We start from the raw sequence: 230,686 nt of genomic DNA, 5'->3' as shown, positions 1-230,686 counted from the left end.
CGGCATATTCGGAAATGGGACATTCGGGATGTTTGGCATGTTCGGCAGATGATAAGCTGCGTTTTCTTCTTCCATCTTTCCGGCTTCAGGCGCCTTTGGCATATTCGGGTAATTCGCGTTTTCCATGTTGATCATTTCCTCCTGTTGTGGAATGTTATTGTCATGCTCTTTTTCTTTCGGCTCGACAAAATGTGTCACCGGTTCCTCCGGCTTAGGAGGCGACCACGGCTGAAACAGCTGATTGGTCGGATAATACTGATTCATATCAGCTTCCGGCAGCACATTTTCATGCTTTTCAGGGATCGGCGGCACATACGGAATTGACGGCTTTGGTTCTTCCGGTATGGTGTCTTCGATATCCACAACTGATTTCGGTTTTTCTTTAGCATATGGATGCTCATGCTTATGCGCAGACGTTCCGAAGTTTGCCTTTGGTTCTTTTCTGACCGGAACGGCTTCTGAAGGCACCTTTATCTTCATTCCAGGCATAATTAAGTCTGGATTGCTCAGCTGATTATTCAATTTCTTTAATTCTTCAAAATCAACTCCGTATTTTTCAGCTATTTTCCAGAGCGAATCGCCTTTTTGAACGATATGAATTTTCAACGTTTTCCCCTCCTATGCACAAAACGTGAACGGTACATTTGTCATTACAATACGTTTCTTCACACTATATGCAGGCGAGCTGGGCATGATGATAAAAAATTTGGAAAGGAGGGGAGTTTTTTATTTTTACGTATGGCTCAGCATTCTGTTCAACGCACGAAGCGCTTCTGTCCGAACCGCTTCCGGAACCTTAATGACACCCTTCGGCTCGCCTTTTTCAAGCTGCTCAAGCGACCACAATAAATGCGGAAGGTCGATTCTGTTCATTGTCAGACACGGACACATATCCGGATTCAGTGATTCAATCTGTTTATCCGGGTGCGATTGAATGAGGCGCTGCACAAGATTCATTTCCGTACCGACAGCCCACTTGCTTCCCGGCTCAGCCTGTTCAATCGTATCAATAATGTATTTGGTAGATCCGCTGTCATCACTTAGCGAGACCACTTCCCGCGAACATTCCGGGTGAACGATAATGCGGATGTCAGAATCCCGCTGCCGCAGCTGAGAAATATTTTCCGCTGTGAATTTTTCGTGTACGGAGCAATGTCCTTTCCAAAGGATGACCTTAATGTTTTCCGGGTGGTCAGTAAGCAATCGGTTCTGAGCCGGGTTCCATACAGCCATTTCTGTCAGCGGAATGCCGAGGTCATATGCTGTATTTCTGCCTAAATGCTGATCCGGCAAAAATAAAATTCTTTCCTTTTGTTTAAAAGCCCATTCCAGCACGCTCCGGGCATTCGAAGAAGTGACGGTCGCTCCGCCGTGCCGCCCGACGAATGCTTTAATTTCCGCCGTCGAGTTAACATATGTTAACGGAATGATGGTGTTACCGTACAGCTCCTGAAGCTCTTGCCATGCTTTATCCGTCTGCTGTATATCAGCCATATCAGCCATCGAACAGCCGGCGCGCATGTCGGGCAAAATGACGGTTTGGTTATCATCAGTCAGCATATCAGCCGTTTCCGCCATAAAATGCACGCCGCAAAACACAATATATTCCGCATCTTTATTTTTTTCGGCTACTTGGGCAAGCTGCAGGGAGTCACCGGCAGTATCGGCAAATTGTATCACTTCATCTTTTTGATAGTGATGTCCCGGAATGAACAGACGTTTTCCGAAGGACTGTTTAATCGCGGCGACCCGCTCCTCCATTTCTCCGGTGCTCAAGTTTTTATAATGGCTCGGCATCATTTCAGCTGATGCAGTTAATACGTCAAAGATAGACATTATGAAAAATCCCCCTGTTCCGCCGCCGCAACATCCATGCTGATATCGGCGCTTTTTACTGAATGAGTCAGAAATCCGAGTGAAATATATTGTACGCCTGTTCCTCTATAAGCAGGCAATGTGTCGAGCGTTATGCCTCCGGATGCTTCCGTTTTGATATGGGCCGGTGTCATGGCTGCAAAACGCCGGACGGTCTCAGGCGGACAGTTGTCAAACATAATAACGTCTGCGCCCGCGTCTATTGCCTCCAGCAGCTGCTCTTCGGATTCGATTTCGACTTCTGCCGCAAGCATCTGCCCCGCCGCTTGTCTTGCCCGCTCCATGGCTGCCTTTATCGATCCGCAGGCGGCAATGTGATTATCTTTAATCATGATGCCGTCGTATAGGCCGAAGCGGTGATTACAGCCGCCGCCGATCCGGACGGCGTATTTTTCCAGCATCCTGAGCCCCGGTGTCGTTTTTCTCGTATCGCAAAGCTTAATGGACGGATCATCAAGACGCCTTTTGGCCTCATCCGTCATTGTCGCAATGCCTGACATTCTTTGTATAAGATTCAGGATGACACGCTCCCCCGTAAGAAGAGCCGCCGCCGGGCCTTCCATTTCAGCAAGCACGTCTCCTTTTTTCATCCGTTCTCCGTCTTTTTTCAGGGAGCGGACGCGGATATCGTTGTTTAAAAGCTTCCACCCTTCTCGGATAACGGCTTCTCCGGCAAACACACCGTCTGTTTTGGCGATAATCTCCGCCTTACATTGCTGATCCGAAAAAATCGCTTGTGACGTTGCGTCACCCGTTCCGATATCTTCCTGAAAAAAATGTGTCAGCATTTGCTTCAGCTGCAGAATGTCCATATTTCCCCAATCCCTTCGTTTTTTCTGATAACTGTTCCTGATGCTGAATGAATGATTTGTTTTCCATGCCACTCTTTCTCTGTCCCGGGAAAATCAGCGCGAAAATGGGCGCCTCTGCTTTCCTCCCGGATAAGAGCAGAAGATACGGCGAGTTGTGCGGTCTGCCATAAGCAGGACAGCTCGGCTTGTTCCGTTGTGATATCCTTCACATTCATATGATGAACAGGTACTTTGTGAAGCCAGGATGCCAGCGCCTGCATGTTTTCTTTATCTCTGACGATGCCCGCTCCGGCTGTCATTTTGGCTTGGAGCATGTGAAGCGTTGTGTCCGGCACTTGTAAGATGACGTCAGATTTTCTCGAAGCTTTTTTATATCTTCCGTTTAACGGCGTTTGAATGATATGTTCCGCACACCTTTGTCCGCTTGCCAAAGCTTCCAGCAGCGAGTTGCTCGCAAGCCGGTTTGCCCCGTGCAGGCCTGTGCAGGCGGTCTCGCCTATGGCGTAGAGATCAGGCACAGACGTTTTCCCCCATGTATCGGTTTTTACTCCGCCCATTAAAAAATGCATCCCCGGGGCTACGGGAATTCCGCTTTCAATATCAACGGCGGCTGTTTTACAAATTTCTGTTATGGTCGGAAAACGTTTGTTAAAATCGGCTATCCGGCTGCAATTCATGTAAACTGGATTTTCTTTCATTATTTCTTCGAAAATCGCCCGTGAAACGACATCTCTCGGCGCCAAATCTTCAAGCGCGTGTCTGCCCGTCATGATTCTGCGCCCTGAACGATCCGTTAAATATCCGCCTTCCCCTCTCACAGCTTCAGAAATCAGCCCGTACACAGTCCCGTTTTTCACAAGGAGGGTCGGGTGAAACTGGGTGAACTCCATATCCGTGATCTCTGCTCCCGCGCGTAAGGCAAGAGCGATGCCGTCACCCGTTATGGCGGAATCATTTGTATGATACTGATACAGACTGCCGCACCCGCCTGAGGCAAGCACTACGCAATCCGCTCTTCTGTAAGAAACGGAGCCTGAAGCATCCTTTACGGCAACGCCCGCGCATCGTCCGTGTTCAATCAGCAGCTCAACAGCCGTTTCGTGTTCAATGATCCGTATGCCGCCCCTCAGCTGCCGAAGCAGATACTCAACCAAAATCCGTCCGGTCGCATCTCCCCCGGCATGCAGAATTCTTCTTTTAGAATGAGCGCCTTCCTTGCCAAGACAAAATGTTCCGTCTGATTTCGTATCAAATGGAAATTGACTTTCTATCAGCTGGTTTATCATGCTTTGTCCGCTTTGCAGCAAATCCCGCACGGCTGTCACGTCATTATGGCCGCAACCCGCATACAGTGTATCGTTCACATGGGAGTCAATGGAGTCATCTTCTGCATATGAAACAGCAATCCCGCCTTGAGCATAATGCGAATTGCTGTTTGTTACGTTTCTTTTCGTTATGACGGTCACTTGGTATGACGGAGGAAATGCAGAAGCACAGGCAAGGGCCGCCGTCCCCGAACCAATGATGATAATTGTTTTTCCAGACATAATCACCCTCCTGTTATTTTTACACCTGTCTTGACACCTATATTTACACAAGGATAAAATAAACTCAAGCTTTTTTTAACATAAACGGATAGGAGACGGCCTGTATGATTTATCTTGATTATGCGGCGGGAGCGCCTTTAAGCCAAAAAGCCGCGGAAGTCTTTCAGCATCTCAGTACAGAAGCATTCGGAAATGCAAGCAGCCTTCATGATGCCGGAGGGAGAGCGGCGGATGTGCTGGAATATTGCAGACAGTCTGCAGGAAAATTGATCGGCGGAGCGGCAGACGGCATTTATTTTACAAGCGGCGGCACGGAAGCGAACATTCTGGCCGTCCAATCATTGCTGCATGGTCTTCCCCCTCACAAAAAACATTTTATTACGACCGCAATGGAACACCATTCGATCCATAATGCCGCGGCGTTTTTAACGGATCAGGGAATTGAAGTCACTGTCATTTACCCCGACAGAAACGGCCTTATAACCGAGGACATATTGGCGGCTCATATCCGTCCTGACACGGGGCTTGTTTCTATACAGCACGCCAATTCAGAAACCGGTCTCATCCAGCCAGTGGATCGCCTGGCCGCTTTTCTTCACCATCGAAATATTTTGCTTCATTGCGATTGTGTTCAAAGTTTCGGCAAACTGCCGATTAATGCAGATCAGACGGGTATCGATGCCCTTTCCGTCTCCGGTCATAAAGTATACGGCCCGAAAGGCACCGGGGCTGTTTACATTCGGCCCGGCGTCAGCTGGAAGCCGGTTTATCCGCATACCGTACATGAAAACGGGTTCAGGCCGGGTACTGTGAATGTACCGGCCATCGGCGCTTTTACCGCTGCTGCGGAGTATGCAGTGAAACACATGGCGGAACACCGTGAGCATGCTGACAGGCTGAGGAATTATTTGTATGACCAAATTCGGCGTCAAGGCCTCCCCATTTCATTTTCAGAGGAAGAAACCGGCGGTGAATGCCTGCCCCACATTGTCGGGTGTTTTTTTCACTCCTTTGAAGGACAATATGTTATGTTAGAATGTAATCGTAATGATATTTGCATCTCAACCGGGAGCGCATGTTCCGCCGGCAGTCACGGCCCTTCTTCAGCTATGAAGGCGCTGAGAAAAACCGAACGGGAAGCGCGGCAGTTTTTCCGGATCTCATTCGGAAATGAAACAACATGTGAACAGCTCGATATGCTGATACATACATTTACGGCGCTATGGGAGCAAAAGAAAGGAGAATCAGCAATTTGACAGAAGGAACGAAGCTTACGGGGACGAAAAGACGCGACATGCTGCTTCAATGGCTGAAAGAAGCCGGCTCACCATTAACAGGGGGCGAATTGGCCAAAAAAGCAAATGTCTCAAGACAGGTGATCGTGCAGGATATATCCCTCTTGAAAGCAAAAAGCGAACCGATTATCGCCACGAGCCAAGGCTATTTATACATCAGCATGAATGCCGGCGGCGAAAAAAACGCCGAACGGATTGTCGCCTGCCTGCACGGCCCGGAGCGGACGGAAGAAGAGCTTGAACTCATCGTCGATGAAGGGGTCACCATAAAGGACGTCATCATTGAACACCCCGTATACGGCGATTTAACCGCTGCCATAAGAGTCAGCACACGGAAAGAAGTCAAACAATTCATGGATCACATTAACTCGACAAATGCCGCTTACCTTTCACAACTGACAGGAGGCGTGCATCTCCATACGTTAAGCGCGCCGACGAAAGAGCGGATTGATCAAGCCTGCCAAGCCTTGGACGACGCGGGTATATTAATAAAAGATTAAAAAAAAAAGCCCCCAGAAGGGCTTTTTTTATATCGAATAGGATTGATATGTTCCCAGAAGCTTGACCCGGCAGCCGAGGGCTTCCATCTCTTGAACGGCTCCGGGAATGAGCACCTGATCCATCGCCTGTTCAATATCAATGATAAAGAAATAGTTGCCGAGACCCGTTTTTGTCGGGCGCGATTCGATCTTTGATAAATTCAGGTTTCTCCATGAAAAAGCGGACAGCACCCTGTGCAGTGCGCCTGATTGGTCATCTTGGGGAAGCGTCACCATCATCGTCGTTTTCGATCTTGATGACAGTTTTGCATTCACTTCAAATAAGACGTCTTTTTCAGGCGAAAGAATGACGAATCTCGTGTGGTTATCCTGATAATCCTGAATATCCCGCTTCACGATGCTCAAGCCGTATGTAGCAGCCGCCATTTCATTCGCAATCACGCCGATCGGAAGTTCCGGATGCTCACTCACATACTTAGCAGCCGCACCTGTTGACTTCGCATACTCATAAGGGACGGACGAAAAATGCCGATGAAGAAATTTGTGGCATTGCGCAATCGCATGTGAATGAGAAAAAATTTTCTCAAGCTTTTTCCACTCATTTTCTCTCGAAGGGTGAACGAGCAGGTGCTGGTAAATCGGCAGCGTCATTTCCCCCACAATCGCAAGAGGCTGCTCATGAATCAAATAGTCAATCGTTAAGTTAACCGAGCCCTCCAGCGCGTTTTCCAAAGGAACAAATGCAAGATCCACTTCTCCCGCAACCGCCGCATCCATGCATGCCGGTATTGTATGATAAGGTGCTTGTGTCACGCTGTTTTGAAAGCAGGAACTGACTGCTAGATGTGTAAATGTGGCTTCTGGCCCTAAATAACCGACTCTCATGTTTCTCTTCTCTCCTTACGCGCCTGACCCTAAGATCTCAACTTTTTCTATAAAATCAAATTTTCTCAGTTTATTCATTAACGTATGAATGTTTTCTTCCATTGCGGATGTGCTGATTGAGAGCGTGACATTCGCCCTGCCCTGAAGCGGAATCGACTGGTGAATGGAGAGCACGTTGCTTCCTGAGTCAGCCACCGCCTGCAAAAGCTGGGACAACGCGCCTGACCGATCCTCCAAATGAAAGAAAAGTGTGATTATTTGTTCTTTAACCATCGTGTAAAAAGGGAAAACCGCATCTCGGTATTTGTAAAAAGCGCTTCTGCTCAAATCAACTTTCTGCACGGCATCTGCAACCGATTCAGCCTTTTTTCTGTCCAGCAGTTTTTTGACTTCAAGGGTTTTCCGCATCGCATCAGGCAGAACGTCTTCACGCACTAAATAAAATGTCTCTTCTTTCACCTGCACCCCTCCCTCTTACATCAGAGAGCCTGCATCGCAAGCTCTCCGTCTTTTTAATCAATAAATTCAAATTCAAATTCCAGAAGCCGGATGATATCGCCATCTTTAGCCCCGCGTTCTCTGAGCGCTTCATCAACGCCCATTCCGCGCATCTGTCTTGCAAAACGCTTGACGGATTCGTCACGGGAGAAGTCAGTCATTTTAAAGAGGCGTTCCAGACTGTCACCTGAAAGCACAAACGCACCGTCCGGATCACGGGTAATGTTAAATGGAATTTCTTCATCTTCCATCGTGTACATCACGCGGTTTTCCGCCAGTTCTTCTTCATCATACAGCGGGAATTCAGGCGTTGTTTCCAGCTGATTGGCGACTTCAAACAGAAGATCGCGGAGCCCTTCTCTCGTCACCGCGCTGATCGGGAAGACAGGATGGTCATCCTGAAGCTTTTCTTTAAACGCTTTAAGATTTTCAGCCGCTTCGGGCATGTCCATTTTATTCGCAACGATAATTTGCGGACGCTCCGTCAGCCGCAGATTATATTCACTGAGCTCCTGATTAATGGTCACATAATCCTCATACGGATCACGGCCTTCCATCGCTGACATGTCAATGACATGAACAATGACGCGCGTCCGTTCGATATGGCGGAGAAATTGGTGGCCTAAGCCGACTCCTTCGTGCGCTCCTTCAATCAGGCCGGGCAGATCCGCCATGACAAAGCTTCTTCCGTCATCCGTTTCCACCATGCCCAGATTCGGAACAAGCGTTGTAAAATGATAATCGGCGATTTTCGGCTTTGCCGATGAAACGACAGACAGAAGCGTAGATTTTCCGACACTCGGGAAGCCGACGAGACCTACGTCTGCAAGCACCTTCAGTTCAAGCACGATATAGCGCTCTTTTCCGGGCTCTCCGTGCTCTGACAGCTGCGGTGCCGGGTTGGCCGGTGTCGCAAAGCGGGTATTCCCGCGTCCGCCGCGTCCGCCTTTTGCGATGACGGCGCGCTGTCCATGTTCAGTCAGATCGGCAATGACCTGTTTTGTATCGTCATCCGTAACGACTGTGCCGGGCGGAACTTTAACAACCATATCGTCCGCGTTTCTGCCGTGCTGGTTTTTAGACATGCCGTGCTCGCCGCGTATCGCTTTGAAATGGCGCTGGTACCGGAAGTCCATAAGCGTGCGCAATCCTTCATCAACCTCAAAGACGACGTCGCCTCCATTACCGCCGTCACCGCCGGCAGGCCCGCCTTTCGGCACATATTTTTCACGGCGGAACGCAACCATTCCGTTACCGCCGTCGCCGCCTTTTACATATACTTTCACCTGATCTACAAACATAATATCCTCCGTTCTAAACCGTAAAAAACCGCTAGTTCATTCCAATTTCGGCCACACATTCATGGCCGGTCAGCTCAAATTGCATGACATCAAAGTCCTCATACCGCGATTTGCGAAATTCATCAAACACATCTGCATTTGCAATCGTTCCATGAAAATCGAGATATACAATAAGCTGTCTGTCAGGGTGATCCGTCTGCAGCGATACGGTCAGATGATTTTCACTTTCATTGCTTACCGCCAGACCGAACAGATGAAACAGTTTTCTCATCAGGTTTGACAGCTTTTGATCATATGCCGATAAATCTTTAATTTCTCCGAGCACTTCGTATTCGAGCCTCATATAACGGGACTTCCAATTAAATGTAAGAAAGTCAAACGCCAAGTGCGGGGTTTTCAGGTTTGAGAGCTTTGACTCGTGCTTTGCATCTATGACCATTTCGTCGATTATTTCAACGACCCTGTCATACTTCTGCAAACTTAAGTTTCCTTTTATCAGCTGCAGCTTATTCATCCAATCATGACGGAAATGGCCCATTAATTGGATCAGCTCATTAATCAGAGCCGCATCGCTTACAGGTTCTTCTTGTTTCTTCGATACATCCTTCATTTTCGCACTCCCAATCGTTTAATTTCTTTTTAGGAGTCTTGATAAGTGTGTACTATGAATTATAACAGAGAAGGCTTTGTTAGAAAAACACTTGTTTTTCCTGGTTCATCATGTTCCTTTTTCGGATCGCATGCACTGCGGATGCCAGGCAGAAACATTTTTGGTATCACTGCTTGGGGAACATATCCAGTGGGTATGAGAAGCTGATGTCCTCATTCAAGGCGGGGTTCACTCACGCGTCCTCTGCTTTTCATTCTTGATGTTACTCCGCTTACTGCAAAAAAAACTCCAGTCAACGACCGGAGTTTTTTGTGTCATTATTGAGCTACAGGATATACGCTCACTTTTTTGCGGTCACGGCCGAAACGTTCGAATTTAACAGTTCCGTCGATTTTAGCAAAAAGAGTGTCATCTCCTCCGCGGCCCACGTTTTCACCTGGGTAGATTTTCGTTCCGCGTTGACGGTAAAGGATAGATCCGCCCGTTACGAATTGACCGTCTGCACGTTTAGCGCCTAAACGTTTAGATTCAGAGTCACGTCCGTTCTTTGTAGAACCTACACCTTTTTTAGAAGCGAAAAACTGAAGATCTAATCTAAGCATGTAACTCACCTCCTATATTTGGTTTGCAGTCAACTGTAAGTGTTCACTGTAATCCCGCTCGATCGTTTCAAGAGAAACAATCATGCCTTCAATCAGCAGCTGCGCTTTTTGCAAAGCTTCCTGATCAGCGGCTTCAGGGAATTCAAAGTAGAAATAACCCCCGTCCTCGCCTATATCAAGAATCGGTTCGAGAGGAGCCAGCGCGATAACCGCATTGATCGCCCCGAAAACGACAGCCGTAACCCCGGCGCAAACGAGATCTCGTCCATGTTCAGCAAAATCGGCATGTCCCGTCATTTCAAAGGACAAAATGCCCCCGTCATTTCGGGATCTTCGAATTGTTGCCTCAATCATGCTTACGCGTTGATTTTTTCGATTGTCAATTTAGTATAAGGCTGACGATGACCTTGTTTTTTATGAACATTTTTCTTTGCCTTGTAACGGAAAACAGTGATTTTTTTAGCACGGCCTTGTTTTTCAACTTTAGCTGTAACTGTCGCGCCTGCAACTGTTGGGTTGCCGACTTTCACGCTGTCTCCGCCAACAAACAATACGTCTTCAAACGTCACTGTTTCACCTGCTTCAGCAGCAAGTTTTTCGATGTAAACAGTTTGACCTTCTTCAACTTTGATTTGTTTTCCGCCTGTTTTAATGATTGCGTACATTCTCTGCACCTCCTATTAGACTAAGACTCGCCAGCAACAGGGGGCTTTAAAGCTCTTATCACCTGTCCCGAGCGGTTGTAGCATTGGTGCTACATCCATAACATTAAAAAATATATCAGAACCAAAGAGATATGTCAATCTATTTCTAGTAAGGCAGCAGCAGGTCTTCCATGGAGGAATCTGTCCGTTTATCAGCAAAATATGCATGAAGCACTTCATTTTCATCAAGCTGGCTGAGCTTCTCGCCGGCTTTTTCAATGATAATGGGATGTTTGCAGCCCCGTTTGAATTCGGCCATGACATGCTTTACTTTGGCATCGGCTGCGACAGTCAAAGGATGCAGCATGGCGACATCGCGGTTTTTACCGTAATATCTCTCTAAAAGAAACCTCAGCTGAATATAATGCCGCTTGCGGTATTCATCCCATAAAGAAGCGGCGAGAAAAACGAACAGCACCCATGCGCTGACCTGGAGGGGGACGGCCAGCACAATCCAGCAGCAGAGCAAAAGTGCAAAAACGGCTGATGTCTGCAGGCTGAGGAGATGCGCTTTTTGAAAAGCCATTTGTTTAGAGAAGTATAAAAACACAAACTTTCCGCCGTCAAGCGGCCAGATCGGCAAAAGATTGATGAAAAGAATGGAGAGATTATAAAAGGTAAACATCTCAAATGTCTGCTGACTTGTAAAGCCGGACATAAAAAGGAGCCAGGCTGCCGCCTGAAGCCACACATGCTGGAACGGGCCCGCCAGAATGACCGCGAATTCCTCTTTAAGCGGCCGGTTTCCGTGCTCCTCCACCTCAACCGTCCCGCCGAAAGGGAGCAGAAAGACGCGTTTAATGCGCCACGAAAAAAACACAGCCAGAGCAGCATGCCCCAGCTCATGAACGGATACGACCAGCAAAAGACACAGCAGCGCTTTAATGTGCCCCGTCAGAAGACCAAGCCCCATGATAATCCAAAGAAAAGGGTGGACATGAATTTTGAAGAGAAGGCTGAGCCATTTATTCATCAAATGTGATCACCTGAATCGGATCTATGAATTTATCGCCATCCTGAATCGCGAAATAATACTGTCCTTTACTTTTATCGTTAAGCTTGATCGAACCGATCTTTTTTCCTTTATCGACAAAGTCATACAATGATACGTCAACATCTTTGAGCCGGCCGTAAATGCTGCTTGTATTGTCGGCATGCTGCACCTTCACCGTCAGCCCTGTTTTTTCATCTTTGCTCACTTCCGTAATGTAGCCTTCTTTTACGCTGTCAATGGCTTCACTGGCTGTTTCAACAACGACGCCTTCTCCGTTATTCTGAAAGTTCTGCTGGATTTTCCCCGCGGCGGGAACGGCCATATCCTGGCTGACCGCTACCTGACCGTCCTTCTTTTTCGTTCCCGGGGTGAGAAAAGCAAGCGGGTTTCCGAATGAGGATACAAACCAATGATTCACGGCAGCAAACTGAAATTCTTTTTGAAAGGTTTGTGCAATCGCCGGTTTAATCTGACTCAGCGGCAGTTTGTCAGTTTTATAGGCGATAGCGGAAATCAGTACGAGACAGGCGGCCAGCAGGCATTTCAAAATAATAGAATGAGCGTTGATCAGCGGATGCCGTCCGTTAAATTCGGGCGGATGTTCCGTTTGATATTCATAGTCCGGAAGGAGCCTGTGCTTTTCCTGCTCCTTGACCGTCTGCCATGCGGGAGGCTTCTGCGGTCGGGCGTTTTGAACGAAAGTCTGTTTTGATTCAGGGCGCGGTTTTCTCCTTTTGGCCAGTCTTTTTCTAATTTCATCAGCTCTGTGACTCATCGCCATCATCCTTTGCAATCGTTGGGTTTGTACATCCTATGCCTTGTCCATTGCAAATATGCGCCCTGTTGAACAACAAAAAAGACCTGATAAGCTGGGCTTTATCAGATCTTTGTATTCCAGTATATTTATGAACGCACGCCGAAAAACGACTTGATTTTCGCCATCATCCCTTTTTGCTGCTCTTCAAGCACCTGCAAAGGAACGGATTCTCCCAAAATACGCCGGGCGATATTGCGGTAAGCAATGCTGGCGCGGTTTTTAGAATTCATGGCAATCGGTTCGCCGATATTTGAAGCTCTGATCACTTCATCATCGTCGGCAACGATTCCGAGGAGATCAATAGACAGATGATGAACAACCTCATCCACATCCATCGTGTCACCGTTTTTCATGAGGTGATTTCTGATGCGGTTGACGATGAGGCGCGGCGGTTCAATATCTTCCTGCTCCAAAAGTCCGATAATGCGGTCAGCATCCCGAACCGCTGATATTTCCGGCGTCGTCACCACAATCGCCTTATCAGCTCCGGAAACGGCATTTTTATAGCCTTGTTCAATTCCGGCCGGACAATCGATAATGACATAATCAAATTCCTGCTTGAGCTCCTGCACAAGCGATTTGATCTGCTCAGGGACAACAGCCGTTTTGTCGCTTGTCTGGGCAGCCGGCATTAAATGAAGCAGATCATCAAAACGTTTGTCCTTGACAAGCGCCTGATGCGTCTTGCATCTGCCTTCAATTACATCTACTAAGTCGTAAATAATTCTGTTTTCAAGACCCATTACGACATCAAGGTTGCGCAGTCCGATATCTGTGTCTACCAGACAGACGCGCTTCCCTAAAATGGCTAAGGCGGTACCGAGGTTTGCAGATGTTGTTGTTTTACCTACTCCGCCTTTTCCCGAAGTTATTACGATAGCCTCACCCAATTTCACATTCCTCCCTCAAGCCTTGTTAGATCAGGTCTTAAATGAGCCAATTGTTGAAGGCGTTCAATGACCATATTTCCGTCAGTATCTAAATAAGCACATTCCATGTCGTTCCCTTTTTGAATGTGGTCTGGGGAGCGATTTAACACATGATTGATCCTCAATTGTGTCGGCATCATTTCGGATGCGGCGATCACAGCCCGGTTATTTCCGTTATAACCCGCATGGGCAATCCCTTTTAATGAACCGAGAACAAATATATTTCCTCCGGCTTTGATCGTACCGCCGGGATTCACATCTCCGATTAAAAGCAAATCTCCCGTTACGTGAAGCACCTGACCTGAACGGACGATTTTAGAAACAGAAACAATTTCCTGCTCCTCTTTCATCCGCTGCGCTTCTTCTTTGGCGATGACTTCACTGTCAATTGAATGCACGACTAAATCTTTCTTTGACGCGATCAGATCAGTCAGCTGCTCTGCCTGTTCCTGATACAGATACCGATGCCCGAGTTTGATATGAACACTGATTTTTTGGCCTTTGCCATCAGTATATTGTTCAATCGACAGCATATTTTGAAGACCATCGAGAAGCTCATCAAAAGAACACGCATCATCCAGATGCAATGTTAAGCCGTTTTTTGTTCCTTTTATTGTTACATATTGCTGCTTTTTGGTCTTCATCAATGTTCACCTCAACAACATACTCTTTTCGTCAAAAAAAGATAAAATCCTTTTTACTCATCTCTTAATTCTTTCTTCAGACTTATATAAAACAGCCTAAAGGGCAGGACTAATATAATGGCTCCCGCAATATTCAGCACAGCGGTCGGCAAAAACCGCTGAATGACAAAATCGTTAAACGTCATTGTGCCGCTGCGGATTAACGTCTGAATGCCGTAAACGTAAAATTCAAGCAAACATACGCTCAGCACAGCGACCAGAATGACCATCAGGGCATTTGTCTGCAGCACTTTAAACGCTTTGGCCGCCAGGTAGCATAAACCGGCAAAACCAAACATATAAACGCCTAAAACACCCGTATAATTGATGTCATAAAGAAGTCCGAAAATGAGACCGTAGATCACCGCATGCTTTTGGTTGACATAAGCGGACATAAAAATCAGCGCAAGCAAAAGAAAATGCGGAACGACCTGCTGCTCGTCGGAAACGAAAGGAAAATGCACCAGATCTGTATAGATGCTTTCCGCACAAAAGACCAAAATCATAATCAAAGGGAGAAGGAAACGTTTCACGATCCTTCCTCCCCTGTTGCTACGCTTCGATTGACGACGATGACATGGTCAAGATCATACAGGTCGGCAGCCGGTTTCACGTAAGCGATTTTCGTCAGGCCGTAAGCATCTGATTCGACATCGGTTACTTCGCCGACCGTCAGCCCTTGAGGAAATACGCCGCCCGTTCCGGAGGTCTCCACAAGGTCGCCTTTTTTCACTTCACGTTTTTCATCCGGTTCAAGGATGGTCATTTTCAGGGTCTGTTTCTTTTTATCATACCCCTCAATTAAACCGTAGCCTTTGCTTCCCTTTTTGCCGGAGATTTTGGTGGCCACTCTGTTATTGCGGTCAACATCGCTCAGCAGCTGAACGGCGGATGTGAAAGTGTTGAGTCCGCTGCTTTTGATCTTCCCGACAAGCGCACCCTTTTCGTTTGTGACCGCCATGTCCTTGGCCACTTTCTGCTTCGTTCCCTTATTGATCATGATCTGCTTGTACCATTGATCAGGATTTCTGGCGATAACGGTCGCTAAAATCGGATCATAGTCGGAAATCGATTTGACATGCCCGAGTTCATCACGCAGCTTCTTGTTTTCATCTTTGAGTTCTTGGAGCTTCGCTTCATATTGTGTCTGTCCGTCCAGCTTTTGTCTCAAGCGTTCGTTTTCTTTGTACGTGTTTTTCAGGTCTTTTATGTCCCCGAAGAACCCTGCAAAATATTCGGCAGGCGTGTGAAAAATATTTTGAAATACTCCCGTCGTATCACCGATCAGCTTTTCAGGCCAGGTGGTATTACGGCCGTTCTTCAGCGAGAATCCAATCATAGCCACCAATATGATAATACACAGAAGTAATAGCATTAACCGTTTGTTCGGCATCGTGATACACCTCTTCTATTTAACTCCTGATTATCTTGTTTTTCCTTTGAAAAGATGGATGTGCTCCAGTGCTTTTCCAGTGCCGATCGCAACACAATCCAGCGGATCTTCAGCGATAAGTACAGGCATTTTCGTTTCGTCGCTGATGACTTTATCGAGATTGCGGAGCAGGGCGCCTCCCCCGGTTAACACAATACCTCTGTCCATAATGTCAGCTGCCAGCTCAGGCGGTGTTTTTTCAAGCGTGCTCTTCACCGCATCAACGATTGAAAGAACTGTATCACGCAGGGCATTTGCAATTTCCGTTCCCGTAATTTCGATCGTTTTCGGCAGACCTGTCAGAAGGTCGCGGCCGCGGATTTCCATTGACGCATTTTCTTCACCGGTTTCTGCTGAACCGATTTCCATTTTAATGGCTTCCGCTGTACGGTCACCGATCATCAGATTATATGTTTTTCTGATATAGCTGATAATTGAGTCGTCCATTTCGTCACCGGCTACGCGGATTGACTGAGACGTGACAATGCCTCCTAAAGAAATGATCGCCACTTCAGTTGTTCCGCCGCCGATATCAACGACCATGCTGCCCGTAGGCTCCCATACAGGAAGATTCGCGCCGATTGCTGCCGCAAACGGTTCTTCAATCGGATAAGCGTCGCGTGCGCCCGCTTGTCTTGTCGCGTCAATGACCGCCCGTTCTTCAACGGCAGTAATACCTGACGGCACACACACCATAACATACGGCTTTCTCGCAAATAACCCTTTATTTTTCACAGCCTGATTAATGTAGTATTTCATCATTGTCGCAGTTGTTTCATAATCAGCGATAACGCCGTCTTTCATCGGACGGAGCGCAACCACGTTGCCCGGAGTTCTTCCGATCATGTTTTTCGCATCGTTACCGACCGCCACGATCGATTTCGTATCCGTTTGCAGAGCAACGACTGACGGCTCTCTCACTACAATTCCTTTACCTTTAACAAACACAAGCGTATTCGCGGTTCCCAAATCTATACCAAGGTCTCTTGTACCAATTCCGAACATATGTATGTATCTTCCTTTCTTAAAGCAAAAATACCCTAAAGGGAAAAACTCATAAAATCTATTATATCTTAAATCAACGAAAAAAAAAGTGTTACAAATATCCTTTTTCCTTTAAACTCACAAATTTTTTGTCACCAATGACCAAATGATCGAGCAGCTCGATGCCGATTAAATTTCCGCACTCAAAAAGCCGCCTGGTTACCTCTATATCTTCCCTGCTCGGTGTAGGATCTCCTGAAGGATGATTGTGAACGCAAATGAAGGACGCGGCGGATCGTTTGAAAGCTTCTTTAAACACCTCCCGCGGGTGGACAATAGATGAATTCAGACTTCCGATAAAAACGGTGCGTTTATGAATGACTTGATTTTTAGTATTTAAATATAAACAGACAAAATGCTCCTGGGATAAAAAGCGCATGTCCTCCATCACATACTTCGCCCCGTCTTCGGGAGAACGGATGACCCGGTGCTCCCCGGCGGCAGTCTTATGAATACGGCTGCCCAGCTCAATTGCGGCAAGAATCTGAACGGCCTTCACCGTGCCGATTCCGGGAATGCTGGAAAGCTCCTGGGCAGAGGCGCCTTTTAACAGGCGCAGCCCGTCAAACGTCCGCAGCAGCCGGTGAGAGAGGTTCATGACGGACTCGTGTTTCGTTCCCGTCCGCAGCAGGATGGCAAGCAGTTCATTGTTAGACAGATGTTCGGCTCCGAAGTGCAGAAGCCGCTCTCTTGGTTTTTCATTTTCGGGGAAATCTCTTAATTTTAACGGCAGATCACGGATGATCAACCCCTCCTTGTTCCCCTTCCCGGTTTGAACATCAAGCTTTTATATTAAATTCTTTCAGGGCTCTCATTGTTTTAGCGACAGGAAGCCCGACGACAGAATAGAAATCACCGTCTATTTTTTTCACTAAAAGCGCGCCTTTTCCTTGGATGCCGTATGCACCTGCTTTATCCATCGGTTCTTTAGTTTCAATGTAGAGCTGTATTTCGTCTTCACTGAGCGGCCAAAACGTCACTTCCGTCGTGTCACAGAACGTTTCTTTCCGGTCATGCGTCTGAATGCTGACCGCCGTAATGACTTGATGGCTTCGGCCGGAAAGCCTCCGCAGCATGCGTGCCGCTTCTTCTCTGTCACGCGGTTTGCCGAGGCACTCGCCGTCTATGCACACCATCGTGTCAGCGCCGATAACGGCTGCATCGGGATTTTCGGCCAATACAGCACCGGCTTTTTGCTCGGCCAAACATTGGACGTTTTCTTCCGGCGAAAGGTTTCGATTTAATTTTTCATCTGTGCGGCTCGCAATAATGCTGTAAGGAATCTGAAGAAGATTAAGGAGTTCTTTTCTTCGCGGAGATTGTGATGCGAGTATTAAGCGTTTTGTCATGATTGTCATCCTTTCAGGGTTTGCTTAAGAAAAAAAGATACTTGTCTATCCTACCAAATCAAACGGGCAACCACAATTTCAGAAAAATAACTTTTTGATGACAAAATAAAAAATCCCGCCGGATGACGGGAATTGAGAGATTATTATTTCACAACGCTTAAAAGCTCTTTTTGGGCTTTCCAGCCGGATTCGGAACCGGACGTTTCCAGTTCTTTCAGCGCTTGAAGCACGGCCTCTTTCTGTTTTTTGTCAGCGGCGTCTGCGCCGTCTGCCGATTTGGCCGCTTCAGCCACATCCGCTTTTGAAATGTCTTTGCCGGTAATCGCTTTCGCCGAGAGCTCAGATGCTTGTTTAAAAGAGCCTTTCAATCCTGAATCGACCGCAAAGCTGAGCTCTTTTCCGCCCCAAGCCTCAAAATCATGGTCTATCAGCGTCTGGCCCAATTGCTGTGATAAGCTTTTTTCCGCTGCAAGACCGGCGATCACGTATGTGTACCCGTCTTCTTTTGCCAGAGAGACAGCCGAGTATCCTTTTTCAGTCAGCTGGTCAACAAGCGTTTGCGCTCCTTTTTCTGATGAAAATTTTCCGGCCTGCACCGCAAATGTTTTATAGTTTCCGTCTGACTGTTCCGCGTTTCCTGTGCTGCTTGTTTCTGGTTTGTCTTTTGAAACGTCTCCCGCTTTCACCGTCTGTCCTTGTGAACCTTTGTCAGCGGATGCGGGGGCGGAGGCTTCTTTACTTCCCGACATATTTAAGGCGACAAGGCCGAGGCCGGTGCCTAAAACAGCCGCAACAGCAATTGTCGTGACCGCTTTTTTAACTGGAGAAGACGGCTGCTTCTTTTTCGGAAAATGAGGACCCGTGTTTTTCTTCTGGTATGGCGGGACGACTTTCGGATCGTCTTCAAATACCTCATGATTCTTCTCATCATCCCAATTGAAGTCTTCTTCTTTCGGATCTTCATGAGATGCTGCAATCTCCTGCTCCGCCTTCTTTGTTTCTTCCCAATTTGAAAATGTGACGGTTTTCTCCCCGCCTTCATTCACATCTTCTTGTCCATACATCGTTTCTTCTTTTCCGTTAATCGTTACTTTAAGGGCATCGTTTTTGGCTTTGCTGTTCTTTTTGCTTTTCCTTTTTTTCAACGTCTCTTCCCCCTTGCATTCGTCTTGGCCGTACCTTGAACTGATCATGGTTCACACTTTAGCATAGGCGTAAAAAAAAAGAACAAGACTTTTGTCGTCTTGTCCAAAAAACGTTCGCCAAATTTTTCAAGCCCCGCCTGAAGCGAGTGTGATGTAAAACGCGAACAGCTCTTCACCGTATAAGTAACTCAAAGCGCTCCCGGCTGCGATGGCCGGCGCAAACGGGAAAGGCTGCTTTTTACCAAGCCTGCCTCCCGCTGCGGCGCACATACCGTATACGGCTCCGATTATAACGGAAAGAAAGAATGCAATAAGGACGAGCTTCACGCCGAGCGCAAGTCCGATCACTCCAAACAGCTTCACATCACCTGCGCCGATGCCTCCTTTACTGACAAACATGATAAAAACAAGCAGAGCAAATCCGCAAACAGCTCCGGCAAACCCCGCATACCATGAATCCAGCGGAGAAAAAATACGGCCGGCGATAAAAAGCGGAAGAAAAAACAGCAGAACCTTGTCAGGAATCAGCATATATTGCAGATCCGTCACAGTCACAATCATCAGCAGAGACAAAAATAACAGCGCGATTAGCAGCTCTTTTGAGAAACCGAAATGGATACCGGCAGCAGTGAATAAACATGCCGTCCAGCATTCCGCCGCCGGATACATCACTGACAGCTTCTCACGGCAGTGTCTGCACCTTCCTCTTTGCAGGATATAGGAAACAACAGGCACAAGCTCCCCCCAGGAGAGCGGCAAGCCGCAGAACGAACAGGATGAACGCGGCGAAATAACCGAGATTCGAAGCGGAATACGGCTTGCGACTGTATAAAAAAAAGAACCGAAAATCAGACCGAGAACAAACAGAATGAAAAGCACTCAGACCACACCTTTTCTATCAATCTGGCTCAGATTGTAGCATAGAAAAATACCATGCCTGAAATGGCTGAAAATGTGTTTTCCTCATAAAAACACCCGGCAAAACCGTAAAATGGCTTGCCGGGTGTTTCAGGGGCTGTCAGATCAGCCGCTTTCTCATTTCGGAAATAAAGTATAGGGAACCGGTAATGATGATGACATCATCCGCTCCATCTTTTTGTTCTATCCACTCTTTCACACTGTCCGGGTTCTCATCAAAGCTCTTATCCGCAAGGCCGCTTGCATTGTAAAGGTCTTCGGCGCTTGCGGCACGCGGAAAGTCAAATGACGCAAAATGAATGGAATCTGCTTCGGTTTCAAGCTTTTTAATCATTTCCTGATACGGTTTGTCTTTTAAAGCGCTGAATACGACATGGACGTTTTTATCGGCAAATCGCTGCCTGATCGTTTCTGTCAGCGTATTAACGCCTTCTTCATTATGGGCGCCGTCCGCAAACACTAAAGGGCGGCTTTGAAGCCGTTCAAACCGGCCCGGCCATGAAGCTTTTTTCAGACCGTTTCGCAATGCTTCTTCAGAAATGGCTGTGATTTTCAGGCGATTCAGCCATTCAGCAGCCAATATCGCCAAGGCCGCATTCTGCCTTTGATGAATGCCGATCAGCGACGTTTGAACGTCCTCATAACATTTCGTTTCCGTTTCCAGCGAAAAGCTTTCGCCCGACGGAAGCGCCGCACCATTAAACAGTCTGCATGTCTTATATAGAGACTGGCACGGAGCCTGCTTTTCTTCGGCCTCTGCTTCAATAACGCCGAGTGCTTCCGGCTGATTGACACCTGTAATGACCGGAGTGGCATTTTTAATAATACCGGCTTTCTGCCCGGCGATCTCCTCAATGGTATTGCCTAAAATCGCCATATGGTCATGTCCGATGCTTGTAATGACCGACAAAAGCGGTTTCACAATATTGGTTGAATCGAATGTGCCGCCGAGCCCCGCTTCAAAAATGACAAAATCGATATCATCCCGCTTCGCAAAATATAAAAATGCACACGCTGTAATGATTTCAAATTCTGTCACCGTTCCGGCATCGGTTTTATCAATCTCATCGACTATCGGTTTGATTTCATTAACGAGCGCTCTCCATTCCTCATCAGAAATCGGCGTGCCGTTTACGCTGATACGCTCATTGAACGTAATGATGTAGGGAGATGTGAATGTGCCGACCGTATAACCGGCTTCTTGAAGCACGGAACGGATAAAAGAGACGGTGGAGCCTTTGCCGTTTGTGCCCGCCACATGAATGGCGCGGATATTCTTTTCCGGATGTTCTAATTTTTCCATCAGCCTTTCCATACGGAGAAGGCCAGGCTTAACGCCGAACTTGAGTCTGCCGTGAATCCAGCTGATCGCTTCTTTGTACGTATTAAACAATGAAATCCCCTCTTTTATACAACAAGGCGGTTTCTTAGGAAACCGCCCCGCTGTTTTATCAGCCTTTCAGCTCTGCGATCCGCTGCCGGACAGCTTCGCGTTTTGCCGTGTAGTCTTTCTCTTTTGCGCGTTCTTCTTCAATGACTTGCTCAGGAGCTTTTTTGATGAATCCTTCGTTGCCGAGTTTTTTCTGAACGCGTTCGACTTCTTTTGTCAGCTTGTCGAATTCTTTTTGCAGACGGGTGATTTCCTCATCGATGTTAATCAGCCCTTCAAGCGGCAGAATCACTTCCGCTCCGGTGACGACCGCTGTCATCGCTTTGTCTGCCGCGGTGATATCCGTCCCGATTTTCAGCGTGCTCGGATTCGTGAAACGCTCAACGTAAGAACGGTTCTTCTCAAGGCGTCCGGCAATTTCTTCCGTAGATGTTTTAATGTAAAGTTCAACCTGTTTGCTCATCGGTGTGTTAACTTCGCTTCGGATATTGCGGACAGAACGGATTAATTCAACAAGCAGTTTCATATCCGCCGCTGCCTCTTTGTCCGTATGTTCCGGAACCGGAACAGGCCAAGAACTGATCGTGATTGACTCGCCTTCATGAGGAAGGTGCTGCCAGATCTCCTCTGTTAAGAACGGCATAAACGGGTGCAGAAGACGCATCGTCTGGTCAAGCACGTAAGCAAGAACAGAGCGGGTTGTTTTCTTCGCCGCTTCATCTTCCCCGTACAGCGGAAGCTTCGCCATTTCGATATACCAGTCGCACACATCGTCCCAGATAAAGTTGTACAGATGGCGTCCGACTTCACCGAATTCATAACGATCCGCAAGTTGGGTAACGTCTTCAATCGTTTCATTCAGTCTTGTCAGAATCCACTTATCAGCAACTGATTTTTCACCGGACAGATCAAGTTCGTCATACGTCATGCCGTCCATGTTCATTAAGGCAAAACGGGAAGCGTTCCAAATTTTATTTGCGAAATTCCACGTGGATTCCACTTTTTCATAGCTGAAACGGAGATCCTGTCCGGGTGAGCTTCCGGTTGCCAGGAAGTAGCGCAGTGAATCCGCTCCGTACTTGTCGATGACATCCATCGGATCAACGCCGTTCCCAAGGGATTTACTCATTTTTCTGCCCTGCTCGTCACGGATTAAGCCGTGGATCAGCACGTCTTTGAACGGGCGCTCGCCGGTAAACTCAAGACCTTGGAAAATCATCCGGGATACCCAGAAGAAGATGATGTCATACCCTGTCACAAGCACATCGGTTGAGTAATAACGCTTAAAGTCTTCAGCATTTTCATCAGGCCAGCCCATTGTAGAAAACGGCCACAGCGCGGAGCTGAACCATGTATCAAGCACGTCTGAATCCTGTTCCCAATTTTCGCTGTCCTCAGGCGCTTCAAGACCGACATACACTTCTTTTGTTTCTTTATGATACCAAGCCGGGATGCGGTGGCCCCACCAAAGCTGACGGGAAATACACCAATCACGGATGTTTTCCATCCAGTGCAGGTACGTTTTCTCGAAACGGTCAGGAACGAAGTGAACTTTGTCTTCTTTGGACTGAAGGTCAACCGCCGCATCGGCCAGCGGCTGCATTTTGACAAACCATTGTGTGGACAGGTACGGCTCAACAACGGCGCCGCTTCTCTCACTGTGTCCGACAGAATGCATATGGTCTTCGATTTTAAAGAGAACGCCTGTCTCCTGAAGGTCTTTGACGAGTTTTTTGCGGCATTCAAACCGGTCCATTCCGTTATATTGCAGCGCTTTTTCATTCATTGTTCCGTCTTCATTCATGACGAGAATCCGTTCTAAATTGTGGCGGTTTCCGAGTTCAAAGTCATTCGGGTCATGGGCAGGCGTGATTTTAACGGCTCCTGATCCGAATTCCATGTCAACGTAATCATCGCCGACGATCGGAATTTCGCGGTTTGTAATCGGCAGAATCACCGTTTTGCCGATTAAGTGCTTGTAGCGCTCATCTTCAGGATGAACCGCGACAGCCGTGTCGCCAAGCATCGTTTCCGGACGGGTGGTCGCGATTTCAATTGAGCCTGAACCGTCTGCTAACGGATAGCGCAAATGATAAAACGCGCCCTGTACGTCTTTGTAAATCACTTCAATGTCGGACAAAGCCGTTTTTGTGGCAGGGTCCCAGTTGATGATATATTCGCCTCTGTAAATCAAACCTTTTTCGTACAATTTGACGAATACTTCACGCACGGCTTTGTTCAGCCCTTCATCAAGAGTGAAACGTTCGCGCGAGTAATCGAGCCCGAGTCCCATTTTGGCCCATTGGCTGCGGATGAAATCAGCGTACTCTTCCTTCCACTTCCACGTTTCTTCAAGAAACTTTTCACGGCCAAGGTCATAGCGGCTTGTACCCTGTTCGCGGAGTTTCGCTTCGACTTTTGCCTGAGTGGCAATCCCGGCGTGATCCATGCCCGGAAGCCAGAGCACGTCATAGCCCTGCATGCGTTTCATACGCGTAACGATATCTTGCAGCGTCGTATCCCACGCATGACCGAGGTGCAGCCTGCCCGTCACGTTCGGCGGCGGAATGACGACAGAATATGGCTGTTTCGTTTGATCGCCGCCCGCTTCAAAATATTTTCCTTTCAGCCAAAAATCATAGCGGCCTTTTTCAATCGCAGACGGATCATATTTTGTCGGCATTGTTTGTTCGTTTGTATCCATGATAACCCTCCAGCATGTTAGAAATGGCTGAGCAACTAAAAAAGAGCCTTCATCCTGATAAAGGACGAAAAGCTCTTTCGCGGTACCACCTTTTTTCATGAACAGATTTGTTCATGCACTTAAACGGATAACGGGTGCGGCCCGAATTTCTCTACTGTATGTTCAAGAAATTATGCTCCCGGGCGACCTTCCAATGAGACGGCATAAGAAGCCTTTCAGCACAGTAGCTTCTCTCTCTTCATGCGTCTTTCTTGTACTCTTCCCGTTCAAAGCAGGTGTATTTATATCAGCTCATGATCTTATTTATTATGTTCTTTATTATAGTAAAAGTGTTTTTGTTTCGTCAATCATCTTTTCCAAAAACCGCTGCCGTCATACATAAATGGGCATGCACCCCGCCCTTTCCCTCACATACGATACAAAGAAAGGCGAATGTAAGGAGGAATTGCCGTGAGAAAAAAATTCAATTCTTATTCGCTCCCCCCGTGGGCCAGACAGGTCCGCCTTGTATCAGCGCAAGTCATTATACCGATTACGATCTTTCAGGGGATCAGGACGATTTTCTTTCCGACGACTTTTGACGTCCTGCTGCTTGCCATCCTGCTGTTTTTAGCGTGCGCCCTGCATTTGGAATGGATATAAAAAAACGAGTCCCGCTATGAAGAGGACTCGTTTTCCGCCTTTCTTTTTTTCTCCTGCTCAATCTGATACATCTTCATGAGAAAAGGTTCAGCATTTTTCATCTGCCAAAACGCTCTTAATAACTGCGTGCACTCTTCTTTCTCAGAACCCCTTTGGCCGGTTTGATACCGTTTCAGCACTTTGTACATACCGCTCGGATAAGCCATATAGCTGAGAAACAGGCTGATTTCCGCTTCACGGAGGGGGAATGATTTGTGATACGTATAAAACCATTCAAGGCACTCCGGACACGCTTTCGGATAGCTTCTGAACATTCTGGAGTAAAAGCCGAGCAGATCATTTTGCGGAGGTCCGAGACCGGCTTTCTCGAAATTTGTAAAAAAGCCCGTTCCCACATCATTATATAGAAAATGGCGGCTCGATAAGCTGCCGTGATTGATCACCGCTCTCGTTTTGTCATGATCCTTTGCCGCGTCAAACCATTCTTCCAGACGTTCAAGAGCAAAATTAACGGCTGAAACCGTTTCTGTAAGATACGTAACAGCCTGCAGTTCAAAAGGAGAAAGGTACCACTCTTTTTCCGCCCGGTCGGCAAATTGTTCATAGACGAGCTTATCATTTTCCCAATCTCTTTTCGTCAGTTCATAAAAGCTGCTGATATCTTCAGTCCGGATTTGAATGTCCCGCACGGTCGCGGAATGGAGCTTCGCCACCTCTTTAAAAAGGTAAACATGTTTTTGATCCCGTTCTTCTTCCTGATCGTACTGAAGCCAGGGCATTAAATAATAAGACGCCTCCGTCCGGCTTCCCGCAAAAAAATCGCCTGCATGCGTGCGGTAGATCGGCACAAATGAACGGTAGCCTTTCTCCTCAATCTCAATCATATAGTCCGTAAATTCACTGCTGCGGGCCGGCTTGAGCTGTTTCAAAGCAAAAATGCCGTGGTTTGAGTAGACTTTCCATACATGCGGGCTGACAGGCTCAATATACTCGGCCTCCAGCCCGTATTCCTGAAGCACTGATTGGACTGCTTCCATTCCATTCACCACATTTTTACGGCCTCTTTGTGCTTACGCATGGCTGTTATTATATTCAGGTATATACAGAAGCTGACCTTCTTCCAGTTCGTCATCAAACGATAAAGCATTCGTTCTGATGAGCTGCTGAGATGTGATGTCATATCGTTCACACACCCGGTCGATTGTATCTTGCTGCTGCACGATGCAGATTTTCATTCTAGAAAACTTTTCTTCTTCTCTTGTAAATAATTTCGTCAAATAATGAGAGTTGTCATTTTCCTTCTGCTCCGTTTTCGATGCCGCTTCTTGATTCTCTCTTTCTGATTTAAGCGGCTCAGACGGCTCAGGTGCCGCCGGTTCCTCAGGAGGCAGTTTGGAAAACTGAAAGGACAAATCAAGAGGCTCCCCGGTTTCCTCCTCCGGCTGCGCCATCTTCCTCACCTCAACTTCAAATCCTTCATCAGCCTGAGCTTCTTCCTCAAGAAACTTAGGCGCGCTGTAAAATTCCTCTTCCCGCGGTTCCGGAACGAACTCGCGATAAGGCGGCGCCTGCTCTTCTTCAAAAACCGCAGGCTCATCTTCGGCTTCTTCCGCCTCCTCTTGATCACTCTGACGGAGAAGCGGTTCGGCCTCAGGCTGCTCTTCTTTTTGAAGGACCGGCTGTTCCTCAATCTCTGCTTTATCGGCAGGCGGTGTCAGAGTAAAAGCAGGGGAAACCGGTTCAACATCACCTGCTGTTTCTTCAAGCATTTCCGCTGAATCATCCTCAGATACAGGTTCATTCCTCTCAGCCGCCATGATTGCAGGCTCCTCAAGTTCCTCAGCCTCTTCCGGCTCTTCCGGCTCTTCTTCCTCCAGGATGGCAGCGGGAGGGGGAGGCTCAGTATATGAGACAGGTTCCGGCACCTCTTCCAGCCTCAGAACAGGGGCAGTTTCTTCAGTTTCCTCAGCCTCCTCTTCTTCTTCCTCTTCCTCCTGCCTGAGTATAGGCGGAGTCTCTTCCTCATTCTCCCCGGCTTCTTGTGCCGCTTCTTCTGATACAGCCAGGGGTTCTTCAGCTTCAGGCAGAGGTTCTTCAGGCCTCTGGCGTATCACTAATTCAGGTTCGTTGTCTTCCTCAGAGCGATGGTCAGCAAGATTGATCATTTCTTCTCTGGCAAATTCAGGCGCCACATACAGAGGGATCTCCGGCTCTTTTGGCTCGGATTCCTCAAGCAGCCCTTCAATTGCCAAATCAGCCTGAATGGTTAAGATCCTTGAATCCGTTAGCTGATAATCAAAGGCATCAATAAAAACGAAAACGTCATTGAGGTGGCTCACTTTATTTTTCGGAATCGTGATGTCCACCGGGAAGCAATGAAGGAGCTCAGCTGTGCCATCCTCCCTCGCCCTCACTTCCTCTACATGTCTCAGCTCTCTTCCAAGCTCTTCGAATTGACTGCTGTGATCTATGTTGTACTCGCCAGTAAGTTCTAATGATCCTTTAATTGAGACATAATCATTTACTTCCTGCACCCTGATATCAGGGTCTAATGAAATCGAAAGTAATTCAGAAACTTCCTGTCCTTTTTGGAAACAGATTGATTCTTCAACAGAAAATTGCAACCGGTGATTATGCGGCAAGTTCATATCCTCCTTTCATCTAATCCTTACAATTAGATGTCACTAAAGGTGTATGCCGCAATATGGATAAATATGATAAAGGAGGCATTGAAAAAAGCCGATACAAGACTTGCTTGCATCGGCTTTTCGGTATCAGCGGCTGATCGCCTGGAACACTTTCTCAGCGGCTTGAATGGTTTTTTCGATATCCTCCATTGTATGCGCAGTGGAGAGAAACAATCCTTCAAATTGAGACGGCGGCAGAAATACGCCTGCGTCAGCCATCCCTTTATAATATTTGGCGAACAGCTTTAAATCAGATGATTTGGCTGTTTCATAGTTAATGACAGGCTCGTTTGTGAAAAAGAATCCGATCATTGAACCGGCACGGTTAAATGTGTGCGGAATCCCATGTGCTTCAGCGGCTTTTGAAATGCCTTCTTCAAGCATATCGCCTTTTTTCACAAATTCTTGATAAGATTCAGGTGTGAGCTGCTGTAACGTCTCAAGTCCCGCTGTCATGGCAAGCGGATTTCCTGACAAGGTTCCCGCCTGGTAGATCGGACCGCTCGGAGCGATTCTTTCCATGATTTCGGCTTTGCCGCCATACGCACCGACAGGAAGACCGCCGCCGATGACTTTGCCGAGACACGTTAAATCAGGCGTCACGCCGAAATATCCTTGCGCACAGTTATAGTCCACGCGAAAACCGGTCATGACCTCATCAAAAATGAGCAGCGCGCCATATTGTTCCGTAATGTCACGAAGCCCTTGTAAAAACCCTTCCTGCGGCGGAACGACGCCCATATTGCCGGCTACCGGCTCAACAATGACTCCGGCGATATCTTCACCGTACTCCCGGAATGCGAGTGCAACGCTTTCCAAGTCGTTGTACGGAACGGTAATCGTATTCATCGCAATCCCTTCAGGTACGCCCGGGCTGTCCGGAAGACCGAGTGTCGCCACTCCGGATCCCGCTTTGATCAGCAGGGAATCACCGTGGCCGTGGTAACAGCCTTCGAATTTTAAAATTTTGTTGCGGCCGGTATATCCTCTTGCCAGACGAAGGGCGCTCATTGTCGCCTCTGTGCCGGAGCTGACCATCCGCACGATTTCAACAGACGGCACACGGTCAATGACCAATTTGGCCAGTTCGTTTTCCACTTCAGTGGATGCCCCGAAACTTGTCCCGTTTTCCGCTACTTTTTTCAGGCTTTCAACGACGCGGTCATTGGTGTGGCCTAAAATGAGCGGTCCCCAGCTCAGCACATAGTCAATATATTCATTGCCGTCAATATCAAAAATTTTCGATCCTTTGCCGCGCTGCATAAAAATCGGATCCATATCAACTGATTTAAACGCGCGCACCGGACTGTTCACTCCGCCCGGCATCAGTTTCTGCGCTTCTTTAAAAGCGGCTTTTGATTTTTCATAGCTTCTCATCTGCCTCAGCTCCCGTCAAATGAAATCGTTACTCAGCAAGCCATTTTGCTGCGTCTTTTGCATGATACGTCATAATCAGATCAGCACCTGCACGTTTCATGCTCGTTAAAATTTCAAGCACCATTTCTTTTTCTTTAATCCAGCCGTTCTGGGCTGCAGCTTTCACCATGGAATACTCCCCGCTCACATTATAAGCGACCAGCGGCAGGTGATGGCGGTTTTTCACATCACGCATAATATCTAAGTATGACATAGACGGTTTGACGATTAAAAAGTCAGCGCCTTCTGCGGCGTCTGATTCTGCCTCACGAAGCGCTTCCAGGCGGTTGGCCGGATCCATCTGATAAGTTTTTCGGTCGCCGAACTGCGGCGTGCTGTCAGCCGCGTCGCGGAACGGACCGTAAAATTCACTTGAATATTTCACTGCATAAGACATGATCGGAATATTTGTGAACCCTTCTTTGTCAAGCGCTTCTCTGATTACTGTGACGAAACCGTCCATCATATTTGAAGGAGCGATGATGTCAGCGCCTGCTTTGGCCTGGCTGACGGCTGTCTGAGCCAGCAGTTCAAGCGACTCGTCATTGAGGATTTCTCCGTCTTTGACGACACCGCAATGGCCGTGGTCCGTGTATTCACAAAGACATGTATCAGCGATGACGATCATTTCAGGATAATGCTTTTTAATTTCAGCAATCCCTTTTTGCACAATGCCGTGATCGTGAAAAGCCTGGGTTCCGCAGGCGTCTTTTTCTTCAGGCACGCCAAAAACGATGACCGATTTAATGCCGAGTGATATCAGCTCAGCCATCTCATCCTTCAATAAATCAAGGGATACATGGTAAACCCCCGGCATGGAAGAAACTTCTTTTTTCCCTTCAAGCCCTTCAACGACAAATAGAGGGTAAATAAAATCTGAAGGGTGAAGACGTGTTTCTCTTACTAAATCTCTCATCGCAGCGTTCGCGCGCAAACGGCGGTGTCTGTTAAATGTTTGATTCATCGTTATCTATCCTTTCCCGACATGCTGCACATGACGTCCAGCATGCCTTCAATCGTATAAGTGTCAGGCACATGGGATGAGATCCCGTATTCCAATAGCGCTTTCTCTGTCAAAGGGCCGATGCTGATATAGCTCGCGCCGCTGTTTTCCCACGCTTTTTCTCCGTTTCCGACCGCATGCATAAACGTATGCACCGCCGATGAACTGGTAAACGTAATAAAATCAAAATGAGAGCGGGATGCAGCCTGTCTCAGCTCGTCCATGCCTTTTTCATCCTGAATAGTATTGTATAACACCCATTCCCTTATTTGATAGCCAAGCGGCTCAAGCTCCGCTTTTATGACATCGCGTGATAAATTGCCCTTTATCACTGAAATGGGTTCGGCAGCTGATGCGTGCCGTTTTAATGTATCTGCCAGACATTCGGCCACATACTCGTCAGGCATCGCATCCGTCCCGGCTCCCCGCTCTTTCAAGGCGCGTGCAGTCTTTTCACCGACAGCTGCGATTTTTTTCCGTCCGGAAAGCGCAAGACCATGCCGATCAAGGTAGGAAAAAAAGAACCGGACGCCGTTTACGCTTGTAAACACAAGCCATCCCGGTTCAGAAAGGTCTTCCCGGAGACTGTCCGCACATTCATCCGGGAGCGCTTCCTGAAAAGCGATCAGCGAAGCGGAAACAGCTGTTCCGCCGAGCGCCTCCACTTTTTTTCGAAACGGAGCGGCCTGTCTTTTGTTCCGGGTGACAAGCACGGTCTTTCCTTGTAAAGGAAGGTCATTTGCCATTCTGATCGAGCTCCTGTTTCACGCTGTCGATTAAGGCTTTGGCTCCTTTTTCAGACATCATCGCCGCACAGCGTTTCCCGATTTCTTCCGGATCATGTCCCGCCGCTGTTTCTTTATAAATCGTCTTTCCGTCCGGAGACGCAACCAGACCGACCAGCTCAACTTCATCCCTGTCATTGACGGACGCATACCCGGCAATCGGCACCTGGCAGCCGCCTTCCATCGCGTGTAAGAAAGCCCGTTCAGCTGCCACCGTGCGCTGCGTATACTCATCGGTGAATTGCGCAAACAGCTTCAAAAGCTCCTCATCCGACTCTCTGCATTCAATGGCAAGAGCGCCTTGGCCGACCGCAGGCAGACAGCGGTCCGGTTCGAGGAATTCAGATACGACATCATCTTTCCAGCCCATTCTTGAAAGACCCGCAGCAGCTAAAATAATCGCATCGTAATCCTCCGTCTCAAGCTTTTGAAGTCTCGTATCTATGTTTCCTCTGATCCACTTAATAGTAAGATCAGGACGCTCAGCAAGAATCTGGGCGCTTCTTCTTAAACTGCTGGTGCCGATAATGCCGCCTTCTTTTATGTCGTCCAGCTTTTGATGCCCCTTCGAAATCAGCGCATCACGCGGATCCTCACGTTTCGGTATGCAGCCGATGACAAGACCCTCAGGCAAAACAGCGGGCATGTCTTTCATGCTGTGGACCGCCATATCAATCTCCTGATGCAGCAGCGCCTGTTCAATCTCTTTGACAAACAAACCTTTGCCGCCCACTTTTGACAGTGTGACATCGAGGATGCGGTCGCCTTTTGTGACAATCTCCCGGATTTCAAAGTTATAGGAAGGATTCAATTCCTTCAGTTTGTTAATCACCCATTTTGTCTGGGTCATAGCCAGCTTGCTCCGTCTGGAACCTACCTTAATCGTTCTCATTTTCTTTCCTCCCGAATCTGTTTGGGCGCGTGACGTTAACTGAACCAATGGAATTGCGACAGGCTTCCGAGCAGGAAGTAATTAATCATCAGCACGAGAAAACATGCTGAATTCCATAACGCCGCCACTTTTCCCTGCAGTTCCTTAATCATTCTGATATATAAATAGTAGCTGTATAAAAGCAGCACAATAAACGAGCCGAGCACTTTTGAATCAAACCAGTACAGCGTTTCCAGCGACACATACGCCCAGATCACGCCTAATATCAGGCTTAACAGCAGCATCGGGACTCCGATGACATTTAAAACGTAAGCCATATAATCAAGTTTTGACAAATCTTCAATTCTCAACAGCCATTTTCCCCATTTTTTCTTCTTTAATAAAGAATATTGAAACTGATAAAGAAGCGAAAAGACAAAAGAAAGGGAAAATGCGCCGTATGAGAGAATCGCCATTGTAATATGAATGACCAAAAGCTCTGAGACCAGCTGGCCGGAAAAGGCGGCCGAATGCTGATCCGTCGGTGAAAATGTATGGATCGCAATCATCGAGAAACCGATGACATTCGTGAAAAACACGATAAAATCAACCCGCAGGATCTGCGTAACAACAAGTGAGAGCGTGACAAGCACCCACGCATAAAAGTAAAGGGCCTCTGTAATATTTAAGACCGGAAATCTGCCCGTCTGCCACATAAAATAAGAAAGATAGACGGTTTGCAGAGTCCAGACAATAGAAAGCAACCAGAAGGCCATTTTCCCAGCCTTCCGGTTGTGTTGAAGAAAATCTATAAAGTAAAAAAGGACACTTATTGCGTAAATTACAATTGTCGCTTCATTAAGCCTTGCCATTGCTGTATCAATCATACAGTGCTCACTCACTTACAAGCGGACGCAAGCCCGTTTTTGTTTCTGCCTTTTGAAGCGAATGAACCGTCTGGCGGTTATCCAGGCTTTTGTCCAGCTGACGGCCTGCTTCATCCTCAATATCGAAAATCTGCATAAACAGCTTCAGCTTTTCCTCAGAATCCGCTTCAGCCGCAAGCTCTTTCGCTTTCAGAATCGGATCGCGCAGCATTTGGTTAATGATGCTTTTCGTATGTTTGCTGAGAAGCTTTTTCTCTCTTACCGTCAGATGAGGCAGCTTGCGCTCAATGCTCTGCATCGTATCGGACTGGATAGACAGCGCCTTTTCACGAAGCGCCGAAATGACCGGCACAACGCCGAGCGTATTAAGCCACTGCTTAAACTCAACAATTGCCGCTTCAATGAACAGCTCGACTTTTTCAGCGGTTTCACGGCGTTCTTGTAAGTTGGCTTCAACGATTCCTTCAAGGTCGTCGATATCGTACAGAAAAACACCTTCAAGATCGTTCAGCGCAGGGTCAAGGTCTCTCGGAACAGCGATATCCACCATAAATAACGGGCGGCCCTTCCGCTGTCTGCCCGCTCTCTCCATCATATCTTTAGACACGACAAAATCACTTGCGCCTGTCGAGCTGATTAAAATATCAGCTTCAGCAAGTGCATGTTCAAGCTGGTTTAAGCTGCGCGCTTCTCCGGAAAAACGGTCAGCAAGTTCTTTTGCCTTTAAAAACGTTCTGTTGATGACCGTTACTTTTCCTATGCCCTGGCCGTGCAGGTTTTCTGCGGCAAGCTCGCCCATTTTTCCCGCACCGAGAATCAAAATGTGCTTATTTGACAGAGAGCCGAAGATTTTTTTCGCAAGTTCAACGGCCGCGTAACTGACGGATACGGCATTGGCGCCGATATCGGTTTCAGCATGCGTGCGTTTACCGACGGTCACCGCCTGTTTAAACAGCTCATTGAAAATGGTGCCGATTGTCTTTTCTGTCTGCGCCGTTTTAAAGCTCGAGCGGACCTGGCCGAGGATTTGGGTTTCTCCGATGACCATGGAATCCAAACCGCACACCACTCGGAATAAATGCTCGATCGCCGCGTCGCTCTCATAAAATTTCAGAAACGGAGACAGCTCTTCTTTCGGCAGAGAAAACCATTCGGATAAAAATGTTTTTATATAATAACGGCCGGTATGAAGCTGGTCGACCACCGCATATATTTCAGTGCGGTTGCAGGTTGACACGATAATGTTTTCAAGAACGCTTTTTTCTTCTTTTAAACGGAGCATCGCTTCTGCAAGCTCATCCGGCTGAAAACTTATTTTTTCGCGTATTTCAATAGGGGCGGATTTATAATCTACTCCCACAACAAGAATATGCATAGCCTTTCATGCACCCCCGTACATCGCATTTTATTTATAATCATTCTAACATAGAATTCATTATTTATAATGATTATAACATAGTTTCTTCGTGAAAATGTGAACAGATTTCAAAAATGTTATGCTATAGTATAAAAAGCTTCGTTTCCTCTGTAATCATCATACTAAAAATCCTTTACTGCGGGTAGGTGACAGGATGAAAAAAACATCAATTTTATTACCGGGACTTCTGCTTGCCGCTTCATTATTCGCTTGGCTTCAGAGCGGACAGGTTCACCTGTTTGCAAATCAGGGAGAATGGCCGGTGCTCCTTATGCTTTTGGGCGGCGTACTCTTGTATCAGGGCAAAAAGGAAGCGGCGGGATCTCACGTCCTAATCGGCATGCTTCTGTTCGGTATAGGTTTGCATTTTTTCGCCAAACCTGAACTCTCATGGTGGCCGGGAGATTTTGAAATGCTGCTCTTTGTATTCGGGTTCTCCTTATTTGCGGCTGCCAGAAAAGAATATGTATACGAAGCGGCTGTCATGATTGGTTTTTCCCTCTTTTTATACTTCTTTAAACAAATTACGGCGTGGCTGGAGTCCGTCCACATTCCGACCGAACATTTCAAAACATACTGGCCGTATGTTTTCATCGGAATCAGCCTTTTATTATTGTTTATCAAGCGGAACAAAACTATACGATAAAACCCAAAACGCAATGCGTTTTGGGTTTTTCATTACCGGCTGATCATTTTTTTAATGGCTCCCCATGCCTCATCTTTTCCTTTTTTTGTTTCAGAGGAAAATAAAATCAGCTCATCCTCAGGGTCCATATCAAGCGTCTGCTTGACAACCTTTAAGTGCTTGTCCCATTTTCCTTTTGGAATTTTATCCGCTTTTGTCGCAATGACGATGACGGGAATGCCGTAATACTTCAGGAATTCATACATGTTCACGTCTTCAGCAGACGGCGCGTGCCTGAGGTCGACAATCTGCACGCAGGCTTTCAGCTCTTCACGGGTCGTCATATAGGTTTCAATCATTCTCCCCCATGCTTCCCGCTCGCTTTTAGAAACTTTCGCAAACCCGTACCCGGGAACGTCGACAAAATGCAATTCATCATTGATGATGTAAAAGTTTAAGGTCTGTGTTTTCCCCGGTTTTGATGACGTTCTGGCCAGGTTTTTCCGATTGATTAGTGAATTGATAAAAGATGATTTTCCTACATTTGATCTTCCCGCCAGCGCGATTTCCGGAAGCCCCCCATTAGGGTACTGCTCAGGTTTGACCGCACTGATCACGATTTCTGACTTTGTGACTTTCATTTCTTCTCTCCTACTAAGGCATGTTCCAAAACGTCATCGAGATGAGACACAAATATAAATTTCAGCCCTTCTCTGACGCTTTCAGGAATATCCTCTATATCTTTTTCGTTATCTTTAGGCGCAATAATCGTGGTCAGGCCCGCTCTGTGCGCGCCGAGCGCCTTTTCTTTCAGTCCGCCGATCGGAAGCACGCGGCCCCGCAGCGTGATTTCCCCGGTCATACCGACTTCGCGTTTTACCGCACGGTCCGTTAATGCCGATACGAGCGCAGTAGCCATCGTAATTCCCGCAGAAGGGCCGTCTTTCGGCACAGCTCCTTCAGGGACATGGATATGAATGTCATACTTCTCATGGAATTTCGGGTCGATTCCGAGCTGCTCCGTTTTCGAGCGGACATAACTGAAAGCGGCCTGTGCGGATTCCCGCATGACATCTCCGAGCTTCCCGGTCAGAATCAGCTTTCCTTTTCCCGGTGACAGTGACACTTCGATTGAAAGCGTATCTCCGCCGACCGTCGTGTACGCCAGACCCGTGACAACTCCGACTTGATCCTCGGTTTCCGCCTGTCCGTATCTGAACATCCGTTTTCCGAGATAGTCGGCCAGATTTTTCTCTGTAACGGTAATGCGTTTTCTCTCTTCAGAAACAATGGCCTTTGCAGCCTTTCGGCAAATGGCGGCAATCTGGCGTTCAAGCGTTCTCACGCCGGCTTCCCTCGTATAGTAGCGGATGATATCGGTAATGGCCTGATCCCGAATCTGCAGGCTGCTCTTTGTGAGCCCGTGCTCTTTAATCTGTTTCGGAAGCAGGTGGTCCTTTACGATCTCCAGCTTTTCATTCTCAGTATAGCCTGACAGGCTGATAATCTCCATTCTGTCTCTGAGAGGGCCCGGTATGGAACCAAGGTTATTCGCAGTCGCGATAAAAAGCACTTTCGATAAATCGAACGTCTCTTCAATATAGTGGTCGCTGAATGTGCTGTTTTGTTCCGGATCCAGCACCTCAAGCATCGCCGAAGACGGATCGCCTCTGAAGTCAGATGACATTTTATCAATCTCATCGAGGAGAAAGACCGGATTTTGTTTGCCGGCTTTTTTCATTCCTTGGATAATCCGGCCCGGCATCGCTCCGACGTATGTACGCCGGTGGCCGCGGATTTCAGATTCATCGCGCACTCCGCCCAGTGAAATTCTCACAAAACGGCGTCCCATGCTCGTACTGATTGATTTTGCAAGAGATGTTTTTCCGACTCCCGGCGGTCCGGCCAGACAAAGAATCGGCCCTTTCAGCGTTTTCGTCAGCTGTTTCACAGCCAGATACTCCAGTATCCGTTCTTTCACTTTCTCTAAACCGTGATGCTCTTTGTCTAAGATTTCTCCGGCTTTTTTAATATCCAGTTTATCTTCTGTTTCGTCCGACCACGGCAGGGCAATGAGCCAGTCAATATAGTTGCGGATAACAGAGCTTTCCGCTGAGCTTGACGGCACTTTTTCGTAACGGCTTAATTCCTTAAGCGCCGTTTCTTTGACACGCTCAGGCATGCCCGCTTCTTCTATCTTTTCCGTGAGCGACTGAACTTCGCCGGTTTTGCCTTCTTTGTCGCCAAGTTCCTTTTGAATGGCTTTCATCTGTTCACGCAAGTAGTATTCTTTTTGGGTGCGCTCCATCGAACGTTTGACGCGCTGACCGATTTTTTTCTCAATCTCCAGCACTTCTTTTTCATTATTAATCGAACGGATGACCTTATTCAGACGTTCTTTAATATCCGCCGTCTCTAAAATGTCCTGCTTGTCCTTTAACTTCAGCGGGAGATGAGAAGCGACGATGTCCGCCATTCTGCCGGGCTCTTCAATATCAGTCACAGCCGCATACGTTTCTGCGGAGATTTTTTTTGAAATTTTTATGTACTGGTCAAAATGGTCCAGCAGCGTCCGCATAAGCGCCTCATCTTCTACGTCTTTCGAATCGTCCTCATGCATCAGCTGTATATCGACCGAAGTATAATCTTCGAGTTCGGTGTATTCAAGGATTTGCGCCCGCTGAATACCTTCTACAAGCACTCTGATCGTACCGTTGGGCAGCTTCAGCATCTGTTTGATTTTTGTATAAGTGCCGACGGTGAAAATGTCGTCTTCACCCGGTTCGTCTATCGAAATATCCTGCTGAGTGGCTAAAAAAATCATATGATCATGCATCATTGCCTGTTCAAGAGCCTGAACCGACTTGTCCCGGCCTACATCTAAATGTAAAACCATCGTCGGGTATACCAATAAACCTCTTAAAGGGAGGAGCGGGATGCTGCGTTTTGTATCTTCTGCCATATGACTGACACCTCCGTGACTTTAGTATGAACCATTATAATACAACTTTTTCATCGTTGTACAATTCCGGGATCGGGCTTTAATCGGCTTACCGCCTGCCCAGTATATAAAACAGTCTCTTCGTAGTATACCCTTTCTTTCTGTTCTGAAAAAGGAAAAGATGTCCTCCATAAAAAAACCCCATTATAAAAATGGGGTTTATACGGATTCTTTATTCATTTGGATATCAAACGGTTTTTGTTCTGAAGGCGGATCAACCAATATGACGTCAAGTACTTCCTGGAACGTTTTTACCGCCTTAATGGTGATTCCGTCTATTCGTTTCAGAATGGACTGCTGATTTTCGTAAGGGATAATAACGGTTTTAGCTCCGGCCTGTTTCGCGGCTTTAATTTTCGGAATGACGCCGCCGATCGGTTTGACAAGGCCCGTCAGGCTGATCTCTCCCGTCATCGCCACCGTATGGTCGATAGGGATGCGGTGAATCGCGGAAAAAATCCCCGCGGCCATCGCGATGCCCGCTGACGGTCCGTCAATCGGGCCTCCGCCCGGAAAATTGACATGAATGTCATAGTCCGAAGGTTTGATGCCCATTGTGCGGAGAACCGTCAGAACGTTTTCCACCGATCCCTTCGCCATGCTTTTGCGGCGGATCGACTTCGATTGGCTGCCGATGCTCTCTTCCTCTGCAATCCCCGTAATATTCAGGCTTCCTTTGTCCTGTGCAGGCGTGACATTCACTTCGATTTCCAGCAATGCGCCGCTGTTCGGCCCGTATACGGCAAGTCCGTTCACGATGCCGACTTGCGGTTCATCAGCGATTTTCTGCTCATTTTTAGGTGTGAGCTGACTGGAATGAACAACCCATTCTATATCTTCTGTCGTAATTTCGTTTCTGTCTTCGGTCACCGCCATGCCGGCAGCAATCTGGATCATATTGACGGCTTCACGGCCGTTTCTCGTATATGCGGTCAGGACACCGAGAGCCTCATCAGAAATCTCTTTCTGAATTTTGTCGGCGGCTTTTTTCGCTACGGTTTTAAGCTCATCCTTTTCCAGCTCACGGAAAAACACTTCAAGACAGCGCGAACGGATGGCGGGCGGAATTTCAGTCGGCATTCTCGTCGTCGCTCCGATCAAGCGGAAATCCGCGGGAAGCCCGTTTTGAAAAATATCATGAATATGATTCGGGATTTGCGTATTTTCCTCACTGTAATACGCACTGTCTAAAAAGACTTTCCGATCTTCAAGCACCTTCAGCATTTTATTCATCTGAATCGGGTGAAGCTCACCGATTTCATCAATAAATAGCACGCCGCCGTGCGCATGAGTCACAGCCCCCTGCTTCGGCTGCGGAATGCCCGCCTGCCCCATCGCTCCCGCTCCCTGATAAATCGGATCATGCACTGAACCGATAAGCGGATCGGCAATACCCCGTTCATCAAATCGCGCGGTCGTCGCATCAAGCTCAACAAAAACAGCCTGATTTTGAAATGGTGACTGTTTATGCTTTTTCGCTTCTTCCAATACCAGCCGCGCCGCAGCCGTTTTACCGACTCCGGGAGGCCCGTAAATGATCACGTGCTGCGGATTCGGACCGCAAAGCGCAGCTTTTAACGCTTTAATCCCATCCTCCTGGCCGACAATATCCTGAAAGCTTTTCGGCCGCACCTTTTCTGATAAAGGTTCTGACAAACTGATGGCGCGCATTTTGCGAAGCTGTTCCATTTCTTTTTTTGATTCTTTATCTATCGTCACTTTTTGTGTACGCTGGTTTTTGAGCAGATTCCAAAAATATAATCCGATGACTATCCCGAAAAACAGCTGTACAAATAATGCGATCCCTGTCCAACTCATGCTGGTCCCTCCTGAAAACGATTTATGTATCCAATTCATTCCTCTGTCCGCTAGTATCTCCCAGCAAAGCCCGGAATAAACATTTTCAGAAGGGTCAGGACAAGAAAAAAAACCTCCTGATCAATTCGAGTCAGGAGGTTTTGTCATGTTATGCTGATGTTTTATCTTGGCCGACAACTGTGCCGTCTTTTAATACAAGACGAGGCGCTTCACCGTCTGCGACTGTCGCTCCGGTAATGACACATTTTTCAATATCATCACGGGACGGCAGATCAAACATAACGTCAAGCATGATACCTTCAATGATAGAACGCAGGCCGCGTGCGCCTGTTTTACGCTCGATCGCTTTTTTCGCAATTTCAGATAATGCCTCGCCTTCAAATTCAAGCTCGACATCATCAAGTTCTAACATTTTCTTGTATTGTTTGACGAGTGCGTTTTTAGGTTTAGTCAGAATTTCAACCAGTGCCGTTTCATCAAGCTGCTCAAGGCTTGCAATAACAGGAAGACGGCCGATGAATTCAGGAATCAGACCGAAACGGAGCAAGTCTTCCGGAAGAACTTTAGAAAGCAGTTCTTCTTTTTCCAGGTCTGCCGCTTTATTATCTGAGCCGAAACCGATGACTTTTTGTCCGAGACGGCGTTTGATGATTTGTTCAATGCCGTCAAATGCACCGCCGCAAATGAACAGAATGTTCGTCGTATCGATCTGAATGAATTCCTGATGAGGATGTTTGCGTCCTCCTTGAGGCGGCACGCTTGCAACCGTTCCTTCAAGAATTTTCAGCAGCGCCTGCTGAACGCCTTCGCCTGATACGTCGCGTGTAATGGACGGGTTTTCAGATTTTCGCGCTACTTTATCGATTTCATCGATATAAATAATGCCTTTTTCTGCTTTTTCCACATCATAGTCTGCAGCCTGAATCAGCTTGAGGAGGATGTTTTCTACGTCCTCACCGACATATCCGGCTTCAGTCAGAGATGTAGCGTCCGCGATCGCAAACGGAACGTTCAGAATACGCGCAAGCGTCTGGGCGAGAAGTGTTTTCCCGCTTCCAGTCGGCCCGATTAATGAAATATTACTTTTAGAAAGCTCGACATCATCCACTTTACTGTTGGAGTTGATGCGTTTGTAATGGTTGTATACCGCAACCGCAAGTGATTTCTTCGCCTGATCCTGTCCGATGACATATTCATTCAGAATCTCACGGATTTCATGCGGCTTCGGAACGTCTTTAAATTCGACTTCTTCTTCTGTACCAAGCTCTTCCTCTACGATTTCTGTACAGAGCTCAATGCATTCGTCGCATATATATACACCCGGTCCTGCAACCAGCTTACGAACCTGATCTTGCGTTTTTCCGCAGAACGAGCATTTTAATTGTCCTTTTTCCTCGTTGAATTTAAACATTCTTTCACCCCTTAATCTTGTCTCACTTTTTCTTTTACCTGAAGGGCAAAAGAAAACGGTTCTTGCTACGATCGAGTATGTATTGCATTTTACCATACTTTCCAGTAAGACGGTAACAATGTGTTTCGCGCTTGCACATTCTATATGTATGACAAAAAACAGCCCGGCAATGACTATCTTGCCCCAAGAAAAAGAGTTATATCATAATTGTACAAAACAAGGCACGAAATAATCGCGCCCTGTTTCATTATGTCTATTATTATGAACCATATTAACGGTTTTCTACAAGAAAATCAATTGCTTTTCGAACTTTTAAATCTTCTTTCATCGCGTCAGTTGAACCGATTGCCTGCTTGATGTTTTCAACCGGCATGTTGTATGCTTCAGCCATTTTAGTGAGCTCAGCTTCAACTTCTTCGTCAGTCACTTCAAGGTTTTCAGCTTGAGCGATCGCTTCAAGAGTCAGGTTTGATTTTACGCGTTTTGCGGCATCTTCTTTCATTTGCTCTTTTAACGCATTTTCATCTTGACCTGAGAATTGAGTGTAAAGCTCAAGGTTCATGCCTTGCATTTGCAGACGCTGTTCGAATTCTTTCAGCATGCGGTCAAGCTCAGTGTCGATCATCGCTTGAGGAACATCAGCTTCAGCATTTTCAGATGCTTTCAGCACAAGCTCTTCACGCAATTTAGCGTCAGCTTCGTTTTCTTTCGCTTCTTCAAGGCGTTTTTTTGTTTTCTCAGTTAATTCAGCAAGCGTTTCAACTTCTTCGTCAACGTCTTTTGCGAATTCGTCGTTAAGCTCAGGAAGCTCTTTCGCTTTGATTTCATGAATTTTCACTTTGAAGACAGCTGGTTTGCCTGCAAGATCTTCAGCGTGGTACTCTTCAGGGAATGTTACTTCAACATCCTTTTCAGCTCCTGCTTCAAGACCAGTCAGCTGCTCTTCGAAGCCCGGGATGAATGAACCTGATCCTACTTCAAGTGAGTAGTTCTCAGCTTTTCCGCCTTCAAATGCTTCTCCGTCAACAAAACCTTCGAAGTCAAGAACGACTGTATCGCCGTTTTCAACAGCGCCTTCTTCTTTTACGACAAGCTCAGCCTGACGCTCCTGAAGCGCTTTAAGTTCGTTTTGTACGTCTTCGTCAGTAACGGCAGTGTCATCTTTTTCGATTCCTAAGCCTTTGTAGTCGCCAAGTTTCACTTCCGGTTTTACAGTCACTTTTGCAGTGAAAATTAAGCTTTCGCCTTTTTCGATTTTTTCAACATCGATTTCAGGACGGTCTACAGGCTCAATGCCGGCTTCTTCAACCGCTTTAGGGTATTCTACAGGAAGTAAAATATCTAAAGCATCCTGGTAAAGAGCTTCAACGCCGAAACGCTGTTCGAATAAACCGCGCGGAACTTTCCCTTTGCGGAATCCAGGAATAGAAACCTGTTTTACTACTTTTTTAAATGCATCATCAAGAGCTGTTTTGAACGTTTCCGCATCAACTTCAACCGTTAATACGCCTTCGTTGCCTTCTTGTTTTTCCCATTTTACAGACATGTGTTTCCCTCCAAAAATCTATTCAGGTTGTGTCGGTCTTCCATTCTAAAGCAATCCGCGGCTTTGTCAAAGAAAAAACCGCTTTGAATCAGAATCATTATGTAATGAACTGGCAGCCTGTCCAACCGTAATTCTCATTTCAGTTAAACCGCTATACATAAATACAACCACTATATTATAACATAACGCCTATCGCTTTCAACTATATGGCGTGATTTACAAATAAGAAATTTCTTCAATATCCTTAATCATCGTGCAGGCTTCTTCGAGTTCGCGGCTGTCAAACTCGTACATCATATGAAGTTCCTCCGGCTCAATGTCAATGCCGTGCATCTCGTAACCGACCTTATGAAGCGCCGCAGCCCATAAATCAGCGTTCAAAAGCTTCGGCATAAAGGGGTGCAGGACGTACAGATGCCTTCTCCACAGTTCCTCAACGGCGGCGTATAATGTAGGGTTTTCATTGCCAAGCGTTTCATCAAGCACCCGGAGAACGCGGTGCAAAATCGGCGCCGCATCAGGCTGAACGGTTTCACTCGGTATCGCGGTCATTGAATCGCCGAATTTTGTAATATGGACCGGCTTGCTGTAATCGTGCTCCGCCATCAGCGTCAAAATCATCGTCTTGATCAGCGGATGTGCGCCCGGATCTTGCAGAATCGTTTTTAACAGACCCGTGTATTTCGCAATATTGCGGTCTTTGAGAGAATGGATCAGGTTCATTTGTTCAGCGGGGCTGTTCAGCACTTTTTCCGCATCAAGAACGTCTTCATATTCCTCCTCCCACACCTCGTCCTGCTGATCGGGATCGGTCATTTTGCGGCTGAATTCGAGCAGCCGATAGAATTGCTCCGCACTTTCTGCGGGGAGCTGGTTTTCTTCCAGCACAGCTTCAATTGTGCTTTTGACTTCTTCATATTGTTTCAGCTGAATCAAAATGGTCATGTACACCTGCAGCACGGTAAAATAATGGCCGTACCCTTCGTTCAGCATTTTCTCGCAAACTTGTTTTGCTTCTTCCAATTCCCCGAGCTCCAGAAAACAAATCGCCATGCCTAAATGTACGTCGGACTCGGTATCGCCGTGGCTTACCGCCTCTGAAAACAGTTCGAGGGCCTCCTGGTACTGTTTATCCTTCATGGCGGCCATCCCTTTATCAACCAAGCGTTCTTTCAGACGGGGGAAAGGAATGATATCAGCTTTTTTCTTGTCATGCGTCATACTCTATTTCCTTTCAGGCGCTTATTTTGTTCAAGTGTATCAACACGCGTCATGAAACACAAGAAAGGATAACGCACATGGCAAAAAAAGCCGCCGGATAAATCCCGGGCGGCTTTTTTCAGGCTTGAAGCCAAGAACTTCTTTTCGATTCAAACTGCTGAATGTCGTCCTCCAGCAGGAGCGTTAATGAAATTTCATCATAGCCGTTAATCAGCATTTCCTTCCAGTGCGGATCGACTTCAAATGAAATTTCTCTTCCTTCACTGTCATGGATGAGCTGGTTTTCCAAATCAACCGTCATGTGAAGAGACTGATTTTCATATTGACCGGCAAGTTTTTTCCATTGATCATACGGCATACGGATAGGAAGCATTCCGTTTTTAAAACAGTTTTGATGAAAAATATCGGCAAATGACGGAGCAATGATGATTTTGAATCCGTAATCATCCAGCGCCCAAGGAGCATGCTCACGGGATGATCCGCAGCCGAAATTCTCTCCGGCAATTAATATGGACGCGCCTTCATAGACTTTGCGGTTTAATTCAAATTCAGGATCAGGCTCACCGTTCTCAAGGTATCTCCAATCAAAAAACGCGAATCTGCCGTATCCGGTTCTTTCAATTCTTTTCAGAAACTGTTTCGGAATAATCTGGTCGGTGTCAACGTTGATCCGGTTTAAGACGGCCGCTTTTCCGGTATGCGTTTTTAAAGGTTCCATCTTTTCGCACACTCCTTACACAACTGTTTTTTCTTGATAAAACTTTCTTACATCGACGAAATGCCCGTGAATGGCTGCCATTGCCGCCATTGCAGGACTGACAAGGTGTGTTCTCGCGCCTTTTCCCTGTCTGCCTTCGAAGTTGCGGTTGGAAGTGGAAGCGCATCGCTCCCCTTCAGGCACGACATCATTGTTCATACTGAGGCACATGCTGCAGCCTGATTCTCTCCATTCAAAGCCCGCTTCAAGAAACACACGGTGCAGCCCTTCTTCCTCCGCCTGCTGTTTCACGCTTTGAGAGCCCGGCACCACAATGGCTCTGACGCTGTCGGCGACTTTTCGGCCTTTGATCATATCAGCAGCCTGGCGAAGGTCGGTCATCCGCGAATTTGTACAAGAGCCGATAAACACATGCTCGACTTTAATATCTTCAATTTTTTGATTCGGTTCAATCCCCATGTAATCGTAGGCACGGATGGCCTCTTTTTTATCGTCTTCAGAATCAATGGTTTCCGGCGCCGGTATTTGGGCATCGACCGGAAGAACCATGCCTGGGTTGATGCCCCAAGTTACCATTGGAGAAATCTCGCTGCCGTCTAACACGATGGAATGATCGTATACGGCGCCCGGATCGGTTTTTAACGCTTTCCATTCTGCGGCGGCTTTTTCAAATTCCTCGCCTTTTGGCGCGTATTTACGGTTTTTACAGTATTCGATCGTCGTTTCATCAGGAGCGATCAGTCCCGCACGGGCTCCCGCTTCTATTGACATATTGCAGACCGTCATGCGTTCGTCCATAGACATGTTTCTGAATACTTCCCCGGTGTATTCTATGACATATCCGGTACCGAATCTCACCCCGTATTTTCCGATGACCGACAAGATGACATCCTTTGCGGTCACTCCTTTTTGGAGCGTTCCGTCAACGCGGATTTCAAGCGTTTTCGGCCGCTGCTGCCAGAGTGTCTGTGTGGAGAGAACATGCTCCACCTCACTTGTGCCGATACCGAAGGCAAGCGCTCCGAATGCGCCGTGAGTCGATGTATGGCTGTCTCCGCAAACGATCGTTTTCCCCGGAAGTGTCAGACCAAGCTCAGGCCCGACTACGTGAACGATCCCCTGGTCTGCGCTGTGAAGATCCGCAAGACGGACGCCGAACTCCTCGCAATTTCTTTCAAGCGCGGTTACTTGGCGCTTTGCGACTTCATCTTTAATGTCAAAACGGTTGACGGTCGGAATATTGTGGTCCATCGTCGCGAATGTATTCTGCGGCCGTCTGACTTTTCTTCCCTTCTGCCTTAATCCTTCAAACGCCTGAGGAGACGTCACCTCATGAATTAAGTGCAGATCAATATAGAGAAGGTCGGGTTTTCCTTCACCGCTTTTTACAACATGCCGATCCCAAATCTTTTCGATGATTGTTCGAGGCATCATCTTTGTTTCCTCCCTCTACCTATGAACTAAGACCGCTTTCTTTAAGCGTCATACTATAGATTTTGTATTCGCGCCGGCTATTGCGGCTTTTACTTTTTCAGTAATGTCATGCGTTCCGGCATATTGGCCGTCCCGGGCGATATCACGTGTACGGCTGCCGTCTGCAAGCACCTTTGCGACCGCCTTTTCTACCGCCTGCGCTTCGTTTTCAAGCCCGAAAGATGTTCTCAAAAGCATCGCCGCTGATAAAATCGCCGCAAACGGATTGGCCATCCCTTTACCGGCAATGTCAGGCGCAGATCCATGCACCGGTTCAAACAAGTGAAGACCTGAACTTGATAGACTGGCTGACGGCAGCATGCCGAGCGAACCTGTCAGCATGGAGGCTTCATCACTTAAAATATCGCCGAACATGTTTTCAGTTACGATGACATCAAACTGGTTCGGAGCATAGATGAGCTGCATCGCGGCATTATCGACAAGCATATGTTCAAGCGTCACATCAGGAAATTCTTTTGCGATTTCATCTGCCGTTTCACGCCACAGCCTGCTTGAAGAAAGCACATTCGCCTTATCAACTGACGTCACTTTTCCTTTTCTGCCGGCAGCCATTTTAAAGGCTTCTCTGACAACGCGTTCGATTTCTTCTTTCTTATAAAAGAGGGTATCGACCGCTTCTTTTTCTCCCGCTTCATTGACATACTGTCTGCTCGGCTCTCCGAAGTAAAGGCCGCCCGTCAGTTCCCTGACGATTACAAAGTCAACGCCGCTGATATATTCTTTTTTCAGGGGAGATGCCTCAGACAGGCTTTCAAATACGGTCACCGGACGCAGATTGGCAAACAGGCCGAGTTTTTTTCTGATGCCGAGCAGGCCTTTTTCCGGTCTGAGCTCCGGAGGATTTTGGTCCCATTTCGGTCCGCCGACTGCACCGAGCAGGATGGCGTCAGACCTCTCGCAAAGAGCCACCGTCTCCTCAGGAAGGGGATTTTGATGGGCGTCAATAGCCGCCCCCCCGATCAGCCCGTTTTCAAATTCAAATTCATGTCCGAATTGTTCGGCAACGCTTTTCAATACATCTGCCGCTGATTCCGCCACTTCCGGTCCGATTCCGTCACCGGGAAGCAAAGCAATGCGTTTTTTCAAATCAAACGTTCTCCTTTCTATTACGAGCCGACCGCAGTCTGTCTCTTTAATCCGTCTATATTGCAATCCAGCACCAATTGCCGGTTCACAGCATTCAAATATGCTTTTGCAGAAGCTTCCAAAACATCCTGCGCGATTCCCCGCCCTGATGATTCTTTTCCGTTCACGGTCACTCTGACGTAAACCTGAGCCAGCGCGTCTTCACCTTTTCGGTTGGATTGAATGCGGTAATCCATCAGTTCAATATCTTTATTAATACAGCGACCGAGCGTGTTATAAACGGCTTCTATGCTGCCTGCCCCTGTTGCCGCCTCTTGCATCAGCTGTTCGTTTTCCTGATTTTTCAAAGAGACTGTTGCAGTGGGCACCTGAGACGTCCCGTAATGCACTTGCAGAGACAAAAATTCATAGCCGATTTTTTTGTCCATCACTTTTTCTTCTAAAATAAGAGAAATCAAGTCATCATCGGTGATTTCTTTTTTCTTTTCGGTCAGTTCTTTAAACATCGTAAAATATTTATTGATTTCATCACTATCAAACTGGAATCCAAGCGTATTCAGGCGATCTTTGAACGCGTGGCGTCCGGAATGCTTTCCGAGCACGAGCGCATCCGCTGTCACACCGACAAGTTCCGGTGAAATAATTTCATATGTTGATTTTTCTTTCAGGAAACCGTCTTGGTGAATACCCGACTCATGGGCGAAAGCGTTATCTCCGACGATCGCTTTATTGCGGGGAACGGCCATGCCCGTCAGTTTGCTGACAAGATCACTCGTCCGCTTCAATTCATGAAGAGTGAGAGATGAATCAGCTTGATATGCGTCATTTCTGACATGAAGCGCAACGGCGATTTCTTCAAGCGCGGCGTTCCCGGCTCTTTCTCCTATGCCGTTAATGGCGCATTCAATTTGATCAGCGCCGTTCTCAATTGCCGAAAGTGAGTTGGCAACCGCCATTCCGAGATCATCGTGGCAATGAGCTGAGAGCTTTACCCGGCTGATATTCGGAACGTGTTCCTTCATATATTTAAAGATGTTTCCGTATTCCGCCGGCGTCAGGTAGCCTACAGTGTCCGGCAGGTTGATGACGCTCGCGCCGGCATCAATCACTTCTTCTACGATTTCAGCCAAAAACGGAAGTTCGGTGCGGCATGCGTCTTCTGCTGACCATTGAACGACCGGGAAGCGTTCTTTTGCATACTTCACCATTTCAACCGCTTTTTCCTTAACCTCTTCCCGCGTCATTTTCAGCTTATGCTTCAGATGAATGTCTGAGGTGGCGATAAAGATGTGAATCCGCGGGCTGGCCCCGTCTTTCAGCGCTTCCCAGGCTGCGTCGATGTCACCTTTGACAGAACGGGCAAGCCCTGTTACCGAACAATTTTTAATCGTTCTTGCGATTTCCTGCACGGCTAAAAAATCACCTCGGGATGAAGCGGGAAATCCCGCTTCAATAATGTCCACCCCGAGTCTTTCAAGCTGCTTGGCTATCGCCAGTTTCTCCCGCGCATTAAGGTTGACCCCGGGAGATTGTTCACCGTCACGAAGGGTCGTGTCGAAAACGTTAATTTTGCGCAACGGAGACCACCGCTTCCTTCTTTTTACCTTGTTTGACAAACGGCATCATTTCACGAAGCTGTCTGCCGACCTTTTCAATCTGATGCTCGTTTTCACTTGCATTGATCGCATTGAAGCGAGGACGGTTCACTTGGTTTTCCACGATCCATTCTTTTGCGAATGTACCGTTTTGAATATCCGTTAATACTTGTTTCATAGATTCTTTTACCTTCTCATCGACTACGCGCGGTCCTGATACAAAATCTCCCCATTGAGCCGTATCGGAGATAGAGTATCTCATGCCCGCCAAGCCTTCTTCATACATTAAGTCTACGATCAATTTCAGTTCGTGCAGACACTCGAAGTATGCGAGTTCAGGCTGGTATCCGGCTTCTGTCAGCGTTTCAAAACCTGCTTTGACAAGCGCTGTTAAACCTCCGCAAAGAACAGCCTGCTCACCGAACAGATCCGTTTCCGTTTCTTCCTTAAATGTTGTTTCAAGAACCCCGGCACGCGCCCCGCCGATTCCTTTTGCGTAAGCAAGAGCCGTGTCTTTCGCTTCGCCTGATACATCCTGATAGATGGCAAACAATGCCGGTACACCTGCGCCTTGTTCATATGTTCTTCTGACAAGGTGTCCCGGTCCTTTAGGGGCGACAAGGAAGACATCTACATCAGCTGGAGGCACGATCTGATGGAAATGGACGTTAAATCCGTGTGCGAATACCAATGATTTGCCCGCCGTCAATTCATCTTTGATTTCAGCTTCATATACTTTTTGCTGCTGTTCATCCGGAAGAAGAACCATAATGATGTCAGCCTGGGCTGCCGCTTCTCTTACAGAAAATACTTGATGGCCGTCTTCTTGGGCCTGTGTAAATGATTTGCCTTGTCTGACGCCGACAATGACATCAATTCCGCTTTCTTTTAAGTTCAGCGCATGTGCGTGACCCTGTGAACCGTAACCGATAATCGCTACTTTTTTACCTGCCAATACGTTCTCTTTGATATCACCGTTATAATATACTTTTACCATTTTAATCTCTCCCTTTTTTGTGTTATACAATAGAAATTGTTTTATTGGATGACGCCTTTTGCTGGGTTCCCCTCGCAAAAGCCGTTGTGCCTGTTCTCGCGATTTCTTTAATGCCGTAAGGTTTGAGAAGCTCTATAAGGGCTTCGATTTTATCAGACTCGCCCGTGACCTGAACGACGATGCTGTCCTTTGAGACATCAACGACGGAAGCTCTGAACGGCTCAATGATTCCATTGATTTCCGTTCTGGTCGGCGGTGCAGAAACAACTTTAATCAGTGCAAGCTCACGCTGTACGATTGATTGGTTTGTAATATCCGTCACTTTCAGGACGTCAATTTGTTTGTTAAGCTGCTTTGTCAGCTGCTCAACGTCGTTTTCGCCTTCCACATGGACGACAAATGTAATCCTTGAAACACCGCTTGTTTCCGTGTGGCCTACAGTAATGCTTTCGATATTATAGTGTCTTTTTGTAAACAGGCCGGTGATCCGGTTTAATACCCCCGAGCGGTTGACCACCGTTAATGTGATAATGCGTTTCAAGGTTTCACCCCCACCATTTCATGAAGTCCTTTACCCGGCGCAATCATCGGGAATACTTTTTCGCTTTTGGCGACCCGGACATCAATAACGGCCGGCTCTTTTGATGAAAGCGCCTTTTGCAGCTCTTTTTCCGCCTCTTCTTCTGATGTAATCCGGATGCCTTTAATGCCGTAGGCTTCTGACAATTTGACAAAGTCAGGCTGCGCTGAGAATTTGGATTCAGAGTAGCGTTCTTCATAGAAGATTTCCTGCCACTGTCTGACCATGCCCAGGCATTCATTGTTCAAAATAATCACTTTGACCGGAAGATTCAGCTGCCGGATGACATCTAACTCCTGCAGGGTCATCTGAAAACCGCCGTCTCCGAGGATGGCAACGACCGTGGCGTTACGTTCTGCCAGCTGCGCTCCGATAGCCGCCGGAAGGCCGAAGCCCATTGTGCCGAGCCCTCCCGAGGTCACCCACTTATCAGCCTTTCGGAAAGGATAGAACTGAGCCGCCCACATCTGGTGCTGGCCGACATCCGTCGCCACAATCGCCTCTCCGTTTGTGAATTGGTGAATATACTCAATCAGCTTTTGGGGTTTTAAGCCCTCTTCACTGTCGTCTGTATACCAGAGCGGATATTCTTCTTTCCATTCGGAAAGCTGCTGTTTCCATTCATCTGACTGTCCCTGTTTTCCGTTTTGCTTCAATAGTTCCTGAAGGACGATTTTACTGTCGCCGACCACCGGGATCTGCGTTTCGATAATTTTTCCGATTTCAGCCGGATCAATATCGATGTGCGCCACTTTGGCCGATTTTGCAAAATGCTTCAGATTTCCTGTCACACGATCATCGAACCGAGCTCCGATGCTGATCAGCAAGTCACAGTGATAAAGCGCCATATTCGCTGTGTATGTGCCGTGCATTCCCGCCATCCCCAGAAAGAGAGGATGGTCTGCCGGGAAACCGCCCAGACCGAGAAGCGTGTGGGCTACCGGTATTTGCTGCTGTTCGGCATAATTTTTTAAATCTTCTGAAGCTTTACCGTGCAAAACACCCGCTCCGGCTAAAATAACCGGCTTTTTCGCACTGCTGACAGCTTCTACGAGCTTTCGGATCTGCAGATAGTTAGGCTCTTTTACCGGCTGATAACCTGGAAGATTGATCTCATGATCATATCTGAATTCCCCTTCAAATGCTGCGACATCCTTCGGAATATCAATTAATACCGGACCCGGTCTTCCCGTCGTGGCGATATGGAAAGCCTCTTTGATCACACGGGGAAGATCTTCCGGACGGCGGACCTGATAGCTGTGTTTCGTAATCGGCATCGTAATTCCTAAAATGTCGGCTTCCTGGAAAGCGTCGCTGCCGATGACCGAAGTGGCCACCTGGCCTGTAAACACTACGAGCGGCAGTGAATCAATCATCGCGTCCGCAAGACCGGTCACTAAGTTTGTCGCTCCGGGTCCTGAAGTAGCGATGACAACCCCCGGCTTCCCTGAGACTCTCGCATACCCTTCGGCCGCATGAATCGCGCCTTGCTCGTGCCGGGGCAGGATGTGAACCAATCCTGATTGATAAAGCTTATCGTAAATCGGAAGAACGGCTCCCCCCGGATATCCGAAGATCATTTCGACTTTTTCTTTCTTTAATGATTCAATCAGCATCAGAGCCCCGTTCATTGTCTTTGTACAATCGGCAGACGTAGTATCCGCCTGTACATTTGTGCCCATTTTCAGTTCCTCCTTTTCAATGTTCCCTTCTAAAATCAAATTCATAAAACGCAGCGCCGGCTGACGCAAATAAAAAAGCCTTCCCACCCACATTCAGCCAAGCATTTCATGCGATAGCCAAAAGGGGCGAAAAGGCTTTGCTTTCCGCGGTACCACCCTTGTTTACGGTCATATGAAGACCGTCTCATGGATAAATTACTATCCGTTTTGATAACGAGTAAACGTTGCGTTCACTCGGCCGAGTCCTACTCTTCACATTTCAGACCGGCACTCTGAGGCGAGTTCACTTTGCTTTGTTTTTGCCGGCTCTCAGCGTTACCGGCTCTCTGTAAAAAACTTCTGCAAAGCTACTTATCCTCTTCTGCGCTTTTTATTATAGCGGCTCTTTTATTTAAAAAAGAACCCTCATTTGTTTGTTTTTCAGTGTTTTATGATTTTTCTTTTTAGTGTGAATCATTTATTTATTTTTGTTTGAACTCATATTACGCCCGTTTGCAGACAGTGTCAACAGCATTTTTATAATTATTAGACAATTTAGATTAATCAATCTATTTTGTATACGCTTTCATTACTGGTACAAAGGGATCTGTAAATGTTAAAAGTTTTTATCATTTTTTTATTAATCTCTCAAGATTACATGAAATTTTTCCGTTCTTATACGATTATGTCACATTTTATTACACGATTTTTCATGTTCTTTCCGGTCTGCTTGTCAGATATTCCGTTCGAATTGAACAGGCTCTTTATACAGACATACGCATACACTGTTCTTATCTCGTGAAGAAATGAGTGATGTCATGAATAAGATGTTATCAGGCATGCAAGGCCTGCCACCTGGATTTCCGCCTTTACCGGTTCTGCCGCCGCAGTCTTATTATCCTCCGGCACCGATGCATACAGCTCCGTTTCAGGGCGGCCCTTCTTTTCAGCAGGGATTTCCGTCAACTGGATACGGACAGCAGACCCCGCAAAGCTCGCTGTCATTCGCCGGGCAGCAATTCGTCCCATACCCTTATACAAGCGGGTACTACGGTCAAACCTTCAGTGATGTCGGCGGAAGCCTCGGCGCAGGGTCCCATCCCGGCGCGCTCGGGGGCGGTTTCAGCGGCCATGCCGGGGGCTTCAGCGCTCCGAGCGGATTCAGATGATATAAAAACCGGTCTTTCACGGCCGGTTTTTTCTTACTTACAGTGTATAACGGTCATTCCATTGATTTATTTCCTGCTCCGTATCGTAATCAGCCTTTGAAACCTCAACAATGATTAAACCGCATTGAGTCATTAAAAATTGTTTCAGTTCCTCAAACAGCTCGTCTTTTCCGCAAAAGATCGTTTCTATCTTGTCATTTTTATATGCAAATGCGTACTTCAAAAGCTAATTCCTCCCGCTGTCTTTCTATCAAATATTAACAAAATAAATAATAGAAATTAGATATTTTATCACTCAAGGGCGCCTTAAGTATCTTTATACATATATTTCTTACGGTAAATATTTCATTAAGTTTCATTTATATTAAAATTCCTTTACAATTTTCATTAAATACAGGACTTTTATTTCATAAAATAAAAAACAAATACAAAAAAAACCTCAAACCCATTGTCAGGGCTTGAGGTTTTTTATTATACGTCCCAGGAGAGATTCGAACTCCCGACCGACGGCTTAGAAGGCCGTTGCTCTATCCGGCTGAGCTACTGGGACATGAAAATCAAATCGTTCTGCTGATCATTTTACCATGATGTCAGCGAATTGACAATATGGTCATCAGATAAAAAAGGCCAGCGTCATCAGTTTTCACTCTGATGTCACCAGCTCTTTTTCTGTACGTCCCAGGAGAGATTCGAACTCCCGACCGACGGCTTAGAAGGCCGTTGCTCTATCCAGCTGAGCTACTGGGACAGGTTTTGCTTTATGTATCAGCGACAAGATTTATTATATACAGGTTCATGTCATAAGTCAATATTTTTTTAGAAACTTTTGATGGGGAAGAAAGAAATCTTCCCCATCGAATGTTAAAAGCTGATTGTATTCCGCAAGTCCTTCAATTCCCGACCCGTTTCGTCGTAAAACGTCACAGTGCCTTCACTTTCTGTAAGAGTAAGAATGGCATAGCTCTTCACATTGCGGACTCTCGGAAGGCGGATGCTGCCAGGGTTAATCAAAAGCTTGCCCCGAAGCACTTCACTCCCGGCAATATGCGAGTGGCCGAAGCAGACGATATCCGCCCCAAGCTCTTCCGCCCGGTAAAAAACAGTTAAAAGTGACTGTTTAATGCCGTGAAGATGTCCGTGTACGGCCAGGATTTTCTTTGAACCGGCGTCCAGCAGGAGCTCCTCCTGAAACCCGCCGCCAAAGTCGCAATTGCCTTTCACCGTGTGATACGGCACAAGCGCCGGGTGTGCGGCATCAAGCTCTGAATCACCGCAATGAATCATCAGATCCGCTTCGGCTTCGTGCCGCTTCGAGATCGTCTCCAATTCGTCTTCGAGGCCGTGACTGTCACTTATTATCAGCACTTTCATTGCATTACGCTCCCCCTTACGCGTCAAGCAGCTTTGACAGTTTCTTGAGCGCTTCCGCCCTGTGGCTGATTTTGTTTTTCTCAGCGCTTGTCAGCTGAGCCATTGTTTTATCTTTATCCTTTACAATAAAAATGGGATCATAGCCGAACCCGTTATCTCCTTCGGGTTCTTCTGCTATATATCCTTCAACATGACCTTCAACCGTTTTTGTTTCCTGCCCCGGCATGCTGACGGCAAGGGCGCAGCGGAAACGGGCCGTACGCTGCTCTTTTTCGATGCCTTTTAATTCTGACAGCACCTTGTCCATATTCGCCTTATCATCTTTTGCTTCGCCGGCATAACGGGCTGAATAAACGCCCGGTCTGCCTCCAAGATTGTCCACTGATAAACCGGAGTCGTCTGCAATGACCATTTTGTTGACGGCTTTTGCCACGGCTTCCGCTTTTAAGATGGCGTTTTCTTCAAAGGTGTGTCCGGTTTCCTCAATTTCTTCCGTAAATCCGATTTCCGCCAAAGAAGAGACGCTGTAGCCTTTCGGTTCGAGTATTTCCTTAAATTCTTTTACTTTTCCCGGATTGTGTGTCGCAATAATAGCTTCTTTCACGCTGATCAGGCCTCTCTTTCTTTATTTCAGTTCAGGCAATGTTTCTCCCAGCACTTCTTTTTGCTTTTGAATAAGCGTCTGGATTCCTTTTTCGGCAAGGCTTAACAGTCCGTTTAAATCTTCACGGGAGAATGTGGCTTCTTCGCCCGTCCCTTGAAGCTCTACAAAACGTCCGCTTCCCGTCATGATGATATTCATGTCGACTTCAGCCGTTGAATCTTCTTCATAATTCAGATCCAAAAGCAGACCTTCTTCTTTATCCATCCCGACAGAAATGGCCGCAAGATAATCTGTCACGGGAGAAGTTTTGATAACGCCGCTTTTTACGAGTTTTCCGGCCGCAATGGCCATTGCCAAGAAGGCGCCGGTAATGGAAGCCGTTCTTGTTCCGCCGTCCGCCTGAATGACGTCACAGTCGATCCAGATCGTCCGTTCGCCGAGCTTTTCCAAATCAACGACGGCCCGAAGCGCACGCCCGATCAGACGCTGGATTTCCATCGTTCTGCCGGAGACCTTTCCTTTTGAAGATTCTCTTATCGTTCTTTGATTCGTGGCGCGGGGAAGCATGCTGTATTCCGCTGTGATCCAGCCTTTTCCTCCGCCGCGCAAAAATGGCGGCACCCGGTCTTCCACAGATGCATTACAGATAACCTTTGTATTTCCCGCTGTAATTAAAACAGAGCCCTCCGGGTGAGTGATAAAATCCAAATCAAATGTGATAGGGCGCAGCTCATCGTGCTGTCTTCCGTCGTGTCTCATATTTTACCTCCGATTATATGTACATAAACCTTTTGTTCCGGATTGTGAATAAAGAAAGAGGCAGCCCGGAACGCTAACCTCTTTTTTACTAGTATATCAAAAATCACAAATTAAAAACTACCCGTATTCACTTGTGACGGTCTCGAAACGGGTTTTGAAAGGGATTCACCCTTTTCATTCACCAGTTCTGATTTTCCGTTTACTTTTATAGAAACACTTTTTATCGACGGCTGTTCTGTTAATGTGAGAACGATGCTGTCCAGCACGCCCGATGATACCATTTTTGTTTTTTCATCGGCGCTTCCGTAAATAGAGCTGTTAAAGTCAAGTGTAACCCGGCCGTCTTTTACTTCCGGCTTGCTGAGCAGCTTAACATCGTTATTAAAGTCCGTCAAAAGCCCGCTTGCTTTGCCCGGCCCGTCGGCGAGCTGTTCAACGGCAGCGGTGATGTCATTTGTTTCCGAATTGTCAATCCGCTTTGTGACAGGCACGTAATATTCGCTCGTCTCTGTTTCCGCCAGATAGTATACAGTCAGCGGATGGGTGTCTGTCAGATCATTCACTCCGGCTGTTTCAATATTAATTCCGTCTTTTCTGCTTAAGTCGCCCGTAATCGGCGTACCGCCTACAGGCATTTCTTTCAGTTCATGCCCGTTCATTCTGATTTTGACTTTATCTATGGAGCTGAATTGGGTAAGCGTCCATGTAATCGATTGCAGGATTTTTTGTTCGTCTTCTTTTTTATAGTTTTTAAATTCCTTCGAAAAATCAGCGACGGCGGTACCGTCTTTTTTAATGTCAACATTTACCGTCGTATCAACAGGAAGCACCGCTCTGAATCCGTTCGGCAGGATTTCTGAGACAGGCCCCCCCTGAACCAAATACTCAAGGGCCTGCTTTGCGGTTCCCTCACTGTTCGGAAGAGGCAGTGTCTGTGCTGCGACATAGCCGTTTTTATCAATCAGATACAGCTCTCTCATGACTGTATTGGCCGGCTGGTCGGCTTTAGACGTGCCGTTTTTTTCTGATTGCTTTGATTTTGCCTGTATCCCCGCTTCACCCTTTACATATGAAATGTCTTGAGGCGGGTCAATTTCCCCGGCTGTTTTATCGGATTGAAACAAACCGCATCCTGATAATACAAAAGCCGAAGTAAGACATGTTGCAGCAATGACTGCAGGTCCTTTTTTCAGCATACTTTTCCCTCCTAAGGCTGTTTGTACTATGATGTATACGAGCCCTGTCCGGGAAATAGACCGGGATGCGCAAAAAAACCCGCCGTAAACAGCGGGTTTTTTGATTTATTTTCTGATCGGCTCTTGAAGGGAGATGCTCTCGACATGGCCGATTTCATGGCCGAACCAGTCTTCGGCAATTTTTGCGAAGCCGTTCCGTTCTCCCGTTGTAAGAAACTGATACTCCGGTGCATGATTCGATTGGTTTAACAAGCCTTTATAAGACAAGATGGTACTCACTTCTCTCGCTGTCTCGTCACCGGAGGAAATGATTTTCACATGATCTCCCATATAGTCCTGAATCGGTTCTTTCAAAATCGGATAATGCGTGCATCCTAGAATCAGGGTATCAATTGCTGTGCCTTTTAAAGGCTCGAGTGATGCTTCGACCGCTTCCTCCGCCGATTCCTGCAGAAACCGTCCGCTTTCCACAAACGGCACCAGCAGCGGACAAGCCGTGTTCTCGACTTGAAGGTCTGCATTTAAACCGAGCAGCGCCTGCTCATACGCTCTGCTTTTAATGGTATTTATCGTGCCGATGACGCCGATATGCTGGTTTTTCGTCACCTTTATCGCCGTTCTCGCACCCGGCTGAATGACGCCGACAACCGGAATATCCGTTTTGCGCTGAATATCCTCCAAGGCAATGGCCGTGGCCGTGTTACAAGCGATCACGAGCATTTTGATATGGTGGTTTTCCAGCAGGTAATCGGTCATTTCCCACGTGTATTGAAGAACTTCTTCTTCAGGACGCGGGCCGTACGGGCAGCGTTTTGTATCTCCCACATAGATGATATTTTCCTTCGGTAGCTGTCTCATGATTTCCTTAGCAACGGTTAACCCGCCAACCCCGGAATCAATGACTCCTATCGGCTGTTCCAACAAAATCGCCTCATTTTCTTTTCATTTCATGCTGCAGTTTCAATAATGATTTTTCGAAGACGGCTGTTTCTTCTTCGGAAAATGTCTCAAACATATCCCGCAAATATGCCTGCCTTTTTAAAATCACTTCCTGAATAATGCGCTCTCCTTCAGCGAGAAGATGAATTCTGACGACCCGTCTGTCAGCAGGGTCTTTCACCCGTTCGACAAGCTTATTTTTTTCCATGCGGTCTATCAGATCCGTCGTCGTGCTGCAAGCCAAATACATTTTGCCTGATAATTCGCCTATTGTCATATCCCCCAATTCATAAAGCCATTGAAGGCCTACGAATTGCGGCGGTGTAATTGCATATTGGTTAAGGATTTCTCGTCCTTTTTGTTTAATGATCGCAGCGATATGGCGGAGTGATTTTTCGATATCCGCAACATGCTCTACAGATTTTGATGTCATTTGTCCATCCCTCACTCAAGGATCTTTCTGGGCTATTCACGCTCCGTGTCTATTTTCCTTCTTTTTTTAAGAAAATGCAAGACTGACGGAGAAAAAGGAAAAGCCGGGATTTTCATCGCATGCCTATCACCCCGGGCGCCAACACAAATAACCGGCTCCTTCTCGTAAAGAAGGAAAACCGGCAAGAATCAGAGCTCTAGCTCACCCATTCTAAGAAGCTCGACAACAGCTTGCGAACGCCCTTTCACACCTAACTTCTGCATGGCATTTGAAATGTGATTCCGTACAGTTTTTTCACTGATAAATAGCTCGCTTGCAATTTCTTTTGTTGTCTTGTCTTGAACGAGCAATTCGAATACTTCTCTTTCTCTTTTGGTCAGCAGCGGCTTTGATTGAAAATCTTTCTCCTTCAAGTATTGTAACCCTCCTTGCTAAGGTGAGAGCGAATCTGAAACGAATGGGTTTATATAGTCAAGATATCATATGTAAAAGCCACTTCGGAGGTGACGTCACTTAAAGAAATAGTTATCCGTTCAGGCGAGCAGAATGCCTTTCTCCCGCTCCGTCCAGCTGACCGCTTTGCCGCTTGTCTTTGATACTTGTACCATAACGACGGAACCGGTAAAGCACGGCAGGCCTGACTCGTTTTCTCCAAGGTAATGAAGGGTGACGGACGCATTTCCGACAGAGCTTGCTTTGACATAAATCCGCAGATTTTCATACGGCATCACCTGACGCATATAGTCACACTGCTGGCTTGCGACGACTGTCATCGTCTCCGCATTTTGCGCTTCCATGCCGCGCTGCTTAAAGTAGGCGATCCGGGCTTCTTCAAAATAGATGAAAGGGGTTACATTATTCATATGGCCGAACATATCCGTTTCTGAAAAGCGAACCGATACTTCAGTAAAGAAAGAAAACGACTGTCTCCATTCTTCAAACGGGATGTCAATGTATTGCGGTTGTTTCATCACCTTCAGCTCCTTATAAAAAAACCTCTCCCGTGCGGAAGAGGCTCTTTTTCTATATCTTATACTCTGTCGCTTCCGAAGAAATTGCGGAATGCTTGTAAGTTGGTATCTCTGTTCAAAGCAGCGATTGAAGTCGTGAGCGGAATGCCTTTCGGGCAGGATTGAACACAGTTTTGTGAATTCCCGCAATCTCCGAGACCGCCGTCTGTCATTAAAGCTTCTAAACGTTCTGACTTGTTCATCGCGCCCGTCGGATGGGCGTTAAATAGACGCACTTGCGACATCGGGGCAGGCCCCATGAACTTCGATTTGCTGTTGACATTAGGGCAGGCTTCAAGGCAGACGCCGCAGGTCATGCATTTAGACAACTCATATGCCCACTGGCGGCGTTTTTCCGGCATTCTCGGTCCCGGTCCCAAGTCGTAAGTCCCGTCTATCGGCACCCATGCTTTCACTTTTTTCAGTGAATCAAACATTCTGCTGCGGTCAACCTGAAGGTCACGGACAACCGGGAATGTTTTCATCGGCTTCAGACGGATCGGCTGTTCCAGCTTATCAATCAGCGCCGTGCATGACTGGCGCGGTCTGCCGTTGATGACCATGGAGCAGGCGCCGCATACTTCCTCGAGACAGTTCATGTCCCATGCGACCGGAGTAGTTTTCTCCCCTTTTGCATTCACGGGATTTCTGCGGATTTCCATCAGGGCGGAAATTACGTTCAGATTCGGGCGGTAATTGATTTCAAATTCTTCATCGTATGGCGCGCTTTCAGGCGTATCCTGACGTGTAATGATAAACCGTATCTTTTTCTCACTCATGATTATTTCGCCACCTTCTTCTTCGAGTAGTCGCGTTTACGGGGCGCAATCAGTGATACATCGACATCCTGATATTCAAATTCCGGAGCTTCAAACGGACCGGCATGTTTAGCCATTGTCGTTTTGAGCCACTCATCGTCATTTCTTTCAGGGAAATCCGGTTTATAGTGCGCTCCCCGGCTTTCATTTCGGTTATATGCGCCGAGCGTGATGACTCTGGCAAGCTGAAGCATATTGGAGAACTGGCGGGTGAACATCGCCCCTTGGTTGCTCCATTTTGTCGTATCATTAATATTGATTTTCTTAAAGCGTTCCATCAGCTCTTGGATTTTATCATCTGTTTTCAAAAGCTTGTCATTGTGGCGGACCACCGTTACGTTGGCCGTCATCCATTCTCCGAGTTCACGGTGAAGCACGTAGGCATTTTCATCGCCGTCCATCTTCATGATGTCTGCCCATTTTTCTTCTTCTTTTTTCACGTAGGAATCAAATAATGAAGAAGACAGGTCTTCAGCCGATGTTTCAAGTCCGGAAACATATTTCACCGCATTCGGACCGGCAACCATTCCTCCGTAAATGGCGGAAAGCAGAGAGTTTGCCCCTAAACGGTTTCCTCCGTGCATTGAATAATCACATTCACCCGCCGCGAACAGTCCGCGGATGCTTGTCATCTGATCATAATCAACCCACAGACCGCCCATTGAATAGTGAACGGCAGGGAAAATTTTCATCGGAAGCTTGCGCGGGTCATCTCCCATGAATTTTTCATAGATTTCGATAATGCCGCCGAGCTTAACATCAAGCTCTTTCGGATCTTTGTGCGAAAGATCGAGATACACCATGTTTTCTCCATTGATGCCGAGCTTCTGGTTCACGCACACGTCAAAGATTTCGCGTGTCGCAATATCCCGCGGCACAAGGTTTCCGTAAGCCGGATATTTTTCCTCAAGGAAGTACCAAGGTTTTCCATCTTTATACGTCCAGACTCTTCCGCCCTCGCCGCGCGCCGATTCACTCATCAGACGGAGTTTATCGTCTCCGGGAATGGCAGTCGGGTGAATTTGAATAAATTCGCCGTTAGCGTAGTAAGCGCCCTGCTGATAAACGATTGATGCGGCAGATCCCGTGTTGATCATGCTGTTTGTTGATTTGCCGAATACAATTCCTGGTCCTCCCGTCGCCATAATAACGGCGTCAGAACGGAATGACTCGATTTGCATATTGGTCAGATTTTGGGCTACGATACCGCGGCACGTGCGCTCATCGTCAAGAACGGCGCCGAGGAATTCCCAGCCTTCATATTTTGTGACGAGACCCGCCACTTCATATCTGCGCACTTGCTCGTCCAGTGCGTAAAGAAGCTGCTGACCCGTCGTCGCTCCCGCGTATGCGGTTCTGTGATGCTGTGTACCCCCGAAACGGCGGAAGTCCAAGAGCCCTTCCGGCGTTCTGTTAAACATAACCCCCATGCGGTCCAATAAGTGGATAATGGACGGCGCCGCTTCACACATCGCTTTTACAGGCGGCTGGTTTGCTAAAAAGTCGCCTCCGTAAACCGTGTCATCAAAATGCTCAAACGGAGAGTCTCCTTCCCCTTTTGTGTTGACAGCTCCGTTTATCCCGCCCTGCGCGCAGACCGAGTGAGAGCGTTTGACCGGAACGATGGAAAACAATTTAACGGCCGTGCCTGATTCCGCTGCTTTAATTGTCGCCATGAGGCCGGCAAGACCCCCGCCGACTACGATAATGCTTGATTGACTCATGATAGCCCCTCTCCCTCTAGTAATCTAGTTCTCTTACACAAACGCAAAAATCGCTTTTAGACCCACGTATGAAAGCGCTAAAAATATAATCAGCGTCACGTAAGTCGAAATTCTTTGAGAACGCGGCGTGACCGTGATCCCCCATGTGACCGCAAAAGACCATAAGCCGTTTGAAAAGTGAAAAATAACTGATAAAACGCCTACAATGTAAAATCCGAGCATAAACGGCGAGCTCAGAATATTCGCCATCATATCGAAGTTGACTTCAGCGCCCATCTGTGCGGCAATCCGCGTCTGCCACACATGCCAGCTGACGAAAATAAGGGTGAGAATACCGGTGACACGCTGAAGCACAAACATCCAGTTTCTGAAATAGCTGTAGTGGCCAGCGTTGTTTTTCGCAGTAAATGCTATGTACACACCGTAAACCGCATGATAAATTAAAGGTAAGAAAATAATAAAAATTTCTAACGCATACCTGAACGGCAGACTGTCCATAAAGCCGGCCGCCTTGTTAAACGCATCCGCTCCCCTTGCGGCAAATTGGTTGACGACTAAATGCTGGATCAAAAAGATGCCGACCGGAATCACACCGAGCAAGGAATGCAATCTTCGAAAATAAAACTCTCTGTTCCCAGACATTACTTTACCCCCTGTTTGATTTAAGTGCGAAATGTGCTAAAATCTCTGCCCCCACTTCGTTTCAATTGTAAGCACTTTATTAAAATTTATTGACAATTTCATTTTACTCCTCCCTCAAAAGGGCGTCAAGAAAACGTGTACATAAATTATAATTTTCGGAATTGATTATTTGACGTGAAAATTTTATTTTCCTGCAATACCTTTTTCACTTTTTTTCACGTGTTTTATAGGATCATCCTGTAATCCTCCCCCCTGTTTAAGCTATAATAAACGAAGGAGAGAGGGGAATACATAATATGAAGAATAATTATGAAGCAGCTTTAGAACCTTTAACTGAACTCGGCGTCAGCGCATACGGCTACGAATTAATCCGGGAAATCGTGCTTCCGGATATCCTCGGCCCGGAGCATTCATCCATGATGTATTGGGCGGGGAAACGCCTCGCCCGCAAATTTCCTCTTCAATCGTGGGAAGAAATCCCCGCCTTTTTTGAAAAAGCCGGCTGGGGAACTTTGACAAACACAGGATCAAAAAAGCAAGAGCTGGAATTTGAACTGGAAGGACCGCTCGTATCCAGCAGGCTCAAACACCAGAAAGAGCCGTGTTTTCAGCTTGAAGCCGGTTTTATAGCCGAACAGATTCAATTGATGAACGATCAGATTGCAGAATCTTATGAACAGGTAAAAAAGAGAGCGGATAAAGTCGTCCTGACCGTGAAATGGGATATGAAGGACCCTGTATAATTGAAAAAAGGCGGTGACTCAAAAGTCCCGCCTTTTTGCCTGCCCGTTTATACGGCAGACGGCTGTTTAGAAAGCTCAAACGCATCATGAAGCGCTTCGACGGCTTTCACCATATCATTTTCACTGACAACCGCTGATACTTTTATTTCAGATGTGCTGACCATTTTGACTTGTACATTTTTTTCCGCCAGTACGGCAAACATGTCCGCGGCGACGCCGGGATTAGAGACCATGCCTGATCCGACAATGGATACTTTCGCCAGCTTTCTTTCAGTTTCAATTTTTTCATAGTCAAGCGCGTTTTTATATTCTTCAAGCACAGCGACCGTTTGTGCGGAATCTTCCGTTTTCACTGAGAAAGAAATGTCTGCTTCCCCATTGTCCGCTTGTGTCTGAATAATGATGTCGACGTTGATGTTTCGTTTCGCCAGCGCGGTGAAGATCGTTGAAAGTGTTGTCAACCCGCTTGTCAGGCCCGTGACGGACACCCTTGTAATCTGGTCTTCAAATGCAATTCCTCTGACGATTAAATTCTGCTCCATTGATGATTCCTCCTCAATTAATGTTCCAGCTTCATGTTCCGTGCTTGACCGCACTTCCAAAGGCACTTGATAGTTTTTCGCGAACTCAACCGCCCGCGGATGAAGAACACCCGCTCCGAGATTTGCAAGCTCCAGCATTTCATCGTAAGAAATTCCCGCCAGTTTTCTCGCTGACCGGACGTACCGCGGATCTGTCGTAAACACGCCCGGAACGTCCGTGTAAATGTCGCATTTATCCGCTTTTAATGCTGCGGCAAGAGCGACCGCCGTCGTATCGGAACCGCCCCGTCCGAGCGTCGTGATGCCGCCGTCTTCGGTTACTCCCTGAAAACCGGCGACAACTGTAATCCTGCCTTCTGCAAGCTGCGCCTGAATTGCGGTGATATCAATATCCGTAATTCTCGCATTGCCGTGGACAGCCTCCGTGCGGACACCCGCCTGCCAGCCCGTATAAGAGACGGCGTCATATCCTTTTTCTTGAAGCGCCATGGCCAAAAGCGAAATCGTGACCTGCTCTCCCGTAGACAGAAGCATATCCATCTCGCGTCTGCTTGGCTCAGATGTCATTTCCGCCGCCAGATTAACGAGCGCGTCGGTTGATTTTCCCATTGCCGAAACGACGACTACGACGTCATGGCCTTTTTTCTTTTCAGCAATGGCGCGATTTGCTGCATTTTGAATTTTTTCGGCAGAGCCGACGGAAGTGCCTCCGAATTTTTGTACGATAAGACCCATACTAGACCACCCTTTACATTTTGGTTCGTGCGGGTGAGGAGAAAAGAGCGTTGTGTCCACAATAAAAAAAGCAATGAGAGGAATAGCTCTCATTGCTTTTTCATATCATTACGATTGATTATGAACAACGAGATAGCCCTCCAAGAAAATGAATTCTTGACAGCTTTACATTTATTTAATGCAAAGCCAGCAAAGCACACCGATGGGATGTGTTTCACTTCGGCGAACTCCCCTTTCAGCCTTTTTCGCAGAATCCATCATTCTCCAAAGGCATACTATTGAAGTTCGCACCTCTATCTTCACCATATAACACGATCTTATGAAATTAGTTCACATTCTAGCAGACTTTTCAGAAAAGCACAATACTATTTTTTCAATTTTTCAAACAGCAGCTGAGCGGCCGCAGCCGGCACACCGGCTTTTTTGATATCGTCAAGACTTGCTTCCTTCATCTTTTTGACAGAACCGAAATGCTTTAAGAGCATTTTTTTGCGCTTTTCGCCGATCCCCGGGATATCATCCAATACGGATTGAAAAGCGCTTTTTCCCCGGATCTGTCTGTGAAAGCTGATCGCAAAACGGTGAACTTCATCCTGAATGCGCTGAAGCAGGTAAAATTCCTGGCTGTTCCGCTCCAGAAATACCGGTTCAAGCGGGTCGCCGATCAGAAGGTTGGATGTTCGGTGTTTGTCATCTTTCGCCAATCCCGCTACCGGGACATCAAGGCCGAGCTCATTCTCAAGCACGTCGCGCGCCGCGTTAATCTGCCCTTTTCCGCCGTCAATGATGATTAAATCCGGCAGCGGGAGATTTTCGCGGAGCACCCTCGAATATCTTCTTCTGACGACTTCTCTCATTGATCCGTAATCGTCAGGCCCTGTTACGGTTTTAATTTTATATTTGCGGTATTCCTTTTTATTCGGCTTTCCGTCAATAAAGACAATCATGGCCGATACAGGGTTTGTGCCTTGAATATTGGAGTTGTCAAACGCTTCAATCCGGTGCGGCGTGTAAATGTTCAATGCTTCGCCGAGCCGTTCGGCTGCTCCGATTGACCGTTCCTCATCCCGCTCGATTAATGAGAACTTTTCCCGCAGGGCGATTTTCGCGTTTTTGTGCGCAAGCAGAAGCAGTTCTTTTTTCGGGCCTTTTTTCGGCTGATGCACGGCGGTTTCCAAAAGCTCGCTGATCATGTCCCTGTCAACGCTGTCAGGCACCAGAATTTCCTTGGGCAGAAAGTGATTGTTTTTCGAATAGAACTGGCCGATGAAGGTCAGAAATTCTTCATCCGCTTCCTGGTACATCGGAAACATGCTGACATCGCGTTCGATCAGCTTTCCTTGGCGTATGAAAAAGACTTGAACGCACATCCAGCCTTTATCGTACGCATAAGCGAACACATCGCGGTCCAGAAGGTCATTCATGGTCATTTTCTGCTTTTCCATCGTCGATTCGATGTAAGCAAGCTGATCGCGGAATTCTTTAGCCCGTTCAAATTCAAGCTTTTCCGCCGCCTCTGCCATTTTCTCTTCAAGCTCTTTTTTGACCTCGTTATGCCCTCCCTTTAAAAAGCGGGTGATGTCTTCCACAAGCTCGCGGTTTGTCTCCTCAGAAATATCCTTTACACATGGAGCGAGGCATTGTCCGAGATGGTAATAGAGACAGACGCGGTCCGGAAGATTTGAGCACTTCCTGAGCGGATAAAGGCGGTCCAGCAGTTTTTTCGTTTCCCGCGCCGCCTGTACATTCGGGTACGGGCCGAAATAGCGCCCTTTGTCTTTTTTGACATTGCGGGTGACAATAAGCCGCGGATGGCGTTCATGGGTGATTTTAATAAAGGGATAGGTTTTATCATCTTTCAGCATGACATTGTATTTCGGATCGTATTTTTTAATCAGATTCATTTCCAAAATAAGCGCTTCAAGATTGGAGGAAGTCACGATATATTCAAAGTCCTCAATCTCCGTCACAAGCCTTTGGGTTTTTGCATCGTGAGAACCGGTGAAATAGGATCTCACCCTGTTTTTCAGCACTTTCGCTTTCCCCACGTAGATGACTGTTTTTTGACGGTCTTTCATTAAATAACAGCCCGGCTGATCGGGAAGGAGGGCCAGCTTTTCTTTCAGTTGTTTATTCATACGTTACCCTTCCTTACATTCATTTCTTGTGTCCATTCAGTGTATCACGAACATTTGTTTTTCTCCATTCTCAGCTTTTGGAAGATCAAAAAAGGCGATCCCTTTTAAAGGAATCGCCCTGCCGCAGCCGTAACGGAAACTTTCGGCTTACAGATGTTTGTTTACAAGCTCTTCAAGGGCTTCTTTCGGTTTGAAGCCGACAGATGTTTCAACCACTTCTCCGTCTTTTAACACAAGAAGTGTCGGGATGCTCATGACGCCGTATTTACCGGCAGTTTCTTGATTTTCATCCACGTCGATTTTAACGATTTTCAGTTTGTCTCCCATTTCTTGATCAAGCTCTTCAAGAACGGGCGCGATCATTTTACAAGGTCCGCACCAAGGAGCCCAGAAATCAGCTAATACGACACCTTCACTTGTTTCAGCTGAGAACGATTGATCAGTTGCTTTTACGATAGCCATTTGTTATTCCTCCAATGTCAAATGATGATTTTTAGTATAGCATCTCCCATTCGTTCATGCTAATTTAATGCTTATATTATTTTCTCCCGAACCCGCCGAAAATAATCTTATTTATAGAATGTATGATAACCGGTCAGCAGGCGTTCAAAACTTAAGATGGACCCGCCGGCAGCGTGATTAATACAACCGCCATCGGAGGAAGCTCCGTCTCCAGGTTTCCGCCCTTCTGCGTAAACCCGGAAAACGGCTTCGGTTTGACGTTTTCAGGGCTGCTGAATGTATTGTGGGCATTCATTTTTTCAGCACGCAGAATCGTCGCGGAAGGCTTCCCTGTCTTTTTCATGCCCCGCAGTTCAATCTTCACGTCAGCTTTATGCAGATGATCGATATTGCACATGCTGATATGGATGTCTCCGTTTTGCTGTTTGGAGGCGGAAATACTGACTTGCGGGAGCCGGCCGTCTTTCCATTCGTATCCGGCCGCTTTTGTTTCTGTGGCTAAAAGAGCAGCATCTTGGTGAACCTTAAACATATCAAATACATGATATGTCGGCGTCAGCAGCATATTTTTCCCTTCTGTCAGGATCATTGCCTGAAGCACATTGACGGTTTGCGCGATATTGGCCATCTGCACACGGTCTGCGTGCTGATGAAAAATATGAAAATGCGTGGCGGCGACAAGCGCGTCGCGGATTGTATTTTGCTGATACAAAAAGCCTGGATTCGTGCCAGGCTCAGGGTCAAGCCACGTCCCCCATTCATCAATGATCAGACCGACTCTTTTTTCCGGATCGTATTGATCCATAATGGCGCTGTGCCTTGTAATCAATTCATTCATATGGGCCGCCTTTTTCATCGTGATGAACCATTCATCTTCCGTAAACTCCGTCGCTGATCCTTTTCCCTTCCAGAAGTCGCCCGGTATTGTGTAATAATGCAGGCTCAGCCCGTCCATGAGATCAGCGGCTTTTTTCATTAATGTTTCTGTCCAGCGGTAATCGTCGACATTCGCACCGCCGGCAATTTTATAGATTTCATTCCCGCTGTAATTGCGGACATAGGTTTGAAAGTTCCGGTAAAGATCGGCATAATACTCAGGATGCATGTTTCCGCCGCAGCCCCAGTTCTCATTTCCTATACCGAAATATTTGAGCTTCCACGGTTTTTCCCGCCCGTTTTCCTTTCTCCAGTCGGACATCGGTGTGCCCGCTTCAAACGTCATGTATTCAATCCAATCAGCCATTTCCTTAACCGTCCCGCTGCCGACGTTTCCGGCGATGTACGGTTCGCAGCCGAGCAGTTCACAAAGCATCATAAATTCGTGCGTGCCGAATTCATTGGAATCAATCGTTCCGCCCCAATGGGTATTCAGCATGGTTTTTCGTTCCCCTACGCCGTTTGCCCAATGATATTCATCAGCAAAACAGCCGCCGGGCCATCTGAGAACGGGAATCTGGAGCTGTTTGAGGGCGGAGGCGACATCCGTCCTGATTCCGCCGGTATTCGGAATATCGGAATCTTTTCCGACCCAGATGCCCTCATATATGCCTCTTCCTAAGTGTTCCGCGAAATGTCCGTATATGTTTTTGTTAATGGTTCCCCGTGTGATATCCGTTTGAATGACTGCCGTATTGTGAGACATACTTGATCATTCCTTTCTTAATAAGAATGAAAGCACTACAGCCAATCTATGTATCTGGGATATATGCTGAAAGGATAAATTTGTAAGCGCTTTACAGAAAGCTTATTATATTGGTTCGTACATGTCAATCTGTTATTTTGCCAATACATAATTTATACGAACCAATCATCACAAACCAAAACCCTCTGACAAATGAAGCCAGAGGGTTTTGATTATGAATGAATATTGGCCTTTTTAAATTCCTGGGTCAGGAGCGGAACCACTTCGAACAAATCGCCGACAATTCCGTAGTCCGCTATTTTGAATATTTCCGCTTCCGGGTCTTTGTTGATGGCAACGATCACTTTACTGTTTGACATCCCCGCCAAGTGCTGAATCGCTCCGGAAATTCCGCAGGCAATATACAAATCAGGTGTAACGACTTTGCCCGTCTGGCCGATTTGAAGAGAATAGTCGCAATAATCCGCGTCACACGCGCCGCGCGAAGCACCCACCGCTGCTCCCAGCACTTCGGCAAGTTCTTTTAACGGTTCAAACCCATCTTTGCTTTTTACACCGCGGCCGCCCGCAACGATGATTTTCGCTTCTGATAAATCCACGCCGTCCGCTGTTTTTTTAACTACTTCTTCAATGACTGTCCGCAAATCTGCCGGCGGGACCGCAAGCTCTTCAATATCACCCGAGCGGCTTGTATCTCTTTCTAATGCCTGAATGTTATTCGGACGGATTGTCGCCAAGATGAAAGGATCGGTTGAAATCACCTGTTCAAAGGCTTTGCCGGAATAGATCGGTCTTGTAAAAACGATGTTGTCTCCGGTAACGCTTACATCCGTGCTGTCTGAAATCAACCCCGTTTCAAACCGTGCCGCAAGCTTCGGTGACAAATCTTTTCCCATAGAAGTATGGCCGAAAATAACCGCATCGGGCTTTTCATTTTCGATCAGATCCCCGAGAACCGCGGCGTATCCGTCTGCTGTATACTGAGAAAGCCCCGGTGCATCAGCCGTAAATACTTTATCGGCGCCGTACTGAATGAGTTCTGATGCTGCATCAGCCGCGCCTTTTCCCAACAGCACGCCGATGACATCTCCTCCGCCGGAAATGGTTTTGCCTGCGGCTATGGCTTCAAAGGTGACGTTCCGTAAGGCGCCGTCACGAATTTCCCCGAGTACGATCACTTTTTTTCCCATTCTGACATCCCCCAGTTTCTTTAATATCGGTTTATACGACTTTGGCTTCTTTTCTCAGCAGTGAGACAAGCTCCTTCGCCTGCTCAGCGGCTTCTCCTTCGATCAGTTTGCCCGCTTCTTTTTGCGGCGGCAGGAACCGTTCGATCGTTTTGAGCTTCGGTGCAGCATCATCCTCATCAATTCCGAGGTCATCGAGCTCAAGCTCTTCCAGCGGTTTTTTCTTCGCCTTCATAATGCCCGGAAGCGACGGATAGCGCGGCTCGTTTAAGCCTTGCTGTGCCGTGATGACTAAAGGAAGTGAGGTTTTAATGACCTCGGTATCCCCTTCGTTGTCTTTCTCTGCCACAGCTTCATCGCCGCTGATTGTCAGTTTTGTAATGGTTGTGACGCAAGGAATGTTCAGCAGCTCGGCAAGTCTTGGCGCCACTTGGCCGGAACCGCCGTCGATCGCGACATTTCCGCCGAGAATCAGATCATATTCCCGGTCCTTGAAATAGTGATATAAGATCGTGGAAATGGAGTATTGGTCGGGATCGCTCAGGTCATCCTCAATATTGATTAATACCGCCTGGTCGCACCCCATCGCAAGAGCGGTGCGCAGTTCTTTCTCCGCATCTTCTCCGCCGACGGTTACGGCGGTAACGGTTCCGCCATGCTCTTCTTTCAGCTGAATGGCTTCTTCAATGGCGTATTCATCATACGGATTAATGATAAACTCGGCTCCGTCCTCCTGAATCTTTCCTGCTTCAATGACGATTTTCTCTTCTGTGTCAAACGTCCGTTTCATCAGTACAAATAGATTCATATTCTTATCCCCTTTATCTTCGCCCACCGAATTGAGGCTTTCTTTTTTCGAGAAATGCCTGAATGCCTTCTTTTGCGTCTTCTGATGCAAATGCTTCCCCAAAGCGCTTTGCTTCGAGCTTTAAGCCGCCGTCATAAGAATAGACTTTGTTTGAATAAAGAAGCTCAAGCAGGGAAGCCATCGACTGCGGGCTTTTTTCCGCAAACTTGCCCGCTAGCGTTTTCGCCTTTTCCAGCAGCTCCTCTTCATTTTCGGCGCCTATTGTGACAAGCCCGAGGCTGAGCGCTTCTTCTCCGGTCACAGGTTCTGAAGTGCCGATCATCTCAAGCGCTTTCGCCGTGCCGACGTACCGGGGCAGGCGCTGCGTCCCGGCAAAGCCCGGAATAATGCCGAGATTCAGCTCGGGCAGGCCGAGCTTTGCATCCAATGTGGCGATTCTGATATGGCAGGCCATGGCAAGCTCCAGACCGCCGCCGAGCGCAGCGCCGTGAATCGCCGCGATAACGGGCTTCGGAAACCCTTCAATTCTTTCCATCAGCTGCTGGCCTTTATCAGCCATGGCAGAAGATTGCTCAAGATCATCAAGCGACGTAAATTCCTTTATATCGGCGCCCGCCGAAAAAAATTTCCCCTCACCGCGAATGATGATGCTTCTGACGGTGTCATCTGTTTCACACCGGTCGAACAGACCGGATAATTCAGCTAAAACCGCACCGGACAGCGCGTTGGCCGGCTGATGATTGATGGTGATCACTGCGACAGATTGTTCAACCGCCACTGAAAGGCTGTTCATCCGTCAACCCCCTTTAGTTTTGATGAATCCCTGACACCAACAGTTCCAATACCTTGTCTGACAAATCCGGAAGATTATATTTCTGATCGTTCATCACCCATGTTGTCACTGTTTCATCTATCGTCCCGAATATCATCTGCCGGGCGAGGCGGACGTCGAGATTGTCTTTCCATTCGCCCGACTCGATTCCTTCGGTCAAAATGGTGTCCAGCATGTTTAAATAACCTTTTAAAATATCATTGATTTTCAGGCGCAGCTTGATATTCGACTGTCTGAGCTCAAGCTGGGTCACAATCGCGAGGTGGCGGTCATTGCCGAGCAGTGTGAAGTGCTGCTTAATGACGAGAGCGAGTTTTTCTTTTGCCGTCGTTTTTTCTTTCACTTCTTCTTCCATGCGTTCAATGAACTGGCCCATCTTTTCTTTAAAAAGAGAAATGAGTATATCCTCTTTGTTTTTGAAATATAAATAGATGGTGCCGTCCGCAACGCCGGCCTGCTTGGCGATTTTGGACACCTGTGATTGGTGATAGCCGTTTTCCGCTATGACTTCTACTGCTGCATCAATGATCTGCATATACTTTGGCCGTTTTTGGTTCAATGTCATCGTTCCTTCCTTCAATAAATGAATGACTATTCATTCATAACTTCATGATAAAAAGGATTCCCGGTTTTGTCAAGTTTTTCTTTTAAGGCACCTTGTTTTCATGGGAAGCATCTTCCTCTTCGACCAGACGCCTTCTTAATATCTTTCCGACGGCCGTTTTCGGAAGCTCTTTTCTGAATTCGTACAGCTTCGGGACTTTGTACGGCGCAAGCCGCTCTCTGGCAAACGCATCAAGCTCATCGGCATCCGCTTCGGCGCCTTTTTTCAAAACGACAAATGCTTTCACCGTCTCCCCTCTGTAGGAATCAGGCACGCCCGCTACGACGATTTCCTGAACGGCTTCATGCTCATACAGCGCCTCTTCCACCTCACGAGGGTAAATGTTGTATCCCCCGGCAATGATGATGTCTTTTTTCCTGTCGGCGATGTAGAAAAATCCTTCCTCATCCATATATCCCATGTCACCGGTAAACAGCCAGCCGTCTCTGATAACACGGGCCGTCTCCTCCTGCCTGTTCCAATAACCTTTCATAACCTGCGGGCCTTTTACGATCAGCTCGCCGTGTTCATACGGCTCCGCAAGCCCGCCTTTTTCTTCTGAATAGATTCCGGCGTCGGTATTGGGCCAGGGACAGCCGATGCTGCCGGGCTTATTTTTTCCCCAGATGAAATTTGAATGGGTCACCGGTGATGCTTCGGATAATCCGTAGCCTTCCACAAGCTTTCCGCCGGTCACTTTTTCAAATTTCTGTTTGACTTCGACCGGCAGCGCCGCTGAACCGCTCGGACAGCTTTTTATGGAGGACAGATCATATTTATTCAGTTCCGGATGATGCAAAAGCCCGATGTAAATCGTCGGAGCTCCCGGAAAAACTGTCGGCTTTTGCCTGTCGATTGTTTTCAAGGTATCCAAGGGATTGAATTTAGGAAGCAGAATTATTTCACACCCCTGCATGATGGAGAAATTCAGCACGGCGGTTAATCCGTACACATGAAAAAAAGGTACGATGCCGAGCACTTTTTCGGCTCCCTTTTTCATTTTGTACATCCAGGCGGCGCCCATTTCTGTATTGGCCTGAATGTTTTTGTGCGTGAGCATGACGCCTTTCGGATAGCCGGTTGTTCCGCCCGTGTATTGAAGCACGGCGATGTCATGCTCAGGATCAATGTCAAATTCCTCCGCCTTCTCCGCTTTTTCATTTTTTAAAATGTCCGCTAAGCTGTGAATCTGTTCATGTTCGTCATAATCGATATGCACCTGTTTTTTTTGCGTGAGTGTATAAAGCATATTTTTCGGAAACGGCAAAAAGTCTTTGATACTGGTTGTAATAATGCGTTCAACGATTGACAACGTTTTCATTTTCATCACCTTCGGAAACAGCATATCGAGGGTGATGATCACGCGCGGCGAACTGTCTTGCAGCTGATACTCAAGTTCGTGTTCTGTGTAGAGAGGATTGGTCTGAACGACTATGCCCCCGGCAAACAATACGCCGTAAAATGCGATGACCGACTGGGGACAATTGGGCAGCATAATGGCGGCTCTGTCGCCTTTTTTCAGGCCTGTTTTACGTAAAAAAGCGGCTAGCTTTAATGAATCTGTGAGAACGTCTTGGAATGTGAGTTTTTTTCCGAGAAAATAAATGGCGGTATGGTTCGGGAATTGAGCTGCGGAGTTTGTCAGATTGGATGGCAGGGTTTGACCGGTAAATTCAAGCTCATGCGGAATCTCTTCGGGATATTGAGAAAGCCATGGCTTTTCAGACTGCATAAAACCTCTCCCTTCTGTTTTCCTATACGCTATTATTATAGCAGAAGGCTGATTGGAATTGGAAAGCGTTTCATGTTATTTTCGAGTTCAGGAGGTGTTGAGTTTGCTGGAAACACTGCATTTTGAAGAGGGAGTTCCTATCCTGCGCCAGCTGCCGAAGCCGTTTACCTCAGCCGCCTTTTTGCTTCATCCCTTTGTCCGAATGCCGGATGGGTGGGAAGCGCAAAAGCGCAAGCGGCCTTTTGAGCATATTTATCCGAGTGATGAGGAGATCATCGCAACGGGCAGACCCGTTTCCTGGAAAACCGCCATGACCGTCTGCGGACTGCGCTCTGAAAAAGAGACCGCGCTTGCGCTGATGACCGCTGTCATGGCACTTCGGGATGAATATGCACAGCCTGAATCCGCCGAGCTGTTAAAACGGCTTCATCATCCCGATCTGTACTTGCCGAGCGATGATGTCACTTCGCCATTTTTAATACCGGGACTCTTGGACGTGTTTCGTTCAAAAGGCATTGAGCGCTGCACTTTTTATGAGCCGATCGAAGCGGAAGGCCTATTTTCGCTCAAGCAAACGTCGCCTTCGGATGTATGCGGACTGCTGCAGGCTGACATGATGATTGCTGATGTAAAGCGGCGCGCGGCTTTTATGAGTATGTACGATTCTTTCACAACACTCTTTCTCATGGAGGACCAAGACATGCAGTCTGTTATCCGCGCCATGAATTGGGAAGCCGTCATTTGCTCTGATACGATGTGCATCAATTGGTATTCTCAATAAAAAAGACTGCCGATTTCAATTCGGCAGCCTTTTTTCCGTATTAAGATGTGATGACCAGATAAATAAGTCCGATGAACAGAAAAATTCCCGCTGCCGACAGCAGCACTTTCGCAAGCTTCTCCATTTTTCCCCGTCCCCTTAAATCCCGGCGGCCACCACAAATGACAGGCCGACTGAGATGACAAATGAAATAAAGCCGACAGCTCTGTTATCTTTTTCGATTTCTTTATCAATTTTAAACCGGGGCGTCAGAAATTCAAAGATAAAATAGCTGATTAAAAGCATAATAAATCCGTATACGCCCCAGCCGATCATTTGCAAAAGCGAATTATGCTGGGCGATGCTGTGCTGAAAGACATTCGCGATACCGAGAATTTTCCCTCCGGTCGCCATTGCCACCGCAAGATTGCCTTTTTGAATTTCCACCCAGTTTTTATAGGATGTCACCAATTCAAACACGGTCAGAAAAATGACGAGACACAAGACAGCCACACTGTAATAAGCCGCGATTTCAACAAGCTCATTTTCCCAAAAAGCATTCATGACGTTTTCTCCCTTTTTATTTTAGTTCGACAATCGTTACGCCTGATCCTCCTTCTCCCGCTTCCCCGAACCGCGAGCTTTTCACGCTGCGGTGGTTTTTCAGAAGATCCTGCACCCCTTTGCGGAGGGCGCCCGTGCCTTTTCCGTGAATGATGGACACTCTCGGATAGCCGGCAAGCACCGCGTCATCTAAATATTTTTCGACGCGGCTGAGGGCATTTTCGTAACGCTCTCCCCTGAGGTCAAGTTCAAGGGATACGTGATAATCCTTCCCTTTTACGGCGGTGATTGCTTTTTCTTTTTTCGGTTCAGGAGCCGATTTGAGAAACTCGAGATCTTTTTCCTTCACCTTCATTTTGAGGATGCCGATTTGGACGTTCCATTCTTTCTCGCCGGTTTTTTCAAGCAGCGCCCCTTTTTGTCCGAATGTGAGCACCTTTACTTCGTCGCCCGGCTTCAGCTCGCGTTTTTTCTCTGTTTTTCTTTCCGGCTGCTTTGATTTTTCAAAAGCCGGCATCGCGTCTCCGAGACGTTTTTTGGCATCAATCAGCTCGTGTTCCTTAAAGGATCTGTGTTCTTGCTTGATGGACCGGAGCTCGCGGATGATCTGTTCGGCTTCATTTGCAGCGGCCTCCAGTTTTTCCGCCGCTTTTTGTTCGGCTTCTTCCATCATTTTATCTTTTTGGGCGTTCAGCTCAATGATTTGCTGCTGAAGCTCTTTGTGCAGTTTTTCTGCTTCTTTTCTGATTGATTCGGTTTCAGAAAGCTCTTCATCCGCTCTTTTTTTGCTTTTTTCAAGCGATGCGATCATCAGATCGACTTCGTTGTGTTCGGCGGTCATTTCTGACTTCGCCTGGCCGATGATATGCTCCGGCAGACCGAGGCGTCTTGAAATCTCAAATGCGTTGCTTCGGCCCGGTACTCCGATCAGGAGCCTATAGGTAGGCGAAAGTGTTTCAATGTCAAATTCAACGCTGGCATTCATGACGCCTTGCCGGTTATATCCGTATGCTTTCAGTTCCGGATAATGGGTTGTCGCAAGCACTCTGGCGTTTGTCCGGTGGACTTCGTCAAGAATGCTCATGGCAAGCGCCGCCCCTTCCTGCGGGTCTGTTCCGGCACCGAGTTCATCAAACAGCACAAGACTGTTTTCAGACACTTCTTTTAAAATACTGACGATATTGACCATGTGGGATGAGAACGTACTCAGACTTTGTTCGATCGACTGTTCATCGCCGATATCGGCAAACACATTGTCAAATACGGCGGCTTCCGATCCCTCATCAGCCGGTATGTGCAATCCTGCCTGCGCCATTATCGTCAGCAGCCCGAGTGTTTTTAACGTAACGGTTTTACCGCCCGTATTCGGGCCCGTGATGACGATCGTTGAATAATCTCCGCCCAGTTCAATATCGTTGGCGACGACTTGATCTTGGGGCAGCAGCGGATGGCGCGCTTTTTTGAGACGGATAAAGCCGTCTCCGTTCATGAATGGTTTTGTCGCCTTCATCGCTTTTGCGTATCTCGCTTTGGCGAAAATGAAATCCAATGTCTGCAGCACTTCTACATTTTTAGCGATTTCATGTGTGTGTTCAGCCGTATGCTCCGTCAGCATCCGGAGAATCCGTTCGATTTCCTGTTTTTCTTTTACCTTCGCCTGCTGAAGCGAGTTGTTCATATCTACGATCGCCTGCGGTTCAATAAAAAGCGTCGCACCGGATGAAGATGTATCATGCACGATTCCGCCGTAGCTTGATCTGTATTCCTGTTTGACCGGAATGACAAAGCGGTCATTCCGGATCGTAACGATGGTGTCAGACAGCATTTTTGAAGCGGAAGATGAACGCAGCATCGATTCAAGCCGGTCTCTCACTCTTGATTCAAGCGTCCTGAGCTGCGTCCGGATTCCTCTTAGGGCGGGAGATGCATGATCAAGCACTTCGCCGTGATCATCAATGCAGGAGTTAATCTCCCTTTCCAAATCGCCCAATGTAATCAGTTCTTCTGCATGGGCCTGTATCAGCGGAATGCTGACGCCGTCTTCTGTCATTTGGCTGATAAAGTGCTTCATTTGTTTAACGGCATACAGCAGCCCGGACAATTCGGTAAATTCCGCCGGAGTCAGCACGCTGCCGATTTCCGCCCGCCGCAAAGCCGATCTTATATCGGTCAGCCCGCCGAACGGAGCATGGCCTCTTAAGCGCATGACCGCGGATGCTTCTTCGACTTCATCCAGCTGTTTTTGGATGTCAGCGAGATCCGTCAAAGGCTTCAGCTGCAGAAGCTTTTCCCGGCCGAGCGATGAGGCGGCATGAGCGGTAATCTGTTCTTTTACTTTATGAAATTCAAGTGATGATAACACTTTTTGCTGCACGGTTTTATGGTCCTCCTTACTTAATCATTGCGCGTCAGAAATGCTTTGACCTCATGTAACGGCCGGGCGTTTAACACATGCTTTGTTTCAGTCCAGCCTTTGCGCGCAGCGGTCACGCCCGTTTTCATGTCATCGAGCATCTCTATATTATGGGCATCCGTATTAATGACCAAAGTCACGCCTTTTTCGTTTGCTTTGATCAGATGCTCAGTCCGTAAATCGAGGCGCGCGGGGTTTGCATTCAGCTCAAGCGCCGTATTTGTTTTGGCTGCGAGCTCAATCAGCATGTCGATGTCGACTTCATAGCCGGCCCGTCTGCCGATCAGGCGGCCCGTCGGGTGGGCGATAATGTCCACGTGCTTATTCGTCAGCGCCTGTTCCAGCCGTTTCATAATGACATGCTCCGGCTGGCTGAAGCTTGAATGAATGGATGCGATGACAAGATCCATTTCAGACAGCACACTGTCATCATAATCAAGCGAACCGTCGGGGAGAATGTCCATTTCTACGCCTTTAAAAATATGAAAGTTTTCAAACTCAGCGTTTAACGCGTCAATTTCTTCCGCTTGTTTTCTGAGCCGTTCGGCCGTTAACCCGTTGGCTACCTTTAAATATTGGGAATGGTCGGTGATCGCCATGTACTGATAGCCTTTTGCCATACACGCTTCTGCCATTTCCCTGATGGAAAAAGCGCCGTCACTCCAGGCTGAGTGCATGTGGAGATCGCCTTTTATCGCTTTTTGCTCCACAAGGTCTATTTCTTCCAGGTACGTGTCGACCTCCTGCCCGCTTTCTCTGAGCTCCGGAGGAATAAACGGCAGACCGAAGTGGGCGTAAAAGGCTTCTTCACTCGGAAAAGTTTTGACTTCTCCCGTTTCTATGGTTTCTACCCCGTATTCGCTGATCCGTTCGCCGCGCTCTTTCGCCAGCTGGCGCATCTTAATGTTGTGATCTTTAGAGCCGGTAAAATGATGCAGTGTGGTCGCAAACTGCTCCTCTGTCACAAGCCTGAAATCCACACTCGTCTCATATTCAAAGGTCAGGATAACTGATACCTTTGTATCCCCGCTCGCTATCACGTCTTTTACGTTCGGCAGGGACAGAAGCTGATTTCTGACAGCCTCCGGATGATCTGTAGCAATAATGTAATCGAGATCTTTTACAGTCTCCCGCGCTCTTCTGAGACTGCCGGCCCGGGAATATTTCTGAATATCCGTCAGCCGGGCCAAATGTTCTTCAATGACTGAAGCAATGCTGAGCGCATAGCCGATCGGAAAACGTTCCGGCTGTTTTCCGGCTTCTCCGAGAGCCTGAAGGATTTTCTCCTCCGTTTTTTTTCCGAAACCGGCGAGCCCTTGCACCTTTTGCTGCTCGCATGCTTCTTTCAGCGATTCCGCGTCATGAACGCCAAGCTCCTGATACAGCTTGGCGATTTTTTTGCCTCCGAGGCCCGGAAGCTTCAAAAGAGGAACCAAGCCTTCCGGTACTTCTTTCTGCAATTGGAGAAGCGTGCTTGACACACCTTCCTGCATATATTCACGAATGACGCCGTAGGTGCCTTTTCCGATTCCGGATAAAGACATCATGTCGTCGATTTCCGACAGGCTGCGGTCATCCTGCTCAAGCGCCGCTGCCGCTTTTCGGAAGGCTGATATTTTAAACGGGTTGTCCCCTTTCAGTTCCATATAGACCGCAATCGTTTCAAGCAGCCTGATGATATCTTTTTTATGCATACTGTTAACCCCCAGTCGTTTCCTGCTTTTCATCATACAAATTTTTCTTCTCCGGCACAACTGACGCAGAGCTTGAAAAAAACTTCTCCGGTCAAGAGAAGTTTTTTATGCCCCGTACTGAGCCCACAGTTCTTGCAGGAGCCCAGACAGATACGGCGTATGATGCGTGATGATATTTGCAAGCGTCGATTGTGCGAGCATATCCTGAAGCGCGCTTACCGGCAGTACGGATGCGACGTATAACAGGATAAACGCAAATAAATAGACTTCCACAAACCCGAGCACCCCGCCAAGCAGTTTGTTGATCTGTTTAATGACCGGAATGCTTGCGATGATATTAAGCGCCGCTCCGATAATCCGAAGCAGAATCTTTGCAATGATAAACAAAATGACAAATGCGATCGCGTTGTAATAAGCCGTCTCTACGTTTCCTTTAATAAAAGAAAGAGCCGCCTGCCCGCCGGAAAAATCAGGCGCGGGTATAAAGCTCAGATGCGGGGCCAGATTTTTGTAAAAAAGCGCCGCAAACGCAATCGAGAGGATGAAGCTCGTTAAATATATAAATTGGAGGATAAATCCTCTTTTCAATCCAAGCAATGTGCCCATCAAGAGCAAAACTAAGATGATGATATCTATCATATGGTGTTCATTCCTTTTCTTTAAGCTGCCGCTCCAGTATTTCATATTTTTCTTGCAGTTTCATATAATCATGCACGACATTGACCGCAGTCAATACAGCGAGCTTATTTATATCAAGATATGGATTTTTCTCGTTGATTTCTCTCATTTTATCATCAACCACTCCGGCCACATGACGCATGTGCGCTTTGCTTTCTTCCCCGATAATGGTGAAGTGCTGGCCGTAAATGTTTACTGTCGTTTTGGTTTTTTTGCCGTCAGACAACGTTTCTCCTCCATTCCGCGAGAATCCTAGTTCCTATCATACCACGATTATCGATTGAATGGAAAGACGAGCCTCAGGCTGTTATGATACACTGGTATATACAGTGAAAAGTGCCAAAAAAGGAGATTATATCGTGTCCCATTCTGTTATAAAAGTATCCGCTTCCGCTATAGAACAAATGAAACAATCCTATGCCGGCTCCCTTACTCCGGCCGTTCCGCAGGGCGCCGTCTTCCAGGCTAAGCCGCCGGGCTGTACCATTACAGCCTACCGTTCGGGCAAGGTTCTCTTTCAAGGAAAAAATGCCGGCACAGAAGCGGCCCGCTGGGGAACGGCTGAGGCGCCGAAAGCAAAGAAAACCGTCAAAAAAGCGGCCGACCCGCTCTACGCTCCCCCGGCGGGCATTGCGTCCATGTCGGTAATCGGCTCAGATGAGGTCGGAACAGGCGATTACTTCGGGCCGATAACGGTTGCCTGCGCCTACGCCGACAAAACAAAGCTTTCTTTAATGAAAGAACTGGGCGTGAAGGATTCAAAAGATTTAAAAGATCCGCAGATTATCGAAATCGCCAAACTGCTAATTAAAACCATTCCTTACAGCCTGCTTGTGTTAAAAAATGAAAAATACAATCAGATGCAGGAAAAAGGCATGAGTCAGGGGAAAATGAAGGCGCTCCTTCATAATCAGGCGATTTCCAATCTGCTGAGGAAAATGAACGGCGTCAAACCGGAAGCGATTCTGATTGACCAATTTGCAGAGCCCGGCATTTATTTTAAGCATCTTTCCGGGCGGGATATCGTAAAAGAAAAAACGTTTTTCAGCACGAAGGCGGAAAGCATACATCTTTCCGTCGCCGCAGCCTCTATCATCGCGCGGTATTCTTTCTTAATTGAAATGGATAAGCTTTCCCGGGAAGCAGGGATGACGATTCCGAAAGGCGCGGGGCCGCACGTCGATGAAGCTGCCGCCAAGCTGATCATCAATAAAGGAGAAGATGCGCTCAGAACGTTCACTAAACTGCATTTTGCCAATACACAAAAGGCGAAGCGCCTTGTTGAAAGGAAACGGCCACAATAAAAAAAGCTTGCAGAGTGGGGACTGACCCCCGTTTTTGAGACAGGGATCAAAACACCTTTAAGCAGCCAGCTGTCGGTATGTGACCGGCGGCTGGTTGTTTAGTTTCGTTTGAATACGAATGTTGTTATAATAGTGTATATAGGTTTCGACAGTTTGTTCTACGATGGTCGTCGTAGTGCTTTCCAACCTGTCGAGGTAGAACGTTTCAGACTTTAGTGAGGAATGAAACGATTCGATGGAGGCATTATCAGCGGGCGTCCCTTTGCGGGACATGCTCATGGTAATGCCTTTTGTTTTAACAGCTTTCTGATACTCATAAGATGTATAAACAGAACCTTGGTCACTATGTAACACGCAGTTCTCTGGCAGTGCGGGCAGCTGATCAAGTGTGTGTAAGACAAAGTCTGTGTCCTGTCTATCGCCAATCGTAAAAGCAATCACTTCTCCATTGTATAAATCCAATATACTGGAAAGATACAATTGTTTCTGCCCATAAGGCAAATATGTGATATCCGTTACTAGCTTTTCCAGAGGGCGATCAGACTGAAAGTTTCGATCCAATATATTCTCGGCCACGGCATATGGCTGCCCATTCTTCTTGCGCTTTTTCACCTTAACCCGGCATTGCCACTGATTCTTCTGCATAATGCGCTGAACCGTTTTATGATTCATACGCATTTCCTTTTTTAATATGGCTGTGATTTTCCGATAGCCATACCGATACTTGTGTTCTCGGCACAACGTGCCGATTTGTTTTTCTAAATGGTATTTAGGGTTATCTTTCATCAGATTCTTCTTCCAACGATAATAAGATGCTCGTGAGATACCTAAATGAATACAGATATCCTTTATGGTCATTGTGCCGCGCAATGCTTCTACAAGCTCGACTGGCGTTTCGCTATCAGCTTCCTTTCCAATTCGTTGTACTTTTTTAACACTTCATTCTGTTGTCTCAGATAACGATTTTCTGCCTGCAGTTTCTCTAATTCGGAAGAATACTCTGGACCTTTCCCATAAGAATATTGCTTTCCGACAGGTTGTTGGAATCGATGTGTATCCCCAGCTTTATACCACCTGACCCATGTCTGAATCTGCGTCTTATTCTTTATATTCAATTCCTGCATGATCTCCTTCACAGGCACGCCCGCCAATCTCATTTCTACAGCCTTCTGTTTGACTTCAACCGGATAACTCACTCTTGTCCTCATAGAAAAACACCTCCAAGTCTAATTTCGGATAACAACGATCCGTTTTCAAACTTGAAGGTGTTTTTTGTTTGTCTCATATTATGGGGTCAGTCCCAGTGATCTGCAAGCTTTTTCTTTATCCTCTTAATACGGCCTGATACGTTTCTTCCAGCGCTTTCAGCACGTTTTCGTGGACTTTTGTCACTTCTTCTTCTGTCAATGTTTGTTCAGGGTTGACATATTGAAGCGAGAAGGCGACGGATTTTTTGCCCTCTTCCATATGCTCACCTTCGTACACATCAAATACAGTGACTTCTTTCAATAGCGCGCCGCCGGCTTCCTTGATCACGGCTTCGAGCTGTCCGCTTGTGACGGTTTTATCTGCAACAAGCGCAATGTCGCGCGTGACGGACGGGTACTTCGGAATCGCCGTGTACACGACAGGTTCTGTTTCCTCGGTCAGAAGCGCGTACAGATCAAGCTCGAACACATACGTTTCTTTGATATCCAGCTCTTTTTCCATTGCCGGGTGCACCTGTCCGATAAATCCGGCAAGTGAGCCGTTCAATAGAATGTTTGCGGTCCGGCCGGGATGCATGTTTTTGCGTTCTGACTGGACAAATTCAATCCGGTCTGACACATTCAACTGATGCAGCAGGCCTTCAACGATTCCTTTGACGACGAAGAAATCTACCGGCTTTTTCTCACCCTGCCATAGGTTTTTGCGCCATAATCCGGTTACGGCTCCGGCAACCCGTTCTTTTTCAACCGGTTTTGTGTTTTCTTCCTTCGTCAGAAATACAGAACCCGTTTCGTATAAAGCAACGGAATCAGTCTGTCTGGCCAGATTGTATGAAACGGCTTCCAGCAGATTCGGCACGAGGCTGTGTCTGAGAATGCTTCTTTCTTCGCTCATCGGCAGAGCAAGCATCGTATTGAATGATTTTTCGATCGCAAAAGCGGCCGCTTTTTTATCATTCGTCAATGAATATGTGGTCGCTTGTGAAAGACCCGCTCCTTCAAGGAAACGTCTCACTTTCCGGCGTTTTGCCTGATACGGGGTCAAACCGCCTGTCGTGCCGGCCGTTTCCGGAAGCGTGGACGGAATATTGTCATACCCGTACAATCTCGCCGCTTCTTCAATCAGGTCTTCTTCGATTTTAATATCTCCGCGGCGCGACGGCACCGTTACGACCAGAACGTCTTTTGCTTCACCGACTGCAAAACCGAGGCGCTTGTAAATGCTGATGATTTCTTCTTTAGTGATTGTCATGCCGAGCACGGCGTTCACTTTTTCAACAGATACATGAATGTTGTTCGCTTCGATTTTCAGATGGTTTTCTTCAACCGTGCCTGAGAGCACTTCTCCGCCGGCATATGCCTGAATGAGACTGCAGGCCCGTTCAGCCGCCAGCAGAACGCGTGCCGGGTCAATGCCTTTTTCATATCTGGCGCTCGCTTCGCTTCTCAGCCCGAGGTCTCTCGACGCTTTGCGGACGGTCTGTCCGTCGAAATAAGCGGCTTCCAGTAAAATCGCGGTAGTGTCTTCACGGACTTCAGATTCAGCTCCGCCCATGACTCCCGCAACGGCTTGCGCTTTTTTTCCGTTTGTGATGACCAAATGGCTGCTTGACAGCTTGCGCTCCTGTTCATCCAGCGTCACGATGGTTTCGTTTTCCGCCGCTTTTCTGACGACGACCTCTTTTGAACCGAACCGGTCGTAATCGAAAGCGTGAAGCGGCTGGCCGTACTCAAGCAGGACGAAGTTTGTAATGTCCACGACGTTATTGTGCGGGCGGATGCCTGCATTCATCAGCTTCGTCTGCATCCACAGCGGAGACGGGCCGATTTTGACGTTTTTAATGATTTTTGCGGCATAATGCGGATTGGCCTGCGTATCTTCAATTTTGACGGAAACAGCGTCCGCCGCTTTTTCTGCCGCTTTTTCATATGAAGTCTCCGGAAGCTTTACCTCGGTGCCGAGAATAGCCGCAACTTCATAAGCCACGCCAAGCATGTTCATCGCGTCGGCGCGGTTCGGCGTTAAGCCCAATTCTAAAATCGCATCATCAAGCTGAAGGGCTGCCATTGCGTCAGCTCCTGTTTCAGCATCATTCGGAAACACGAAAATGCCTTCCGCATATTCTTTCGCCACGAGCTTGCTTTCAATGCCGAGCTCCTGGAGAGAACAGATCATGCCGTGAGACGCTTCGCCGCGCAGCTTGGCTTTTTTAATTTTGAAATTGCCGGGAAGCACGGCGCCGACCGTTGCAACAGCAACCTTCTGTCCTTTATCAACATTCGGGGCGCCGCAGATAATCTGAACGGGTTCCTCCGCACCGATATCAACAAGGCATTTGTTGAGTTTGTCGGCATTCGGGTGCTGTTCACGCTCAAGCACGTGTCCGATGACAACGCCTTTTACGCCTTCCCCTTTATACTCGATACCCTCAACTTCAATACCGGCTCTCGTAATTTTTTCTGCAAGCACGGCCGGGTCGATTCCCTGCAAGTCAACGTAATCTTCTAACCATTTATATGAAACAAACATGTGTATCCTCCTCTTACGCCTGTTTAAACTGCGAAATGAATCTGACATCATTGGTATAGAAATGGCGGATATCTTCAATGCCGTATTTCAGCATTGCGATCCGTTCCACACCCATTCCGAAAGCAAAGCCCTGGTATTCCTCAGGATTGAATCCGGCCATTTTCAGCACGTTCGGATGAATCATGCCGGCGCCGAGAATTTCGATCCAGCCCGTTTTTTTGCAGACGGAACAGCCTTGTCCGCCGCACTTAAAGCAGGTCACATCCACCTCGACAGAAGGTTCAGTGAATGGGAAAAAGCTCGGACGGAGCCTGATTTCACGGTCTTGGCCGAACATTTTTTTGGCGACCAATTCAAGCGTTCCTTTCAGATCGCTCATGCTGATTTTGCGATCCACGACGAGACCTTCAATCTGCATGAACTGGTGGGAATGTGTCGCGTCATCGTTGTCGCGGCGATACACTTTTCCGGGACAAATGATTTTGACGGGGCCTTTGCCTTTATGCTTTTCCATCGTGCGCGTCTGCACCGGTGACGTCTGCGTTCTCATCAGCATTTCTTCTGTAATGTAAAAGCTGTCCTGCATGTCGCGGGCCGGGTGCTCCTTCGGCAGATTCAGCGCCTCAAAGTTGTAATAATCCGTTTCCACTTCAGGGCCTTCTTCGATGGTATACCCCATGCCGATAAATAAATCTTCAATTTCTTCAATAACGACCGTCAGCGGATGGCGCCCGCCGATGTTTACCTGACTGCCCGGCAATGTGACGTCAATCGTCTGGCTGCTGAGTTTTTTATTCATCTCTTCTTGTTCAAGCTGTTCATTTTTCGCCGTAATGGCTGCTGCAATGCGCTCTCTCACTTCATTGGCGAGCGCTCCCATTTTCGGGCGTTCTTCGGCGGACAGTTTGCCCATGCCGCGGAGAACTTCTGTAATCGGCCCTTTTTTTCCGAGATATTGCACCCGAATGTCGTTAACTTCTTTTAATGAACCTGCCGCTTCAACTTTTTCTGCAGCTTCCAGTTCGAGCTGTTTAAGCTTCTCTTCCATCATGCATCCTCCTTTTATGTAAACCAAACCGTTCTATGCCTTTTTCAGAAAACAAAAAAACCCGCCCCTTGAGAGAAGGGACGAGTTGTGGCCGCGGTACCACCCTTTTTAAGGCAGACTTCATCTGCCGAAGCTTCATTGACATAACGGAAACGATCGTTCCGGTTCACCTTTACGCGCGTTTGGCGCGGTCCCGGTGACAACTCGAGAGGTGAAAATCAATTTCTGTGCTGCGATAAAAATGCTTTCAGTCGGCGGCATTTTCTCCCTGGAAGGCAGCTTGTGAAAAAATTGACGTCCTCTGTCACGGTTTTTACATTATTGCTATCTATTATAGTGAAATTCGCGGCTTTGCGCAACCTATCCTCTGAGATGATAGACGAGGATGGCGGCCGCCACCGCCACATTCAGCGACTCCGCCTGTCCGTACAGCGGCACGTACAGGTTGAGATCCGTTTTTTGCAGAAGGCCGGCGTCCACTCCCGCCCCCTCGTTCCCGACGATTAACGCGAACGATTCTTCAGGCTTCACGCTTTGATAAGCCGCACCGTTTTCAAGCGCCGTGCCGTAAATCGCGACACCTTGTGATTTCAGCTCATCGGTAAACTCATGGAGCGGACGTTTCAAAATGGGAATATGAAAGTGAGATCCTTGGGCTGAACGCAGCGTTTTTCCGTTGTATGGATCTGCCGTTCCCTCACCAAGGACAACGGCGTCGATCCCCGCCGCATCTGCTGTTCTGATCATTGTTCCTAAATTCCCCGGATCCTGCACGGCATCAATCAGAAGCAGCCGCTTCAGCCGGTCAGGCTTTTCGTCCGGCATATGGCAGACTGCGGCGATCTGTTGCGGCGTTTCTGTTTCCGTCACGGCTGAAAACGCATCTTCGCTCAGCACATAGCACGGAATGCTCATGTCCAGATCGGCCGGGATGGCGCTCTCATCTTTTACGAGAATTTCTTTTACCGTTCCCTTTGACTTGAGCGCTTCTTCTGCCAGATGCTCTCCTTCTATCAGAAATGTATTCGTTTTATGTCTCTCTTTTTTTGTGTGAAGTTTTTTCCAGTCCTTCACTTTTTGGTTTTTTGCCGAGTCAATTCGTTTCACTTTATTTCTGCGCTCTCCTTTTTTCATGCATGTTGTTATTATATCTCAAGAACAGCACATAATAAACCGCGTGCGCGGTAAGAATATGCGTATCACATTCAGGAAAAAAGGAGCGGTTGTAATGGATCTTAATTTACGCAACGCCGTTATTGCCAATGTGACCGGCAATAACCAGGATCAGCTGGAGCATACTATCGTTGACGCCATCCAAAGCGGTGAAGAAAAAATGCTTCCGGGTCTCGGCGTCTTATTCGAAGTACTTTGGCAGCATGCGTCAGACTCAGAAAAAAATGAAATGCTCAAAACACTTGAAGGCGGATTAAAACCTGCGCACTAAGCATGAAACCGGGTGATGGCACACCCGGTTTTTTTTGTATAATAATGGCGAGGGGGATCGCCAATGCAGTTACAGCCGGAACTGGCAAAAAAATTGATTGCCGAAGTCAAACATATGTACAGCCGCGAAGTGATTATTGCCGATACAAAAGGAATGATCATCGCGGGCACCAATGCTGCGCGGGCCGGATGTTTTCATGAAGGAGCTCTGATCTGCGCGCGGGAAAAACGGAATGTCATCATTACGAAAGAAGATGAAAAACGGCTTGAGGGCGTAAAAGCAGGATTGAACCTCCCCGTTTTTTCGGGTCATGAGGTGATCGGGGTATTCGGTCTGACAGGAAGCCCTGACGACATCCTGCCTTTCGGGGAATTGCTCAGAAAAATGACGGAGCTTTTTATAAAAGAAACGCGCCACCTGGAAGAAGTGCAATGGCGTGAGAGAATGCTTGAATCCTTTATGGTGGATTGGCTGCAGTTAAAAGAATGGTCCCCGGGTTTTTTAGAAAAAGCAAAGCTCCTTGCAGCAGACCTTCATTCGCAACGCCGAATCATACTCATTCAAGGCCGTTATGAGCAATATGAAGCAGAAGAACTCGGGCGCCTCTGGCAAAGTGAATACCGTGAAGACCTGTTTGTCCGCTGGGGAAATGAGCGTATTCTCATTAATCATGAGACAAACTCGGATTCTAAGGAGAGGCTCATCAAAAGAATCAACACTGTTTTTGGGCAGCCTGTCACGGCCGGCATCGGACGGATCGTTCCGGGAGAACGCCTGACGGAATCATACGGACAGGCGGAGAAAGCTCTTTCGGCGGGCGCTATTGACAAGCAGGCCGTCTTTGAAGAAGATTTAAAACTGGATATGTGTCTTGCCGATATTGCGCCCGGCACGCGGTCTGAATTTTCACGGCGGGTTCTCGAGCATGTGCTCGGCCGTGAAGAACTTCTGGATACGCTGCGCGCCTTTTTCGACCGGCAGTTATCGTTAAAGCGCACTGCTGATGACATGCATATTCATATTAATACGCTGCGCTACCGTCTTGCCAAACTGGAATCGCTGACAAATATGAAGCTTGACCGCCCTGAAGACATAACGGCTTTTTATTTGGCGCTGCGCTTTTTAGATCAACATACAAAAAACACGTGATATCACCATCATTTTTCATATGTTTCTCCATAGTTTGCGAAATCATTTTTCTTTACAATTAAATGAAAACGCTTTTCTAATTGGGAGGTTGGGAGAATATGATTTCACGAGAGGCAAAGGAACAGTTCATCCGGGCGGTCGGGAAGGAGAATTATGATGATTCGGCGGCTGGCCGTCTTGTGTATTCGTACGATGCTGCCCCTCAGCTGCAAGCCATGCCGGATGCCGTAATCGCCCCCCGCTGTGCGGATGACGTGTCCCGTATATTAACGATTTGCAGCAGGCATGACATTCCGATCGTGCCGAGGGGTTCAGGCACAAACTTATGCGGCGGCACATGTCCGTCTGAGGGCGGTCTTGTTCTTTTATTCAAACATATGAACCGAATTCTTGAAATTGATGAGGAAAATTTGACGGCAACCGTCCAGCCGGGCGTGATCACGCAAGATATGATTCATGCGGTTGAACGGAAAGGGTTATTTTATCCGCCTGATCCGAGCAGCATGAAAATATCGACGATCGGCGGAAATATTAATGAAAATTCCGGCGGACTGCGCGGACTGAAGTACGGTGTCACCCGGGATTATGTCCTCGGCCTAGAAGCCGTCTTGGCTTCAGGCGATATCATCCGCACAGGGGGAAAGCTGACAAAGGATGTCGCCGGTTATGATCTGACCCGGCTTTTCGTGGGATCAGAAGGGACACTCGGTGTTGTGACGGAAGCGACTTTAAAGCTTGTTCCGAAGCCGGAAACGAAAAAAACGCTGCTCGCACTCTATGAACATATTGAAGCGGCTGCAGAATCGGTTTCTGCCATCATCGCTGAAAAAATCATTCCGGCAACACTCGAATTTCTGGATCAGCCGACACTGCAGGTCATTGAAGATTACGCCAAGATCGGGCTTCCGACAGACGCAAAAGCCGTACTGCTGATCGAACAGGACGGTGACAGCGACACGGTCAGACGCGATATGGAAAAAATCGAAGCCATCTGTAAAAACGGAGCCGCCGTATCCGTCCAAACGGCTGAAACCGAGGAGGAAGCATTCGCCCTTACAGAGGCCAGACGGTCCGCACTATCAGCTCTCGCCAGACTGAAACCGACGACGATTCTGGAAGATGCAACCGTGCCGAGATCACAAATTGCCAATATGGTCAGAGCCATTAACGAGATTGCAGACACATACGGCTTGTCCATCTGCACATTCGGCCATGCAGGCGACGGCAACCTCCATCCGACGTGCACCACCGATATCCGAAATACAGAGGAGATGGAACGTGTCGAAAAAGCCTTTGCCGCCATTTTTGAGAAAGCGATTGAGCTGGGAGGAACGATAACGGGTGAACATGGGGTCGGCATCGTAAAAGCGCCGTATTTAGAAATGAAGCTGAAAACAGAAGGCATCACCGCCATGAAAGCGATCAAACAAGCGCTTGATCCCCAAAACCTGCTGAACCCGGGGAAAATATTCGCCAATTCGTCAAGGAAACGCGTGGTGGTGATGAAATGACAACGGCTAAAGAGCAGAAACAAATTCAAACAGAATTCAAAAACCGCATGGATGAAGGTGAATTGCTGAACTGTATGCGCTGCGGCTTCTGCCTTCCTTCCTGTCCGACCTATATCGAATCGGGATTTCAAGAATCCCATTCGCCGCGCGGCCGGATCGCCCTGATGAAAGCCGTCACAGACGGACTGATCGAGCCGGATGAAGATGTTGAGCGCTCACTTTCGCTGTGTCTCGGATGCCGGGCATGCGAGCCCGTTTGTCCGGCAGGAGTCAATTACGGACAGCTGCTTGAAGAAGCAAGGGATATCATTCATCAAAATAAAAAACATAAGCCGGGTGTACGCCTCTTGCGGAAAGCGGCATTTACCGGGCTTTTCCCCCATCAAAACCGCATGCAGACAGCGGCGAATCTTCTTGGGATATACCAAAGATCGGGGCTGCAGACTGCCGTCAGAAAAACCGGTATGCTGCGCGTTTTGCCTGAGCATCTGCGCACAATGGAACAAGTGCTCCCGCCCGTCCCGAAACGGAAAGACATGAAGGAACGGCCGCGTTTTCTTCCCGCCTCGGGTCCCGTTCAAAGACGGGCCGCTTTTTTCTCGGGCTGTTTAATGGATACGATGTTTTTAGCAACAAATCATGCGACAACGGCGCTTTTACAGGCGGCCGGATGTGAGATCGCGGTTCCGGAAGGTCAGGCGTGCTGCGGCGCGCTTCACGGGCACAGCGGAGAAAAAGAGACGGGAAAAGAACTGGCCAAGCGGAATATCGCAGCTTTTGAAGCGCTTGACGCAGATTATATCATTACAAACGCCGGCGGATGCGGCGCCTTTCTTCAGGAATATCCGCATTTGCTGAAGGATGAACCTGAATGGGCGGACCGTGCCGAACAATTCGTCCGGAAGCTCAAAGACTTTTCATCCGTACTGGTTGAACTGAAGTTCCATCAAAGGAACCTTCAGGCGCAATCCCCTCATATCGTCACATATCAGGACTCCTGCCATCTCCGCAATGTGATGCATACGTCAGAGGAACCGCGCATGCTTTTGAAAAGCATTAAAGGGGCTGAGTACAGAGAAATGGAAAAGGCCGACAGCTGCTGCGGGTCGGCGGGAATTTATAATATAACAGAGTCAGAGATGTCTATGAGAATATTAGACAGCAAGATGAAAGCCGCCGGAAAAACGGAAGCAGCCGTCATCGTGACAGCCAACCCAGGATGCCTTTTGCAAATGCAGCTCGGCATTTTGCGCGAAGGATTAACAGACCGTGTCCGCGCAGTACATTTGGCGGATTACCTTTTGGAAGCGGCGGATTTGTCATAAGATGAAAGCAGAGAGACCGATCGGCTCTCTGCTTTTTTATGATGCTGCAATGTTCGGACGGCCGCGGATTTATCCGGGTATTGAAGCTTCCAGTCTCGCACTCGGATCACGCCATACATTCGCCCATTTTTTCACAGCCGCAATGATAATCACAAGCCCGAGAATGAGCATGATAATGGATAAAACGCCATTCAGCACGTTGTATCCCGCCGCTTCGGGATTCAAATACACATACCGCACCATCCAATAACCCGCATAGTTGACGGTCACGTACAAATAAGCGAGAGGAATCAGGCACGTCAGCATATAGCGCCGCTTATCGGCTATCTTCAATACGACAGTCGCACCGATGATTAATCCGACAGACGCCATAAGCTGATTGGACACGCCGAACAGCGCCCAAATGGAGCTGATGTCGCCCGAATACAGAAGATAGCCCCATAGCAGGCAGGCGAGCGCGCTTGAGAAAATCGAACCCGGCAGCCAGTCTGTTTTTTTCAGCGGCTTATACACCTCTCCGAAAAACTCCTGGATCAAGTAGCGGGCGACACGGGTTCCCGCATCAATCGCCGTTAAAATAAACACCGCTTCAAACATAATGACAAATTGAAAAAAGTATGAAGCCAAATGACTGAAAAACGGAATCTCCGTAAAGATATACGTCATTCCGACGGCAAGCGTAACAGCGCCGCCCGTTCTTCCTTCCAGACTGAGCCCGATTTCTTTACTCAATTCAGGCAGATGGACGACATTCATCCCAAGGGCGCGGAAAATTTCCGGCGTGCTGTTAATGGCAAAATAATCGGCTGGCTCAAGTGCGGCGGCTGCTATGAGCGCCATAATCCCGACGAGACATTCAACAAGCATCGCTCCGAAAGCAACCGGCTTTATATCACTCCATTTATCCAGCATTTTCGGCGTTGTGCCGGAACCGACAAACGCATGAAAGCCTGAAATAGCGCCGCAGGCAATCGTTATTGAAATAAACGGCCAGACAGGTCCCGCGATCACCGGTCCGCCGCCGTGAATAAACTCCGTTACGGCCGGGAATTTAACGGCGGGATTGACGAAAAAGACGCCGGCGATCAAAGCGGCAAATACCCCGATTTTCATAAAACTGCTTAAATAGTCACGCGGGGCAAGCAAAAGCCAAACCGGAAGCGCCGCGGCGAAAAAAGCATAGACGGGAAGCGCCACCGCGAGTGTTTTCGCATCCAGTGTCAGCATGTCCCCGAGAGCCGTTGTCTGCAGCCGCGGCCCGATTACAACACCGGCCATTAACAAAAGAAAACCGACAGTTGATGCGAGTTTGAGATTGCCCGTTTTTTTATAGTAGAGGCCGACCCCCATCGCGATCGGAATCGTAATCCCCACCGCAAACGTTCCCCACGGGTTTTTCTCAAGCGCGTGCAGCACAACCATGGACAGACCCGCCATCGTGATCGTAATGATAAACAGCATCGAAAGACCCGTGCAAAAACCCGCCACCGGGCCGAGCTCTTCTTTGGCGACTTCAGAAAGCGTTTTCCCGTTTTTCCGCATTGATGCAAACAATACGACAATATCGTGCACGGCTCCTCCGATCACCGCCCCGATTAACAGCCATAAAAGCCCGGGCAGATAGCCGAACTGAGCTGCCAGAATCGGTCCGACAAGCGGGCCGGCAGCGGCGATTGCCGCGAAGTGGTGGCCGAATGACACCCACTTATTCGTCGGCACATAATCTTTCCCATCCTCAAGCACATGGGCCGGAGTCGGTGTCTGATCATTGATTTTTAATACTTTGACCATCATAAAGGTACCGTAAAGCCGATAGGCGATCGCCAGAATACATATAGACGCTATGACGATTGTAATCGCATTCATTTAATCCCAGCCCCTTTTCTCTTTTTCTAAATATTATCACAATTATCAGATAACAGGAGATGATTTTTGCGTAAAAAAAGCCGGCGGCGCAGCCCGGCTTTTCGGAACATTATTTGCCTGATAAACGGATGACATTCCAGGACAGCGGAGTAAAATGAGCCGTTATCCCTTCAGCATTTGCCGAAGACGTTCCGTTTGAGTGAGGCGTGACTTCTTTTCTGTTTTTTTGATTGGTCGCTTTCATATCCTGATGCTCCAGCACGATATGCTCAATGATGCGGTAATCTTCAAACCCTCTCAGCTTGATCTCCGTTTCCATCAGTTCCTTGCTTTTGTTGACAGCAAAAATGGTCAGGGCTTCATCTTCTTCATGGTAAACGGCCGCGGCATCAACATACGGCACATCCGTAAAGTCCGCCGAGTCGTATTTCGGGGAGGTAATCAGCAGCTTCATCGAAGTCCCTCTCCCGTAGACAGAGGCGTGCATGTAAGGATAAAAGATCGGCTGTCTCCATGCTTCTCCGCCCTTTTCAGTCATGATAGGCGCAATCACGTTGACAAGCTGGGCGAGACAGGCGATCTTTAGTCTGTCCGCATGCTGCAGCATCGTAATCAGCAGTGAACCGATCAACAGTGCATCTTCAAAATTGTAGATGTCTTCGAGAATCGGCCGGGCCGTAATCCATGGCTCCACTTTTTTATCCGCTTCATTTGAGTGATACCACACATTCCATTCATCTAAAGAAAGGTGAATCGTTTTTTTGCTCCGTTTTTTCGCTTTCATATAATCACATACGGCTGTGACAGATTTGATAAAATGGTCTAAATCCATCGACTTCGCTAAATAGTTTTCAAGATCATTTTCATGGTTGCCGTAATACGTATGCAGTGAGATGTAATCCACATGCTCGTACGTATGCTCAAGCACCTCCGCCTCCCACTCGATGAAGGTCGGCATGCCGCTGTTTGAGCTTCCGCAGGCCACCAATTCGATCGTCGGGTCCGTCCATTTCATCACTTTCGCCGTTTCAGCGGCGAGCCGTCCGTATTCATGCGCTGTTTTGTGCCCGATCTGCCAAGGGCCGTCCATCTCATTTCCTAAGCACCACGTTTTTATGCCGTAAGGTTTTTCATAGCCGTGCGATTTTCGCAAGTCGCTCCAGTATGACCCTCCAGGATGGTTGCAGTACTCGACGAGGTTCCGGGCGGCATCGATGCCTCTCGTCCCGAGATTGACCGCCATATTCACTTCGGCGTTCACTTTTTTTGCCCACGTTAAAAATTCGTTCGTCCCGACTTCGTTCGTTTCTGTCGTCTGCCATGCAAGATCAAGCCTCCGCGGTCGGTCCTTCACCGGTCCGACGCCGTCTTCCCAATTGTAGCCCGAGAGAAAATTCCCTCCCGGATAGCGGATGAACGGCACCTGTAATTCTCTGATCAGCTCCTGTACGTCTGTTCTGAACCCGTCCTTGTCGGCTTTCGGGTGTCCTGGCTCATAAATGCCTTCATACACCGCCCGGCCCATATGTTCTATAAATGATCCGTACATCCGTTTGTCCACTTCACCGATGATGTATTCTTTATCTGCTGTAATTCCCGCTTTTTTCATTATGTTTCCTCCCTCTCTCTATCCCTTCACTCCGCCGACTGTCAGGCCGGAAATAAAGTATTTTTGGAAAAACAAGAATATGATAATCACCGGCAGTATCGCAAAAACGGAACCGGAGATCAGCATGTCATAGTTATTGCCGTACGGACTCAGCAGCCCTGACAGCCCGATTGGAAGCGTAAACATTTCCTTCGACCGAAGCACGATCAGCGGCCATAAAAAGTTATTCCAGCTGTTTAAAGATTGGAGAATGATCATCGCTCCGAATGCCGGTTTCATAAGCGGCGCCATAATTCTGAAGAAAATGCCGAATTCCGTGCAGCCGTCCATTCTCGCTGAATCGAGCAGATCCCTCGGGAGGCCGAGCGCGTATTGCCTGAAAAAGAATACGGCGACAGGCGACACAATAAACGGCAGAATCACTCCCGTATAAGAATCAATCAAATGAAGCCCCACCGTCAGTTTAAATAACGGAAGCATCATCACTTCAAGAGGCACCATCATAATGATCAGCACAAGAACGAAAATAACATTTCGGCCTTTAAACTCATACACACCGAGTCCGTAGCCGATCATTGAGGAAAAAAACAGCGTGAGAACCGTGGTGAGAACGCCGAGCAGCAAGCTGTTAAAAAACCACTTAAAATAAATGCTTCCCCCGTTGAACAAATACGTGTAGTTATCAAGGCTCATCACATCCGGATCAAGACGCAGATTCAGTCCGATGCGCATCAGCTCAGATGACGGCTTTAATGAACCGAGCAATAGACAGATCATCGGAAAGATATACAGCAGGCTCAACATGATAAAAAACAAGGTAAACGCGACTCTGTACACGGAAAACATGTGATTGTTACGCACCACTTATCCCTCCCCTTTAAACGAACCGGACAGTTTCAGCGACACAAGGCTGACTAGTAAGATGACAAGCAAAAGGACAATTCCGATTGCGGCCCCGTACCCCATTTCGTTGTACGCAAGCCCCTGCTGATATAAATAACCGACAAGCGTGAGGCCGATATTGCCCGGGGAATTATTCTGCCAAAGCACATAGCTTTCCTCAAACATTCTGAAACCGCCGATCATACTGATCGTTAACACATAAACGGATACCGGCTTTAAAAACGGGAGGGTAATATGCCGGAACTTTTTCCACGTACTCGCCCCGTCAATTTCAGCAGCCTCATATAATTCTTTCGGCACGTTTTGCAATCCGGCCAGAAAATAGAGAATGTTAATGCCCATCCATCTCCATGACGCAAGCAGCACCATTAAAAACATGCCGGTTCCTTTGTTATTGAGCCAGTTTTGAGGCGATACGCCAAGCTTCATCATCAGCTCGTTTGCCAGCGACGTATTCATTTCTCCGAACATCAGCCGAAATATAATCCCCGCGACGATCGTCGATGTCAAAGCCGGTACGAACAGTGCCGATTTAAACACATTTCTGAATCTGACGAGCTTCGAATTCAGAATCACCGCCAAAAGAAGCGGCACCGGAATCAGCACGATCAGCGTCCAGAAGGTATATTCCAATGTATTAAACAGTGCGGTGTAAAAGGTTGGATTAAGAAGAGCGGTGTAATTGGAAAACCCGACAAATGCAGCTTCTCCCGGCAGTATCCGCTGAAAGCTCATGATAAACACGCTGATGATCGGATACAAAAAGAAAACGAGAAACGAAATGATAAAAGGCGCCGTAAAAAGATAAGGCGCCGCTTTTTTGGAATACAGCACATTGCGCCGGCGCGGCTTCTTCCGGGCTGCGGAAACGGTTTGCGCTGCCTCTGTCTTTACAGGTCTCATAAAAGCTCCCCCGCTTTCTCCGTTAAAATGGGCGGCTGCTTATTTTTCCAATTGCTGCGCCGCCTCGTCCAAGGCTTCCTTAGGTGTTTTTTCCTGCGTCTTCAGCGCATCGAACAGCACCTGTCTGACGACGAGATCAGCCGCTTTAGAGAAGTCTTCATGCAAATAAATCGGATTGATCTCATCTTTTACTTCAAGGAGCGTGGAAAAAATGGATGTACCGTTCCGGAAGAAATCCGTGTACTTATTTTTCTCCTTCAATTCTTTTGAATCCCACACGTCCCAGCGGAGCGGATCAAAGCCGAGCACCGTCCACAGCTTAATATTTCCTTCCTTTGAACCTTTCGCAAATCCGAGAAATTCTTTCGCGAGCTTCAGATGTTCAGCCTGTTTCGGTACGACGGTGGCTGTTCCGCCCAAGCCCGCTGATCTGTCGCCGCCTTCTTTCCAGGCCGGCATAGGGTAAATTGCCATTTTCCCTTTTAAATCAGGCATATAATCGATAAACCGTCCCATGTACCAGATGGGCATCAACACTGACGCTGCCCCGCCCTGATTCATAAAACCGTAGTATTCTTCGCTGTGATGGCCGCCGCCGGGAGCCGGCAGAAGGGTTTTATCATTTACCATGTCCTTTAAGTCATTCAATGTGTCTATATTCGTTTTATTGTTCAAAATCAACTTTCCGTTTTTGCTGAAGTAGCCTGATCCTTGCTGCGAAATCATGGAAAGAAATGTGGCGGAGTCATTTGTTTCAACCGTTCCCATCGGTTTCCCCGCGATTTCGCGCACTTTTTTCCCCGCCCGCCGGTAGTCCTCCCATGTCTTAATCGACGCGGGATCAACGCCCGCCTTTTTCATAATATCCATGTTGTAAAACATCACGGTCGTCCCTACATGTGTGTCAAGGCCGTACAGTCTGCCGTTCTTGCTGTATAAGGCCAGGCGCGCTTCCACAAACTTATCGCGGTCGTTTTCAATCAGCGGAGTCAGATCGGCAAGCGGGATATCCTTCCCCTTCAGAAAGTTCGAGAACCGGCTTAATTCCACGTCGGCTATATCAGGAAGCCCTTCGCCCGCGATCAGGGAAACGGATAGATTATCATGCATTTGTCCATAAGGATAAACAACGGTATTCAGCTTAATTTTGCGCTCCGGATATTTCTGATTCCATTCTTTGGCCATTTCCTGATAAAACTGTTCGTGCAGTCCGTTAAACGTCCAAAATGTCAGCTCCGTTTCTCCCGCACTGCCGGCAGTCCGTTCTTGTGAACAGCCGGCGGTAAACAATAAAAACATCATCAGCGCCAAACATACAGCGGTCGTTTTTTTCATGTCATTCCCCCTTCCGCTTCAGGCCGTGCGGCGAATGATGTGCAAAGAGCGCTGCATTTTCATTTATGATGGTTAAGCCGGTATAACGGTCTCGCAGTGTGTGTGCGTGCTTAAGGGCGTCGCTGACAAGGTCCTGTTTTACACCAATTTCATCAAAACTGGCGGGACCTCCGGCAGATGTGAGCCACCCGGCAATTGTTTTGCCGTCAGGAAGCCCTTCATATGCTGATTGAACCGCCTCGCGAAAGTGCGGCGGAAGTTCTGCAAGCTTTTCGTAACAGGCCAGATCTTTGTAAATATCACTCAGCACCGCGCACGCGCAGCCCACCTTCGCACCGTGGAGAATCGGAGGCTGTTTCGTCTTCAGCAATTCCATCTCAATCCAATGCGAGATGTGATGCTCTCCTCCTGAGGCGGGACGGGAGTGATCAAGGGCAAGCATGACAAGACCCGAAACGATCAGCGCTTCCATCAGGATGCGAATGCCGGCCTCTGTTCCCATGGCAATGTCAGCGCGGTGATCAATGCACTGCCAAAGCGCGTCTTTCACAAGTTTCGCCCCGGCTTCTGAGTAAGGCTCATCCGCAAGCTTCCGGGAGATCTCCCAATCTGCCAGCGAAGTTATTTTTCCGAGCATGTCGCCGAAGCCCGCGGCTGTCATTGCGCGCGGCGCTTCTTTTAATAGATTCGTATCCGCAAATAAGGCGATCGGCGCTTTCGTCTGAATCGTCGTTTTGATGCCGTTTAATATGAGCGGCGCTCCAGCCGATGTGAATCCGTCGACTGAAGGAGCGGTGGGGAATGAGATAAACGGCAAACCGCGCTGGCAGGCGGCAAACCGCGTAATGTCGTGAATCGTTCCTGACCCGGCCGCAATGATGACATCCGTCTCTTCCGCGATGTTGATCAGCGTATAGATCAGTGTCCTTTCATCAGCCGCCGCGGTTCCTGATTCATGCTCCGGAATGATGATCTTTGCCGCTTTGATTCCGCCGGCCTTCAATTCGTCCGCAAGCATCCCTCCCGCCGCTTCGTCAGTGTTCCGGTCACAGACGATCGCCGGATGTTTCCAGCATTTTTTTTGAAGAAATCTGAAAAGCTCTTCTTTTGCATCCGCTCCGATGATGATGTCTTCTATTTGAATAGGAGAGCGGCTGCCTCCTTCCTTATTAAACTCGGATTGAATGTCCGCCGGAGAAAGTTTCATAAAAGGATTCCCCCCTTCGCTAATTCTGTCAGGTCTTTAATAGAATCGAGCACGATGTCAGGCTCATAGAGACGGGTCTCCCCAAGTTTTGCCGATCCCGTCAGAACCAATACGCTTTTCATCCCGTACAGCCTTCCCATTGCGATATCTGATTCGAGGCTGTCTCCGATTATTGCGCATTCTCCCGGGGAAAGCCCGAGCGCTTCACATGCTGCCTCAGCCATCAGCCAAGACGGTTTGCCGACGACAAGCTCCGTTTTTACTCCGGCAGATGCCTCAATGGCCCCGATCATTCCCGCAACGTCCATAGCATGGCCGCCTTCATTCGGAAACGAGCGGTCCCGGTTTGTGGCGATGATGCGCGCGCCGGAGGAAGCTGCCTGAAAAGCGAGATTCAGATCCTCATAGGTGACGGTTTCATGCAAAGAGATAACAAGCCAGTCTGCCGCCTGCGGTTTTTGCGCCATGGTGACACCCGCTAAAGCGAGTTCATCCGTCAGCCCTTTCTCTCCTAACACCCACACCTTTGACAAAGGATAATGCTTCTTTAAAAATGATGCCGTCACACTGGAGGACAGCACGATGCTCCGTTCATCCGTGCGGATACCGGCACCAAGCAGTTTCTTTTGGCACATGGCTCTTGATAGATTGCCGCGGTTGCTTAAAAAGACAACGGCTTTGCCCAGGGACTGAAGGGTGTGAATGGCTTCTTTTGCGCCGTCAATCAGCTCCTGCCCCCTGAATACGGTTCCGTCTAAATCAATCAGAAACCCGGATGCATTAAGATTGGCCATAATAAGCATTCGCCCCGTGTTTTCTGTAAAAATGCTTGTCATGCAGGACTCTGTCGATCGGATTAAGCTGTTTGTTCAGCATAAGCGAATGGTAGGCCATTTCCGCCACGGTTTCGAGCACTACAGCGTTATGCAGGGCATTCAGCGCGTCCGTTCCCCAGCAGAACGGGCCGTGGCTGTGGACAAGAACACCCGGATTTTGTTCATACGATTCATTTTGAAAGGTTTCAGCTATGACTTTGCCTGTATGATATTCGTAATCTTTCACAATCTCTTCTTCATACATTTCCCTCGTACAGGGTATAGCGCTTTCAAAATAATCCGCGTGAGTCGTTCCGAGCGCGGGAATGTCTCTTCCTGACTGTGCCCAGCTCGTCGCCCAGCGGGAATGAGTATGAACGATTCCGCCGACAGCCGGAAAAGCTTTATACAGATAAAGATGGGTCGGCGTGTCAGAAGACGGTTTCAGAGAGCCTTCCAGAATGTCTCCGTCTTCATTCAGGACGACCAGTTTGTCTGCGGTCAGCTCACTGTAATCGACACCGCTCGGTTTAATGACGATTCTCCCGCTTTCTCTGTCAATGCCGCTGACATTTCCCCATGTAAACGTGACAAGATTATGTTCCTCAAGCTTCAGATTGGCGGCGAGCACTTCTTCTTTTAACGCTTCAAGCATGGCGGCTCTCCCCTTTCGCGAACTCACGGTTTTTAATGGCTTTCAGGCGTTTCATGACATTGTTTTCTTTGCCGAAGTAGTGAACGAGCTCTTTATATTCCGCATATAAGCTGTCATAAATCTCAGCTCTCCCCCGATTCGGGACATAAAAGCCGTCTTTTAATTTCCCCATATGTGCGCAAGCCTCAGCAATATTGGAGAAACCCCCGTTTTCCCGTCCCGCAGCGAGCGCTCCGAAAATCGCGGAGCCCAGTGCCGGCGCCTGCGGAGACCCGGATAATTTAATATCCATATTTGTGACGTCTGCATAAATCTGCATGACAAACGGATTTTTTTCGGCGATTCCTCCGGCTGCGTAAAGCTCTTCGACCGGAACGCCGTTTTCGCGGAACGTTTCGATAATCATCCTCGTTCCGAACGCCGTCGCTTCAATCAATGCCCTGTAGATTTCTTCCGGCTTCGTGTGCAGCGTCATGCCGAGCATCATCCCCGTCAAATCGGCGTCCACCAAGGTTGACCGGTTTCCGTTCCACCAGTCAAGCGCGAGAAGACCGCTTTCCCCCGGAGCAAGCTCAGCTGCTTTTTCGCTTAAAAGCTCGTGAATATCAATCTGTTTTTCCTCGGCTTCCTTCTCATACTCTTTCGGAACGCACGTTTTAACAAACCATTCAAAATGGTCGCCGACACAGGACTGCCCCGCTTCATATCCCGCATATCCAGGCAAGATGCCGTTATTGACAACTCCGCACATACCGGGGACGATATGTTCTTCCTCGCCGAGCAGCACATGACAGGTAGACGTTCCCATGATCATCAGCATTTTCCCCGGCTCTGTAATGCCGACCGCTGGCACTGACACGTGAGCGTCAACATTGGCGACGGCAACGGCCGTCCCCGGCAAAAGCCCGGTCAGCTCCGCCATTTTTTCGGTCAGTCCTCCTGCCTTTTCTCCGACTGAATATATGGTTCCGCTTAATTTATCATTTGTAATCGTTTTCATTAATGGATTGAGCCTTTCGAAAAAATGATCAGGCGGATATCCCGTCTCCTCATTCCAAATTGCTTTGTAGCCGGCCGTGCAGTTGCTCCGCTTCAATGAACCGCACAATTGATAGACGATCCAGTCTGCCGCTTCCACAATCCGATCTGCCGCCTCGTATATATGCGGCGCTTCTTCCGCAATTTGCATGATTTTGGGGATCATCCATTCAGAAGAAATTTTACCGCCGTATCTTTTGAGAAATTCTTCTTTTGTGTCTTCGGCAATCGCGTTCAAACGGTCTGCATGCTTTTGAGCCGCATGATGCTTCCACAGCTTCACATAACTGTGAGGCTCCCGTTCAAATTCCGGAAGCATACAAAGCGGCTGTCCCGCGCCGTCTACCGGCAAAATGGTGCAGGCCGTAAAATCAATTCCTATGCCGATCACATCTTTTGGATCAGCGCCCGATTGCTGAAGCAGGCTCGGAATCGCCGTTTCCAATACTTCAATATAATCGGCGGGATCTTGAAGCGCCCAGTCACGAGGGAGCTTTTCCCCCGTTTTCGGCAGCGTACGGTCGATAACGGCATGAGTGTATTCTTTGACCGCGGATGCGATTTCTTCTCCTGTCCGGACATTGACAAGCACCGCCCTGCCGGACAATGTGCCGAAATCTACACCAATTGTATACGCCATATCAATTCCCTCCCAGCCGGTATAATACGTCATTCCACTTCAGCTCTTTTTTCAGCTCGCGTATTTCGGTATTGCGGGAAATAAAGATGCTTTCAATGCCTGCCATTTCAGCCCAGTCAAGCATCTGTTCAGCCGTAAGCCCAAAGGACATACAGGTATGATGGGCGCCTCCCGCCAAAATCCATGCTTCCGCAGCCGTTTTCAGCGAAGGCTCAGGCTTCCACAGCACCCGCGCCACAGGCAGATTCGGCATGTCATGTTCAATTTCCCTGCCTTCCGCTTCATTCAGAATGAGACGGAACCGCCCTCCGATGTCAATGATACTTGCGATGATGGCTGAACCGCCGATTCCGTTAAAGACCAATCGGGCTGGGTCTTCCTTTCCCCCGATTGAGAGAGGATGGACTTCGATTTTCGGTCGATCAAGGGCAATTGTCGGGCATACTTCAAGCATATGTGATCCGAGAATCATCGCACGCCCCGGCTCAAAATGGTACGTGTAATCTTCCATGAAGGAGGTTTGTTTTCCGTCCGCCATTATTTTCATCATTCGCACCAAGGCAGCCGTTTTCCAATCGCCTTCGCCGGCAAATCCGTACCCTTTTTCCATGAGACGCTGAACGGCAAGCCCCGGAAGCTGCTTCATTCCGTGCAGCACTTCAAAGGAGGTCGAAAACGCTGTATATCCGCCCCGTTCAAGAAAAGCCGTTAACCCGAGTTCAATTTTCGCCTGTTCTTTAATGGAAGAAACTTTTGCTTCATCCTGTTTCGTTTCGTCGCTGATGACATACAATTTGTCGTATTCTTCATAAAGCGCTTCAATTTCTGCATCGGTGACATTGTTCATCACCTCGGTAAGATCGCCGATTCCGTATCCGTCAACCTGCCAGCCGAATTGAATGTGGGCGCCGACTTTGTCTCCGTCAGTCACGGCTACATTCCGCATGTTGTCGCCGAACCGGGCAACTTTAATATGCCTGCTTTCATTCCAAGCGGCAGCAGTATTCATCCATTGTGAAATGTCACGTTTAACTTCTTCGTCATCCCAATAACCTGCAATGACTTTTCTCGTCTGCCCCATTCTTGACTGGATATATCCGTATTCCCGGTCTCCGTGGGCGGATTGGTTGCTGTTCATAAAATCCATATCAATCGTTTCCCACGGAATGTCACGATGATATTGGGTATGCAGATGAAGCATCGGCTTTTGAAAGGCGGAAAGACCTTCAATCCACATTTTCGCCGGAGAAAATGTATGCATCCACGTGATGATCCCGGCGCAGTCTTCTTGATACTGCGCTTCCCGCAAAACCTCTCTGATTGTTTCAGATGACGTAACAACCGCTTTATGCCTGATCTTGTATCTTGATGACACTCCGCCGAGACCGTCACATATCCCTTTTGCGTGTTGATCGACAAGCTGTAGCGTTTCCTCTCCGTATAAGTGCTGGCTCCCCGTCACAAACCAAAATTCATATTCTTTGTTCTGAAGCACATTCATTTCCCCTTCCTGTCAAAATAAAGCGCTTGCATTTAAAAATATACGTATAAATTAAAATATTAAACTTTTAACCTTTTATTTGTACGAACAATTTTATTATAGTTAAGGAGGAATCAAACTGTCAATCTTTTATTGCAAGTAAAAAGCCGGACACACATGCCCGGCTGCTCAATTAATAGGATGGCCACCCTGAACTCCAATCGATATCATTGATGAGCATCTTCGGGATTCCGCTGTTTTCGGCATCATACGCATGACGCACTAAAATATTTCCGTTCACAATGTCTTGGCCGCCCGGGCCTTTCCAGCGGTCATTGCCGGAATCAAGAATCGTCCCTCCGCCTTCTGACATGCTTTTCCCGCTTTTATCAAGATATGGACCGGTGATGCTTTTGGATCTTCCATAAGCAATTTTGTACGTACTATTCACCCCTGAACAGCATTTATCAAATGACACCATTAAGTAATAGTAGCCGTTCTGATAGGTGATGGCAGGCGCTTCCAAAGCTCCGCCGTTATTCGGTCTTGAGGCGATGGAATAAAGGGATCCGGTCGGTTTCATTGTGTTTTTATCGAGCTTTGTCAGCTTGATGCCGCTCCAAAAAGAACCGAAGGCAAGCCATGGATTTCCGTCTTTATCAATTGTCAGCTCCGGATCAATTGCATTGTAATGATCGGCGCTTGTCGAACGGATGACGAGCCCTTCGTCCTTCCAGTTTCCTGAACTGAGGTTTGCTGATGAAGCGAGACCGATCGCGGAAGTATTTTTGCCGAATGAAGAAACGGCATAGTACAGCCAATACTTTCCGTTATAAAATTGAACATCGGGGGCCCATTGATTCAGCCCGTAATTCGGCACGTAATTGCCCCACCAAGACAGCGGGGAAGTAAAAATTGATTTCTGAACGGTCCACACGCCGCCGCTGCCCGCCTTTAAGACGCGAAGCCCCCTCTCACCTTCCAAACCGGTTCCGAACGCGTACCACGTGTTTCCTTCTTTCGCCATTGTCGGATCGTGCAGCAATTCATTCGACGCACCCCAAAACGCGGCAGATGCCGGGGACGAAGACAGCAGCAGCAGCCCGGCTGTGACGGCTGCGCACGAAAAGCGGATCATGCGTTTGAATCTGTTTTTCATTTCATAACCCCTCCCTTTTTTAAAACGCTTACAAAAATGTTCTGTAAGATTTTTCTATGTCTTTTTTTATTGTAGCCATCGTGATTATATTTGTACAGACAAAAAAAGAATCTGCTTAAAAAAAGCAGATTCTTCCGTATCATTATTGATATGTAATACGGTCAACCGTTTCCCGGTCTAATTTTTTAATTACTTCTGTGATCAATTTTACCGTATTCTCATAATCATCCCGATGCAAAATAGCGGCATGAGTGTGAATGTAGCGTGTTGCGATCGTAATGGACAGCGCCGGCACTCCGTTTGCGGTTAAATGAATGGAACCTGAATCCGTGCCGCCTCCGGCAATGGAATCGAATTGATACGGAATTCCCGCTTCTTCCGCCGTGTTTACGACAAGGTCGCGCAGCCCTTTGTGAGAGACCATAGATGCGTCATACAGAATAATTTGCGGCCCTTCGCCGATTTTACTTTGCGCTTCTTTTTCAGAAATTCCCGGTGTATCTCCGGCAATTCCGACATCCACACCGAACGCGATATCAGGCTGGATGGTATGCGCCGCTGTTTTAGCCCCGCGCAGCCCGACTTCTTCCTGAACCGTTCCTACTCCGTATACTTCATTCGGATGATCGCTGTTTTTCAGATTTTTTAATACATCGATGGCAATCGCACAGCCGATACGGTTGTCCCATGCTTTCGCCAATAAATGTTTTTCATTGTTCATCACTGTAAATTCAAAATACGGCACAACCTGGTCACCCGGAAGAACGCCCCATTCCATTGCTTCTTCACGGCTGGACGCTCCGATATCGATGAACATCTCTTTGATATCGGCGGCTTTTTTTCTGGCGTCAGGCGGTAAAATATGCGGCGGCTTCGAACCGATGATTCCCGTGATGTCTCCTTTTTTTGTCACGACGGTGACGCGCTGGGCCAGCATCACCTGAGACCACCAGCCGCCGACGGTTTGGAAGCGGAGAAAGCCTTTATCAGTGATTTGCGTCACCATAAAACCGACTTCGTCTAAATGGCCTGAGATCATGATTTTCGGACCGTTTTCTTCACCGGTTTTTTTGGCGATTAAGCTTCCCAGCCGGTCGGTTGTGACCTCATCGGCAAATGGTTCTATGTATGATTTCATCACTTGTCTTACTTCTCTCTCGTTTCCCGGTATCCCTTTTGCGTCCGTTAACGCTTTCAGCATGGTGAGCGTTTCATCTAATTTTGTCATCAATAAACCTCCTTTTTTCACTACCCTTCTTATTATACAGAACCAATGCTAAAGCATACGATTAATTCGCCTGAAAAACGGGTAAATGTTTTTATCTATTTCTTATAAAAAAATGAAACCTTTTGTTTTGTTTTTCGTATTACATCAGATCATGACAAAGGTGAGGAGGTGCCTTCACACAGATGGCCATTACAGTATTCAGGATTGTCTTGCTTGCACTTCTTATTTATTTTATTTACATGGCGGTCAAATTCTACGCAAACCCGAAGAGAAGGCTCAGACTGGCACAATCAAAAGAAAATTTTTATTTTATTGATGAACAGAAAAACACGCGAAAAAATCTCCAGCTTACTTATAAAGGAGTGCTCTTTGAAGGAGAGAAGCATATCCCTTCCAAAGACCATCCGCTGTTTATTCATACGATATTTGTATGGACCGAGACTCCGGAAAAGCTGAGCAGCTTTTCTGCAGATGATTTCGAAGAAGTTGAGAAAAAGGTATTGGAGCGGTACCCGAATTGCAAGATTGATTGGGACCAGCCCATTAAAAAAGCAAAAAAAGCAGGCGGGCGCTGAGCCCTCCTGCTTTTTATTTATCATTCAAATAGATCAGCACAAGGACGGCTTCAACGAGAAAAAGCAGCGGCACCCCGTATAAAAAAGCTTTGTGCTTTGTCTTATGCCTGAAGGTGCGCATGCCGAGCCATACGCCGAGTGAGCCGAACATGGCGGCTGTGAGCCATATTCGTTTCTCTGATATTCTCCACCTGTGCGCTTTCGCTCTTCTTTTATCAGCGCCCATGATCCAAAAGCCGTATCCGTTTATCAGTACGGCATAAATGAAGAGAGCCATTGATTGTCACCCTTTACGAAAAAAACCGCTCCCGGAAAGAGAGCGGCTTTTTTCAACTTACTTGTCTAACTGAGCTTTAGCAGCATCAGCAAGCTGATTGAAAGCAGTAAGATCGTTTACAGCAAGATCAGCAAGCATTTTGCGGTTTACTTCGATGCCTGAAAGCTTAAGACCGTGCATTAAACGGCTGTAAGAAAGACCGTTCATACGAGCAGCTGCGTTGATACGAGTGATCCAAAGCTTACGGAAGTCACGTTTTTTCTGACGACGGTCACGGAAAGCGTAGTTTCCAGATTTCATGACCTGCTGGTTTGCTACTTTGTATAATCTATGTTTTGAACCGAAATAACCTTTTGCTAATTTAAGAACCTTTTTACGACGCTGACGCGACACAGTTCCGCCTTTTACTCTTGGCATTATATTTCCCTCCTAATTGTTCCTTGTCCGATTACTTGATGTTAGCAAGCTGTTGTTTGATACGTTTGAAGTCTCCTGCGCTTACAATAGCACCCTTGCGAAGCTTACGCTTTTGCTTTTGGGATTTGTTGGCGAATAAGTGACTTGTATATGCATGAGAACGTTTTAACTTCCCAGAACCTGTCTTTTTAAAACGTTTAGCAGATCCGCGGTGAGTTTTCATTTTTGGCATGGGATTTCCTCCTTATTGCTTTTCGTTTTTCGGCGCGAGCATTAAGAACATGCTGCGGCCGTCCATTTTTGGTTTTGTTTCGACTGTCGCAACTTCCGCACATGCTTCAGAGAAACGGTCCAATACGCGCTGGCCGATTTCTTTATGAGTGATTGCGCGCCCTTTAAAGCGGATAGAAGCTTTCACTTTATCGCCTTTTTCAAGGAATTTAATCGCATTGCGCAATTTCGTGTTAAAGTCATGCTCATCGATTGTCGGACTTAATCTAACTTCTTTTAAGTTAATGATTTTTTGATTTTTGCGTGCTTCTTTGTCCTTTTTCTGCTGCTCGAATCTGAACTTACCGTAGTCCATGATGCGGCAGACAGGCGGTTTTGCATTTGCTGCAACTAACACAAGGTCAAGATTTGCGCGGCCGGCGATTTCAAGTGCTTCCTGACGGGACTTGATGCCGAGCTGATCGCCATTTTGTCCGATCAGACGAACTTCACGTGCACGGATACCCTCATTAACCAATTGATCTTTGCTAATAATGAGCCACCTCCATAGTTTCTTCGAATTGATTCACAACGCGTTTTGACTGCATTCTGCAGGCAAACAAAAAGTGCGGGCATGACAACACACCCACACTACGAACATCTGCATAAATAAAAATGTACGGTCAACCTGCCAACTACATGAATGTGTCAATCAGGTGAGAAGCGGGTGCCTCTGCTTGTGATTTATATTCAATTCAATAACTATTCTACACAATACCGGAGCGTTAGTCAAGAATGACTTATCCGGATCAACTTTTTCATTTTAACACGGCACCGGGGGGAGCGCAAGGAAAAATGTGAAATTTCGTTCTTTGCCGTGCGCGGATGGGCCGGACAATAAAAAAACCCGGATGTATGATCCGGGTTTATCCACCAATGAGCTGAACGAATACCGGGATGACCAGCACCGTCACCACGCCTACGACGACAACCGCGATACTTGCCATTGCCGCTTCTACTTCTCCCATCTCAATACCGACCGCAACACCGAGTGCGTGTCCGGAAGTGCCGAGAGCCAGTCCTTTAGAGATCGGGTGTTTCACTTTAAACAGTTTTAAGAATAAAGCCCCGAGAGCATAGACAATGACGGCGTTGAAAATGACGGCGAAAGCAGTGATGTCGGTGATGCCGCCGATCCCTTTTGACAGCGGAAGGGCAATTGCCGTTGTCGCCGCCTGCGGAAGCATGCTTTTCATAACGGCCGCGTCAAGATGAATGCCTTTTGCGATCAGATAGACAATCGTGACTGAGCAGATAGAGCCGACAATGATAGATGACATGATCTGCCACCAGTATTTTTTCAGCTTGTCACGCTGTTTGTATAAAGGAATGGCAAAAGCAATCGTCGCGGGCTCCAGGAAGAACTTAATAATGTCTCCGCCGCTTTTATAATCTTCATATGAAAAACCGCCGAGTTCCAGAAAAAGGATGCCAAGCACCATCGCGACAAACAGCGGGGTAAAGAGGAAAAATCCTTTCGTTTTTTTAAATAAATACGTACCGATGCCAAAGGCCGCAAGTGAAACGACAATACCGAAATATGGACTCATCCGATTTCCCTCCTAATGCTGCACAAGTTCATTTTCTTGATTGGAACGGCGCACCGTTTGTTTATCAGCCGGAGCTGCCTTCTGACGTTTTTGGCTGACTGACAGAATCAGCTGAGAAAAAAGGCCCGTCGCCCCTAACAGAATGATGGTGGCGAGTAAGATGACGAGTGCGATCTGCACGCCGTACTGCTGCATGACGCCAAGTGAATTCATCACGGAGATGCCCGACGGGACAAATAAAAATCCGATCAGTGACGTTAATGATGTTCCCAGCGTTTCTACTTGTTCAAGTTTTATCACTTTCAGGCATAAAAGGACAAATAATAGCACCAAACCTACTACGGAAGCGGGTATAGGAATGGGGACAATCGCTGCAATCCCATTAGATATGAGCATAATGCCGGCAAAAATAAATGCTTGTGTCAGAAATCCGTACACTTTTTTCGCACTCATTTTCTTCACCTCTTTCTCTAAGTTAGGTCCATTATAAAAAAGAAACCGACTTATTAAGCGCTTTCACCACAAACGGCAGAATATTCAATCTGAAATGCAAAAAACGGCTGCTGAAATGCAGAAAGCCGCCTCATATAATATGAAGCAGCTTTTTTAAGTCCTTTGCGTATGTACGGCTGACGGGAATTTTAGAGCCGTCTTTTAAAATCAGATTGTAGGTCGAATTAAACCACGGATGAATTTCCGTAATATGCTCCGTATTCACGATGAACGCGCGGTGCACCCTCAAGAAGCCCGTCTCAGGCAGTTTTTTCTCAATGACAGCCAAGGTTTCATGAACGGAATAAGACGCGGCAAACGTTTTGACGGAAACGTGCCCGTCCTCCATGCCCGCAAAAATAATATCCTTCGTATCTAAAATGACAATGGATTCGCCGGCTGATACCGCAAGCTTATGCGCTCCGGCTGCGGACGGCTGTTCTGAGACGGCTTCTGCCCTGTCCTGCTTCACTCTTTTAAACTTTCTGATTGTCTGGCGGACTCTTTCTTCATCAAAAGGCTTTGTTAAATAGTCGAGCGCATCGACTTCAAAGGCCTTTAATGCATATTGGTCATACGCCGTCGCAAAAACGACAGCCGGCGGATTTTTCATGTTTTTCAGCCGCTTGGCAATGTCAAATCCGTTTTCTCCTGACAAATCAACATCCAAAAACAGCAGATCCGGTTTTTGATCCATCATGCTGTCAAAAGCGGATTCAATATTTTCCGCCTCGTTTATGTCATCTACTTCATTCGTCCGTTTCAGCAAATAAGCTAATTCATCCCTTGCCAGCATTTCATCATCAACGATTAACACCTTCAGCATGTTCTTCTCCTTTAGTCATCAGTTTCAAAGGCAGCTCAAATGATACGTCCGTACCTTTTTGGGGTTCACTTTCCAATCGCAGAGCGGCTTCAGGACCGAACAGCCCGATCAGCCGCTGATTTAAATTATAAAGCGCGGTTCCCGTTCCTTCTTTAGACGGCAGCGGACGGTTTCCGAGAACGGACAGCAATTCCGGATCAATTCCCCGCCCATTGTCCCCCACCCGCATTAAAACCGACGGGCCGGCGGATACCACGCTGACATTAACGGCACAGCTGTCCTGCTTTCTTGAAAATGCATGGCGGAGCGCATTTTCGACGAGGATCTGCAGCACAAAAGGAGGAATTTCGATGTCCTCCAAACCGTTTTCAATTTCAAGACTGATTTTATATTTCCCGGGAAAACGGGCCTGCTCCAATGACAAATATGCCTGCAGATGGTTCAGTTCTTTAGAAAGCGGGATGAGCAGCTGCCTGGCGCCCTGCAGGTTGGAACGGAAATAGACACTGAGCTGCAGCAGAAGCTTTCGGGTTTTTTCCACATCCGTACGGCAAAGAGCAGAAATCGTATTGATTGCATTAAACAGAAAATGCGGATTGACCTGTGCCTGAAGCGCCTTTATTTCTGCATCTTTCAGCAATTTGCTCTGCAGTTCCGCCTCGCCGAGTTCAAGCTGGGTGGAAAACAGCATGGCGAGCCCCTCTGCGAGCTCTTCTTCAACCCTGCTTAAACCTGACGGGCTTTTAAAGTACATTTTCAGCGTCCCGATTGTTTTGCCGTTTGACGTCAGCGGCAATACGATCGCCGCATGCAGCGGACAGGGATCGTGCGTGCATTCAATTTCTTCCTTTGATGTCGCTTTCATAATTTGCCCCGTTTTAATGACGCGTTTTGACAATCCGGTGATCAGGCTTTCAGACGGAATATGATGATCGGCACCCGCGCCGACGTGAGCTAAAATCTTTTCATTATCCGTAAGCGATACCGCGTCCGTTCCTGTTTGCCTGTGGATGATGGCAGCGACGCTTTTGCATGAGCTTTCATTCAGCCCCTGACGGAAAAACGGAAGCGTCTGGTCGGCAATCATCAGCACCCTGTGGGTTTCAAGAGCTCTTGCCCGTTCTTCCTTCCGGATCATCGATTGAATGATCGAAAGAAAAATAAAAGTCCCTGACCCGTTTACCAATATCATCGGGATGCCAATGATGCTCACTAGCGTCCAAGCGTCAGAAAACGGCTTGGCCATTAACAGAATGAGCAGCATTTGCAATGATTCCATCCCGAGCCCGACCAGCGCGGCCACTCGCGGTGTCGGCATTGCATAGCGTTTTCTGAAATACCGCCCGATCCAGCCGGACAAAACCCCCGCTAAAACGGATGAGACGGCACAGCTGACTGCGGTCGCGCCGCCCAGTGATAAACGATGCAGGCCGGACAGTATGCCGACACCGATCCCTACATACGGGCCGCCCAAGAGTCCGCCGATTTCAACACCCATAATCCGCGTGTTGGCAATTGAACCGGACGGATTAATTTGAAACACCCAGTCATTATTCATAATTGTATTCTGCTGAATTTCTATTCCCGTATAGTTGCTGATGATACTGAACAGCGAGAAAATTGAAATCAGCACCGCTTTGCCTTTATAGCTCTCAGGCTGCTGGAGCGCCTGTCTGAACAATCTGGTATGAGCCAGAACAAAGCCCAATATGACGATTATTCCGACTCTTTCCAGCATCATAATGATCAAATGCAGCATGCTTTTTCACCTGTTCTTTCAAATTTTATTTTATCACGTTTTAACGCTTGAGACAGAATATGACACAAATCTGCCTGTTTTTTTCAAATCATCTGAAAACAAATCTTTCGCAGTCTATGTATCTATTGTAGAATAAACGGGAGCCTTGCGGCAGAGAGTTTAAGAATATACCAAAGAGGAGAAGATCATGAAAGCCGTATTTTTTGATTTGGACGATACACTGTTATGGGATGAAAAGAGCGTCAGAACAACATTCAGGGAAACATGTTTACAAGCGGAAAAAAAATATGGCCTTGACCCGCACACTTTTGAAGAAGCGGTTCGGAAAGCGGCACGGGAATTGTATATGTCATACGAAACCTATCCTTATACGGTCATGATCGGCATTAATCCGTTTGAAGGGTTGTGGGCGAATTTTTCCGAGCCGGTCAGCGAAGGATTTAAACAGCTGAATCAGATTGCGCCGGAATACAGACGAAACGCCTGGACGAACGGCTTAAAAAGTGTCGGCATAGACGATGCGGCTTACGGCGAATATTTGGCGGAGTTTTTCGCGGCGGAACGCAGACAGCGCCCGTATGTGTATGATGAAACATTTGCGGTGCTTGATAAGCTGAAAGGTGTTTATGAACTGCTTCTGCTGACAAACGGCGATCCCAGCCTGCAGAAAGAAAAGCTTGCCGGCGTCCCTGAGCTTGCGCCTTATTTCAATGAAATCGTCATCTCAGGCGCTTTCGGAAAAGGGAAACCCGACGCCTCTATATTTGAACATTGCCTCAGCCTCCTGAAGCTGAAAAAAGAAGATGCCATAATGGTCGGAGATAATCTCAACACTGATATTTTGGGAGCGAAACGGGCAGGCATCACGACGGTGTGGGTAAACCGGACGAATAAGAAAAATGAAACAGACATTACGCCTGATTATGTGATCAGCGATCTTCACGAGCTGTTTGCGATTATAGAGAAGCAGAAACAAAAATAAAAAAACCCCCCATTCATTCAGAATGGGGGGGTTTGTGTGTCTGGTTATTTTTTCGCTTCGGCTACAGCCTTTTTCACAAAATCGTCCAATGAAACGGTTTCGGATTTCTGCTCGCCGTATTTCCGGACGTTTACCGCGCCGTTTTCAGCTTCTTGGTCACCGACCACAAGCATGTACGGGATTTTTTGCATTTGCGCTTCACGAATTTTATAGCCGATTTTCTCGTCCCGGCTGTCAAGCTCGACACGCAGGCCTTCGCGCTGCAGGCGCTCCTGCACTTTTTTCGCGTAGTCAAGATGCACAGACGGTGATACAGGAATGACTTGGAATTGTACAGGCGCAAGCCATGTCGGAAGGGCGCCTTTGTGCTCTTCGATTAAGAAAGCAACGAAACGCTCCATCGTTGACACGACGCCGCGGTGAATAACGACTGGACGGTGCTGTTTGCCGTCTTCTCCGACGTAAGTGAGATCAAAGCGTTCCGGAAGAAGGAAGTCAAGCTGCACGGTTGACAATGTCTCTTCTTTGCCGATCGCCGTTTTCACCTGCACGTCAAGCTTAGGGCCGTAAAACGCCGCTTCGCCTTCCGCTTCATAGTAATCATGGCCGATTTCATCCATTGCTGCCTTCAGCATGGATTGCGCTTTATTCCACATCTCATCATCATCAAAATATTTTTCCGTATCTTCAGGATCGCGGTAAGACAGGCGGAATGTGTAATCACTCAGGCCGAAGTCTTCGTATACGTCTTGAATCAAATGGACCGTGCGGATGAATTCTTCTTTAATCTGATCCGGGCGGACGAAAATGTGTGCGTCATTTAACGTCATGCCGCGTACGCGCTGAAGACCTGAAAGCGCTCCTGACATTTCATAACGGTGCATCGTTCCGAGCTCGGCAATGCGGATCGGAAGCTCGCGGTAGCTGTGAATGTCCTGTTTGTAAATCATCATATGATGAGGACAGTTCATCGGACGGAGCACAAGCGTTTCATTGTCCATTTCCATCGGCGGGAACATGCCGTCCTGATAATGTTCCCAGTGGCCTGATGTTTCGTACAGATCTTTACTTCCGAGAACAGGCGTATACACGTGTTCATAGCCGAGGCTCAGCTCTTTATCCACAATGTAGCGCTCGATCACGCGGCGGATGGTCGCGCCCTTCGGCAGCCAGAGCGGCAGGCCTTGTCCGACTTTTTGAGAGTTGGCGAACAATTTTAATTCCTTGCCCAGTTTTCTGTGGTCGCGTTCTTTCGCTTCTTCAAGCATGCGCAAATGCTCTTTCAGGTCATCCTTTTTAAAGAAAGCCGTGCCGTAAATGCGCTGAAGCATTTGGTTTTTGCTGTCGCCGCGCCAGTACGCGCCTGCAAGGCTGAGCAGCTTAAATTCTTTAATTTTTCCTGTAGACGGCACGTGGACGCCGCGGCAGAGGTCAAAAAATTCACCCTGCTCATAAATGGAGACCGTTTCTCCTTCTGGGATGGCATCCAGCAGTTCAAGCTTCAGATTATCGCCGATTTCCGCAAACATGGCTTTTGCTTCATCACGGCTCACTTCTTTTCGGATGATCGGCAGATTTTCACCGACGATGCGTTTCATTTCTTTTTCAATCTTCGGAAGATCATCCGGCGTCAGCGCCTGCTCCATTTCAACGTCATAATAGAACCCGTTTTCAATAACGGGACCGACTCCGAATTTCACATCTTTATAAATGCGTTTAATCGCCTGAGCCAATAAATGCGCCGTGCTGTGCCGCATGATATTCAGGCCTTCTTCTGTGCCTTCTGTAATAATTTCTACGGCACCGTCCTCTTGAATCGGCGTTCTTAAATCAATTTCCTGTCCGTTCAGTTTTCCGGCTAAAGACTTTTTCTTTAATCCCGGACTGATGGATGCCGCGATATCTTCTGTTGTTGTTCCTTTCGGAAATTCCTTTACCGCTCCGTCCGGAAATGTGATGTTGATCATATCTGACATCTTCGTCACTCCTTTTTTTATGCAAATCAAAAACCCCGCCCCCTATGAAAGGGACGAGGTTAAATAAACGGAATCGTGGTTCCACCCTTTTTTCCGCGCGGCCGGTTTTTTTCGGCACCTGCGGCTCTAAACTCTGTAACGGGAGTTCCCGTCAGCTATTACTGGCGCTTATTCCGGCGTTCACAGCTGAAGTTCAAAGGCGGTAAAGACAATGATCCATAGCTGGAAAGCTTTCAGCCTGGGCTCTCCTCTCTTATAAAGCCGGTATCAATGCTTCATGTCCTTATCAATACGTGTAGCAATCATTAATCTGTTATGTATTATAAAATGTCTGTGAGAAAAATGCAACTCGGTTTTCCGTCTGATTTCGCACAGACAGCCCCGCTGCTGCCGCAAGGCCGTCTGTGCAGCTATCCTTCCGTCTTTTCCGCCGCAAACGCGCCTAACGGAAAAAGACGCACCCGCTCCTGAAACACGTTTTGGATCGTTCTGGACATCATATGCTCCGGTTTGTCCGTATACAGTTCTACCGTCTCAGGCGCGATGGAGATCAGCGGCGCAAGCAGGTGGGAATCTATATACATCGGGTGCTCCCGCACAAACCGTCTGTCTATGTATTTTTTCTGTTCCCGTTCTGACACATAGCGCAGCTCCCACAGTGTAAAAGCCCGGTCATGTACAATATGGACTTTCTTCATCCGCGGCGGATTGGATGTCACGTAATCTCTCAAAGACTGGATAAAGTTTTGATATTCCTGTTCCATCCGATATTCATCTATCGCAGCCTCGGTGTATTCCCTGAGCCGCTCATAATACCTGCCGAGCCGGAACGTCTGAAACGAACGCACGGAAAAAACACCCGCATCAAGTGAAATCGTCCGGAGCGCTTCTGAAATAAACTGTGTGCGCGGCTCTTTCTTCGGCTCAAACGGATGATCATCAAGCTCTCCTTCCATAATGCTGTGTGCAAGCTGAAGGATTTGCTGCTGTTCATCCTGATCGGTGAAGCAGTATTCGTCTTCAATAAGCGAAAGCATATGCTCGTCTTCTTTACATTCTAAAAAAAATCTGACCAGAATCGGCTCAATAAAGCGCTGAACGCAAAAAGCCGATTCAGACCTTGCGATTCCGACTTTTTTTATGCCTTCACGGACAATAAAATGTCTCCGGTCGTCCGATTGCTGAATGAGATGTAAAAAAGCGGCGGTATCGTGGTCATCTTCAAAGATCACTTCAAGCATATTTGTCCCCCCTTACGGCATCTGTTACAAGTATATGGGGGATGTTTTTAAAATAGACGTAAAGGTTAGCTTTCACCGCCGAACAAATGGCGGACCTTCTTCTTAAAGATGAGGGGAAGCGATAAAAACACGATATAAAGACAGATCACTCCGAGCACGGTCAGCATATTTCCGGACATAAAGCTCGCGCCAAGCACATTCAGGACGATCGTCCCCGGAATGATTCCCGCTGCGGTCGCCAAAAAATACGTCATCGGCCTGACTTTCGAAAGGCCCGCGGCATAGCTGATCACATCAAAATTCACAGGCAGAATGCGAAGGATAAAAATATAAAAGAAGCCATTGGTTATCATCTGCTTTTGAATGGCTTCCATTTTTCCGTGACGGCTTTTTTCTTTAAAGGCAAACAGCCCGGCCGCAAAAAAAGACGCGGCCGCAGCGCCCATTGAGCCCGCCAGCGTATACACGGTGCCGAAAAACGGTCCGAACGCCAATCCTCCGGCGACGGAAACGATTGATACGGGAAACAGCACAAAAGGCCTGACGATGGAAATTCCGATAAACACAAGCGGCGCAAAGACACCGAACGATAACACCCAAAGACGGATCTCCTTAGGCGACAGATTCAGATATTTGCGGTTTGCCCACAGCAAAAGGCCCGCTCCCGCCGCAGCCGCAGCCCATGTGACAGCCTTCTTATTCCTCATTCCCTCAAATCCTTCCCTTTGGACGCCGGCATTATGGACGGCGGCGGTTTTCCCCGTCAAGACGGACAGGCGAAGCCAAATATAAAATCCGCTCCATCAGTCTTGCCGCTTTTACCTCTTCCTTTTCTCCCCGCTGTGAATACGTAAAATGATGCTTCAGCTCGTCAGGTGAAAAATTAGACGAGAAAAACGTGGGAAGCTGCTGGCTCATTCTGTGCTGAAGCACGGTGCCGATGACCTCATCCCTGACCCAGCTTGTCATTGACTCCGCTCCGATGTCATCAAGCATCAGGACGGGCGTCGTTTTGACCATATTCAGTTTCTCCTCCAGCGACTGATCCTGGAGCGAGTTTTTCAGCTCTCTGACAAATTCGGGAACATATACGATCATTGATGAATACTCTTTTTCCGCCAGCTCATTGGCAATGGCGGCTAGAATAAATGTCTTTCCGATTCCGAATTTTCCGTACAGGTACAGCCCTTTGCCTTTGCCCGTTTCATTATAGCTCTTCAGAAAATCCGTCACATGCTGGAAGATGCCGAGTCTGCTCGGATCTGTAATGTCGATCTGCTGAAACGTCGCGCCGAGAAGATCCCGCTGGATATACATGCTCTTCATCAGGGACTTTTGTCTTTTCTGGCGGTCAAGCTTTCTCTTTTCCGGACATTCGTAATATTCAATATCAATAGAACGTCCGTTGATCACAAGCTTCGGATGATAGCCTTCAAGCAGGCTGTTCGTCTCGTTGTCTTTTGAACAGAAGGCGCACCGCTTGCTTTGCTGAACGTATTCGTACAGTTTATTTAACCCTCTGTCAATCATGCTTTGATTAATTGCATCTTTCTGTTCCTTCAAAAAAGCCTGGACGTCTTTGTCGGCCATGACTTGCTGCTGCATTCGTTCCAAGCGTTTTTGAAAGTCAGGTCTCTTCGTCACGCCTTCTAAGGATCGGCTGATCGGTTCCATTCAGTATCACCCCGCTTCTCTGTCTCAGTAGGCAGAGTATTTTTTCAGTTTTTTCATTTCTTCCATCATTTTTTTCTTCTGTTCTTCGAGATCCTCCTCGGAAAGAGCCGGCTGCTGTTCTGACTTCTTCCCGGTTTCTTCTTCTTTCATCCAATCAGGGCGCTTTTCTTCCCGGACGGTTTTTTTGCCGCGCGCCGCGCCGTTTGTTTTGCCGTCCGCCCAATCAAGATATTGCCTGTGCTCTTCTATTGCGAGCTTCATTGCTTCCCGGACCGTCTTTACTTTCTTTCTGGCCCAGTGAGCGGCGATTTTTTGAATATAGTTTTTGGACAGCTTCATATCCGTTTTCAGCATGACATAATAAATCAGCACATTGGTGACACCGGGCTCAAGCTTCTGTTCGAACATAATATCGGCGATGATCTGCAGGTCTGCTTTGGACGGCTCGGTCCCGTCCGCAATGTCCTGAAGAAGCTTTCTCGGTGATATGGTCTCAAGCTGTGCAATGAGTTCGGCATTCAATGAATCGTCCTTTTCCGTCTTGTTTTCCCGCAGACGGACAGGCTGTGTTTTATCAATCAGTTCCGGAAGCTTCCCGCCTCTTTCAATTTGGTACCAGTCGCTGGCCGCTTTCCTCAGCGCTTCGGCCGTTATCGTATCTTGTTCATTAATTGCGGTCATGACGACGTGCTGCATGGAGATAGGATCTATTCCGTATAAATATGAAAGCTTTTTAATGCTCTCCCGCACGTCCTGCGTGATTGATTTGCGCGGTATCATCGTTTCTGACAGTCCCGCCATGAAAAGCTCAAAATCAAACACTTCCTCCGTCACCGTATAGGAAGGCGCTTGTCCGACAGACGCCGTCTCATAGTCCTCGGGGAGCTTCATCGCTTCTTCCATATCCGGCGTCATTTTCCATTCGCTCGGCTGAAAAGAGGCAAAGGCATGATTAAACGGACGCGTAATTTCCCTTGCATCCGCGCCGACGGAAGGATGCGTGTAAAATTGTCTCAGCTGCTGGTATTTCGTTTTACCGACTCTGTTATAAAGAAAGACATTCAGCATGCCGTCTTCAAAAAAATCATTCGGTCTGAGCGGGGGCAGCAGCTCATAAATAAACATCCGTTCCTTTTGCTCGGACTCCCGGATATACACTTTCAGCAGCCCGATTCCTTCAAGCTTCCCCTGTTCATGATGAATCTTTTTTAAATTTGCCTGCATCATGCCCATCAGCTGTCTGTGCGTGGATTCAGCTCCCCACAAACGGTTCTGCTCAAGCTCCCCCCATAAAGTCATATACAGAGAGAATGCAAATGAACCGATCAGCGGCTGGTACAGATGTGTCAAAACCTGTCTGTCGACATCCTGAAGAAGCGAACGGCTTTTGACCGTATAAGGATCTACAGGCAATACGTCATTCCAATAGTCAGCCATGATTCTCAAACCTTCCGATATGTTTCTACTCTCATTTTACACCGTTTCCGTCATGTATCAAATGCCAATTTTGCTCATGAGAAAAGAGCCAGACATCATCTCTTAGCTCTTTAGCGCTCTTTCTTTATTAAATCTTTCAATTCATCAATAAACACATTTATATCTTTAAACTGCCGGTAGACGGAGGCAAAGCGGACATAAGACACCTCATCTATTTTCGCCAGCCGGTCCATCACCATTTCTCCGACAAGTTCGCTTTTGACTTCAGATACGCCTTGGTTTCGCAGCTCTTTTTCAATGTCAAAGCACATGTCTTCAAGTGTTTTTAAAGGAACGGGCCTTTTTTCACAGGCTTTAATTAATCCGCGCAGCATTTTTTCACGGCTGAATTCTTCCCGGACGCCTTCTTTTTTCACGACGATCAGAGGCATCTCTTCAAACTTCTCAAATGTAGTGAAGCGGTAATGGCAGGCTTCGCACTCCCGCCTTCTGCGGATTGATTTCCCTTCGTCCGCAGGCCGTGAATCAAGTACGCGGGAACCGTTATGCTGGCATGAAGGACATTTCAATTGGATCAGCTCCCATCTGTTTCATTGCTGTAATGCGGTTCGCAAGCTTCCGGTAAATGCCCGCCAACGTATCTAGGATGAGCCTATTGTGTTGGGAGAGCCGATAGACCGGCCTTATCTTTCTCTATTTTACAAAAAAATTGCTTAAAGAAAAAGCAATGCTGTTTTTTTACATTAGAAAAGGAGCATCAGCTTCAAAGCGCGTAATGGCTTTTTCAGCTTAGCTCCCTTGTGTTTGCGTTTTGAAAATTACAGTACTTTCGCTTGTGCCTGTTTAATCTGTACAGGCCCCATTCCTCTCGGTATTTCAATGTTTTCTCTTGTATCTGCATGTAATGCGTCCGCAATGTAATCAGCAGCCACATTAGGATCCAGGTCTCCACAAGTATAAACATCAATGCTTGCATATCCGTGTTCAGGAAAACTGTGAATCGTTAAATGTGACTCAGAGATAATAACGACTCCGCTTACGCCTTGCGGTGCAAATTTGTGAAATGCGACCTCGCGCACTTCAGCTCCTGATTTCAAAGCAGCATTTACAAACGTTTTTTCAATAAAATCCATGTCATTGAGCTTATCAAAATCGCATCCCCACAGCTCGGAGATGACGTGACGCCCCATTGTTTCCATAATCATGGACCCCCCTTAACAAGAATTAAAAAAGTGAATTTCCGAGAACTGACCCGGCCATTTACCACGGGGGAAAGTTAGTCCGGAGAGGTCCTAACCCTTTAAGTAATTCCGAAGCAGTCACGAGCAAGAAGTTCACGAAAGATAGTATACTGTGTTTAAGTTTATTTTGCAAGGAGTGTTTTTTTGCAAATATGCCGTTAAGGGTTTTTTCTAACAAATGTCCATGATCTTTATTCTACACAGCTGACGGGTGTTTCATTCGCGCGGCGACGTGGCGGATAAGATCAACGACCCGGCAGGAATATCCCCATTCATTGTCATACCAGGCGAGCACCTTTACTTTTCGGTCTTCCATCACCATTGTCGTCAGCCCGTCAATGATCGCGGAGTGTGAATTCGTATTATAATCCGAAGAAACGAGCGGTTCATCCGAATAATCAAGAATGCCGTACATTGACGTCTTTGCGGCTCGTTGGAAAGCGGCATTCACTTGCTCGGCCGACACATCTGTTTTCAGGTCACAGACAAGGTCCACTAAGGACACGTTGGGAACAGGAACCCGCAGAGCCAGGCCGTGAAGTTTTCCTTTCAGATGAGGCAGCACAAGCGACAGCGCTTTAGCCGCGCCTGTAGAAGTCGGAATGATGGATTCTCCGCACGCTCTCGCCCTCCGCAGATCTTTATGCGGATTGTCGATATTTTTTTGGTCATTCGTGTAAGCGTGAACGGTCGTCATCAGGCCGCTCTCAATCCCAAATTCCTGATCAAGCACTTTGACGACCGGTGCAAGACAGTTTGTCGTGCAGGATGCATTTGAAATAATCACATGTTCATCCGGATTGAACTTCTCTTCATTCACTCCCATGACAATGGTAACGTCTTCATTTTTACCCGGAGCCGTTAAAATAACCTTTTTCGCCCCTGCTTCAATATGGCTCATCGCTTTTTCTTTTGAATTAAATTTTCCCGTTGCCTCTATGACGATGTCTATTCCGCACTCTTTCCACGGAAGCTCTCTCGGGTCCCGCCGATTGAACAGCATAATATGTTTTCCGTTGACGATCAGACTGTCTTCGGCGGTCTCGACTTCTTGCTCGTATTTGCCGTGAATTGTGTCATACTTTATCAAATGAGCAAGCGTTTCCGGGGGATAGCTTGCATTAATGGCTGTTATTTGAATTTGATCATCTTCCATCGCTTTTCTGAACACCATTCTTCCGATTCTTCCAAACCCGTTGATTGCTACTTTTACCTTCATGCCCAGGTCACCCCTTTTTAATATGCCACTCTAATTTAATTTTAATTACATATAGTATAACACATTAAAAGAAATCCGCCAGTACAACTTGATAAAAATCCGCCCTTATACCGATCAATATGTTGTTCAATCGGTTTTTTTGCATATAAAATGATCTTTTTTCCATAAAAAAAGCAGGATCAGCATCTCTGGCTGCCTGCTTTTTTCTTATATTTGTTCCGGATCTTTAAATTTGTCATTTAAAATGCTGTCCTCTAATACGGATGACACCTCGCCGTACCGTTTAGAAATATGCATCGCGCCCCAGTCGCACAGCGCGTTTAAAATTCTTTCCAGGCTGTGGCCGTATTCACTCAATTCGTATTCCACTTTCGGCGGCACCTGATTGTACACGATCCGATTGATGACGCCGTCAGCTTCCAATTCCCGCAATTGCTGTGTCAGCATCTTTTGGGTAATGTCCGGCATAAGCCGCTTCAATTCGCTTGTCCGCTTTTTTCCGCGCATCAGGTGGCAGAGGATCACACACTTCCATTTTCCGCCGATCACTTCTAGCGTCGCCTCTACAGATATATTGTATTTTTTCTTCAGCAACGGTAATTCCTCCTCATCTATAGGAACTAAAAAGTGCCTATGGCACTTAAAAGTACGTTCTTTTCAATGACTCATCTATCGATCATAATGACATTTGCCGGCTGAAAAGGAATGTACTCTTATACTTATATCGTTTACCCGGCATCATTTCAACCATACATTATCGTTCAAGGAGGAAAACAGATGTCTTCACATCGCCAAAGCTATTTACCAGCGCTGCTGGCATTAGCCGTCAGCGCTTTTGCGATCGGCACAACCGAATTTATCAGCGTCGGACTGCTGCCGCTTATATCTCATGATCTGCATATACCTGTGACAACGGCGGGACTTACCGTTTCCATGTATGCTCTGGGCGTGACATTCGGCGCGCCGGTTTTAACTTCTCTTACATCAGGCATGTCGCGGAAAACGCTGCTGCTCTGGGTGATGCTGATTTTTATCGCCGGAAATACACTTGCAGCGAGCGCTTCCTCAATCGGCGTCTTACTGGCGGCGCGGGTCATTTCGGCTTTTTCCCACGGCATTTTCATGTCAATCGGGGCAACAATCGCCGCCAATATCGTGCCAGAGCATAAAAGAGCAAGCGCGATTTCCATCATGTTCACGGGGCTGACGGTGGCTACAGTGACCGGTGTTCCGTTCGGGACCTATCTCGGCCAGCAATTCGGGTGGAGAATCGCATTTGCCGTCATCGTCGCGGTAGGAATCATTGCATTCCTCACAAATGCGCTTCTCGTTCCGTCACATTTGCGCAAAGGAACGAAGACCGCATTTTCCGAACAGATCAAACTCGTCAAAAACGGCCGGCTGCTGCTTTTATTTCTGATTACAGCGTTAGGCTACGGCGGAACGTTTGTCGTGTTTACGTATTTATCTCCGCTTCTTCAGGAAGTAACCGGTTTTCAGAAAGAAACCGTCGCGGCCATCCTGCTTGTTTACGGAATTGCGATTGCCATCGGAAACATGATCGGCGGCCGGTTATCAAATCGGAATCCGCTGAGAGCATTGTTTTACATGTTCATTGTCCAGGCGGCTGTGCTGTTTGTCCTGACTTTTACCGCGCCGTTTAAAACAGCCGGATTAATCACCATTATTTTTATGGGGCTGTTGGCGTTTATGAATGTGCCTGGGCTTCAGGTATATGTCGTGATGCTGAGTGAACGTTTTGCGCCAAGCGCCGTTGATACAGCATCAGCCTTAAACATCGCGGCATTTAATGCCGGAATTGCAATCGGTTCTTTTGCCGGCGGGATTATAACAGATTCAATCGGGATTATTCATACCGCTTGGATCGGGGCGTTAATGGTGCTCAGCGCGGTCGTGTTAACCGGATGGAGCAGAAAGCTTGAAAAGCGGGATCGCACTGTCCTTGAAAGGAGGTGAGTTTTTCTTCAGCGCATTTTGATTTTTTTAACAAACAAACAAACAAACAATAGGAGGAACATATACATGACAACACATTTACAAGCAAAAGCGACATTGCATAACGGCGTAAAGATGCCTTGGTTCGGTATCGGAGTATTTAAAGTAGAGGAAGGCGCGGAGCTCGTCAATGCGGTGAAAACAGCATTGGTGCACGGCTATCGCAGTGTTGATACCGCCGCGATTTACGGAAATGAAGAAGGTGTCGGCGAAGGCATCCGCCAAGGGTTGCAAGAAGCGGGATTAAAGCGTGAAGACATTTTTGTCACGTCAAAAGTGTGGAATGCCGATTTAGGGTATGAAGAAACGTTAAAAGCGTTTGACGCAAGCTTAGAAAAACTCGGTTTAGACTATTTAGATTTATATTTGATCCATTGGCCTGTCGAAGGAAAGTACATCGATGCGTGGCGGGCGCTCGAAACCCTCTACCGGGATGGACGGATTAAGGCGATCGGGGTCAGCAATTTCCAAATTCACCATTTGAAACATCTCATGAAAGAAACGGAAATCAAGCCGATGATTAACCAGGTGGAGTACCACCCCCGTCTGACTCAGAAAGAACTGCACGCTTTCTGCGCCGAACAAAATATTCAGCTTGAAGCATGGTCGCCGTTGATGCAAGGCCAGCTGCTTGATCATCCCGTCTTACAGGAAATCGCTGAGAAATACGGCAAATCAGCCGCTCAAGTGATTTTGCGCTGGGATTTACAAAACGGCGTCATCACCATTCCGAAATCAACTAAAAAACACCGTATTGAAGAAAATGCAAATGTCTTCGATTTCGAACTGTCAGCTGACGATATGAAGCGGATTGATGATCTGAACGAAAATCTCCGTGTCGGCCCGGACCCTGACAATTTTGATTTTTAACCAGAAAAACACCGTTCGGTTTTCCGAACGGTGTTTATTTATGTCCAGCTGCTCAATATTTCCTCCAGCTGATGCTTCGTATAGTCAAGACTGCCGCTGTTATCAATGACGGCGTCAGCTTTTTTTGTTTTGTCCGCTAAAGGCATTTGCGACGTTATCCGGCTCATCGCTTCTTCTTCTGTAAGTGAATTCCGCTTCATCAGCCGTTTGAGCTGAATGTCTGCCGGTACGGTGACGACGAGCACTTTGCCGACCAGATAGTCAAGCCCGCTTTCATACAAAAGCGGTATATCCAAAACGACGAACCGCTCTTTTCGCGCAACGGCTTCATCCCGCTGTTTCATCATTTCCGCACGCACTGCCGGATGAACGATCTGATTCAGGATCAGACGCTTCTGTTCGTCCGTAAAAACGATAGAACCGAGTTTTTTTCTGTCAATGCCGCCGTTTTCCAGCAGGATGTCTTTTCCGAACGCTTCAACGATCTGTCCGTAAGCCGGCATTCCTTTTTCCACCGCCTGCTTAGCGATGACATCCGCATCAATGACTGTTATTTTTTTGTCGATCAGCATGCGCGCTACCGTGCTTTTTCCGCTGGCGATGCCTCCCGTTAAACCGATGACCAAGCTCAAAAAGCCCACTCCTTCTTACATTTTCCAAATCCCGATGATAATCAGCAGGATCCCCGGCAAAAATGTCATTTTATCTATCCAATTCCATCTTGAAAGAAAATGCCCGGCGTTGATGCCGAATGACACAAACAGCGAGCTCATCACCCCGACAGTCACGCTCATCATAACCGGAGAAAAACCGAGAATGGCCGCTCCCATGCCTGCGCCAAAGGCGTCAATAGATAAGGCGATACCGAGCAGAAGCGCTTCGACTCCGTTAATGGTTCCGGATTGATCAATATCTGCACTGGTCGGCTTTTTCAAAATGTGAATCACGATGCCGAGCGATTTCACTTCAAGGTTTAGCAGTGTTTTTTCGTGTAATAAGTAATCCGGCTCTTTCGCCGGTTTAAAAAATTGATAGATGACCCATGCCCCGATTCCGATTAAGATCAGCCCGCCCAGTTTCTCCGTGACGGATACAGGGAAAATCTTTGTCAGAAAATGGCCGATCAGCATGGATATAAACATCACAGAGGCTGAACAGCAAGCGATCACGGCAATCGCTTTGAACGGGATTTTCATTTTTCTCAATCCATACGTAAACCCGACTGAAAAACTGTCCAAGCTGACAGCAAAAGCCAAAAGCAGCAAAGAAACAATCTCCATATCCGTTTCTCCCTTTCTCTTGATCGGCAATTGTGACATATGCCTATTGGGTGAATCACAATATATATATGGAGAAAGGTCATCAACTGTGTTAGAAAAAAGTCATTCTGCTGCCGCCTGCTTGAACAGCTTCAGTTTATGATTTTTTTTGGCATCGGGCGCAGAAATGCGTCCCCCTTCCGCCGACTACGATTTTAGAAATCATCGTGCCGCACGTTTTGCACGGCTCATCCTTTTTGCCGTATACGTAATGTTTGAGCTGAAACATTCCGATTTCCCCTTGAGAATTGATATAAGACCGGACAGTGCTCCCGCCCGCGTCAATCGCTTCCTGAAGGGTGTCTTTAATTTCTGTATGAAGCGTTTTTATCTGTCCGTCAGACAGGCTGTTCGCTTTTGTCTCAGGGTGAATCCGCGCCCGGAATAAAGCTTCATCGACATAAATGTTGCCGAGGCCGACGACCGCTTTTTGATCGAGCAGGGCGGTTTTTACCGCGCGGTTCGTTTTTGCCAGCCGCTCTTTTAAATAGGCGGCGGTAAATGCTTCATCATCTGGTTCGGGCCCGAGCTGTGAAAGCGGTAATGCATTCAGTTCCTCTCCCGGCGCAAATAAATGCATCGTGCCGAATTTCCGGACATCCCGGTAGCGGAGCTCTGTTCCGTCCGTCATGCGAAACACAACGTGAACATGTTTATCGTCAGGCTCATCGGCCTGATAAAGACCGTATTTCCCCTCCATCCGGAGATGGGACACCATGACATAATGATCCAGATGGAAAAGCAAAAACTTTCCCCTTCTTCCGATGGATCGAATGGTTTCTCCTGCAATCTGCCGCGCGAATTCCTCCGGCTCGGCGGGTTTTTTGATGATATTCGGCCACCTGATGTCCGCCGATTCAATCGTTTTTCCCTTCACAAGACCGGTCAGAGTGCGCCGGACCGTTTCAACTTCTGGTAATTCCGGCACAATCATCACTTCCTTTTTCTCTGTTTATTTATTTTGCATCGTACCAAGACGGTCCTGAAGCATAATCCGCCTTTAACGGCACGTCTAATGCCAAAGCATGCTCCATCACTTCAGGAACCAGCTTCTCTAATATTTCAATTTCTTCCTTAGGCGCTTCAAAAATCAATTCATCGTGCACCTGAAGCAGCAGTCTTGCCTTCAGTTTTTTCTCCTTCAGCTCAGCTGCCATATCAATCATGGCTTTTTTAATAATATCAGCGGCGCTGCCCTGAATCGGCGTATTCATAGCCGTCCGTTCCGCAAAGCTCCGCAGGTTGAAGTTGCGGCTTGTCAGCTCAGGGATATAGCGGCGGCGCTGCATAAGAGTCGTCACATATCCTTTTTGTTTCGCTTCCTGCACCGATTCTTCCATATACGCCTTGACGCCCGGAAAGCTTTCTAAGTAGCGGTCAATAAAAGCGCCCGCTTCCTTCCGGGTAATGCCGAGGTTTTGAGACAGCCCGTAATCACTGATGCCGTAAACGATCCCGAAATTGACGGCCTTTGCCTGACGGCGCATCGCCTGTGTCACTTCATCCTCGCTGACATGAAACACATCCATTGCGGTTTTTGTGTGAATGTCCATATCATTCGTAAATGCCTCAATCAGATTTTCATCTTTTGAAATATGCGCAAGCACCCTTAACTCAATTTGTGAATAATCAGCGGCGAAAATAAGCCAGTCCGGTTCTGACGGAACGAAAGCCTGACGGATTTTCCGTCCTTCCTCCAGCCTGATCGGAATATTTTGCAGGTTCGGATCAGTTGAGCTGAGGCGCCCGGTTTGAGTCAATGCCTGATTGAATCGGGTATGCACCTTATGAGAATCCTTGCGTGTGACTTTCAGCAGCCCTTCAATATAAGTCGATTGGAGTTTGCCGATTTGTCTGTATTGCAGGATGTAGGCGACGATATCATGTTTGTCTGCGAGCTTCTCCAGCACATCGGCTGAAGTGGAATAGCCTGTTTTTGTTTTCTTTACTGGCGGCAGGCCGAGCTTTTCAAACAGAATGACGCCGAGCTGTTTTGGTGAATTGATGTTAAACGGTTCACCGGCGATGTCATGGATTTTTTCTTCATATTCTTTCAGCTTCGCGCCGAGCTCTTCGCCCATTCGCTTCAGTCTATCAACATCTACTTTGACGCCCATTGATTCCATTTCTCCGAGAATAAGCGCAAGCGGGAGTTCGAGATCTTCATATAATTCAAGCTGATTATTTTCTTCCAGCGCGTGCAGCAGTTTGTCCCGGAGGCTGTTAACGGCAGACGCTTTTCGAGCGAGATGATCGGCAAGCTCTTTTTCAGCCGGAACGGCGCGCTTTGCGCCTTTTCCGTAAACCGCTTCATCTTTTGAAACGATATTCAGGCCGTATTCTTTCGCTACGCTCGCGACATCGTCGTACGAATTGCCCGGGTTTATAATGTAGGCGGCAAGAAGCGCGTCAAATTCCGTTCCCTTCAGCTCAATTCCCTGCCAGCGCAAAGCGACGACGGAGCGTTTGCTGTCAAACACCCACTTTTTCTTCGACTCATCTTCAGCCCAGGATTTAAAGGCTTCGGATTGGATGGCGGTTTCTTTCGGAATATAATAAAGGCCTGCTTCATTCACGATGGAAAAGCCGAGTATCGGTTCTTCGTGATAGTTATCACCGATTTGTTCGACGACTAAAGCGGACGGCGAAACGAGCATATCTTCGGTGATTTCTTCGGCCGTTTCAACATTGATGTCCTCAAAATCTTCTTCCGCCGTTTCTCCGCTATCTTCACCGAGCCGCTCAAGCAGCGTGTTAAAACCGAGGTCTTTAAAAATGGCAACGACTTGTTCACGGTCGAACCCTTGATAATCTAAATCGTCAAGCTTGACTTCAATCGGCGCATTTGTCATAATCGTCGCCAGCTCTTTGCTCATCAGGGCTTGTTCTTTATATTCTTCGAGCTTTTCTTTTAATTTTTTCCCGCTGACTTCATCGATTGATTCAAGCAATTTCTCAACCGAATGGAACTGCTTCAAGAGCTTAATCGCCGTTTTTTCGCCGACGCCGGGAACACCCGGGATGTTATCGGATGAATCCCCCATTAATCCCTTCATATCAATGATTTGCAGCGGTGTCAGACCGTACTTTTCTTCGACGTGCTCCGGCGTGTAATCTTCCACGTCGGTAATGCCTTTTCTTGTAATGGCAACGGTCGTTTTCCCGGTTGCAAGTTGCGTTAAGTCTTTGTCTCCGGAAAATACCTTTACTTCAAAGCCGTCTTTCTCAGCAGATACGGCAAGCGTGCCGATAATATCATCCGCTTCATATTCAGGAAGCTCATAGCGGCTGATATTGTAAGCATCGAGGAGCTCACGGATGAACGGCATCTGTTCAGAAAGCTCCGGCGGCGTTTTTTGTCTTCCGCCTTTATATTCTTTAAACGTGCTGTGGCGGAAAGTCGTTTTTCCCGCATCAAAAGCCACCAGCATGTGGGTCGGTTTTTCATCCTCCAGCATTTTCATTAAAATCATCGCAAACCCGTATACGGCATTTGTATGAATGCCTTTTTCATTGCTTAGAAGCGGTAATGCAAAAAACGCCCGGTACGCCAGACTGTTTCCGTCGACAAGCACTAATTTTTTTCGTTCCGTCATTCAATATCCTCCTAAGAGCAAAAGCTCGTCATTCCTCTGTTTTTTAATCTCACAGCTTCTCTTATTTTAACAAAGTTCAATTTGAAAGGAAAATGAGCGGACCCCGTGAAAACGCAAAAAAGGACGGGAACAAGAAAACACGTTCCCGCCGTTAAAATTGGCTCCTTGGATGAAGGGGTTCTGTTACATCCTAACAAGATAGGTTTAACAGGTCATGAAGAAATTGTTAATCCTTTGTAAAGCTGATCACGCTGCCGGCGGCCGCTTCAGCGTCACAGTGAACACGGTTCCCTGTCCCGGCTCGCTTGTGACTTCGATTTTGCCTTCATGGGCTTCTATTAAGTGCTTTACGATGGCAAGACCGAGCCCGGTTCCTCCCGAGTTGCGGCTCCTGTCTTTATCCACGCGGTAGAATCTCTCAAATATCCTCGGAATCTCTTCCTTCTGAATACCGATTCCCGTATCGGACACTTTGATATCGACAGCGGTTTCTTTCACATTTACCGAAATCGCCACCGTCCCTTTTTCAGGCGTGTAGGTTAAAGCGTTGTTCGCCAGATTCAGGAATACCTGCTTCAGCCTGTGCACATCACCCATCACAAAAATCGGCTCCTCCGGAAGGTCAAGCTGAAAACTGATGCCTTTTTCCTCAGCCTTATGCTGTAAAAGGGCTTCGATTTCATGGAGGATTTTTGCGGCGTCAAAGGATTCTACGCGCATCGTAAAGTTTTGCTGCTCCATTTTGGATAAATCCAATAAGTCCTGTACGAGGGATTGGAGCCGCTCACTTTCTTTCAGAATGATAGACAGAAAGTCTGAAAGTGCCTTTTCATCTTTCATCGCCCCATCTAACAGCGTTTCCGTAAAGCCTTTAATCGAGGTGATCGGCGTTTTCAGTTCATGGGAAACATTGGCGACGAAGTCCTTCCTCATCTGCTCCAATTTTTTAATTTCCGTTATATCGTGAAAAACGAGAACAATGCCCTTCCATTCATCATCAGGACCCATGATCGGAACGCCGTCAACTTCAAAGTAGCGCCGCTCAATGTTGATGGGAAGTCTCAGCAGCTGGCATTTTTTCGTCTCCGTCATAAAAATATCTTCGACGAGCCGAATGATTTCCTCATGCTCAAACGCATCATGATAAAGGCGGCGAAGCAGACGTTCAGGCTTTGTATGAAACTGCTTCGTGTACGATCGGTTCACGAGATTAATAAAACCTCTCCCGTCTATTAAAATCAAACCTGAACCGATATTTTCAATGACGGTTAACAGACGGTCGCGCTGCATATCCTGCGTTCTCGTCATTTCCATCAAATCGACCGCCAGACTGTTCATCGCACGCCCGAGGCGGTCAGACCGCCTTGCGTAACCGCTGTAGGAGCGGGCGTCATAATTGCCTTTGGACAGTTCCGTCGCCACCTTCGTCGCGGCGTCGATTGATTTTTTGTAACGGGACGTCATGTTTGTATAAAAGAAAACGATAATGATAAAAGCGGTACAAAGACTTGCTGCCAGCATGCCCCACATTTCTCCGGTAATACTTGAACCGCCGCTGATCTCCGAGGAAACGAGCACATATCCCGCCGTTTGGCCGGCGTCATTTTTTACGGCGGCGCCGCGGATCATTTTGCTTCCCGCCTGTATGGCTGCCTCATTTTTATTGTGAGAAATGAACTCCTTTACGGCTGCATCATCAGCATGCCTGCCGGAATGATAAACGGCGTCACCCTTCTCATTGAGAACAGAGACGTTTATACCGAGGGTGCGGCCGGCGTCGCGGACTACCGTTTCATTGCTTTTATTGCCGATTCGGCCGGTATCAAGAAGGCCCGCTATGTATACCGATTCCTTTTTCAGCTGATCCGCCGTTCTGTCTTTAGCGGCTGAAGAAATAAGCTGCTGTAAAAAAAGGCCGAGAACACTGAAAACCAATATGATACATACAACAAGTAAAGCGAACAGACGCACACGGACTTTATTCATTCATTTTTGGCTCCTCCAGTTTATACCCCAAACCTCTGATTGTTTTAATATAGATGGGTTTTTTGGTATTTGATTCGATTTTGTCGCGCAGATGGCTGATATGAACATCAACAATCCGGGTGTCCCCGGCAAAATCATAGTTCCAGACCGCGCTCAGCAGAAGATCTCTTGTCAGCACTCTTCCCTTGTGTTTTCCCAAATACAGAAGCAGTTCAAATTCTTTAGGCGTCAATTCCAGCTGTTCCGACTTAAAGTACGCTTCGTAATGCTCCGGAAGAATTTTCAGCTCGCCGATAAGGATCTGCCCGTCCTTTTCCTCTTCTCTGCCTTGTGACAGCGAAGAAATGTCAGCCCTTCTTAAAATGGCTTTCACCCGCGCAGTCACTTCCCTCGGACTGAACGGCTTTGTCATGTAATCATCCGCTCCGAGCTCCAGTCCCAGCACCTTATCAAACTCCTCATCTTTTGCTGTCAGCATCAAGATCGGAACCATCATTTTCTGCTGTCTGAGCTGTTTACAGACGTCGATTCCGTCCACTTTCGGCAGCATGACATCCAGTACGATTAAATCCGGATTTTCCTTCTCTGCCTGCTCCAGAGCCTCTTCGCCGTCTGATGCGGTAATGACATCATAGCCGGACCGTTCCAGATTGTACTGTAAAAGAGTAACGATAGATTGTTCATCATCTACAACTAAAATTTTTTTGTTCATGCTGCGCCCTCCGCTGTCTATTTTCCCCGACATCCAATTTTCTCTATTTTATGTGTTGCATATCACTTTATGATTTCATTTTATCTAATACTGCCCGTTCAGACAATTCGCCTTTTTGATCATTTTCAGAGAAAGGATCGTTCAGGGAAAAAGAAAACGCTTTCATTAATTGTAAAAAGAGGAAGGCTTCTGATTCGGAAGCCTTCCCATTTTTCTTATGACAATACTTTCATCACGTTTTTGACAGATTCAACTGATTTACTCAGCTGTGCTTTTTCATAGTCTGTCAGTTCAAGCTCAATGATTTGCTCTAGGCCGTTTCCTCCGATAATCGTCGGTACGCCTAAGTAAATGCCTTCATGACCGTATTCGCCTTCTAAATAAGCGATGGTCGGAAGCACGCGGCGCTGATCTTTCAAAATGGCTTCTACCATTTCTGTCAGTGATGCAGCAGGCGCGTAGTAGGCGCTTCCGTTTCCGAGAAGGTTGACGATTTCCCCGCCGCCTTTTCTTGTGCGCTCTACAATCGCATCAAGACGGTCTTTCGGGATAAGCGTTTCGAGCGGAATGCCGCCCGCATAGGAATAACGGACGAGAGGAACCATGTCGTCACCGTGTCCTCCGAGAACAAAACCGGTCACGTCTTTTACTGACAGGTTTAATTCTTCAGCGACGAATGTTCTGAACCGCGCAGTGTCAAGCACTCCGGATTGTCCGATAACACGTTCTTTCGGGAAGCCTGATTCTTTATACACCGCATATGTCATCGCATCAACAGGGTTTGTTAACACGACGATAATGCAGTCAGGAGAATATTTCACGATCTCACGTGTGACGCTTCTCATGATTTTTTCGTTTGTAGATACGAGATCATCACGGCTCATGCCTGGTTTTCTCGCAATTCCGGCCGTGATGACGACGATATCAGAACCAGCTGTGTCCTCGTAGTTGGACGTGCCTGTGATTTTCGCGTCAAATCCTTGAACCGGACTTGCTTCGAGCATGTCAAGCGCTTTTCCTTTAGTCGGGTTTTCTAATTGTGGAATATCAACGAGCACAACATCCGCAAGCTCTTTTTGAGCTGTAAGGAAGGCTGTTGTCGCTCCCGTAAATCCTGCTCCGATAACAGAAACTTTACTGCGTGTTTTTCCCATGATTCTCTTCTCCTTTTTTGGCTTCATTAGAAGTCTGCTTTAGGTTCAGTCCATGTTTTTGATAAGCTCTTCACCGAACTCTGAACATTTCACTTCAGTTGCACCGTCCATTAATCTTGCAAAATCGTAAGTTACTACTTTTGAAGCAATCGTTTTTTCCATAGATTTAATGACTAGGTCAGCCGCCTCATTCCAGTTCAGGTGTTCAAGAAGAAGCACTCCTGAAAGGATAACGGATGACGGGTTGACTTTGTCAAGGCCGGCATATTTAGGAGCCGTTCCGTGAGTCGCTTCGAAAATCGCATGCCCTGTTTCATAGTTGATGTTCGCTCCCGGCGCGATGCCGATTCCGCCTACCTGAGCGGCAAGCGCATCAGAGATATAGTCTCCGTTTAAGTTCATCGTCGCCACGACGTCGAATTCACTCGGGCGGGTTAAGATCTGCTGAAGGAAAATATCAGCGATGCTGTCTTTGACGATGATTTTTCCTGCTGCTTCTGCTTCGCTCTGCGCTTTATCAGCCGCTTCTTTTCCGTCTTTTTCGACGATGCGGTCATATTCGGCCCAAGTGAATACTTTATCTCCGTATTCTCTTTCGGCAAGCTCATAGCCCCAGTTTTTAAATGCCCCTTCAGTGAACTTCATGATGTTTCCTTTGTGGACAAGCGTGACAGACTTGCGGCCGTTTTCGATCGCATACTCAATGGCAGCTCTGACTAAGCGGCTTGTTCCTTCTTCAGAAACAGGCTTGATGCCGATTCCTGATGTTTCAGGGAAACGGATTTTGTTAACGCCCATTTCATTTTGCAGGAAGCTGATCAGCTTTTCAACTTCTTCAGAACCTTTCGCATACTCAATTCCGGCGTAAATATCTTCCGTATTTTCGCGGAAAATGACCATATCCGTATCTTCAGGACGTTTGACCGGAGAAGGCACTCCAGTGAAATATCTGACAGGGCGCAGGCACGTAAACAAATCAAGCTCCTGTCTCAGCGCCACGTTCAGAGAACGGATACCGCCGCCGACCGGTGTCGTCAGAGGTCCTTTGATAGCGATGAAGTACTCTCTGATGTCTTCCAGCGTTTCGGCAGGAAGCCACTCACCTGTTTTATTATAAGCCTTTTCACCGGCATAAACTTCTTTCCACGTGATTTTTTTCTCGCCTTTATATGCTTTTTCAACAGCGGCTTCCAATACTTTAGAAGCGGCATTCCAAATATCAGGGCCTGTGCCGTCACCTTCAATAAACGGGATAATCGGATTATTTGGTACGTTTAATACTCCATTAGAGACTGTAATTTTTTCACCTTGTGACACAATATTACCTCCCAGTATGTAATTCATATTTAGAAAACATTTTATTTTTCTTGTATAGAAAATAAAATGATTTTTCTCAAGATTCTATCAAAATTGTAAACCAACTTGGGCTTGATTAACAAGAGGCTAACGACATGAAAATCACCAGCCTCCCGTTTGATCAGGCTCTTTCGTCAATCGGAACAAAAGTCTGCTTATCCGGACCCGTGTATTCAGCGCGCGGGCGGATGAGGCGGTTGTTATCGTATTGCTCAAGAATGTGCGCGATCCATCCGGACATTCTGCTGACCGCAAAGATCGGCGTGAACAGATCGTGGTCAATGCCGAGACTGTGGTACACAGATGCGGAATAGAAATCAACGTTAGGCGGAAGTTTTTTCTCCGACGTCACAATTTCTTCGACACGGATTGACATGTCGTACCATTTGCTTTCACCCGTCAGATTCGTCAGGCGTTTGCTCATTTCTTTTAAATGTTTGGCGCGCGGATCCCCATGCTTATACACGCGGTGTCCGAAGCCCATCACTTTTTCCTTTTTCTCCATTTTGCTGCGGATATAAGGCTCGGCATTTTCCACTTCTCCGATCTCTGTCAGCATTTTCATGACGGCTTCATTGGCTCCGCCGTGAAGCGGTCCTTTTAATGCGCCGATGGCCGCCGTGATGCCTGAGTAAATATCGGATAAGGTGGCGACACATACTCTCGCCGTAAATGTTGATGCATTCAGCTCATGATCCGCATGAAGAATGAGCGCTTTGTTAAACGCTTCCACTTCGATCGGAGAAGGATCTTCACCGTTTAAGGTGTAAAGGAAGTTCTCCGCAATACCGTACTCTTCCTTCGGTTCAACAGGATCAAGCCCTTTGCGGATTCTTGAGAAAGCGGCGACAATGCCCGGCACCTTCGCCTGCAGACGGATGGCTTTTCTGTAGTTCGCTTCCGGATTCATGACATCGGCTTCACTGTCAGTCAGACCGAGTAATGAAATCGCCGTCCGGAGCGCAGCCATTGGATGCACGTTATTGAGGGGATAGGATTTGAAGTGCTCAATGATTTCTTGTGGAACGGCAGCTTCTTTCGCAAGCTGTTTTCTCAGTTCAGCAAGCTCTGTTTTATTCGGCAGGCGCAGATGCCACAGCAAATAAATGATTTCTTCAAAACTTGCATTCTCTGTCAAGTCGTCAATATCGTACCCTACATATGTAAGGGTATCGTCGATAATAGAGCTTACAGATGATGTTGTTGCTACAACCCCTTCAAGACCGCGTGTTGCTGTCATATTCAACCTCTCCTTTTCAATCAAAATTCCCCTTTAAAGAGTACATAAAACATACGGCTTACTTAAAATGAGTCATGTAAACACTCCCTTTCCCCTTTAAGAAAATGCTTACATTTCAATGATTGCGGTTACATAACCGGTATGCTTATAGAGGAACATAACAAATTCTTATAAGCTTATTTAAGTTTAAGCCTATTCTTATTATAAACAATAATCAGACATTTGTTAAATGTTTACCTATAATTTTTTTTCTTTCTCGCACATTTTCTTGATTTTACGCGGTTTTTTCCTCTTTTTCCGCAAAAAAAAAGCGGCTTTACGCCGCTTTTTTACTTTACGAAGTGAATATTTTAACGATCTGCATGGCCAGATAGGCAATTCCGGCGCCGATTAACGGACCGACAGCGACGCCGCCGAAAAGCGCGACGGCAAGTATCGTGCCGATCACCAGCGCCGTTGTAATATGAGGATCGTTTTCCAATAAGGTGAGACCGTTTTTGGCGATTAAGGCTACGGCGATTCCGGCGCCGAGAGCGATCCACGCATAATATGATTTCATCGCTTCTCCTAGCTGTTTAAAACCGATGTCACCTGTCGCAATCGGCACTAAAACAGCGATTGTAATGACGGTGACCCCCCAGTTGATTCCTTTTGACTGAATCACCGGGAACAATTTCTGATCAAGACCGACAGCTTTTATCACAATGAGAAAGCCGACGGCAAAAAGCAATGACTGGTTTTTGGCTATCAATGCGATGGCCAGCAATAATAGTAAAAATAAATTCGCCTGTGTAAACATTCTGAAAGCACCATCCTTCATCATAACTGTATTCATATCCTTTTTTTTGACGAATAAACTAATGTAATAGGACGTGCCGACCGAGAGGAGGATCGATGTGAATCCGCACTATGCAACTGTTTTTTTCCGCGCGCTGTTTGTACTAGCTGCGGCCGGCGGCGCTTTAGCGGCCGGTTACGCCTCATTCCCGTTAACTTATCCGTTTCTGATCGCCCTTATTCTGTCATCGGCGATCATTCCCGTCGTTGACTGGCTGGACAAACTGACAGGGCTGCCCCGATCAGTCAATACAGTCATTGTCCTGGTCTTCTTTTTGCTGATTCTTCTTGGCGCTGCGACTTTTCTCGTTGCGGAAATCATCTCGGGAACCGCCTATCTGGCCAAAACGCTCCCTCCCCATATCAGCGCCTTTATAACGTATTGCGAAGAATTCTTCACTTCCCGCATTCAGCCATTGTACCACGAGCTGACAGTCTTATTTAACGGGCTGGAAACCAATCAGCAGGCATCCATCGTGACGCATATTCAGACCCTCGGTGATACAGCCGCTAAAAATGCGGGGCTGATGCTATCACATCTTTTAGAGCTGGTGCCGAAATGGATTGCCTTCCTTCCCAATACGGCTGCCGTCTTCGTATTCGCAATGCTGGCGACTTTTTTTATGACAAAGGACTGGCACAAGCTGAAAGCGATGCTTTATTCCATTCTTCCGGAACGCGTTTCGGCAAACGCCAAGGCCGTGTCGGGAGAACTGAAAAAAGCGATGGCCGGTTTCATTAAGGCGCAGGCCGTGCTCATCCTTTTTACGATGATCATTGTCTTTATCGGACTGCTTCTTTTAGGAATTGAGCATGCAGCGACCATTGCCTTTTTTATCGGCCTGGTGGATCTTCTCCCGTATCTCGGCGCCGGATCGGTATTTGTTCCCTGGATTATGTATTTGGCCATTGCCGGTCAGCTTCCCCAAGCGATCGGTCTCGGTATTTTATATATAGTGGTTCTCATTCAGCGCCAGCTGACGGAGCCGAAGATTTTAAGCAAGTCAATCGGGCTTGATCCGCTTGCGACCTTAATCGCCCTGTTTGCCGGTTTTAAGCTGTTCGGAATTTTAGGACTGGCTGCGGGGCCTGCGCTTCTCGTTTTCATTCAGGCATTTATCACAACGGGCGCTTTAAAAGAAATATGGGCCTATATTACTGTTCAGTCCAAATAAAAACAGCAGCCCTGCAAGAAGGCTGCCGTTTTTATTTGATAATGATCCGCTTGTTTTTTGACATTCCTCTCAGCCATTTGAACAAAAGCGGCTTCATGCGGTTCCGAGTGAACGGAATCAGAAGACAAGCCCCTGCAATATCGGACAAAAAACCCGGAAGCATCAAAAACAGGCCTCCGATAAAGACACATATTCCATCAAGAAGCGCGTCCCCCGGCATGCTGCCGTGCTGCAGGTCGCGCATTACCCGATTTCTGCCCTCCTGTCCTTCTAAAAGCGCGTCACCGTCCGCATGGGAATAGGAAAATCAACCTAAAGACAAAAGAGAAGGGAGAACCCCCCTCTCTTTTTTAAAGCTGTTTAAAGAACGCTTGCGCGGCCTTCATACACAGCGCCGCGGGAAGCGTCAACTGTGATAACCTGTCCTTCTGTTAAAACTGAAGTTGCGTTCTCCAGACCGACGATAACCGGAATGCCCAAGCTTAAACCGACTACTGCGGCATGGCTTGTCAGACCGCCTTCTTCCGTGATGAGCGCTGATGCTTTTTCAAGCGAAGCGATCATGTCACGGTCAGTGCTTGAAGCAACCAATACTGCACCGTCTGTCATTTTTTGTTCAGCTTCCTTCGCATTTTTTGCAACAACAACCGGACCGAATGCTGATTTGCGTCCGATGCCTTGTCCTTTTGCGATAATGCTGCCGACAGTGTGAACTTTCATCAGATTCGTCGTACCTGATTCACCGACAGAACCGGCTGTAATGACAATCAAATCACCGTGTTTCACGATTCCGCTGTCAAGTGATTTTTGAACTGCATCTTCAAGCATTTCATCTGTAGAATTCGCGTTTTGGCCGCTTGCCGGGAAGACACCGAATACAAGGCCGAGTTTGCGTGATACAGACTCATTCACTGTAACGGCTACAATCGGAGCCTGCGGACGGTATTTCGCGATCATACGCGCCGTATGGCCGCTTTCTGTAGGCGTAACGATAGCTGCCGCGTTCAGATTGATCGCCGTGTGTGCAACGGATTGGCCAATTGCATCGGTAATCGTCATGCCGACCTGATCTCTGCGTTTAGACAGAATTTCTTTGTAGTTCAGAGATTCTTCCGTACGTGTGGCGATGTTAAACATTGTTTGAACCGCCTCAACAGGATATTGTCCCGCAGCCGTCTCACCGGAAAGCATGATCGCATCTGTGCCGTCGAAAATAGCGTTGGCAACGTCACTTGCTTCAGCGCGTGTCGGACGTGGGTTGCGCTGCATGCTGTCAAGCATTTGAGTCGCGGTAATAACCGGTTTGCCGAGCGCGTTGCATTTTTTGATCATTTCTTTTTGCACGAGCGGCACTTCTTCAGCCGGAATCTCTACGCCGAGGTCTCCGCGCGCTACCATTAAGCCGTCAGATACTTCCAGGATCGCATCCAGATTGTCTACGCCTTCCTGGTTCTCAATTTTAGGGATGATTTGAATGTCAGACGCGTTATGCTCTTCAAGCAGTTCGCGGATTTCCAGAACATCCGTAGAGCGGCGTACAAATGACGCAGCGATGAAATCAACGCCTTGCTCGATGCCGAAGACGATGTCTTTAGCGTCTTTTTCAGTAATTCCCGGAAGGTTGACGCTGACGCCGGGAACGTTTACGCCTTTTTTATTTTTCAGCGTGCCGCTGTTTAAGATTTTTGTTTTGATTTCGTGTTTTTCCGGATTTGATTCAATCACTTCCAATCCGATTAAACCGTCATCCAGCAGGATGATAGACCCTGCTGACACGTCGTCTGCCAGGCCTTCATAAGAAACTGAGAATTTTTCAAGCGTTCCCAGTACCTGTTTTGTAGAAACGATAATTTCATTTCCCGCCTGAAGCTCAAGCGCGCCGTTTTCCATATCGTGCGTGCGGATTTCCGGACCTTTCGTATCGAGGAGAATCCCCACGTTTTTGCCGAGCTTTTTGCTTGCTTCTCTGATGTTTTTGATTCTTGCGCCGTGCTCTTCGAAATCACCGTGTGAAAAATTCAGACGAGCAACGTTCATACCCGCTTCCATCAATTTTGTCAGCATTTCTACACTTTCACTGGCCGGACCGATTGTACAAACGATTTTTGTTTTTTTCAACTCGTTCACTTCCTTCTGAAATCTTCAGCTTCTTCCGTCTTAAATAGACAGTTCTTTTGAAAGCTGATACATGTTTGGTTCAACAGTATGTTTTGATTCTAAAATTTCTATAATATCATGGTCTACAAGCTTGTTGTTTTGTATACCTACGCAGCGTCCGCCTTTTCCTTTAAGCAGAAGCTCAACCGCGTAAGCGCCGAGGCGGCTTGCAAGAACCCGGTCAGAAGCGCTTGGAGATCCGCCGCGCTGGATGTGCCCTAAAACGGATACCCGTGTTTCAAGGTTTGTTTCTTCTTCGATGCGTTTTCCGAATTCAACCCCGCTGCCTACCCCCTCAGCAACGATGATGATACTGTGTTTTTTGCCGCGGTCGTGCCCTCTCTTCAAACGGCCGATAATTTCCTCCATATCGTAGTCCGCTTCAGGGATTAAAATGGATTCCGCTCCGCCTGCAAGACCTGCCCATAAAGCAATGTCGCCTGCATGGCGTCCCATCACTTCAATTACGTATGTACGCTCATGCGACGTAGCTGTGTCACGGATTTTATCAATCGCATCAATTACGGTATTTAACGCCGTATCAAATCCGATCGTAAAATCAGTTCCCGGGATGTCATTATCTATCGTACCCGGTACACCTACACATGGAAACCCGTGTTCCGTTAATTTTTTCGCACCCATGTACGAACCGTCTCCGCCGATAACGACAAGACCTTCAATGCCGAGTCTCTTTAAATTTTCGATTCCTTTTTCACGGCCTTCAACCGTTTTGAATTCAGGACATCTGGCTGTATACAGCTTTGTTCCTCCGCGGTGGATGATGTCACCGACCGAACCAAGCTCCAGTTTCTCTATTTTTCCGCTGATTAATCCTGAATAACCGTTATAAATTCCGTAAACTTCTACATCGTGATAGATAGCTTTACGCACAACCGCTCGCACCGCTGCGTTCATCCCCGGGGAATCCCCGCCGCTCGTTAATACTCCTATACGCTTCATTTCCTATTCACCTCAGCAACATATATATGTTAAACATATCATGATCATTGCCCTAAAACAATGAAAAGGGACGCCTGAGCTCCCATGAAACCTTACCTATTATACAATTAAATAAACTGTTTTTAAATAAAATTTAAGGAATATCACAAAAAACACAAAAAATAAACGTGAGCCATAGGCTTCACGTCTATTCAGTTTGCCCCGATATATTGATCCTCAACCGAAACTTTTCCGATGGCCTTGTATTTTTCGTAGCGCTGTGAGATCAATTCTTCGGCGTTCAATGGAAGAAGAGATTTTAATGTTTCTTTAAGGATGCCGTCAATGTAGCCCGCCTGCTGCTTAATATCATGGTGAGCTCCGCCCTTCACTTCTTTAATCATATTATCTATAATTCCTAATTCTAATAAATCGGGCGCAGTAATCTTCATGGTTTCAGCCGCTTTTTTGGCAAGGCTTGAATCTTTCCACAAAATGGACGCGGCTCCTTCAGGAGAAATAACGGAATACGTCGAGTTCTCCAGCATCAGCATGCGGTTGCCCACACCTAATGCAAGCGCCCCTCCGCTGCCGCCTTCGCCGATGACGATACAAACGACAGGCACTGTCAGGCCGGCCATTTCGAACAGGTTCTTAGCAATGGCTTCACTTTGTCCCCGTTCCTCCGCCGCTTTGCCCGGATACGCTCCCTTCGTGTCGATGAAGCAGATAATCGGGCGGTTAAACTTATCCGCCTGCTTCATGAGGCGAAGCGCTTTACGGTAGCCCTCAGGGTGAGGCATTCCGAAATTGCGGACAAGGTTTTCTTTCGTGTCTTTTCCGCGCTGATGACCGATGACGGTGACCGGCATGCCGTGATATTTGGCAACTCCGCCGACAATCGCAGCATCGTCTCCGTATGTTCTGTCTCCGTGGCACTCAAAAAAGTCGGTAAACAGGTATTGAATGTAATCAAGGGTCGTCGGCCGTTCGGGAAGGCGTGCGATCTGCACTCTGTCCCAAGGCTTCAGGTTTTTATAAATTTCATCCTGGAGCTTGCTGAGCCGGTCTTCAAGCCTTGCGATTTCAGCGCTTAAATCCATCTCCGAATCTTGGGTGAATTTTTTCAGTTCGGCGATTTTTGTCTGCAGTTCAATAACCGGTTTTTCAAATTCTAATCTTGCAGCCACTCACGCTCACCTCCTGTTTGGTGCATGTCCAGCAGAAATGCGAGTTTGTCTTTCATGTCGTTTCTGTGAATCACCGCATCAAGCTGGCCGTGCTTTAATAAAAATTCCGCCGTCTGGAAATCCTCCGGCAGTTTTTCTCCGATCGTCTGTTCAATAATACGTCTTCCGGCAAATCCGATCAAGGCGCCCGGTTCAGCGAAATTATAATCACCGAGAGACGCGAAACTGGCCGATACGCCGCCAGTCGTCGGGTGGGTCATAACCGAAATAATCAGCCCCTGCTCTTCACTGAACAGTTTCAATGCAGAGCTTGTCTTCGCCATCTGCATGAGGCTTAAGACCCCTTCCTGCATACGTGCGCCGCCGGAAGCGGTAAAGATGATGAACGGGACTTTTTCCTCTTTCGCTTTTTCAATTGCCAGCGTGATTTTTTCGCCGACAACCGAGCCCATGCTGCCCATGCGGAATGTCGAATCCATGATCGCGATAACGGCAGGGAATCCGCTGATGGTCCCTTTTCCGGTAACAACCGCTTCATTCTGCGATGTTTTCTCACGGTCTTTTGCGATTTTTTCTAAGTATCCCGGGAAACCGAGCGGGTTTTCAGATATCATTCCCTGGTTGAATTCTTCGAATGAATTTTCATCCAGGAGGATTTCAATGCGCTGCTTTGCATTCATCGGGAAATGGTGCCCGCAGTTCATGCAGACGCGCAGGTTTTTATCTAACTCTTTTGTGAGCATGATTTTTTTACATTTGGGGCACTTTGTCATAATGCCTTCCGGAACATCATGTTTTGCCTGCTCAGACGGCACGGAAGCATATTTTTTCTTTTTTGTGAATATATCCTTTAACAAATGATTACCTCCCTTTTGTGAAGGGTTCTCTTCACTGCATGTCTTCCGATTAGATAGACTTAATAATAACTTTACCGAAACTATTGTACTTTTTTTGTCAAACGGTGTCATCCTCCATTCGACATTTTTTGCTGAAAAGCAGGCGGAAACGGACGGATAACAGACCTTTAAAAGCGTTGCTCAGCCTTATCTGTCAGCGTTTTCAAAAGAAATAAAGATTCTGCTGAAATTTTTTTAAGACCTGCCCTTAAAAAAATGCCAGCAGTCCGTATATTGAACAGCAGCGCGTTGTTTTTCCCAACGCGCTGCCAATTCTTTTTGTGTTATTATTCGCCGATGACCGTGAGCTGTCTTGTTTTTTCAGCCACTTCTTCAGGGTCGACCGTAATTCTGGCGACGCCCGTTTCCATCGCCGCTTTCGCAACGGCTTTCGCAACGGCAGGAGCCACGCGTTTGTCAAATGGAGCCGGGATGACATAATCCGCGCTTAATTCATCCTCCGAAACGAGGGAAGCGATCGCTTCAACCGCAGCTATTTTCATTTCTTCGTTGATGTGAGTCGCGCGAACGTCAAGCGCTCCGCGGAAGATTCCAGGGAATGCAAGTACGTTGTTGACCTGGTTCGGGAAGTCAGAACGGCCTGTTCCGATTACGCTTGCGCCGGCTGCGCGCGCGTCTTCAGGCATGATTTCCGGATTCGGGTTGGCCATTGCGAAAATAATCGGATCTTTCGCCATGCTTTCCACCATTTCTTTCGTCAGAGCGCCTTCGACTGATACGCCGATAAAGACGTCTGCATCTTTAATGACATCCTGCAGCGAACCGTCATTGCGGTCTTGGTTTGTAAACTTGGCCACTTCGTTTTTCACCGCATTCATGCCGGCAGGACGCCCTTCGTAAATGGCTCCTTTAGAGTCGCACATCACGATGTCGCGAACGCCGAAATGGTAAAGAAGCTTGATGATCGCGATGCCTGCCGCTCCCGCTCCGTTTGCCACAACTTTAATGGATGACATGGATTTTCCTGATAATTTCAGCGCGTTTACAAGTCCGGCTACGGTTACGATGGCCGTGCCGTGCTGATCATCGTGGAAAACCGGAATGTTTGTTTCTTTTTTCAGGCGCTCTTCAATGATAAAACAGTTCGGCGCCGCAATATCTTCAAGATTGACACCGCCGAATGTCGGTTCAAGCAGCTTCACCGTGTCGATGATTTTGTCCACGTCGTTTGTGTTAAGCGCGATCGGGAATGCGTCCACGCCCGCGAAGCTTTTGAACAGAACCGCTTTTCCTTCCATGACCGGAAGTGAAGCTTCAGGCCCGATATTTCCGAGACCGAGAACCGCTGATCCGTCTGTTACGACTGCTACCATGTTCCCCTTCATTGTATAATCATATACTTTATTTTTATCGTCATAAATCTCTTTACAAGGCTCAGCTACCCCCGGAGAGTAGGCAAGGCTTAAATCGTCCGCATTTCTGACTTCCACCTTTGCTTTTGATTCAAGCTTTCCTTGGTTTACTTTGTGTAAATGTAACGCTTCTTCTCTTAATGACATGCTAAACACTCCTTTTAAGTACTTTGTTACATATTCTGCCGCATAGACTGGTACAATCTCTGGAGGTGAAAAATTTCAGAATCTTTAAATAAGATAGCACAATTGTTTCAATTGTATAACAAAACCATTGTTGTTACCACTATTTTAACACGACGTTTTCGCGGCCCAGCAGCTCTTTTAAACGGTATAACGCCTGATGGTCCGCCTGAATATGAAAGGTGTCGGGCAGCCTGATGGTCTGCTTGTCTTTTTCATAATAAAGATAAACGCCGGTTTCCCCTTTATGCTCCAGTAAAATACGCTTCATCTTTTCCAAAAACTCCTGATTGTGCCGGCCGCCTTCGATTTTGATGTAAACAGACGGCGTTCTGTCTGTCTCTGTCTCCTCAAGGAGAGAGGCGGATGACATGATGAATTGTGTCTTCTCCTGCCGCTCTTCCATTTTTCCGGCGGCGAATAAAAGCGCGCCTTCTTTTAACAGCGGAGACAGCCTTCTGTATTGGTCAGGAAACACGACGGCTTCCATTTCTCCCGTTTCGTCGCTTAATGTGAGAAACGCCATATGCTGACCTGTCTTTGTCCGAATCGTTTTGATGCCTGCGAGCAAAGCGCCGATCGACAGCTGCCCCTTAGACATCTGCCGCGCTTTTGCAATCGCTTGCGCCCCCCGTTTTTTCAAGAGATCCCTGAAAGCGGACAAAGGATGGCTTGAGAAATAAACACCGAGAGCTTCTTTTTCAAACCGAAGCTTGTCCACGAGCGGAAATTCCTCAGCCTCTACATATTTTGGCTTAATGGAGAACGATTCTTCCAAAAACAATCCCATTTGGTCATCGTCTGCACGAAAAAGTTCAGCGTGCTCTAAAGCGACATCAACGGAGGCCAGCAAGGAGGCGCGGTTTTGATTGAATTCGTCCATGGCGCCAGAAAATATAAGGGCTTCGATTGTTTTCCGATTAACGCTTTTTGCAGGTACGCGAAAGCAGAAATCGAAAAGATCCTCGAACGGTTTATGTGTTCTTGCTTTATAAATATCTTTCACTGCCGAGACGCCTACGTTTTTCACGGCCCGCAAACTGTATCTGACGGCTCCGTTTTCCGGCGCAAACGGAAAACCGCTCTTGTTTATTGACGGCGGAAGAACTTGAATCCCGCTCCCCTTCGCTTCATGCAAATATTGCGATATTTTGTCCTCATTGCCGATGACGCTCGTCAAAAGACCGCACATAAAATATAAAGGATAGTGCGCTTTTAAATAGGCGAGCTGATAGCCGATCATGCTGTATGCGACAGCATGGCTTCTGTTAAATCCGTAGTTGGCGAATTTGACAATCAGATCGTAGACCTCGTTTGCAGTGACTACAGAATACTCCTTTTTTAAGCACCCTTCAACAAAATGGCTTCGCTCTCTGTCCAGAATGTCTTTTTGTTTTTTGCTGACAGCCCGTCTGAGCAGATCCGCTTCACCTAATGAAAACCCTGCCATCCGCGAGGCGATCATCATAATCTGCTCCTGATAGACGATGACGCCGTACGTGTCACTGAGAATATTTCTTACATCCTCATGCGGCACTTCCACACGCGCCCGCCCGTGCTTCCGATCGATAAATAATGGAATATTTTCCATCGGCCCCGGTCTGTAAAGCGCATTCACCGCGACAATGTCTTCAAGCCTCGACGGCTTCAAACGCTTCAGCACGCTCCTCATTCCTGATGATTCCAGCTGAAAAATGCCCGTCGTATCGCCGTTTGACAATAGGGAGAACGTTTTTTCATCCTGGTAAGAAATCTCGGAAAAATCAATTATCGTATTCGTCTCTTTTTCAATCATCGTTTTAATGGATTCAATAAGCGTCAAGTTGCGCAAACCTAAAAAGTCCATTTTCAAAAGACCCAGATCTTCCAAGTGATCCATCGCATACTGCGTTAAATACACGCCGTCATGCCCTTCTTGAAGAGGGACAACTTCAGAAAGCGGATCTTTACTGAGAACAACGCCGGCCGCGTGTGTTGACGTATGCCTCGGAAGACCTTCAATTTTCCTGGCGATCTGAAACACTTTATGAAGAACGGCGGATTCAGACAGCCGCCTGTTCAGCTGAGCGGACTGCCGCCTCGCTTCCTCAAGCGTCATTCCCGGCTTTGACGGAATCAGGCGGGCAAGCTGGTCAGCTTCTTTCGGATTGATCCCGAACACTCTTCCAGTGTCTCTTAACGCCGCCTTTGCGGCCAATGTTCCGAAGGTGATAATCTGGGCGACGTGCATGGCCCCGTACTTATTTTGTACATACTGAATGACCTCATCCCTTCTCGTATCTGGGAAATCGATATCAATATCGGGCATGCTGATCCTCTCAGGATTAAGAAACCTTTCAAACAGCAGAGAATGTTTCAGCGGATCCACGTCTGTAATGAAAAGAGAGTAAGCGACAAGCGAGCCTGCCGCAGATCCTCTTCCCGGGCCTGTCACAATGCCCTTTTCATGCGCGTACTTCATAAAGTCCCATACGATGAGAAAATAATCACTGAATTTCATGCGCCTGATGACGTCCAGCTCATATTCAAGCCGGCGCACAGCGCGCTCATCAGGAGTGCCGAAACGGAGACGCAGCCCCTCGTGACAGACTTCCGCCAAATAATCATCGGCTGATTTTCCGTCCGGCGCCGGAAAAGACGGAAGGCGTGTCTGTCCGAGGCTGACATCGACCCGGCATTGCCCGGCGATACGCGCGGATGCTTCAATCGCTTCCGGATGCCGCGTGTAAAGCTCCGCCATCTCTTCAGGCGGCCTCAAGTGTAAATCCGGCAGATTCCCGCTCTGATCCTCCCATTTCTCACCGGCTTTAATGGCGCACAGACAGCGGTACGCATCTTGATCTTCTTTCTTGATATAACGGACATCCCCCGCCGCGCAGACTGGGATTTCCGTCTCGGCTGACAGGCGGAGAATATCTTCCGATAACGTCTCATGACCTTTGAACGGCTGGTATCCTAAATAAAAACGGCCTTCTCCGAACAGTTCCCGGAATCCTTCGGCAGCTTTGACCGCTTCTTCAAATTTCCCGGCTTGCAGCAGACCTTCAATGTACCCGTTTTCACCGGGCGTAATGGCGATCAGCCCCTCATGATAGCTCTTCATCCATTTTCGCTTCATGCCGCCCTTTGCTATGGATTGCAGCGCACTTGAGATTTTCAGCAGGTTCTGATATCCGGTGTTTGTCTCCGCCAAAAGAACAAGCGGGTGTGCTTCAAGCTCCGTTTCGTCCGTGTATATAGAAGCGGTCAGACCGATAATCGGCTTTATTCCGTTTGACTTGCATGCTTTATAAAACTCAATGGCGCCGTACAGCACATTTTCGTCGGTCAGCGCCAATGAAGAATAACCGAGCTCCTTCGCTTGTGTAACAAGATCTTTTACAGAAGCGGCGCTGTTTAACAGGCTGTAGCCGCTATGTACTTGCAGATGAACAAAAGACAATGCCGCCACTCCTTTCCGTATACGTTCATTTTGCCTTTCTACATTATAAGACGGGTTTTCTTAAGAAACAAATGTTCTTTTTTGACTCATCATCATACTTGTCCGCTTTGCTCAATATGATAGAAAAGTGAGGTGGTGTATATATGGATCAGGAAGCCGGCTTTATGGCGAATTTTATCAGCAGTTATTTTATCGCCCTCGGCGTTTTGCTCGGCGGAGCGCTCATCGGCGGCGTCGGAGCTTATTTATCAGGCGAGCCTCCGCTTACGGCGATTACAAAATTGGCGAACAGGCTGAAGATCTGGGCGCTTGTCGCGGCCATCGGAGGAACATTTGACGCCGTATACAGTTTTGAGCGGGGGCTGTTTGAAGGCAACACGCGCGACATCTTCAAACAGCTTCTATTAATTATTTCAGCGATGGGCGGCGCGCAGACCGGCTGGCTGATTGTGTCATGGCTGGCTCAGGAGAATATGCCTTCATGAGAATTCCCGAGTATTATAAAAAACCGGGATGGCAGCGTTTTTTTGCGGGAATGATGTGCGGAGCCATCGTCAGCTGGCTGTTCTTTCTGTTTACATACGGAACGTTTCAGGAAGAACAGGTGACGTTAATTGAAAAACAGCGGGAGCACGCACGGGATTTGAAAAACCAGATCTCCATCTATCAGAAAGATCTTCATAAATTAAATGAGGATAATAAACAAAGACTGCTTATCCAAAGTGTTGATGTGAAGCTGATCAATGGGGAAAAATACAGAATCGCCCAGCCTGATAAGATGAAATTTGAAGAACAGGTGAAAGATGATATTTCTGAAGTCATCACAAAGGATATTGAGAGCGTGTATAAAACAAAGGAGCTTTTAAAACGGACGATTGAAAACAAGGTGTACACCATAAATGAAAAGGAATATAAAGCTCAAGTAAAGGAACTGACGATTTATACGAGATTGTCTGTCGAAATTCATATTTCTTTTGCGACGTAATTATGTCATTTTTAAAAAATTTCCATAGATCTGTCGCTTTTTTCTCCGCTTTTTTATAAACTGTAAATGAGACATTTTCAATGCTTCTGAAGGGAGGAAGGGAAAATGGAGGTTTTTAGTGAACGCCGCCTGGCAAAAGATCATGCAGACCGAATCAGAAAAGGCTATTCCGCATATGCAGAAACAGACACACTCGCTTCCCTCATAAAAAAAGAACTCCAAATCTGTAATCTCCGCGTCTACGAAGACCTGACTGAATTCGGCTGCTGGTTCATCCCCGTGACAGATGAACACTAAGAAAGAGGGTCTCCCCTCTACTTGTGTTCGTTACATATCTCTTCAAGATCAGCAAGAATCGGACCGGTTTCATCCCAGCTGAAGATGGATGCGCCGGCTGCAAGCGGATGTCCGCCGCCATTGTATTTCCGGGCAATTCCGTTGATGACCGGACCTTTTGAACGGAACCGGACTCTGATTTGGTCGTCTTCTTCTACGAAAAACACCCAAGCGCGAATGCCGGAAATATTTCCGAGTGTTCCGACGAGCTGCGACGCTTCAGAAGCGGTGGTTCCATATGTCTCCAAAATGTCTTTTTTAATGAAAACGGAAGCGACGCCGTTTTCAGACAATGACACATTTTGATAAATAAAGCCATTCAGCTTCACCACATTTAATTTCGTTTCATACAATTGATTGAACAGGTCTGACGATGAAAATGGGAACTCAATGAGCTCTCCCGCGTATTTTAATGTCTTTTTTGTGGTGTTCGGGAATAAGAAGCGTCCCGTATCACCGACGATACCCGCGTAGATCAGCTCAGCTGCTTTCGTATTCAGCTTCCAGCCGTGCTGCTTTCCTTCCAGGTACAGTTCATAGATCATTTCGCTTACGGAGCTTGCATTCGTATCGACCCATAACAGATCGCCATACGGATCTTCATTTGGATGGTGGTCTATTTTCATGAGCTTTGCGCCGGAATGGTAGCGCTGATCGTCGATCCGTGCTTGGTTTGCCGTGTCGCACACGATGACAAGAGCATCTTTGTAGGTTTCGTCACCCACCTCATCGAGGGAATATAAGAAAGACAGGGACGGCTCAGGCTGTCCGACGGCAAAAATATTTTTTTCGGGATACGTTTCCCGCAGGATTTCCGTAAGGCCGCACTGTGATCCGTAAGCGTCCGGGTCAGGCCTCACATGTCTATGTAAGATAATGGTGTCATATAATGATATGGTTCTGATCAATTCGGATTTCATCGTTTTCTCCTTTTGTTTTTATTCATTTAATCATACTCTTTATCCATGGAAAAGGAAAATCTTTCAGCAACGGTATAAACGGTTTTGCAAACTCATATAATGGAGGATTTCATTTATGCTGGTTTTTGTTTTTCTCATCGGGCTTTCTGCCTGCTTTTACGTGTATTACAAAGTAAAAGGCATCCAGACGAAACGGGCGCTGGAGAAGGAATGTTTTTCGGCTAAATCAAGTATGGCGTTAGGCGCGCTGGTGCTTTTGTACGGAGTAAACCAAATGATTCTGTTTCACTCCGTCCTGACCCTCGTCATCGGCGGCGTCTTCATTTTAATCGGAGCAGGCAGCGCATGGGCAGGGTATAAAGCCTATAAGCATTATGAACCCATCCATGCAAAAGAAGCGGAGAGAGACCACGCATAATGAATGTCAAGGGACCGAGATGCGTCCCTTAACTTCTCTCCATCAGCTGCACCATGAGCATCGCTTTTGAAACGATGCCGCTTTGGCTTGACACTTCCACTTCCATTTTTCCGAATTTCCGGCCCGCTTCTAAAATGCGCGGCTTCACTTCAATGACCGATTCCATCTGCACGGGCTTTAAGAAGAAAATCGTAATGCTTTCAATGACCAGCTCGCCGCGTTTGCGGGACCGTAAAAATCGGCTGGCGGCCTGAGTTAAAATCGTTGTAAACACCCCGTAAGAAATCGTCCCGAGCTGATTGGTCATCTGCGGCGTGACTTCATATTGATAAACGGCCGGCGTTTTGTCATCTTCCTCTTCTTTAAATCCCCTTGAAACGATATCATCAAGTTTTTCCCCGACCTGAGGCTGCTTTTGAATCATTTGCAGCGCTTTTAAGACGTCCTGACGGCTGATCATGCCGATCAACCTGTGGTTCCCGTCTGTCACCGGGAGCACTTCGATTCCTTCCCAAACCATCATTTGAGCCGCTGAGGCGACAGACGTTTTCCCGATGACCGTGACAGGGTTTTTGGTCATTACTTTTTCAATCGGGACTGATCGGTCATGTCCGGCGATATCTTTCGGTGTGAGGATCCCGTGGATTTTCATCTGCTGATCGATAACCGGAAAGCGGCCGTGTCCGGTTTCATCGTTTTTTTCGTACCATTTCTCCAGTTTATCTTTAGGAGACAGCGTCACTGTCCGATCGGCGGGAGTCAAAATGTCCTCCACGAGCACAATCTCTTTTTTTATGAGCTGATCATAGATCGCCCGGTTGATCATCGCGGCTACCGTAAAGGTATCATAGCTTGTGGAGAGAATCGGAAGCTCAAGCATATCGGCCAGCTCGATAATGCTGTCGTCGGTATTAAATCCTCCGGTTACCAAAACAGCCGCGCCCGCTTCAAGCGCCTGGCGGTGGGCATTGATTCTGTTTCCGACGATTAACAGGTTCCCCGCCGCAGTATAACGCATCATCGCGTCAAGCTCCATCGCCCCGATCACAAACTTATTCAGCGTTTTATGCAGACCGGCTTTTCCGCCGAGCACCTGGCCGTCTATCACGTTGACAACCTCGGCGTATGTCAGCTTTTCGATATTTTCCTTTTTCTTCTGTTCAATCCGGATCGTTCCCACACGTTCAATAGTGGAAACGAACCCTTTATTTTCGGCTTCCTTAATGGCTCTGTAAGCCGTTCCCTCACTGACTTTCATTTCTTTCGCAATTCTTCTGACCGAAATTTTTTCACCGACAGGAAGCGAATCTATGTACGATAGGATTTGTTCATGCTTTGTTGCCAAGCGTTTCACCTCTAAGGACAGTCTTCTGCTTTTATTATAAGGGCACGGGGGATTCATTCGCAATGAGACGCCCGAAAAAAGGCGTCATCACAAAAAGACCTTCTGAACGTTTGGTTCAGAAGGTCTTTGACACATATGTCAGGCAAGCTCAATGGTCTCCCCGACCGCCATGACTTTGCCGACGCCTCCGGGCAGACTTTCAGCGAAAGCATCAGGGTCCTGTTCAATGACGGGGAATGTATTGTAATGAACGGGAACAACCTGTTTCGCTCTCAGCCATTCAGCCGCGAGTTTCGCATCTTCAGGCCCCATGGTGAAGTTATCACCGATCGGCAGAAACGCCAGGTCAATGTGATTCAGTTCCCCGATCAGTTTCATATCTGAGAACAGCGCCGTATCGCCGGCGTGGAAAATCGTTTTGCCGTCAATCGTTAATAAAATCCCGGCCGGCATCCCGGTGTATGTGATGGTTTTGTTTTCTGCATCAGTGACCGCTGATCCGTGGAACGCCTGTGTCAGTTTCACTTTGCCGAAATCAAATTGGCGCGCCCCGCCGATATGCATCGGGTGGACGTTTAACCCTTTAAAGCCGAGATAAACGGCCAGTTCGTTCGGCGCAATAACGAGTGCGTCGTTTTGTTTGGCGATCTGCTCTGTATCTCCGACATGGTCATTGTGTCCGTGAGTAAGCAGAATGACATCCGCTTTCACTTCTTCCGGCTTCAGATTTGTCAGACTGTTTCCGGTTAGGAACGGATCGAAAATAATGTTATGGGTTTTCGTTTCCACTTGAATGACAGAATGTCCGTGATAAGTCACTTTCATCGTTTTCACCTCATAAAAAATTAATATTTATCAAGTTCCCTTTTTGACAAACGAAAAAACTTACAGGGATTGATGCCTGTTAATCACATTCAGCCCGCCAGTTGCTTCTATGACCGTTCCGGTGACAAGATCGGAATCCTCTTCACATAAGAAGGCGATGATTCTTGCAATGTCTTCTCCGGTTCCGGACCTCCCGATCGGCGTCTTTTCTTTCCCAATTTTCCGTCTTGCTTCTTCTATAGACGCTTCTTTCATATCTCCCACAATATCACCCGGGCAGACCATGTTGGCCGTGATGCCTGATTCGGCTTCTTCAATTGCAATGGTTTTCGTTAACGAAGCCAATCCGACTTTAGCCGCCCCGAAAGCGGAACGGTGAAGCCAGCCGGGGGCATGATCTGCGCCTTGGAAGCCGTATGTAATAATCCGGCCGAAGCGCTGCTGTCTCATTACCGGGATAACTGCTTTAAACAGATGGAAAACGGCGCTTAAATTCCCTTCAAGCATGCCATACCATTCGTCATCGGAGTAATCGGCAAGCTTTTTGCGCTCAAATATGTACGGCCCGGCGTTGTTAATCAGTATGTCAATTCTTCCAAACCGCTGAAGGGCTGCATCGGCGATCCGCATGAGATCTTCTTTTCGGGTTACATCGCCCTTAACGAATTGCAATCTGTCATGGCACCGGGGATAATCAGCCTTCAGACAAGCGACGGCTTCTTCGTCCTGTCTGTAATTCACTGTGACCGAAAAGCCTTTTTCCAGCAGCATTTCAGTCACTTTTCGGCCCAATCCCTTCGTTCCGGCAGTGATTAGAGCATGTCGCACATTGAATACCCTCCCCAGGCAACGTTGCCGCTTCAATAAAATAAAGTCGTTTCTCCCTCTACTTTACTATAAACAAGCGGCAATATCACTTTTTTGCACTTCATCCGCACGAAAAAAGCCGTCTTTACAGACAGCTTAATTTTCTGAAGGGGCTGAGGCTTCCTCCAGACCGACATAACCGCTTTGGTATGCCTCTGAGATGAGCCGGGCCGTTTCTTCACTTTCTTTTTCATCATAGATGTAACGGTCTTGTTCTTTGCGCATTCCTTCTACCTCCCATCATTATAGATGTAGCGTGTCTGATATGACGGGAAAATATGAAGGAAATTTTAGCAAATTAAACGCCGGCGCAGGCTTTTGCTTTTACGAGCGCCTGTTTTACCTGCTGAAAACCCGTTCCGCCGGCGCTCATTCTTTTTTCAACCGCATGATGCGGATCGAGCACGTTATAAATATCTTCTTCAAAGAGACGGCTGGCTTGAAGGAATTCTTCAAATGCCATATCACTTAAAAAGATTCCTTTTTCAATACAGCTGTACACAAGCTTGCCGACCACTTCGTGCGCTTCTCTGAACGGCATGCCTTTTTTGGCTAAATAATCGGCAAGTTCCGTCGCGTTTGAAAAATCTTGTTTTGTCGCCTGTTTCATAATGTCTTTGTTTACGGTCATCGTTTCAATCATGCCCGTAAAAATCTGAAGGCTTCCTTCAACGGTTTTCACCGTGTCAAACATGCCTTCTTTATCTTCCTGAAGGTCTTTGTTGTATGCGAGCGGGAGCCCTTTCATAATCGTGAAAAGCCCCATCATATCACCGTATACGCGTCCGGTTTTTCCGCGGATCAGCTCCGCCATGTCCGGGTTTTTCTTCTGCGGCATCATGCTGCTTCCCGTTGCGTACGTATCATCCAATTCAATGAATCTGAATTCCTGCGAGCACCATAGAATGATTTCTTCCGAGAAACGTGAAAGGTGCATCATCAGCATACTGCTGCTGCTTAAAAACTCGAGAATAAAATCTCTGTCGCTGACCCCGTCAAGACTGTTCTCATAAATGGAGTCAAAACCGAGCAGCTCCGCCGAATAGCTGCGGTCTATCGGAAACGTCGTTCCGGCAAGCGCCCCGCATCCGAGAGGCGATATGTTAATCCGCTTCAGCGCGTCACGGAAACGCTCTTTATCCCGTTCAAGCATCCAAAAATAGGCGAGCAGATGGTGGGCGAAAGAAATCGGCTGGGCCCGCTGCAAATGGGTGTACCCCGGCAGAATGGTCTCGACATTGGCCTCTGCTTTCTCGATCAGCGCTTTTTGGAACTGTTCAATCAGCCCGATGATATGGGAGACATGATCTTTCAAATATAGATGCATGTCTGTCGCCACTTGGTCGTTCCGGCTTCTGCCTGTATGGAGCTTTCCGCCGAGCGGTCCGATTTCTTCAATCAGCATTTTTTCAATGTTCAAATGAATATCTTCATAATCAACAGAGAATTCAAGCGTCCCTTCCTCTGCTTTTTGCAGGAGGGTCTGCAGCCCTTGACGGATGGCGCCTTCTTCTTCCTCCGTCAGAATGCCGCATTTTTTCAGCATTGCCGCATGAGCGAGAGACCCTGTAATATCCTCTTTGACTAAGTTTTGGTCGAATGTGATGGATGCACCGAACTCATCGACCCACTTTTCCGGTGTTTTTTGAAAACGGCCTCCCCAAAGCTTCTTCATGCTTCAATCTGCTCCTTCTTTTTCACAATGCTGTTTACTTTTGTCGGCAGTCCCCAAAGCTCGATAAAGCCGATTGCCGCATGATGGTCAAACGCATCGTCTTTTGTATATGTCGCAAGTTTTTCATCGTAGAGAGAAAATTCCGACTTGCGTCCTTCTACAATGGCATGGCCTTTAAACAGCTTGACGCGCACAACGCCGGTGACATGCTTTTGGGTTTCTTTCAGGAATGCAAGCAGCGCGTCTTTTAACGGTGAGAACCATAAACCGTTATAGATGATTTCAGACAGTTTTTGTTCAATTGCCGGCTTGAAGTGAGCCACTTCTTTCACTAAAGTCAGATCCTCAAGCTCTTTGTGAGCCGTAATCAAAGTCATTGCGCCCGGGCATTCATAAACTTCACGGGACTTAATGCCGACCAGGCGGTTTTCGACATGGTCAATCCGGCCGATGCCGTGTTTTCCGGCAGTCTCATTCAGCTTGAGAATCAAATCAGCAAGCGGGTAGGATACACCGTCGATTGAAACCGGCACACCGGCTTCAAATGCGATTTCGATGATTTCAGGAACGTCCGGCGTATTTTCAAGAGATGCTGTCAGGTCATATGCCCCTTCAGGCGGCGCCGCCCACGGGTCTTCTAATATACCGCATTCATTGGCGCGGCCCCACAGATTCTGGTCGATGGAATAAGGGCTGTCAAGATTGATCGGAATCGGTATGCCGCGGCTTGCAGCGTATTCAATTTCTTCTTCACGCGACCATTGCCACTCACGGACCGGAGCGATGACCTCCAGATCAGGGTTCAATGATTTAATGGATACTTCAAAACGAACCTGATCATTGCCTTTTCCTGTGCAGCCGTGCGCCACGGCCACTGCGTTTTCCTTTTCCGCGACTTCAACGAGTTTTTTCGCGATTAACGGGCGGGACAGTGCAGATACGAGCGGATACTTCCCTTCATACATTGTATGAGCCTGCATAGAAATAAGCGCGTACTCTTGGGCGAATTCTTCTTTTGCATCAATCACATACGAATTTACGGCGCCTACTTCCAGCGCTTTTTGCTGAACGAATGCCAAATCCTTTCCTTCCCCTACGTCTAAGCAGCATGCAATCACATCGTATCCCTGTTCTTGCAGCCATTTTATCGCTACAGAAGTATCAAGACCTCCTGAGTATGCCAATACAACTTTTTTCTGTTCTGCCATGTTAAAAGCTCCCTTTGTATAAAAATTAGTTTAAATTAATAAAAATGCATTTTGTATGTATACACTGTAACAAGTAAATTCTGTTTTTTCAAGCTTTTTATAAAAAAAACTCCACCCAATTTTTTGAGCGGAGCAAAGCCTTTTTATCCATTTATAAGTCTTTTCGGATCTCCCGGAGCACATGGGGCAGTTCAGGAATAATCAATTTCTTCATTGCAAGCTTGACGGCGCCTGAGGAGCCCGGCGTGCAGAAGACTGCGGTATTTTGGATCACACCCGCTGACGCTCTGGACAAAATGGCGGCGGAACCGATGTCCTCCGTATAGCTCAGCATGCGGAACAGCTCGCCGAATCCCGGGAGCTCTTTTGAAAACAGCGGCGTGACCGCTTCAATGGTGACATCCCTTTCGGCAATGCCCGTCCCTCCGTTTAACAGCACCGCATCTGTATATTCATCCATACAGCCGGATAAAACGGCTTTCTGCAATTCACCTTTCTCATCTTTTACGATGTCATAAGCGACCGTCTCAAATCCCGCTTCCCTGATGAAATCCATCATGACGCGCCCGCTTTTATCGGTTTCTTTCGTTCTTGTGTCGCTGACTGTGATCACTTTGCAGCGCACCGCTGACGGGGCCTCCTGTTTATGTTCATGCACACTCATTGTTTCACCTCATCATTTATGTACTAAGCATATCGTAACGTTTGGTGCTTCAGCATTCAATAGAAAAGCACATCCTTAAAGGATGTGCTTTTTTTCGATCATTATTGTGCAAGGCGGACAACGTCGCGCGCGATCATGACCTCTTCATCAGTCGGAATAATGATGACTTTGACAGGAGAGTGCGGGTAGCTGATAAACGCTTCCTCGCCGCGCACGTTGTTCAGTGCAGGGTCCCAATAAACGCCCATGAATTCTAAGCCGCGAAGCACGCGTTCTCTGACTTCAACGCTGTTTTCACCGATACCCGCAGTGAAAATAATCGCGTCAACGCCGCTCATTCTCGCAGCGTAAGAACCGATGTATTTATGGATTCTGCTTGCGAACACTTCAAGCGCCGTTTCCGCTCTTTCGTTGCCTTCTTTTGAAGCTTCTACGATATCGCGAAGGTCGCTTGAGAAACCGGATATGCCAAGCAGTCCGCTCTTTTTATTTAATGTATTTAATACTTCATCAGCCGTCTGATCCGTTTTTTCCATAATGTACGGAATCAATGCAGGGTCGATGTTTCCTGAACGCGTTCCCATCGCAACACCTGCAAGCGGTGTGAAGCCCATTGACGTATCAATTGATTTTCCGCCTTCTACGGCTGCGATACTTGCTCCGTTACCCAGGTGGCAGGAAATCAGGCGCAAGTCTTCAATCGGACGGCCAAGAAGCTCAGCTGCGCGCTGTGTCACGTATTTATGAGATGTGCCGTGGAAACCGTATTTGCGGATGCCGTATTTTTCGTAGTATTCATACGGAAGGCTGTACAAGTAAGATTGCTCAGGCATCGTTTGGTGGAACGCCGTATCAAATACTGCAACCGCAGGTACATCCGGAAGCACTTCTTTAAAGGCTTTAATGCCGACGATGTTAGCCGGGTTGTGAAGCGGCGCAAGTTCTGAAATCTCTTCAATCTCACGGGTTGTTTCATCCGTAAGCAAAACAGAATCGCTGAATTTTTCTCCGCCGTGAACAACACGGTGGCCGATTCCGTCAATTTCATTTAAATCCTTTATAATACCGAATTCAGTCAGCTTGTGAAGCAGCATCTTCACCGCGACCGCATGATCCGGAATATCTGTCACTTCTGTATTTTTTTCGCCGTTAACAGAGATTGTGAAAACGCTGTCGGCAATACCGATCCGTTCTACTAAACCTTTTGTTAGCACCTTTTCTGAAGGCATTTCGAATAGCTGAAATTTTAAAGATGAGCTTCCTGCGTTAATTGCAATAATTTTAGACATAAATGACGCTCCTATCAAAATTCTTCTTCGTTTGTTTCGTTCTTTTTTCCCAGACCGTAACTGCAGTCCAAAAAATATCTGACTTTTCCATTTAAACATTGTCAACTCAGCATTTCAAGTCAACATCCATATTGGCACCGCTTACAAAATGAAGTCATTATTTTCTGATAAATCTGCACTGTGCCAAATGGACGGCTCGGTCTTACGGAATGTTATGTTCTTTCCTTAAGTTGTGTCAGCACCCTGATATCCATTCATTTTCAAAAGCAAAAAGCAGTGCGGGATTTTGCGTCCCCACCCTGCTTTTTCGCCATTATTTTTCTTTTTGAATCCATTGATCCAATTTTGCCATCATCTCCCGCATCGCCTGCTGGTTTGCGAAGGAGGGAAGATTGGCCAGAAGCGTTTGTTTCGGCGGCTTTGCGCCTTCGCCTTTTTTCTGCAAAATTAAAATGCTCTTTGCCTGCGCTTCGTCTTTAAACAGAGTAGCCGGCAGCTGAAGAAGGGCGTTGATATACACTTTTTCCGCAAAAAACCGCTTCAGTTTATCGCTTTGGGCGCTGTCAAACAGATGGTTCGGAATCATAAAAAACAAGTATCCGCCCGGCTTTGTATGCTTGACGCTCTGCTCAATGAATAAGTGGTGGGCAAATGAGTGGCCTTCATCCGCTTTCAGTTCAAACGCTTCTGCGCCTTCGTCATTCGGATAATAGCCGACCGGCAAATCGCAGAGGACCGCATCAGCCGGTTCGATAAATAACGGCTGAAGACTGTCCTGGCAGAACAGCTCCATTTCTTTTTCCTGCAGATTCGCCTGGGCATAAGCGAGCTTCAGAAGGACATCATCGATTTCAATGCCGAAGCTTTTTGCCGCTTTGTCAGAAAGCTGGTTTGCCGCGGTCAATAGAAGGTTTCCGGTGCCGCAGGCTGGGTCCAGCAATGTCAGGCCTTTTTGGCCGCCCGTAAATTTATTCACGAGGTAACTGATGAAAAGGCCGATCGTATCAGGCGTCATCTGTCTGTTCGGATGGGATTTATCTTTCAATCCTTTTAAAATGGCGAGCTGGAACGCCTTGCGGATCCATTCAGGCTCCCATTGTTTGAAGTCTGCTTTCGCAAGCAGGCTTTTAAGCTGTTCGGTTTGTTTTTCCTGAAGCCGAAGCTGTTCGGCCGTTTCGAGAAAATACATCTCTCCCGCTTCCGCAAGCCCCTCAATATAAGACACCTGAAGGCCTTCTGCTATTACTTGGGCGGCTTCATCTAAAAGTTCGTAAATCTGACCGACATGGTCGTGTTGCATGCTGTTTCCTCCTTGCCATGAAAAGAGCTCCGCGGCAGCACCCGGAGCTCTTTTTCTCTCTTTACTTGATTAACGCTTTTGCAGCTTCGATAGGCTTTTCATAATTCGGGTGGTTTGTCGCTTCGCTTACGTATTCCGCATAAATGACTTTTCCGTCCTGATCAAGAACGAATACGGAACGCGCCAAAAGACGAAGTTCTTTGATGTAAACACCGAATGCTTCACCAAATGACATCTCTTTATGATCCGATAATGTTTCAACTTTGTCGATTCCGTTCGCTCCGCACCAGCGCGCTTGCGCAAACGGGAGGTCGGCGCTGATTGTATAAACGTTCACATCGCCGAGTTTTGCTGCTTCTTCGTTGAAGCGGCGCGTCTGCGCGTCACACACGCCTGTGTCAATGGAAGGAATAACGGATATGATCGTTACTTTCCCTTTCATATCTGCTAATGTCTTCTCTTCTAATCCGTTTGTCAAAACCGTGAAGTCAGGAGCTTGGTCACCCGGTTTCACTTCTTGTCCGATCAGCGTCACGGCTCCGCCTTTAAATGTAATCTCAGCCATTCTGATTCCTCCCTTATCTATGTATAGCTCTATCATAGTCGAGTTTTATGCAAACTGCAAAGGTTATGCCGCATCGTAAAAAAAAAGCTAACTGCGGGCGGCAGTTAACTTTTCTGTTATAAATCAATATCCGTTCTTTTTTGGTTCCGGCCTTTTTCATTTTTTTTAAACATATGCTGGATGCGTTCAATCGTTTGAGGCGCGGAGTCTAACAGTTTATCAATCAAATGGGTGTTCTCGTCTAAATGAAGCATACGCACGCCGTTTGTTCCGACAATCAGAAACGCAATCGGCGTAATGGATACTCCGCCGCCGCTTCCGCCGCCGAACGGGAGCTTCTGCTCTTTTCTTTCGTCGTCCTCGGTTCTTTTTTCAGCCGGTTTTGCTCCAAACTCGCTTCCGCCCGCCGCAAATCCGAAGCCGACCTTTGAAACCGTTAAGATTACGCTGCCGTCAGGCGTTTCAACCGGATCACCGATGATTGTATTCACATCAATCATTTCTTTTAAATTTTCCATAGCGGTTTTCATTAAACCTTGAATGGGATGGTCTGCCATGTGCGCTCCTCCTTAAACTGATGAATCATTCTTTGAAGCAACCGGAACCGGCTGTTTCTTTCGTATGATAGAAAGTCCGTTCCGCCCGTATTTGAGCAATTTGAAAGCTGCACCTATAAGATGTCCAAAACGAAAAAAGAATATACACTGCAAATGCGTCTTGGATGCAGGCACTTGAAAAGACGGAATGACTTCGCACACCGGTTTATGTATAAAACGCAGATGGTCATACAGCAACGACGTAATGCCTCCCTTTACGGCCCACAAGCCGCCGGCGGCGATTCCCGTAACGGCGGCGTCCTTTATTCCGATAACCGTCACCCATTCGAACTTCGTCACGCGGACCCCCGCAAGAAATGAGGCGCCGATTTGACGCATTCTGACGACCTGCTGCAGAATCATTTCTATTCTGTGAATGGTCTGTTTGACATCTTCATATGTGATTTTTTTCTTCTCTTTGTGCTGACCCTTTATTTCAGATTTTGTGTCTTGCTTGACATCAATTGACGCATCTTCGCTGTTTACTTTAATAACGGGCAACGTTTTTTTAAAACGGATCAGCCCGTATAAGGCAGAGAGTTTAAACGTCATTTTGTCGTTATCTTTATCATGCAGATATTCGAAAGTCAGATGGATTTTCATCCTCATGAGCAGCCAGAACAAAATGAGAATGAGAATAACAGCTGCTGCGGCATATCCCATAAGCTTCACTTCCTTAGCTGCATTATCGCCAAAACAAAAAAAAATAAACCCGGATGTTTATCCGGGTTTATTGCTTTTATTTGCGGTACAGTGCTTCGTGAATCACCGTTGTGTCGGCGATAAGATCATGAATTCCCTGCTTCTTAGGCGTAAACGCAATGACAATATAAAGAATCCAGATTTTATCGATATAACGCCCCACTGCTTCCCTGAAAATGACGGTGCCCCATGTCAGCGGTTTTCCGGGCGTCAAAGAAGTGACCTTTAACCCGAAGACCATTTTGCCGAGTGTCTGATGAAACCATTTTGTCATGAACACAAAATAGGCGAGGTAGACGATCAAAGTTGTGACGGAATAGGCTGAGATTGTAAACATTCCGCTTGTTTTCGGTAAATTCATCAGCGTGAACACCGGTGAAACGATGAGATGGTTAAGCCCCCAGATCACCAGCCAATCGAGAAGAAACGCCCAAAACCGGATCCAAAAGCCCGCGTAAGCCGGGTCGAGCGCCCCCTGTTGTTCGGCTTCCTCTTCTTTGCCGTGAAAGCCTTCGTAAGTTGCGTCCATTCTTTCTTCCCCCCTACTTTGCATAGAGATACATCATCCGCGGCGAACCGGATTGCGAAATGAGCTCTTTCATATTCAGAAAATCAATTTCGCTTTTAAACATTTTCGCTGCGCTCATGGAAAAGAGCGAGCCTAATCCGAATCCTTCCTCATACGTGATGACTGACGCGTTTTTCATATTTTTATGGTCCTTTTTCATCGCGCTGATCGTATCATCGTAAAAACCGAGATCATCAACGAGGCCGATTTTTTTCGCTTGTCTGCCGTCGTAAACACGGCCGTCGGCAATTTTTTTCACATCCGCTTTTGACATGTGCCGGCCTTTTGAAATGACATTGACAAATCCTTCATAAGAATCATTGACCATCGTCTGCATGATCCTTCTTTCTTCCTTCGTCATGTCGCGGGTCGGTGACATGATGTCTTTATGCGCGCCGCTTTTGATGGTTTCAAACTTGATGCCGAGTTCATCAGCGAGCTTAGAATAATTGACGCTTTCCATGATGACGCCGAGTGAGCCGGTGAGCGTTTCCGGTGAAGCATAGATTTTATCAGCGGCCGTTGAGATGTAGTAGCCTCCCGATGCCGCCATCGAGCCCATGGATACATAAATCGGTTTCTTCGTTTCTTTCTTTAGTTCTTCCAGTTTTTTATGTATTTCCGCGCTTTCGTACACGCCTCCGCCTGGGGAATTGATTTTCAGGACAATTCCTTTGACGCTTTTATCTTCTTTCGCACGCTCTATTTGTTTTAAAAATGATCTGTGATCATACCCGCCTGAGCTGAGCAGGCCTGCGGACTCCCCGTTATCCTCAATCGTGCCGTCCACTTCAAGCACGGCGATTTTACTGCCGGGGCTCCCCTTATCAAGCGTCACTTCCTCTGTGTCATCTGTCAGGGATGCAAAGTCAGACCCTGTATCTCCGACATTTTTCAGCACCCCGACGGTCACACTTGCAATGACTGATACGCCGAAAATGCCGATGGCGATGACGAGCGCAATCCATCTTTTTGCATTCATTTGTTCTGCCTCCTTTTCTGTCACTATTCGTACGTTCTCCTGGAAAAAAAGATTCACTTTTTTCATGAAGCGCTTTCACTTAACGGATAAACAGGAAACATGTTACACTATTGCCACAGGTATTTTAACACAATATCTGATGGGAGAAAAACGTAAATATGACAGCAAAGGGGAATGGAGATATGACCGATCTTCGCCGCAATGTTTATTTTTTTCACAAACAAGACAACGAAACAAAAGAACAAGTCAGCTCTCTGAAGCAGCTTGCCAAATCGCACGGTTTTACAGTTGCGGCCCAACCGGAGGATGCCGGGATTATCGCCAGCATCGGCAGCGACGGCTCATTTCTGCAGGCCGTCAGAAAAACCGGATTCCGTGATGACTGCCTGTATGTCGGCATCGCTAAAAAAGGAAAAGCCCATTTGTACTGTGATTTTCACAGCGATGAGCCTGAAAAAATGGCGGACAGCATGACCGCGGAACAGCTTGAGGTCAGAAAATACCCGCTCATTCACGTAACGGTGGACGGCAGCAATCATTTTCACTGTTTAAACGAGGTTTCCATCCGTTCAAGCATTATTAAAACGTTTGTGATGGATGTGTTAATTGATGATCTACACTTTGAGACCTTCAGGGGCGACGGCATGATCATTTCCACCCCGACAGGCAGCACCGCCTACAATAAATCCGTTTCAGGCGCTGTTGTTGATCCTTTGATTTCCTGCATGCAGGTATCTGAACTGGCCTCTTTGAATAACAACACATACCGCACCCTCGGATCTTCGTTTATTTTAAGCGCGGACCGGAAGCTGACACTGCAGGTGGTGCAGGACGGCAATGAGCATCCGATTATCGGGCTTGATAATGAAGCGCTCAGCACGAGAAATGTCAAAAAGGTTGAGATTACACTATCCGATAAAAAAATCAAAACGGTCAAACTGAAAGACAACTCTTTCTGGGAAAAAGTAAAGCGCTCATTTTTATCATAAAAAAAGAGGACGGGCATTAACGCCTGTCCTCTTTTTCATATACGATACGGCCGCCGACGATGGTTTTGACAGCTTCCAATTCATGAAGCTTTTTCGGGTCCGTTTTAAACGGATCGCCGCTGAGAACGGTAAAGTCGGCATCATAGCCGGAAGCTATCCGTCCGCGGCTATGTTCTTTATGAATGATTGCCGCGCTTCCCTCCGTGTAAAGCTGAATGGCTTCGTACACGGTCAGGCACTCTTTTTCATAATAGGCCGGACCTTCCGGATGCTGCTTGCTTGTACGGAGCACAGCCGATTGAATGCCCAGAATGGGATCTGCCGGTTCTATCGGGGCATCTGAGCCTCCGGCGCACAGCAGCCCTTTCGACAGCAGGGTTTTCCAGGCAAAAGCCGTTTTCATCCGCTCTTCTCCGAGCCTGTCAATCACCCACGGAAAATCACTGGCCACAAAATGCGGCTGAAGATCAAGGCCGATCGGAAGCCGGGCGGCTCTTTCCATCAAACCGTGATCTAATACTTGCGCATGAATGAGCCTGTCTAGCTGTCCGGGCTTTGCCGGGTATCTTTCGATCACATCGAGCACCTTTTCAAATGCAAGGTCGCCAATCGCGTGCACGGCGATCTCCATCCCTTTCTGTCTCGCTTTATAAACAAGAGCGGCAAGGGTTTCGTCATCGTGCACCTGAACGCCGGAAACCGACGGATCATCATGATAAGGCTTTTTCAACAGAGCCGTTCTGCCGCCGAGCGCGCCGTCTGCGAAGATTTTCATCGCTCCGTATTCCAGATAAGGTCCCGTCGTTTTGTCCAGAGCACTCCACCTGTCGACGGCTTCGTGATGAACAAGCAGATGTGCCCGAAAAGGGAACAGCCCGCTGCCTGTTAACGACTCATACGCGGCAACGGGAACGGACGCGTCTCCGTAGTATGCCAGATCCTCGGAATGCCCGCCGGTCAGGCCTTTTGACCAGCAGTCCGTGATTGCCGTTTGAAGAGCGCGTTTGACATAGTGAAGCGAGACGGGCGGAAGAGCCTGAGTCACAAGCTCTTGGGCTTTATCCAGCAGAAGGCCTGTCAGACCGGCGCTGTCCCGGACGATAATCCCGCCGTTTGGATCAGGTGTACTGTTTGTAATCCCCGCCGCGCGCAATGCGGCCGAATTGACTGCAGCGGCGTGCCTGCATACCCGCTTCAGCAGGACGGGGCGATCGGGAAAGAGCGGGTCAAGGTCATGCTTCGTTACGTAAACCGGCTGTTCAAACAGATTTTCATCCCAGCCTTCGCCGATCAGCCATTCGCCATCTTCTAATTCACGCTCTGCTTCTTTTGCAGCCTGCAGTATCGCTTCTTTTGACGTCAGCTGTGACAAATCAAGGCGGAGCTGTTTTTCACCGTGTCCGATCAAATGCATGTGACTGTCTGTAAAACCGGGAAACATGACAGCCCCATGTAAGTCGATTTCCTCCGTATCAGATGATCCGTATGTCTCGCGGAGCTCCTGAAAGCTGCCCGTCTGTCTGATGATGCCGTCTTCGGTATAAACGGCTTCTGTGACATGGTTCTCGTCAAGCATTGTATAGATGGTGCCGCCGTGCCAAATCGCTTTCATCTCCCGCTCACCCTTTTTCTGTATTAAGCTTTTTTATCCGCCTTCAGCCGTTCTTCACGCTGTCTCAGCTCTACCCGTCTGATTTTTGCGGATGCCGTTTTCGGCAGGCTTTCGACAAATTCAATTTCTCTCGGATATTTATAAGGCGCCGTAATCGTTTTTACGTGGTTTTGCAGTTCTTTAACAAGTTCGTCACTGCGCTTTTCATCGTTTTGTAAAACGACATAAGCTTTGACGATTGAACCTCTGATTTCATCCGGGCTCGCCACGACGGCGCATTCTTTCACTTCCGGATGCTTCACGAGCGCATCTTCCACTTCAAAAGGCCCGATTGTATATCCGGAGCTGACGATAATGTCATCATTGCGGCTTTCAAACCAAAAGTAGCCGTCCTCGTCTTTTTTCGCGCGGTCGCCTGTCAAAAAGTAATCTCCGCGAATCTGCTTCTTCGTTCTTTCAGGGTCTTTATAATATTCCTTGAATAGGGCCGGTGTGCTCAAGTGCACGGCAATATCGCCCGTTTCGCCTATTTCACATATTTCGCCTTCATCGTTTATAATTTCTACTTGATTTCCCGGTGTCGGTTTCCCCATGCTTCCGGGCTTAATATCCATATTCTTCAGGACGCCGACTAACAGAGTGCTCTCCGTTTGGCCGTAGCCGTCTCTCACTTTAATGCCGAAATGTTTCCGGAAGATGTCAATGACTTCCCGGTTTAAAGGTTCACCCGCAGAAACTGCGCTGTGAAGGGCGGAAAGGTCATACTTGTCCAATTCCTCCACCTTGGCCATCAGACGGTATTCAGTCGGCGTACAGCAGAAGACATTGATCTGATGGCGCTCAAGCATCTCCAGATACGTCTTGGCGTCGAATCTGCCGTGATAAATAAACCCTGTTGCCCCGCTCCCCAGAACGGCAAGCAGCGGGCTCCACACCCATTTCTGCCAGCCGGGCGCCGCGGTGGCCCAGACTGTATCGTCTTCAGAAATATCCAGCCATGCACCGGCGGATGTTTTTAAATGGGCAAAAGCCCAGCCGTGTGTATGTACAACGCCTTTAGGCTGGCCGGTCGTTCCTGAAGTATAGGATAAAAACGCCATGTCCTCTCTGGTTGTATCAGCGGTTTGAAAACTGTCTCCGTCCGCTTCAATCGTTAAAAGGTTTTTCCAGCCGGCATCATTTTCACCAATGGCCAATGTCACGAGCTGATCAGTTTTCACCTCATCAAACGCGTTTATAAATGAAGGATAAACGATAACGCCTTTCACTTCGGCGTGTTTGATGCGGTAGTCCAAATCTTTGGCGCGAAGCATCTCTGAGCAAGGAATGACGATCATCCCTGCTTTTAGGATCGCTAAATATACAGCATACGCTTCAAGCACTCTCGGAACCATGACAATCAGCTTATCGCCTTTTTCAAACCCGAGACCTTTCAGGCGGGCTCCGATTTTATTCGTTTCTTCCATCAGTTTTTCATATGTCCAGACTTTCTTGCTGCCTGTTTGATCCTCCCAAATAAGCGCGTTCTTCTCTTTGGAACGGCTGAACTTTTCGATTTCATTTACTAGGTTATAGTTCTTTGGGGCGATTAAATCTTCTCGTTTTAACACGAACAACTCCTCACTTTCTTTCCCTATTATACATAAACATAGGACGTTACAATAAAGATATGCATAAATTGCTTCATGCCTTCTAGCTTTATTCATGAAAAAAGAGCGGGGAATTCCCCGCTCTCTTAGCCATTATGTGAAGTTGTGATTAAAACTGCTGCTGGCTGCTTCCGCCCATGCTTTGCTGAGCAAAAGAGACAAGACGTTTTGTGATTTCTCCACCGACAGAACCGTTGGCGCGAGAAGTTGTTTCCGGTCCAAGGTTTACACCGAATTCAGAAGCGATTTCATACTTCATTTGGTCGATAGCTTGAGCAGCTCCTGGCACTAAAAGCTGGTTGCTGTTTCCGCTGTTTGATTGTTGTGACATGTGTATCACCTCCTTGTGAGTATAGAATGTGATAAAACACATGTCCTCATTCAAAAAAACTTTGGTAATTGTATACAGTTCTAAAACAGGCCGGCAAATTTATCGTGAGCTTCTTGTTCTGAGTAAACAGTAATGGTTTCAATACCGGCTGCCGCCTCTGCAATCAGCGGTTCAAAATCAACAAAGCTTTCGAAATGCTCGATTTTTTCTTTTTTCGGGCGTGTTTTCGGACTTGGCGGCGTAAAGATGGTGCAGCAGTCCTCAAACGGCTGAATGCTTGTTTCATAAGTGCCGATTTCTTTTGATTTCTCGATGATTTCTGTTTTGTCCATTCCGATCAGAGGACGCAAAATCGGCGTTGCCGTTACAGCATTGATCGCATACATGCTCTCAAGCGTCTGGCTTGCCACTTGGCCGAGGCTTTCCCCCGTAATGATCGCGAGCGCTTTTCGTTCTTCTCTGATTCTGTCCGCGATTTGCAGCATGAGACGCCGCGTCGCCGTCATCGTATAGTTTTCCGGAATTTGTTTTTGGATGAGCTCCTGCGTCTTTGTAAACGGTACGATATGAAGCGTCATACTGCCTCCGAACTTTGCGAGGCATCCCGCGAGATCCATGACTTTCTGCTTTGCCCGTTCGCTCGTATACGGCGGACTGAAGAAGTGCACGGCCTCCACTGATAATCCCCGTTTCATCGCGTAAAAACCGGCGACCGGACTGTCAAAACCGCCGGAAAGCATCAGCATCGCTTTACCCGCAGAACCGACGGGAAGGCCACCGGCGCCTTTTTCGTTACGAATGGTCAGGAATGTCGCTTCCTCCCTGATTTCAATCCGAAGCGGAATATCGGGATTTTTCACATCGACGGTTAATCCATCGGTGTTTTTCAAAATATGGCCGCCGATCTCAGCGTTCATCGCGTTCGTATCTAATTCAAACTGCTTGTAAGCCCGTTTGGTCTCGACCTTAAACGTATTCCCCGGTTTATATTGGCCTTCCATCGCGGCTAATGCCGTTTTTTTAATCTCTTCAAGCTTGCTTTCGCATTTAATGGCGAGACTGAAGCTTTGAATGCCGAATATATTCTTTAATAAGGAACAAATTTCCTCCGGGTTTTCTCCATTAAGTGTAATTGACATCCGATCCCGGTTTGAAAAGTATTTTACCTTTTTATAATCCTTTAATACCAGGCGGATATTCTGTTTTAATCTCTCAATAAAACTGCGTCTGTTTTTTCCTTTTGTGGATATTTCACCAAAACGGATTAAAATATGATCGTAATTCATTTGCTACCTCATCATTTTTTTTAGTTTTTGAACAGCCGGCGCCAGCGCGGCCATAAACGGTTCTGTAATATCAGCCGTGTGGCTGAAGTTCAGGCTGACTCTGATGCTGCTTGATGCAATCTGTTCGCCTTTATTCATTTGCAGAAGAACACGGCTCGGCTTGTGCTCTCTTGCCGAACATGCGGCGGTCGTTGAGACATATATTCCTTTTTCCTCAAGCATGTGCAGCAGCACTTCCGCCTTGATGCCCGGAACGGAAAAATTAATGATATGCGGGGCGCTTTTTTTTACGGGAGTGTTGATGACGATCCCGTCCGTCCCGCTCAGCCTTTCCATCAGCGCATTCTTAGCCGCCTCCATAGAAGAAAGCCGCTCATTCATGTCACGTGCAGAAAGATTGACCGCTTTTGCAAGGGAAACGGCGCCTGATGTATGTTCTGTCCCGGCACGGATGCCTTTTTGCTGGGAGCCGCCCGTCATAAGCGGAATGAGCCGCGTTCCCTTTTTGACGATAAGCGCCCCGGTTCCTTTTAAGCCGTGAAATTTATGCCCTGAAATGGTGCAAAGGTCGATACCCGCTTCTTCTATAGACAGCGGGACTTTATGAATGCCCTGTACATGATCAACATGAAACAGAATATTCCGGTGCTGTTTTAACAGCCCTCCGATTTCTTTTACGGGCTGAATGGAGCCGACTTCATTATTGACATGCATAACGCTGACGAGTATTGTGTCCGGCCTGATGGCCGCTTTTACATCTTCTAAAGAAACGAAGCCGTCTTGGTCGGCCGGAAGATATGTGACCTCAAAGCCAAACAGCTCTGTCAGCTGATCAAGCGTTTCCGTCACGGAAGGATGCTCAATCGCTGAAGCAATGATATGTTTTCCTTTACTCATGTTTGCCCAGGCGGCTCCCTTTAACGCAGCGTTGTTCGCTTCAGTCGCGCCTGATGTAAATACAATATCATAATTTTTCAAACGCAAGGTTTTTTTTATTTGCTGAGCGGCAGCTTCAAGGAGCTGTTCCGTCTCAGTTCCTAACCGGTGCAGGGACGAAGGATTGCCGAAATACCGGCTGCTCGTCTGTTTGTACACATCCAATACCTCTTCATACGGCTCGGTCGTTGAGCTGTTGTCTAAATATATCATTTTTTTTACTCCTTTTATGAAAACGGTACATCGTATGATATTTATGCTACCATAACAAAAGTAAATATAAATTCGCAATAAATCGAGTATTGACTTCTCTGTACATTGCCATATAATAAGTAATGTTCGTTTTGCTATATTATCTGACAATTAATTGACAGAATATTTCAACATAGTATTTAGGAGGATTTTTATGAAACACTCACTACCTGTCAAAGATACCGTTATTATCGGTTTCATGCTTTTCGCACTTTTTTTCGGGGCAGGAAATATGATATATCCGCCGGAGCTTGGACAAGCAGCTGGGCATAATGTCTGGAAAGCGATGGGCGGTTTCTTACTGACCGGCGTTGGTCTGCCGCTTTTGGGTATCATCGCCATCGCATTAACGGGCAAAGATGCAAAAGGGCTTGCCGATAAAGCTCATCCGGTATTCGGCACGATTTTCACCGTTGTGCTTTATTTGTCAATCGGACCGCTTTTTGCGATTCCGAGAACCGGAACCGTTTCATATGAAATCGGTGCAGTTCCGTTTTTACATGGCATTCCGCCAAGATTATCTTTATTTGTTTTCACGTTGATCTTTTTTTCCGTTACGTATTATTTAGCTCTTAACCCGTCCAAAATCGTGGACAGAGTCGGAAAGATTTTGACTCCTATTAAATTCGGTATTATTTTAATCATCGTCGTAAAAGCCATTGTCACTCCGATGGGCGGGCTGGGCGCCGTACATCAGGCATATTCCGGAACACCGGTATTCAAAGGATTTTTGGAAGGCTATAAAACAATGGATGCGCTCGCTTCGATCGTCTTCGGTGTTGTTGTCGTCAACGCTGTTAAAAGCAGGGGCGTCACCCAGCCTAAAGCGCTCGCGGCCGCTTGTATTAAAGCGGGTCTTATAGCTGCGGCAGGTTTGACATTCATTTATTTATCTTTAGCCTATTTGGGAGCGACAAGCACGGACGCTGTAGGGCCGCTCGGCGAAGGCGCAAAGATTTTATCAGCTTCATCTGATTACCTGTTCGGTTCACTTGGAAACATCGTTCTCGGCTCTGCCATCACCGTTGCGTGTTTAACGACAAGCATCGGGCTTGTCACATCTTGCGGCGAATATTTTTCAAAATTGATTCCCGCTTTATCATACAAAATGGTGGTTACGATTGTCACGCTCTTCAGCCTGGCGATTTCAAATATCGGGCTTGCTGAGATCATTGCATTTTCAGTTCCTATTTTATCAGCCATTTACCCGCTGGCGATTGTCATTATCGTTCTTTCCTTTATTGATAAAATCTTTAAGGAAAGACGGGAAGTTTATATCGCCTGCCTGATCGGAACGGGGCTCTTCAGCATTCTGGACGGCTTGAAGGCAGCCGGCATTCCGCTCGGATCATTAGATTCATTCTTAAACGCAAATCTTCCGCTTTATAGCATGGGAATCGGCTGGGTGCTTCCGGGCATTGCCGGAGCGCTCATCGGCTGCATTATCACGCTTTTTACCAGTCCGCCCATCGAATTAAATAAAGCAAAATCGTAACATTCAGCGTCTGCGGCTTGACGATATCAGCCGCAGGCGCTTTTTATATTCCGTGAGAAACAAAAAAACTGCACCTCTGATGTACATCAGGGTGCAGTTTTTGCTTGCACGACTATGAAGCGGACTGATCAGCTTTAATTTTTTTCACGGCGCCGGGAGCTGCTTTTTCAACAGCTTCTGCCGCCATCTCATAAGCTTCATTATAGCTGTAAGCGTAAAACAGCCGTTCAGCTTCTTTCAGCTGTTCAGATAAAATGTGATTCTGGCTTCGGAAGCGATTGCCGTACTGAATGATCCGCTCAATAAGTTTCACCTGAATGACAAGTTCCTTCGCCTCTTCGCTGACTTCTTCAACCATCTTTTCAGCTTCGGTAAGGTGTTTGGCGGCTTCCTCCATGTTCAGCGGCAGCTCTTCCAATTGGCTGACGGTTTCTTCTATATGATGATTCGCCGTCTCTAGCTTATTCTTGACCTGCTCGGGAATCCCCGGCACGTTGCTTTTTTGCAGCATTCTGGCCGTATCAGAAATGGTTTTCCGAAGATGCGTCAGCGTTTCCCGCGCCTGCAGTTCTTCTTTTCTGAGCGCCTGCAGATTTTCACGGTATTCAGCGTGCTCTTTCTGAGCCTCTTCCAGCTGTTTTTCGATGGCCTCGACTTCCTCAATCAGCAGGGAGTAAGCGACATGCTCACCGTCGAGTTTTTCTCTCGCCTGCTCAAGAAGCCGGCCGATCGTTTCCATCTGTTTTTCGAACGCGTGCTGTCTGCCGATTTCTCCTGCCGTCAGCTGATAGCTTTCCTTGACGAGCTCTGTTTCGGTTTTTGTGCGCTCTTTTTCGTCCTCAAGCTTCTCATACGCGATGATCAGTTCAGGCATTTTGCTTAAGACGGACTGACCGGCTTCCACTTCGCCTTCCAGCTGTTCATACATCGATTGAATGGTTTCATCAATCAGCTGAAGAATGGCGGACGCTTCGTCGACATCCAATTCTTCCAAAAGCGCATTTTCGGCCCGTTTCACTTGATTTGTGAGTGTCTCCAGCTCTTTTTCGATTTGAATATGCTCCAGTTTGTAGCCTTTTTCCGTCATTTCCCGGTAGCCGTCTTTCAGCTTGGCAATTTGGTTCGGCACGGTCTGTTTACAGTCCGCGAGCAGTTTCGGAACGTCATTTATGTATGTTTGAAGCTGATCCAGCCTGCGGTCCTGTTCAAGCAGCACTTTTCTCGCTTTGATGTAATTGCCGCCTTCCGTCTCTTCTTCAAACTCTTTTATGCCGCTCCAAATTTCATCGAGATCCGTCTCCAGGCTGTTATAAAGCTCACCGTAGAGATGGCTGTACGCCAGAAGGTTTTTCCGCGCTTTTGAATACCGCTCACGCACCTGTTCAATCTCTCCGCGGCTTTTTTCCTCGCTCGTCACAAGGTCGCTGATCTCACGCAGTATGCCTTCTATATTTGATTCAGCGGCGGTGAGGAGGTCGTCGATGTGGACAAGCACCTGATTCGCTTTTTTAAACCGGTATTTGTCGGCGTTCTCTTCGGCATCATAAAGGAGCTCTTCTACTTTCGGCAGATGGGCTGTGACAATTTCATCCCACTCCTCGCGCCATCTTTCAAAGAACTCTTCCGTCTCTCCGGTCATTTTCAAATGTTTGATCTTGGACATTTCTTCCACTATCGAACGGTTTAAAATTTCAATCTTCCATGACTCCAGCCGGTCAATTTCCATATAAATTTTTTTCCTGAAAAAGTAGCCCGCCGCAAAGAGCGCGAGCAGTATAACCAATAATCCGATGACTAACTCCATAATGAGCCCCCTTGTTGTTCTCTTAATCTGTCAGGGTGTTTTATGTATTCAGAAAGATTTCAATATATGTATTGAGAAAATCTGTCGTTTTCATTGTTATTATGATACCATGTAACCAACATTTTTTGACCAGAAATCAAAAACTTTTTGCATAATTTCGGCAGGATTCTGCAATTTTTTAATGGAGTGACACAAATGGAAAAACGAGACGCTCATATCCACACGCCTTTTTGCCCTCACGGCTCGAAAGACACGCTGAAACAATATGTCGAAAAAGCCCTGGAAAAAGGCTTTGACTCGATCACATTTACAGAGCATGCCCCCCTTCCCCCGTCTTTTCAAGACCCTGTACCGCTTCAAGACAGCGCAATGGATCTCAGACAGATGGAGGTTTATTTGGAGCGGCTGTCACAGCTGAAAAAGGAATACAAGGGACAAATCAGCATTCTGACGGGGCTTGAAACCGATTTTATCACAGGGTATGAAGAAGAAACTGCGGCGTTTCTTAACACATACGGCCCCTCACTGGATGACGGCATTTTATCCGTTCATTTTTTGAAGGCCGGTCCGTCTTATATATGCCTTGATTTTGATGAGCATGCGTTTCAGCAGCTGGCCGCGCACTTCGGCAGCGTTGAAGCCGTATATGAGCAATACTATAAAACTGTGTATTCTTCCATTGTAACACCGCTCGGACCATTTAAGCCAAAACGGGTCGGCCATATCACGCTCGTCAAAAAATTCGCGCGCCTTTTCCCTTATAGCATGTCCTCTCAAATAAGAGAGCTTGCGGCCCGCTGTCTTGACGCCGTGAAAGAGCACGGAATGGAGCTGGATGTGAATACATCCGGACTCAGAAAGAAGTTTGCCGGGGAAGTATATATAGAGGATTGGATGGCTGAGACGGCGAAGCAAAAAAAAATCCCGCTCATATTCGGGTCGGATGCCCATCAAGCGGAAGATGTCGGCAGTTCCTATGAAACGTACAAAAGCATCGTCACTTCATAAGCGCCGCATCGGGACGGCGGAACACGCTTTCGATCCAAATCTTCACCTCTTCAAAATACCTTTTATAAAAGTACGGCTCATGAGGCTGCATATAGAGCACCTCCGTAATATATTGAGGTTGGAGATACGGCATCATTAAGAGGGATTTCAATTGCAGAATAAAATGCGGCACGGGCAGCGTCAGCCGTTTGTGGCGTGACTGCCCTTCTTCAATCACCAGCTGGAAAATATATTTTTCTTTCATTAAGTAAGTAGACATAATTTCCCTGATAAGCACAGAATCAATCGTCACTTCCCGATACACAAAACGTGTTAATTGACGATGATCGTGCTGATAGGATAAAATATCGAAAATTACCCGCAGGATGCGTTCCTGCGCGTCTTCACCGTTCACACTGCCGGCGGCTTTTTCCAGCGCTTCAGTATAGCCTTCGTAAAACTCGGAAACTAAATGTTCCATTAATCCGCCTTTCCCTTTAAAATAGTAGGAGATGTGCGCAACATTTACATCAGCTGACTTTGCGATTTCACGGACGGACGTGCCGGAATAGCCTTTTTGGTTAAACAGCAGGACAGCGGCGTTAATAATTTTGTCTTTGGTGCTTACTTTCATACGGCTCACCCCTTTATGTGTTAACAATTCAAGCAGAAGGGCGCTGTTCCTGTAAGAACTTCTCGACAAATGCCGGCAGAACGGCCGGAACTTTGTTTGATATTATAGAAAAAGTGAGGGTTTTCCATGTTTCATGTCGAAAAACAGTCCGGAGATAAAGAAAAAAGTTATCAGCTTCTGCTTAAACAGCTCGAAGCCATGACAGAAGATGAAACGGATGCGATCGCAAATTACGCGAATGCGTCAGCGCTTTTATACCATTCATTACATGAGGTCAATTGGGCGGGGTTTTACTTCGCTAAAGAGGGCGAGCTTGTGCTCGGACCGTTTCAAGGACTTCCTGCCTGTGTGCGCATTCCGTTCGGCAAAGGCGTATGCGGCACTGCCTACTCCAATGGCGCCGTGCAGCGGATTGCCGATGTGAATGCGTTCCCGGGACACATTGCCTGTGACGCGGCTTCCCAGTCAGAAATCGTCCTCCCGATCCGCGTAAACGGAGAAGTGATCGGTGTGCTGGACATTGACAGCCCCGTGAAAAACCGTTTTGATGAAACGGACGAAACCTATTTAGCAAAGTTTGTTGAAACGCTTGAAAAACGATTAGGATAAAAAAAGGAGTTCGGCCCGCAGGCCGGCTCCTTTTTTACGTCGCCGTGCTGTTTTGATGGATGATCAGCCGGTTTTTACCGCTCCGTTTGGCGATATAAAGCGCCTCGTCCGCTTGCTGAACGAGCATTTTCAACGGCTTAGGGCCAGTCTTTGACCAGCAGGAAACGCCGCAGGAAATCGTTACGCGCGGCTCGGTGTTTTCCCGGATGGCGCGGACGAGCCTTTTGGCAATGCGCTCTCCGGATGACACGTTGATGTTCGGCAGATAGACAGCCAGCTCTTCGCCTCCCCATCTCGCGGCAACATCGTGCTCCCGGATATGGTTTTTCATAACGGAGGCCACCTGAATGAGGATCGAATCTCCCGTTTGATGTCCGTATGTATCATTAATGTGTTTGAAATTATCGATATCAACGAGGATAAATACACCCCGTTTATGGATTTTCATGCTGTATTGAATTTTCTCATCCAAATAGGTTCTTGAATACAGCTCCGTCAGCTGGTCTGTCTGAACAAGATGCTCAAGCCTGTCGCGCAGCATGGAGTTCGTTACAGCCAATGTCGCATGGTGAATGAGCGCCTGAAAAAGCTTATACATTTCAAACGTAAAAGCATACAAATCCTTTTTCAATAAAATCGCGAAACCGAAGACGGTTTCATTTTCGATCATCGGCACCGCCATCAGCGAACCATAGCCATTTTCCCCAAATACGGTCTTTCCGCTGCCGATAAATACACCCTTTTCTCCCTCGAACAGCTTTTCTTTCACAATGCTGATATACGGGTTGGCGCGTTCTGTCTTAAAAAAGGCTGTATGTCCGGGAAGCAGATTTTGCGTCTCAAAATGATCAATATGAAAAAAAGCCACTTCTTCGGCGTAAAACGATTGGGTCATGATGGCGGCGAGCTCCCGCATTGTATCAGTGAGCCTGAGACGCTGATTCAGCTGGCGCGATGTTTCATTAATGAGCTCCAGATTCGCAATGCTTTTTTTCGATTGCTCATACAGCTGCGCATTTTCAAATGCTTTTCCCGCTGCGCCCGTAAGCAGCAGCATTTCACTCAGCGTGCTGCACGAGAGCGCGGCGTCCTGCATTCCCTCCGTCTTCAGAACCCCGTAAGTCCCCTGCTGGCCTTTGATCGGCAGGTAAGCAGATGACCTGCCTTTCCTGAGCATTCTGCCTGATAAAAACACCTGCAGGGCAAACTGATCGGCGTCTTCTCCGTCCATATGCAATTCTTTTGCGGGGAGCTGTCTGTCCGTATCCTGGTCCTGCGAGATGAACAGTGAAAAACGGAAAGACTGGAAAGCCTTCCTCAAACTCGCCTGCAGCTTTTCCAATACTTCATCCTGATCTAAAAGCGAATGGAACATTTCTGTCATTCTGTGGATTTTCCGCTGATGCTTTGTTTTGTCAAACAGCCCGCTCTGTCTCACAGATTGATTGATAAATTGAGTAACGAGCTCAGGCAATGATTCCGGGATCGGCAGCCCGCCTTCCGTGCGCAGATAAAAGGATCTGCCGGACGTCTGATTCCTGATCATAAAACGGCCGTCACTCTCTTTCAGCGGAGCATAATTCGGTTCCTCTTCTGTTTTTATGGTGAAACGTGCGGATTCAGCCGGTGAAAGGGTCAATGAAAGAGATGTAAAGCAGGATTCTAGAGCTGAGGCCAGCCATAACAGCGAGTCGGATAATGAGACGGATTCAGATTTCGTTAAGAAAAAAGAAAGCATTTTCTGATGAAAGGCCGTCACTTCATCGATTGTTTGTTTTTTCATTTTTATCACCTAAACATGTACTACTCATTTTTGTACATTATATCATAAACCGGCAGTCTTCATGGAGAAATGGTTGACGGCGGCGGAGAAAAATCATATAATGTTCTTTGTGTGAAATATTGCAGCCTTTTTGTTCAGCTTCTGTGTTTGCATTTTGTTCCTTAGCGGTAAGGTGTATCGTGTAACTCTCTGCTGCTGGAGCGAGGATACATGAAAACAAAATGTGCACGGTCGGATCGAACAGACGGTTTTTATTTTCCACAAAATAAAACCAAAGGAGGAGTCACATTATGGCTCGCTATACAGGTCCATCATGGAAACTGTCCCGCCGCTTAGGAATCTCTCTTAGCGGTACAGGTAAAGAATTAGAAAAACGCCCTTACGCACCAGGTCCCCACGGTCCGGGACAGCGTAAAAAACTATCAGAATACGGTTTGCAATTGCAAGAAAAGCAAAAACTTCGTCACATGTACGGTGTAAACGAACGTCAATTCCGCACATTGTTTGACAAAGCTGCAAAAATGACTGGTAAACACGGCGAAAACTTCATGATTCTTTTAGATGCACGTCTTGATAACGTTGTGTACAAGCTTGGTCTTGCGCGCACTCGCCGTCAGGCACGCCAATTAGTTAACCACGGTCACATCCTTGTTGACGGAAGCCGCGTTGACATTCCGTCTTACCAAGTAAAACCTGGTCAAACAATCGGTGTTCGCGAAAAATCAAGAAACCTTTCTATCATCAAAGAATCTGTAGAAGTAAACAACTTCGTTCCTGAGTACCTTACTTTCGACGCTGAAAAGCTTGAAGGTACATTCACTCGTCTTCCAGAGCGCTCTGAGCTTGCTCCGGAAATTAACGAAGCGCTTATCGTTGAGTTCTACTCTCGTTAAGTAAAATGCTCTTTAAAGAGCATTGGATTAGACCCTAGAAATGTTGTTATATCAACATTTCTAGGGTTTTTCTTTTGGGCTGTCAGAATGGTGGACAGATGCCCCCTCTCTTTATTAAAAAAAGCCCCTGTCCGGGGCTTTTTTATGTGCCAACTGGCTTTTCAGCTACATGTACATTAGAAAACCCCATAATGCCTGCAACAGATAATGCCGCAAAAAGAATTCTCTTTTTCATCAAATTCCTGCCGCAAACGCAGAAATGAGTTTGTTATTTTTTTTGACACACCATAAGCATTTGACAGGCAGGAGCGATTTTTTACATAATGAATCATCATACCTTATAAAAAGGAGAGACGGAATGAACAGCATCCCCTCTATCGTCAGCAATCACAAAACCTATTTTGCAGCGGGACATACGAGACCGCTTGAATCGAGACTGAACATTTTGCAGAAGCTGAAACAAGCCGTCAAAACTCATGAAGCCGATCTCATAGCCGCTCTCTACCAGGATCTCCACAAATCTGAGCAAGAAGCGTACTCAACAGAAATCGGAATCATCTTGGAGGAAATCAGCTTTGTGATGAAGCGGCTGGGAAAATGGATCAAACCGAAACGAGTCAAAACACCACTGACTCACCTAGGCTCGAAAAGCATCATCATCCCTGAGCCATATGGAACCGTTTTGGTGATTGCGCCTTGGAATTATCCCTTGCAGCTGGCGCTTTCACCCTTGATTGGAGCCATTGCGGCCGGAAACACAGTCATTCTTAAACCGTCAGAATATACGCCGGCGGTTTCCGCTGTTCTTTCCAAACTCATCAGCAGCGTTTTTCCGACCGATTATGTCGCTATGGCGGAGGGCGGGCCCGACGTCAGCACGGTGTTATTACAGCAGCCCTTTGACTATATTTTCTTCACAGGAAGCGTTGCCGTGGGAAAAATCGTCATGGAGGCCGCCGCCAAACAATTAATTCCCGTTACCTTGGAGCTCGGCGGCAAAAGTCCCTGCATGGTCCATAAGGATGCTGATATACAGATTGCCGCCAAACGCATCGTCTTCGGGAAATTTACAAATGCGGGACAAACCTGCATCGCACCGGATTATTTATTTGTCCACCAAGATATCAAAACGAAGCTCATAGAAGAAATGAAGCGTGCGATCAGTGAATTTTACGGCCCTCAGCCTGAACAAAATCCGCAGTACGGCAAAATCGTCAGTAAACGCCACTATCAACGGCTGCTCAGCTTTCTGAATGATGGCGTCCCGCTTACAGGAGGACAATTTAATCCTGATCAATACAAAATAGCGCCGACGATTCTAGATCAAGTGAAGGATGACTCTCCAGTGATGCAGGAGGAGATTTTCGGGCCGATTCTTCCGCTGTTTACATACAGCGATATCGATGAAGTCATCGAGAAAGTCCAATCACGCCCAAAGCCGCTCGCTCTTTATGTCTTCACAACAAACAAAGGAATCGAGCGAACTGTTTTAGAGAATCTGTCATTTGGCGGCGGCTGTGTCAATGATACGTTAATGCACGTCGCAACACCGTATTTGCCATTCGGCGGCGTCGGGGAAAGCGGCATCGGCAGCTATCACGGATTTGACAGCTTTAACACGTTTACGCACAAAAAAAGCGTCGTCAAACAAACGAACCGCTTCGACTTCGCTTTCCGTTATCCTTCTTCCAAAAACGGGCTGCGAATGATTCGGAAAATACTTAAATAAAAAAGCGCAGAGTATCTGCGCTTTTTATAAATCCTCTATACACCAATTAATCGGTTCGTCTCCTAAATTAAACCTATTTTTAAAAGTTCAAATCGAGGTCTAATAGTAAAAATGAACCAACCCAACTGTAGGAAAGGTTAATCCTCATCACCCTGGTGAGTCCTATAATAATTTTCAGCAGTATAGATATTCCACTCCCAAAAATTTGCTCCTTGAGACATGATATACCTATCTAAAAATATCTCAAAATTAAGTTGCATTGGTTCATACTCAATAAATCCGCGGAACCATAAATAGTTTGGATCTGTGGACATTTTGGTTTTGTCAATTAACAAATAACATCCGTCTAACAGATGTGCGACAGGAATAAACTGAGGCTCTAAAAAACTATTTTGCATATACTTTTCAATCTCTTCTAAATTAAGAATATGCAAACCCCCACCCACATTCTCACCGTAAATCAACAAATCAAATATTCTGGCTCCGTTATGCAATTTTAAAAAGGTTTTATAATCTTCAGGAAGTGAGACTTTTATTTTCTTCTCAAAACTCTCAATCTCCAGATCTGTTGCGCCTTTAGAGAAAGTACATTCTGTTTCTAAAAGAGTTCCTTCATTTCCCAAAATATTCAAGCGGCCTTTTTCATCAATTAATTCTTTTAGACCTTGGAGCGTTTTTTCAACAAAAACTGCCATTGAGCCACCTCTTAGTTATTAATATTTATCCCATCAAGGATTTAATAGGTTTTGGTGCATGTCACGAGGGAGAGGATACAAATTATTAAAGTTATTTTTTCCCCCATACTTTAGCGAAGCACATGGTGAATATCGAATGAACTCCAATTCCACTTCGGATCACCGTATGTGTCGATATACTTCTTTATATAGTTACCTTGATCCGTTCTACTATCCCATTTAGTTCTTTTATCGACAGGTACAACCGGGAAATTTGCTTTAGCCGGTAAAGGCATTGTTTTTTTGCTGTGAGTATTTATTATCTCTGGATACAGCATTGCTATTTTATTCGCAAGAGCAGGAGCCAACGTTCCAGCGGAAGTATCAGGAAGTGAACCTTTCCAGCCGGCTACCGAAGTATGTTGGGACATAAAAAACTTTGTCTTTTTAGGATAATACGACTTTGAATATGATTTACCTGCTTTAATATCCTTCCCTAAAAATTCTCTGTTATGGAGAAAAACCCTTCCATATTTTCCGCTATAAGTGTTACTTACATATAATCGTTTGTTCCTCCTCCCCACCGCTTCTTTCCGGGTGCCTCCTATTGTGGTACTTTAAACAGATCGTTTTATGATTATCAAGATCAAAGCTAGGTTTGGATCCTCCCCTAAAGCAATGCTATGGTGAACCGTATTCGCTTCCGTTATCAATCCACGAGGACGGCACTCACAACACAAATAGCCGTCCCTAATCAGAACGACTTTTCTTACTCGCTTCCAGCGTGCTGTATTATAGATTTTGTCTAATTCGTCACGTTGCCTTGCCATGCTTATTCCTTTTCTGATTTACCTGAACAGACTACACACGATAAACAGAAGCACGTGAGCGAAATAAACCATGACGTCTCAAATCGATGCGCATAAATTGTTTCCATGCATGCTCTATCAACATAAAAAAGCTTCTATGGATAGCTGTTTGGGCGTTGACATCCTTTCAGCCGCACAGCTTAGATTCTTTCCTCATTCCTCAAAGGCTTGACTAATTGTCTTCATGTACTCCCTCCAATATATTCTTTCTAAACCGCCCTCGTCCTCAGACTGTTAACCGCCATTCGTATTTCCGAGATTTATTGGAAGCAGTTTACAGAGAATATAAAAAAGCAGGCTTAAACACCTGCTTTCCCAGTTAGCTATTAGGCAAGTCGATTTTTGTTGGGCTGCTTGTCCAAGGTTTACCCATCGGCTTTTTATGTGCTTTATCTTCAAAAAATTGAGTTGTAGTATATTGATACCATGAGTTAGTCATTGCACCTTTTTCATACAAATCATATTTGTAATAAGCATCAGGGATTCGTTCTTTAGTCCAGTAAGCAAACAAGACACCTGCAGCCTTAGCACCCCAACCAAGCCCAGGAATTGTTCCAAATAAAGATCCCACTAAGGTGATTGCATTTTTAGACTCTTTTGTATGGCCAGACACCGTTCCAACATACTTATATCCTGCCTTTGGTTTCGCGGCCATTGTTGTGAATGTATCTGTCGCTGATGAATTTTGAGTGCCATTTGCTATCTCTGCTTTCTTTTCATCAAAATCATAGTTCAAACCTTTTTGTACTTCACCGTCAACTTTAACAGTATGATCTTTTGCATTAAGCACAGCTTTGTGTTTCTCACCTTGTTTAGCGTATTGAATCTCCACTAGTTTGCCATCATCCTTAATTACTTCACTTGTGATTTTAAAATCCTTATTTAACTGTTCATAGGAAGGTGCTTGAATGCTTTTAGCAAACGCAGAACTTGTTGGTAAAACTGTACCTGAAGCGATTGACGCAGCCAAAACCCCGGTCAAAATTTTTTTCCTGTTCACTTACTAATCCCCCTTAACGCACCCTAAGAATCAGCCCGACTGACTAACTGTTTGACTTTATACGCGATAACAGCAAGATAAATCACGATAATACAAATCAACGCACCTGTTCCAAAATTAGTTTGCGAAAATAAGTAAACACTTACCCCACCGAAAATAATGTACATAATAATGTCAAAGATAATTTTCTTATTAGTCATTTTGATTTCTCCAATCTGCATAATTCCGGGTGCTTGTTTTTAAGTACACCCACATTTTATAAAACATGAAATATTTTGTCTACTTACAACTTTCTAACAATTTGTTTTTTCTTGTACTAGCTGTAAAGATACTGATTTATTAAAAACATGTTAACACATTATTAGAGGCGGAAAAATGGTAGAGCATAATAAATGATTCTTATTAACTACATGGAAACAAAATCAGTAAATACCAATGACTGATTTACCGGAAGCAAAAAAGCATCTCTATTCAAGATGCTCCTCAATGTGTAACTTTTTAATCCAATGTTGCAATGCATCATATATTTCTCCTGCTACTACTACGCTTTTATCATTCAGTTTGCCATTGTCCTTCAAAATTTTAAAACATTTATAAATTCTAAGGACTTCGGCAACAAACAAAACATCGTTAATTTTATTGAGTGTATGTTTTACTTCATTGTAAGTGTCAAAGCTAAGTTTGGGTTTTATTTCCAAATAAGTTGATACACTTAATTTGTCTTCTGCCCGCTCCCTAATTGATCTAATTTGTTGCGGACTAATCTTTTTTATATTTTTCGTTATTTCCATTTATAGGAATGACTTTAAATTTCTTGGCTAATTCCTCTTCTTCCTTCTTAACTCTCTCGGCATCCGCATTGGCCTTTTCAATTTGAAGCTTTGCACCTCTCATTGAGCCTAACTAAGCAACACGAGCTGTAATAATTCCGACTAAAATTGTCACCAAGCCGTTTATTATAGCAACTATTATATCTGTGCTCATAATATCATCTCCTCCCTGATATTATCAGTAAAAGAGTATGATATGGAACCATTCACAAATTTTGTCGAACGATTTACCGGACGCAGTTTACAGAGAACATAAAAAAGCCCTCCCGAAGGAGCGCAATTCAAACTAATAATTATTTTTTAATGTTGCCGTTCCTCTACCGAAATCGTATTTTTCATTACATTGCTTACAGTAACAATCAATCTCGATACTTCTGGAACTGGGAATATTTTCTTTTTCGTAAACTACTTGCCCACTTCCACAAGGGCATTTATATTCTTCTCTTATCACATCGCCGATCCCGGCACGTTTCATCCTTTGCCACCCCCATTTCCCCGCCTTTTGGGAAATGCCCTCAGATTGAAACCTATGCATTTATATAAGCATTTCTTTGCAACTTTCGGGAAACAAAAAACGGGCACCAATCAGAGCACAGTAAATCTGTACAATGATCAGTGTCCGCAGGCTTTCCGTCTTGGACTTATTTAATTAAATCTTCTCCCAGTTCAGATTAAGAACTGGTTAGAATAAACTCAATAAATTTAGTGATTAAATATAGTTTTCTTTGAAAGAACGAACTTTTCCGTACTGAATGATTGGTTATCTTGTTTCCATTTCACTTGAACCGTTATCTTAGATCTTTTTAGATCAGATTCTTCTAAGCGTTCTAAAAATGAAAATGATTTTTCTTTAGCTGATCCGTCGCTAGAGGTACCACCTGAATAATCTTTCATAGGGATATCGCTGTTAAAATCTGAAGAATCAAGAAGTGTTTTATTATCTTTCATTATTGTTATGGATTCTATATAAGTTTTATCAGTTTTATCTTTATCGCCAATCCAAAGGATCTCCCCACTGAACTCCTTTGGAGCATCTTCATTCTTTTTAAAGACCACCTCCCAGTTATGATCCTTACTTTTACCTTCCCAGTTAGGATATTCGAGATTGTAATGGTTATAGATTTTTAATGAAAAAAACACTAGGAAAATGATCACCAAAGCAGAAACTGTAAATAAAACGGGCCTTTTATACTCGTTCTTCATAAACAACCTCCAAAAAATGTATTTATTTTCCCTTTAAAAGTAATTACTATATAATAGTACCATAAATACAAAAAAGGAGAAACAAATGAAAAAAGTTGCAATGAGTCTTTTAGTAACATCAGTTTTGAGTTTTACTTTTCTTAATAATGCTCAAGCAGTTGAAGCCACAAATGAGAATTTAACAGTTAAACAAGGGGAAACTGAAGTACAAAAGTACTTAAAATCACAACATTCGAATTATAACATTAATTCTCAGGATTACATTAATTTTCTTCAAAGAATTAATGAAAAAGCTGATGAAATAACAAAATCAGGCTACAATTTTTCTAATGGAAGTCTACTCTGATACTTACTTAGAGGAATTGGCTAAATACGCTGCCAAGGAAGAAAAAAAGGATGAGAATGGTGAAGTAGATCTTGAAAACTTTGACCTTTCTAAAAAAGTGGAAAATGAAACTGTTAAACAAGTACAACAAGAGAATATAAAAAAAGACAAGCAAGCTGAAGAAAAAGTTGAAGAAATCAAAGAGGAATCAGAACAAATTCCTATTGACTACATTGCGAGTACCAACTCCAATTCATTTTTGGTTTCACTCTTAAGCTCTAGCTATAATAGATCAGCGGCCAAAAAATATATGGTTAATAATTGGAATAAGAAGACGAGTAAATATGGATACTATGGGGAAAGTAGTGGTGGAGGAGATTGTACCAACTATGCTTCACAGGTAGTTTTAGCTGGTGGTATGCCTATGAATACCACAGGGTTCAGTTTTAATCGGGGTCACCATAAAACAACTAAAGGTTGGTACAATCAATCAGTACCTAAAAGCTCAGCTAGAACGTATTCAACTTCGTGGACTGTGGTTTCAGATTTCTATTCATATTGGGCAGGAACTAAAAAACACAAAGTCTACAATTTAACGAGCCCCAAGGCTGTTTCCAAATATGTGAAAACAGGTGACGTTATTCAAATGTATTCTAAGTCATCAAAAAAGTGGAAGCATACAGCAGTTATCTATGATGTATATAAAGGATATCCAAGATACTCTGCACATTCAAGTGCACACTTGTATGCACATTTAGAGTTAGACTGGAAACCAAAGTATTATAAATATAGAGTTATCAAATTCTAATCCTAACAAAAATTGAACTAGTTGCTGAAGTGTGACTGGTTCTTTTTTTCTAAAAAACAAATTAGAGATGAGTTATTGAATACTATCTATTATGAAGTAGAAAGAGGAATATTCTGTGTACAAATATTCTTTTTGGTGCTTTCAATCCAGTCTGTTTGAGTGAGATTTAACGTATAGTATGTTGCAATCCAAATTAATTATCGTTCGTATAGTACTTGCCATTGGCGAGATAGTGATTTTATATTACGGAATCACGAGGAAATAGAGAAAGCAGGGACTCATCCTGCTTTCCCTATTTCTTCTATTGCATACTGCACATGGCTTTTTTTCTGCTGATAAGACGCTCCCTATTTTCACGCTATTTCCTCCTCAGCGCCAACAGGCTTTCCGTCTTGGACTTATATTCAATAAGACAATTCACCTCCATCCCCTTTAATGCGGGTGACCTTACCCTGATTTGTATCTTTGTTTCCCTGTATGTGGGCAGCGGAACCTTCCTTGCAAGAGAATAAAAAAAGCACCCAATCCGGGTGCTTCATACATTAAAATCCTCGTCTTCCTTCTTTCATCACACCATACTCAGCTGCGGTTCGAATAATTCATAGTGAATCGATTCCGGCGGTGCATTGAATTCGGAAATCAGCTTTTTCATTGCCTTAATGAATGATGGTGATCCGCATAGATAAAAATCAGCATCTTTTTCTGTCATGACTTCTTCTAACAGCTGTTTGTCAATCCGGTCTTCCCGAAAATGAATGTTTTCTGAGCGGTCTTGTTCGGACGGGTCGCTGTAAATAAAGACGGTGGCAACGGATGAGTGTTCAGCGGCTTCTTCAGCTTCATGACGCAGCGCATGATACTCTCCGCTCCTTGCCGCATGGATAAAGAGAACATTTCGCTGCGGCTGGGTTTTGGCAACCGTCTTTAACATGCTGATCATCGGGGTAATTCCGACACCGGCACTGATGAGAACCAGATTCTTTTTGGAATCAGGATCTAATACGAAGTCACCGGCCGGAGCGCTGATCTCAATTGAATCCTTTTCATGTAATTGGTCATGCAGATAAGAGGAAACAACCCCTTCTTTTTTAACGGAAATCCGGTAATAATCTTTACCGGACACATCGGACAAGCTGTACTGGCGGATATGTGTATAACCCGTATCCGGAATGTATACTTTTATACTGATATATTGTCCCGCTTTGAATTCGGGGAGAACTTGTCCGTCTTCCGGTTTTAAATAAAAAGACATGATCTCTTTGCTTTCTTTTACTTTTTTATCAATTTTAAACGCCTTATAGTCTTTCCAGCCGCCTTTTTGTGTTTCCGCTTGTTCATACATTTCCTTCTCAATATCGATAAATGCGTCTGCAATGACGCCGTATGCTTTTTCCCATGCCTGAATGACCTCAGGAGAAGCTCCGTCTTTTAACACATCCTTTATCGCGATTAACAAGTACTTGCCAACGATTGGGTAATGCTCGGGCTTAACTCCGATACTCCGGTGTTTTTGGCTGATTTGTTTAACGACGGAAACGATGTTTTCCAAGCGGTCAATATTGGCGGCGGCCGCGATCACAGCATTCGACAAAGCTGTACGCTGGGTTTTTTTCTTTTGATTCGTCTGATTAAAGACATTCAGCAGCTCAGGGTGATGCTGAAACAGCAGGTCATAAAATCGTCCTGTGATTTCTTCACCGTGCTCTTCCAAGACCGGCACTGTGCTTTTAACGATTTCAATAGTTTTTTCATCGAGCATTCAGAAATCCCTCCAAAGATGTCAGCATCTCGTTGAACTGAGAAAAGAATTATGTTGAATTCTTTTTTATAAATTTCCCTGATTAAAAAGCGTTAGCCATCCCAATTTGAAGCGAATTCAGGAAAAACCATACAGATACTATCCGCTCTTATTGCAAACTGCAAAAATGTGGACTTGCCGTGGTGTACTTGTCCGATGCAAAATCCCCCTTGTCAGCATTTAATAAAGTACGGGAGGTGAGATGAATGGGTAAAAAATCGAAAGTATATTACTGTGACCCTAAGTATATTGTGACTGACACGTATACTGACAAAGAAGTGGTTTACGTCCATCCCATCAAACACATTAAAAGAGAGCATATCCGTTATGTTCCCCGCCACGTATATCAGGAAGAAACAATTCATGAGGTTATTGATCCGGGCGATCCCGGGAAATGCGGATGTAAAAAGCATAAAAAAAGACACAAAAAGTAATCGGTTCGATTTCTTGCCTTATCTCAGGTTAAACACGCAAGTTTCAGCAGGCCTCCGTACCTTTTGGCTCCTCTTTTTCAGAGGGGTCTTTTTTATGCTTATCTTCAAGCAAATACGTTGAGAGAGAGCGATCTGCCTGATATCCTTGTCATATACAAACTACACAGGAGGCATGATGATGAGCAAAAAAATCGCAGTTCTGATAACAGACCAATTCGAGGATATTGAATATACAAGCCCGGCAGAAGCATTTAAAGAAGCAGGCCACAGCGTGGTGACAATAGATTTGGAAGCAGGGAAAGAAGTGACGGGCAAGCACGGTGAGAAAGTTAAGATCGATCAAGCGATTTCAGACGCAGACGCCAAGGAATTCGATGCGTTATTAATCCCTGGAGGCTTTTCACCGGATCTGCTTCGCGGAGATGATCGCCCGGGTGAATTTACTAAAGCATTCGTGGAAAATCAGAAACCCGTTTTTGCGATCTGCCACGGCCCGCAGCTGCTGATTGATACCGACCTTCTGAAAGGGAAAGATATCACGGGATACCGCAGCATCCGCAAAGACTTAATCAATGCCGGCGCCAATTATAAAGATGAAGAAGTCGTTGTCAGCCATAACATCGTAACAAGCAGAACACCTGACGATTTGGAAGCCTTTAATCGCGAATCATTGAATCTGCTGAAATAAGCGAATAAAAATGCACAGACCCGTTTCAGTCTGTGCATTTTTTTATGGATTTATAAAGAAACACCAATAGTTAGACCTATTCTCTTCCTCATCCATAATAAGTAAAATAAAGAGTGGGTTTTTCAACACCCGATGGGAGGTTCGCTTATGTGGATAATCATTTTTCTGCTTATCATTTTAATCGGTTTTACCGGAAATATCGTCTCGCTTTTAAGAGCGCAACGGCGTGCATCTCAAAGAATGATTGAGCTTTTAGAAGAGAAAAGCCGAAAATAACCTTTCAGTGCTGTTTCATCCGTAATAATAATAAAAATTTCGGCAGATTTCCTGAAAGATGATTTGATGCCCTGTCTCGTTCGGATGAAGGCCTTCTGACATGCACATTTTACGGAAAGCGGGATTATACGGGTCGATGAGATCTGTATCAAATAGGTCGGCATACGGTACAGAAAGCAGGGTACAGGCTTCTTTCTGGGCTTTCACATAGTCAGCCAGCTTCAAACCCAGTTTATTTTTATCAGTATCACGGCGGACGATTTTTCCGTTTGACATTTTCGCTTGTTTCGTCGGGGTCACTGCAATGATGCTCGCGCCTTTATTTCTGCTGCGGAGCTGCTGAATGACTTGGCAGAAACCTCCGTAAAATGAAGTGATATCTTTTTCATCTGTGCCGATGGGGATGTGGCCGCACCAATCATCATCTGTTCCCTGCACAATAATGACATCTTGTCCCGACGTTTTAAGTGATTGCTGATAAATGTTATCGTTTCCGTTGTTGCTCATATTGACGCCGCTGACAGACAGATTGGTGATTTCGGCGTTTGTCCGGTCTTTCAGAATGTCACCAAAGCTGTATTTCGCACGCAGCCCCCGGGCGACGCTGTCACCTAAGATCGCGATTTTCGAAGCCTTCCGCAGCCTGCTTATGCTGATGAAGTCAACGCTGATATGCCCGCTGTCCGTGATATGCAAAAGCTTGCTGCTGATATCCTGCGAATAGATTGTTTTTCCTTCAGGGTCTTGATACATTTCCTCATTCAGCTTCATTCGGCGTCATCCCTTCCTGTTTTATCCTTCGGCATGTTGTTCAAAAATCAAAAACGGACACGAACAAACAGCGTCATGTTGTCAGTTCAGTGTCCGCAGGTAATACTGGAGTTTTTATCCAGTCCCTTTATTGCCATTATAGCAGATCATCTATCATCGTTTCTACAGTCAGCATTTAAAACAGCGTTTGCGGGAAGAGCGGCGTTTCTTTTGGGACCGTCTTGTGCGATGTGTCCGTTTTTTGCTGCGTGAGCGGTGTGTCCGGTGTGTCCGTTTTTTGCTGCGTGAGCGGTGTGTCCGGTGCGTCCGTTTTTTACTGCGTGAACGGTGTGTCCGGTGCGTCCGGTGCGTCCGTTTTTGGCTGCGTGAACGGTGTGTCCGGTGCGTCCGTTTTTTGCTGCGTGAACGATGTGTCCGGCGTGTCCGTTTTTGGCTGCGTGAACGGCGCTTACATTTTCCGGAAACCGGTTCTTGGTGCAAATACTCTCCTAAACCTTCTCGATGAGCAACGGCGACTCCATGTTCAATCTCTTTAACAGAAATAGCGTTCAATCGTATTCACCTCCCTTTTTCTTTACACCATAACGTATGAAATGAACGTCTCTCTTGTATAAGCTTCTCTCTCAATCCGTGATAGAAATAGTCATTTACATAACAAAAAGACCCGTATAAACGGGCCTTTCTGGTTAAAACGCAAAATACAAGAACTGATTTATTTCTTCCTTTCACTCTCCGGCTCGGCATGAATCATCACCTGTGCTTGTTTAAATTCATCCGTAATATCCCTTTCAATGCGGTCACACAAGTCATGCACATCTTTAATCGTCACGTGAGACGCCACGACCATGTGAAAATCAATATACTCCTGCGGGCCGGACCGCCTTGTGCGAAAATCGTGAATTTCAATAAATTCGTGATGGAATGTTTCGATAATCTTTAAAATTGTTTTTTCTTCCTCTGCTGACAAACGGGTGTCAATTAGCGGCGGAAATGCTTCTTTCATTAACTTAAACGCTTCATATATGATATACACCGCCAGCACCATACCTATGATCGGATCAAGTATGTACCACTTCGTTAATGTAACGACCAAAAGGCTTGCCGCTACGCCTAATGAGGTGTACACGTCAGTCAGTAAGTGCAGGGCATTTGATTTCATTGCCACGGAATTAACCTTTACAGCTTCTCTTTTTACTAATTTCGAGACGATCAAATTAATGAGAGCTCCCGCAAGCATCACAACGATTCCCAATACCGGCAGATGAACAGGCTCCGGGTTTACCAGTTTTTGAACGCATTCATATATCATCCAAATCCCCGCCGCAAAAATCAGCATTGTTTCGATCGTTCCGGACAGATTCTCGACCTTTCCATGGCCGTACGGATGCCCTGTATCAGCCGGCTTTTTTGAAATCCTGACGGAAATAAAAGCGATGAAGGCGGCGATCAGATCTAAAAAAGAATGAATGGCTTCGGAAAGTATTGCGACAGACCCGGTTACCATGCCTACCGCTATTTTGAGCATGACGACCAGAGAATTGCTTATCACTGATAAAAAAGCGATTTTAGAGGTGTTTTCCACCATGATCCTCCTCATTTTGACTTCTTGAATTTATCGTACCAAACGGCATCCGTGTGGGTCTACGGCAACGTTTTTCACAAGAGCCATACAAGTAACTCGCCCCAAAATAAGTTGGAAAGCGGAAACACAGCCGAATTGTTCTTTCAGCACTCAAGTCCCATTGACAACATACAACCGCTTACATTATAGTAGTTTCATGAATAACCACTATGGAGGATGTTTATGGAGGATGTTCTGAAAGAACTGCAGAAATTCGGATTTTCTCAATACGAATGCAAAGCATATATCGGCTTATTGAAACACTCGCCTGTTACCGGGTATGAAATCAGTAAAAGGTCAGGCGTCCCCCGCTCAATGATCTATGAAGTATTGGGGAAATTAGTTGATAAAGGCGCTGTCCATATTGTGCCGTCTGATCCGGTTACATATGCCCCGCTGGCCGGAAAGGAATTAATCGACCGGCTGCGGCATGACTTCGAGAGCTCCTTCGGCTATCTTGAAGAGAAATTATTGGCGCTTGAAAGCGAGCAGGAGATGAATGTCATCCGCCGCATCAGCACAAATGATCATGTCATCAATGAATTGAAGGATATGATTGAAAAAGCCGAGGAAGAGTTGTGGCTGTCTGTCTGGGAACAGCAGATTCCCTTTATTCAAGAGGCCGTTAACAAACGCGCCGCCGAAAAATTGCCCGTCTTTTCGATTGTGTTCGGCCCTCCGGAAGTAAAGCTCGGAAATACGACACATCATAATATGTCTCCTGAAGTGGCGGAAAAACGCATGGGCGGAAGATTAACGATAGCAGCACGGGATAATAAAGAAGTCTTAATCGCCAATTTTTCCCCGCAGACGAATGCCTGGGCCATTAAAACAGAAGATCCCGCTCTCGTTCTCGTGGCCATGGAATATATGAGGCATGACCTGATGTTTGCGGAGCTTGTGAAAGAAGTCGGAGCTGAAAAAGTTGAAGGTCTGATGAAACAAAACCATTCTTTATTTCATGTCGTCACCGGAAATCGGTTCATTTAAATGTGAACCGTATTTTCTTTGATTTTTTAATTAGTCGTTATCATTATAATCTCTAAGGAAGGAGTATAAAAATGATTAACACAGAAGTGCAAAAAACAGCCGTTTCCCGGGAAATGAACGATACGTTTTTACAGGGGGTGCGGGATTGTGTGCCTACACTGCTGGGCTATATGAGTGTCGGTTTTGCTTTTGGCATTGTTGGCGTTGCTTCACACCTCAGTATTCTTGAAATTTGTTTGTTATCCTTGCTGGTCTATGCCGGCGCCGCCCAATTTATTATTTGCTCACTCCTTGTTTCCGGGAGTCCGATTTCTGCCATTATTTTAACGACGTTCATCGTCAATCTGCGGCACCTGCTCCTGAGCCTGACCATCGCGCCTTATTTCACAAAATACTCTTTGGTGAAAAATATCGGCTTCGGTGCTTTGCTTACTGACGAATCTTTCGGAGTAGCGGTGAACAAGGCGGTTCAGAACGGCAGGCTGTACGATAAGTGGATGAACGGCCTCAATATAACCGCCTATGCGTGCTGGGTTATTTCTTGTGTGATGGGCGGGCTTCTCGGACAATGGATATCTGATCCTTACGCTCTCGGTCTGGACTTTGCTTTGCCCGCTATGTTTGCGGCGCTTTTGGTGCTGCAATTGCAGTCGTCCGCGTCGGAAAAGCTGAAACACAGCCTCTCCCTTATTGTCTATATGATCATTTTTATGATCTTGTTATCGTATTTCGTCCCGTCACACATCGCGGTCATCGTCTCAACCGTAATTGTGGCAACAATCGGGGTGGTGACGGACAAATGAGCATCAGCACGCAAATGATCTGGATTATACTCGGCTGCATGATTGTTACGCTTGTGCCGCGCATTGTTCCGTTTATATTTGTCCGGAACATTCAGATGCCGGAATTGGCTTTAAAATGGCTCTCCTTTATTCCGCTTTGCATTTTGACCGCCTTGGTAACGGAAAGCATGATCGTAAAAACAAACAGCACTTTGACCTTTGATTGGAAAGCAATGATCGTCCTCATCCCGACATTGCTTTGCGCGATGCGGACGAAAAGCTTATCCATCACGGTCATTACAGGCGTCGTGCTGATGGCCGCCGTCAGACTGATATGGTGACAAACAAAAGCCTCCATTCCCAAGGGATGGAGGCTTTTGTTTTATGAGGTCGAATTTTCTTCTTCCGCCTCAGTTTCTTCGGCTTTGACTTCGGCGTTCATGCTTTGCTGCTGTTCCCAATGATCCCGCTGCAATCTTTCTTTCGCAATGGTAAACATGAAATTCACGGCGCAGCGCCCCTTCCCTGTTTTTCTTATACTACGTACTGTACTCATTTCCCGGTGCAGTATTCGTAAAACATAAAAAAGCAGCCTGCCGCATTGAGCGGCCGGACTGCTCTTTATTTTCAGTATGTGATCAAGAAGTATTTTTTCTTTCCGCGGCGCAGTACGGTAAATTGATCTTCGATGCGGTCTTCCGCCGTCAGCAGATGACCGATCTCCGTCTGGCGCTCTCCGTTAATGTAAACAGCCCCGTTTTGAATGTCTTCGCGGGCCTGCCGTTTTGAAGGCGACAACTTAGATTCCACAAGCACGTCTACTAAAGACAGTTTTTCAGAGCGGTCTTTTTCAAGTGAAGGCACGTCTTTAAAACCTACCTTGACGTCTTGAGCGGAAAGCTCTTTAATATTGCCGCTGAACAGCGCCTGAGAAATATGAACGGCCTGCTCAAACGCTTCACGGCCGTGTACAAGTACAGTCACTTCTTCAGCAAGGCGTTTCTGCGCTTCCCTTTTCTCTGGAGCCGTCTCGGCTTTTTCAGCATAAGTTTCAATTTCCTCTTTTGATAAGAAAGTAAAGTATTTTAAATATTTGACGACATCACGGTCATCTGTATTGATCCAGAATTGGTAGAATTCATACGGCGATGTTTTTTCTTTATCAAGCCAAATCGCGCCGCCTTCTGTTTTGCCGAATTTCGTGCCGTCAGCTTTTGTGACGAGCGGAATGGTAAGACCGAACGCTTTCGCCCCTTCTTCCTCCGATTTTCTGATCAGTTCAAGACCTGCCGTGATGTTGCCCCACTGGTCACTGCCTCCGATTTGGAGTTTGCAGTTCTTTTCTCTGTACAGATTCAGAAAATCGTAGGATTGCAGGATCATGTAGCTGAATTCCGTGTAAGAAATTCCGGTTTCAATTCTCGAGCTTACAGTATCTTTCGCAAGCATGTAGTTGATTCCGAAGTTCTTTCCGACGTCGCGGAGAAAATCAATGATGCTCATTTTTCCGATCCAGTCAAAGTTGTTCACTATGACGGCTGGGTTTTCTCCTGCATCGAAATCTAAAAATCGGGAAAGCTGATTTTTAATTTTTTGCGACCATTCGACAACGATATCCTGAGTATTTAACGTACGCTCCGCTTTTTTACCGCTCGGATCGCCGATCAGCCCCGTCGCTCCGCCTACAAGCGCAATCGGATGGTGGCCTGCAAGCTGGAAACGGCGCAGTGTCAATATCGGCAGAAGGTGACCGATGTGCAGGCTGTCCGCCGTCGGGTCGAACCCTGAGTATAAACGGATTTTTTCTTCGTTCAGCTGTTTATTCAGTCCTTCTTCATCCGTCATTTGCTGGATTAAGCCGCGGAATGATAAATCTTCTAATAAATTAGTCATTTTGTCTGCTCCTTTGTTTATGGAAATAAAAAACGCCCCTTCGTTTAAAACGAAGGGACGATATAATCGCGGTACCACCCTACTAATAAAAGCATAAAAAAGCTTTTATCACTCTTTTTGATAACGGACCGTGTCCGTTCTTCCACTACTGAAAGCCTTGGAAGGGCTTTGTTCGCAAAAGCGGTTCATGAGTGTATTCGGCATATCCTATGTGCTGATTTTCACCGGCCATCAGCTCTCTGGAACAATCAGATATCCTACTTGTCTCAATCAAAACCTTTTCGTATGAAGCTTACTCATTTTTAACATAAATAAGATGTGATGTCAACGCCGTCTCTTTAATCTTCCATTGTGGACAGATCGCCTGCCGGCAGGTTGAGCTCCCACGCCTTCAGCACACGTCTCATGATTTTTCCGCTCCGTGTTTTTGGAAGTTTATCTTTGAATTCAATTTCCCGCGGTGCGGCATGGGCGGCCAGCCCTTGTTTTACAAAAAGGCGAATGTCCTCCTTCAGCTGATCGGATGGCTCATGCCCTTCTCTAAGCGCGATAAATGCTTTAATAATTTCTCCCCGGACAGGGTCCGGCTTTCCGATAACACCGGCTTCGGCAATCGCCGGATGTTCCACAAGTTTGCTTTCGACTTCAAACGGGCCGACGCGCTCGCCGGATGTCATGATGACATCATCGACTCTGCCTTGGAACCAAAAATAACCGTCTTCATCCATATAAGCTGAATCTCCGGAAACATACCAGCCGCCCGGCATGAAATAAGATTCATATTTTTCTTTGTTATTCCAAATGGAATCCATCATGGACGGCCAGCCCTTTTTAATGGCGAGGTTCCCCATTCGGTACGGCGGAAGCTCATTCCCTTGGTTGTCAACGATCGCCGCTTCCACTCCCGGAATCGGTTTCCCCATTGAACCCGGCTTGATCTCCATGCACGGATAATTGCAGATAAGCTGCCCGCCTGTTTCCGTCATCCACCACGTATCGTGGATGCGCTTGCCGAATACTTTATGTCCCCACTTAATGACCTCCGGGTTTAAAGGTTCTCCGACACTCAGGACGTGACGAAGTGAAGTAAGATCAAATTTGGACGCCATTTCATCTCCGGCGCCCATAAGCATTCTGAAAGCCGTCGGAGCGCTGTACCAGACGCTGACACCGAGCTTTTCAATCGTGCCGTACCAGTTTTCCGGACTGAATCTGCCGCCGACGATCACATTCGCCGCTCCGTTCAGCCACGGCGCAAAAATCCCGTACACCGTCCCGGTCACCCAGCCCGGGTCCGCCGTGCACCAATATATATCGTCCTCTTTAAGATCAAGCACCCACTTGCCGGTCTGGTATTGCTGAATCATGGCTTCATGAACGTGAAGCACGCCTTTAGGCGTTCCTGTTGATCCTGATGTATAGTGAAGCAGGTAGCCGTCTCTTCTGTCCATCCATTCAATATCAAGTCTCGTGCTTTCTCCTTCAGCCGCTTTATCATAATGAATGATTTTATCTCCGGCTTCTTTGCTGCCGCCGACAATGAAGATATGCTCCAGGTCGGGCAGGCTGTCCGCCGGAATCCGTTCAGCCAGTTCAGGTGTTGTTACGACAACCTTGGCCTGGCTGTTCAACAGGCGGTCTTTCACGGCGCCTTCCATAAACGCTTCAAATAAAGGACCGGCAATCGCACCGATTTTAATTGCGCCGAGCATGATAAAATAAAGCTCCGGCGAACGCGGCATGAAAATGAAAACGCGGTCCCCTTTTTCTACGTTTCCATATCGTCTCAGCACATTTCCCGCCCGGTTCGATTCCTCCATCATTTCTTTAAACGTGTATTTTTCTTCCCGGTTTGCGTCCTTGTAATACAGCGCTACTTTGTTTTTGCGAAATGATTCGGCATGACGGTCAATCGCTTCGTACGCGGCATTCAGCTTTCCGGTCTGATGCCAGGAAAACTCCGTCTCGACTTCTTTCCAATCGAAGCTGCGGTATGTTTCCTCATAATTTTGCAGATGATAATTCCCCTTTTCCGCTGGCAACGTTTTCAAATTCATGCAACATCCCCCTTTGCTTATCTATAGACTAATTATAGTAGATGTTCACAGTTTTCTCAATTTTTAAAATATAAATTGCCGTACTATTGAAAACGCTTTATATTTTGTTATGCTTAAAGGAGATGTGTTTTTATTAAGAACCGACAGGCGGTGAATCAGTGAAACATCATAAAACGTACCATTCTTCATCTATTCAGACAGCAGCCGGCCCTCTTTTGGTAGAAGGGCCCGTTCCTCCAGAGGACTTAGCACAGTATGAGTTTCATGAAGGCCTGACAGCCTTTCGCCTTCCTCATGAACAGCACAAAGCGTTAGTCGAAATAGCCGGGCTTCCCGAAGGGCGGATCATCATCGCCAGGGACGGAGAGACGATTATCGGCTATGTGACGTATTTATATCCTGATCCGCTTGAACGGTGGTCTGACGGAAATATGGAAGATCTCCTTGAACTCGGGGCGATCGAGGTCGCTCCCGGCTACAGAGGCTGTTCTGTCGGAAAAACTTTGCTGACTGTCAGCATGATGGATGAACAGATGGAACGGTACATCATCATGACGACAGAATATTACTGGCATTGGGATTTAAAAGGGATGAAAAAAGACGTGTGGGAGTACAGAAAGATCATGGAAAAGATGATGAATGCCGGAGGTCTTGTCTGGTTTGCAACGGATGAACCGGAAATCAGCTCTCATCCGGCCAATTGTCTGATGGCCCGCATCGGCAGGCACGTCAGTCAGGAGTCAATTGAACAGTTCGACAGACTTCGTTTTTATCAGCGATTTATGTATTGACTGACATACAAAGGGGATAAAAAGATGATTGCAGAACAAATCATGAAACGGGACGTCATCACCGTCACAAAAAACGACTCCATAGAAACAGCCGTACATAAAATGAAGGCATATCATATCCGCCATCTCCCTGTCATCGACGAAGAACTGCACGTTGCCGGCATCGTCACAGACAGAGACATTAAACAGGCGGGCCCGGGCAGCTTTGAACAAGAAGACCGCGTCGCGTTTCTGACAAACAAAGTGGAAACCATTATGAAACGGAATGTCATCTGCGCCCATCCGCTTGATTTCGTAGAGGAAATATCGGCTTCTTTCTATGAGCATGGCATCGGATGTCTGCCGATTACGGTAAATCATAAGCTGACGGGCATTTTAACCAAAACCGATGTACTCCGGACCTTTGTCAGCCTGACAGGCGCAGCCCAGCCGGGATCACAGGTGGAAATTCTGGTGACGGATATGACCAAAAGCCTTGCTGATCTCAGCTGTATGTGCCGCGATCTTCAGCTGCAAATCTTGAGCGTGCTCGTCTATCCCCATGATTCCGCCGGGACAAATATACTCGTCTTCCGGGTGAAGACGATGAATCCGCTCCCTTTTATCCGCAGCGTTCATGAAGCCGGGTACAATGTCTTGTGGCCGAAACAATTGAGGGATCAGTCATGAGAGACAGCGTTTTTGTTTACTCGCCTTCTTATCAGACGTATCAATTTCACCAGGATCACCCGTTTAATCAGCAGCGCGTGCTTTTGACATACGAGCTGCTTCAGGCGGCGGACGCGTTTGAAGAGGGAGATATCGCCGCTCCGCGCATGGCTTCTAAAGAAGAGCTGGCACTCGTTCATACAGAGGATTACATACAGGCGGTTGAACTAGCGGGGGCGGGCCGGCTTCCTGCCGCAGAAGGAGAAAGCTACGGGCTCGGAACGGAAGACACCCCTGTTTTTGCCGGCATGCATGAAGCCGCGTCGCTTCTGGTGGGCGGCACTTTAACAGCGGCAGATTATGTCATGACGGGACAGGCGAGGCATGCCTGCAATTTAGGCGGGGGCCTTCACCACGGCTTCCGCGGCAGGGCATCGGGCTTTTGTATTTATAATGACAGCGCCGTGGCCATCCAATACATTCAGAAAAACTACGGAGCAAAGGTGTTATACATTGATACCGACGCTCATCACGGCGACGGCGTTCAATTTATGTTTTACGACAGGTCAGATGTCTGCACAGTTTCATTTCACGAAACCGGGCGTTATTTATTTCCCGGGACGGGACAAGTGCTGGAAAAAGGAAGCGGGCAAGGCTACGGCTATTCTTTTAACATTCCGCTGGACGCTTTCACAGAGGACGATTCCTTTCTTCACGCTTACAAAACGGCCGCTTCAGAAATCGCGGCTTTTTTTAAGCCGGATGTAATCCTGACACAGAACGGAGCGGACGCCCATTATTACGACCCATTGACACACCTGTCCACTACCATCTCCATCTATCAGGAGATTCCCCGGCTTGCTCACTCATTAGCCCATCAACATTGCAGCGGCAGATGGATCGCGGTCGGCGGAGGCGGATACGATATTTGGCGAGTGGTTCCTAGAGCATGGAGCCGTATATGGCTTGAGATGAAAGGGATTGATCCCGGGGAGCGCATACCGCAGAAGTGGATTCATAAATGGCAGAAACACTCGCCCTATACCCTGCCCGCGTTTTGGAGTGACCCTGAACAATTATATCCTCCGATTCCCCGAAAAGAAGAAATATCAGAAAAAAACGCCCAAACCGTGGAAAAAGCGCTTTTTGCCATCCGGTCTGAACAGCGGTATAAAACAAAATAAAAAAAACGACCCTTACGAAGAGGTCGTTTTTTTTATGACAATTTCCACACGGCGGTTTTCATTCATATGACCGGGGCTTTTGTTGTCCTTCACAGGTTTTGTATCCGCGTATCCGACTGAAATAAACCGTTTGGCGGAAAAGTCTTCTTTCGCGGTAAAATACCGGATCACACTCGCCGCTCTTGCAGACGACAGCTCCCAGTTCGACGGGAATTGATAGGTGGAAATCCGGCGGCTGTCCGTATGGCCTTCCACCTGAATGTCATTCGGAATTGTTTTCAAAAGCACTGCGATCTGATGCAGGACTGGTTCGGCGTTTTTCAGCACATCCGCTTTTCCTGTCTGAAACAGAACGGCCTCCTGCAGCACAAGAACCACTCCGCGCTCATCGCGCTTCGCCGTTAATTTGGAACTCAAATGGTGCGATTTTATGTATGTTTTCACGTTCTGCAGCAGCAAATCCTGTTCTTTATTTTCGTTTGCCTTGTCTGATGACACCGGTTCACCCCCGCTGCCATCTGTATGAATCGATGAAACGGCTGATTGAAATTTTTCCGCGTCTATTTGCGACATCGAAAAAAGCAATATAAAGAACACGAGAATGAGCGTGATCAAGTCAGCAAACGTCACCATCCATCTTGGTGAACCGCCGGAATGTTCCGGTTTGTTTCTTCTTTCAAAACGCTCTCTTCTAAGCTTCATGGACAGCGCCCTTTTTCTTGTTCGCAGGCTGCTCTTTACGCCAGTCTTCTCTTGAGCTGAAAACGACGAGCTGACTTTCGAGGTTGCGGGGATTTTTTCCCGATTGGATGCCGACAACCCCTTCGATCATAACCTGTTTGATGAAAATTTCACTTTCCGTTTTTTCTTCAAGCTTTGCCGCGATAGGGATAAACACGAGATTGGCAAGCAGCGCGCCGTACAGCGTCGTCAATAGCGCAACAGCCATGTTCGGCCCGAGGGTATGCGGATCATTTAAATTTTTAAGCATGAGCACGAGTCCGACAAGCGTCCCGATCATTCCCCAGGCGGGCGCGAAATCACCGGCTTTTTCAAAAACGCGCCTTCCTTTTCTGTGTCGTTCTTCCATCGCGGCGATCTCAGAATCCATCACCAGCCGGATCGTTTCTTCGTCCCAGCCGTCAATCGCAAGCAAAAGCCCTTTTTTCAAAAACGGATCCTTAATCTCGCGCGCCCGGTCCTCCAGAGACAGCAGCCCCTGTCTTCGCGCCTGCTCCGCAAGGCTGACGAATACTCTGACAAGGTCCTTCACATTATCATCCTGACGGGAAAATACCTGTTTTAAAACAGAAGGGGTTTTCTTTAAATCCCGAGGCGGAAAGCTGATAAAGACCGCCGCGGCAAGGCCGCCTGTGACGATTAAAAAAGAAGTCAGATCTAAAAATGAACTGATTCCCGTAAGTCCCGTTCCTGAGAGAATTCCGATTGCGACAATAATACATCCTAACATAAATCCAACGGGTGTCAGATAATCAAAACGTTTCATATCTTCTCCTTACTCAAGTAAAAAAGCAAGATTCCACTCCTCAGAGTGAAGCTTGCTTTTCCGTTTTTTTATGACTTTGTTGATTGTCTTAATTCGATGCGGTGAGGCAGCTCAACGATATGCTCTTCAACCGGCTCTTTGTTCATCAGTTTTGTCAAAAGCCTCATCGCCACGGCTCCGATATCGTAAGTAGGCTGCACGACTGTGGAAAGCTGAGGGCGGACCATCAAGCTCAATCTCGTATTGTCAAAACCGATAATATCAAGATCGTCAGGAATCGACAGACCTTGATCCTGAGCCGCATGAATAATGCCGAGCGCCATTTCATCCGTTGCAGAAAGGATTGCCGTCGGCTTCCGCTCAAGGCCCATTAAGCTTTGAAGCGCCTCCATTCCGGAATCATAGGTGTAATCGCCTTCCGCTACGAACTGCTCATTAAACGGGATGCCCGCTTCTTCAAGCGCCCGTCTGTACCCTTGCAGTTTTTTCGAGCGGTTGATCGGCTCTGCCATCGGTCCGGAGACAAATGCGATGTCGCGATGCCCTTTCTCAATGAAAAGCTTAACGGCATCATAAATCGCCTGTTCATAATCAATGGCGACAGAAGGCGTCTCACCCTGTTCTTCCACTGATGCCGCCAATACGATCGGCACAGGAGAGCGCTTAAATTCTTCGACATGCTCGTCCGTAATGTTTCCGCCCATAAATACGATACCGTCCACTTGTTTGCCGAGCATCGTGTTTAACAGGTGCAGTTCCTTCTCGAGGTTTTGGTCCGAGTTGCTTAAAATAATATTATATTTGTACATCGTCGCGATATCTTCAATTCCCCGGGCAAGTTCCGAGTAGAAAATGCTTGAGATATCAGGGATGATGACGCCGACCGTTGTCGTTTTTTTGCTTGCCAGTCCTCTTGCCACCGCGTTCGGGCGGTAGCCGAGCCGGTCAATGGCTTCCAATACTTTTTTTCTGGTCGTCGGTTTTACATTCGGATTGCCGTTTACGACGCGGGAAACAGTCGCCATGCTGACATTTGCTTCTCTGGCCACGTCGTATATCGTAATGTTGCTCACTGAAACCACTCCTTTTACTGGATACACTTATCCTTATCTATAGCATAAACACTTTATGTAAAGAAATGTCGTGCGTTTTCGCATTCTGTCGTTTATGGTTGTAAGCGTAAGTCAGTAGTGTACATTATTTTTCATTATTCATCAAATTTAAATACTTCTCATGAAATTATACACGTTTTTCCCAGTGATGAAAACGTTCACTTCCATTTTATAATTAAATAAAATGAAGAAACGAAAAAGGGCCGCACGAGGCGGCCCTTAAAGAACGGAACACTTTATTATGCTTTTACTTTCACCATCGGCTTTAATTCGTTCAGCCATTTCTCGAATTCAGGTATATCCATCTGCTGCGCAGAGTCTGAAAGGGCAACGGAAGGATCAGGGTGAACTTCGGCCATCACGCCGTCAGCGCCGATCGCAAGCGCAGCTTTTGCTGTCGGAAGCAGGAGATCACGGCGGCCTGTTGAATGTGTGACGTCAACAAACACCGGCAAGTGAGTTTCCTGTTTCAAAATCGGCACGGCAGAAATGTCAAGCGTGTTTCTCGTTGCTGTTTCGTACGTTCTGATTCCGCGCTCACAAAGAATGATTTGGTCGTTTCCTTGTGACATGATGTATTCAGCTGCATTGATGAACTCTGAAATCGTTGCGGCAAGACCGCGTTTTAGCAATACCGGCTTTTTAACCGAACCGGCGGCTTTCAGTAATTCAAAGTTTTGCATGTTACGTGCGCCGATCTGAATGACGTCAATGTAATCAATCGCTTGCTCAATGTGGGCAGGCGTAACGATTTCACTGATCACCGCGAGGTCATATTCATCAGCGACGCGTTTGAGGATTTGCAGGCCTTCTACGCCGAGACCTTGGAAATCATACGGGCTTGTGCGGGGTTTGAACGCACCTCCGCGCAGGATTTTAATGCCTTGTTTTTTCGCAGCGGCCGCTACTTCCGCAACCTGCTCATAGCTTTCTACGGCACAAGGACCGACGATGAATCTCTGATCGCCGTCACCGACTTTTTCGCCTTTAATGTCAACGATCGTATCTTCTGCTTTTTTCTTCCGGGAGACGAGCAACGCTTTGCTGTGATCCTCTTCTTGAAGCTCAAGGCCGGCTTTGAAAATTTCTTTGAAAATATGCTGGATTGTTGAGTTTTCAAACGGGCCGTCATTGCTTTCAATAATGCGGTTAAGCATTGTACGCTCTCTGACAGGGTCAAATCGGTTGACACCCTGTGCTTCTTTGGCTTTACCGATTTCTTTTACAACGGCTCCGCGTTCATTGATTAATTTAAGGATTTGTAAGTTTAGTGCGTCTGCCTGCTGTCTTAGGCTCTCTAATTCCTTGTTGCTCATCTTTTTCATCCCTTCTATGCTATGTTTTATTTTAATGGTTAACATGCATCTTACTACAGTTATGCGAAAATAGGAATATGAAACAATAAATTTCTTCACATTTTACTTTATCACCAAAACGCTTTTAAGCTTTTATGCGTTGAAGTAGTGTATATTGATATCCTACATGATATGGCTGAAATGATCAATAGTTTTTTTCAAAAAAAAACCGCCGGTATCATCCGGCGGTCAGTAAATTATGAAAGGTGCTGCTCTATTGCGTTTTTTGTGATTTGGGAATGAGACGCATGCCATTTCACTTCGCCGTTTGTAATGACGAATACTTGCGGGCTTTCATGTTTCACACCGTATGTCTCGGCGATATAGTTTGAAAGCGGCCGGCTGTCCTGCACCTGCAGGTAATAAGAAGGCACTTCTGAATGCTCTGATGCAAACGCGTCAAACTCCTGAAACGCCGCTTGGCTGATCGGGCAGGTTGTGCTGTGTTTCAAAAACACGAACGTGCTTTCTTTCTCAGTGGCATTTTTGAACTCTTCTTCTGACGATATCAGCTGCTTTGTCATGTCTGTTATCTCTCCTTATTGAAGATCAGCGATTTGCCTGACCGGCTTTTTCCCCTGCATCTTCCGCTTCGGCTTTGATGCTTTGGGCCGTGTCCTGCATTTCGCTTCTCGTCTCTTCGGCTTTCTCGGTTAGTGTGCTCTTAGAACGGTCTTTTAAATCCTTCACTTTATTCATAATCTGGCCTGACTGATCAGCTACCAGCTGGGTGATGTTAGATGTTTTGTCCTTGGCGATGCTGACATATTGAGAGCCTTTTTCTTTCGCGTCGGCCGTCATTCTGTCCGTCTTATCCTTCAATGCGGAAGCCTGGCTGCCGAGATCGTCGCGCAGCTCCTTGCCTGATTTAGGCGCCAGAAACAAAGCCGTTGTCGCGCCGATGATTCCCCCGATCAGCGTTCCGATTAAAAAATCCTTACTATTGATTCCATCTTTGCTCATTATGATTCCTCCTTAGTGGATTTGTCTTATGATTAAAGCGATGTTTTTTTCTTTTGCTTCCACTTGTCCCATATTTCCATAGCGGCCTGGCTCCAGGTGACAACCTGACTGACCTTATCCTGGTTCTCTCTGACAGAGGCCGAAACGGAACCGGCTGCCTGCTTTATGGATGTATTAAACTGCTGGACGGAAGTTCCCACTTCCTGCACAGCATGGACAACCGTATTTAATTTCTCTGATTTTTCCTGAATGTCTTCCGCGAGACGGTTTGTCTTATGTAACAGCTCGGTTGTCTCTGCGGTAATGCCCTTCATCTGCCCTTCAAGGCCGTCTAAAGTCGACGCTACGTTTGTTAAAGTCATCTGCACGGACTTTAATGTTTTGGACAGATAAATGACGAGGATAAGAAATGCTACGGCAATGAGTGCGACGCTTAAGTAAAGAATGATAATCATCTAATACCTCCTTATTGCAGGATATAATGGTATATACCCAATTATTAAAATGATAAACATATATGAAAGGGGCTGTATGTATACTATTTCTCCGTTTATCGGTAAATCCCTTTGCGCACGCACAAAAAAGCAGTGAGAGCCCCACTGCTTTTTTGTTACGCTATGACGTTTTCATAGGCCCTCATATATTTTTGAATGTCTCCGGCGCCCATAAAGATCAGCACTGCGTCTTTATGCGCTTTTAACACGGATGTGTCATTCTCTTCAATGAGTTCTGCGTTATCGATTTTTTCCTGCAGATCCGTGATGGTGAGTTTGCCGACGTTCTCGCGGGCAGATCCGAAAATGTCGCACAGATACACGCGATCGGCCGCGCTCAAGCTTTCTGCAAATTCATCAAGGAATGATTGCGTCCGTGTAAACGTATGCGGCTGGAATACCGCGATGATTTCACGTTCCGGATATTTTTGGCGAGCCGCCTCAATCGTGACTTTAATTTCAGTCGGATGGTGGGCGTAGTCGTCTATCAGCACCTGGCTGCCGATCACTTTTTCATTGAATCTGCGTTTGACGCCGCCGAATGATTCAAGTCCGCGTTTAATCATGTTCACGTCTATCTCTTCATAGTGGCAGAGCGCAATGACCGCTAATGAATTGAGGACATTGTGATGGCCGTATGCCGGGATGTAGAACGTATCGTAAAACGTATTGCGGACAAAGACGTCAAATGTCGTGCCTTCCGTATTTTTTACGATGTTTCTCGCTTGAAAATCGTTTTCTTCTCCCGTGCCGTAATAAACAACAGGCACATTGGCGTGAATTTTCGGCAGATACTCGTCATCACCGCAGGCAATGATGCCTTTGTTGACTTGAAGCGCCATGTTTTGGAAAGCATCAAACACATCGTCAATGTTGGCGAAATAATCAGGGTGATCAAAATCAATATTCGTCATGATCGCATAATCAGGCTGATAGCTTAAGAAATGACGGCGGTACTCGCAGGCTTCAAATACAAAGTATTCGCTGCTTTCATTTCCTCTGCCCGTCCCGTCTCCGATAAGAAACGAAGTCGGCTTCGCCTGCTGCATCACGTGTGCCAAGAGACCCGTAGTGGACGTCTTGCCGTGTGCGCCCGTAACCGCGACACTTGTATATTTTTTCATATATTCAGCTAAAAATTTATGATATCTGATAACAGGAATTCCTTCAGCGAGCGCCTTTGCGATTTCCGGATGAGAATCAGGGAATGCGTTTCCGGCGATAACCGTTAAGCCCGGTTTGATGTTATCGGGGCTGAACGGATAGATCGGGATATTTCTTTTTTCAAGGGCAGCCTGAGTAAAAATCTGCTTCTCGATATCCGATCCCTGCACCTGATACCCTGTATCATGCAGGATTTGAGCAAGCGGGCTCATACCTGTCCCTTTTATTCCAACAAAATGATAAACAGTCATAATCGTACCTCCAACAAACGTCTATCTGTTCCCCAGTATATGACGCTCATTTCATTTTGCGACCGCCGCGGGCGAAAAGCCCGCACAGCGGCGCTTCCATTTATTTTTACGTTATCGTCAGTATCTGTAACTTTCTTTTTGATTAAACCTGCCGCATGATATTTCAGCGCGTGACAGTGATGCTGTTTGATGGTCCATCCATTATCATACCATGTTTGTGAGAAAAATGAACGATATTCTTATTCTTGAGTAATGTCAGCAGCCGTAATCAGCACTTCGCGGGGTTTGCTGCCCTTCGCTTCTGAGATCATGCCTTCAGCTTCCATCATGTCAATCAGCCTCGCCGCACGGTTATAGCCGATCCTGAACCTTCTTTGAAGGCTGGAGGTGCTGGCGCTGTTTTGCTCCACGACAAATTGGCACGCCTCAGGAAACAGCTCGTCCTCTTCCTTGAGGGCGGTTCCCTGCCTGATCAGTTCTTCCTGTTCAAACAAATAAGAAGGCGGGAGCTGCTTTCTGACATGAGAGACGACGCGGTCGATCTCGCTGTCTGAGACAAAGTTCCCCTGCAGACGCACCGGTTTACCGGTACCGTTTTCCCAGTACAGCATGTCGCCTTTTCCGAGCAGCTTTTCCGCTCCCGCCATGTCGATAATCGTTCTGGAATCGACCTGACTTGAGACGGAGAATGCGATCCTCGTCGGGATGTTCGCCTTGATCATGCCGGTAATGACATCGACAGACGGACGCTGTGTCGCGACGAGGAGATGAATGCCGCAGGCTCTCGCTTTCTGCGCGATTCTGGCAATGCTTTCTTCCACATCGTTCGGCGCGACCATCATTAAATCGGCAAGCTCATCAATAACCACTACGAGGTACGGGAGCTTTTCGCCTGTCTTATGATCGGCCGTTAATTCATTAAAGCGGCCGATATCTCTCACACCCGAATGGGCAAACAGTTCATACCGCCGTTCCATCTCTTCCACAACCCATTTTAACGCCGCGGTTGCGGCTTTGGCGTCCGTGATGACAGGGCTGACCAAATGCGGAATTTTGTTATAAGGCGCAAGCTCGACCATTTTCGGATCAATCAAAAGCACTTTGACCTCGCTCGGATCTGCCTTATAAAGCAGACTGACCAAAATGGTATTGATGCAGACGCTTTTTCCCGATCCTGTCGCACCCGCAATCAAGCCGTGCGGCATTTTTTTCAAATCAATGACGACCGGATTGCCGGAAATATCGACACCGAGCGCGGCTGTAAGCGGAGACGGATTCGTCCTGAAAGCGGCGCTTCTGATCATCTGCCGTAAATCAACGACCTTGCTTACGCGGTTCGGAACTTCAATGCCGATCGTGTTTTTGCCGGGGATCGGCGCCTCAATGCGAATATCCTTGGCAGATAAACTCAGCTTTATATCATCTGCTAAGTTTGTAATTTTGTTTACTTTCACTCCCGGCTCAGGATGCACTTCAAATCTTGTGACGGACGGGCCTTGTGTGACATGAACAACTTGGGCGCGCACATTAAAGTTTTTCAGTGTAACGTTTAAAAGCTCGCGCTGTTCTTCAATCCATGATTGGTCGTCATGTCTCTGCGCCGGCGGTACGTCCAGAAGCGACAGATTCGGGAAAACATAGCCCGCACCGCTTTCTGACGTCTTCATCTGCTTGTGTTTATCGCTTTTGAGCATCATGACGTTAAACGGAACATTGCGCTCTTTCGGCCGCTCCGCCGTTTTTACGGGCTGTTCGTAATTCTTCGTTTTTTCTTCGGCAGGCGGGGCCGGGGCTTCGGCCGGCTCGATGACTGCAGATTCAGGCTCCGGTTCAGAATGCTGAGGGGCTTCGTTGAACTCAGGCTGTTCATCTGCTTTTTGTTCCGCGTCAGCTTCAGGCGATTCAGACCGGGCTTCAGACTGCGGCTGAACTTCCTCTTCATACCCGGGTTCTGAGTATGTATATACCGGTTCCCCAGCGGTTTCAAAAGCTTGAGCGGCTTCCGTCTCAGGCTGCTGATACTCCTCCTGCTGCGGCGCTTGTTCTTCTGTGTGTTCAGACGGCCGGGACGCTTCATACTCAGTCTCATTTAAAGGCTGCGGCTCGGTTTGTTCCAGCTCTTGTTGATCTGTATAGCCGGCAGGTTCCGTGCTTTCCGGCTGCTGCAGGTCTTTAGCCTCGCGCGGTTCTGATGCTCTGTACACTTGCTCTTTTGCATTCTCAGCCTCAGTGTGCGGCTGCTCTTTTTTGGCGGCCTGGAATTCTTCCGTTTCTTGTTTCACAGACGGTTCCGGCCGGGTGTCCGTCTGTTTTGTCATGGCGGATGCTGTGAATGCGGGCTCTTTTTCCGTTTCCTGACCGGACTTTGGCGGAACAAATTGCTCCTCTGACAGCAATGTCACGCTCTCTTCACGCTGTTTTTGCGGATTAGGCGCTTTTTTAATGCTGTGCTGAGATTGAAAACCGTAGACCGGTGAAGGAATGGATGTCGGTTTAAAGGGCTTTTTCACCGGCTCCGGCTCTTCATATGTATGCTGCTTCCGCTCCCGCTCCGTATGCTCCTTCCCGGCGGCATATCCCCGGGACGGCTGGCGGCGTTCATGCCTTTCCTGCTGTCTTTGTTCCGTTCTCTTATAGCCGTCCGGAACGATGGGAAAGCGGAAATTCCCTTTCGGATATTCGTAATATATTTTAGGATCTTCCATGCGCGTTAATTTGCCTTCTGGCTGATCCGGTATCTGCTGTTTCGGGATTTGGGCATGTGTGTTCGGTTCATGTTCATGCTCTTCTTCTTTTTCACCTAAAAATAAGTCAAAAAATTTATTCAGCCAACTCATGTTTAATCACTCTCTAACTCCCTTATTAGTAGTCTGGGACGATATTTAGTATACCACTGCCGGGCGGCTCAGAAAAGATTAAGCTCCCAACTGAAGAAAGCCGTTAAGCAGGCCTGCTTAACGGCTTTCTCTCACATCATTCGATTCTGTGCGCTTATTTATGGGAGTTAGAATTGAAATGCTTCGCCGGCCTGGCGGCTGTCTTCAAGAACGAGAATGCCTTTTTCCGACGGTGCATCCGGCAAAGCGAGTTCTTTCGCGGAGCAGATCATACCGCTTGACGGAACGCCTCTTAATTCAGCGTCTTTAATGACAAGCCCGCTCGGCATCACCGCGCCGACTTTAGCGACGACGACTTTTTGTCCTTTGTCTACGTTCGGCGCGCCGCAAACGATTTGAAGGGTTTCCTCTCCCACATTCACTTGGCAGATATTCAGTTTATCCGCATTCGGATGTTTTTCTTTCGATTCAACGTGACCGACAACAAATTTCGGAGAAAGGTCAACCGTCAGCGTTTCTGAAACACCGTTTCTGTTCAGTATTTCATTCACGTCCTGAACGAATGTCTCAGACAAAGCGACAGGGCCATTGTCCTCAATCTGTAAATAAGAAGACACGTTAAAAATATTAAAGCCCGTCGTTTCTTTTGTTTCTTTGTTAAAGATTCTGACGACATCGCCTTCTCTTTCATAGCCGATTTCTTCACGTGCTGCATCTTTAAGAGAGATCAGAAGCGTATCTCCCACACCTTCTTTATTGTAAAAAGCGTTCATAAGAAAAATCCTTTCTAATCCTTTTTCGGCCGGCTTTTCGCCATGATAAACACAGGTTCCAGTCTGCCTTCATTATAGAGAAATGAAAGGGCCGTAATCGGCACCGTGCCGCTTGCAAAGAAGCTCATGGACATTTGCCCTAAAATATCATAACCCGATTCATTTCGAATGTCAGCAAGTATTAATACATCCTGATGCGGGACAGAAATCGCTAATTCGCCTTCAGCGGCCTGTTTGTATTCATGAAGAATCGAATCATTGAGAATCCGGCTGGCGTCATAGCCGTCATTCGCTCTGAAAAAATAAAAATAATTGCCCGCAACCGTATCCTGCTTTACGACCGAAGGGAGCGAGCGGAGATTGAATGATGCCGTTTCCCTGATCCGTTCTTTTGTCCAGTTTTCTTTCTCAAGCATCCGGCTGTCAATTAAGCGGTACGTCTTGCCGAGGTCAAGCGCGTAGTAGATTCTCGTTTCGGCGGTATGGTCATCATACACGAGCGGAATGCCGTCGCCCGTTTGATCAGGAAATGACGTGGAGCGGATCACCGGATAAATTCCGGCTTCCTTTCCGGACATCTCCTGTCCGCTTCCTCCCATCGCCTCCATCGCTTCTGACACATAGTAGACGATCTCGTCGATCGCTTCTTCTTTTTTCGTCTCCCACTTGGCGATGATCGGCGGAAGTTCTAATGTGATGCCTTTTTTGGTCGTTTGATCCTCAACACGGAGGGTGTCTTTTTCTCTGTCAAAAAAGAAGGATCGGTTCTCGTGCTGCAGGCGCTGTTTTAATAGATCCGACAGCTTCCTCGACGTCATCTTCAAAGCCCGTGGCCTCCTTTATGCTTTAGCAAGGGAATCGGTTAAAAATTGCTCGATTTCTTCTTTCGTTTTGCGGTCTTTGCTGACGAAGCGGTTCACTTCTTTTCCTCTGTTAAATACCACAAAACTCGGAATGCCGTAGATTTCCCATTCCGCACATGTATCGATAAATTGATCGCGGTCTACGTAGTAATAAGTGAATTCAGGAAAGTCCGCTTCCAGCTCAGGGAGAAACGGCTCCACAAAGCGGCAGTCCGGGCACCAATCCGCAGAAAACATAAATACCGCCCAATCGTCCTGTACCGCTTTTTGCAATTCTTCCGTGCTTTCAATCTTTTTCATTGTCATTCCTCCATCTGGATTTTGAGTTTTTTTGTATGCTGATGTTTGTCCAATTGGATCATACCAGACTGTTTACAGCAAGACCAACTATATGCAATATCATTATCATATTTCATTTGCATTATCAAGCAAGTTTCGTTTACCATTTTGCTTATAGCCGTACGAAAATCTGAATATGGAATAAGGAGGAGCAAAAGATGCAGTTTGTCGTATATTTAGCCGGTGAAATCCACAGCGATTGGCGGAACGAGATCAAGAACAAAGCAAAAGCGCTGCACCTGCCGATTACGTTTGTCGGACCGATGGAAAACCATGAGCGCTCAGACAATATCGGAGAAGAGATTATGGGCGAGCAGCCTGATTCTGTTTTAAAGGACGCCAGAGCTTCTGATATCAACAATTTCCGTACAGAGGTGCTGATGGAAAAAGCCGATTTTGTAATCGCCCTGTTTGGCGAGAAATATAAACAGTGGAATACCGCGATGGATGCTTCTTATGCCATCGCAAAAGGCAAGCCGCTCATTCTGATCCGCCCGAAAGAGCTGCACCATCCGCTGAAAGAGCTTTCCGGCAAAGCGAATATTACGGTGGAAACCGTCAATCAGGCGATGAAAGCACTCTCTTATTTATTTGAAACAGAATAAGCAGGCCGCCTTATGCGGGCCTGCTTATTTTTTCACACATTTTCTCTGATCGTTTCGACCGTCTGCTTGTCACTCGCCATGACCAGCTTAATGAGCATTTCTTTCGCCGCGGCATAATCATCGACATGGATGATGGCGGCATTTGTATGAATGTATCTTGAACAAATGCCGATGACGGCTGACGGAACCCCGCTGTTTGATATGTGAACCCGCCCGGCATCCGTTCCCCCGCCGGAAGCGAAATATTGATAAGGGATATTGTGCGTTTCCGCCATATCAAGGACGAACTCTCTCATCCCGCGGTGCATGACCGTCGTTCTGTCGAGGATGCGGAGCAGCACTCCCTCGCCGAGACGGCCGAACAGCTCCTTATCGCCGCTCATATCATTTGCCGGGCTGGCATCAAGCGCATAGAAGAGATCAGGCTGAATCATGTTGGCCGCTGTCTGCGCCCCTCTCAGGCCGACTTCCTCCTGAACGGTGGCCCCGGCGTACAGGTTGTTCGGCAGCTCTTTTCCGTGCAGCTCTTTTAATAATTCAATGCTTAATCCGCAGCCGTAGCGGTTATCCCACGCTTTGGACAATATTTTCTTCTCGTTGGCCATCGGGGTGAACGGGCAGACCGGCACGACCTGCTGACCCGGTCTGATCCCCATTTTGACCGCGTCCTCTCTGTCATCTGCACCGATATCAATCATCATATTTTTGATCTCCATCGGCTTTGCGCGCTGGGCATCCGTTAAAATGTGGGGCGGGATGCTTGAGATGACGCCGATGACAGGTCCGTTATCCGTCTGAACCTCGACGCGCTGGGCCAGAAGCACCTGGCTCCACCAGCCGCCGAGCGTCTGAAATCTCAGCATGCCGTTATCCGTAATCTGCGTCACCATAAATCCGACTTCATCCATATGGCCTGCTACCATAACAGTGGGCGCATCTTCAGCACCGCGCCTTACGCCGAAAACACTTCCGAGTCTGTCCTGCACGATGTCATCCGCATATTTCGCAAGCTCCCGTTTCATAAAGGAGCGGACCTGATGTTCATTTCCCGGTGCGCCGGGAAGCTGCGTCAGCGTCCGGAAAAGCGTTTTCGTTTCCTCATTCATATTTTCCCCTCATTTCTATGTAATGCTTTTATTTTATTAGAAAAACAACTGTTTTCCAAGCGGTCAGATTGAATGGGCTGTAAAACCGCCGCTTTACTTAACACCGTCTGGTATCTTCTGTATAATAAAAATACGACATAATTGGAGGTGCTTCATATTGAAACTACGTCATTTTCTCTTAGGTGCAGGAGTCGGATTATGCGCTGCCATCGCAGTGAAAAAGTATGCGATGAAACCTTATATCTCTTCAGAAAAAGCGCTCCGTATCGTGAAGGCGGCTTTTAAACAGCGCGGACCGATAGACGGATCGTGGATTTACACAGAGCCTGAGCCTTACCAGGTAAACGGAGAAACCATCCAGGTATACAAAACCGGTGTGACACGTTCGGCTTTCGGCGAGCTGGAGCAATATGAAGTCATGGTCAATGCAAAAACAGGCCAGATTGTCGATGTCATTGATTCTGTCGCCTCATAATTCGGACAAGCAAAAAATAAAGCCCAAAACCATCAGCGTTTTGGGCTTTATTCGGTTACATCGGCCGAATCCGTTTGTATACGGGGTGCCACATCTCGTCCTGCACCGTTTGGATCAGATCCTCGGGTTCCGTTTCCGCTACACCGTCCTGGATGGCCGCTTTTGCTACGGCTACCGCTACAGTTGCCGATACCGTTCTGAGATCTTCCACTTTCGGGAGCATCGGCGCCCCCGGCTTGCCGACATCCACCATACCGGCGATGGCATTCGCGCAGGCGACAAACATATTGTCCGTGATGAGCCTTGCCTTTGTCACAATCGTGCCGAGTCCGAGTCCCGGGAATACGAGCGCGTTGTTCGCCTGGCCGATATGGTACGTAACGCCGTTATACTCAACAGGCGGGAACGGACTGCCCGTCGTGACAAGCGCGCGGCCTTCCGTCCATTTAATTAAGTCTTCCGGTTTTGCTTCTGATAATGTGGTCGGATTTGACATCGGCAAAATAGCGGGCCGTTTAACATGTGATGCCATTTCTTTGACGATTTCTTCTGTAAATGCGCCTGATACAGTAGATGTGCCGATCAGAATCGTCGGCTTGGCCTGACGGACCGTCTCCGCCAGATCAATTGATCCGCCTTCACCGCTGCGGCTGTACTCTTTCACTTCATCGGCAGACCGGGCGTACGGAACCTGAAAATCACGCAAGTCTTTCATGTCATCCGTTAACAGTCCGTTTCTGTCGATACACCAAAAGCGGCTGTATGATTCTTCTTCGCTTAATCCGGCATGCACCATTGCTTCGCGCAGCTGCTCAGCAATTCCGATACCGGCCGTTCCCGCGCCGAAGACGACGACTTTATGTTCTTTTAAAGGCACTTTTGATGCTTTCGCGCAGGCTAAAACAGCTGCAAGCGACACCGCGCCCGTTCCTTGAATGTCATCGTTAAACGTACAGACTTTATTTTTATACCGTTTCAATATGCCGCGGGCGTTAGCCGTGCCGAAATCCTCCCAATGAAGCAGCGCATTCGGGAATGTTTCCCGGGCAAGCGAGACATACTCATCAATAAAGCGGTCATATTTCTCGCCGCGCACTCTTGAATGCTGGTTTCCGACGTAAAACGGGTCATTTAAGAGGCTTTCCTGATTCGTCCCCGCGTCCAATACGACCGCAAGCACTCGTGACGGGTCAATTCCGGCCGCTGCCGTATACACCGCAAGTTTTCCGACAGAAATGGCGATGCCGCCGACGCCCCAATCACCGATTCCCAGAATGCCCTCGGCATCTGTCGCAACGATTAAATCAATGTTTTCATTTTTTCCGAACTGCTGAAATGCGGCGCGCATTCCCTCAGGGTCATCTATCGACAAATACAGACCGCGGGGTTTTCTGTACTCATGGCTGTAACGCTGGATCGCGGTGCCGACTGTCGGCGTATATACGATCGGCAGCATTTCGCCTAAATGATCATTTAGCAGCCTGTAAAATAATGTTTCATTCCGGTCATGGAGAGCAGTCAAGTACACATTTTTGCTCAGCTCATCAGGCTGCGAACTGAACTGTTCGTAAGCCCGCTTCACCTGCTCTTCGATTGTCAATACCTTCGGCGGCAGAAATCCCTCGAGTCCGAGTTCCTTTCTTTCCTCTTGTGTAAAGGCCACCCCTTTATTTAAAAAAGGAGTAGAAAGAACTTCTAATCCGCGCAGAGTTGTTTTGATTTCTCCATCTGTTGTCACTTGAAATTGATTCACCTGTCTCTTCCTTTCAAAGCAATTTGTCTTAGGTTTGCTTTTATTCCCGAGATTCATACAGGTAAATCATTTGATTCCGCTTATTTTCTCTCCCGTTTGACAGACGCGGCCACTTCGCCGTCTTCGCCCCATTTTACGGCTCTGTAAATCGCGTCGTGATAGAAAATCAGCCAGGCGTCTTTCTCTGCCGCGAACGCCTGCCATTTTTGCTTTTGCGGAATGGAGGTCATCGGATAGTCATCATATGCCAGCACCCATAACGGATTTTTATGCGCATTTGTCGGCATCAGGTCGGCAAAATGCACAGCCGTTTCCCCTCCGTCTTCTACCACAATGACACTGTGTCCGTCACTGTGGCCGCCGGTGTGGTGCATCGCAATGCCTTCTGTGAGCTCATACGCGTTCTCAAAGGTCTCGACCTGATCTTGTACAGCCTCCCAATTTTCTCTCCAATATGTATTTTTCGATCTGATATTAGGGTTTCTCATTTCTTGCCACTCTGTCGCAGAAGTGATAATGCGGGCGTTCGGGAAAACAGAGACAAGCTCCTCTCCGCGGTATTCCGTCAGGCCGCATGCATGGTCAAAATGAAGATGGGTCATTGCCGCAATATGAATGTCTTCACAGGAAAGCCCGAGTTCACTCAGAGATTTTTTCAGATTGGACTCCTGCGTTACACCGTAATTCCTTTTCTGCTTATCGGAGAATTTCCCTCTGCCGATCCCCGCGTCAACCAAAATATTCAGGCCGTTTTTTCTGATCAGAATCGGGTCTGTTCTTAATTCAATCTGGTTTTTGTCGTTTACAGGGTATTTTCTCGACCATAAAGGCTTCGGGACAACGCCGAACATCGCTCCTCCGTCCATATGCGTTACACCGCCGTCCAGCCATGTTAATGAAATATTCCCAATATTCAATGTCTCCATCTTGATCCCTCCTGATGTAATCGTAGCAAATGGCGGCATAAAAAAACAGACTCCCGCATCAGAGTCTGTCTTTTGTTCTCCATTCAACTTCAGCCCGGTAAATCGGCTGGCCGAGCGCGGAGAATTTTTCTTCGTATTCTGTCATAATATTGCCTTTCGGATCGCTGTTGTGCAGATCGAGACTGACTTCCTTCAGAAGCAGGCCGTATTCGGAAAAACTTTTCAAAGAGTATTCAAACAACCCGCGGTTATCGGTTTTGAAATGAATCTCACCCGTTTCGCCCATGACTTCTTCGTATTTTTTCAAGAACGCTTTAAAGGTTAAACGGCGTTTTTCGTGACGGTTTTTCGGCCAAGGGTCAGAAAAGTTTAAATATACGCGCTTGATTTCTCCCCGTTCAAATACGTCATTCAGTGTTTCCGCGTCTATATTTAACAAACGGACATTGTGAGCCCCGCTGTCCTTTACTTTTTGGACGGCAGTGACGATGACGCTTTTAAACAGCTCAATTCCGATATAGTTGATATCCGGATTTTGCTTGGCCATTCCTGAAATGAACTGCCCTTTTCCCGTACCGACTTCAATATGGATCGGGTTGTCATTGCCAAAGACCGTGTTCCAACGCCCTTTATACTGAGCCGGATCACTGATGGCGATGTCAGCGTTCTCTGCCAGAAAATCATTCGCCCAAGGTTTATGGCGCATTCTCATATGATTGACACCTCTATCTATAATTTCGAGTAACAACATACCATGAAACAAAAAGAGCCGCAAGCGCCTTTTAAAGGCTCCGGCTGCATAAAAAAAGAGGCTCCCCGGTCCGGAACACTCATGTGATGCATAAAACCGCACCGCTTTGCACAATGTATGACACAGAAAGGATGTGTATATGAATCATGGGCTTAACAAGCGAACATCAGGTCCGGTTATTAAAGGACATACTGGCCGACCACCAATTGGATTGCTGCGGCACGGTTGCCGAGTATGAACAGCTCGAGCGCGTCATCAAATCACTGATGGCTAACACCGGGCTTGATTCAAATATAAAAAACGTGCTCGAGGATGTATACCGCTACAGCCAGTCCGGCATCACGGCCGATTCCATCGACACGCATATTCAGGAGCACCAAAACCATTTGTCCCAATGGGTGGAGCAGATGGATTCGTACTCCTGACTACTTGACAATCCGCTTCATCAGGGCATGAAGCTCTTCCATAGCATCATGGTACGCTTTGTCGTTCCCTTTTGATTTGTGCCAGGCGATGAAGGTGATGGTCTCTGATAACATGTACCACGCCATCCGCAGCCGAAGCCCTTCCGTGAGCTTCATGCCGTACATCCCAAGCCAGCTGTCCCACGCTGGCTCTTCGACGTAATGATACAATAAAGGGCCGAGATCCATGGCCGGATCAGCTATCATCGCGCCGTCCCAATCTATTAAATACAGCTGGTCGTCTTCAGACAAAAGCCAGTTATTATGATTCACATCACAATGGCAAACGACTTTTTCACCGAATTGCACTTGATCCACATGAGCTTCCAAATAAGCAAGGCCTTCCTGAATAAGCGGCGAAAATTGCCGCACAGCAAAGACGGCCTGCTTCAGCTGCGACAAAAGAGCGCCCGGATCGAGCGGTTCTTTCCCCAATCTTTTCAGCATGTCAAGCAAGGCTTTAGATGTGTGGATTTTGCGGAGCAGCTCAGCCACCGGGCGTCCGCTCATATCCTTCGGCTTCAGCTCTCTGCCCGTCATCCAATGCTGAGCCGTAATAACGTCTCCGTTTTCCATCCGTTTCGTCCAAACCAGCTTCGGAACAATGCCTTCGGCGGATAACACGGCTAAAAAGGGCGAGCTATTACGTTTTAAAAAAAGCTGTTGGCCGTTATGTTTCGCATAATATGCATCTCCTGTAGCTCCTCCGGCGGGGAAGATCTCCCAATCGCTACCTAGTAATTGTCCCAACCAGTTCATATCAATGTTCAACCCATCATTTCTTAAAATATTTTAGAATAGGCCTCCAGCCTTTCTCTTTCGGCGGAGCAGCCTGTCATAAACAATTTCTTGAGAATAAAAAAGACAGCTATTGAGAGTCTCATATGCTAATCAATAGCCGTCTTATAAATTTTAGCGCTACAGCACAAACTTCGTCAAGCAAAACTAGCAAGAACACCTGTGAATTCTGAAGATTTATGCCGCAAACCGTTCTTTGCCGAGAAAGATTTGACGGGTTTTATTTTTATTATGTTTTTATTTTTAACGGCGCTCCGCCCGGCATCAGCCGAAACGGCGTCGTTCCGACCAGTTCGCCGTCAGCGTGAAACGGAATTTTCCCATCTGTTTCAAAAATGAATTCCTTCCCCTTTATCATCGTCACTCCGTCCATTTTGATATGCCGGCCAAAGCTCATCGCCCATAAAAAACGATACAGCGAGAAAAAGGACAGGTTTTCCGCAATGACAATATCAAAATCGTTTTGGCGGGGATTTGCAGAAGGCGCCGCTTTCATACCGCCTCCGTAATAAGGATGATTTGCCGCAATGACAAACCAGACATTGCGGAATTCATGCCTTTGGCCGTCTGCCGTGCAGGCAAACCGGAACGGCTGAAACCCCGAGGCCGTATGTATATGCGCAAGCGGGTAAATCACAAAGCCGAGACGCAGAAACCGAAGAACACGCGAAAACGGAAACTCCGCGGCTGCCTTCGAAACCGAGGCGTCAAACCCTACAGACAGGTGGTTAATAAAATAAAGAGATTGTGCTTTGTCATGAAAAAAGTTGATGCTTCCCCCGAAAAATTTCCGTGTGAGCGGGCGGTGCAGACCTTTGATTTCATGGAGGAGCGCCGACTTCTTAACACCGAGGCCTTTGGAAAAGTCATTGTACGAACCGGCGGGCACAAAGGTCAGTTCAATCTGATCCATTCCTTTCAGTCCGTTAATGACTTCATGCATCGTGCCGTCACCGCCGATGACAAAAAGCCGCTTCAGCTTATGATCCTGCATCGTTGAAATCTGTCTCGCCAGCACTTCCGCATGCCCGGGATGTCCGGTCAGAAAGGAGCGGTGGCTGACACCGCGTCTGGTCAGCTCTTTTTGAACCGATTTCCAGACACGCCGTCCCCTCCCGCCTCCTGAGAACGGATTAATAATAAAAAACCATTGACTCATCGTTTGTTTTCACCTGCTTCATTGAAGAAGAGACAGCCTCCAAACGTCCGTTTTAATCAAGCCATTCCTGTCTCCGGTGTGAATGACTTAAGCCGTAAGACAAAAGTGCCTTCGCCGCCTTCAGCTGATGGTGCTTGATCGGCGCCGTATTTTTCCGCTGCTTTTCCAGCCACTCTGCGGCGGTCCGTTTATCGGCTATATCCAGCCCAAATGGCGGCTCCGGGTAATCAAAGTAAGACGTTCTGCTGAGCAAAAGCTTTCTGACGGGAATGTCGGCCTGCTTTTCTTTTACGATTTGCGAAACGACCGAGCCCGTGCGGTTCAGGCTGAGAGACGGATTTAATACTTGGCGCGTGCTGCCGGAACCCCTCTCTTCCCAAAAACGATGTTTTGATCCGATATATACGCTGTCCTCTTCAGCTTCCATAAAAGCAGCGCAGAAAATCTCCAGCGGGGAGATGATGATGATGCTCAGCTCGACGGACGCCTGCTGGATTTGAAGAACCGGATGATACATCACAAAATAGGAATCGGGCAGCTTTTGAGCAAGCATTTTTAATATCCTGTCCCTCTTGACCGCCTGCGAAAGCTCAGACTTTTGAGAAAGCGTGGAGCTCGCCCATTTTAATTGAAAGTCATACAGCTGTTCTTTGAAAAAAGACGCGAGCTCAGACTTTTGAGACGGAAGATTTCCGAACAGCGCCTCTTCTTCCTCCGGCTCATCAAACCATTGGTGCCTCTTTTCATTTATATCGGCCGTTTTTTCTTCTTTTCTCTTTTTTAAGAAAAATTTTTTTCGGGCCGGCGTTTGGCCGGTTTCACCGCCTCCAGCCGTTTCTGTTTCTTTTTCTTCCGTTTTCCGGTCAAACGCTTCAAGGAGAGTCTCCCAGCGTTCTTTCTTCAGCCGGATAAACTGGTTCATATAATGATATGGATCGAGCTCATATCTTGAAATGCAATCGTGTATTTTGATGATCTGTGCCATGTGATTTCCCCACTCCGAATATTTGTTTATGTCAATTGAAACTGTGCGATTTCTTCGTATTTAGGCGACCGGTCAAGGTGGGTCTGAAACAGGGAAAACCGGCTGACGGCGCTTTGCACCCTGCCGCTTTCAAACGGCACATCGTCCGGAAACGGCCGGTCTCCCGCCCACTTCCGCGCCATCGTCATATGAGGATGATACGGCCGTTTTTCCACTTGAAAACCGGCTTTCAAAACAGCCTGTTTTGTTTTTTCCCGCAAATCAAAGAGCCGTTCATTCTGTTCAGGTTCTAGGTGAAGCACTCTCGGCTGTCTGCGGTCGCCGAAAACATCCAGCTGCTGAAACTGTACCGTAAACGGCTGCGCTTTCGACGCAGCATCTGCGAGCAAAGGCAATAGTTTCGCAAGCCGGGCTTCATCCGCGGCCCCGAGAAAAATGAGTGTAATATGATAGTCATGCGGATGCACCCATTTTTTGAATGTTAACGCCGGCTCCTTTCTGGCTGCTTCCCAAATCGGTTCAGCAATGTCAGCAGGAATCGGAATGCCGATAAAATAATGCGGCAATGAAGCTTTCATATGAGGATCTCCCCCTCTTTTGTTATGGTGTTAATTATAAAACGGATAAGCGGAGAGGAGAACCCTGTCCGCTTATTATGATAGGATATTATGTACCGAACGTTTTATACAGAAAGGAATGAGCCGGTCTTGAAAATCGCAAACAGCACGGCGGAGCTGATCGGCGGCACACCGATCGTAAAGCTCAATCGCCTTCAGCCAGAACATGCAGCTCAAGTCTATTTAAAATTAGAATCATTTAACCCAAGCGGCAGTGTCAAAGACAGAGCGGCTTACAATATGATCATTGAAGCGGAAAAAAGCGGGCATTTAAAACCCGGCTCTGTCATCATCGAACCGACAAGCGGCAATACAGGCATCGGTCTGGCGATGAACGCTGCGGCCCGCGGCTACAGAGCAATCCTCGTCATGCCTGACACGATGACGAAAGAACGCATCAACCTGCTTAAAGCGTACGGCGCGGAGGTGGTATTAACGCCGGGGGCTGAAAGAATGCCCGGCAGCATCAAAAAAGCGAAAGAACTCGCCGAACAGATTCCGGGAAGTTTTATCCCGATGCAATTCGATAACGGCGCAAATCCGGACGCCCACCGAAAAACGACCGCGATTGAAATCTATCAGGCCGTTCAGCAGCTCAACAGGCCGCTCGGTGCTTTTGTGGCAACGGCGGGAACGGGCGGAACCATTACCGGAACCGGAGAAACGCTGAAGGAGCTTTTCCCAGATATGATTGTTCATGTCGCCGAACCCGCGGGATCCCCGGTACTGTCCGGCGGAAAACCCGGCGCTCATAAGCTGGTCGGGACAAGCCCCGGATTTATTCCCGGCATATTGAATCAGGACGTTTACGATGAAATCATGAAAATATCTGATGAAGATGCGTATACGACAACCCGGCGCCTGGCCCGGGAAGAAGGTATACTCGTCGGCCCGTCTTCAGGCGCCGCCTGCTTTGCCGCCATTGAAACCGCAAAACGCCTCCCTTCCGAACAGATCGTCATCTGTATGACGGCCGATACGGGAGAACGTTATTTATCAACGGATTTATGGTCATTTGAATGATAAAAAAGGGATGCCGCTTTCGGCGTCCCTTTTTGTGATCACTTGGCAAGCTCATAAATGGCTTCGGCGTATAAAGCGGTTGACCGGAGAAGGTCATCAATTTCGATGTACTCATCCTTTTGATGCGCGCTGTCAGGCCGGCCGGGAAACAGCGGCCCAAACGCCACGCCCGCCGCAAGGGATCTCGCATACGTTCCTCCGCCGATTGAAATCAAATCCGCTTTCTTTCCCGTCTGTCCCTCGTAAACCTTTTGAAGCGTCTTAACGAGCGGATGATCGGCAGATACGTGGTGCGGTTTGCTGTCTTTAAATTCTTCAAGCCGGAATTCAGCAGCGGACATAAAGGCATCACGAACCGCTTGGCTGTCCGAAGTGACGGGATAACGGATGTTGATGCCGAGTTCTCCGCCCTCACCCTTTCTGTATGTAAAGGTGCCGACATTCAATGTAAGCTCTCCGCTGATGTCATCCCTGCAATCAATCTTCAGCTTTTTGCCCCGTGTATCATTTGAAAAATAGTCACTGACAGTTTTGACAAAGTGTTTTCCGGCTTCATCCAGTTCCGTTCCGTTAAGGCACTCAGCAAGCTTTAAGCCGGCATTGACACCATTATTCGGTTCCATCGCGTGGCATGATTTTCCGAACACCCGAAGCGTCAGTTTTCCGTTTTCCGAAACCGCTTCACCTTGTGTTTTTGACTGCTCCAGCCAGTTGCTGAAATATGCGTGCACGGCATCCAGACCGTCCCCTTCAATGACCGCTTCAGCCGCATCCGGCACCATGTTCAAGCGCAGCCCTGAACGGAATGACAGAAGCCCGTTTTTTGCGCCTTTGTCAGAAGTTCTTTTTGCAATACGCAGTGACGCATCTATCATTCCTTTTTCCGCGTTAATGATCGGAAAATCGGCGTCAGGGGCAAATCCGATGTCAGGCATTTTTTCGTGTTTGAAATAGTGGTCCACACATCTCCAATCACTCTCTTCATCTGTTCCGATGATGATTCTCACGCGTTTGGATAAAGGGAGCTGCATGTCTTTGACGATTTTCAGCGCGTAAAACGCCGCCATTGTCGGCCCTTTATCATCAATGGCGCCTCTGGCATATATCCGGCCGTCCCTGATTTCGGCTGAAAACGGATCGCTCGTCCAGCCGTCTCCGGGCGGAACGACATCGACGTGGCACAGAACGCCGACAATTTCGTCACCCGTTCCCCACTCAATATGGCCCGCATAGCCGTCAAGATTTTTGACGGTGAAGCCTTCTTTTTCGCCGAATTCCAGCAGTGAAGTCAGGCTGGCATTGACGCCTTCCCCAAACGGCCGGCCGGGGCCGGCTGTTGATTCGTCCATTACGCTGTTGATCTGTAAAAACTTCTGCGTGTCACGGACGAGATCTTCTTTGTTTCGGATAACTTCAACTTCCCAGTTCATCACAAATCCCCTTTCTTGATAAAGACTTGCAAAATGTTCATAAAACGAATAATATAGATGATGTTTTGAAAAAATGTTCGTCATTGGAGGTACTTATGTTTCATCTCGACAAGCATCAAACGACAATAAAAAGAGAAATTACCGCGGGACTGACCACCTTCTTTACAATGGTGTATATCATTGTCGTCAACCCGGTGATCCTTTCAAATGCGGGAATTCCGTTTGACCAGGTGTTCACCGCCACGATTATCGCTTCCATTGTCGGAACTTTATGGATGGCTCTCGCTGCGAATTTTCCGATTGCCATTGCCCCCGGCATGGGCTTAAACGCGTATCTCGCCTTTCATGTCGTCGGCGCAGGCAGCGGCATTTCGTATCAGACGGCTTTCAGCGCCGTATTTATCGCGGGAGTCATCTTTATCATTTTATCGTTAACGCCTTTAAGAAAACAACTAATAGAAGCCATTCCGGGCAATTTAAAATACGGCATTACGACCGGCATCGGCTTATTTATCGCGTTTATCGGCTTGCGCCAATCCGGTATCATCACGGCTGATAAATCTAATTTAGTCGCACTCGGCGATCTTCATTCGCCTGCCGTCATTTTAACGCTTATCGGGCTTATCATCAGTATCGTGCTGATGGTGCTCAATGTAAACGGAGCTCTGTTCATCGGTATGGCGCTGACCGCTGTCATTGCCTTTTTGACCGGTCAGATTCATTTTACAAAAGGGTTCATGTCCTTCCCGCACCTGCCTGAGGGGCTTTTAATAACAAATCCGTTCGGAGCCCTCGGGGATGTCGTGCACCACGGTCTGTACGCCGTTGTGTTTTCTTTTCTTCTCGTTACGATTTTTGACACGACCGGCACCATGATCGGTGTCGCCGAACAGGCGGGATTGATCAAAAACAATCAGCTGCCGAATGCGAGAAGAGCGCTGTTGGCTGATTCGACCGCTACGACGGTCGGAAGCATCTTCGGCACCAGCCCGACGACCGCGTTCGTTGAATCTTCAGCAGGGGTGGCCGCCGGCGGAAGAACGGGCCTGACGGCGCTGACGATTGCCGTTATGTTTGCCGTTTCCATGTTTTTCAGTCCGCTTGTCAGCGTCTTATCAGAAGTGTCAGCCATTACGTCACCGGCTCTGATTATTGTCGGCAGCCTGATGATGGGGGCGGTGTCGAATATCCGCTGGAATGAGCTTGATGAAGCATTCCCGGCCTTTCTCGTCATTTTGGCGATGCCTTTGACATCCAGTATTTCAACCGGAATCGCGCTCGGCTTCATTTCATACCCGCTTGTGAAGCTCGCTAAGAAAAAATGGCGCGAAATCCATCCTTTAGTCATCATCTTTGCGGTGCTGTTTTTTATTCAGCTTTTTATTTTGAACGGACATTAAAAAAATCCCTTTCCTTTTTCGGAAAGGGATTTTTCACATATAGAGGGCGGAAAAAACCGCAACAATGAGGCACCATCCGGAACAGATGATTTGAATGAGGGTTAATACGCTGTTTCTCGCCCGGAAATAGTCATCACTGTCTTTTTTGATACCGCTTAAAACCGGTTTGTCCGTGATCCGGTCAAAGAGAAGCGACGCGGCATATCGGCTGACCAGTGTAAATAAAATGAGGGCTGCCGGCTTCAGCAAAAGCGGAAGAACGAGAATAAGAGCCGTAAAAGCCGCGGTTAAAAGGTAAAACTGCCGGAGATAACCGCCGTTTCGGATCAGCACTTTAAAAAACAATTCTTTCCACGCCGTATACGCCGACCGTTTTGTAAAGATGTGCTTTGAGCCGGGATATAAAAACGGCTTGCTCCGCCCTTTCTTTTTTACATTCGGCAGCTGCACATCATGGCTGAGCATCAAAACAAAGGCGGCGAATGAAAGCTTGCGCCTGTTCTCCTCAAGCACTTCTTCCTCAAAAGCTGATAAGGACTCCGCTTCTTTCCAAGTCAAAACAACGGAGCAGATGAACAATATACATCCCGCCGGCCAAAGCCAGTACCACTCCGCAGCAAACCGGATCATGAAACACGCGCCCGCCAACAGAACCGCCGCTTTCAGCCAGCCTGCCGCCTGATTTCCGAATGTCTGCCGTCTGATTTTTCTTTGCCGATGCACTGCCAATATCGCAGCATGAAAGCCGGACAGACAGCAAAAAATGCCTGAATATGCCGAGAAGGTGCAGTCACCGTACTGGCGCCATAAGGGAAATAACAGTACGGCAAGCACGCCCCATTTGGTAAGTGAAAGGAACATCGAATATAAAAGCGCGTACCGTTTCAGCTTTTTCATCAGATATTTTGCGTGCACCAAAAACACGTGATCCGCTTCCAGCAAAAAGGTATGAATAAAACCGGTGCACAATAGCAGGACACTGAAGACATACAGCCAGCCCCAGCCTAATACTCCTGCCGCTCCATTAAGAAGTCCCCTGCCGTTCAGCCATTCAGCATATTGAAAAACGGCAAATGCGGCAGCAGGAAGAACGATATACAGCGCGACCGTCCAATCAATGACCGTCTGAAACACCTTCCATTGATACCGCCAAAAATGAAACATCCTTTGAAAAAACAAGGCCCGCCCGGTCATCGCTGACTGCTCCGAACCGCTGAATAAAAGCAATCTAACAATGAACGGCTCCCCGTATTTTCTTGAAGCTCCGCTAACGTGCCTTGAAGAAGCAGAGCGCCCTGATCCAGCAAATAAAACCGGTCGCAGATTTTTTCGGCGGTATCCAAAACATGGGTGCACATCAGAATACCCGCGCCCCTTTCCTTCTCAGCAATCAGCATGTCGGTAAACAGCTTCGTTGAGATCGGATCAAGTCCGATAAACGGCTCATCAATGATGTAAATATCCGGCTTCGCCAAAAACGCCTGTATGAGCATCAATTTTTGCTGCATCCCTTTTGAAAAACCGGAAGGCAATTCGTGTTTTACCGCCGTCAATGAAAATTCATCAAGCAGCCGCCCGGCCCGCTCACGGCACTCTCCGGCTTCTATCCCCCGCAATGACCCTGTGAGTTCAAGATGCTCCCAAAGCGTCAGTTCTTCATAAAAACTCGGACGCTCCGGTATGTAAGCATAAGATGAATCATTCCATTCAATCCCGCCTTCTATATCCCTGCACAGCCCGAGAATCGCCTTAATCACCGTACTTTTCCCCGCTCCGTTGGCCCCGATTAACCCGGCGATTTCCCCCGCGCTGACCGACAGAGATACATTCGAGATCACCTTCGGCCTGTCAGCATAACCGGCGCAGACGATGTTTGCATTCAATAAGTCTCCCAAGCTTTCTCCCTCCCCCGTTTTCATACGGACACGTATAAAAAAAGTTTCAGTTTCCATAATAATAAAAGCGGGCCGGGCATAGTAATGCACCAAGGCGGCGCTCAATTGGAAAAAATTATCTGCGCTTATTCCTAGATTCATGTCCGCCATATCGTGTATAATGGAGGCAGTTAAAAGAGAAAAAAACAGAATGTCTGCCTTTGTTGCTTATTCGTACGAAGTTTTAGAGTCGAAAGTTGTGGTATATCAAGTCCATCCGATCTTATGATAGGGAGTGGTTTTTTGAAACCTTCAACAAATCGTATGCTGACTCGGATTAAATCAGTTTACATGTTCATCCAGGAAAAAGGTCTTGTGACGACACAGGAACTGGTTGATGAATTCGGCATTACACCTAGAACCATTCAGCGAGACTTAAATGTGTTAGCATACAATGATCTTGTTCATAGTCCTAGCCGAGGCAAGTGGGAGACAACACGAAAAAAAGTAAAAATTACATCTTAAGCGAACAATTACATAAGGCCTTTTTCGGCCTGACATGCTGCAAGGCAAAGCAGCGTCTTTGCCTTGTTGTTTTTTGTTCCTCTATATAAAAAGCCCAAAACAAATCTGTTTTGGGCTTTTCTGATATCGATTACACTTCAGTATCTTTCAGCGCTGCGAGCTCTTCTTCAGTCAGCTCGCGAAACTCTCCCGGCTTAAGCTCCGGATCAAGAGAAACAGCCCCCATCGAAAGCCGTTTTAAATAAGCCACTTCATTTCCGACAGCCTTTGCCATCAGCTTCACCTGATGATACTTGCCTTCTGTAATGGTCAAATGAATGACCGTTTCATCCGGGCTTTCAGTGATGATTTCAACGGCTGCCGGCTTCGTCTTATAGCCCCCTTCAATGACGACGCCTTTTTCCAGATTGATGATGTCTTCCGGTGACAGAGGTGATATTAACCGGACCTCGTATGTTTTAGGCACGTGCTTTTTCGGAGAAAGCAGACGATGAGCGAGCTGCCCGTCATTGGTCAGAAGCAGAAATCCTTCGGTATCCTTATCAAGACGTCCCGCCGGAAACGGTTCGAATCTCTGTTCTTCGGGCGTCAGCAGATCAACGACCGTTTGCTGGCGGCTGTCTTCTGTAGCGGACAGCACTCCTTGCGGCTTATTCATCATGACATAAATAAATTCCCGGTAGTCTGCCGGCTCTCCGTATACCGTGATGTCCTGTTTATCCGGATCGACATGGGTTTTCACATCTTTCGCCGGCTCTCCGTCAATCATGACAGCCCCTGCCTTGACGATTTTTTTCACATCTTTTCTTGAGCCGAATCCGCTGTTTGAAAGCAGCTTATCAAGTCTCATCCTGATCCTCTCCTTTAAAAAGAAAAGCCCGCAATAAGCGGACTGTTCATTATTCCTCAATGGGCGGAATGCCTGCCTCTTCTTAAAACCCGCGGCAGACGGTTTCCAAACATTTTCTGCAAAAATCCGATTCGGTACGCGGCAAACATGTACACCGCACCCCCGACAGCGGCACAGACAAAGACGACAATCGCCGCATGCAGCTGGCCGCTTTGGTACGTTACGAAGAAACTGAGCAGCCATTGAGTCAGCTTGACCGCGACTCCCATTACAACGGATAATACCGCAATTAAAATGACCCGCTTCATAAGCACCGTATACGAATAGCCCGCATGGCGCTTAATCATAATAAAACCGTACAGAAGAGAAGCAATATAACCGAGCGCCGTTGCCAATATGGCGCCGTCTCCCTGAAACAGTTTGATCAGCGGCACGTTCAGCACCACTTTTATAATGACGCCGATAAAAAGGCTCACGACCGCAAATTTCTGCTTATTAATCCCTTGCAGGATCGCGGCGTTTACTGTAAACAGAGAAAACAAAATCGCGACAGGCGCGTACCAGAACAAAATATCCTGTCCGATATCCGGACGAAGGCTTTCAGAACCGTAGAAGAACGTATAGGCCGGACCCGATAACACGGACATCCCGACAACGGCGGGAATAACCAAAAACAGAATGATTTGCATCGTCTGGTTAATCTGCTGGTTCAAAAGCTTATAATTCCTGCTCGTAAACGATTCAGTAATCGTCGGAATCAGCGTCAGACCGAAAGCGGTCGCCAGAGAAACCGGGATCATCACAAGCTTCGGCACATAGAGGGTGACAATCGCCAGCATGTCCTGGCTGATGTCCTTATGGCCCGCCGCAATCATCGCTTTATTAAACGTATTCGTATCGATATAAGAATACAAAGGAATCGCCAGTCCGACAAAAACGTAAGGAGCGGCATAGCTGAAAAGCTCAATAAACATTTTTTTATAGCTTAAGTTCGCTGACGGGACAAGGTTCGGCTTCATCGCCAGAAGATCGCCCTTCCGCTTATTCCAGTAAATATAAAGGACGACAAGCCCTCCGAATGATCCGATCAGCGCTGCGAAAGTCGCATATCCGACTGCGATGACAAGGCCGCCGTTAATCACTCTTAAAATCAAATATGTTGCGCCCAATAAGAAGATGATCCGGGCAAGCTGTTCCACAACCTGAGAAACGGCTGTCGGCCCCATCATCTGGTGGCCTTGGAAAAAACCGCGTACAAGACTCATAATCGGCACAACCAAAAGTGCCAGACTGACCATCCGGATGACATAAACGACGTGGTCAATCGTAAGCCCGTTGTTACTTGCGCCGCCGAGAGATGTTTCCGCAAAAAACGGCGCCGAAATATAAAGAATCGAAAAAGCGATCATCCCGGTAACGAGCATAACCGACATTCCCGCTCTCAGCATCCGCCTGCTCGTCTCATAGTCTCCTTTGGAATTATATTTCGAGACAAACTTTGAAACCGCGGCGGGAAATCCCATCGTGGCAATGTTTAAAAACAGTGTATATTGATTATATCCGTATTGAAACAAAGCTCCGCCCGTCGCTCCGACCATCGCTCCGAACGGGATCAGATAAATCATCCCTAAAATCCGCGATATATAGGTGCCGAGCGTCAGCACGAACGTGCCCCTTAACAATTTGCTTGACATGTTTCCTCATCACCATTTTCTACGAAGATTCAACTTTTCTATTTTAACACAACTGGGCAAATAGACGGTAATAATTACAGCGGGAAACTTTTTGGGAAGCTCTAAAAAAACAAAACACGTTTAAGGATTCCCCTTCTTTCGCTATAATAGCAGGAAGCGGACATTTCCGCCTATTATACGCGAAAAAGAAAGTTGTTGATGAAATATGAAACATTATGACGTGATTGTGATCGGCGGCGGCCCGTCCGGTTTAATGGCTGCCATTGCCGCAGGTGAAAAAGGGGCAGAT

226 protein-coding genes, 2 tRNA genes, 1 pseudogene, 1 riboswitch and 5 other annotated features (2 of these 235 only partly in view) are annotated in these 230,686 nt (G+C 47.1%); of the genes and pseudogenes, 45 read left to right on the top strand and 184 right to left on the bottom strand.

All coding sequences use genetic code 11. The features are described 5' to 3' along the window. The 4 genes from safA to nadB form a co-directional block, all read right to left on the bottom strand. A protein-coding gene (safA, locus tag ACQE26_RS10750; RefSeq protein WP_438420316.1) for a spore coat assembly protein SafA crosses the window boundary here: on the bottom strand, window positions 1–606 show its 5' portion. It extends 600 nt beyond the left edge of the window; 606 of the gene's 1,206 nt are visible here — the first part of the coding sequence; the start codon lies at window positions 604–606; its stop codon lies beyond the left edge, outside the window. 126 nt (window positions 607–732) lie between these two features. Continuing rightward, window positions 733–1,836 carry a quinolinate synthase NadA gene (nadA, locus tag ACQE26_RS10745; protein WP_500469326.1) on the bottom strand — a complete coding sequence of 368 codons (1,104 nt, stop codon included), beginning with the start codon at window positions 1,834–1,836 and terminating at the stop codon, window positions 733–735. After that, a complete protein-coding gene (gene nadC, locus ACQE26_RS10740; protein ID WP_500469324.1) occupies window positions 1,836–2,687 on the bottom strand; it encodes a carboxylating nicotinate-nucleotide diphosphorylase in 852 nt (283 codons plus the stop codon). The genes nadA and nadC overlap by 1 nt, the downstream gene beginning before the upstream one ends. Further along, window positions 2,669–4,234, bottom strand: a complete 1,566-nt coding sequence (nadB, locus tag ACQE26_RS10735) for an L-aspartate oxidase (RefSeq protein ID WP_500469322.1) — start codon at window positions 4,232–4,234, stop codon at window positions 2,669–2,671. Before nadB ends, nadC begins: the two co-directional genes overlap by 19 nt. A 104-nt stretch (window positions 4,235–4,338) precedes the next feature. On the opposite strand from nadB, the gene ACQE26_RS10730 reads away from it, so the two are divergent. Further along, a complete protein-coding gene (locus ACQE26_RS10730; protein WP_500469321.1) occupies window positions 4,339–5,490 on the top strand; it encodes an IscS subfamily cysteine desulfurase in 1,152 nt (383 codons plus the stop codon). After that, window positions 5,487–6,029: a transcription repressor NadR gene (locus ACQE26_RS10725; RefSeq protein ID WP_500469319.1), complete on the top strand. Its 543-nt coding sequence runs from the start codon at window positions 5,487–5,489 to the stop codon at window positions 6,027–6,029. Before ACQE26_RS10730 ends, ACQE26_RS10725 begins: the two co-directional genes overlap by 4 nt. 27 nt (window positions 6,030–6,056) lie before the next feature. On the opposite strand, the gene pheA is transcribed toward ACQE26_RS10725, so the two are convergent. From pheA to ACQE26_RS10625, 20 genes are all read right to left on the bottom strand, one after another. Further along, window positions 6,057–6,914 carry a prephenate dehydratase gene (gene pheA, locus ACQE26_RS10720; protein WP_500469317.1) on the bottom strand — a complete coding sequence of 286 codons (858 nt, stop codon included), beginning with the start codon at window positions 6,912–6,914 and terminating at the stop codon, window positions 6,057–6,059. A 15-nt stretch (window positions 6,915–6,929) separates the two neighbouring features. Further along, complete coding sequence (thrR, locus tag ACQE26_RS10715; RefSeq protein WP_016938790.1) at window positions 6,930–7,373, bottom strand: transcriptional regulator ThrR; 444 nt, start codon at window positions 7,371–7,373, stop codon at window positions 6,930–6,932. Window positions 7,374–7,426: 53 nt separating this feature from the next. Further along, entirely contained in the window at window positions 7,427–8,713 is a 1,287-nt protein-coding gene (gene obgE / locus ACQE26_RS10710) for a GTPase ObgE (protein WP_007408172.1), read from the bottom strand. Window positions 8,714–8,744: 31 nt separating this feature from the next. Beyond that, window positions 8,745–9,323, bottom strand: coding sequence for a sporulation initiation phosphotransferase Sop0B (gene spo0B, locus ACQE26_RS10705; protein ID WP_003152664.1), 579 nt, complete (start codon window positions 9,321–9,323; stop codon window positions 8,745–8,747). A gap of 317 nt (window positions 9,324–9,640) precedes the next feature. Beyond that, on the bottom strand, window positions 9,641–9,925 hold the full coding sequence (gene rpmA / locus ACQE26_RS10700; protein WP_003152662.1) for a 50S ribosomal protein L27: 285 nt from the start codon (window positions 9,923–9,925) through the stop codon (window positions 9,641–9,643). 12 nt (window positions 9,926–9,937) lie between these two features. Further along, window positions 9,938–10,279 (bottom strand): ribosomal-processing cysteine protease Prp, encoded by a 342-nt coding sequence (locus ACQE26_RS10695; protein WP_500469315.1) that lies wholly within the window; start codon window positions 10,277–10,279, stop codon window positions 9,938–9,940. 2 nt (window positions 10,280–10,281) lie between these two features. Continuing rightward, window positions 10,282–10,590 (bottom strand): 50S ribosomal protein L21, encoded by a 309-nt coding sequence (gene rplU, locus ACQE26_RS10690; RefSeq protein ID WP_016938787.1) that lies wholly within the window; start codon window positions 10,588–10,590, stop codon window positions 10,282–10,284. A gap of 13 nt (window positions 10,591–10,603) precedes the next feature. After that, window positions 10,604–10,677 (bottom strand) — a sequence feature (ribosomal protein L21 leader region). A gap of 58 nt (window positions 10,678–10,735) precedes the next feature. Next, a complete protein-coding gene (locus ACQE26_RS10685) occupies window positions 10,736–11,602 on the bottom strand; it encodes a M50 family metallopeptidase (protein WP_060964648.1) in 867 nt (288 codons plus the stop codon). After that, the gene (locus ACQE26_RS10680) at window positions 11,595–12,398 is read right to left on the bottom strand and encodes a peptidoglycan DD-metalloendopeptidase family protein (RefSeq protein ID WP_500469314.1); all 804 of its coding nucleotides are present in this window, start codon (window positions 12,396–12,398) and stop codon (window positions 11,595–11,597) included. The genes ACQE26_RS10685 and ACQE26_RS10680 overlap by 8 nt, the downstream gene beginning before the upstream one ends. A 128-nt stretch (window positions 12,399–12,526) precedes the next feature. Further along, on the bottom strand, window positions 12,527–13,330 hold the full coding sequence (gene minD, locus ACQE26_RS10675) for a septum site-determining protein MinD (protein WP_016938784.1): 804 nt from the start codon (window positions 13,328–13,330) through the stop codon (window positions 12,527–12,529). Between the two features lie 2 nt (window positions 13,331–13,332). Continuing rightward, the gene (gene minC / locus ACQE26_RS10670) at window positions 13,333–14,013 is read right to left on the bottom strand and encodes a septum site-determining protein MinC (protein ID WP_438420322.1); all 681 of its coding nucleotides are present in this window, start codon (window positions 14,011–14,013) and stop codon (window positions 13,333–13,335) included. 53 nt (window positions 14,014–14,066) lie between these two features. Beyond that, a complete protein-coding gene (mreD, locus tag ACQE26_RS10665; RefSeq protein WP_438420323.1) occupies window positions 14,067–14,585 on the bottom strand; it encodes a rod shape-determining protein MreD in 519 nt (172 codons plus the stop codon). Next, window positions 14,582–15,445, bottom strand: coding sequence for a rod shape-determining protein MreC (gene mreC / locus ACQE26_RS10660; RefSeq protein ID WP_500469312.1), 864 nt, complete (start codon window positions 15,443–15,445; stop codon window positions 14,582–14,584). The genes mreD and mreC overlap by 4 nt, the downstream gene beginning before the upstream one ends. Before the next feature lie 30 nt (window positions 15,446–15,475). Then, entirely contained in the window at window positions 15,476–16,489 is a 1,014-nt protein-coding gene (gene mreB / locus ACQE26_RS10655; RefSeq protein WP_003152647.1) for a cell shape-determining protein MreB, read from the bottom strand. Between the two features lie 91 nt (window positions 16,490–16,580). Next, entirely contained in the window at window positions 16,581–17,276 is a 696-nt protein-coding gene (gene radC, locus ACQE26_RS10650) for a RadC family protein (protein ID WP_016938780.1), read from the bottom strand. A gap of 31 nt (window positions 17,277–17,307) precedes the next feature. Beyond that, window positions 17,308–17,877, bottom strand: a complete 570-nt coding sequence (locus ACQE26_RS10645; protein ID WP_366969123.1) for a Maf family protein — start codon at window positions 17,875–17,877, stop codon at window positions 17,308–17,310. Between the two features lie 143 nt (window positions 17,878–18,020). Then, the gene (locus tag ACQE26_RS10640) at window positions 18,021–19,022 is read right to left on the bottom strand and encodes an SPOR domain-containing protein (RefSeq protein ID WP_500469309.1); all 1,002 of its coding nucleotides are present in this window, start codon (window positions 19,020–19,022) and stop codon (window positions 18,021–18,023) included. A gap of 126 nt (window positions 19,023–19,148) precedes the next feature. Next, window positions 19,149–19,901: a prepilin peptidase gene (locus tag ACQE26_RS10635; RefSeq protein WP_500469307.1), complete on the bottom strand. Its 753-nt coding sequence runs from the start codon at window positions 19,899–19,901 to the stop codon at window positions 19,149–19,151. Window positions 19,902–20,040: 139 nt separating this feature from the next. Beyond that, the gene (locus ACQE26_RS10630; RefSeq protein WP_500469305.1) at window positions 20,041–21,333 is read right to left on the bottom strand and encodes a bifunctional folylpolyglutamate synthase/dihydrofolate synthase; all 1,293 of its coding nucleotides are present in this window, start codon (window positions 21,331–21,333) and stop codon (window positions 20,041–20,043) included. 58 nt (window positions 21,334–21,391) lie between these two features. Beyond that, complete coding sequence (locus ACQE26_RS10625; RefSeq protein ID WP_500469304.1) at window positions 21,392–24,034, bottom strand: valine--tRNA ligase; 2,643 nt, start codon at window positions 24,032–24,034, stop codon at window positions 21,392–21,394. 57 nt (window positions 24,035–24,091) lie between these two features. Then, window positions 24,092–24,313, bottom strand: a binding site (T-box leader). Between the two features lie 171 nt (window positions 24,314–24,484). Between ACQE26_RS10625 and ACQE26_RS10620 the strand changes: the two genes are divergently transcribed. Beyond that, the gene (locus tag ACQE26_RS10620) at window positions 24,485–24,676 is read left to right on the top strand and encodes a YszA family small membrane protein (protein ID WP_045926471.1); all 192 of its coding nucleotides are present in this window, start codon (window positions 24,485–24,487) and stop codon (window positions 24,674–24,676) included. A 14-nt stretch (window positions 24,677–24,690) separates the two neighbouring features. Here the strand turns inward: ACQE26_RS10620 and ysxE are convergent, their stop codons facing one another. The 8 genes from ysxE to hemA all read right to left on the bottom strand — a co-directional run bounded on the left by ysxE (window position 24,691) and on the right by hemA (window position 33,700). Next, complete coding sequence (gene ysxE, locus ACQE26_RS10615) at window positions 24,691–25,713, bottom strand: spore coat protein YsxE (RefSeq protein ID WP_060965129.1); 1,023 nt, start codon at window positions 25,711–25,713, stop codon at window positions 24,691–24,693. Window positions 25,714–25,746: 33 nt separating this feature from the next. Next, entirely contained in the window at window positions 25,747–27,318 is a 1,572-nt protein-coding gene (locus ACQE26_RS10610) for a LysM peptidoglycan-binding domain-containing protein (RefSeq protein WP_500469303.1), read from the bottom strand. Window positions 27,319–27,450: 132 nt separating this feature from the next. Further along, on the bottom strand, window positions 27,451–28,740 hold the full coding sequence (hemL, locus tag ACQE26_RS10605) for a glutamate-1-semialdehyde 2,1-aminomutase (RefSeq protein ID WP_016938771.1): 1,290 nt from the start codon (window positions 28,738–28,740) through the stop codon (window positions 27,451–27,453). Between the two features lie 28 nt (window positions 28,741–28,768). Then, the gene (gene hemB / locus ACQE26_RS10600) at window positions 28,769–29,743 is read right to left on the bottom strand and encodes a porphobilinogen synthase (RefSeq protein WP_029575360.1); all 975 of its coding nucleotides are present in this window, start codon (window positions 29,741–29,743) and stop codon (window positions 28,769–28,771) included. Window positions 29,744–29,745: 2 nt separating this feature from the next. Beyond that, window positions 29,746–30,528, bottom strand: a complete 783-nt coding sequence (locus ACQE26_RS10595; protein ID WP_438420331.1) for a uroporphyrinogen-III synthase — start codon at window positions 30,526–30,528, stop codon at window positions 29,746–29,748. Further along, complete coding sequence (hemC, locus tag ACQE26_RS10590) at window positions 30,518–31,459, bottom strand: hydroxymethylbilane synthase (protein WP_500469301.1); 942 nt, start codon at window positions 31,457–31,459, stop codon at window positions 30,518–30,520. The genes ACQE26_RS10595 and hemC overlap by 11 nt, the downstream gene beginning before the upstream one ends. 35 nt (window positions 31,460–31,494) lie before the next feature. After that, the gene (locus tag ACQE26_RS10585) at window positions 31,495–32,325 is read right to left on the bottom strand and encodes a cytochrome c biogenesis protein (protein WP_060964634.1); all 831 of its coding nucleotides are present in this window, start codon (window positions 32,323–32,325) and stop codon (window positions 31,495–31,497) included. A gap of 7 nt (window positions 32,326–32,332) precedes the next feature. Beyond that, the gene (gene hemA / locus ACQE26_RS10580) at window positions 32,333–33,700 is read right to left on the bottom strand and encodes a glutamyl-tRNA reductase (RefSeq protein ID WP_500469299.1); all 1,368 of its coding nucleotides are present in this window, start codon (window positions 33,698–33,700) and stop codon (window positions 32,333–32,335) included. 196 nt (window positions 33,701–33,896) lie between these two features. Here hemA and ACQE26_RS10575 point away from each other — a divergent pair, with 196 nt between their 5' ends. Further along, the gene (locus ACQE26_RS10575; RefSeq protein ID WP_500469297.1) at window positions 33,897–34,388 is read left to right on the top strand and encodes a hypothetical protein; all 492 of its coding nucleotides are present in this window, start codon (window positions 33,897–33,899) and stop codon (window positions 34,386–34,388) included. Between the two features lie 32 nt (window positions 34,389–34,420). Here ACQE26_RS10575 and yihA read toward each other — a convergent pair whose 3' ends face one another. The 13 genes from yihA to ilvB form a co-directional block, all read right to left on the bottom strand. Next, on the bottom strand, window positions 34,421–35,008 hold the full coding sequence (yihA, locus tag ACQE26_RS10570) for a ribosome biogenesis GTP-binding protein YihA/YsxC (protein ID WP_007612895.1): 588 nt from the start codon (window positions 35,006–35,008) through the stop codon (window positions 34,421–34,423). Beyond that, the gene (lon, locus tag ACQE26_RS10565) at window positions 35,005–37,329 is read right to left on the bottom strand and encodes an endopeptidase La (protein WP_500469295.1); all 2,325 of its coding nucleotides are present in this window, start codon (window positions 37,327–37,329) and stop codon (window positions 35,005–35,007) included. Before lon ends, yihA begins: the two co-directional genes overlap by 4 nt. Window positions 37,330–37,527: 198 nt before the next feature. Further along, window positions 37,528–39,186 carry an ATP-dependent protease LonB gene (gene lonB, locus ACQE26_RS10560; RefSeq protein WP_060964630.1) on the bottom strand — a complete coding sequence of 553 codons (1,659 nt, stop codon included), beginning with the start codon at window positions 39,184–39,186 and terminating at the stop codon, window positions 37,528–37,530. 148 nt (window positions 39,187–39,334) lie between these two features. Then, the gene (clpX, locus tag ACQE26_RS10555; protein WP_060964629.1) at window positions 39,335–40,597 is read right to left on the bottom strand and encodes an ATP-dependent protease ATP-binding subunit ClpX; all 1,263 of its coding nucleotides are present in this window, start codon (window positions 40,595–40,597) and stop codon (window positions 39,335–39,337) included. Window positions 40,598–40,868: 271 nt separating this feature from the next. Next, window positions 40,869–42,143 carry a trigger factor gene (tig, locus tag ACQE26_RS10550; protein WP_047475527.1) on the bottom strand — a complete coding sequence of 425 codons (1,275 nt, stop codon included), beginning with the start codon at window positions 42,141–42,143 and terminating at the stop codon, window positions 40,869–40,871. A gap of 216 nt (window positions 42,144–42,359) precedes the next feature. Continuing rightward, on the bottom strand, window positions 42,360–43,364 hold the full coding sequence (ddcA, locus tag ACQE26_RS10545) for a DNA damage checkpoint antagonist DdcA (protein WP_060964628.1): 1,005 nt from the start codon (window positions 43,362–43,364) through the stop codon (window positions 42,360–42,362). 118 nt (window positions 43,365–43,482) lie between these two features. After that, window positions 43,483–44,082 (bottom strand): 3-isopropylmalate dehydratase small subunit, encoded by a 600-nt coding sequence (gene leuD, locus ACQE26_RS10540; RefSeq protein WP_060964627.1) that lies wholly within the window; start codon window positions 44,080–44,082, stop codon window positions 43,483–43,485. A 15-nt stretch (window positions 44,083–44,097) separates the two neighbouring features. Next, window positions 44,098–45,516, bottom strand: coding sequence for a 3-isopropylmalate dehydratase large subunit (gene leuC, locus ACQE26_RS10535; protein ID WP_500469292.1), 1,419 nt, complete (start codon window positions 45,514–45,516; stop codon window positions 44,098–44,100). Window positions 45,517–45,564: 48 nt separating this feature from the next. Beyond that, window positions 45,565–46,662, bottom strand: coding sequence for a 3-isopropylmalate dehydrogenase (gene leuB, locus ACQE26_RS10530; protein WP_064777684.1), 1,098 nt, complete (start codon window positions 46,660–46,662; stop codon window positions 45,565–45,567). A gap of 20 nt (window positions 46,663–46,682) precedes the next feature. Next, window positions 46,683–48,239, bottom strand: a complete 1,557-nt coding sequence (locus ACQE26_RS10525; RefSeq protein WP_500469290.1) for a 2-isopropylmalate synthase — start codon at window positions 48,237–48,239, stop codon at window positions 46,683–46,685. Then, window positions 48,226–49,254: a ketol-acid reductoisomerase gene (ilvC, locus tag ACQE26_RS10520; protein WP_045926463.1), complete on the bottom strand. Its 1,029-nt coding sequence runs from the start codon at window positions 49,252–49,254 to the stop codon at window positions 48,226–48,228. The genes ACQE26_RS10525 and ilvC overlap by 14 nt, the downstream gene beginning before the upstream one ends. A 22-nt stretch (window positions 49,255–49,276) precedes the next feature. Beyond that, window positions 49,277–49,795: an acetolactate synthase small subunit gene (gene ilvN / locus ACQE26_RS10515; protein WP_016938753.1), complete on the bottom strand. Its 519-nt coding sequence runs from the start codon at window positions 49,793–49,795 to the stop codon at window positions 49,277–49,279. Beyond that, window positions 49,792–51,516 (bottom strand): acetolactate synthase large subunit, encoded by a 1,725-nt coding sequence (gene ilvB, locus ACQE26_RS10510; RefSeq protein WP_500469288.1) that lies wholly within the window; start codon window positions 51,514–51,516, stop codon window positions 49,792–49,794. The genes ilvN and ilvB overlap by 4 nt, the downstream gene beginning before the upstream one ends. A gap of 119 nt (window positions 51,517–51,635) precedes the next feature. Next, window positions 51,636–51,889: a binding site (T-box leader), on the bottom strand. A gap of 424 nt (window positions 51,890–52,313) precedes the next feature. Here ilvB and ACQE26_RS10505 point away from each other — a divergent pair. Beyond that, window positions 52,314–52,664 carry a DNA helicase gene (locus tag ACQE26_RS10505; protein ID WP_438420339.1) on the top strand — a complete coding sequence of 117 codons (351 nt, stop codon included), beginning with the start codon at window positions 52,314–52,316 and terminating at the stop codon, window positions 52,662–52,664. A 37-nt stretch (window positions 52,665–52,701) separates the two neighbouring features. Here the strand turns inward: ACQE26_RS10505 and ACQE26_RS10500 are convergent, their stop codons facing one another. From ACQE26_RS10500 to sdhC, 14 genes are all read right to left on the bottom strand, one after another. Beyond that, a complete protein-coding gene (locus ACQE26_RS10500; RefSeq protein ID WP_045926459.1) occupies window positions 52,702–52,887 on the bottom strand; it encodes a hypothetical protein in 186 nt (61 codons plus the stop codon). 253 nt (window positions 52,888–53,140) lie between these two features. Further along, window positions 53,141–53,214, bottom strand: a tRNA-Arg gene (locus ACQE26_RS10495). A 124-nt stretch (window positions 53,215–53,338) separates the two neighbouring features. Continuing rightward, window positions 53,339–53,412, bottom strand: a tRNA-Arg gene (locus ACQE26_RS10490). 113 nt (window positions 53,413–53,525) lie between these two features. Beyond that, the gene (locus ACQE26_RS10485) at window positions 53,526–54,035 is read right to left on the bottom strand and encodes a YfcE family phosphodiesterase (RefSeq protein ID WP_500469286.1); all 510 of its coding nucleotides are present in this window, start codon (window positions 54,033–54,035) and stop codon (window positions 53,526–53,528) included. A 16-nt stretch (window positions 54,036–54,051) separates the two neighbouring features. Further along, window positions 54,052–54,648 carry an XTP/dITP diphosphatase gene (locus tag ACQE26_RS10480; RefSeq protein WP_088030569.1) on the bottom strand — a complete coding sequence of 199 codons (597 nt, stop codon included), beginning with the start codon at window positions 54,646–54,648 and terminating at the stop codon, window positions 54,052–54,054. A gap of 12 nt (window positions 54,649–54,660) precedes the next feature. After that, entirely contained in the window at window positions 54,661–55,398 is a 738-nt protein-coding gene (gene rph / locus ACQE26_RS10475; RefSeq protein ID WP_016938746.1) for a ribonuclease PH, read from the bottom strand. Window positions 55,399–55,508: 110 nt separating this feature from the next. Continuing rightward, a complete protein-coding gene (locus ACQE26_RS10470) occupies window positions 55,509–56,594 on the bottom strand; it encodes a GerMN domain-containing protein (protein WP_045925258.1) in 1,086 nt (361 codons plus the stop codon). 105 nt (window positions 56,595–56,699) lie between these two features. After that, on the bottom strand, window positions 56,700–57,518 hold the full coding sequence (racE, locus tag ACQE26_RS10465) for a glutamate racemase (RefSeq protein WP_101605407.1): 819 nt from the start codon (window positions 57,516–57,518) through the stop codon (window positions 56,700–56,702). 7 nt (window positions 57,519–57,525) lie between these two features. Continuing rightward, a complete protein-coding gene (locus tag ACQE26_RS10460; protein ID WP_016938743.1) occupies window positions 57,526–57,966 on the bottom strand; it encodes a MarR family winged helix-turn-helix transcriptional regulator in 441 nt (146 codons plus the stop codon). A 188-nt stretch (window positions 57,967–58,154) separates the two neighbouring features. Then, on the bottom strand, window positions 58,155–58,379 hold the full coding sequence (gene gerE, locus ACQE26_RS10455; RefSeq protein WP_003152579.1) for a spore germination transcription factor GerE: 225 nt from the start codon (window positions 58,377–58,379) through the stop codon (window positions 58,155–58,157). A 120-nt stretch (window positions 58,380–58,499) separates the two neighbouring features. Continuing rightward, window positions 58,500–58,937 carry an acyl-CoA thioesterase gene (locus ACQE26_RS10450; protein WP_016938665.1) on the bottom strand — a complete coding sequence of 146 codons (438 nt, stop codon included), beginning with the start codon at window positions 58,935–58,937 and terminating at the stop codon, window positions 58,500–58,502. 59 nt (window positions 58,938–58,996) lie between these two features. Then, a complete protein-coding gene (gene sdhB, locus ACQE26_RS10445; protein WP_045925255.1) occupies window positions 58,997–59,755 on the bottom strand; it encodes a succinate dehydrogenase iron-sulfur subunit in 759 nt (252 codons plus the stop codon). 2 nt (window positions 59,756–59,757) lie between these two features. After that, window positions 59,758–61,518: a succinate dehydrogenase flavoprotein subunit gene (gene sdhA, locus ACQE26_RS10440; protein WP_003152573.1), complete on the bottom strand. Its 1,761-nt coding sequence runs from the start codon at window positions 61,516–61,518 to the stop codon at window positions 59,758–59,760. A 33-nt stretch (window positions 61,519–61,551) separates the two neighbouring features. Next, the gene (gene sdhC / locus ACQE26_RS10435; protein ID WP_003152571.1) at window positions 61,552–62,160 is read right to left on the bottom strand and encodes a succinate dehydrogenase cytochrome B558; all 609 of its coding nucleotides are present in this window, start codon (window positions 62,158–62,160) and stop codon (window positions 61,552–61,554) included. A 296-nt stretch (window positions 62,161–62,456) separates the two neighbouring features. On the opposite strand from sdhC, the gene ACQE26_RS10430 reads away from it, so the two are divergent. Beyond that, the gene (locus ACQE26_RS10430) at window positions 62,457–62,903 is read left to right on the top strand and encodes a YslB family protein (RefSeq protein WP_016938662.1); all 447 of its coding nucleotides are present in this window, start codon (window positions 62,457–62,459) and stop codon (window positions 62,901–62,903) included. A 47-nt stretch (window positions 62,904–62,950) separates the two neighbouring features. Here ACQE26_RS10430 and ACQE26_RS10425 read toward each other — a convergent pair whose 3' ends face one another. The 9 genes from ACQE26_RS10425 to ACQE26_RS10385 form a co-directional block, all read right to left on the bottom strand. Further along, on the bottom strand, window positions 62,951–64,180 hold the full coding sequence (locus tag ACQE26_RS10425) for an aspartate kinase (RefSeq protein ID WP_500469280.1): 1,230 nt from the start codon (window positions 64,178–64,180) through the stop codon (window positions 62,951–62,953). Window positions 64,181–64,305: 125 nt separating this feature from the next. Continuing rightward, window positions 64,306–64,484, bottom strand: a riboswitch (Lysine riboswitch). Between the two features lie 61 nt (window positions 64,485–64,545). Beyond that, window positions 64,546–66,318 (bottom strand): excinuclease ABC subunit UvrC, encoded by a 1,773-nt coding sequence (uvrC, locus tag ACQE26_RS10420; RefSeq protein ID WP_016938660.1) that lies wholly within the window; start codon window positions 66,316–66,318, stop codon window positions 64,546–64,548. Between the two features lie 147 nt (window positions 66,319–66,465). Continuing rightward, window positions 66,466–66,780 (bottom strand): thioredoxin, encoded by a 315-nt coding sequence (gene trxA, locus ACQE26_RS10415; RefSeq protein WP_003152560.1) that lies wholly within the window; start codon window positions 66,778–66,780, stop codon window positions 66,466–66,468. Between the two features lie 151 nt (window positions 66,781–66,931). After that, window positions 66,932–68,422, bottom strand: a complete 1,491-nt coding sequence (locus ACQE26_RS10410; RefSeq protein ID WP_500469277.1) for an alpha-N-arabinofuranosidase — start codon at window positions 68,420–68,422, stop codon at window positions 66,932–66,934. 212 nt (window positions 68,423–68,634) lie between these two features. Further along, window positions 68,635–69,612 (bottom strand): electron transfer flavoprotein subunit alpha/FixB family protein, encoded by a 978-nt coding sequence (locus ACQE26_RS10405; protein WP_500469275.1) that lies wholly within the window; start codon window positions 69,610–69,612, stop codon window positions 68,635–68,637. A 31-nt stretch (window positions 69,613–69,643) separates the two neighbouring features. Then, complete coding sequence (locus ACQE26_RS10400; RefSeq protein ID WP_060964609.1) at window positions 69,644–70,417, bottom strand: electron transfer flavoprotein subunit beta/FixA family protein; 774 nt, start codon at window positions 70,415–70,417, stop codon at window positions 69,644–69,646. Window positions 70,418–70,430: 13 nt separating this feature from the next. Next, entirely contained in the window at window positions 70,431–71,210 is a 780-nt protein-coding gene (locus ACQE26_RS10395; protein ID WP_500469273.1) for an enoyl-CoA hydratase, read from the bottom strand. A gap of 13 nt (window positions 71,211–71,223) precedes the next feature. Continuing rightward, window positions 71,224–71,808, bottom strand: coding sequence for a fatty acid metabolism transcriptional regulator FadR (fadR, locus tag ACQE26_RS10390; RefSeq protein ID WP_500471485.1), 585 nt, complete (start codon window positions 71,806–71,808; stop codon window positions 71,224–71,226). A gap of 88 nt (window positions 71,809–71,896) precedes the next feature. Beyond that, window positions 71,897–73,585, bottom strand: a complete 1,689-nt coding sequence (locus ACQE26_RS10385; RefSeq protein WP_500469272.1) for an AMP-binding protein — start codon at window positions 73,583–73,585, stop codon at window positions 71,897–71,899. Between the two features lie 103 nt (window positions 73,586–73,688). Between ACQE26_RS10385 and ACQE26_RS10380 the strand changes: the two genes are divergently transcribed. Further along, entirely contained in the window at window positions 73,689–74,366 is a 678-nt protein-coding gene (locus ACQE26_RS10380; RefSeq protein WP_500469270.1) for a DUF2711 family protein, read from the top strand. Window positions 74,367–74,504: 138 nt separating this feature from the next. On the opposite strand, the gene ACQE26_RS10375 is transcribed toward ACQE26_RS10380, so the two are convergent. The 5 genes from ACQE26_RS10375 to zapA all read right to left on the bottom strand — a co-directional run bounded on the left by ACQE26_RS10375 (window position 74,505) and on the right by zapA (window position 79,920). Then, on the bottom strand, window positions 74,505–74,909 hold the full coding sequence (locus ACQE26_RS10375) for a DUF350 domain-containing protein (protein ID WP_003152541.1): 405 nt from the start codon (window positions 74,907–74,909) through the stop codon (window positions 74,505–74,507). A 16-nt stretch (window positions 74,910–74,925) separates the two neighbouring features. Further along, on the bottom strand, window positions 74,926–77,283 hold the full coding sequence (locus ACQE26_RS10370; RefSeq protein WP_060964606.1) for an endonuclease MutS2: 2,358 nt from the start codon (window positions 77,281–77,283) through the stop codon (window positions 74,926–74,928). Between the two features lie 20 nt (window positions 77,284–77,303). Next, window positions 77,304–79,016, bottom strand: coding sequence for a DNA polymerase/3'-5' exonuclease PolX (polX, locus tag ACQE26_RS10365; protein ID WP_500469267.1), 1,713 nt, complete (start codon window positions 79,014–79,016; stop codon window positions 77,304–77,306). A 105-nt stretch (window positions 79,017–79,121) separates the two neighbouring features. Continuing rightward, complete coding sequence (locus ACQE26_RS10360) at window positions 79,122–79,655, bottom strand: CvpA family protein (protein WP_438420349.1); 534 nt, start codon at window positions 79,653–79,655, stop codon at window positions 79,122–79,124. A 7-nt stretch (window positions 79,656–79,662) separates the two neighbouring features. Then, the gene (zapA, locus tag ACQE26_RS10355) at window positions 79,663–79,920 is read right to left on the bottom strand and encodes a cell division protein ZapA (RefSeq protein WP_007408114.1); all 258 of its coding nucleotides are present in this window, start codon (window positions 79,918–79,920) and stop codon (window positions 79,663–79,665) included. A 133-nt stretch (window positions 79,921–80,053) separates the two neighbouring features. Between zapA and rnhC the strand changes: the two genes are divergently transcribed. Next, window positions 80,054–80,998 (top strand): ribonuclease HIII, encoded by a 945-nt coding sequence (rnhC, locus tag ACQE26_RS10350; RefSeq protein WP_060964603.1) that lies wholly within the window; start codon window positions 80,054–80,056, stop codon window positions 80,996–80,998. 57 nt (window positions 80,999–81,055) lie between these two features. Here the strand turns inward: rnhC and ACQE26_RS10345 are convergent. The 4 genes from ACQE26_RS10345 to ACQE26_RS10330 all read right to left on the bottom strand — a co-directional run bounded on the left by ACQE26_RS10345 (window position 81,056) and on the right by ACQE26_RS10330 (window position 86,891). Beyond that, a protein-coding gene (locus ACQE26_RS10345) for an IS3 family transposase (protein ID WP_500469265.1) occupies window positions 81,056–82,206 on the bottom strand; the annotation gives its coding sequence in 2 pieces (ribosomal slippage) (window positions 81,056–81,933 and window positions 81,933–82,206; 1,152 coding nt in all). A gap of 115 nt (window positions 82,207–82,321) precedes the next feature. Further along, window positions 82,322–84,736: a phenylalanine--tRNA ligase subunit beta gene (pheT, locus tag ACQE26_RS10340; protein ID WP_500469264.1), complete on the bottom strand. Its 2,415-nt coding sequence runs from the start codon at window positions 84,734–84,736 to the stop codon at window positions 82,322–82,324. 13 nt (window positions 84,737–84,749) lie between these two features. Continuing rightward, window positions 84,750–85,784: a phenylalanine--tRNA ligase subunit alpha gene (gene pheS / locus ACQE26_RS10335; protein WP_016938647.1), complete on the bottom strand. Its 1,035-nt coding sequence runs from the start codon at window positions 85,782–85,784 to the stop codon at window positions 84,750–84,752. 360 nt (window positions 85,785–86,144) lie between these two features. Continuing rightward, entirely contained in the window at window positions 86,145–86,891 is a 747-nt protein-coding gene (locus ACQE26_RS10330) for a TrmH family RNA methyltransferase (protein WP_500469262.1), read from the bottom strand. Between the two features lie 121 nt (window positions 86,892–87,012). Here ACQE26_RS10330 and sspI point away from each other — a divergent pair, with 121 nt between their 5' ends. From sspI to ACQE26_RS10310, 4 genes are all read left to right on the top strand, one after another. Next, window positions 87,013–87,228 carry a small acid-soluble spore protein SspI gene (gene sspI, locus ACQE26_RS10325; protein ID WP_045925240.1) on the top strand — a complete coding sequence of 72 codons (216 nt, stop codon included), beginning with the start codon at window positions 87,013–87,015 and terminating at the stop codon, window positions 87,226–87,228. Window positions 87,229–87,291: 63 nt separating this feature from the next. Continuing rightward, the gene (locus tag ACQE26_RS10320; RefSeq protein WP_500469259.1) at window positions 87,292–88,377 is read left to right on the top strand and encodes a CdaR family transcriptional regulator; all 1,086 of its coding nucleotides are present in this window, start codon (window positions 87,292–87,294) and stop codon (window positions 88,375–88,377) included. Window positions 88,378–88,475: 98 nt separating this feature from the next. After that, window positions 88,476–89,888 carry a glycolate oxidase subunit GlcD gene (gene glcD / locus ACQE26_RS10315; protein ID WP_500469257.1) on the top strand — a complete coding sequence of 471 codons (1,413 nt, stop codon included), beginning with the start codon at window positions 88,476–88,478 and terminating at the stop codon, window positions 89,886–89,888. Beyond that, window positions 89,885–91,213, top strand: coding sequence for a (Fe-S)-binding protein (locus ACQE26_RS10310; protein WP_500469255.1), 1,329 nt, complete (start codon window positions 89,885–89,887; stop codon window positions 91,211–91,213). The genes glcD and ACQE26_RS10310 overlap by 4 nt, the downstream gene beginning before the upstream one ends. Before the next feature lie 69 nt (window positions 91,214–91,282). Here the strand turns inward: ACQE26_RS10310 and cstA are convergent, their stop codons facing one another. The 12 genes from cstA to ACQE26_RS10250 all read right to left on the bottom strand — a co-directional run bounded on the left by cstA (window position 91,283) and on the right by ACQE26_RS10250 (window position 106,051). After that, on the bottom strand, window positions 91,283–93,079 hold the full coding sequence (gene cstA / locus ACQE26_RS10305; RefSeq protein ID WP_500469253.1) for a carbon starvation protein CstA: 1,797 nt from the start codon (window positions 93,077–93,079) through the stop codon (window positions 91,283–91,285). A 109-nt stretch (window positions 93,080–93,188) separates the two neighbouring features. Beyond that, on the bottom strand, window positions 93,189–94,688 hold the full coding sequence (arfA, locus tag ACQE26_RS10300) for an arabinosylfuranosidase ArfA (protein WP_438420357.1): 1,500 nt from the start codon (window positions 94,686–94,688) through the stop codon (window positions 93,189–93,191). A gap of 18 nt (window positions 94,689–94,706) precedes the next feature. Beyond that, window positions 94,707–95,534, bottom strand: coding sequence for an arabinooligosaccharides ABC transporter permease AraQ (gene araQ / locus ACQE26_RS10295; protein WP_060965126.1), 828 nt, complete (start codon window positions 95,532–95,534; stop codon window positions 94,707–94,709). Window positions 95,535–95,552: 18 nt separating this feature from the next. Then, entirely contained in the window at window positions 95,553–96,494 is a 942-nt protein-coding gene (gene araP, locus ACQE26_RS10290) for an arabinooligosaccharides ABC transporter permease AraP (protein WP_500469251.1), read from the bottom strand. 39 nt (window positions 96,495–96,533) lie between these two features. Next, on the bottom strand, window positions 96,534–97,829 hold the full coding sequence (gene araN, locus ACQE26_RS10285; RefSeq protein ID WP_500469250.1) for an arabinooligosaccharides ABC transporter substrate-binding protein AraN: 1,296 nt from the start codon (window positions 97,827–97,829) through the stop codon (window positions 96,534–96,536). Between the two features lies 1 nt (window position 97,830). After that, on the bottom strand, window positions 97,831–99,036 hold the full coding sequence (locus ACQE26_RS10280) for a sn-glycerol-1-phosphate dehydrogenase (RefSeq protein WP_500469248.1): 1,206 nt from the start codon (window positions 99,034–99,036) through the stop codon (window positions 97,831–97,833). Further along, on the bottom strand, window positions 99,033–99,839 hold the full coding sequence (gene araL / locus ACQE26_RS10275) for a sugar-phosphatase AraL (protein WP_500471484.1): 807 nt from the start codon (window positions 99,837–99,839) through the stop codon (window positions 99,033–99,035). The genes ACQE26_RS10280 and araL overlap by 4 nt, the downstream gene beginning before the upstream one ends. Then, on the bottom strand, window positions 99,817–100,506 hold the full coding sequence (gene araD / locus ACQE26_RS10270; RefSeq protein ID WP_500469246.1) for an L-ribulose-5-phosphate 4-epimerase: 690 nt from the start codon (window positions 100,504–100,506) through the stop codon (window positions 99,817–99,819). Before araD ends, araL begins: the two co-directional genes overlap by 23 nt. Next, complete coding sequence (gene araB / locus ACQE26_RS10265) at window positions 100,499–102,184, bottom strand: ribulokinase (RefSeq protein ID WP_500469244.1); 1,686 nt, start codon at window positions 102,182–102,184, stop codon at window positions 100,499–100,501. The genes araD and araB overlap by 8 nt, the downstream gene beginning before the upstream one ends. A gap of 1 nt (window position 102,185) precedes the next feature. Next, entirely contained in the window at window positions 102,186–103,679 is a 1,494-nt protein-coding gene (gene araA / locus ACQE26_RS10260; RefSeq protein WP_500469242.1) for an L-arabinose isomerase, read from the bottom strand. 178 nt (window positions 103,680–103,857) lie between these two features. After that, window positions 103,858–104,823 carry an arabinan endo-1,5-alpha-L-arabinosidase AbnA gene (gene abnA / locus ACQE26_RS10255; protein WP_064777657.1) on the bottom strand — a complete coding sequence of 322 codons (966 nt, stop codon included), beginning with the start codon at window positions 104,821–104,823 and terminating at the stop codon, window positions 103,858–103,860. Window positions 104,824–104,965: 142 nt separating this feature from the next. Next, window positions 104,966–106,051, bottom strand: coding sequence for a M42 family metallopeptidase (locus tag ACQE26_RS10250; protein WP_016938631.1), 1,086 nt, complete (start codon window positions 106,049–106,051; stop codon window positions 104,966–104,968). Between the two features lie 182 nt (window positions 106,052–106,233). Between ACQE26_RS10250 and ACQE26_RS10245 the strand changes: the two genes are divergently transcribed. After that, window positions 106,234–106,626: a hypothetical protein gene (locus ACQE26_RS10245; protein ID WP_016938630.1), complete on the top strand. Its 393-nt coding sequence runs from the start codon at window positions 106,234–106,236 to the stop codon at window positions 106,624–106,626. 13 nt (window positions 106,627–106,639) lie between these two features. Here the strand turns inward: ACQE26_RS10245 and ACQE26_RS10240 are convergent, their stop codons facing one another. The 8 genes from ACQE26_RS10240 to ACQE26_RS10205 form a co-directional block, all read right to left on the bottom strand. Then, the gene (locus ACQE26_RS10240) at window positions 106,640–106,903 is read right to left on the bottom strand and encodes a DUF1294 domain-containing protein (protein ID WP_438420365.1); all 264 of its coding nucleotides are present in this window, start codon (window positions 106,901–106,903) and stop codon (window positions 106,640–106,642) included. A gap of 57 nt (window positions 106,904–106,960) precedes the next feature. Beyond that, a complete protein-coding gene (gene rplT, locus ACQE26_RS10235; RefSeq protein WP_007613019.1) occupies window positions 106,961–107,320 on the bottom strand; it encodes a 50S ribosomal protein L20 in 360 nt (119 codons plus the stop codon). Between the two features lie 31 nt (window positions 107,321–107,351). Continuing rightward, entirely contained in the window at window positions 107,352–107,552 is a 201-nt protein-coding gene (gene rpmI, locus ACQE26_RS10230) for a 50S ribosomal protein L35 (RefSeq protein WP_003152493.1), read from the bottom strand. A 12-nt stretch (window positions 107,553–107,564) separates the two neighbouring features. Then, window positions 107,565–108,086 (bottom strand): translation initiation factor IF-3, encoded by a 522-nt coding sequence (gene infC, locus ACQE26_RS10225; protein WP_071543361.1) that lies wholly within the window; start codon window positions 108,084–108,086, stop codon window positions 107,565–107,567. A gap of 58 nt (window positions 108,087–108,144) precedes the next feature. Continuing rightward, window positions 108,145–108,275: a sequence feature (ribosomal protein L20 leader region), on the bottom strand. A gap of 181 nt (window positions 108,276–108,456) precedes the next feature. Continuing rightward, entirely contained in the window at window positions 108,457–109,140 is a 684-nt protein-coding gene (gene lrgB / locus ACQE26_RS10220) for an antiholin-like protein LrgB (RefSeq protein ID WP_060964588.1), read from the bottom strand. 12 nt (window positions 109,141–109,152) lie between these two features. Beyond that, on the bottom strand, window positions 109,153–109,593 hold the full coding sequence (lrgA, locus tag ACQE26_RS10215) for an antiholin-like murein hydrolase modulator LrgA (RefSeq protein ID WP_016938627.1): 441 nt from the start codon (window positions 109,591–109,593) through the stop codon (window positions 109,153–109,155). Window positions 109,594–109,723: 130 nt separating this feature from the next. Next, the gene (locus ACQE26_RS10210; protein ID WP_060964586.1) at window positions 109,724–110,458 is read right to left on the bottom strand and encodes a LytR/AlgR family response regulator transcription factor; all 735 of its coding nucleotides are present in this window, start codon (window positions 110,456–110,458) and stop codon (window positions 109,724–109,726) included. Next, complete coding sequence (locus ACQE26_RS10205) at window positions 110,436–112,217, bottom strand: LytS/YhcK type 5TM receptor domain-containing protein (protein WP_500469235.1); 1,782 nt, start codon at window positions 112,215–112,217, stop codon at window positions 110,436–110,438. The genes ACQE26_RS10210 and ACQE26_RS10205 overlap by 23 nt, the downstream gene beginning before the upstream one ends. Window positions 112,218–112,404: 187 nt before the next feature. Here ACQE26_RS10205 and ACQE26_RS10200 point away from each other — a divergent pair, with 187 nt between their 5' ends. Next, on the top strand, window positions 112,405–113,199 hold the full coding sequence (locus ACQE26_RS10200) for an HAD family hydrolase (RefSeq protein ID WP_060964584.1): 795 nt from the start codon (window positions 112,405–112,407) through the stop codon (window positions 113,197–113,199). A 44-nt stretch (window positions 113,200–113,243) separates the two neighbouring features. On the opposite strand, the gene thrS is transcribed toward ACQE26_RS10200, so the two are convergent. The 9 genes from thrS to ACQE26_RS10155 form a co-directional block, all read right to left on the bottom strand. Next, window positions 113,244–115,175 carry a threonine--tRNA ligase gene (thrS, locus tag ACQE26_RS10195; protein WP_500469233.1) on the bottom strand — a complete coding sequence of 644 codons (1,932 nt, stop codon included), beginning with the start codon at window positions 115,173–115,175 and terminating at the stop codon, window positions 113,244–113,246. Window positions 115,176–115,585: 410 nt separating this feature from the next. Next, complete coding sequence (ytxC, locus tag ACQE26_RS10190; RefSeq protein WP_016938621.1) at window positions 115,586–116,416, bottom strand: putative sporulation protein YtxC; 831 nt, start codon at window positions 116,414–116,416, stop codon at window positions 115,586–115,588. 65 nt (window positions 116,417–116,481) lie between these two features. Further along, the gene (locus ACQE26_RS10185) at window positions 116,482–117,123 is read right to left on the bottom strand and encodes a TVP38/TMEM64 family protein (protein ID WP_438420369.1); all 642 of its coding nucleotides are present in this window, start codon (window positions 117,121–117,123) and stop codon (window positions 116,482–116,484) included. 31 nt (window positions 117,124–117,154) lie between these two features. Continuing rightward, entirely contained in the window at window positions 117,155–118,090 is a 936-nt protein-coding gene (gene dnaI / locus ACQE26_RS10180) for a primosomal protein DnaI (protein WP_415305469.1), read from the bottom strand. A gap of 24 nt (window positions 118,091–118,114) precedes the next feature. Then, window positions 118,115–119,527: a replicative helicase loading/DNA remodeling protein DnaB gene (gene dnaB, locus ACQE26_RS10175; protein WP_500469230.1), complete on the bottom strand. Its 1,413-nt coding sequence runs from the start codon at window positions 119,525–119,527 to the stop codon at window positions 118,115–118,117. A gap of 110 nt (window positions 119,528–119,637) precedes the next feature. Beyond that, entirely contained in the window at window positions 119,638–120,096 is a 459-nt protein-coding gene (gene nrdR, locus ACQE26_RS10170; RefSeq protein ID WP_003152473.1) for a transcriptional regulator NrdR, read from the bottom strand. Between the two features lie 249 nt (window positions 120,097–120,345). Continuing rightward, window positions 120,346–120,726 (bottom strand): adenosylmethionine decarboxylase, encoded by a 381-nt coding sequence (gene speD / locus ACQE26_RS10165; protein ID WP_003152471.1) that lies wholly within the window; start codon window positions 120,724–120,726, stop codon window positions 120,346–120,348. A gap of 238 nt (window positions 120,727–120,964) precedes the next feature. After that, window positions 120,965–121,987: a glyceraldehyde-3-phosphate dehydrogenase gene (locus ACQE26_RS10160; protein WP_060964581.1), complete on the bottom strand. Its 1,023-nt coding sequence runs from the start codon at window positions 121,985–121,987 to the stop codon at window positions 120,965–120,967. A 207-nt stretch (window positions 121,988–122,194) separates the two neighbouring features. Then, window positions 122,195–122,581, bottom strand: coding sequence for a winged helix-turn-helix transcriptional regulator (locus tag ACQE26_RS10155; RefSeq protein ID WP_049627153.1), 387 nt, complete (start codon window positions 122,579–122,581; stop codon window positions 122,195–122,197). Window positions 122,582–122,764: 183 nt separating this feature from the next. On the opposite strand from ACQE26_RS10155, the gene ACQE26_RS10150 reads away from it, so the two are divergent. Together ACQE26_RS10150 and ACQE26_RS10145 are read left to right on the top strand one after the other, a co-directional pair. Further along, window positions 122,765–123,964: an MFS transporter gene (locus ACQE26_RS10150; RefSeq protein WP_500469227.1), complete on the top strand. Its 1,200-nt coding sequence runs from the start codon at window positions 122,765–122,767 to the stop codon at window positions 123,962–123,964. A 66-nt stretch (window positions 123,965–124,030) separates the two neighbouring features. Next, the gene (locus ACQE26_RS10145; RefSeq protein WP_500469225.1) at window positions 124,031–124,873 is read left to right on the top strand and encodes an aldo/keto reductase; all 843 of its coding nucleotides are present in this window, start codon (window positions 124,031–124,033) and stop codon (window positions 124,871–124,873) included. A 38-nt stretch (window positions 124,874–124,911) separates the two neighbouring features. On the opposite strand, the gene coaE is transcribed toward ACQE26_RS10145, so the two are convergent. From coaE to ACQE26_RS10095, 10 genes are all read right to left on the bottom strand, one after another. Next, window positions 124,912–125,505, bottom strand: coding sequence for a dephospho-CoA kinase (coaE, locus tag ACQE26_RS10140; RefSeq protein WP_500469223.1), 594 nt, complete (start codon window positions 125,503–125,505; stop codon window positions 124,912–124,914). A gap of 15 nt (window positions 125,506–125,520) precedes the next feature. Further along, window positions 125,521–126,153 (bottom strand): sporulation membrane protein YtaF, encoded by a 633-nt coding sequence (ytaF, locus tag ACQE26_RS10135; RefSeq protein ID WP_016938612.1) that lies wholly within the window; start codon window positions 126,151–126,153, stop codon window positions 125,521–125,523. Between the two features lie 136 nt (window positions 126,154–126,289). Next, the gene (gene mutM / locus ACQE26_RS10130; RefSeq protein WP_016938611.1) at window positions 126,290–127,120 is read right to left on the bottom strand and encodes a DNA-formamidopyrimidine glycosylase; all 831 of its coding nucleotides are present in this window, start codon (window positions 127,118–127,120) and stop codon (window positions 126,290–126,292) included. Between the two features lie 28 nt (window positions 127,121–127,148). Further along, window positions 127,149–129,788, bottom strand: a complete 2,640-nt coding sequence (gene polA, locus ACQE26_RS10125) for a DNA polymerase I (RefSeq protein ID WP_500469220.1) — start codon at window positions 129,786–129,788, stop codon at window positions 127,149–127,151. Window positions 129,789–130,034: 246 nt separating this feature from the next. After that, the gene (gene pnpS, locus ACQE26_RS10120) at window positions 130,035–131,774 is read right to left on the bottom strand and encodes a two-component system histidine kinase PnpS (RefSeq protein ID WP_500469218.1); all 1,740 of its coding nucleotides are present in this window, start codon (window positions 131,772–131,774) and stop codon (window positions 130,035–130,037) included. Beyond that, the gene (locus tag ACQE26_RS10115; protein WP_045509934.1) at window positions 131,767–132,486 is read right to left on the bottom strand and encodes a response regulator transcription factor; all 720 of its coding nucleotides are present in this window, start codon (window positions 132,484–132,486) and stop codon (window positions 131,767–131,769) included. The genes pnpS and ACQE26_RS10115 overlap by 8 nt, the downstream gene beginning before the upstream one ends. Before the next feature lie 215 nt (window positions 132,487–132,701). After that, a complete protein-coding gene (gene mdh, locus ACQE26_RS10110) occupies window positions 132,702–133,640 on the bottom strand; it encodes a malate dehydrogenase (RefSeq protein WP_003152455.1) in 939 nt (312 codons plus the stop codon). A gap of 45 nt (window positions 133,641–133,685) precedes the next feature. Continuing rightward, window positions 133,686–134,957 (bottom strand): NADP-dependent isocitrate dehydrogenase, encoded by a 1,272-nt coding sequence (gene icd, locus ACQE26_RS10105; protein WP_438420374.1) that lies wholly within the window; start codon window positions 134,955–134,957, stop codon window positions 133,686–133,688. A 160-nt stretch (window positions 134,958–135,117) separates the two neighbouring features. Continuing rightward, entirely contained in the window at window positions 135,118–136,236 is a 1,119-nt protein-coding gene (gene citZ / locus ACQE26_RS10100; protein ID WP_269774663.1) for a citrate synthase, read from the bottom strand. A gap of 334 nt (window positions 136,237–136,570) precedes the next feature. Then, entirely contained in the window at window positions 136,571–137,035 is a 465-nt protein-coding gene (locus tag ACQE26_RS10095) for a DUF441 domain-containing protein (protein ID WP_007408072.1), read from the bottom strand. Window positions 137,036–137,132: 97 nt separating this feature from the next. Between ACQE26_RS10095 and ytvI the strand changes: the two genes are divergently transcribed. Beyond that, on the top strand, window positions 137,133–138,248 hold the full coding sequence (gene ytvI / locus ACQE26_RS10090) for a sporulation integral membrane protein YtvI (RefSeq protein WP_500469215.1): 1,116 nt from the start codon (window positions 137,133–137,135) through the stop codon (window positions 138,246–138,248). 31 nt (window positions 138,249–138,279) lie between these two features. Here ytvI and ACQE26_RS10085 read toward each other — a convergent pair. The 7 genes and pseudogenes from ACQE26_RS10085 to dnaE form a co-directional block, all read right to left on the bottom strand. Next, window positions 138,280–138,510 (bottom strand): annotated as a pseudogene (locus tag ACQE26_RS10085) (FxsA family protein); the annotation flags it as partial. Between the two features lie 98 nt (window positions 138,511–138,608). Continuing rightward, complete coding sequence (gene pyk, locus ACQE26_RS10080; RefSeq protein ID WP_438420376.1) at window positions 138,609–140,366, bottom strand: pyruvate kinase; 1,758 nt, start codon at window positions 140,364–140,366, stop codon at window positions 138,609–138,611. Window positions 140,367–140,405: 39 nt separating this feature from the next. Further along, window positions 140,406–141,365, bottom strand: coding sequence for a 6-phosphofructokinase (pfkA, locus tag ACQE26_RS10075; protein WP_016938601.1), 960 nt, complete (start codon window positions 141,363–141,365; stop codon window positions 140,406–140,408). A gap of 191 nt (window positions 141,366–141,556) precedes the next feature. Then, complete coding sequence (accA, locus tag ACQE26_RS10070) at window positions 141,557–142,534, bottom strand: acetyl-CoA carboxylase carboxyl transferase subunit alpha (protein WP_016938600.1); 978 nt, start codon at window positions 142,532–142,534, stop codon at window positions 141,557–141,559. Further along, window positions 142,519–143,391 (bottom strand): acetyl-CoA carboxylase, carboxyltransferase subunit beta, encoded by an 873-nt coding sequence (gene accD / locus ACQE26_RS10065; RefSeq protein WP_500469213.1) that lies wholly within the window; start codon window positions 143,389–143,391, stop codon window positions 142,519–142,521. The genes accA and accD overlap by 16 nt, the downstream gene beginning before the upstream one ends. A 326-nt stretch (window positions 143,392–143,717) precedes the next feature. After that, window positions 143,718–144,950 carry an NADP-dependent malic enzyme gene (gene ystJ / locus ACQE26_RS10060; RefSeq protein WP_060964568.1) on the bottom strand — a complete coding sequence of 411 codons (1,233 nt, stop codon included), beginning with the start codon at window positions 144,948–144,950 and terminating at the stop codon, window positions 143,718–143,720. Between the two features lie 139 nt (window positions 144,951–145,089). Beyond that, window positions 145,090–148,428, bottom strand: coding sequence for a DNA polymerase III subunit alpha (gene dnaE / locus ACQE26_RS10055; protein ID WP_500469211.1), 3,339 nt, complete (start codon window positions 148,426–148,428; stop codon window positions 145,090–145,092). A gap of 143 nt (window positions 148,429–148,571) precedes the next feature. Here dnaE and ytrH point away from each other — a divergent pair, with 143 nt between their 5' ends. The 3 genes from ytrH to ACQE26_RS10040 all read left to right on the top strand — a co-directional run bounded on the left by ytrH (window position 148,572) and on the right by ACQE26_RS10040 (window position 149,710). Further along, the gene (gene ytrH / locus ACQE26_RS10050) at window positions 148,572–148,913 is read left to right on the top strand and encodes a sporulation membrane protein YtrH (protein ID WP_016938596.1); all 342 of its coding nucleotides are present in this window, start codon (window positions 148,572–148,574) and stop codon (window positions 148,911–148,913) included. Beyond that, window positions 148,910–149,413, top strand: coding sequence for a sporulation membrane protein YtrI (ytrI, locus tag ACQE26_RS10045; RefSeq protein WP_016938595.1), 504 nt, complete (start codon window positions 148,910–148,912; stop codon window positions 149,411–149,413). Before ytrH ends, ytrI begins: the two co-directional genes overlap by 4 nt. Window positions 149,414–149,518: 105 nt before the next feature. Continuing rightward, a complete protein-coding gene (locus ACQE26_RS10040) occupies window positions 149,519–149,710 on the top strand; it encodes a YtzJ family protein (RefSeq protein WP_013353167.1) in 192 nt (63 codons plus the stop codon). A gap of 17 nt (window positions 149,711–149,727) precedes the next feature. Here ACQE26_RS10040 and ACQE26_RS10035 read toward each other — a convergent pair whose 3' ends face one another. After that, window positions 149,728–150,669 (bottom strand): DHH family phosphoesterase, encoded by a 942-nt coding sequence (locus ACQE26_RS10035; protein ID WP_095241499.1) that lies wholly within the window; start codon window positions 150,667–150,669, stop codon window positions 149,728–149,730. Between the two features lie 115 nt (window positions 150,670–150,784). Between ACQE26_RS10035 and ACQE26_RS10030 the strand changes: the two genes are divergently transcribed. Next, window positions 150,785–151,087 carry a YtpI family protein gene (locus ACQE26_RS10030; RefSeq protein WP_003152434.1) on the top strand — a complete coding sequence of 101 codons (303 nt, stop codon included), beginning with the start codon at window positions 150,785–150,787 and terminating at the stop codon, window positions 151,085–151,087. Window positions 151,088–151,115: 28 nt separating this feature from the next. Here ACQE26_RS10030 and ACQE26_RS10025 read toward each other — a convergent pair whose 3' ends face one another. The 14 genes from ACQE26_RS10025 to sppA all read right to left on the bottom strand — a co-directional run bounded on the left by ACQE26_RS10025 (window position 151,116) and on the right by sppA (window position 163,673). After that, window positions 151,116–152,432, bottom strand: a complete 1,317-nt coding sequence (locus ACQE26_RS10025; protein WP_060964565.1) for a CBS domain-containing protein — start codon at window positions 152,430–152,432, stop codon at window positions 151,116–151,118. Window positions 152,433–152,570: 138 nt separating this feature from the next. Then, window positions 152,571–153,257, bottom strand: coding sequence for a metal-dependent hydrolase (locus ACQE26_RS10020; RefSeq protein WP_049627161.1), 687 nt, complete (start codon window positions 153,255–153,257; stop codon window positions 152,571–152,573). Window positions 153,258–153,317: 60 nt separating this feature from the next. Next, a complete protein-coding gene (locus ACQE26_RS10015; protein WP_500469208.1) occupies window positions 153,318–154,085 on the bottom strand; it encodes an SDR family oxidoreductase in 768 nt (255 codons plus the stop codon). 135 nt (window positions 154,086–154,220) lie between these two features. Continuing rightward, entirely contained in the window at window positions 154,221–154,349 is a 129-nt protein-coding gene (locus ACQE26_RS10010; RefSeq protein WP_014470818.1) for a hypothetical protein, read from the bottom strand. 73 nt (window positions 154,350–154,422) lie between these two features. Then, window positions 154,423–155,799 (bottom strand): argininosuccinate lyase, encoded by a 1,377-nt coding sequence (argH, locus tag ACQE26_RS10005; RefSeq protein WP_500469206.1) that lies wholly within the window; start codon window positions 155,797–155,799, stop codon window positions 154,423–154,425. Beyond that, the gene (locus ACQE26_RS10000) at window positions 155,796–157,007 is read right to left on the bottom strand and encodes an argininosuccinate synthase (RefSeq protein ID WP_500469204.1); all 1,212 of its coding nucleotides are present in this window, start codon (window positions 157,005–157,007) and stop codon (window positions 155,796–155,798) included. Before ACQE26_RS10000 ends, argH begins: the two co-directional genes overlap by 4 nt. Before the next feature lie 151 nt (window positions 157,008–157,158). Beyond that, window positions 157,159–157,671: a MogA/MoaB family molybdenum cofactor biosynthesis protein gene (locus ACQE26_RS09995; protein ID WP_500469202.1), complete on the bottom strand. Its 513-nt coding sequence runs from the start codon at window positions 157,669–157,671 to the stop codon at window positions 157,159–157,161. A gap of 101 nt (window positions 157,672–157,772) precedes the next feature. Continuing rightward, window positions 157,773–158,960, bottom strand: coding sequence for an acetate kinase (locus ACQE26_RS09990; RefSeq protein WP_060964561.1), 1,188 nt, complete (start codon window positions 158,958–158,960; stop codon window positions 157,773–157,775). A 313-nt stretch (window positions 158,961–159,273) separates the two neighbouring features. Beyond that, a complete protein-coding gene (locus ACQE26_RS09985; RefSeq protein ID WP_500469201.1) occupies window positions 159,274–160,260 on the bottom strand; it encodes a class I SAM-dependent methyltransferase in 987 nt (328 codons plus the stop codon). Between the two features lie 61 nt (window positions 160,261–160,321). Continuing rightward, window positions 160,322–160,825 carry a thiol peroxidase gene (gene tpx / locus ACQE26_RS09980; protein ID WP_500469199.1) on the bottom strand — a complete coding sequence of 168 codons (504 nt, stop codon included), beginning with the start codon at window positions 160,823–160,825 and terminating at the stop codon, window positions 160,322–160,324. 116 nt (window positions 160,826–160,941) lie between these two features. Then, on the bottom strand, window positions 160,942–161,382 hold the full coding sequence (gene ytfJ, locus ACQE26_RS09975) for a GerW family sporulation protein (protein ID WP_016938584.1): 441 nt from the start codon (window positions 161,380–161,382) through the stop codon (window positions 160,942–160,944). Window positions 161,383–161,394: 12 nt separating this feature from the next. After that, window positions 161,395–162,084 carry a DUF2953 domain-containing protein gene (locus ACQE26_RS09970; protein WP_500469197.1) on the bottom strand — a complete coding sequence of 230 codons (690 nt, stop codon included), beginning with the start codon at window positions 162,082–162,084 and terminating at the stop codon, window positions 161,395–161,397. A 76-nt stretch (window positions 162,085–162,160) separates the two neighbouring features. Next, on the bottom strand, window positions 162,161–162,652 hold the full coding sequence (locus tag ACQE26_RS09965) for an RDD family protein (protein ID WP_049627162.1): 492 nt from the start codon (window positions 162,650–162,652) through the stop codon (window positions 162,161–162,163). Between the two features lie 13 nt (window positions 162,653–162,665). Further along, on the bottom strand, window positions 162,666–163,673 hold the full coding sequence (sppA, locus tag ACQE26_RS09960; RefSeq protein ID WP_327815065.1) for a signal peptide peptidase SppA: 1,008 nt from the start codon (window positions 163,671–163,673) through the stop codon (window positions 162,666–162,668). 182 nt (window positions 163,674–163,855) lie between these two features. On the opposite strand from sppA, the gene ACQE26_RS09955 reads away from it, so the two are divergent. Then, window positions 163,856–164,662, top strand: a complete 807-nt coding sequence (locus ACQE26_RS09955) for an NAD kinase (protein ID WP_016938580.1) — start codon at window positions 163,856–163,858, stop codon at window positions 164,660–164,662. A 16-nt stretch (window positions 164,663–164,678) separates the two neighbouring features. Here ACQE26_RS09955 and ACQE26_RS09950 read toward each other — a convergent pair whose 3' ends face one another. From ACQE26_RS09950 to ACQE26_RS09930, 5 genes are all read right to left on the bottom strand, one after another. After that, window positions 164,679–166,274: an amidohydrolase gene (locus ACQE26_RS09950; protein WP_500469195.1), complete on the bottom strand. Its 1,596-nt coding sequence runs from the start codon at window positions 166,272–166,274 to the stop codon at window positions 164,679–164,681. A gap of 23 nt (window positions 166,275–166,297) precedes the next feature. Beyond that, window positions 166,298–167,884 (bottom strand): acyl-CoA synthetase MbcS, encoded by a 1,587-nt coding sequence (mbcS, locus tag ACQE26_RS09945; protein ID WP_500469193.1) that lies wholly within the window; start codon window positions 167,882–167,884, stop codon window positions 166,298–166,300. A gap of 148 nt (window positions 167,885–168,032) precedes the next feature. Further along, on the bottom strand, window positions 168,033–168,254 hold the full coding sequence (locus ACQE26_RS09940) for an alpha/beta-type small acid-soluble spore protein (RefSeq protein WP_007408043.1): 222 nt from the start codon (window positions 168,252–168,254) through the stop codon (window positions 168,033–168,035). Between the two features lie 80 nt (window positions 168,255–168,334). Then, a complete protein-coding gene (thiI, locus tag ACQE26_RS09935) occupies window positions 168,335–169,540 on the bottom strand; it encodes a tRNA uracil 4-sulfurtransferase ThiI (protein ID WP_016938577.1) in 1,206 nt (401 codons plus the stop codon). A 3-nt stretch (window positions 169,541–169,543) separates the two neighbouring features. After that, window positions 169,544–170,689, bottom strand: coding sequence for a cysteine desulfurase family protein (locus ACQE26_RS09930; protein WP_500469190.1), 1,146 nt, complete (start codon window positions 170,687–170,689; stop codon window positions 169,544–169,546). A 193-nt stretch (window positions 170,690–170,882) separates the two neighbouring features. Here ACQE26_RS09930 and brnQ point away from each other — a divergent pair, with 193 nt between their 5' ends. Beyond that, window positions 170,883–172,223, top strand: coding sequence for a branched-chain amino acid transport system II carrier protein (gene brnQ / locus ACQE26_RS09925; RefSeq protein ID WP_500469188.1), 1,341 nt, complete (start codon window positions 170,883–170,885; stop codon window positions 172,221–172,223). Between the two features lie 112 nt (window positions 172,224–172,335). Here brnQ and ezrA read toward each other — a convergent pair whose 3' ends face one another. Then, window positions 172,336–174,027, bottom strand: a complete 1,692-nt coding sequence (gene ezrA, locus ACQE26_RS09920; protein ID WP_500471429.1) for a septation ring formation regulator EzrA — start codon at window positions 174,025–174,027, stop codon at window positions 172,336–172,338. 195 nt (window positions 174,028–174,222) lie between these two features. Between ezrA and hisJ the strand changes: the two genes are divergently transcribed. Continuing rightward, complete coding sequence (hisJ, locus tag ACQE26_RS09915) at window positions 174,223–175,035, top strand: histidinol-phosphatase HisJ (RefSeq protein ID WP_500471428.1); 813 nt, start codon at window positions 174,223–174,225, stop codon at window positions 175,033–175,035. Here the strand turns inward: hisJ and refZ are convergent. Next, window positions 175,025–175,648, bottom strand: coding sequence for a forespore capture DNA-binding protein RefZ (gene refZ, locus ACQE26_RS09910; protein ID WP_016938572.1), 624 nt, complete (start codon window positions 175,646–175,648; stop codon window positions 175,025–175,027). The two genes, hisJ and refZ, sit on opposite strands and share 11 nt — an antisense overlap. Before the next feature lie 126 nt (window positions 175,649–175,774). Here refZ and ACQE26_RS09905 point away from each other — a divergent pair, with 126 nt between their 5' ends. Continuing rightward, window positions 175,775–176,257, top strand: coding sequence for a free L-methionine (R)-S-oxide reductase MsrC (locus tag ACQE26_RS09905; RefSeq protein ID WP_016938571.1), 483 nt, complete (start codon window positions 175,775–175,777; stop codon window positions 176,255–176,257). Window positions 176,258–176,291: 34 nt separating this feature from the next. On the opposite strand, the gene ACQE26_RS09900 is transcribed toward ACQE26_RS09905, so the two are convergent. Further along, window positions 176,292–178,040, bottom strand: coding sequence for a sensor domain-containing diguanylate cyclase (locus ACQE26_RS09900; RefSeq protein ID WP_438420387.1), 1,749 nt, complete (start codon window positions 178,038–178,040; stop codon window positions 176,292–176,294). 290 nt (window positions 178,041–178,330) lie between these two features. Here ACQE26_RS09900 and rpsD point away from each other — a divergent pair, with 290 nt between their 5' ends. Both rpsD and ACQE26_RS09890 read left to right on the top strand, forming a co-directional pair. Next, window positions 178,331–178,933: a 30S ribosomal protein S4 gene (rpsD, locus tag ACQE26_RS09895; RefSeq protein WP_003152406.1), complete on the top strand. Its 603-nt coding sequence runs from the start codon at window positions 178,331–178,333 to the stop codon at window positions 178,931–178,933. Window positions 178,934–179,291: 358 nt separating this feature from the next. Further along, window positions 179,292–180,662, top strand: a complete 1,371-nt coding sequence (locus ACQE26_RS09890; RefSeq protein WP_500471425.1) for an aldehyde dehydrogenase — start codon at window positions 179,292–179,294, stop codon at window positions 180,660–180,662. Between the two features lie 137 nt (window positions 180,663–180,799). On the opposite strand, the gene ACQE26_RS09885 is transcribed toward ACQE26_RS09890, so the two are convergent. The 6 genes from ACQE26_RS09885 to ACQE26_RS09860 form a co-directional block, all read right to left on the bottom strand. Beyond that, window positions 180,800–181,357 (bottom strand): SMI1/KNR4 family protein, encoded by a 558-nt coding sequence (locus tag ACQE26_RS09885; RefSeq protein WP_500471424.1) that lies wholly within the window; start codon window positions 181,355–181,357, stop codon window positions 180,800–180,802. 1,167 nt (window positions 181,358–182,524) lie between these two features. Further along, on the bottom strand, window positions 182,525–183,205 hold the full coding sequence (locus ACQE26_RS09880) for a hypothetical protein (RefSeq protein WP_060964548.1): 681 nt from the start codon (window positions 183,203–183,205) through the stop codon (window positions 182,525–182,527). 23 nt (window positions 183,206–183,228) lie between these two features. Further along, window positions 183,229–183,405 carry a hypothetical protein gene (locus tag ACQE26_RS09875; RefSeq protein ID WP_017418372.1) on the bottom strand — a complete coding sequence of 59 codons (177 nt, stop codon included), beginning with the start codon at window positions 183,403–183,405 and terminating at the stop codon, window positions 183,229–183,231. A gap of 267 nt (window positions 183,406–183,672) precedes the next feature. Continuing rightward, the gene (locus tag ACQE26_RS09870; protein WP_500471423.1) at window positions 183,673–183,996 is read right to left on the bottom strand and encodes a hypothetical protein; all 324 of its coding nucleotides are present in this window, start codon (window positions 183,994–183,996) and stop codon (window positions 183,673–183,675) included. A 325-nt stretch (window positions 183,997–184,321) separates the two neighbouring features. Further along, window positions 184,322–184,510, bottom strand: coding sequence for a hypothetical protein (locus ACQE26_RS09865; protein ID WP_500471421.1), 189 nt, complete (start codon window positions 184,508–184,510; stop codon window positions 184,322–184,324). A 227-nt stretch (window positions 184,511–184,737) separates the two neighbouring features. Continuing rightward, window positions 184,738–185,238 (bottom strand): DUF4944 domain-containing protein, encoded by a 501-nt coding sequence (locus ACQE26_RS09860; protein WP_438420393.1) that lies wholly within the window; start codon window positions 185,236–185,238, stop codon window positions 184,738–184,740. An 85-nt stretch (window positions 185,239–185,323) separates the two neighbouring features. Between ACQE26_RS09860 and ACQE26_RS09855 the strand changes: the two genes are divergently transcribed. Both ACQE26_RS09855 and ACQE26_RS09850 read left to right on the top strand, forming a co-directional pair. Then, window positions 185,324–185,584 (top strand): hypothetical protein, encoded by a 261-nt coding sequence (locus ACQE26_RS09855; protein WP_500471419.1) that lies wholly within the window; start codon window positions 185,324–185,326, stop codon window positions 185,582–185,584. Further along, window positions 185,568–186,371: an amidase domain-containing protein gene (locus ACQE26_RS09850; protein WP_500471417.1), complete on the top strand. Its 804-nt coding sequence runs from the start codon at window positions 185,568–185,570 to the stop codon at window positions 186,369–186,371. Before ACQE26_RS09855 ends, ACQE26_RS09850 begins: the two co-directional genes overlap by 17 nt. Window positions 186,372–186,939: 568 nt before the next feature. On the opposite strand, the gene hmpA is transcribed toward ACQE26_RS09850, so the two are convergent. Beyond that, the gene (gene hmpA / locus ACQE26_RS09845; RefSeq protein WP_500471415.1) at window positions 186,940–188,130 is read right to left on the bottom strand and encodes an NO-inducible flavohemoprotein; all 1,191 of its coding nucleotides are present in this window, start codon (window positions 188,128–188,130) and stop codon (window positions 186,940–186,942) included. A 245-nt stretch (window positions 188,131–188,375) separates the two neighbouring features. On the opposite strand from hmpA, the gene ACQE26_RS09840 reads away from it, so the two are divergent. The 3 genes from ACQE26_RS09840 (at window position 188,376) to ACQE26_RS09830 (ending at window position 189,567) form a co-directional block, all read left to right on the top strand. Beyond that, on the top strand, window positions 188,376–188,603 hold the full coding sequence (locus ACQE26_RS09840; RefSeq protein ID WP_060964544.1) for a hypothetical protein: 228 nt from the start codon (window positions 188,376–188,378) through the stop codon (window positions 188,601–188,603). Window positions 188,604–188,781: 178 nt separating this feature from the next. Continuing rightward, entirely contained in the window at window positions 188,782–189,291 is a 510-nt protein-coding gene (yraA, locus tag ACQE26_RS09835) for a cysteine protease YraA (RefSeq protein WP_060964543.1), read from the top strand. Window positions 189,292–189,438: 147 nt separating this feature from the next. Continuing rightward, window positions 189,439–189,567 carry a hypothetical protein gene (locus ACQE26_RS09830; protein WP_256076118.1) on the top strand — a complete coding sequence of 43 codons (129 nt, stop codon included), beginning with the start codon at window positions 189,439–189,441 and terminating at the stop codon, window positions 189,565–189,567. A gap of 15 nt (window positions 189,568–189,582) precedes the next feature. On the opposite strand, the gene ACQE26_RS09825 is transcribed toward ACQE26_RS09830, so the two are convergent. The 3 genes from ACQE26_RS09825 to ACQE26_RS09815 form a co-directional block, all read right to left on the bottom strand. Then, window positions 189,583–190,338 (bottom strand): SGNH/GDSL hydrolase family protein, encoded by a 756-nt coding sequence (locus ACQE26_RS09825; RefSeq protein ID WP_438420398.1) that lies wholly within the window; start codon window positions 190,336–190,338, stop codon window positions 189,583–189,585. Between the two features lie 168 nt (window positions 190,339–190,506). Further along, window positions 190,507–190,890: a CotG/ExsB N-terminal domain-containing protein gene (locus ACQE26_RS09820; protein WP_500471413.1), complete on the bottom strand. Its 384-nt coding sequence runs from the start codon at window positions 190,888–190,890 to the stop codon at window positions 190,507–190,509. A 160-nt stretch (window positions 190,891–191,050) separates the two neighbouring features. Next, window positions 191,051–191,923 carry a cation diffusion facilitator family transporter gene (locus tag ACQE26_RS09815; RefSeq protein WP_060964540.1) on the bottom strand — a complete coding sequence of 291 codons (873 nt, stop codon included), beginning with the start codon at window positions 191,921–191,923 and terminating at the stop codon, window positions 191,051–191,053. Between the two features lie 219 nt (window positions 191,924–192,142). On the opposite strand from ACQE26_RS09815, the gene ACQE26_RS09810 reads away from it, so the two are divergent. The 3 genes from ACQE26_RS09810 (at window position 192,143) to ACQE26_RS09800 (ending at window position 194,072) form a co-directional block, all read left to right on the top strand. Beyond that, window positions 192,143–192,949 carry a TrmB family transcriptional regulator gene (locus ACQE26_RS09810; protein WP_016938558.1) on the top strand — a complete coding sequence of 269 codons (807 nt, stop codon included), beginning with the start codon at window positions 192,143–192,145 and terminating at the stop codon, window positions 192,947–192,949. A 71-nt stretch (window positions 192,950–193,020) separates the two neighbouring features. Then, window positions 193,021–193,752 (top strand): AzlC family ABC transporter permease, encoded by a 732-nt coding sequence (locus tag ACQE26_RS09805; RefSeq protein WP_500471412.1) that lies wholly within the window; start codon window positions 193,021–193,023, stop codon window positions 193,750–193,752. Continuing rightward, entirely contained in the window at window positions 193,749–194,072 is a 324-nt protein-coding gene (locus tag ACQE26_RS09800) for an AzlD domain-containing protein (protein ID WP_016938556.1), read from the top strand. Before ACQE26_RS09805 ends, ACQE26_RS09800 begins: the two co-directional genes overlap by 4 nt. Window positions 194,073–194,113: 41 nt before the next feature. On the opposite strand, the gene sr7p is transcribed toward ACQE26_RS09800, so the two are convergent. The 3 genes from sr7p to acsA form a co-directional block, all read right to left on the bottom strand. Continuing rightward, window positions 194,114–194,239, bottom strand: coding sequence for a small protein SR7P (sr7p, locus tag ACQE26_RS09795; RefSeq protein WP_342008031.1), 126 nt, complete (start codon window positions 194,237–194,239; stop codon window positions 194,114–194,116). 119 nt (window positions 194,240–194,358) lie between these two features. Continuing rightward, window positions 194,359–195,624 carry a tyrosine--tRNA ligase gene (tyrS, locus tag ACQE26_RS09790; protein WP_500471409.1) on the bottom strand — a complete coding sequence of 422 codons (1,266 nt, stop codon included), beginning with the start codon at window positions 195,622–195,624 and terminating at the stop codon, window positions 194,359–194,361. A gap of 50 nt (window positions 195,625–195,674) precedes the next feature. Beyond that, window positions 195,675–195,907 (bottom strand) — a binding site (T-box leader). A 55-nt stretch (window positions 195,908–195,962) separates the two neighbouring features. Then, window positions 195,963–197,681 (bottom strand): acetate--CoA ligase, encoded by a 1,719-nt coding sequence (gene acsA, locus ACQE26_RS09785; protein WP_016938553.1) that lies wholly within the window; start codon window positions 197,679–197,681, stop codon window positions 195,963–195,965. A 158-nt stretch (window positions 197,682–197,839) separates the two neighbouring features. Here acsA and ACQE26_RS09780 point away from each other — a divergent pair, with 158 nt between their 5' ends. The 3 genes from ACQE26_RS09780 to ACQE26_RS09770 are packed head-to-tail and all read left to right on the top strand — an operon-like array spanning window position 197,840 to window position 200,304. Then, window positions 197,840–198,472 (top strand): GNAT family N-acetyltransferase, encoded by a 633-nt coding sequence (locus ACQE26_RS09780; protein WP_500471407.1) that lies wholly within the window; start codon window positions 197,840–197,842, stop codon window positions 198,470–198,472. Between the two features lie 24 nt (window positions 198,473–198,496). After that, the gene (locus tag ACQE26_RS09775; RefSeq protein WP_500471406.1) at window positions 198,497–199,141 is read left to right on the top strand and encodes an acetoin utilization AcuB family protein; all 645 of its coding nucleotides are present in this window, start codon (window positions 198,497–198,499) and stop codon (window positions 199,139–199,141) included. Next, the gene (locus ACQE26_RS09770; RefSeq protein ID WP_500471405.1) at window positions 199,138–200,304 is read left to right on the top strand and encodes an acetoin utilization protein AcuC; all 1,167 of its coding nucleotides are present in this window, start codon (window positions 199,138–199,140) and stop codon (window positions 200,302–200,304) included. The genes ACQE26_RS09775 and ACQE26_RS09770 overlap by 4 nt, the downstream gene beginning before the upstream one ends. A 12-nt stretch (window positions 200,305–200,316) precedes the next feature. On the opposite strand, the gene motS is transcribed toward ACQE26_RS09770, so the two are convergent. The 12 genes from motS to ACQE26_RS09710 form a co-directional block, all read right to left on the bottom strand. Beyond that, window positions 200,317–201,006, bottom strand: coding sequence for a flagellar motor protein MotS (motS, locus tag ACQE26_RS09765; RefSeq protein WP_500471403.1), 690 nt, complete (start codon window positions 201,004–201,006; stop codon window positions 200,317–200,319). Next, the gene (motP, locus tag ACQE26_RS09760; protein ID WP_500471401.1) at window positions 200,996–201,811 is read right to left on the bottom strand and encodes a flagellar motor protein MotP; all 816 of its coding nucleotides are present in this window, start codon (window positions 201,809–201,811) and stop codon (window positions 200,996–200,998) included. The genes motS and motP overlap by 11 nt, the downstream gene beginning before the upstream one ends. Before the next feature lie 68 nt (window positions 201,812–201,879). Further along, window positions 201,880–202,884: a catabolite control protein A gene (gene ccpA, locus ACQE26_RS09755; protein WP_489202088.1), complete on the bottom strand. Its 1,005-nt coding sequence runs from the start codon at window positions 202,882–202,884 to the stop codon at window positions 201,880–201,882. A 278-nt stretch (window positions 202,885–203,162) separates the two neighbouring features. Then, window positions 203,163–204,239: a bifunctional 3-deoxy-7-phosphoheptulonate synthase/chorismate mutase gene (locus tag ACQE26_RS09750; protein ID WP_016938546.1), complete on the bottom strand. Its 1,077-nt coding sequence runs from the start codon at window positions 204,237–204,239 to the stop codon at window positions 203,163–203,165. 236 nt (window positions 204,240–204,475) lie between these two features. Continuing rightward, window positions 204,476–204,802, bottom strand: coding sequence for a bacillithiol system redox-active protein YtxJ (ytxJ, locus tag ACQE26_RS09745; protein ID WP_500471399.1), 327 nt, complete (start codon window positions 204,800–204,802; stop codon window positions 204,476–204,478). A 25-nt stretch (window positions 204,803–204,827) separates the two neighbouring features. Beyond that, window positions 204,828–205,241, bottom strand: coding sequence for a YtxH domain-containing protein (locus ACQE26_RS09740; protein ID WP_003152380.1), 414 nt, complete (start codon window positions 205,239–205,241; stop codon window positions 204,828–204,830). Window positions 205,242–205,273: 32 nt separating this feature from the next. Further along, entirely contained in the window at window positions 205,274–205,696 is a 423-nt protein-coding gene (locus ACQE26_RS09735) for a DUF948 domain-containing protein (RefSeq protein WP_500471398.1), read from the bottom strand. A gap of 155 nt (window positions 205,697–205,851) precedes the next feature. After that, window positions 205,852–207,150 (bottom strand): UDP-N-acetylmuramate--L-alanine ligase, encoded by a 1,299-nt coding sequence (gene murC / locus ACQE26_RS09730; RefSeq protein WP_016938542.1) that lies wholly within the window; start codon window positions 207,148–207,150, stop codon window positions 205,852–205,854. A 239-nt stretch (window positions 207,151–207,389) separates the two neighbouring features. Continuing rightward, the gene (locus tag ACQE26_RS09725) at window positions 207,390–209,987 is read right to left on the bottom strand and encodes a DNA translocase FtsK (protein ID WP_500471396.1); all 2,598 of its coding nucleotides are present in this window, start codon (window positions 209,985–209,987) and stop codon (window positions 207,390–207,392) included. Window positions 209,988–210,154: 167 nt separating this feature from the next. Then, window positions 210,155–210,760 (bottom strand): YtpR family tRNA-binding protein, encoded by a 606-nt coding sequence (gene ytpR / locus ACQE26_RS09720; RefSeq protein ID WP_438420410.1) that lies wholly within the window; start codon window positions 210,758–210,760, stop codon window positions 210,155–210,157. A 14-nt stretch (window positions 210,761–210,774) separates the two neighbouring features. Further along, the gene (locus ACQE26_RS09715; RefSeq protein WP_016938539.1) at window positions 210,775–211,584 is read right to left on the bottom strand and encodes a DUF1444 domain-containing protein; all 810 of its coding nucleotides are present in this window, start codon (window positions 211,582–211,584) and stop codon (window positions 210,775–210,777) included. 15 nt (window positions 211,585–211,599) lie between these two features. Next, a complete protein-coding gene (locus ACQE26_RS09710; protein ID WP_500471395.1) occupies window positions 211,600–211,923 on the bottom strand; it encodes a thioredoxin family protein in 324 nt (107 codons plus the stop codon). Window positions 211,924–212,120: 197 nt separating this feature from the next. Between ACQE26_RS09710 and ACQE26_RS09705 the strand changes: the two genes are divergently transcribed. Further along, window positions 212,121–212,567 carry a YtoQ family protein gene (locus tag ACQE26_RS09705; protein WP_016938538.1) on the top strand — a complete coding sequence of 149 codons (447 nt, stop codon included), beginning with the start codon at window positions 212,121–212,123 and terminating at the stop codon, window positions 212,565–212,567. Window positions 212,568–212,599: 32 nt separating this feature from the next. Here the strand turns inward: ACQE26_RS09705 and ACQE26_RS09700 are convergent, their stop codons facing one another. Continuing rightward, entirely contained in the window at window positions 212,600–213,673 is a 1,074-nt protein-coding gene (locus tag ACQE26_RS09700; RefSeq protein ID WP_099744786.1) for a M42 family metallopeptidase, read from the bottom strand. 157 nt (window positions 213,674–213,830) lie between these two features. Here ACQE26_RS09700 and ACQE26_RS09695 point away from each other — a divergent pair, with 157 nt between their 5' ends. Then, window positions 213,831–214,148 (top strand): PepSY domain-containing protein, encoded by a 318-nt coding sequence (locus tag ACQE26_RS09695; protein ID WP_003152366.1) that lies wholly within the window; start codon window positions 213,831–213,833, stop codon window positions 214,146–214,148. Between the two features lie 55 nt (window positions 214,149–214,203). Here ACQE26_RS09695 and ACQE26_RS09690 read toward each other — a convergent pair whose 3' ends face one another. From ACQE26_RS09690 to trmB, 3 genes are all read right to left on the bottom strand, one after another. Further along, on the bottom strand, window positions 214,204–215,901 hold the full coding sequence (locus ACQE26_RS09690) for an NAD-dependent malic enzyme (RefSeq protein WP_500471393.1): 1,698 nt from the start codon (window positions 215,899–215,901) through the stop codon (window positions 214,204–214,206). Window positions 215,902–215,981: 80 nt separating this feature from the next. Continuing rightward, entirely contained in the window at window positions 215,982–216,827 is an 846-nt protein-coding gene (locus ACQE26_RS09685; protein WP_060964523.1) for a YtnP family quorum-quenching lactonase, read from the bottom strand. A 58-nt stretch (window positions 216,828–216,885) separates the two neighbouring features. Continuing rightward, window positions 216,886–217,539 (bottom strand): tRNA (guanosine(46)-N7)-methyltransferase TrmB, encoded by a 654-nt coding sequence (trmB, locus tag ACQE26_RS09680; protein WP_016938534.1) that lies wholly within the window; start codon window positions 217,537–217,539, stop codon window positions 216,886–216,888. Between the two features lie 185 nt (window positions 217,540–217,724). On the opposite strand from trmB, the gene ACQE26_RS09675 reads away from it, so the two are divergent. Next, window positions 217,725–218,003, top strand: coding sequence for a YtzH-like family protein (locus ACQE26_RS09675; protein WP_003152357.1), 279 nt, complete (start codon window positions 217,725–217,727; stop codon window positions 218,001–218,003). On the opposite strand, the gene ACQE26_RS09670 is transcribed toward ACQE26_RS09675, so the two are convergent. From ACQE26_RS09670 to thpR, 4 genes are all read right to left on the bottom strand, one after another. Beyond that, on the bottom strand, window positions 218,004–218,801 hold the full coding sequence (locus tag ACQE26_RS09670) for a phosphotransferase family protein (protein ID WP_060965121.1): 798 nt from the start codon (window positions 218,799–218,801) through the stop codon (window positions 218,004–218,006). Window positions 218,802–219,069: 268 nt separating this feature from the next. Beyond that, the gene (locus tag ACQE26_RS09665) at window positions 219,070–219,999 is read right to left on the bottom strand and encodes a YegS/Rv2252/BmrU family lipid kinase (RefSeq protein ID WP_500471392.1); all 930 of its coding nucleotides are present in this window, start codon (window positions 219,997–219,999) and stop codon (window positions 219,070–219,072) included. A gap of 52 nt (window positions 220,000–220,051) precedes the next feature. Continuing rightward, window positions 220,052–220,984 carry a hypothetical protein gene (locus tag ACQE26_RS09660; RefSeq protein ID WP_438420416.1) on the bottom strand — a complete coding sequence of 311 codons (933 nt, stop codon included), beginning with the start codon at window positions 220,982–220,984 and terminating at the stop codon, window positions 220,052–220,054. Between the two features lie 26 nt (window positions 220,985–221,010). Further along, the gene (thpR, locus tag ACQE26_RS09655; protein WP_438420417.1) at window positions 221,011–221,562 is read right to left on the bottom strand and encodes an RNA 2',3'-cyclic phosphodiesterase; all 552 of its coding nucleotides are present in this window, start codon (window positions 221,560–221,562) and stop codon (window positions 221,011–221,013) included. A gap of 90 nt (window positions 221,563–221,652) precedes the next feature. On the opposite strand from thpR, the gene cysK reads away from it, so the two are divergent. Then, window positions 221,653–222,624 (top strand): cysteine synthase A, encoded by a 972-nt coding sequence (gene cysK / locus ACQE26_RS09650; protein ID WP_095241479.1) that lies wholly within the window; start codon window positions 221,653–221,655, stop codon window positions 222,622–222,624. A gap of 38 nt (window positions 222,625–222,662) precedes the next feature. Here cysK and pepV read toward each other — a convergent pair whose 3' ends face one another. Continuing rightward, window positions 222,663–224,054: a dipeptidase PepV gene (gene pepV, locus ACQE26_RS09645; RefSeq protein ID WP_500471389.1), complete on the bottom strand. Its 1,392-nt coding sequence runs from the start codon at window positions 224,052–224,054 to the stop codon at window positions 222,663–222,665. A 95-nt stretch (window positions 224,055–224,149) separates the two neighbouring features. On the opposite strand from pepV, the gene ACQE26_RS09640 reads away from it, so the two are divergent. Beyond that, a complete protein-coding gene (locus ACQE26_RS09640) occupies window positions 224,150–225,454 on the top strand; it encodes an NCS2 family permease (RefSeq protein WP_045926428.1) in 1,305 nt (434 codons plus the stop codon). Window positions 225,455–225,487: 33 nt separating this feature from the next. Here ACQE26_RS09640 and ACQE26_RS09635 read toward each other — a convergent pair whose 3' ends face one another. Then, a complete protein-coding gene (locus tag ACQE26_RS09635) occupies window positions 225,488–226,648 on the bottom strand; it encodes an ABC transporter permease (RefSeq protein ID WP_500471388.1) in 1,161 nt (386 codons plus the stop codon). Then, complete coding sequence (locus ACQE26_RS09630) at window positions 226,645–227,349, bottom strand: ABC transporter ATP-binding protein (protein WP_500471386.1); 705 nt, start codon at window positions 227,347–227,349, stop codon at window positions 226,645–226,647. The genes ACQE26_RS09635 and ACQE26_RS09630 overlap by 4 nt, the downstream gene beginning before the upstream one ends. 282 nt (window positions 227,350–227,631) lie before the next feature. On the opposite strand from ACQE26_RS09630, the gene ACQE26_RS09625 reads away from it, so the two are divergent. After that, entirely contained in the window at window positions 227,632–227,853 is a 222-nt protein-coding gene (locus ACQE26_RS09625; protein ID WP_003152337.1) for a DeoR family transcriptional regulator, read from the top strand. 130 nt (window positions 227,854–227,983) lie between these two features. On the opposite strand, the gene ACQE26_RS09620 is transcribed toward ACQE26_RS09625, so the two are convergent. Both ACQE26_RS09620 and murJ read right to left on the bottom strand, forming a co-directional pair. Continuing rightward, window positions 227,984–228,703 carry a pseudouridine synthase gene (locus ACQE26_RS09620; RefSeq protein ID WP_438420422.1) on the bottom strand — a complete coding sequence of 240 codons (720 nt, stop codon included), beginning with the start codon at window positions 228,701–228,703 and terminating at the stop codon, window positions 227,984–227,986. A gap of 56 nt (window positions 228,704–228,759) precedes the next feature. Further along, window positions 228,760–230,397 (bottom strand): lipid II flippase MurJ, encoded by a 1,638-nt coding sequence (murJ, locus tag ACQE26_RS09615; RefSeq protein WP_016938523.1) that lies wholly within the window; start codon window positions 230,395–230,397, stop codon window positions 228,760–228,762. Window positions 230,398–230,602: 205 nt separating this feature from the next. Here murJ and ACQE26_RS09610 point away from each other — a divergent pair, with 205 nt between their 5' ends. Next, on the top strand, window positions 230,603–230,686 hold the 5' portion of the coding sequence (locus ACQE26_RS09610; protein WP_500471383.1) for a BaiN/RdsA family NAD(P)/FAD-dependent oxidoreductase. It continues 1,182 nt past the right edge of the window; the window shows 84 of its 1,266 coding nt (coding positions 1–84); its start codon is at window positions 230,603–230,605; its stop codon lies beyond the right edge, outside the window.

This window comes from Bacillus sp. 5RYD7K (assembly GCF_059831465.1).
Note: the sequence above shows the minus strand (reverse complement) of the source record. Positions and strands in the feature narration are given on the sequence as shown.

Excerpts from the sequence above, each read along its gene's own strand:
- ysxE (WP_060965129.1), bottom strand. The coding sequence starts at position 25,713 with ATGGAAGCAGTCCAATCAGTGCTTCAGGAATACGGGCTGGAGGCCGAG.
- sdhC (WP_003152571.1), bottom strand. The coding sequence starts at position 62,160 with ATGTCTGGGAACAGAGAGTTTTATTTTCGAAGATTGCATTCCTTGCTC.
- ACQE26_RS09905 (WP_016938571.1), top strand. The coding sequence starts at position 175,775 with ATGTTTCATGTCGAAAAACAGTCCGGAGATAAAGAAAAAAGTTATCAG.
- ACQE26_RS09670 (WP_060965121.1), bottom strand. The coding sequence starts at position 218,801 with ATGAACTGGTTGGGACAATTACTAGGTAGCGATTGGGAGATCTTCCCC.
- ACQE26_RS09685 (WP_060964523.1), bottom strand. The coding sequence starts at position 216,827 with ATGGAGACATTGAATATTGGGAATATTTCATTAACATGGCTGGACGGC.
- cysK (WP_095241479.1), top strand. The coding sequence starts at position 221,653 with ATGTACCGAACGTTTTATACAGAAAGGAATGAGCCGGTCTTGAAAATC.
- lonB (WP_060964630.1), bottom strand. The coding sequence starts at position 39,186 with ATGAGTTGGACAGGGATCGCATTATTTGTACAGCTGTTTTTCGGGATA.
- rpsD (WP_003152406.1), top strand. The coding sequence starts at position 178,331 with ATGGCTCGCTATACAGGTCCATCATGGAAACTGTCCCGCCGCTTAGGA.
- pepV (WP_500471389.1), bottom strand. The coding sequence starts at position 224,054 with ATGAACTGGGAAGTTGAAGTTATCCGAAACAAAGAAGATCTCGTCCGT.
- ACQE26_RS10310 (WP_500469255.1), top strand. The coding sequence starts at position 89,885 with ATGACAACGGCTAAAGAGCAGAAACAAATTCAAACAGAATTCAAAAAC.
- ACQE26_RS10625 (WP_500469304.1), bottom strand. The coding sequence starts at position 24,034 with ATGGATACAAACGAACAAACAATGCCGACAAAATATGATCCGTCTGCG.
- ACQE26_RS09885 (WP_500471424.1), bottom strand. The coding sequence starts at position 181,357 with ATGGCAGTTTTTGTTGAAAAAACGCTCCAAGGTCTAAAAGAATTAATT.
- ACQE26_RS09770 (WP_500471405.1), top strand. The coding sequence starts at position 199,138 with ATGAGAGACAGCGTTTTTGTTTACTCGCCTTCTTATCAGACGTATCAA.
- ACQE26_RS09840 (WP_060964544.1), top strand. The coding sequence starts at position 188,376 with ATGGGTAAAAAATCGAAAGTATATTACTGTGACCCTAAGTATATTGTG.
- ACQE26_RS10410 (WP_500469277.1), bottom strand. The coding sequence starts at position 68,422 with ATGTCTCACAATACGGCAGTCATTCAAACGGATATCACACGGGGAACC.
- pnpS (WP_500469218.1), bottom strand. The coding sequence starts at position 131,774 with ATGAATAAAGTCCGTGTGCGTCTGTTCGCTTTACTTGTTGTATGTATC.
- ACQE26_RS09930 (WP_500469190.1), bottom strand. The coding sequence starts at position 170,689 with ATGATATATTTAGACAACAGCTCAACGACCGAGCCGTATGAAGAGGTA.
- rplU (WP_016938787.1), bottom strand. The coding sequence starts at position 10,590 with ATGTACGCAATCATTAAAACAGGCGGAAAACAAATCAAAGTTGAAGAA.
- ACQE26_RS10685 (WP_060964648.1), bottom strand. The coding sequence starts at position 11,602 with ATGAATAAATGGCTCAGCCTTCTCTTCAAAATTCATGTCCACCCTTTT.
- trxA (WP_003152560.1), bottom strand. The coding sequence starts at position 66,780 with ATGGCTATCGTAAAAGCAACTGATCAATCGTTCTCAGCTGAAACAAGT.
- rph (WP_016938746.1), bottom strand. The coding sequence starts at position 55,398 with ATGAGACACGACGGAAGACAGCACGATGAGCTGCGCCCTATCACATTT.
- leuD (WP_060964627.1), bottom strand. The coding sequence starts at position 44,082 with ATGGAACCTTTAAAAACGCATACCGGAAAAGCGGCCGTCTTAAACCGG.
- ACQE26_RS10505 (WP_438420339.1), top strand. The coding sequence starts at position 52,314 with ATGAATAAGATGTTATCAGGCATGCAAGGCCTGCCACCTGGATTTCCG.
- ACQE26_RS10150 (WP_500469227.1), top strand. The coding sequence starts at position 122,765 with ATGTCTTCACATCGCCAAAGCTATTTACCAGCGCTGCTGGCATTAGCC.
- ACQE26_RS09985 (WP_500469201.1), bottom strand. The coding sequence starts at position 160,260 with ATGCAACACGACCATGTCGGTCAGATTTACGAACTTTTAGATGAAGCC.
- ACQE26_RS10000 (WP_500469204.1), bottom strand. The coding sequence starts at position 157,007 with ATGGCAGAACAGAAAAAAGTTGTATTGGCATACTCAGGAGGTCTTGAT.
- araD (WP_500469246.1), bottom strand. The coding sequence starts at position 100,506 with ATGCTTGAAGCGTTAAAAGAAGAAGTGCTCGCCGCCAATCTGAAGCTT.
- ACQE26_RS10200 (WP_060964584.1), top strand. The coding sequence starts at position 112,405 with ATGAAAGCCGTATTTTTTGATTTGGACGATACACTGTTATGGGATGAA.
- ACQE26_RS10185 (WP_438420369.1), bottom strand. The coding sequence starts at position 117,123 with ATGAGGAATAAGAAGGCTGTCACATGGGCTGCGGCTGCGGCGGGAGCG.
- ACQE26_RS09890 (WP_500471425.1), top strand. The coding sequence starts at position 179,292 with ATGAACAGCATCCCCTCTATCGTCAGCAATCACAAAACCTATTTTGCA.
- hisJ (WP_500471428.1), top strand. The coding sequence starts at position 174,223 with ATGGAAAAACGAGACGCTCATATCCACACGCCTTTTTGCCCTCACGGC.
- ACQE26_RS09970 (WP_500469197.1), bottom strand. The coding sequence starts at position 162,084 with ATGGGATATGCCGCAGCAGCTGTTATTCTCATTCTCATTTTGTTCTGG.
- tig (WP_047475527.1), bottom strand. The coding sequence starts at position 42,143 with ATGTCTGTAAAATGGGAAAAACAAGAAGGCAACGAAGGCGTATTAACG.
- murC (WP_016938542.1), bottom strand. The coding sequence starts at position 207,150 with ATGACTGTTTATCATTTTGTTGGAATAAAAGGGACAGGTATGAGCCCG.
- mreB (WP_003152647.1), bottom strand. The coding sequence starts at position 16,489 with ATGTTCGGAATTGGTACAAGAGACCTTGGTATAGATTTGGGAACCGCG.
- ytaF (WP_016938612.1), bottom strand. The coding sequence starts at position 126,153 with ATGGAGATTGTTTCTTTGCTGCTTTTGGCTTTTGCTGTCAGCTTGGAC.
- ACQE26_RS09875 (WP_017418372.1), bottom strand. The coding sequence starts at position 183,405 with ATGACTAATAAGAAAATTATCTTTGACATTATTATGTACATTATTTTC.
- ACQE26_RS09800 (WP_016938556.1), top strand. The coding sequence starts at position 193,749 with ATGAGCATCAGCACGCAAATGATCTGGATTATACTCGGCTGCATGATT.
- dnaI (WP_415305469.1), bottom strand. The coding sequence starts at position 118,090 with ATGGAACCGATCAGCCGATCCTTAGAAGGCGTGACGAAGAGACCTGAC.
- speD (WP_003152471.1), bottom strand. The coding sequence starts at position 120,726 with ATGGAAACAATGGGGCGTCACGTCATCTCCGAGCTGTGGGGATGCGAT.
- cstA (WP_500469253.1), bottom strand. The coding sequence starts at position 93,079 with ATGAATGCGATTACAATCGTCATAGCGTCTATATGTATTCTGGCGATC.
- ACQE26_RS10040 (WP_013353167.1), top strand. The coding sequence starts at position 149,519 with ATGGAGGTTTTTAGTGAACGCCGCCTGGCAAAAGATCATGCAGACCGA.
- ACQE26_RS10280 (WP_500469248.1), bottom strand. The coding sequence starts at position 99,036 with ATGAAACTTTCTCCGGCGGACATTCAATCCGAGTTTAATAAGGAAGGA.
- ACQE26_RS10730 (WP_500469321.1), top strand. The coding sequence starts at position 4,339 with ATGATTTATCTTGATTATGCGGCGGGAGCGCCTTTAAGCCAAAAAGCC.
- ACQE26_RS10240 (WP_438420365.1), bottom strand. The coding sequence starts at position 106,903 with ATGGCTCTCTTCATTTATGCCGTACTGATAAACGGATACGGCTTTTGG.
- pfkA (WP_016938601.1), bottom strand. The coding sequence starts at position 141,365 with ATGAAGCGTATAGGAGTATTAACGAGCGGCGGGGATTCCCCGGGGATG.
- minC (WP_438420322.1), bottom strand. The coding sequence starts at position 14,013 with ATGAAGACCAAAAAGCAGCAATATGTAACAATAAAAGGAACAAAAAAC.
- rplT (WP_007613019.1), bottom strand. The coding sequence starts at position 107,320 with ATGCCAAGAGTAAAAGGCGGAACTGTGTCGCGTCAGCGTCGTAAAAAG.
- polX (WP_500469267.1), bottom strand. The coding sequence starts at position 79,016 with ATGCATAAAAAAGATATCATCAGGCTGCTTGAAACGATTGCGGTCTAT.
- lrgB (WP_060964588.1), bottom strand. The coding sequence starts at position 109,140 with ATGAGTCCATATTTCGGTATTGTCGTTTCACTTGCGGCCTTTGGCATC.
- murJ (WP_016938523.1), bottom strand. The coding sequence starts at position 230,397 with ATGTCAAGCAAATTGTTAAGGGGCACGTTCGTGCTGACGCTCGGCACC.
- ACQE26_RS09990 (WP_060964561.1), bottom strand. The coding sequence starts at position 158,960 with ATGTCTAAAATTATTGCAATTAACGCAGGAAGCTCATCTTTAAAATTT.
- nadB (WP_500469322.1), bottom strand. The coding sequence starts at position 4,234 with ATGTCTGGAAAAACAATTATCATCATTGGTTCGGGGACGGCGGCCCTT.
- spo0B (WP_003152664.1), bottom strand. The coding sequence starts at position 9,323 with ATGAAGGATGTATCGAAGAAACAAGAAGAACCTGTAAGCGATGCGGCT.
- ilvC (WP_045926463.1), bottom strand. The coding sequence starts at position 49,254 with ATGGTAAAAGTATATTATAACGGTGATATCAAAGAGAACGTATTGGCA.
- clpX (WP_060964629.1), bottom strand. The coding sequence starts at position 40,597 with ATGTTTAAATTCAACGAGGAAAAAGGACAATTAAAATGCTCGTTCTGC.
- nadA (WP_500469326.1), bottom strand. The coding sequence starts at position 1,836 with ATGTCTATCTTTGACGTATTAACTGCATCAGCTGAAATGATGCCGAGC.
- arfA (WP_438420357.1), bottom strand. The coding sequence starts at position 94,688 with ATGAAAAAAGCGGGAATTACAGCAGATAAAGAATACATCATCGGTGAA.
- ACQE26_RS10320 (WP_500469259.1), top strand. The coding sequence starts at position 87,292 with ATGCAGTTACAGCCGGAACTGGCAAAAAAATTGATTGCCGAAGTCAAA.
- hemC (WP_500469301.1), bottom strand. The coding sequence starts at position 31,459 with ATGAGAACGATTAAGGTAGGTTCCAGACGGAGCAAGCTGGCTATGACC.
- ACQE26_RS10425 (WP_500469280.1), bottom strand. The coding sequence starts at position 64,180 with ATGGGTCTTATCGTACAAAAATTCGGAGGCACTTCCGTCGGCTCTGCC.
- ACQE26_RS10470 (WP_045925258.1), bottom strand. The coding sequence starts at position 56,594 with ATGCTGAAAAAAGGACCTGCAGTCATTGCTGCAACATGTCTTACTTCG.
- sppA (WP_327815065.1), bottom strand. The coding sequence starts at position 163,673 with ATGAATGCAAAAAGATGGATTGCGCTCGTCATCGCCATCGGCATTTTC.
- ACQE26_RS09870 (WP_500471423.1), bottom strand. The coding sequence starts at position 183,996 with ATGGAAATAACGAAAAATATAAAAAAGATTAGTCCGCAACAAATTAGA.
- thiI (WP_016938577.1), bottom strand. The coding sequence starts at position 169,540 with ATGAATTACGATCATATTTTAATCCGTTTTGGTGAAATATCCACAAAA.
- ACQE26_RS10160 (WP_060964581.1), bottom strand. The coding sequence starts at position 121,987 with ATGAAGGTAAAAGTAGCAATCAACGGGTTTGGAAGAATCGGAAGAATG.
- ACQE26_RS10030 (WP_003152434.1), top strand. The coding sequence starts at position 150,785 with ATGCTGGTTTTTGTTTTTCTCATCGGGCTTTCTGCCTGCTTTTACGTG.
- mreC (WP_500469312.1), bottom strand. The coding sequence starts at position 15,445 with ATGCCGAACAAACGGTTAATGCTATTACTTCTGTGTATTATCATATTG.
- ddcA (WP_060964628.1), bottom strand. The coding sequence starts at position 43,364 with ATGACGCATGACAAGAAAAAAGCTGATATCATTCCTTTCCCCCGTCTG.
- ytxJ (WP_500471399.1), bottom strand. The coding sequence starts at position 204,802 with ATGACAAAGCAGCTGATATCGTCAGAAGAAGAGTTCAAAAATGCCACT.
- motS (WP_500471403.1), bottom strand. The coding sequence starts at position 201,006 with ATGAAGCTTAGAAGAGAGCGTTTTGAAAGAAGAAACAAACCGGAACAT.
- ACQE26_RS10115 (WP_045509934.1), bottom strand. The coding sequence starts at position 132,486 with ATGAACAAAAAAATTTTAGTTGTAGATGATGAACAATCTATCGTTACT.
- tpx (WP_500469199.1), bottom strand. The coding sequence starts at position 160,825 with ATGGCTGAGATTACATTTAAAGGCGGAGCCGTGACGCTGATCGGACAA.
- dnaB (WP_500469230.1), bottom strand. The coding sequence starts at position 119,527 with ATGGCTGACTATTGGAATGACGTATTGCCTGTAGATCCTTATACGGTC.
- ACQE26_RS10020 (WP_049627161.1), bottom strand. The coding sequence starts at position 153,257 with ATGAAAGTGACTTATCACGGACATTCTGTCATTCAAGTGGAAACGAAA.
- ACQE26_RS09750 (WP_016938546.1), bottom strand. The coding sequence starts at position 204,239 with ATGAGCAACAAGGAATTAGAGAGCCTAAGACAGCAGGCAGACGCACTA.
- ACQE26_RS09660 (WP_438420416.1), bottom strand. The coding sequence starts at position 220,984 with ATGGCACAGATCATCAAAATACACGATTGCATTTCAAGATATGAGCTC.
- trmB (WP_016938534.1), bottom strand. The coding sequence starts at position 217,539 with ATGAGAATGCGCCATAAACCTTGGGCGAATGATTTTCTGGCAGAGAAC.
- ACQE26_RS10035 (WP_095241499.1), bottom strand. The coding sequence starts at position 150,669 with ATGAAATCCGAATTGATCAGAACCATATCATTATATGACACCATTATC.
- yihA (WP_007612895.1), bottom strand. The coding sequence starts at position 35,008 with ATGAAAGTCACAAAGTCAGAAATCGTGATCAGTGCGGTCAAACCTGAG.
- brnQ (WP_500469188.1), top strand. The coding sequence starts at position 170,883 with ATGAAACACTCACTACCTGTCAAAGATACCGTTATTATCGGTTTCATG.
- ACQE26_RS10575 (WP_500469297.1), top strand. The coding sequence starts at position 33,897 with ATGAAAAAAACATCAATTTTATTACCGGGACTTCTGCTTGCCGCTTCA.
- hemB (WP_029575360.1), bottom strand. The coding sequence starts at position 29,743 with ATGAATCAAACATTTAACAGACACCGCCGTTTGCGCGCGAACGCTGCG.
- ACQE26_RS09735 (WP_500471398.1), bottom strand. The coding sequence starts at position 205,696 with ATGATTATCATTCTTTACTTAAGCGTCGCACTCATTGCCGTAGCATTT.
- araN (WP_500469250.1), bottom strand. The coding sequence starts at position 97,829 with ATGAAAAAAACGACCGCTGTATGTTTGGCGCTGATGATGTTTTTATTG.
- araL (WP_500471484.1), bottom strand. The coding sequence starts at position 99,839 with ATGCTTATTATGGCCAATCTTAATGCATCCGGGTTTCTGATTGATTTA.
- ACQE26_RS10405 (WP_500469275.1), bottom strand. The coding sequence starts at position 69,612 with ATGGGAAAAAAAGTGATCGTACTCGGGGAAATTCGTGACGGCGCCTTA.
- ACQE26_RS09665 (WP_500471392.1), bottom strand. The coding sequence starts at position 219,999 with ATGAGTCAATGGTTTTTTATTATTAATCCGTTCTCAGGAGGCGGGAGG.
- ytfJ (WP_016938584.1), bottom strand. The coding sequence starts at position 161,382 with ATGGCAGACCATCCCATTCAAGGTTTAATGAAAACCGCTATGGAAAAT.
- hemL (WP_016938771.1), bottom strand. The coding sequence starts at position 28,740 with ATGAGAAGCTATGAAAAATCAAAAGCCGCTTTTAAAGAAGCGCAGAAA.
- ACQE26_RS09815 (WP_060964540.1), bottom strand. The coding sequence starts at position 191,923 with ATGGTGGAAAACACCTCTAAAATCGCTTTTTTATCAGTGATAAGCAAT.
- mdh (WP_003152455.1), bottom strand. The coding sequence starts at position 133,640 with ATGGGAAAAACACGCAGTAAAGTTTCTGTTATCGGAGCAGGATTTACG.
- citZ (WP_269774663.1), bottom strand. The coding sequence starts at position 136,236 with ATGACAGCAACACGCGGTCTTGAAGGGGTTGTAGCAACAACATCATCT.
- yraA (WP_060964543.1), top strand. The coding sequence starts at position 188,782 with ATGAGCAAAAAAATCGCAGTTCTGATAACAGACCAATTCGAGGATATT.
- refZ (WP_016938572.1), bottom strand. The coding sequence starts at position 175,648 with ATGAAAGTAAGCACCAAAGACAAAATTATTAACGCCGCTGTCCTGCTG.
- ACQE26_RS09900 (WP_438420387.1), bottom strand. The coding sequence starts at position 178,040 with ATGAAAAAACAAACAATCGATGAAGTGACGGCCTTTCATCAGAAAATG.
- ACQE26_RS09950 (WP_500469195.1), bottom strand. The coding sequence starts at position 166,274 with ATGAAAGCGATTTGGCACGGCGGCACCATCTATACAATGCTTGACGAG.
- ytpR (WP_438420410.1), bottom strand. The coding sequence starts at position 210,760 with ATGAACGCTTTTTACAATAAAGAAGGTGTGGGAGATACGCTTCTGATC.
- ACQE26_RS09620 (WP_438420422.1), bottom strand. The coding sequence starts at position 228,703 with ATGAGACTTGATAAGCTGCTTTCAAACAGCGGATTCGGCTCAAGAAAA.
- ACQE26_RS09830 (WP_256076118.1), top strand. The coding sequence starts at position 189,439 with ATGTGGATAATCATTTTTCTGCTTATCATTTTAATCGGTTTTACCGGA.
- ACQE26_RS10450 (WP_016938665.1), bottom strand. The coding sequence starts at position 58,937 with ATGAAACAACCGCAATACATTGACATCCCGTTTGAAGAATGGAGACAG.
- abnA (WP_064777657.1), bottom strand. The coding sequence starts at position 104,823 with ATGAAAAACAGATTCAAACGCATGATCCGCTTTTCGTGCGCAGCCGTC.
- ACQE26_RS10680 (WP_500469314.1), bottom strand. The coding sequence starts at position 12,398 with ATGAGTCACAGAGCTGATGAAATTAGAAAAAGACTGGCCAAAAGGAGA.
- ACQE26_RS10395 (WP_500469273.1), bottom strand. The coding sequence starts at position 71,210 with ATGAACAGCCTTTCAGTGGCGGTTGAACAATCTGTCGCAGTGATCACC.
- lrgA (WP_016938627.1), bottom strand. The coding sequence starts at position 109,593 with ATGAGTGCGAAAAAAGTGTACGGATTTCTGACACAAGCATTTATTTTT.
- ACQE26_RS09710 (WP_500471395.1), bottom strand. The coding sequence starts at position 211,923 with ATGAAAAAGATTGAAAGCACGGAAGAATTGCAAAAAGCGGTACAGGAC.
- araB (WP_500469244.1), bottom strand. The coding sequence starts at position 102,184 with ATGGCGTATACAATTGGTGTAGATTTCGGCACATTGTCCGGCAGGGCG.
- sdhB (WP_045925255.1), bottom strand. The coding sequence starts at position 59,755 with ATGAGTGAGAAAAAGATACGGTTTATCATTACACGTCAGGATACGCCT.
- hemA (WP_500469299.1), bottom strand. The coding sequence starts at position 33,700 with ATGCATATTCTTGTTGTGGGAGTAGATTATAAATCCGCCCCTATTGAA.
- sdhA (WP_003152573.1), bottom strand. The coding sequence starts at position 61,518 with ATGAGTCAATCAAGCATTATCGTAGTCGGCGGGGGTCTTGCCGGCCTC.
- ACQE26_RS10095 (WP_007408072.1), bottom strand. The coding sequence starts at position 137,035 with ATGTTTACACAGGCGAATTTATTTTTACTATTATTGCTGGCCATCGCA.
- ACQE26_RS10430 (WP_016938662.1), top strand. The coding sequence starts at position 62,457 with ATGAAGAATAATTATGAAGCAGCTTTAGAACCTTTAACTGAACTCGGC.
- rpmI (WP_003152493.1), bottom strand. The coding sequence starts at position 107,552 with ATGCCAAAAATGAAAACTCACCGCGGATCTGCTAAACGTTTTAAAAAG.
- ytrI (WP_016938595.1), top strand. The coding sequence starts at position 148,910 with ATGAGAATTCCCGAGTATTATAAAAAACCGGGATGGCAGCGTTTTTTT.
- ACQE26_RS10205 (WP_500469235.1), bottom strand. The coding sequence starts at position 112,217 with ATGCTGCATTTGATCATTATGATGCTGGAAAGAGTCGGAATAATCGTC.
- rpmA (WP_003152662.1), bottom strand. The coding sequence starts at position 9,925 with ATGCTTAGATTAGATCTTCAGTTTTTCGCTTCTAAAAAAGGTGTAGGT.
- thrS (WP_500469233.1), bottom strand. The coding sequence starts at position 115,175 with ATGTCAGATATGATCAACATCACATTTCCGGACGGAGCGGTAAAGGAA.
- motP (WP_500471401.1), bottom strand. The coding sequence starts at position 201,811 with ATGAAACGTTTTGATTATCTGACACCCGTTGGATTTATGTTAGGATGT.
- thpR (WP_438420417.1), bottom strand. The coding sequence starts at position 221,562 with ATGAAAGCTTCATTGCCGCATTATTTTATCGGCATTCCGATTCCTGCT.
- ACQE26_RS09725 (WP_500471396.1), bottom strand. The coding sequence starts at position 209,987 with ATGAGTTGGCTGAATAAATTTTTTGACTTATTTTTAGGTGAAAAAGAA.
- leuC (WP_500469292.1), bottom strand. The coding sequence starts at position 45,516 with ATGATGCCTCGAACAATCATCGAAAAGATTTGGGATCGGCATGTTGTA.
- ytxC (WP_016938621.1), bottom strand. The coding sequence starts at position 116,416 with ATGCTTGAAGTGATCTTTGAAGATGACCACGATACCGCCGCTTTTTTA.
- ilvB (WP_500469288.1), bottom strand. The coding sequence starts at position 51,516 with ATGGGCACAAATGTACAGGCGGATACTACGTCTGCCGATTGTACAAAG.
- ezrA (WP_500471429.1), bottom strand. The coding sequence starts at position 174,027 with ATGGAGTTAGTCATCGGATTATTGGTTATACTGCTCGCGCTCTTTGCG.
- nadC (WP_500469324.1), bottom strand. The coding sequence starts at position 2,687 with ATGGACATTCTGCAGCTGAAGCAAATGCTGACACATTTTTTTCAGGAA.
- ACQE26_RS10585 (WP_060964634.1), bottom strand. The coding sequence starts at position 32,325 with ATGATTGATACAGCAATGGCAAGGCTTAATGAAGCGACAATTGTAATT.
- ACQE26_RS09705 (WP_016938538.1), top strand. The coding sequence starts at position 212,121 with ATGCAGTTTGTCGTATATTTAGCCGGTGAAATCCACAGCGATTGGCGG.
- pheS (WP_016938647.1), bottom strand. The coding sequence starts at position 85,784 with ATGGAAGAGAAGCTTAAACAGCTCGAACTGGAAGCTGCAGAAAAAGTT.
- araP (WP_500469251.1), bottom strand. The coding sequence starts at position 96,494 with ATGAGACCTGTAAAGACAGAGGCAGCGCAAACCGTTTCCGCAGCCCGG.
- pheA (WP_500469317.1), bottom strand. The coding sequence starts at position 6,914 with ATGAGAGTCGGTTATTTAGGGCCAGAAGCCACATTTACACATCTAGCA.
- ACQE26_RS09865 (WP_500471421.1), bottom strand. The coding sequence starts at position 184,510 with ATGAAACGTGCCGGGATCGGCGATGTGATAAGAGAAGAATATAAATGC.
- ACQE26_RS10460 (WP_016938743.1), bottom strand. The coding sequence starts at position 57,966 with ATGACATCAAAATCTGTAGAGCATGTTGCGGATATCGAAAAATCACTC.
- ACQE26_RS10485 (WP_500469286.1), bottom strand. The coding sequence starts at position 54,035 with ATGAAAGTGCTGATAATAAGTGACAGTCACGGCCTCGAAGACGAATTG.
- ACQE26_RS10250 (WP_016938631.1), bottom strand. The coding sequence starts at position 106,051 with ATGACAAAATTAGATGAAACGCTCACCATGCTGAAAGCGTTAACGGAC.
- ACQE26_RS10245 (WP_016938630.1), top strand. The coding sequence starts at position 106,234 with ATGGCCATTACAGTATTCAGGATTGTCTTGCTTGCACTTCTTATTTAT.
- ACQE26_RS10385 (WP_500469272.1), bottom strand. The coding sequence starts at position 73,585 with ATGCAGTCTGAAAAGCCATGGCTTTCTCAATATCCCGAAGAGATTCCG.
- ACQE26_RS10400 (WP_060964609.1), bottom strand. The coding sequence starts at position 70,417 with ATGAATCTATTTGTACTGATGAAACGGACGTTTGACACAGAAGAGAAA.
- glcD (WP_500469257.1), top strand. The coding sequence starts at position 88,476 with ATGATTTCACGAGAGGCAAAGGAACAGTTCATCCGGGCGGTCGGGAAG.
- ACQE26_RS10360 (WP_438420349.1), bottom strand. The coding sequence starts at position 79,655 with ATGATAGATATCATCATCTTAGTTTTGCTCTTGATGGGCACATTGCTT.
- ACQE26_RS09995 (WP_500469202.1), bottom strand. The coding sequence starts at position 157,671 with ATGAGTGTGCATGAACATAAACAGGAGGCCCCGTCAGCGGTGCGCTGC.
- ACQE26_RS09635 (WP_500471388.1), bottom strand. The coding sequence starts at position 226,648 with ATGACCGGGCGGGCCTTGTTTTTTCAAAGGATGTTTCATTTTTGGCGG.
- ACQE26_RS09940 (WP_007408043.1), bottom strand. The coding sequence starts at position 168,254 with ATGTCACAACAATCAAACAGCGGAAACAGCAACCAGCTTTTAGTGCCA.
- ACQE26_RS09675 (WP_003152357.1), top strand. The coding sequence starts at position 217,725 with ATGGGCTTAACAAGCGAACATCAGGTCCGGTTATTAAAGGACATACTG.
- obgE (WP_007408172.1), bottom strand. The coding sequence starts at position 8,713 with ATGTTTGTAGATCAGGTGAAAGTATATGTAAAAGGCGGCGACGGCGGT.
- ytrH (WP_016938596.1), top strand. The coding sequence starts at position 148,572 with ATGGATCAGGAAGCCGGCTTTATGGCGAATTTTATCAGCAGTTATTTT.
- ACQE26_RS10645 (WP_366969123.1), bottom strand. The coding sequence starts at position 17,877 with ATGACAAAACGCTTAATACTCGCATCACAATCTCCGCGAAGAAAAGAA.
- ACQE26_RS09640 (WP_045926428.1), top strand. The coding sequence starts at position 224,150 with ATGTTTCATCTCGACAAGCATCAAACGACAATAAAAAGAGAAATTACC.
- ACQE26_RS09850 (WP_500471417.1), top strand. The coding sequence starts at position 185,568 with ATGGAAGTCTACTCTGATACTTACTTAGAGGAATTGGCTAAATACGCT.
- ACQE26_RS09805 (WP_500471412.1), top strand. The coding sequence starts at position 193,021 with ATGATTAACACAGAAGTGCAAAAAACAGCCGTTTCCCGGGAAATGAAC.
- ACQE26_RS10695 (WP_500469315.1), bottom strand. The coding sequence starts at position 10,279 with ATGATTGAGGCAACAATTCGAAGATCCCGAAATGACGGGGGCATTTTG.
- ACQE26_RS09825 (WP_438420398.1), bottom strand. The coding sequence starts at position 190,338 with ATGAAGCTGAATGAGGAAATGTATCAAGACCCTGAAGGAAAAACAATC.
- ACQE26_RS09965 (WP_049627162.1), bottom strand. The coding sequence starts at position 162,652 with ATGGACGCAACTTACGAAGGCTTTCACGGCAAAGAAGAGGAAGCCGAA.
- ACQE26_RS10010 (WP_014470818.1), bottom strand. The coding sequence starts at position 154,349 with ATGCGCAAAGAACAAGACCGTTACATCTATGATGAAAAAGAAAGTGAA.
- lon (WP_500469295.1), bottom strand. The coding sequence starts at position 37,329 with ATGGCAGAAGATACAAAACGCAGCATCCCGCTCCTCCCTTTAAGAGGT.
- acsA (WP_016938553.1), bottom strand. The coding sequence starts at position 197,681 with ATGAATTTGAAAACGTTGCCAGCGGAAAAGGGGAATTATCATCTGCAA.
- uvrC (WP_016938660.1), bottom strand. The coding sequence starts at position 66,318 with ATGAATAAACAACTGAAAGAAAAGCTGGCCCTCCTTCCCGATCAGCCG.
- hmpA (WP_500471415.1), bottom strand. The coding sequence starts at position 188,130 with ATGCTCGATGAAAAAACTATTGAAATCGTTAAAAGCACAGTGCCGGTC.
- ACQE26_RS09740 (WP_003152380.1), bottom strand. The coding sequence starts at position 205,241 with ATGAGCAAAGATGGAATCAATAGTAAGGATTTTTTAATCGGAACGCTG.
- ACQE26_RS09955 (WP_016938580.1), top strand. The coding sequence starts at position 163,856 with ATGACCGATCTTCGCCGCAATGTTTATTTTTTTCACAAACAAGACAAC.
- ACQE26_RS10210 (WP_060964586.1), bottom strand. The coding sequence starts at position 110,458 with ATGCTGAAGGTGTTAATCGTTGATGATGAAATGCTGGCAAGGGATGAA.
- ACQE26_RS09700 (WP_099744786.1), bottom strand. The coding sequence starts at position 213,673 with ATGAATGAGGAAACGAAAACGCTTTTCCGGACGCTGACGCAGCTTCCC.
- sspI (WP_045925240.1), top strand. The coding sequence starts at position 87,013 with ATGGATCTTAATTTACGCAACGCCGTTATTGCCAATGTGACCGGCAAT.
- ACQE26_RS09810 (WP_016938558.1), top strand. The coding sequence starts at position 192,143 with ATGGAGGATGTTCTGAAAGAACTGCAGAAATTCGGATTTTCTCAATAC.
- ACQE26_RS09775 (WP_500471406.1), top strand. The coding sequence starts at position 198,497 with ATGATTGCAGAACAAATCATGAAACGGGACGTCATCACCGTCACAAAA.
- ACQE26_RS09855 (WP_500471419.1), top strand. The coding sequence starts at position 185,324 with ATGAAAAAAGTTGCAATGAGTCTTTTAGTAACATCAGTTTTGAGTTTT.
- pheT (WP_500469264.1), bottom strand. The coding sequence starts at position 84,736 with ATGTTTGTTTCATATAAATGGTTAGAAGATTACGTTGACTTGCAGGGA.
- polA (WP_500469220.1), bottom strand. The coding sequence starts at position 129,788 with ATGACGGAACGAAAAAAATTAGTGCTTGTCGACGGAAACAGTCTGGCG.
- ystJ (WP_060964568.1), bottom strand. The coding sequence starts at position 144,950 with ATGTCATTAAGAGAAGAAGCGTTACATTTACACAAAGTAAACCAAGGA.
- ACQE26_RS10375 (WP_003152541.1), bottom strand. The coding sequence starts at position 74,909 with ATGAATGCTTTTTGGGAAAATGAGCTTGTTGAAATCGCGGCTTATTAC.
- argH (WP_500469206.1), bottom strand. The coding sequence starts at position 155,799 with ATGAAGAAGCTTTGGGGAGGCCGTTTTCAAAAAACACCGGAAAAGTGG.
- tyrS (WP_500471409.1), bottom strand. The coding sequence starts at position 195,624 with ATGACTAATTTATTAGAAGATTTATCATTCCGCGGCTTAATCCAGCAA.
- ACQE26_RS09860 (WP_438420393.1), bottom strand. The coding sequence starts at position 185,238 with ATGAAGAACGAGTATAAAAGGCCCGTTTTATTTACAGTTTCTGCTTTG.
- ACQE26_RS10145 (WP_500469225.1), top strand. The coding sequence starts at position 124,031 with ATGACAACACATTTACAAGCAAAAGCGACATTGCATAACGGCGTAAAG.
- ACQE26_RS10595 (WP_438420331.1), bottom strand. The coding sequence starts at position 30,528 with ATGGCAAATGACCTTCCTTTACAAGGAAAGACCGTGCTTGTCACCCGG.
- araQ (WP_060965126.1), bottom strand. The coding sequence starts at position 95,534 with ATGTTTTCCGTGTACAGAGTCGCGTTTACCTTGTTTTTTATCATGTTG.